Origin of the sequence: Kitasatospora sp. MAP12-44 (genome assembly GCF_029892095.1) — a bacterium.
Taxonomy (GTDB): Bacteria; Actinomycetota; Actinomycetes; order Streptomycetales; family Streptomycetaceae; genus Kitasatospora.
This window is the reverse complement of the sequence record NZ_JARZAE010000004.1, coordinates 3,886,357-4,117,042: the sequence shown is the minus strand read 5'-3', so window position 1 is coordinate 4,117,042 and position 230,686 is coordinate 3,886,357. Positions and strand designations below refer to the sequence as shown.

At 70.7% G+C, this 230,686-nt stretch carries 193 protein-coding genes, 3 tRNA genes, 1 other RNA gene and 10 pseudogenes (2 of these 207 running past the window's edge); 122 read left to right on the top strand and 85 right to left on the bottom strand.

Translation table 11 applies throughout. The annotated features are described in order from the left end of the window. Positions 1–1,662 carry the 3' portion of a right-handed parallel beta-helix repeat-containing protein gene (locus P3T34_RS19210; protein ID WP_280667262.1) on the top strand. Its footprint begins 1,017 nt before the window's first position, so only the last 1,662 of its 2,679 coding nucleotides appear in the window; its start codon lies off the left edge, out of view; it ends in the stop codon at positions 1,660–1,662. Positions 1,663–1,838: 176 nt separating this feature from the next. Further along, the gene (locus tag P3T34_RS19205; RefSeq protein WP_280667261.1) at positions 1,839–3,065 is read left to right on the top strand and encodes a SpoIIE family protein phosphatase; all 1,227 of its coding nucleotides are present in this window, start codon (positions 1,839–1,841) and stop codon (positions 3,063–3,065) included. On the opposite strand, the gene P3T34_RS19200 is transcribed toward P3T34_RS19205, so the two are convergent. After that, entirely contained in the window at positions 3,066–3,476 is a 411-nt protein-coding gene (locus tag P3T34_RS19200; RefSeq protein WP_280667260.1) for an SRPBCC family protein, read from the bottom strand. It lies immediately after the preceding gene. Between the two features lie 122 nt (positions 3,477–3,598). On the opposite strand from P3T34_RS19200, the gene P3T34_RS19195 reads away from it, so the two are divergent. Then, positions 3,599–4,417 carry an AraC family transcriptional regulator gene (locus P3T34_RS19195; RefSeq protein ID WP_280667259.1) on the top strand — a complete coding sequence of 273 codons (819 nt, stop codon included), beginning with the start codon at positions 3,599–3,601 and terminating at the stop codon, positions 4,415–4,417. Positions 4,418–4,466: 49 nt separating this feature from the next. On the opposite strand, the gene P3T34_RS39930 is transcribed toward P3T34_RS19195, so the two are convergent. Further along, positions 4,467–7,553, bottom strand: coding sequence for an ATP-binding cassette domain-containing protein (locus tag P3T34_RS39930; protein WP_348534671.1), 3,087 nt, complete (start codon positions 7,551–7,553; stop codon positions 4,467–4,469). A 133-nt stretch (positions 7,554–7,686) separates the two neighbouring features. Here P3T34_RS39930 and P3T34_RS39925 point away from each other — a divergent pair. Continuing rightward, positions 7,687–8,472, top strand: a pseudogene (locus P3T34_RS39925) (histidine kinase dimerization/phosphoacceptor domain-containing protein); the annotation flags it as partial. 389 nt (positions 8,473–8,861) lie between these two features. Here P3T34_RS39925 and P3T34_RS19175 read toward each other — a convergent pair. Then, on the bottom strand, positions 8,862–9,923 hold the full coding sequence (locus tag P3T34_RS19175) for an alpha/beta fold hydrolase (protein WP_280667258.1): 1,062 nt from the start codon (positions 9,921–9,923) through the stop codon (positions 8,862–8,864). A 270-nt stretch (positions 9,924–10,193) separates the two neighbouring features. On the opposite strand from P3T34_RS19175, the gene P3T34_RS19170 reads away from it, so the two are divergent. After that, positions 10,194–11,408: an RICIN domain-containing protein gene (locus P3T34_RS19170; RefSeq protein WP_280667257.1), complete on the top strand. Its 1,215-nt coding sequence runs from the start codon at positions 10,194–10,196 to the stop codon at positions 11,406–11,408. A gap of 35 nt (positions 11,409–11,443) precedes the next feature. Here the strand turns inward: P3T34_RS19170 and P3T34_RS19165 are convergent. Beyond that, positions 11,444–11,569: pseudogene (locus P3T34_RS19165) on the bottom strand (metallophosphoesterase); the annotation flags it as partial. 402 nt (positions 11,570–11,971) lie between these two features. Further along, the gene (locus P3T34_RS19160; protein WP_280667256.1) at positions 11,972–12,400 is read right to left on the bottom strand and encodes a hypothetical protein; all 429 of its coding nucleotides are present in this window, start codon (positions 12,398–12,400) and stop codon (positions 11,972–11,974) included. 191 nt (positions 12,401–12,591) lie between these two features. Between P3T34_RS19160 and P3T34_RS19155 the strand changes: the two genes are divergently transcribed. Further along, positions 12,592–14,688 carry an NB-ARC domain-containing protein gene (locus P3T34_RS19155; RefSeq protein ID WP_280667255.1) on the top strand — a complete coding sequence of 699 codons (2,097 nt, stop codon included), beginning with the start codon at positions 12,592–12,594 and terminating at the stop codon, positions 14,686–14,688. Here the strand turns inward: P3T34_RS19155 and P3T34_RS19150 are convergent. After that, the gene (locus tag P3T34_RS19150; protein WP_280667254.1) at positions 14,676–16,214 is read right to left on the bottom strand and encodes a translation initiation factor 2; all 1,539 of its coding nucleotides are present in this window, start codon (positions 16,212–16,214) and stop codon (positions 14,676–14,678) included. The two genes, P3T34_RS19155 and P3T34_RS19150, sit on opposite strands and share 13 nt — an antisense overlap. Before the next feature lie 68 nt (positions 16,215–16,282). On the opposite strand from P3T34_RS19150, the gene P3T34_RS19145 reads away from it, so the two are divergent. After that, the gene (locus P3T34_RS19145; RefSeq protein ID WP_280667253.1) at positions 16,283–16,480 is read left to right on the top strand and encodes a hypothetical protein; all 198 of its coding nucleotides are present in this window, start codon (positions 16,283–16,285) and stop codon (positions 16,478–16,480) included. Between the two features lie 562 nt (positions 16,481–17,042). Continuing rightward, positions 17,043–18,959 (top strand): tetratricopeptide repeat protein, encoded by a 1,917-nt coding sequence (locus P3T34_RS19140; protein WP_280667252.1) that lies wholly within the window; start codon positions 17,043–17,045, stop codon positions 18,957–18,959. Positions 18,960–18,969: 10 nt separating this feature from the next. On the opposite strand, the gene P3T34_RS19135 is transcribed toward P3T34_RS19140, so the two are convergent. From P3T34_RS19135 to P3T34_RS19125, 3 genes are all read right to left on the bottom strand, one after another. Beyond that, positions 18,970–20,670, bottom strand: a complete 1,701-nt coding sequence (locus P3T34_RS19135) for a hypothetical protein (protein ID WP_280667251.1) — start codon at positions 20,668–20,670, stop codon at positions 18,970–18,972. A gap of 581 nt (positions 20,671–21,251) precedes the next feature. Beyond that, complete coding sequence (locus tag P3T34_RS19130; RefSeq protein WP_280667250.1) at positions 21,252–23,387, bottom strand: S53 family serine peptidase; 2,136 nt, start codon at positions 23,385–23,387, stop codon at positions 21,252–21,254. A 94-nt stretch (positions 23,388–23,481) separates the two neighbouring features. After that, the gene (locus P3T34_RS19125; RefSeq protein WP_280667249.1) at positions 23,482–24,378 is read right to left on the bottom strand and encodes a phytanoyl-CoA dioxygenase family protein; all 897 of its coding nucleotides are present in this window, start codon (positions 24,376–24,378) and stop codon (positions 23,482–23,484) included. A 187-nt stretch (positions 24,379–24,565) separates the two neighbouring features. On the opposite strand from P3T34_RS19125, the gene P3T34_RS19120 reads away from it, so the two are divergent. Then, on the top strand, positions 24,566–25,111 hold the full coding sequence (locus P3T34_RS19120) for a SigE family RNA polymerase sigma factor (RefSeq protein ID WP_280667248.1): 546 nt from the start codon (positions 24,566–24,568) through the stop codon (positions 25,109–25,111). Next, positions 25,108–25,953, top strand: coding sequence for a hypothetical protein (locus P3T34_RS19115; protein ID WP_280667247.1), 846 nt, complete (start codon positions 25,108–25,110; stop codon positions 25,951–25,953). The genes P3T34_RS19120 and P3T34_RS19115 overlap by 4 nt, the downstream gene beginning before the upstream one ends. A 229-nt stretch (positions 25,954–26,182) precedes the next feature. On the opposite strand, the gene P3T34_RS19110 is transcribed toward P3T34_RS19115, so the two are convergent. Further along, positions 26,183–27,439 carry an alpha/beta hydrolase gene (locus tag P3T34_RS19110; protein ID WP_280667246.1) on the bottom strand — a complete coding sequence of 419 codons (1,257 nt, stop codon included), beginning with the start codon at positions 27,437–27,439 and terminating at the stop codon, positions 26,183–26,185. A gap of 123 nt (positions 27,440–27,562) precedes the next feature. Between P3T34_RS19110 and P3T34_RS19105 the strand changes: the two genes are divergently transcribed. Further along, on the top strand, positions 27,563–28,021 hold the full coding sequence (locus tag P3T34_RS19105; RefSeq protein ID WP_280667245.1) for a MarR family transcriptional regulator: 459 nt from the start codon (positions 27,563–27,565) through the stop codon (positions 28,019–28,021). A gap of 321 nt (positions 28,022–28,342) precedes the next feature. Here P3T34_RS19105 and P3T34_RS19100 read toward each other — a convergent pair whose 3' ends face one another. Continuing rightward, positions 28,343–29,959: an alpha-galactosidase gene (locus tag P3T34_RS19100; protein ID WP_280667244.1), complete on the bottom strand. Its 1,617-nt coding sequence runs from the start codon at positions 29,957–29,959 to the stop codon at positions 28,343–28,345. A 420-nt stretch (positions 29,960–30,379) separates the two neighbouring features. Between P3T34_RS19100 and P3T34_RS19095 the strand changes: the two are divergent. Beyond that, positions 30,380–30,613, top strand: a pseudogene (locus P3T34_RS19095) (site-specific integrase); the annotation flags it as partial. 371 nt (positions 30,614–30,984) lie between these two features. On the opposite strand, the gene P3T34_RS19090 reads toward P3T34_RS19095, so the two are convergent. Both P3T34_RS19090 and P3T34_RS19085 read right to left on the bottom strand, forming a co-directional pair. Continuing rightward, positions 30,985–32,244, bottom strand: coding sequence for a DUF4041 domain-containing protein (locus P3T34_RS19090; protein WP_280667243.1), 1,260 nt, complete (start codon positions 32,242–32,244; stop codon positions 30,985–30,987). Positions 32,245–32,360: 116 nt separating this feature from the next. Then, on the bottom strand, positions 32,361–33,641 hold the full coding sequence (locus P3T34_RS19085; protein ID WP_280667242.1) for a hypothetical protein: 1,281 nt from the start codon (positions 33,639–33,641) through the stop codon (positions 32,361–32,363). Positions 33,642–33,870: 229 nt separating this feature from the next. Between P3T34_RS19085 and P3T34_RS19080 the strand changes: the two are divergent. The 7 genes and pseudogenes from P3T34_RS19080 to P3T34_RS19050 all read left to right on the top strand — a co-directional run. Next, positions 33,871–34,032, top strand: a pseudogene (locus tag P3T34_RS19080) (site-specific integrase); the annotation flags it as partial. A gap of 342 nt (positions 34,033–34,374) precedes the next feature. Next, positions 34,375–35,685 carry a helix-turn-helix transcriptional regulator gene (locus P3T34_RS19075; protein ID WP_280667241.1) on the top strand — a complete coding sequence of 437 codons (1,311 nt, stop codon included), beginning with the start codon at positions 34,375–34,377 and terminating at the stop codon, positions 35,683–35,685. A 351-nt stretch (positions 35,686–36,036) separates the two neighbouring features. Further along, complete coding sequence (locus P3T34_RS19070; protein WP_280667240.1) at positions 36,037–36,777, top strand: hypothetical protein; 741 nt, start codon at positions 36,037–36,039, stop codon at positions 36,775–36,777. A gap of 3 nt (positions 36,778–36,780) precedes the next feature. After that, positions 36,781–38,091, top strand: a complete 1,311-nt coding sequence (locus P3T34_RS19065; protein ID WP_280667239.1) for a UDP-N-acetylglucosamine 1-carboxyvinyltransferase — start codon at positions 36,781–36,783, stop codon at positions 38,089–38,091. Then, positions 38,088–39,122 (top strand): serine hydrolase domain-containing protein, encoded by a 1,035-nt coding sequence (locus P3T34_RS19060; protein WP_280667238.1) that lies wholly within the window; start codon positions 38,088–38,090, stop codon positions 39,120–39,122. The genes P3T34_RS19065 and P3T34_RS19060 overlap by 4 nt, the downstream gene beginning before the upstream one ends. Positions 39,123–39,135: 13 nt before the next feature. Next, on the top strand, positions 39,136–39,339 hold the full coding sequence (locus tag P3T34_RS19055) for a hypothetical protein (protein WP_280667237.1): 204 nt from the start codon (positions 39,136–39,138) through the stop codon (positions 39,337–39,339). Then, positions 39,270–40,184 (top strand): UDP-N-acetylmuramate dehydrogenase, encoded by a 915-nt coding sequence (locus P3T34_RS19050; protein ID WP_280667236.1) that lies wholly within the window; start codon positions 39,270–39,272, stop codon positions 40,182–40,184. The genes P3T34_RS19055 and P3T34_RS19050 overlap by 70 nt, the downstream gene beginning before the upstream one ends. Positions 40,185–40,332: 148 nt before the next feature. Here the strand turns inward: P3T34_RS19050 and P3T34_RS19045 are convergent. Beyond that, positions 40,333–40,417: transfer RNA gene (locus tag P3T34_RS19045), tRNA-Ser, on the bottom strand. 131 nt (positions 40,418–40,548) lie between these two features. Between P3T34_RS19045 and ffs the strand changes: the two genes are divergently transcribed. From ffs to P3T34_RS18995, 10 genes and pseudogenes are all read left to right on the top strand, one after another. Further along, positions 40,549–40,639: signal recognition particle sRNA small type (ffs, locus tag P3T34_RS19040), an RNA gene on the top strand. Positions 40,640–40,706: 67 nt separating this feature from the next. Beyond that, positions 40,707–42,869, top strand: a complete 2,163-nt coding sequence (locus P3T34_RS19035) for a DNA polymerase III subunit gamma and tau (protein WP_280667235.1) — start codon at positions 40,707–40,709, stop codon at positions 42,867–42,869. A 158-nt stretch (positions 42,870–43,027) separates the two neighbouring features. Further along, the gene (locus P3T34_RS19030) at positions 43,028–43,375 is read left to right on the top strand and encodes a YbaB/EbfC family nucleoid-associated protein (protein WP_280667234.1); all 348 of its coding nucleotides are present in this window, start codon (positions 43,028–43,030) and stop codon (positions 43,373–43,375) included. A gap of 129 nt (positions 43,376–43,504) precedes the next feature. Next, positions 43,505–44,104: a recombination mediator RecR gene (gene recR, locus P3T34_RS19025; RefSeq protein ID WP_280667233.1), complete on the top strand. Its 600-nt coding sequence runs from the start codon at positions 43,505–43,507 to the stop codon at positions 44,102–44,104. Beyond that, the gene (locus P3T34_RS19020; RefSeq protein WP_280667232.1) at positions 44,097–44,759 is read left to right on the top strand and encodes a DUF5063 domain-containing protein; all 663 of its coding nucleotides are present in this window, start codon (positions 44,097–44,099) and stop codon (positions 44,757–44,759) included. The genes recR and P3T34_RS19020 overlap by 8 nt, the downstream gene beginning before the upstream one ends. Positions 44,760–45,093: 334 nt before the next feature. Next, positions 45,094–46,374, top strand: coding sequence for an aspartate kinase (locus tag P3T34_RS19015; RefSeq protein ID WP_280667231.1), 1,281 nt, complete (start codon positions 45,094–45,096; stop codon positions 46,372–46,374). Further along, a pseudogene (locus P3T34_RS19010) lies at positions 46,371–47,424 on the top strand (aspartate-semialdehyde dehydrogenase). Before P3T34_RS19015 ends, P3T34_RS19010 begins: the two are co-directional and overlap by 4 nt. Positions 47,425–47,624: 200 nt before the next feature. Further along, positions 47,625–48,146, top strand: coding sequence for a SigE family RNA polymerase sigma factor (locus tag P3T34_RS19005; protein ID WP_280667230.1), 522 nt, complete (start codon positions 47,625–47,627; stop codon positions 48,144–48,146). Continuing rightward, complete coding sequence (locus P3T34_RS19000) at positions 48,139–49,275, top strand: hypothetical protein (RefSeq protein WP_280667229.1); 1,137 nt, start codon at positions 48,139–48,141, stop codon at positions 49,273–49,275. Before P3T34_RS19005 ends, P3T34_RS19000 begins: the two co-directional genes overlap by 8 nt. A gap of 93 nt (positions 49,276–49,368) precedes the next feature. Next, complete coding sequence (locus P3T34_RS18995; RefSeq protein WP_280667228.1) at positions 49,369–50,151, top strand: SURF1 family protein; 783 nt, start codon at positions 49,369–49,371, stop codon at positions 50,149–50,151. Between the two features lie 11 nt (positions 50,152–50,162). On the opposite strand, the gene P3T34_RS18990 is transcribed toward P3T34_RS18995, so the two are convergent. Together P3T34_RS18990 and P3T34_RS18985 are read right to left on the bottom strand one after the other, a co-directional pair. Beyond that, positions 50,163–51,974, bottom strand: coding sequence for a prolyl oligopeptidase family serine peptidase (locus P3T34_RS18990; protein WP_280667227.1), 1,812 nt, complete (start codon positions 51,972–51,974; stop codon positions 50,163–50,165). 86 nt (positions 51,975–52,060) lie between these two features. Then, positions 52,061–52,429 carry a nuclear transport factor 2 family protein gene (locus P3T34_RS18985; protein WP_280667226.1) on the bottom strand — a complete coding sequence of 123 codons (369 nt, stop codon included), beginning with the start codon at positions 52,427–52,429 and terminating at the stop codon, positions 52,061–52,063. 171 nt (positions 52,430–52,600) lie between these two features. On the opposite strand from P3T34_RS18985, the gene P3T34_RS18980 reads away from it, so the two are divergent. Beyond that, the gene (locus tag P3T34_RS18980) at positions 52,601–55,324 is read left to right on the top strand and encodes a helix-turn-helix transcriptional regulator (protein WP_280667225.1); all 2,724 of its coding nucleotides are present in this window, start codon (positions 52,601–52,603) and stop codon (positions 55,322–55,324) included. A 65-nt stretch (positions 55,325–55,389) separates the two neighbouring features. Here P3T34_RS18980 and P3T34_RS18975 read toward each other — a convergent pair whose 3' ends face one another. Together P3T34_RS18975 and P3T34_RS18970 are read right to left on the bottom strand one after the other, a co-directional pair. Further along, the gene (locus P3T34_RS18975) at positions 55,390–58,260 is read right to left on the bottom strand and encodes an FtsX-like permease family protein (RefSeq protein ID WP_280667224.1); all 2,871 of its coding nucleotides are present in this window, start codon (positions 58,258–58,260) and stop codon (positions 55,390–55,392) included. Beyond that, positions 58,257–58,994 (bottom strand): ABC transporter ATP-binding protein, encoded by a 738-nt coding sequence (locus P3T34_RS18970; protein WP_280672217.1) that lies wholly within the window; start codon positions 58,992–58,994, stop codon positions 58,257–58,259. Before P3T34_RS18970 ends, P3T34_RS18975 begins: the two co-directional genes overlap by 4 nt. Positions 58,995–59,248: 254 nt before the next feature. Here P3T34_RS18970 and P3T34_RS18965 point away from each other — a divergent pair, with 254 nt between their 5' ends. Further along, the gene (locus P3T34_RS18965; RefSeq protein ID WP_280667223.1) at positions 59,249–61,933 is read left to right on the top strand and encodes a S53 family peptidase; all 2,685 of its coding nucleotides are present in this window, start codon (positions 59,249–59,251) and stop codon (positions 61,931–61,933) included. Between the two features lie 85 nt (positions 61,934–62,018). On the opposite strand, the gene P3T34_RS18960 is transcribed toward P3T34_RS18965, so the two are convergent. Further along, positions 62,019–62,822, bottom strand: coding sequence for a hypothetical protein (locus P3T34_RS18960; RefSeq protein ID WP_280667222.1), 804 nt, complete (start codon positions 62,820–62,822; stop codon positions 62,019–62,021). Between the two features lie 93 nt (positions 62,823–62,915). Then, the gene (locus P3T34_RS18955; RefSeq protein WP_280667221.1) at positions 62,916–63,422 is read right to left on the bottom strand and encodes a SigE family RNA polymerase sigma factor; all 507 of its coding nucleotides are present in this window, start codon (positions 63,420–63,422) and stop codon (positions 62,916–62,918) included. Between the two features lie 208 nt (positions 63,423–63,630). On the opposite strand from P3T34_RS18955, the gene P3T34_RS18950 reads away from it, so the two are divergent. After that, positions 63,631–65,055, top strand: a complete 1,425-nt coding sequence (locus P3T34_RS18950) for a DUF234 domain-containing protein (RefSeq protein WP_280667220.1) — start codon at positions 63,631–63,633, stop codon at positions 65,053–65,055. A gap of 17 nt (positions 65,056–65,072) precedes the next feature. Here P3T34_RS18950 and P3T34_RS18945 read toward each other — a convergent pair whose 3' ends face one another. The 3 genes from P3T34_RS18945 to P3T34_RS18935 form a co-directional block, all read right to left on the bottom strand. Beyond that, positions 65,073–66,278, bottom strand: a complete 1,206-nt coding sequence (locus tag P3T34_RS18945; protein ID WP_280667219.1) for an FAD-dependent oxidoreductase — start codon at positions 66,276–66,278, stop codon at positions 65,073–65,075. Between the two features lie 124 nt (positions 66,279–66,402). After that, entirely contained in the window at positions 66,403–67,347 is a 945-nt protein-coding gene (gene sigJ / locus P3T34_RS18940) for an RNA polymerase sigma factor SigJ (RefSeq protein ID WP_280667218.1), read from the bottom strand. Positions 67,348–67,622: 275 nt separating this feature from the next. Beyond that, positions 67,623–68,192 carry a hypothetical protein gene (locus P3T34_RS18935; RefSeq protein ID WP_280667217.1) on the bottom strand — a complete coding sequence of 190 codons (570 nt, stop codon included), beginning with the start codon at positions 68,190–68,192 and terminating at the stop codon, positions 67,623–67,625. Between the two features lie 81 nt (positions 68,193–68,273). On the opposite strand from P3T34_RS18935, the gene P3T34_RS18930 reads away from it, so the two are divergent. Both P3T34_RS18930 and P3T34_RS18925 read left to right on the top strand, forming a co-directional pair. Beyond that, positions 68,274–68,624 (top strand): PadR family transcriptional regulator, encoded by a 351-nt coding sequence (locus P3T34_RS18930; RefSeq protein ID WP_280667216.1) that lies wholly within the window; start codon positions 68,274–68,276, stop codon positions 68,622–68,624. Next, positions 68,621–69,556: a hypothetical protein gene (locus tag P3T34_RS18925; RefSeq protein ID WP_280667215.1), complete on the top strand. Its 936-nt coding sequence runs from the start codon at positions 68,621–68,623 to the stop codon at positions 69,554–69,556. The genes P3T34_RS18930 and P3T34_RS18925 overlap by 4 nt, the downstream gene beginning before the upstream one ends. A gap of 50 nt (positions 69,557–69,606) precedes the next feature. Here the strand turns inward: P3T34_RS18925 and P3T34_RS18920 are convergent. Beyond that, positions 69,607–69,711: pseudogene (locus tag P3T34_RS18920) on the bottom strand (IS5/IS1182 family transposase); the annotation flags it as partial. Between P3T34_RS18920 and P3T34_RS18915 the strand changes: the two are divergent. Further along, positions 69,708–70,304, top strand: a complete 597-nt coding sequence (locus P3T34_RS18915) for a hypothetical protein (protein ID WP_280667214.1) — start codon at positions 69,708–69,710, stop codon at positions 70,302–70,304. The pseudogene P3T34_RS18920 and the gene P3T34_RS18915 overlap by 4 nt on opposite strands. A 150-nt stretch (positions 70,305–70,454) precedes the next feature. Here P3T34_RS18915 and P3T34_RS18910 read toward each other — a convergent pair whose 3' ends face one another. Both P3T34_RS18910 and P3T34_RS18905 read right to left on the bottom strand, forming a co-directional pair. After that, a complete protein-coding gene (locus P3T34_RS18910) occupies positions 70,455–70,937 on the bottom strand; it encodes a hypothetical protein (RefSeq protein ID WP_280667213.1) in 483 nt (160 codons plus the stop codon). A 209-nt stretch (positions 70,938–71,146) separates the two neighbouring features. After that, positions 71,147–72,247, bottom strand: coding sequence for a family 16 glycosylhydrolase (locus P3T34_RS18905; RefSeq protein WP_280667212.1), 1,101 nt, complete (start codon positions 72,245–72,247; stop codon positions 71,147–71,149). 354 nt (positions 72,248–72,601) lie between these two features. Here P3T34_RS18905 and P3T34_RS18900 point away from each other — a divergent pair, with 354 nt between their 5' ends. The 5 genes from P3T34_RS18900 to P3T34_RS18880 all read left to right on the top strand — a co-directional run bounded on the left by P3T34_RS18900 (position 72,602) and on the right by P3T34_RS18880 (position 80,978). Further along, positions 72,602–73,135, top strand: a complete 534-nt coding sequence (locus P3T34_RS18900) for a hypothetical protein (protein ID WP_280667211.1) — start codon at positions 72,602–72,604, stop codon at positions 73,133–73,135. Between the two features lie 860 nt (positions 73,136–73,995). After that, a complete protein-coding gene (locus P3T34_RS18895) occupies positions 73,996–75,141 on the top strand; it encodes a hypothetical protein (RefSeq protein WP_280667210.1) in 1,146 nt (381 codons plus the stop codon). Positions 75,142–76,677: 1,536 nt separating this feature from the next. Further along, positions 76,678–77,298 (top strand): hypothetical protein, encoded by a 621-nt coding sequence (locus tag P3T34_RS18890; RefSeq protein WP_280667209.1) that lies wholly within the window; start codon positions 76,678–76,680, stop codon positions 77,296–77,298. Positions 77,299–78,155: 857 nt separating this feature from the next. Further along, on the top strand, positions 78,156–78,284 hold the full coding sequence (locus P3T34_RS18885; protein ID WP_280667208.1) for a hypothetical protein: 129 nt from the start codon (positions 78,156–78,158) through the stop codon (positions 78,282–78,284). Positions 78,285–78,539: 255 nt separating this feature from the next. Further along, complete coding sequence (locus P3T34_RS18880; RefSeq protein ID WP_280667207.1) at positions 78,540–80,978, top strand: glycoside hydrolase family 3 C-terminal domain-containing protein; 2,439 nt, start codon at positions 78,540–78,542, stop codon at positions 80,976–80,978. 462 nt (positions 80,979–81,440) lie between these two features. Here P3T34_RS18880 and P3T34_RS18875 read toward each other — a convergent pair whose 3' ends face one another. The 5 genes from P3T34_RS18875 to P3T34_RS18855 form a co-directional block, all read right to left on the bottom strand. Continuing rightward, positions 81,441–82,028 carry a hypothetical protein gene (locus P3T34_RS18875; RefSeq protein WP_280667206.1) on the bottom strand — a complete coding sequence of 196 codons (588 nt, stop codon included), beginning with the start codon at positions 82,026–82,028 and terminating at the stop codon, positions 81,441–81,443. A 5-nt stretch (positions 82,029–82,033) separates the two neighbouring features. After that, positions 82,034–82,675 (bottom strand): hypothetical protein, encoded by a 642-nt coding sequence (locus P3T34_RS18870; RefSeq protein ID WP_280667205.1) that lies wholly within the window; start codon positions 82,673–82,675, stop codon positions 82,034–82,036. A 274-nt stretch (positions 82,676–82,949) separates the two neighbouring features. Continuing rightward, positions 82,950–83,255 carry a hypothetical protein gene (locus tag P3T34_RS18865; RefSeq protein WP_280667204.1) on the bottom strand — a complete coding sequence of 102 codons (306 nt, stop codon included), beginning with the start codon at positions 83,253–83,255 and terminating at the stop codon, positions 82,950–82,952. Between the two features lie 168 nt (positions 83,256–83,423). After that, entirely contained in the window at positions 83,424–83,993 is a 570-nt protein-coding gene (locus P3T34_RS18860) for a hypothetical protein (protein ID WP_280667203.1), read from the bottom strand. A gap of 279 nt (positions 83,994–84,272) precedes the next feature. Then, on the bottom strand, positions 84,273–85,028 hold the full coding sequence (locus P3T34_RS18855) for a GntR family transcriptional regulator (protein ID WP_280667202.1): 756 nt from the start codon (positions 85,026–85,028) through the stop codon (positions 84,273–84,275). A gap of 80 nt (positions 85,029–85,108) precedes the next feature. Between P3T34_RS18855 and P3T34_RS18850 the strand changes: the two genes are divergently transcribed. From P3T34_RS18850 to P3T34_RS18835, 4 genes are all read left to right on the top strand, one after another. Next, positions 85,109–85,408, top strand: a complete 300-nt coding sequence (locus P3T34_RS18850; protein ID WP_280667201.1) for a hypothetical protein — start codon at positions 85,109–85,111, stop codon at positions 85,406–85,408. A gap of 142 nt (positions 85,409–85,550) precedes the next feature. Then, the gene (locus P3T34_RS18845; RefSeq protein WP_280667200.1) at positions 85,551–86,294 is read left to right on the top strand and encodes a GntR family transcriptional regulator; all 744 of its coding nucleotides are present in this window, start codon (positions 85,551–85,553) and stop codon (positions 86,292–86,294) included. Next, the gene (locus P3T34_RS18840; protein WP_280667199.1) at positions 86,278–86,694 is read left to right on the top strand and encodes an ATP-binding protein; all 417 of its coding nucleotides are present in this window, start codon (positions 86,278–86,280) and stop codon (positions 86,692–86,694) included. The genes P3T34_RS18845 and P3T34_RS18840 overlap by 17 nt, the downstream gene beginning before the upstream one ends. Continuing rightward, a complete protein-coding gene (locus P3T34_RS18835) occupies positions 86,691–87,041 on the top strand; it encodes a hypothetical protein (protein WP_280667198.1) in 351 nt (116 codons plus the stop codon). The genes P3T34_RS18840 and P3T34_RS18835 overlap by 4 nt, the downstream gene beginning before the upstream one ends. A 191-nt stretch (positions 87,042–87,232) precedes the next feature. Here the strand turns inward: P3T34_RS18835 and P3T34_RS18830 are convergent, their stop codons facing one another. Together P3T34_RS18830 and P3T34_RS18825 are read right to left on the bottom strand one after the other, a co-directional pair. Next, positions 87,233–87,991, bottom strand: a complete 759-nt coding sequence (locus P3T34_RS18830) for a glycosyltransferase family 2 protein (RefSeq protein ID WP_280667197.1) — start codon at positions 87,989–87,991, stop codon at positions 87,233–87,235. Between the two features lie 5 nt (positions 87,992–87,996). Then, positions 87,997–88,785 carry a GntR family transcriptional regulator gene (locus P3T34_RS18825; protein WP_280667196.1) on the bottom strand — a complete coding sequence of 263 codons (789 nt, stop codon included), beginning with the start codon at positions 88,783–88,785 and terminating at the stop codon, positions 87,997–87,999. A 352-nt stretch (positions 88,786–89,137) separates the two neighbouring features. On the opposite strand from P3T34_RS18825, the gene P3T34_RS18820 reads away from it, so the two are divergent. The 10 genes from P3T34_RS18820 to P3T34_RS18770 all read left to right on the top strand — a co-directional run bounded on the left by P3T34_RS18820 (position 89,138) and on the right by P3T34_RS18770 (position 98,323). Then, positions 89,138–89,512, top strand: coding sequence for a hypothetical protein (locus P3T34_RS18820; protein ID WP_280667195.1), 375 nt, complete (start codon positions 89,138–89,140; stop codon positions 89,510–89,512). A gap of 87 nt (positions 89,513–89,599) precedes the next feature. Beyond that, a complete protein-coding gene (locus P3T34_RS18815; protein WP_280667194.1) occupies positions 89,600–89,896 on the top strand; it encodes a hypothetical protein in 297 nt (98 codons plus the stop codon). Beyond that, a complete protein-coding gene (locus tag P3T34_RS18810; protein WP_280667193.1) occupies positions 89,893–91,161 on the top strand; it encodes a hypothetical protein in 1,269 nt (422 codons plus the stop codon). Before P3T34_RS18815 ends, P3T34_RS18810 begins: the two co-directional genes overlap by 4 nt. Positions 91,162–91,203: 42 nt before the next feature. Beyond that, the gene (locus tag P3T34_RS18805; RefSeq protein ID WP_280667192.1) at positions 91,204–91,500 is read left to right on the top strand and encodes a hypothetical protein; all 297 of its coding nucleotides are present in this window, start codon (positions 91,204–91,206) and stop codon (positions 91,498–91,500) included. Between the two features lie 92 nt (positions 91,501–91,592). After that, positions 91,593–93,770 carry a cell division protein FtsK gene (locus P3T34_RS18800; protein ID WP_280667191.1) on the top strand — a complete coding sequence of 726 codons (2,178 nt, stop codon included), beginning with the start codon at positions 91,593–91,595 and terminating at the stop codon, positions 93,768–93,770. Positions 93,771–94,182: 412 nt separating this feature from the next. Continuing rightward, entirely contained in the window at positions 94,183–94,365 is a 183-nt protein-coding gene (locus P3T34_RS18790; RefSeq protein WP_280667190.1) for a hypothetical protein, read from the top strand. Positions 94,366–94,520: 155 nt separating this feature from the next. Beyond that, a complete protein-coding gene (locus P3T34_RS18785; RefSeq protein WP_280667189.1) occupies positions 94,521–95,417 on the top strand; it encodes a bifunctional DNA primase/polymerase in 897 nt (298 codons plus the stop codon). Next, entirely contained in the window at positions 95,414–96,418 is a 1,005-nt protein-coding gene (locus tag P3T34_RS18780) for an AAA family ATPase (protein WP_280667188.1), read from the top strand. The genes P3T34_RS18785 and P3T34_RS18780 overlap by 4 nt, the downstream gene beginning before the upstream one ends. After that, positions 96,415–96,765: a DNA-binding protein gene (locus tag P3T34_RS18775; protein WP_280667187.1), complete on the top strand. Its 351-nt coding sequence runs from the start codon at positions 96,415–96,417 to the stop codon at positions 96,763–96,765. Before P3T34_RS18780 ends, P3T34_RS18775 begins: the two co-directional genes overlap by 4 nt. Before the next feature lie 16 nt (positions 96,766–96,781). Further along, the gene (locus P3T34_RS18770; protein ID WP_280667186.1) at positions 96,782–98,323 is read left to right on the top strand and encodes a LacI family DNA-binding transcriptional regulator; all 1,542 of its coding nucleotides are present in this window, start codon (positions 96,782–96,784) and stop codon (positions 98,321–98,323) included. Positions 98,324–98,451: 128 nt separating this feature from the next. Here P3T34_RS18770 and P3T34_RS18765 read toward each other — a convergent pair. Beyond that, a tRNA-Pro gene (locus P3T34_RS18765) sits at positions 98,452–98,525 on the bottom strand. A gap of 100 nt (positions 98,526–98,625) precedes the next feature. Next, positions 98,626–99,567: a metallophosphoesterase gene (locus P3T34_RS18760; RefSeq protein ID WP_280667185.1), complete on the bottom strand. Its 942-nt coding sequence runs from the start codon at positions 99,565–99,567 to the stop codon at positions 98,626–98,628. Between the two features lie 171 nt (positions 99,568–99,738). Between P3T34_RS18760 and P3T34_RS18755 the strand changes: the two genes are divergently transcribed. Continuing rightward, the gene (locus P3T34_RS18755) at positions 99,739–100,194 is read left to right on the top strand and encodes a GatB/YqeY domain-containing protein (protein WP_280667184.1); all 456 of its coding nucleotides are present in this window, start codon (positions 99,739–99,741) and stop codon (positions 100,192–100,194) included. A 35-nt stretch (positions 100,195–100,229) separates the two neighbouring features. Here the strand turns inward: P3T34_RS18755 and P3T34_RS18750 are convergent, their stop codons facing one another. Continuing rightward, positions 100,230–102,578, bottom strand: coding sequence for a transglycosylase domain-containing protein (locus tag P3T34_RS18750; protein ID WP_280667183.1), 2,349 nt, complete (start codon positions 102,576–102,578; stop codon positions 100,230–100,232). A 422-nt stretch (positions 102,579–103,000) separates the two neighbouring features. Here P3T34_RS18750 and P3T34_RS18745 point away from each other — a divergent pair, with 422 nt between their 5' ends. After that, positions 103,001–103,324, top strand: a complete 324-nt coding sequence (locus P3T34_RS18745; protein ID WP_035799998.1) for a WhiB family transcriptional regulator — start codon at positions 103,001–103,003, stop codon at positions 103,322–103,324. Between the two features lie 26 nt (positions 103,325–103,350). Here the strand turns inward: P3T34_RS18745 and P3T34_RS18740 are convergent, their stop codons facing one another. Continuing rightward, entirely contained in the window at positions 103,351–104,535 is a 1,185-nt protein-coding gene (locus P3T34_RS18740; RefSeq protein WP_280667182.1) for an ArsA family ATPase, read from the bottom strand. Next, the gene (locus P3T34_RS18735; RefSeq protein WP_280667181.1) at positions 104,532–105,608 is read right to left on the bottom strand and encodes an ArsA-related P-loop ATPase; all 1,077 of its coding nucleotides are present in this window, start codon (positions 105,606–105,608) and stop codon (positions 104,532–104,534) included. Before P3T34_RS18735 ends, P3T34_RS18740 begins: the two co-directional genes overlap by 4 nt. A gap of 186 nt (positions 105,609–105,794) precedes the next feature. Between P3T34_RS18735 and P3T34_RS18730 the strand changes: the two genes are divergently transcribed. From P3T34_RS18730 to P3T34_RS18710, 5 genes are all read left to right on the top strand, one after another. Further along, positions 105,795–105,956: a DUF4177 domain-containing protein gene (locus P3T34_RS18730; protein ID WP_003981536.1), complete on the top strand. Its 162-nt coding sequence runs from the start codon at positions 105,795–105,797 to the stop codon at positions 105,954–105,956. After that, complete coding sequence (locus tag P3T34_RS18725; RefSeq protein WP_280667180.1) at positions 105,953–106,417, top strand: RidA family protein; 465 nt, start codon at positions 105,953–105,955, stop codon at positions 106,415–106,417. The genes P3T34_RS18730 and P3T34_RS18725 overlap by 4 nt, the downstream gene beginning before the upstream one ends. Positions 106,418–106,490: 73 nt before the next feature. Next, positions 106,491–107,393 carry an NUDIX domain-containing protein gene (locus tag P3T34_RS18720; protein WP_280667179.1) on the top strand — a complete coding sequence of 301 codons (903 nt, stop codon included), beginning with the start codon at positions 106,491–106,493 and terminating at the stop codon, positions 107,391–107,393. Then, the gene (locus P3T34_RS18715) at positions 107,380–107,607 is read left to right on the top strand and encodes a hypothetical protein (protein WP_280667178.1); all 228 of its coding nucleotides are present in this window, start codon (positions 107,380–107,382) and stop codon (positions 107,605–107,607) included. Before P3T34_RS18720 ends, P3T34_RS18715 begins: the two co-directional genes overlap by 14 nt. Then, positions 107,604–108,425 carry an MBL fold metallo-hydrolase gene (locus P3T34_RS18710; RefSeq protein ID WP_280667177.1) on the top strand — a complete coding sequence of 274 codons (822 nt, stop codon included), beginning with the start codon at positions 107,604–107,606 and terminating at the stop codon, positions 108,423–108,425. Before P3T34_RS18715 ends, P3T34_RS18710 begins: the two co-directional genes overlap by 4 nt. A 25-nt stretch (positions 108,426–108,450) precedes the next feature. On the opposite strand, the gene P3T34_RS18705 is transcribed toward P3T34_RS18710, so the two are convergent. Next, positions 108,451–109,125: a Crp/Fnr family transcriptional regulator gene (locus P3T34_RS18705; protein WP_030392646.1), complete on the bottom strand. Its 675-nt coding sequence runs from the start codon at positions 109,123–109,125 to the stop codon at positions 108,451–108,453. A gap of 323 nt (positions 109,126–109,448) precedes the next feature. Here P3T34_RS18705 and P3T34_RS18700 point away from each other — a divergent pair, with 323 nt between their 5' ends. Next, the gene (locus P3T34_RS18700; protein ID WP_280667176.1) at positions 109,449–110,132 is read left to right on the top strand and encodes a spermidine synthase; all 684 of its coding nucleotides are present in this window, start codon (positions 109,449–109,451) and stop codon (positions 110,130–110,132) included. 34 nt (positions 110,133–110,166) lie between these two features. Here the strand turns inward: P3T34_RS18700 and P3T34_RS18695 are convergent, their stop codons facing one another. The 3 genes from P3T34_RS18695 to P3T34_RS18685 form a co-directional block, all read right to left on the bottom strand. Beyond that, positions 110,167–112,707, bottom strand: a complete 2,541-nt coding sequence (locus P3T34_RS18695) for an ABC transporter permease (protein ID WP_280667175.1) — start codon at positions 112,705–112,707, stop codon at positions 110,167–110,169. Continuing rightward, complete coding sequence (locus P3T34_RS18690) at positions 112,704–113,507, bottom strand: ABC transporter ATP-binding protein (RefSeq protein WP_280667174.1); 804 nt, start codon at positions 113,505–113,507, stop codon at positions 112,704–112,706. The genes P3T34_RS18695 and P3T34_RS18690 overlap by 4 nt, the downstream gene beginning before the upstream one ends. Positions 113,508–113,628: 121 nt before the next feature. After that, positions 113,629–114,057: a MarR family transcriptional regulator gene (locus tag P3T34_RS18685; protein WP_280667173.1), complete on the bottom strand. Its 429-nt coding sequence runs from the start codon at positions 114,055–114,057 to the stop codon at positions 113,629–113,631. Positions 114,058–114,155: 98 nt separating this feature from the next. On the opposite strand from P3T34_RS18685, the gene P3T34_RS18680 reads away from it, so the two are divergent. From P3T34_RS18680 to P3T34_RS18665, 4 genes are all read left to right on the top strand, one after another. Beyond that, on the top strand, positions 114,156–114,890 hold the full coding sequence (locus P3T34_RS18680) for a hypothetical protein (RefSeq protein ID WP_280667172.1): 735 nt from the start codon (positions 114,156–114,158) through the stop codon (positions 114,888–114,890). Positions 114,891–114,990: 100 nt separating this feature from the next. Beyond that, the gene (locus P3T34_RS18675; RefSeq protein ID WP_280667171.1) at positions 114,991–116,355 is read left to right on the top strand and encodes a hypothetical protein; all 1,365 of its coding nucleotides are present in this window, start codon (positions 114,991–114,993) and stop codon (positions 116,353–116,355) included. A gap of 21 nt (positions 116,356–116,376) precedes the next feature. Beyond that, entirely contained in the window at positions 116,377–117,033 is a 657-nt protein-coding gene (locus tag P3T34_RS18670) for a DUF5819 family protein (RefSeq protein ID WP_280667170.1), read from the top strand. Beyond that, positions 117,030–118,013: a hypothetical protein gene (locus P3T34_RS18665; RefSeq protein ID WP_280667169.1), complete on the top strand. Its 984-nt coding sequence runs from the start codon at positions 117,030–117,032 to the stop codon at positions 118,011–118,013. The genes P3T34_RS18670 and P3T34_RS18665 overlap by 4 nt, the downstream gene beginning before the upstream one ends. Before the next feature lie 41 nt (positions 118,014–118,054). Here the strand turns inward: P3T34_RS18665 and P3T34_RS18660 are convergent, their stop codons facing one another. Further along, a complete protein-coding gene (locus tag P3T34_RS18660; protein ID WP_280667168.1) occupies positions 118,055–119,332 on the bottom strand; it encodes an MFS transporter in 1,278 nt (425 codons plus the stop codon). After that, positions 119,329–119,877 carry a winged helix-turn-helix domain-containing protein gene (locus tag P3T34_RS18655; protein WP_280667167.1) on the bottom strand — a complete coding sequence of 183 codons (549 nt, stop codon included), beginning with the start codon at positions 119,875–119,877 and terminating at the stop codon, positions 119,329–119,331. Before P3T34_RS18655 ends, P3T34_RS18660 begins: the two co-directional genes overlap by 4 nt. Before the next feature lie 638 nt (positions 119,878–120,515). On the opposite strand from P3T34_RS18655, the gene P3T34_RS18650 reads away from it, so the two are divergent. Continuing rightward, positions 120,516–121,697, top strand: a complete 1,182-nt coding sequence (locus tag P3T34_RS18650) for a hypothetical protein (RefSeq protein ID WP_280667166.1) — start codon at positions 120,516–120,518, stop codon at positions 121,695–121,697. 204 nt (positions 121,698–121,901) lie between these two features. Here the strand turns inward: P3T34_RS18650 and P3T34_RS18645 are convergent, their stop codons facing one another. Together P3T34_RS18645 and P3T34_RS18640 are read right to left on the bottom strand one after the other, a co-directional pair. After that, positions 121,902–122,417, bottom strand: a complete 516-nt coding sequence (locus P3T34_RS18645; RefSeq protein ID WP_280667165.1) for a hypothetical protein — start codon at positions 122,415–122,417, stop codon at positions 121,902–121,904. A 225-nt stretch (positions 122,418–122,642) separates the two neighbouring features. Next, a complete protein-coding gene (locus P3T34_RS18640) occupies positions 122,643–123,104 on the bottom strand; it encodes a DIP1984 family protein (protein WP_280667164.1) in 462 nt (153 codons plus the stop codon). A 19-nt stretch (positions 123,105–123,123) separates the two neighbouring features. Between P3T34_RS18640 and P3T34_RS18635 the strand changes: the two genes are divergently transcribed. Both P3T34_RS18635 and nth (P3T34_RS18630) read left to right on the top strand, forming a co-directional pair. Then, positions 123,124–125,193, top strand: a complete 2,070-nt coding sequence (locus P3T34_RS18635; RefSeq protein ID WP_280667163.1) for a hypothetical protein — start codon at positions 123,124–123,126, stop codon at positions 125,191–125,193. A 70-nt stretch (positions 125,194–125,263) separates the two neighbouring features. Then, a pseudogene (gene nth, locus P3T34_RS18630) lies at positions 125,264–125,755 on the top strand (endonuclease III); the annotation flags it as partial. 82 nt (positions 125,756–125,837) lie between these two features. Here the strand turns inward: nth (P3T34_RS18630) and P3T34_RS18625 are convergent. Beyond that, positions 125,838–126,161 carry a hypothetical protein gene (locus P3T34_RS18625; protein ID WP_280667162.1) on the bottom strand — a complete coding sequence of 108 codons (324 nt, stop codon included), beginning with the start codon at positions 126,159–126,161 and terminating at the stop codon, positions 125,838–125,840. Positions 126,162–126,463: 302 nt separating this feature from the next. Further along, on the bottom strand, positions 126,464–126,604 hold the full coding sequence (locus P3T34_RS18620) for a hypothetical protein (RefSeq protein ID WP_280667161.1): 141 nt from the start codon (positions 126,602–126,604) through the stop codon (positions 126,464–126,466). Between the two features lie 501 nt (positions 126,605–127,105). Here P3T34_RS18620 and P3T34_RS18615 point away from each other — a divergent pair. The 4 genes and pseudogenes from P3T34_RS18615 to nth (P3T34_RS18600) all read left to right on the top strand — a co-directional run. After that, positions 127,106–128,572, top strand: a complete 1,467-nt coding sequence (locus P3T34_RS18615) for a M4 family metallopeptidase (RefSeq protein ID WP_280667160.1) — start codon at positions 127,106–127,108, stop codon at positions 128,570–128,572. A 507-nt stretch (positions 128,573–129,079) separates the two neighbouring features. Continuing rightward, the gene (locus P3T34_RS18610; RefSeq protein ID WP_280667159.1) at positions 129,080–129,742 is read left to right on the top strand and encodes a DUF1963 domain-containing protein; all 663 of its coding nucleotides are present in this window, start codon (positions 129,080–129,082) and stop codon (positions 129,740–129,742) included. A gap of 64 nt (positions 129,743–129,806) precedes the next feature. Then, a complete protein-coding gene (locus P3T34_RS18605; protein WP_280667158.1) occupies positions 129,807–130,283 on the top strand; it encodes a hypothetical protein in 477 nt (158 codons plus the stop codon). 149 nt (positions 130,284–130,432) lie between these two features. Beyond that, positions 130,433–130,885 (top strand): annotated as a pseudogene (gene nth, locus P3T34_RS18600) (endonuclease III); the annotation flags it as partial. A gap of 62 nt (positions 130,886–130,947) precedes the next feature. Here nth (P3T34_RS18600) and P3T34_RS18595 read toward each other — a convergent pair. From P3T34_RS18595 to P3T34_RS18575, 5 genes are all read right to left on the bottom strand, one after another. Beyond that, the gene (locus tag P3T34_RS18595) at positions 130,948–131,439 is read right to left on the bottom strand and encodes a hypothetical protein (protein ID WP_280667157.1); all 492 of its coding nucleotides are present in this window, start codon (positions 131,437–131,439) and stop codon (positions 130,948–130,950) included. A 76-nt stretch (positions 131,440–131,515) separates the two neighbouring features. Continuing rightward, the gene (locus tag P3T34_RS18590) at positions 131,516–132,628 is read right to left on the bottom strand and encodes a tetratricopeptide repeat protein (RefSeq protein ID WP_280667156.1); all 1,113 of its coding nucleotides are present in this window, start codon (positions 132,626–132,628) and stop codon (positions 131,516–131,518) included. Positions 132,629–132,795: 167 nt separating this feature from the next. Next, positions 132,796–132,990 (bottom strand): hypothetical protein, encoded by a 195-nt coding sequence (locus P3T34_RS18585; protein ID WP_280667155.1) that lies wholly within the window; start codon positions 132,988–132,990, stop codon positions 132,796–132,798. Continuing rightward, entirely contained in the window at positions 132,987–133,376 is a 390-nt protein-coding gene (locus tag P3T34_RS18580; protein WP_280667154.1) for a hypothetical protein, read from the bottom strand. Before P3T34_RS18580 ends, P3T34_RS18585 begins: the two co-directional genes overlap by 4 nt. Before the next feature lie 234 nt (positions 133,377–133,610). After that, positions 133,611–134,330, bottom strand: coding sequence for a hypothetical protein (locus P3T34_RS18575; protein WP_280667153.1), 720 nt, complete (start codon positions 134,328–134,330; stop codon positions 133,611–133,613). Between the two features lie 234 nt (positions 134,331–134,564). Here P3T34_RS18575 and nth (P3T34_RS18570) point away from each other — a divergent pair. The 9 genes and pseudogenes from nth (P3T34_RS18570) to P3T34_RS18530 form a co-directional block, all read left to right on the top strand. Next, positions 134,565–135,044, top strand: a pseudogene (nth, locus tag P3T34_RS18570) (endonuclease III); the annotation flags it as partial. Between the two features lie 188 nt (positions 135,045–135,232). Beyond that, on the top strand, positions 135,233–136,834 hold the full coding sequence (locus P3T34_RS18565) for a TIGR02677 family protein (RefSeq protein WP_280667152.1): 1,602 nt from the start codon (positions 135,233–135,235) through the stop codon (positions 136,832–136,834). Continuing rightward, entirely contained in the window at positions 136,831–138,126 is a 1,296-nt protein-coding gene (locus P3T34_RS18560) for a TIGR02678 family protein (RefSeq protein ID WP_280667151.1), read from the top strand. The genes P3T34_RS18565 and P3T34_RS18560 overlap by 4 nt, the downstream gene beginning before the upstream one ends. Further along, entirely contained in the window at positions 138,126–142,256 is a 4,131-nt protein-coding gene (locus P3T34_RS18555; protein ID WP_280667150.1) for a TIGR02680 family protein, read from the top strand. Before P3T34_RS18560 ends, P3T34_RS18555 begins: the two co-directional genes overlap by 1 nt. Next, positions 142,253–143,503 (top strand): TIGR02679 family protein, encoded by a 1,251-nt coding sequence (locus tag P3T34_RS18550; RefSeq protein WP_280667149.1) that lies wholly within the window; start codon positions 142,253–142,255, stop codon positions 143,501–143,503. Before P3T34_RS18555 ends, P3T34_RS18550 begins: the two co-directional genes overlap by 4 nt. Positions 143,504–143,615: 112 nt before the next feature. Continuing rightward, positions 143,616–144,494 (top strand): endonuclease III, encoded by an 879-nt coding sequence (gene nth, locus P3T34_RS18545; RefSeq protein ID WP_280667148.1) that lies wholly within the window; start codon positions 143,616–143,618, stop codon positions 144,492–144,494. Positions 144,495–144,517: 23 nt separating this feature from the next. Further along, on the top strand, positions 144,518–145,201 hold the full coding sequence (locus P3T34_RS18540) for a CoA pyrophosphatase (protein ID WP_280672213.1): 684 nt from the start codon (positions 144,518–144,520) through the stop codon (positions 145,199–145,201). 150 nt (positions 145,202–145,351) lie between these two features. Further along, positions 145,352–146,536: a MarP family serine protease gene (locus tag P3T34_RS18535; RefSeq protein WP_280667147.1), complete on the top strand. Its 1,185-nt coding sequence runs from the start codon at positions 145,352–145,354 to the stop codon at positions 146,534–146,536. Positions 146,537–146,681: 145 nt separating this feature from the next. Beyond that, entirely contained in the window at positions 146,682–147,383 is a 702-nt protein-coding gene (locus P3T34_RS18530) for a metal-dependent hydrolase (protein WP_280667146.1), read from the top strand. A gap of 391 nt (positions 147,384–147,774) precedes the next feature. Here P3T34_RS18530 and P3T34_RS18525 read toward each other — a convergent pair whose 3' ends face one another. From P3T34_RS18525 to nhaA, 3 genes are all read right to left on the bottom strand, one after another. Further along, a complete protein-coding gene (locus tag P3T34_RS18525; RefSeq protein ID WP_280672211.1) occupies positions 147,775–148,659 on the bottom strand; it encodes an alpha/beta hydrolase in 885 nt (294 codons plus the stop codon). A gap of 295 nt (positions 148,660–148,954) precedes the next feature. After that, the gene (locus tag P3T34_RS18520) at positions 148,955–149,425 is read right to left on the bottom strand and encodes a phage holin family protein (RefSeq protein WP_280667145.1); all 471 of its coding nucleotides are present in this window, start codon (positions 149,423–149,425) and stop codon (positions 148,955–148,957) included. A 112-nt stretch (positions 149,426–149,537) separates the two neighbouring features. Then, positions 149,538–150,875: a Na+/H+ antiporter NhaA gene (gene nhaA / locus P3T34_RS18515; RefSeq protein ID WP_280667144.1), complete on the bottom strand. Its 1,338-nt coding sequence runs from the start codon at positions 150,873–150,875 to the stop codon at positions 149,538–149,540. A gap of 1,406 nt (positions 150,876–152,281) precedes the next feature. On the opposite strand from nhaA, the gene P3T34_RS18510 reads away from it, so the two are divergent. Further along, positions 152,282–152,518 carry a hypothetical protein gene (locus tag P3T34_RS18510; RefSeq protein ID WP_280667143.1) on the top strand — a complete coding sequence of 79 codons (237 nt, stop codon included), beginning with the start codon at positions 152,282–152,284 and terminating at the stop codon, positions 152,516–152,518. 16 nt (positions 152,519–152,534) lie between these two features. Here the strand turns inward: P3T34_RS18510 and acs are convergent, their stop codons facing one another. Beyond that, positions 152,535–154,490: an acetate--CoA ligase gene (gene acs / locus P3T34_RS18505; protein WP_280672209.1), complete on the bottom strand. Its 1,956-nt coding sequence runs from the start codon at positions 154,488–154,490 to the stop codon at positions 152,535–152,537. Between the two features lie 540 nt (positions 154,491–155,030). Between acs and P3T34_RS18500 the strand changes: the two genes are divergently transcribed. Together P3T34_RS18500 and P3T34_RS18495 are read left to right on the top strand one after the other, a co-directional pair. Continuing rightward, complete coding sequence (locus P3T34_RS18500) at positions 155,031–155,573, top strand: hypothetical protein (protein ID WP_280667142.1); 543 nt, start codon at positions 155,031–155,033, stop codon at positions 155,571–155,573. Between the two features lie 249 nt (positions 155,574–155,822). Then, entirely contained in the window at positions 155,823–156,761 is a 939-nt protein-coding gene (locus P3T34_RS18495; protein ID WP_280667141.1) for a chitinase, read from the top strand. Positions 156,762–156,794: 33 nt separating this feature from the next. Here the strand turns inward: P3T34_RS18495 and P3T34_RS18490 are convergent, their stop codons facing one another. Together P3T34_RS18490 and P3T34_RS18485 are read right to left on the bottom strand one after the other, a co-directional pair. Beyond that, the gene (locus tag P3T34_RS18490) at positions 156,795–159,143 is read right to left on the bottom strand and encodes a bifunctional SulP family inorganic anion transporter/carbonic anhydrase (protein WP_280667140.1); all 2,349 of its coding nucleotides are present in this window, start codon (positions 159,141–159,143) and stop codon (positions 156,795–156,797) included. A 398-nt stretch (positions 159,144–159,541) separates the two neighbouring features. Beyond that, a complete protein-coding gene (locus P3T34_RS18485; protein ID WP_280667139.1) occupies positions 159,542–160,546 on the bottom strand; it encodes an ATP-binding protein in 1,005 nt (334 codons plus the stop codon). A 200-nt stretch (positions 160,547–160,746) separates the two neighbouring features. On the opposite strand from P3T34_RS18485, the gene P3T34_RS18480 reads away from it, so the two are divergent. Beyond that, complete coding sequence (locus P3T34_RS18480) at positions 160,747–161,661, top strand: Fic family protein (RefSeq protein WP_280667138.1); 915 nt, start codon at positions 160,747–160,749, stop codon at positions 161,659–161,661. Between the two features lie 400 nt (positions 161,662–162,061). Here P3T34_RS18480 and P3T34_RS18475 read toward each other — a convergent pair whose 3' ends face one another. Then, positions 162,062–162,889, bottom strand: a complete 828-nt coding sequence (locus P3T34_RS18475; RefSeq protein ID WP_280672207.1) for an HAD-IB family hydrolase — start codon at positions 162,887–162,889, stop codon at positions 162,062–162,064. A 774-nt stretch (positions 162,890–163,663) separates the two neighbouring features. On the opposite strand from P3T34_RS18475, the gene ssd reads away from it, so the two are divergent. The 7 genes and pseudogenes from ssd to P3T34_RS18440 form a co-directional block, all read left to right on the top strand. Then, positions 163,664–164,785 carry a septum site-determining protein Ssd gene (ssd, locus tag P3T34_RS18470; protein ID WP_280667137.1) on the top strand — a complete coding sequence of 374 codons (1,122 nt, stop codon included), beginning with the start codon at positions 163,664–163,666 and terminating at the stop codon, positions 164,783–164,785. Further along, positions 164,782–166,119, top strand: a complete 1,338-nt coding sequence (locus P3T34_RS18465; RefSeq protein ID WP_280667136.1) for a TadA family conjugal transfer-associated ATPase — start codon at positions 164,782–164,784, stop codon at positions 166,117–166,119. The genes ssd and P3T34_RS18465 overlap by 4 nt, the downstream gene beginning before the upstream one ends. Before the next feature lie 29 nt (positions 166,120–166,148). Beyond that, complete coding sequence (locus P3T34_RS18460) at positions 166,149–167,159, top strand: type II secretion system F family protein (protein WP_280667135.1); 1,011 nt, start codon at positions 166,149–166,151, stop codon at positions 167,157–167,159. After that, positions 167,156–168,019, top strand: coding sequence for a type II secretion system F family protein (locus P3T34_RS18455; RefSeq protein WP_280667134.1), 864 nt, complete (start codon positions 167,156–167,158; stop codon positions 168,017–168,019). The genes P3T34_RS18460 and P3T34_RS18455 overlap by 4 nt, the downstream gene beginning before the upstream one ends. An 80-nt stretch (positions 168,020–168,099) precedes the next feature. After that, positions 168,100–168,513: a DUF4244 domain-containing protein gene (locus tag P3T34_RS18450; RefSeq protein ID WP_280667133.1), complete on the top strand. Its 414-nt coding sequence runs from the start codon at positions 168,100–168,102 to the stop codon at positions 168,511–168,513. 70 nt (positions 168,514–168,583) lie between these two features. After that, on the top strand, positions 168,584–168,922 hold the full coding sequence (locus tag P3T34_RS18445) for a TadE family type IV pilus minor pilin (RefSeq protein WP_280667132.1): 339 nt from the start codon (positions 168,584–168,586) through the stop codon (positions 168,920–168,922). Further along, positions 168,823–169,239: pseudogene (locus tag P3T34_RS18440) on the top strand (Rv3654c family TadE-like protein); the annotation flags it as partial. The gene P3T34_RS18445 and the pseudogene P3T34_RS18440, both read left to right, overlap by 100 nt. A 159-nt stretch (positions 169,240–169,398) precedes the next feature. On the opposite strand, the gene P3T34_RS18435 reads toward P3T34_RS18440, so the two are convergent. Next, on the bottom strand, positions 169,399–171,855 hold the full coding sequence (locus P3T34_RS18435) for a DEAD/DEAH box helicase (protein ID WP_280667131.1): 2,457 nt from the start codon (positions 171,853–171,855) through the stop codon (positions 169,399–169,401). Between the two features lie 105 nt (positions 171,856–171,960). Here P3T34_RS18435 and bldG point away from each other — a divergent pair, with 105 nt between their 5' ends. The 12 genes from bldG to P3T34_RS18375 all read left to right on the top strand — a co-directional run bounded on the left by bldG (position 171,961) and on the right by P3T34_RS18375 (position 190,471). Further along, a complete protein-coding gene (gene bldG / locus P3T34_RS18430; protein WP_280667130.1) occupies positions 171,961–172,302 on the top strand; it encodes an anti-sigma factor antagonist BldG in 342 nt (113 codons plus the stop codon). Positions 172,303–172,456: 154 nt separating this feature from the next. Further along, positions 172,457–172,867: an ATP-binding protein gene (locus P3T34_RS18425; protein ID WP_280667129.1), complete on the top strand. Its 411-nt coding sequence runs from the start codon at positions 172,457–172,459 to the stop codon at positions 172,865–172,867. Positions 172,868–173,245: 378 nt separating this feature from the next. Further along, complete coding sequence (locus P3T34_RS18420; protein WP_280672205.1) at positions 173,246–175,576, top strand: sodium-translocating pyrophosphatase; 2,331 nt, start codon at positions 173,246–173,248, stop codon at positions 175,574–175,576. 94 nt (positions 175,577–175,670) lie between these two features. Beyond that, positions 175,671–176,039 (top strand): cyclophilin-like fold protein, encoded by a 369-nt coding sequence (locus P3T34_RS18415; RefSeq protein WP_280667128.1) that lies wholly within the window; start codon positions 175,671–175,673, stop codon positions 176,037–176,039. A 96-nt stretch (positions 176,040–176,135) separates the two neighbouring features. Further along, positions 176,136–176,927 carry a hypothetical protein gene (locus tag P3T34_RS18410; protein ID WP_280667127.1) on the top strand — a complete coding sequence of 264 codons (792 nt, stop codon included), beginning with the start codon at positions 176,136–176,138 and terminating at the stop codon, positions 176,925–176,927. 142 nt (positions 176,928–177,069) lie between these two features. Then, entirely contained in the window at positions 177,070–178,602 is a 1,533-nt protein-coding gene (locus P3T34_RS18405) for a class I SAM-dependent methyltransferase (protein WP_280667126.1), read from the top strand. Positions 178,603–178,807: 205 nt separating this feature from the next. Beyond that, positions 178,808–179,281 (top strand): hypothetical protein, encoded by a 474-nt coding sequence (locus P3T34_RS18400; RefSeq protein ID WP_280667125.1) that lies wholly within the window; start codon positions 178,808–178,810, stop codon positions 179,279–179,281. 345 nt (positions 179,282–179,626) lie between these two features. Then, positions 179,627–182,491: a type I DNA topoisomerase gene (gene topA / locus P3T34_RS18395; RefSeq protein WP_280667124.1), complete on the top strand. Its 2,865-nt coding sequence runs from the start codon at positions 179,627–179,629 to the stop codon at positions 182,489–182,491. Positions 182,492–182,660: 169 nt separating this feature from the next. Beyond that, on the top strand, positions 182,661–186,002 hold the full coding sequence (gene tmk / locus P3T34_RS18390; RefSeq protein ID WP_280667123.1) for a dTMP kinase: 3,342 nt from the start codon (positions 182,661–182,663) through the stop codon (positions 186,000–186,002). Positions 186,003–186,079: 77 nt separating this feature from the next. Further along, positions 186,080–187,318, top strand: a complete 1,239-nt coding sequence (locus P3T34_RS18385) for a DNA polymerase III subunit delta' (protein ID WP_280667122.1) — start codon at positions 186,080–186,082, stop codon at positions 187,316–187,318. A gap of 189 nt (positions 187,319–187,507) precedes the next feature. Continuing rightward, complete coding sequence (locus P3T34_RS18380; RefSeq protein WP_280667121.1) at positions 187,508–188,698, top strand: hypothetical protein; 1,191 nt, start codon at positions 187,508–187,510, stop codon at positions 188,696–188,698. Positions 188,699–188,839: 141 nt separating this feature from the next. Continuing rightward, positions 188,840–190,471, top strand: a complete 1,632-nt coding sequence (locus tag P3T34_RS18375; RefSeq protein WP_280667120.1) for an alpha/beta hydrolase — start codon at positions 188,840–188,842, stop codon at positions 190,469–190,471. On the opposite strand, the gene P3T34_RS18370 is transcribed toward P3T34_RS18375, so the two are convergent. Further along, positions 190,413–191,045 carry a TetR family transcriptional regulator C-terminal domain-containing protein gene (locus P3T34_RS18370; RefSeq protein WP_280667119.1) on the bottom strand — a complete coding sequence of 211 codons (633 nt, stop codon included), beginning with the start codon at positions 191,043–191,045 and terminating at the stop codon, positions 190,413–190,415. The genes P3T34_RS18375 and P3T34_RS18370 overlap by 59 nt on opposite strands. A gap of 86 nt (positions 191,046–191,131) precedes the next feature. Here P3T34_RS18370 and leuE point away from each other — a divergent pair, with 86 nt between their 5' ends. The 4 genes from leuE to P3T34_RS18350 all read left to right on the top strand — a co-directional run bounded on the left by leuE (position 191,132) and on the right by P3T34_RS18350 (position 193,724). Beyond that, positions 191,132–191,788 carry a leucine efflux protein LeuE gene (gene leuE, locus P3T34_RS18365; RefSeq protein WP_280667118.1) on the top strand — a complete coding sequence of 219 codons (657 nt, stop codon included), beginning with the start codon at positions 191,132–191,134 and terminating at the stop codon, positions 191,786–191,788. Positions 191,789–191,885: 97 nt separating this feature from the next. Next, positions 191,886–191,959, top strand: a tRNA-Thr gene (locus P3T34_RS18360). A 362-nt stretch (positions 191,960–192,321) separates the two neighbouring features. Next, positions 192,322–192,915: a hypothetical protein gene (locus P3T34_RS18355; protein WP_280667117.1), complete on the top strand. Its 594-nt coding sequence runs from the start codon at positions 192,322–192,324 to the stop codon at positions 192,913–192,915. A 98-nt stretch (positions 192,916–193,013) separates the two neighbouring features. Then, entirely contained in the window at positions 193,014–193,724 is a 711-nt protein-coding gene (locus P3T34_RS18350) for a hypothetical protein (RefSeq protein ID WP_280667116.1), read from the top strand. A gap of 248 nt (positions 193,725–193,972) precedes the next feature. Here the strand turns inward: P3T34_RS18350 and P3T34_RS18345 are convergent, their stop codons facing one another. Continuing rightward, positions 193,973–194,710 carry a hypothetical protein gene (locus P3T34_RS18345; RefSeq protein ID WP_280667115.1) on the bottom strand — a complete coding sequence of 246 codons (738 nt, stop codon included), beginning with the start codon at positions 194,708–194,710 and terminating at the stop codon, positions 193,973–193,975. Between the two features lie 92 nt (positions 194,711–194,802). Continuing rightward, entirely contained in the window at positions 194,803–196,557 is a 1,755-nt protein-coding gene (locus P3T34_RS18340) for a hypothetical protein (RefSeq protein ID WP_280667114.1), read from the bottom strand. A 351-nt stretch (positions 196,558–196,908) separates the two neighbouring features. On the opposite strand from P3T34_RS18340, the gene P3T34_RS18335 reads away from it, so the two are divergent. The 4 genes from P3T34_RS18335 to P3T34_RS18320 all read left to right on the top strand — a co-directional run bounded on the left by P3T34_RS18335 (position 196,909) and on the right by P3T34_RS18320 (position 199,440). Further along, the gene (locus P3T34_RS18335; RefSeq protein WP_280667113.1) at positions 196,909–197,190 is read left to right on the top strand and encodes a hypothetical protein; all 282 of its coding nucleotides are present in this window, start codon (positions 196,909–196,911) and stop codon (positions 197,188–197,190) included. Between the two features lie 220 nt (positions 197,191–197,410). Then, positions 197,411–197,797, top strand: coding sequence for a 6-carboxytetrahydropterin synthase (locus tag P3T34_RS18330; RefSeq protein ID WP_280667112.1), 387 nt, complete (start codon positions 197,411–197,413; stop codon positions 197,795–197,797). 181 nt (positions 197,798–197,978) lie between these two features. Continuing rightward, positions 197,979–198,932 carry a hypothetical protein gene (locus P3T34_RS18325; RefSeq protein WP_280667111.1) on the top strand — a complete coding sequence of 318 codons (954 nt, stop codon included), beginning with the start codon at positions 197,979–197,981 and terminating at the stop codon, positions 198,930–198,932. A 244-nt stretch (positions 198,933–199,176) separates the two neighbouring features. After that, positions 199,177–199,440, top strand: coding sequence for a hypothetical protein (locus tag P3T34_RS18320; protein ID WP_280667110.1), 264 nt, complete (start codon positions 199,177–199,179; stop codon positions 199,438–199,440). 117 nt (positions 199,441–199,557) lie between these two features. Here P3T34_RS18320 and P3T34_RS18315 read toward each other — a convergent pair whose 3' ends face one another. The 16 genes from P3T34_RS18315 to P3T34_RS18240 all read right to left on the bottom strand — a co-directional run bounded on the left by P3T34_RS18315 (position 199,558) and on the right by P3T34_RS18240 (position 216,978). Next, positions 199,558–200,154 carry a hypothetical protein gene (locus P3T34_RS18315; protein ID WP_280667109.1) on the bottom strand — a complete coding sequence of 199 codons (597 nt, stop codon included), beginning with the start codon at positions 200,152–200,154 and terminating at the stop codon, positions 199,558–199,560. Beyond that, the gene (locus tag P3T34_RS18310; protein ID WP_280667108.1) at positions 200,151–201,011 is read right to left on the bottom strand and encodes an endonuclease/exonuclease/phosphatase family protein; all 861 of its coding nucleotides are present in this window, start codon (positions 201,009–201,011) and stop codon (positions 200,151–200,153) included. The genes P3T34_RS18315 and P3T34_RS18310 overlap by 4 nt, the downstream gene beginning before the upstream one ends. A gap of 208 nt (positions 201,012–201,219) precedes the next feature. Continuing rightward, positions 201,220–201,570 (bottom strand): MazG-like family protein, encoded by a 351-nt coding sequence (locus tag P3T34_RS18305; RefSeq protein WP_280667107.1) that lies wholly within the window; start codon positions 201,568–201,570, stop codon positions 201,220–201,222. 130 nt (positions 201,571–201,700) lie between these two features. After that, positions 201,701–202,939, bottom strand: coding sequence for a lanthionine synthetase C family protein (locus P3T34_RS18300; RefSeq protein ID WP_280667106.1), 1,239 nt, complete (start codon positions 202,937–202,939; stop codon positions 201,701–201,703). Next, complete coding sequence (locus tag P3T34_RS18295; RefSeq protein WP_280667105.1) at positions 202,932–205,742, bottom strand: lantibiotic dehydratase; 2,811 nt, start codon at positions 205,740–205,742, stop codon at positions 202,932–202,934. The genes P3T34_RS18300 and P3T34_RS18295 overlap by 8 nt, the downstream gene beginning before the upstream one ends. 67 nt (positions 205,743–205,809) lie before the next feature. Beyond that, on the bottom strand, positions 205,810–205,977 hold the full coding sequence (locus P3T34_RS18290) for a hypothetical protein (protein ID WP_280667104.1): 168 nt from the start codon (positions 205,975–205,977) through the stop codon (positions 205,810–205,812). A 77-nt stretch (positions 205,978–206,054) separates the two neighbouring features. Then, positions 206,055–207,254: a methyltransferase, FxLD system gene (gene fxlM / locus P3T34_RS18285; protein WP_280667103.1), complete on the bottom strand. Its 1,200-nt coding sequence runs from the start codon at positions 207,252–207,254 to the stop codon at positions 206,055–206,057. A 31-nt stretch (positions 207,255–207,285) separates the two neighbouring features. Then, positions 207,286–207,597: a hypothetical protein gene (locus P3T34_RS18280; protein ID WP_280667102.1), complete on the bottom strand. Its 312-nt coding sequence runs from the start codon at positions 207,595–207,597 to the stop codon at positions 207,286–207,288. Between the two features lie 133 nt (positions 207,598–207,730). Beyond that, positions 207,731–208,357, bottom strand: a complete 627-nt coding sequence (locus P3T34_RS18275) for a 2'-5' RNA ligase family protein (protein ID WP_280667101.1) — start codon at positions 208,355–208,357, stop codon at positions 207,731–207,733. Positions 208,358–208,437: 80 nt separating this feature from the next. Further along, entirely contained in the window at positions 208,438–209,412 is a 975-nt protein-coding gene (locus P3T34_RS18270) for a hypothetical protein (RefSeq protein ID WP_280667100.1), read from the bottom strand. 252 nt (positions 209,413–209,664) lie between these two features. Further along, complete coding sequence (locus P3T34_RS18265; protein ID WP_280667099.1) at positions 209,665–211,683, bottom strand: ABC transporter ATP-binding protein; 2,019 nt, start codon at positions 211,681–211,683, stop codon at positions 209,665–209,667. Positions 211,684–211,839: 156 nt separating this feature from the next. Next, positions 211,840–213,048: a methyltransferase domain-containing protein gene (locus tag P3T34_RS18260; RefSeq protein WP_280667098.1), complete on the bottom strand. Its 1,209-nt coding sequence runs from the start codon at positions 213,046–213,048 to the stop codon at positions 211,840–211,842. A gap of 184 nt (positions 213,049–213,232) precedes the next feature. Next, positions 213,233–213,790, bottom strand: a complete 558-nt coding sequence (locus P3T34_RS18255) for an NUDIX domain-containing protein (protein WP_280667097.1) — start codon at positions 213,788–213,790, stop codon at positions 213,233–213,235. A gap of 212 nt (positions 213,791–214,002) precedes the next feature. Beyond that, positions 214,003–215,130, bottom strand: a complete 1,128-nt coding sequence (locus P3T34_RS18250; RefSeq protein WP_280667096.1) for a DNA alkylation repair protein — start codon at positions 215,128–215,130, stop codon at positions 214,003–214,005. A gap of 84 nt (positions 215,131–215,214) precedes the next feature. Continuing rightward, the gene (locus P3T34_RS18245) at positions 215,215–216,057 is read right to left on the bottom strand and encodes a TauD/TfdA family dioxygenase (protein ID WP_280667095.1); all 843 of its coding nucleotides are present in this window, start codon (positions 216,055–216,057) and stop codon (positions 215,215–215,217) included. Positions 216,058–216,087: 30 nt separating this feature from the next. Further along, positions 216,088–216,978, bottom strand: coding sequence for an amino acid--tRNA ligase-related protein (locus P3T34_RS18240; RefSeq protein ID WP_280667094.1), 891 nt, complete (start codon positions 216,976–216,978; stop codon positions 216,088–216,090). A gap of 480 nt (positions 216,979–217,458) precedes the next feature. Here P3T34_RS18240 and P3T34_RS18235 point away from each other — a divergent pair, with 480 nt between their 5' ends. The 9 genes from P3T34_RS18235 (at position 217,459) to P3T34_RS18195 (ending at position 225,806) form a co-directional block, all read left to right on the top strand. Continuing rightward, positions 217,459–217,680 (top strand): hypothetical protein, encoded by a 222-nt coding sequence (locus P3T34_RS18235; protein WP_280667093.1) that lies wholly within the window; start codon positions 217,459–217,461, stop codon positions 217,678–217,680. Positions 217,681–217,783: 103 nt separating this feature from the next. Next, entirely contained in the window at positions 217,784–218,890 is a 1,107-nt protein-coding gene (locus P3T34_RS18230) for a fatty acid desaturase (protein ID WP_280667092.1), read from the top strand. 110 nt (positions 218,891–219,000) lie between these two features. Then, on the top strand, positions 219,001–220,134 hold the full coding sequence (locus tag P3T34_RS18225; protein WP_280667091.1) for an inosamine-phosphate amidinotransferase 1: 1,134 nt from the start codon (positions 219,001–219,003) through the stop codon (positions 220,132–220,134). A gap of 87 nt (positions 220,135–220,221) precedes the next feature. Next, positions 220,222–221,508 carry a cupin domain-containing protein gene (locus P3T34_RS18220; RefSeq protein WP_280667090.1) on the top strand — a complete coding sequence of 429 codons (1,287 nt, stop codon included), beginning with the start codon at positions 220,222–220,224 and terminating at the stop codon, positions 221,506–221,508. Then, on the top strand, positions 221,505–222,368 hold the full coding sequence (locus P3T34_RS18215; RefSeq protein WP_280667089.1) for a DUF3865 domain-containing protein: 864 nt from the start codon (positions 221,505–221,507) through the stop codon (positions 222,366–222,368). Before P3T34_RS18220 ends, P3T34_RS18215 begins: the two co-directional genes overlap by 4 nt. Beyond that, positions 222,368–222,796 carry a GFA family protein gene (locus tag P3T34_RS18210; protein ID WP_280667088.1) on the top strand — a complete coding sequence of 143 codons (429 nt, stop codon included), beginning with the start codon at positions 222,368–222,370 and terminating at the stop codon, positions 222,794–222,796. Before P3T34_RS18215 ends, P3T34_RS18210 begins: the two co-directional genes overlap by 1 nt. Before the next feature lie 167 nt (positions 222,797–222,963). Then, positions 222,964–223,833: an arginine deiminase family protein gene (locus tag P3T34_RS18205; RefSeq protein ID WP_280667087.1), complete on the top strand. Its 870-nt coding sequence runs from the start codon at positions 222,964–222,966 to the stop codon at positions 223,831–223,833. 111 nt (positions 223,834–223,944) lie between these two features. Then, positions 223,945–225,219: a cation:proton antiporter gene (locus tag P3T34_RS18200; RefSeq protein WP_280667086.1), complete on the top strand. Its 1,275-nt coding sequence runs from the start codon at positions 223,945–223,947 to the stop codon at positions 225,217–225,219. Continuing rightward, complete coding sequence (locus tag P3T34_RS18195) at positions 225,216–225,806, top strand: nitroreductase (RefSeq protein ID WP_280667085.1); 591 nt, start codon at positions 225,216–225,218, stop codon at positions 225,804–225,806. Before P3T34_RS18200 ends, P3T34_RS18195 begins: the two co-directional genes overlap by 4 nt. Here the strand turns inward: P3T34_RS18195 and P3T34_RS18190 are convergent. The 5 genes from P3T34_RS18190 to P3T34_RS18170 form a co-directional block, all read right to left on the bottom strand. Next, positions 225,803–227,119 carry a transcriptional regulator gene (locus tag P3T34_RS18190; RefSeq protein WP_280667084.1) on the bottom strand — a complete coding sequence of 439 codons (1,317 nt, stop codon included), beginning with the start codon at positions 227,117–227,119 and terminating at the stop codon, positions 225,803–225,805. The genes P3T34_RS18195 and P3T34_RS18190 overlap by 4 nt on opposite strands. Next, positions 227,119–229,140, bottom strand: coding sequence for a helix-turn-helix transcriptional regulator (locus P3T34_RS18185; protein ID WP_280667083.1), 2,022 nt, complete (start codon positions 229,138–229,140; stop codon positions 227,119–227,121). The genes P3T34_RS18190 and P3T34_RS18185 overlap by 1 nt, the downstream gene beginning before the upstream one ends. Beyond that, positions 229,137–229,346: a hypothetical protein gene (locus tag P3T34_RS18180; protein WP_280667082.1), complete on the bottom strand. Its 210-nt coding sequence runs from the start codon at positions 229,344–229,346 to the stop codon at positions 229,137–229,139. The genes P3T34_RS18185 and P3T34_RS18180 overlap by 4 nt, the downstream gene beginning before the upstream one ends. Positions 229,347–229,417: 71 nt before the next feature. Continuing rightward, the gene (locus P3T34_RS18175; RefSeq protein WP_280667081.1) at positions 229,418–230,443 is read right to left on the bottom strand and encodes an NUDIX domain-containing protein; all 1,026 of its coding nucleotides are present in this window, start codon (positions 230,441–230,443) and stop codon (positions 229,418–229,420) included. Next, positions 230,440–230,686: the end of a response regulator transcription factor gene (locus P3T34_RS18170; protein ID WP_280667080.1), read on the bottom strand. 461 nt of this gene lie beyond the right edge of the window; 247 of the gene's 708 nt are visible here — the last part of the coding sequence; the start codon falls outside the window, past its right edge; the stop codon is at positions 230,440–230,442. Before P3T34_RS18170 ends, P3T34_RS18175 begins: the two co-directional genes overlap by 4 nt.

Here is a 230,686-nt window from a genome sequence, read left to right as displayed (position 1 = left end):
ACCAGGGTGGACTACAACGTGGTGTTCCAGGCGCCGGGCAAGGTGGACTACGCATGGGGCGACGCCACTTACACGTCGCCGGCCGCGTTTGCCGCTGCCACCGGCCAGGGCAATCACGACATCGCCAGCGCTAAGCGAAATTACGCTGGCGCCGTGCCTGCAGCGACTGACTCGGCCGATGCCACGGCGCCCGGCGAGCTGGCCACGGACATCAACGGCCACCCGCGGGTCGACGACCCGCTGGTCGCCAACACCGGTACCGGCGTGGGCTACTACGACCGCGGGGCAACCGAGTTCCAGAACCCGCTTGGGGCGTCTGTCAACCCGACATCGACCCAGGTCGTTGGGCATCCGCTGGACGCGGACCTTGCGGTGTGGGTGGGCAATGGTTGGGGGCCGGTCACTGGGACGCTGGACTTTGGGGACGGCAGCCCGAAGGTGACGCCGGCGATCGGTTCGTCCCAGCTGACGCACACCTTCCCGGGCCCCGGCACCTACACCCTCTCGGTCACCGTCACCGACGGTCTGATCACCCGGACAGCCACCAGCGCGGTCATGATCCAGCCGGTCGGGCCCATCACGCCCGCTGTCTCGGCATCGCAGACCGACTGGTCGGTGCCCACGGAGACGCTCAGCGAGAGTGCGGGGAGTCCTTGGCCCGTTGCCAAGTCCGTGCTGGACTTCGGTGACGGCTCGCCGCAGGCGGTGAACTCCGGGCCGTTGTCATTGGCTCCGTTCACGCACACGTACCCGGGGCCGGGGACGTACACGGCGACGCTGACCGTCACCGACGACCACGGCCGTTCGGCGACCACGAAACAGGCTGTGCCGGTAGGCGTCCTGCTACCGCTGAACCGCACGATTGAGACGGTGCAGAACGGGCAACTGACGGAGATCTACAACGACAACCTGGGCTGGCACACCAATGCCATCACCACCTTCAACTTCCCGATATCCGCAAGCACGCTGGACTTCGCCTACACGCCGTCGGGTGCGCGGGTGATCGAGGCGGTTGATTACGGTGTGCTGAACGAGCTCTACTCGGCGCCGGACGGTTGGCACGACGCCATGGTCCCCGGCGTCGGCGCGAACGTCTCGGCGCTGAGCTTCTCGTTCAGTCCGTCGGGTGGGCGGGTGATCGAGGCGATCGAGGGTGGTGTGCTGCATGAGATCTACTCGGCGCCGGGTGGTTGGCACGACGGTGCGATTCAGGGTGTCGCTTCGAATGCCACCGCGTTGAGCTTCTCGTTCAGTCCGTCGGGTGGGCGGGTGATCGAGGCGATCGAGGGTGGTGTGCTGCATGAGATCTACTCGGCGCCCGACGGCTGGCACGACAACGCCATCCAGGGTGTCGCGTCGAACGCCACCGCGATGAGCTTCGCCTACAACGCCTCCGGACAGCGGGTGATCGAGGCCGTCGAGGGCGGTGTGCTGCACGAGATCCACTCGGCAGCGGACGGTTGGCACGACGCCGTTGTCCCCGGCGCCGGCACTGGTATCAAGAGCCTCTCGGTCAAGATCCGGCCCACCGGTGACCGTGTCATCGAAGCCGTCGAGAACAACACGCTGCACGAGATCTACACCAACGCGGGCACCTGGTACGACTCGCCCACGCCGATCACTGAGGGCAACCCGACGAGCGTCTCGCTCGCCCTGCACTGACACACGCACCATCCCACCGGCAGGACCACCCCCCGCGGTGGTCCTGCCGTGCTGTTTCCGCTGGTCAGCGGCATCCAGCCGTCCACCCACGGCGCCTCTCGTCCGGCGGCCTCCCCGCTCCTGCTCCTATCGTTGAACCACATGACTGTTGTGGCGCACGGTGAGGCGGGCGGAGCATGAAAGGCGCGGACATCGACTACGCGGCCGTGTTTCGGACGCTGCCCGGCATGGTGGCTCTGCTGACCCCCGAGCTGGTGTACGTGGACGTCAACGAGGAGTACGCGCGCGTGTCGGGCCGTACACGTGAGCAGCTGGTCGGCCGGTACCTCTTCGACGTGTTCCCCGACAACCCGAACGACGCCACGGCGACCGGTGTGCGCAATCTGCGCGCGTCGCTCATGCGGGTGCTGGAGACCGGGGAGCGCGACGCCATGGCGCTGCAGCGCTACGACGTCGAGTCCCTGGAGCGGCCGGGCACCTGGACGGAGCGGTACTGGAGTCCGGTGAACGCTCCCGTGCTCGGGACCGACGGCCGGGTGGTCCTGCTCGTGAACCGGGTGGAGGAGGTGACCGAGCTCATCAAGGCCCGCGGTGGCTCGGACGGCAGCCGGGGTCGGGTGCTGGAGGCCGAGCTCTACACGCGGGCCCGCGAGCTCCAGGAGGTCAACGAGCGGCTGCGGCAGGCCCACGCCCGGGAACGTGAGGTGGCGCTCGCCCTGCAGGAGGCGATGCTGCCGGCCCCGAGCCCGGTCGGCCACCACCGGGCCGCCGTGCGCTACCGGCCCGCCGTAAGCGCGCTGAACGTGTGCGGCGACTGGTACGACCTGGTCGACCTGCCCGGTGACCGCATCGGGGTCGCCGTGGGCGACGTCGTGGGCCACGGCCTCAGGGCCGCCTGCGTCATGGGCTTGCTGCGCAGCGCGTTGAGCGCGGCCTCACGCGTCGCCGACGGTCCCGCCCAGGCGCTGGAGGTTCTCGGCCTGTACGCACGTTCGGTCGACGGCGCCGAGAGCACCACGGCGGTGGAGACCCACATCGACTGGGACACCCACAGGATCACATACAGCAGTGCAGGCCATCCCCCGCCCGCGCTGCTGCACACCGACGGCACCGTCGAGTTCCTGGACCAGGCCACCGATCCCCCACTCGGTGCCCGCCCCGAACCCGTCCCCCGTCCGGAGGCAGCCGTCGCGTTCGGTGAAGGCGACACCCTCGTGCTCTACACCGACGGGTTGGTCGAACGCCGCAGTGAGGACATCGACACCGGCCTCGCCCGCCTCGCCGACTCCCTCAGCCGCCATCGCGGGCTCCCGCAGGAACCCCTCGCCGACGCCCTCCTGCACGACCTCCTGCCGATTTCCGGCGCGACCGACGACACCGCGCTGGTCATCGTCCGGCTCTGATCACGCCGTGGCTTCGCGGTCCAGCGTGCGCTTGATCACGCGGATCCCCTGGTCGACCATCTCGGCGATGGGCTCGGCGAGGTCGTCGGGTGCCACGTCGGTGATCCAGACGAAGCGACTGCGGCCCTCGGCGTCGGCGAAGACCTGCATGGACGCGTGGTGGTGCCTGGGCTCCAGGGCGCCGCCGACCACCGCGTAGGCGATCCGCCGGGCCTGGTCGTCGATGTCGACGATCAGCTCGTGCACCACGATGCCGCTCGCGAACGTCACGATCCTGATGTCGCCCTCGACGCGGGTGTCGGTGACGAAGCCCGGCGCCAGGCGTCGGTGCACCTCGCCGAAGTCCCGAAGGGCGGCCCAGACGTTGTCGGGGGAGTCATCGATCTGGATGTCGCGGTGGATGGATGCCATGGGTCGGTCTCCTGTCTGTGCGGGAACGGTCCTTCGCACCTCGCCAGCGTGCTCCCGGCGGCAGGCCCCCGTCTTGAACATCCTTGCGCGGCTTGTCAGACCCGCCGCGTAGCGTTCGCAGGGTGCTCACCGCCGTTCCTGTCGCCACCCGTCCCGACTTCGGCATCAGCTCGGTGACCTGCCGCGACGACCACGCTCGCTGGTCGGCGCCGGAGGTCCGCGACGACTACCGCGTGGTGCTCGTGCGCCGGGGCCGCTTCCGCAGGAGGGCCGCCGGCGTGCCCGCCGACCTCGACGCGACGCTGGCCTATGTGGGGGCCCCGGGGGAGGAGGAGGCTTTCGCTCACCCCGCCGGCGGCGACGTCTGCACGGCGATCAGCGTGACGCCGAAGCTGTGGCGTTCACTGGCCGGGGAGATCGCGGGGCCGGCCGTGCAGACGGTCTACGTCGACCCGTACCTGGACCTGACCCACCGCCGCCTCCTCGCCGCTGCCGCGTCGGGGGATGTCGACTACGCGCTATCGGAGGAGCTGCTGGCTCTGCTGTCGACCGCCATCGGCCGGACCACAACCAGCCGGACACCGATCGCCGCAGCGGGCGCCCGACAGGCCCAGCGGGACCTCGTGGCAGCCGCCCGCGAGGCGATCACCGAAGGAGACCCGGCCGCGGACACGCTGTTCTCCCTGGCCGAGTTGCTCGGCGTCTCTCCCTACCGGCTGAGCCGGGCGTTCCCGCACGAGCTCGGTGTGTCGGTGACCCGCTACCGCCACCGCGTCCGTATCGGCAGGGCCCTCGACCGCCTGGAGGCCGGCGAGCAGAGCCTCAGCACCCTCGCCGCCGACCTCGGTTACGCCGACCAGGCCCATCTGACCCGGACCATGCGCCAGTACCTGGGCCACCCGCCGACGGCGGTACGACGGCTCCTGGCGTCCGCATCCTGACCGCACCCCGACCGCATCCTGACCGCACCCTGACCGCACCCCGACCCCGCTACTCCGTCCGCAGCACCTCCGCCACGGGTGCCCGCGCCGCGCCCCGGGCCGGTAGGTAGGCCCCCAGGGCGGCGATCACCGAGCCCGAGAGCGCCAGCAGCACCACCGTCGGCCAATTCCACACGTCCATCAGCGAGTTGGGCAGATCGAGCCCGGTGTCATGTCCGGTGATCGGGATGATGATCCGGTGCGCGAGCATCCCGAGCGGGGCGCCGACGATCCCGCCGACCGCTCCGAGCGCCACCACGGAGGTCACCACCATGGCGATCACCTGGCGCGGCGTCATGCCGATCGACTTGAGCATCCCCAGATCCTTGCGCCGCTCGCGGGTGTTGAGCAGCACCGTGTTGAACACCCCGAGGCTCGCGACGACGATCAGCATCACGGTGAGCGTCGAGACCACGCTGATGATGACCTTCTCGATGGTGCCGGACGCGTCGTTCACCGTCGCGTTCAGCCCCCGGTCCGCGTGCGCGACCTCGGTGGCGTAGGCCTGCGGGTCGGTGCCCTTGGCGAGTTGGACGGCGAAGGTCTGGGCGCGCTTGACCGGGCTGAGCGGGACGAACCGCTTCCAGTCCAGCGTCGTCACGTCCCAGCCTTCGGTGCTCTCGCCGACGACCTTCTCCGGTTGCGGCCCCTCGCTCGAGTCCAGCGTGATCGTGTCGCCGAGCGACACCTGGTGCTGGTGCCAGAACGCCGACGAGACCACCACCTCGTTCGTTCCCTCGACCCAGCGTCCCCGGACGAGATCCGGATGCAGCTGCGCCGTGTCGCCGCTCTCGGCGCCCACCCGGACGATCCCCGACGAGCCCGTCAGCCGGGTTTCCAGCGCGGTCTCGGCGTACACGTGCGCGGTGCCGGGCAGCGAGCGCAGCAGCGCGAAGAGCTGGTCGTCGGAGCGGGTCGGGCCGGGAGGATTCCACTTCGGGTCGTTGAGGCCGATGTTCACCTGGATCTTGTCGGTCTGGTTCTGCAGCTGCCCGAACTTGCCGACCGTGGCGGAGATGCCGAGCGCCATCGTCACCGTCATGACGCCGAGCACGACGGTCGACAGGGTCAGGGCGGTGCGACCCGGCCGGGCGAACGGCCAGCCCAGGCCCAGGCTCACCGGGCGCGGCAGGCGTGATCCGCCGAGCCCGCGCTGGACCGCCAGTCCGCGTCCGGTCCGCTGGGCGCCGCCCGCGCTGATGGCGACGGCGGCGGGCAGCCGGCGGGCGCGCATCGCCGGGACGAGCGCGGACAGCGCGACGAGTACCGGCATCCCGATCAGCACGACCGGATAGACCCACACCGGGACGGTCGCACTGTCCATGACCAGATCGCCGCCGAAGATGCCGTAGAACGCCTGGTGCACCAGCTTCCCGCCGACGAGAGCGCCGATCACCGAGCCGAGCACGCAGCCGATCACCGCGGGGAAGGTGACCATGGCGAGGTAGACCGCCGTCACCTGGTTCGGCGTGAACCCCAGCGCCTTGAGCACGCCGATGTGCCGGAACCCCGAGACCACCGCGCCGCTGACGACGTTGCCGACGATCAGGACCGAGACGATCAGGCCAAGCACCCCGAAGACCGTCAGGAACGGCACGTAGGTGTTCGGGCCCGAGGCGAGGTTCGCCTTGAGGGCCAGGTAGGAGCTGGTCCCCGTCAGGGCGTCGGACGGCAGGCCCATGGTGGCGGCGGCCAGGCCAGCCTTCAGCGCCGAGTCGGAGCCGGCGTCCTTGAAGCGGTACATCATCTGCAGCGAGTCCGCGTGCAGGGCCTGGGCCTGGTCGGGGGTGACCCAGCCGCCCGCGGACTGGCTGGCCGAGGAGGCGTAGCCGACGACCTGGAGCTTCACGCCGTCCGGTGTGACGACCTCGTGCTCGGAGGTGATCGCCATCGGACCGATGGACGACGGCTCGTTGATGACGATCTCGCCGGGACCGGTCGCCCAGCGGCCGGCGCTGACTTTGAGGGTGTCGACCGGGGTGTCCGGCCGGTCGCGCCCCACGACGGTGAACGCACCCGACAGTCCGGTCGGATGGTCGCCGGTCTCCGTCGGCGAGTGCAGCACGGCCTCGGGGTAGGGACCGGCGACGGCCTGGACGCCGGGGGCGTTCGCGGCCTGGGCGAGCTGCGCGGCGGTCGTCTTCGAGCTGTCGAACTCGGCGACGACATGGGCGCCGTGCGCGGCGTTGTAGGCCTGGTCGAAGGGGCTCGACACGGCCGCCAGCAGGCCCAGCGTGGCGATGGCCATCGCGCTGGACACCATGACGACCACGCCGAGGATGAAGGTCTGGAACCTGCGCCGCTTCACCGCCGCGCGCGAGGCCCGCCAGACGGCGCTCATCGGGTGAGCTCCGTTGCCATGGCGCAGTTCGCCGAGCTGTCCCGGGCGATGCGCCCGTCCGCGACCCTCGATGACCCGGCGTGCGCACCGAGCGGCGAGCCGCGGGTCGTGCGTGACGATCAGCAGCGTCTGGCCCAGCTCGTTCAGGTCCATGAGCAGCTGCATCACCTGGTCGCCGGAGCGGCTGTCCAGCGCGCCGGTCGGCTCGTCGGCCAGCAGCAGCGCCGGACGGTTCATCAAGGCCCGTGCGGTGGCCACCCGTTGGCGTTCACCGCCGGACAGCGAGGCCGGATAGATGTTCTTTCGGTCGGCGATGCCGAGGTCGCCCATCAGCTCCAGGGCGCGCTTGCGGGCGGCCGAGGCCTTCATGCCGACCAGCTGCCCGGACAGGGCGATGTTGTCCAGGGCCGGCAGGTCGTCCAGCAGGTTGAAGAACTGGAAGATCATGCCGATCCGGCGGCGGCGGAACAGCGCCAGGCCCTTCTCCCCGAGCTTGGTCAGATCCTCCCCGCCGACGACGACGGAACCGCCGGTCGGCCGGTCGAGCCCGGACACCATGTTCAGCAGCGTCGACTTCCCGGAGCCGGACGGCCCCATCACGGCGACCGACTCGCCCGCGCCGATCTCCAGCGAGACGCCGTCCAGAGCCGCGTAGTCCCCGAAGTCCTTGCGCACGTCCGTGAGTTGGACGACGACGTCCCGTTCCTCGCAACCGCTGGTGCTCGTCCTGTCCGTCATGTCCGTCGTGTTCGTCATGGGGAGAACACTGCCGATCACCGTGGCCCACCGGCATCGGACCGTCGTCCACACCCTGGGGCGGGCATACCGACCCAGGGTGTACACCCGCGGTCCGATGCCCCCCGGATGATCACCCGGCTACGATCCCCCCATGCCCACGACCCCGCACTCGTTGCCGTTGCTGCGGCGCGTGACGCCCGGCGGGTGGACGGCGCTCGCCTGGTGCGTGTCCACGCTGTACTCGTTCGTCGTCCAGATCCGCTGGCCGGGCGAGCAGTTGCAGCCGTGGGGCGAGAAGAGCGACCGTATCGAGCCGTTCGCGATGGGCGGCCGCGAGCAGGCGATGCTGCTGCTCGCGGCGGCCCTACTGGCCGGCGCCTGCCTGCTGCTGACCCGCCGGCCGCTGACCTCGACGACGATGCTGGTGCTCAGCGCGCTGGCCCTGACCAACGGCCCGCTGCACACGATCAGCATCGCGCCCGAGCAGTACCTGCCGGTCTGCCTCGGCCTCTGCTTTGTCGCCGCCGCCCGGGCGCGGCGCACCTCGCTGTTCGCCGCCGGGCTGGCGCTGGCCGGGCTGCTCGGCTACATCGGCACGCGGTTGGCGGTGGGACTGCGGGTGGGCACCTCGGTCGAGGCCGTCGTCCTGATGATGGTCGTGGTCGCCTGGGTGGTCGGGAACTCGCGACGCCAGGAACGCGAGAGCACCGAGCAGATGCGCACCCGGGTCGCCGAGCAGGCGGTGACGGCCGAGCGGCTGCGGATCGCCCGCGAGCTGCACGACATGGTCGCGCACAGCATCGGTGTGGTCGCGATCCAGGCCGGTGCGGCCAAGCGCGTCATCGAGACCCAACCGGAGGGCGCCCGCAGAGCGCTCGGCGTCATCGAGGACACCAGCCGGGAGACGCTCGCCGGGCTGCGGCGGATGCTCGGCGCCCTCCATGACGCCGAGTCGGGCAGCGCTCGGAAGCCGCTCGCCGGGCTTGAGGATGTCGACAAGCTGGTGGAGAACGTCCGCAATGCCGGTGTCCGGGTGGACGTCGAGTGGCGCGACGAGCGGCGGCCGCTGCCGCCGGAGGTCGACCTTTCCGCGTTCCGCATCATCCAGGAGTCCGTCACCAACGTGGTGAAGCACTCCGGGACGCAGCAGTGCCGGGTCTCCGTGGCATACCGGCCGACCGACCTGTCCGTCGTGATCGTCGACAGCGGGTCCGGGAACGGTCGGGGCGAGGGCACCGGCTACGGTATCGCCGGGATGCGTGACCGGGTGAGGCTGCTGAACGGCGACTTCGCCGCCGGTCCGCGCAGAGTGTCCGTGCCCGGGGCTCAGTGGTGCCTGCGGTCCTGTGCTCGCTCAGCGAGCCAGTCCGCGGTGGCGGGGAGCCAGTCCGCACGGGCATTGCCGAGCAGGTGGTCGCCGTGCGGGACGAGCAGGTACTCGCCGTACGGGGCCGCCTCGGCCAGCGACGCGCCGTTGGCGACGCCTGGGATCCGGTCCATGCCTCCGTCGACCACCAGCAGCGGTACCGCAATCGTGCCCGCGAGCGGTGTCAGGTCCAGGCGGCGCGCGAACTCCCGTGCGGAGTCCTCGGATCCGCAGCGCTGGGTGAGCGTCTCGATGACGAACGCGGGCAGCTGCTGCCAGTCCAGCGTGCTGGGGCCGCTCACCGCGGCGGCCGCCCGTACCCGCGGCTCGCGGGCAGCGGCCACGGCGGCGTAGAAGCCGCCCATGCTCAGCCCGATCACGGCGGTCCGGTCGTGGTCCAGCTCGGGGTACCTGGCGAGGACGTCCAGCACCGCGCCCACGACCTTGTCGTAGTCCGGCTCGGGAGCCGAACTCGCCGCGAGCAGGCCCTGTCCCGGGCCGTCGATGGAGGCGACGGCCAACCCCCGGCCGAGCAGGGCGTCGGCCACGTCGTGGAACTCCTCCTTGCTCGAGTCCATGCCGGGGACGATCACCGCGATCGGCGGGCGGGCAGCCCCGGCAGGGCGGCGGAGCCAGCCGACGAAGCCCGGGCCCTCGATCCGTACCGCCTCCGGTTCCAGCAGCGCGAGCGAGCGGCGCATCGCCTGGTCGGCGGCGGCCTCGGCCTGGACGAACGCCTCGCGGTCGGGGTGCGGCATGACCGTCGCACAGTGCAGCCAGGCCGCGGCGGTCCGGTAGGAGGCTGCCGCCGACAGGGTGTTCCCGGCCGCCTCGGCCCGCTCTCCGGCGGCGAGATGGGCACAGCCGGTGCGCGACAGGGCGGCGGGCCAGTCGTACAGCGACTCAAGGCCGGCGGTCACCCGGCCGTACTCGAAGGGGTCTACCCCGGCGCCGACCACCCGGGAGAAGTTGCCGGCGACAAAAGCGGGCAGTAGGTCGGGGGTGTCGAAGAACGTGGTCATGGCTGCGGGTACTCCAGCTGAGAAGTCTGTGGTTGCGGGCACCACTAGACCCCGCATCACAGGGAGCTTTCCAACAACCGATCCACCGCACTGACAACCAACGGATGTCGGCCAAGGCAAGGGGCTCAACGACGGAAGGAGATCTTCCGGTACTCCGTCAGGGAGCCGTCAAGGAACCTGGGTGAAACCTGTGAGCGGCTCTAGCATCCGAAGAGCCGTCTCTCCTCCGCAGACGAACGTCACCACGCCGAATGATCGGGGCACTTCAGCATGCGCGCTTCCTCCCGCCGGACGAACACGCTCACCCAACGCGTCGTCGCCGGCAGCCTCCTGTCGGCCCTGGCGGTGGCCGGCTTGATGGCCGCGCCGCAGCGGGCGTCGGCCTACGACTGCTCAGGACAGGACAGCGTGGGCGGTGGCAACTGCGACTCGGCTCTGATCAACTCGATCGGTGCCATGATCGGAGGGTTCCGCAGCGCGGCCCTCACCGCGCAGGCCGACGACGCCGCGTTCACCCAGGGGATGGCCAGTCAACTGAGCGCTGTGGCACCCGGGTTCAACGTCATGGTGTTCAAGTACGACGGAACCGACCTCTACAGCAGCGGCCCCGTGTTCCACAACCCCTACGAGGCGGACATGAACGGGGTGCTGGTCGACGCCACCGTCAAGCTGGACCACCACGATTCGGAGGGCGGCCCGACCGGTTACGACGACTTCCGCATCTGGGTCTTCTCGGGTGACTCGACCTTCACCAACAACGGTGACGGCGGCTACGTGAACTGGGCGTTCGTCGGCAACGACTCCGACCGGACCGTGACCAACACCAGGCCCTGCCTGCGCATCACCTGTGTCGACAGCCAGCGGATCATCCACTTCCCCGCCCGCACGATACCGGCGGCCAGCGGGGGCGACCCCAACACCGGCACCCCCGCGACCCCCCGCATCCCCGCCGACCCCGGCACGGTCCCGGGCGTCAGTGTGGGCGGCAACCCCACCCCCGGCACCCCCGCCAACCCCGGCACGGTCCCGGGCGTCGGCGTGGGCGGCAACCCCACCCCCGGCACCCCCGCGCACCAGGGTGGCGGCAGCGGTGATGGTGGCACCATCGCAGGTCTGCTCTACCCGAAGGTGAAGACCGGCCGGGGCCCTGTTGCCACCGGGTCCGCCTCGGGTCCCTCGATCCTCGCCGGCAACAGCGGTGCCAAGAACTCCGGTTGGCAGTTCACCTCGGTCGGCAACGGCCGATACGAGATCACCAGCGCCGTGTCCGGCCTCGCGCTGACCGAGAACACCACGACCTACTTCGCCGACGCCAAGCCGTGGACCGGTGCCGACGAGCAGAAGTGGCAGCTCGTCAGCGAGGGCGGCGGCCAGTACCAGATCCGGATCACCGACCAGGACTGCCTGACCTACGACGAGGACGCCAAGGCCCTCGGCGTCTGGACCTGCAACAACGCCTGGAACCAGCAGTGGAAGCTCCAGTAGGAGCCGGAGGAGCCGGCTCTGGTGCCTCCGGCGCGCTATGCGGTTGCCGACGCACCGCCCGAGCGCAGCGTGAGCAGGGTGATCTCGCTCGCTGCGAAGACCCGGAAGGGCGGCCCCCAGAAGCCGGTGCCCCGGCTGGTGTAGAGCTGGGTCCGCTCGCCGGCGGCCCTCGCGCTCTCGTCCGGGGGCTCGGCACTTGGCACAGGTACCGCCCCTGCCTCAGGTCGTGCGACGGCCGCGACGCTCTCCGACCCCCGTCCCTGGTCGGACCGAAGGTCCGACTCCGACCCGAGTCGGCTGGGTACGCAGCGAGCCCAGCTGGATGACGTGGTGCGCAGACCGTGCTTGGTGCCCCTCGCTGCTAGGGCGTGTCTGACAATTCCCGCCGGGCGCGCGACGCTGGGCATCCCTCCCCCAGCCTTCGGCCGGGAGGTGCCCCCTCGGACGCACCGGCGAAGCACCCAAGTACGACCCAGTACGAGGGCGCTCCGCCGGCACGCCCAGCCGGGCGCCCAACGCCGCGCGCTGATCCGCCGCGAATTGTCAGACACGCCCTAGGTGGCTCAGCTCGTAGTGGGGGAGGAGGGCGGAACGGTGAAGGTGATGTTTGAGAAGTCCCGTCCTTGGAAGACAGGGCCGTTCTGAGTGCCTCCGGTGATCCGATTGTGGAACTCACCGGTGGTGTCGATGGATTGGGCCTGCTGCCACCAGTCGGCGAGAAGGCCGCGGAATTCGGCGTCAAGGGCGGCCCGCACGCTCAGCGTTGTCACCAGCGCCTGTGCCCGGGTCGGATCGGCTGGGGCGCCTTCGAGTGCTGCCAGCTCCTCGTGGCCTGAGCTGATGTCTGACAGGTCGGCGGAGAGATCGCCTGCACTTCCGCGCCTGAAGGGGCGGCGGACCAGGGCCGTCAGACCCTGCCATGCTTGGCGGCCGGCTTCTCCGCCGACGCCTCCGGCTAGCGCGGCGAGAGCCGCTGCCGAGATCGGATCCATGATGTGCCCCCTGCGTTGGCTGTCGTCGGATCCACCTTAGGAGCCATGTCAGATGTGTTGCAGGGGTTCTGCCGATCTCCTCACCGCGAGGCACTTCAGACGCACCATCAGTGGCCGATCTCGACCATGAATATGATGCTTGACTGGGATGCCTAGCTGTCATGCCCACCCCTCAAGCGTAGGGTTGGAGGGTGGCTGAGGAGACGTACAACAGTGTTGGCGGGCAGGCCCAGGTGGGGGCGGTGTTTCAGGCCCGGCACATCGGCGAGCTGCATCATCATGTGCATACCCCAGTCCTTCCCGAGCATCCAGCTCCGTTCCAACTCCCACCCGAGCTACCGTACTTCGAGGACCGCAGGGCTGAGCAGGACCGCATCCTGCAGGCTGCGCAGAGCCATCCCGGCCATGGCGGGCCGCTGGTTGTCGCGCTGACCGGGATCGGCGGGATCGGCAAAACCGCCATGGGGTTCAACGTCGCACGCCGACTCAGTGACCGGTTTCCCGACGGGGTGCTGTACGTCGACCTCGACGACCTGCGTCGAGATGGAGTGGTAGAGGTCGCGGACGCGGTCGGGGAGCTTCTGACCGGTCTCGGCGTCGCTCCCGACTGGCTGGAGAGATCCTTCGCGGGCCGCTCGAAGCAGTACTGGACCCGGACCCACCGCAAGCGCCTGCTCGTGGTCGTCGACAATGCCCGCTACGGCAACGAGGCCCTGCCGCTCCTGCCGGCGTCCGCAGGGAGCCTGGCGATCGTGACCAGTCAAGGCCAGCTCTACGACCTCGACGGGGTGGCCACCGTAGAGGTGCCGATGATGCCGCTGGAGGTGGACGACGCGGTGCGGCTGCTGCGGCACATCGTGAACGACCCGCGTCTGACAGCGGAGCCTGACGCCGTGACGGAGTTGGCCCTGGGCTGCGGCGGGCTGCCCGCCGCACTCCAGGTCGCGGGCCAGTGGATTCGCAAGTACCGCCGGCGCAGCCTGACCCGTCTGGTTGCCGACCTCACTGCGGAGCTGCACGAGAGGGGCATTCCCATGGTGGAGGCGGTGTGGGATGCGGCGTACTCCGGACTCGGACCGGAGGCCGCACGGACGTACCGCCTGCTGCCGCAGTTCCCTGCTCCGGTGATCACGGCCCTGCCCGTTGCCGCACTTCTGGGTGGCGGCCTGATGCAGGCCGAGGACGCCCTTGAGGAGTTGGAGGCGGCCGGCTTGCTGGAGGGCAGGCCCGATGGCTTCCGCATACATGACCTGCTGCGCGGACACGCCGACCGCCGCTCCCGCCTGGCCGACGCTGACGGAGTGCAGTCGGCGCAGGCGCGTCAGAGGGTGATTCGCTGGTACCGCAGGCAAGCTGCCAGAGCCGACCTCCTGGCGGCCGGCCTGCGGATGACCTTCGCAGCAGTCGAACCGCCGGTCGCCGGCACGCCCGATGTCGAGTTCGCCGGCAAGACGGAAGCCCTGCGGTGGATGGAGTCCCACCGGCTCGCCCTGTATGGCTCTGTCCGGATGGCCTTCGAGTTCGGACTGTATGAGCACGCGTGGGCTCTCTGCGAACCACTGTGGACGCACTTCCTTGACCATCCGCACTACGCGGATGTCACGGATGCGTTCCAGGCCGGCGTTGCCGCCGCCGACCGATCGGAGCACCTGCAGGCGATGGTCCGGATGCGGTGCCAGCTGGCCCGACCGTTGTGGGAGCAGGAACAGTACGAGGAGGCGGCAGAGCAGCTCCGGCAGGCGTTGAGCGCGGCCGAGGCCATGGGCGACTCGCCGCAGGAGCGCAAGCTCAAGGCCTCGGCGGTGGAGTTCCGCGGAAAGCTGAAGTCCGTCCAAGGCGAATGGGCCGACGCAGCCGTGGACTTCGAGCTTTCCAGGCAGGAGCATGCGGCGATCGGGAACGCCTATGGAGTGCTGCTCCAGACCTACCTTCTCGGCCGGGCCGCCATGGGCACGGCCGAGCCCGAACGGGCGGTCGAACTGCTGAGGGAAGCACATCGAATGGCCCGCGAGCAGGAGCGAGAGCGGATGACCGCACGGACCGGCTTCGAACTAGGCCGTGCCGTGCGGTGCTTGGGACATGCGGCAGAGGCGGCCGCGCTGTCTCAGCAGGCGTTGGCACACGCCCGCGAGCGGGGTGCGACCACAGATGAGGTGCGCATCCTGAAAGAGCTCGCCAGTCTGGCGGACGAGACCGGGGAGAGCGCTGAAGCAGCGGAGTACCGAGAGGCGGCACGACTGCTCGTCGAACGCCTGGGCGGCTCTCTCACCACGGATCAGAGTTCATAGCCGAGATCGGCCTCGTCGGGTTGCGTCACCCTGACTTCGACGGTGATCGGGCCGACCGTGCAGGCCAGCGTGGCCTGAGCCGTCGGACCGGTAGCGTCGGCCAGCCACGCGTGAACTGCCGAGAGCACAGCGGCCGGGTCCACCCGGAGAACCCGGCCATCCGCGTGGCAGACCCCGATGTGGACGCTGAGCAGCCCGGCCGAGCGGTGCCTGACCAGGCACCGCTCGGGCGTGAGGATCGCGGCGGCGGTCCGGCACCCGGGAGCTTCGGCCAGGACTCGGGCTGTCCAGCCGGCCGCAGTCCACCTGCCGGTCGCAGCGGCGTCCGGTGCGTCGTGACGAACGGGCCCACTTCGGCGCCAGAGCAGGGACGCGCTCTGCGTATGCCTCGGGCCTGCCGCAGGATGTTCGACTGCCAAGTGATGCGCTGTTACGGAGGTGAACGCGGGAAAGCGTTGGACACTGACCCGGTGGCCGGACACCTCGGCCCGTACCGCGTACGCCGGGGGCCGACGCGGAGCCGGACTCGGATGGGGAAGCGGGAGCGCCTCGATCGGAACGCTCCGTGGTCGCAACCGCAGCAGTCGGTAGAGCTCATGGCGGAGCCGAACCAGCGACCTACCCCGTAGTGCGAAGACGGTATCGGCGAATCTGCGGGTGCCGGAGGCGGTAGCGGCTTGTAGCGCGTCCGGCAGGGCTGCGGCCTCGCTCAGCAAGGGCACTGCGGCCAGCATCTTCGCCATGGGGCTGCCAGGTATCAGCTCGCTCCCGCCGTCGTAGGCGCCTACGACGGTTCGGTTGATGGCGGCGGCGTAGAGCGCGGTGGAACCGTGGTCGGTGATCACCGCGTCGGAGGCGACCAGGAGCGCGGCCCACTCCTCATGGGGCCTGGCCAGGACGAGGCCTGCCTCCAGAGCGGGCGCGAGCTGCCGGGAGAGATCAAAGGCTCCGGTTCTGCTGTACTCGTTGGGGTGAAGGACGAGGGCGAACTGGTAGGTGTCACGGGGGAGTCCGCCGACGAGTGCGGCCGGCAGCCGCGGTCTGCGGGCCAGTAGCGACTCCGGGCCCCAGGTGGACGTGAGCACGATGAGGCGACGCTCGCCGGTACCCAGGGAGGATCGGTACTCCTCCCGAAGGCTGAGTGAGCGCAGAATCCTGTCCAGCGTCGGATCCCCCACCACGGCTGCCTTGGTGGCGGCCGGCGCACAGTGCTCGGCGAGGCGGTCCAACTGGCTGGTGTGGGCCAGCGCGTGGAGGGCAGCCCAGGGATTGCCGCCGTCGAGCAGGAAGCGAGGGTCGAGGCCCGACGGGAGGTCCCAGGAACCCTCATGGGCGAGGGTTTTGTTGAAACCCGCGCCATGGGGGAACAGCACGAGCGGCCCGGACAGAACCCGGAGCGGTCCCTTCGGACTTGCGGTCAGGATCAGGTCGTGCGGACGGCGGCAGGCGTCCTCCCACGCGATGTTGCGGGCACCGGAGCGCTCCAAGGCCGCGAGGGCGTCCACATCGAAGTCAGAGCCTGGCACCAGAGTGAAGCGGGTGATGATGCGCTCGTCCCCGGCGAAGACCGGCAAGACGTCCAGGAGCCGGTGCAATGCGCCTGCCGAACGAACGGCGAGTAGTACTGCCCGCTGCCCGCTGCCCGCTGCCCGCTGCCCGCTGCCCGCTGCCCGCTGCCCGCTGCCCGCTGCCCGCTGCCCGCTGCCCGCTGCCCGCTGCCCGCTGCCCGCTGCCCGCTGCCCGCTGCCCGCTGCCCGCTGCCCGCTGCCCGCTGCCCGCTGCCCGCAAATAGTCGATTCTAGCAGGAATGTCCGAATGGCAGGGAATTCCATCGTTCTGGGGCGAATTGTTGCGGGCCTCCTGCGGCATGACGGCGATCGTACCGGCAAACTGCCGGCGGCCCGCGCCCGCGCCCGCGCCCGCGCCCGCGCCCGCGCCCGCGCCCGCGCCCGAGCCGAGCTGTCGCGGTATCGGCGTAGTGCGGTATCGGTGTAGTACGGACAGACACGCGCGAACCTGCTGCCTCGGGCTTCGACGTCCAGTACGGTGGCTGTCGGTCAGCGAGCCGGAAAGGCGTGGTCATGAGCCCAGGACAGGACGGGTCGAACCCTGGGCAGTCCGGCGCGACCAACGACCTGTCAGGCACGGTCCACGGCCCATCCGTGCAGGCAGGCACGGTGCATGGTGGGATCACCTTCAACTACCACTCCGCCGCCAGCCTTGTTGTCGGCCCTGTGCCCGGCAGACCGGACCAGGTTCCCCGTCCTCCCCGGACGTACGTGAACCGGGTTCCGGAGCTCGCTGAGCTCGACGGATTACTTGTCCCCGGCGGGGAGCACACCGAAGGCTGCCCGATGGGTGTCCTCACCGGGTTCCCGGGGATTGGCAAGACCGCGGTGGCCTACACCTGGGCCCACCGCAACCAGGACGCTTTCCCCGACGGGCAGTTGTTCATCGACTTCACCGCACTCCGCGGCGCCGGCCCCGGGGCGGACACCTCCGAGGCCGTCGCGATGTGCCTGCGGGCGCTGGGCGTGAACGAAGCGAACCTGCCGACCGCGTTTGCGGACCGGGTGGGCCACTACCGGACGCTGTCCGGCGGCCGCCGGATGCTGGTGGTGCTCGATGATGTGACCCGCTCCGCCCAGGTCGAAGCACTCGTACCGCAGGGCCGCGGCAGCGCGCTCCTCGCCACCAGCAACTGGCAGCGGAGCGAATTCACCATGCTCGGCGCTGCGTTGCTGCCCCTGGACACGCTCGACCGGCAGAGCGCCGTCGAGCTGCTGGTCCGAGTGTGCGGCCGGTCGCGGATCGACGCCGAGCCGGAAGCCGCGGCCGAACTGGCCGACCTGTGTGGCGGTTTGCCGCTCGCGCTGCTGATCGTCGGTGCCAGGCTGGTGACCCACCGGCGGCTGACCATCGCCGGTCTCGTCACGGAGCTGACCGATGAGCAGAGCCGGCTGAGCCGTATCTCCGTTTCCTCCGGCTACGAGGAGCGCACCGTGTCAGCAGCACTCGAACTCTCCTACCGGGATCTGCCCCCGGAGGTCGCCCGGCTCTTCCGTGTCCTCGGCTGCTTGCCAGGGCGGACCTTCGACACCGCACTTGCCTCGGTCGCCTCGGGCCTGACGACGAAGGAGACCCAGCGCCTGCTGGATATCCTCGAATCGGCGAGCCTGCTCACCGTCACCGACGAAGGCCGCTACCGCCTGCACGACCTCATTCGGTTGCACGCGCTGGAAACGGCCCGCACTACCGACCCGCCGGAGACAGAGCGGCTGATCGTCGAACGGGTCACTGGGCACTACCTCGCGCTCACCGTCCTTGCGGACCTTGCGGTCCGGGCCGACCGGTTGCGGATCACCGTGGTGGCCGAGGTGATCGGCTCCCCCGACGGCGGCCGAGCGGCCTGCCACGACCCGTTCGCCCTGGCCGAGGATCCGGAACGGGACGCCATCGCCTGGCTGGAAGCCGAGCGATCCAACATCCTCGCGGTGCTCCGTGCTGCCGCCCGGTTCGGCTTCGATCGCCGGGTCTGGCAGCTGTCGGAGGTGTTCACCGTGCTGTTCCTGCACCACCGGCACCTGGCTGACTGGCGGGAATCGCTGGAACTCGGCGCGCAGGCTGCCGCCAGGGACGGGCAGGCCGCCGCCGAGGCCCGGCTCCGCAGTCTGCTGTCCAGGCCGCTGCTCGACCTTGGCCGGGATGAGCAGGCCCGGCTCCAACTGGAGGCGGCCGAACGGCTCGCCGCCAGGGCCGGACACCTCGTTCTGCAGGCATCGGTGCAGGAGTTCTTCGGACGGTACTGGGACCGGCATGACCCGGCCCGGGCGGTCCATGCCTATCGGACCTCACTGGCGATCAACATCCAGGCCGACGAGCCTCGCGGCCGGGCGATCGCGGAGTACTTCCTCGGCTGCGCGTACAGCGCGGCGGGCAGTCAGGACGCGGCTCGGGAGAACCTGACGGCTGCCCGCGACGGGTTCCTTCACCTGGGGGACGGACGGATGGCGGCGCGGGTCCTGGTGGAACTCGGCCGGCTCAAGGCGAGGGTCGGGGAGCGGGAAGCGGCCGTTGCGGCGCTGACCGACGCCGTCGACGAGCTCCACGAGCACCGCGGATTCCACTACGAGGCACAGGCGCTGGAGGACCTGGCCGACCTGCTGGCCGACCCGGAGGAGGCCCGCGACTGCCTGCGGCGGGCGCTGGCCATCTACGAGGACGGCGGTAGTCCCCGTGCGGCGGAGCTCCGGTCCCGGCTCTCGGACTGACCGGCCAGCCCTAGGCGCGGAGGATCGGACGCAGCCGCAGCTCCTGCTCGTGCTCTCCGGATCGGAGCCGCACGGAGCCGACCGGGTCGAAGGCCCGACTGCCCAGCCGCAGACAGGCGTAGACCCCCGCCGCCGCCAGCCCGGGGGCCGGCTGAGGGCCGGTGGGCGCGGCTGCCATCAGCACGCCACCGTCCCGAAGACCCAGCAGACAGCCGTCCTCCGCCGCGAGCGCGGCGAGCTGGGCGCCGGGGAAGTCGGCCAGCATGTCGGCGATCCGGCTCAACCCGAGTTCCTGCGATACCGCCGCCCCGCCGCGCAGCAGTACGGAGGCGCTCTCGCTGAGCCGGGTGTCGGGCTCGTCCACATCGCAGGCGAGGTGCCAGAACACACCGTCCCGCTCGCCGCCCTCCTCTGCCACTGCGGCCGGATAGCGACGGACCTCCACGCACACCTGCTCCGCCGAACCGCCGACCGTGGTGGTCTCCACCAGCATGGAGGTGACGCGGTTCCCTGCCGGCGGCGGCGGAGGAGGGTACATATGGGTGCCCCTGTCGGAGCCGTCCGGGACAGTGAGCTCCAGCAGGTCGTAGACCAGCTGCCGGATCTTGGGCTGCGCATGGCCGGGATCGGCGAACGCCCGTTCGGAGATCTCGGCGAATCTGTCCGGTCGATGGCCCGCCATGGCTTCGTCGACCTGGGCCCGCAGCGCCACCCCGGTCGCCAGCCAGGCCGCTGCCGAGCGAAGCGCGTACCCGGCGGTCTGCGGTACCGACTCTGCGCCGAACGCACCGAGCAGGACGGGTCTGCCGATGGCGGCCCCGTACAGGGTCACCGAGCCGTGGTCCCCGATCACCAGGTCCGATGCCACCAGCCCCTGCTGCCAGCCATTCGTCGGATCGATGACGACCAGGCCGGCCTCCACGGCCGTCTGCAGCATGCTCCGTACCTGCCATGCGCCGTGCCCCGACCAGACGTTGGGGTGCAGTACGAGTGCCACCCGGAACTCGTCGGCGGGTAGCTGTGCCAGCAGTGCAGCTGGCAGGCCGGGCCTGTTCGCGATGAGCGAGCCTGAACCCCAGGTTGAACTCAGCAGCACCAGCCGCTGCCCCTGCGACACTCCGAATGCCGCCCGGTACCTGTCGCGCCACCGGCTGCTCGTCCGCAGCCGGTCGAAGCAGGGGTCGCCGACCAGCACCGTCCGCCCGGCCGTACTCGGCTGGGCCGCCACCAACTGCCTCTCCTGCTCGGGGTGCGACACGGTGAGCCAGACCCGGCCGGCCGCCAGCAGCTCGTCCGGCACCAGGCCCGACAACCGGGTACTGGGGCCCGCGGAGTCCGGGACCAGCTTCTGGAAGCCCACCCCGTGGGGCAGCACCAGCACGGGGTAGTCGCCCGCAGGCACATCGATATTCTCGCTGGCCGAGAGCAGCAGATCGGGTTTGATGTCCTTCAGCTGGGACCAGGGGAGTGTTCGGCAGCCGAGCGACCCGAGGAGGTCGAGCACACCGTTGCTGAACGCCGACGAAGGGTCGTAGGCAAAGACCACTGCCACCCTGGGGTCGTCATGGACGACGGCCGGAAGCACGTCCAGCACGCGGACGAGTGAGGTGACCGTCCGCGCCGCCACCACCAGGGTCCTGGTGCTGTCGAAGGTCCGCCATCGCCAGGCCTCGGGACCTACCGGGACGAGAATGTGTCCGTCAGGCTCCATTGCGTACCTCCGCCCGGAGGCAGAATCGCACACTACCCGTCAGCCGCGCTCGCGGCTCGCGGCTCGCGGCTCGCGGCTCGCGGCTCGCGGCTCGCGGCTCGCGGCTCGCGGCTCGCGGCTCGCGTCAGTGTCGTAGCGCACCGAGGCGTTCCAGGCAATCCCTTCACCACGCAATCATCCCTTGGAACATTATTCGGGGACCCGCTGCCCCTGCCGACCTGGACTGCCAGCGCGGTGTCGCGGTCGGTGCTCCTGGTGAGGGTATCCATGCCTGCGCCACGGCGGATCGTGGTGCGGAGCAGGTGAGAGTGGCCGTCGATACGCGCTTCTTGACGTCGATGCCCGCCTGAACAGGCGTGTGGCGCTGCGTAACTCGTGAGGGGTTGCCCCCAATACGCTTTCCAACTGTTCGTCCGGCCGTTCAGGGGCGGGTGTGGGCGTCCTGGCCTGCGAAGGAGCGGCCGGGCTGCCGGGTGGTGAACGGCGCCGAGCACGGATGGATGCAACCAGGACTGCAACCACGGTGCGCCGTGTTCTGCCGTGTCACTGGCACAGGATCACCTCATCGGTGTGGTGGTCGGTCAGCGCTTCTTGGCGAGGGACTTGACGAAGTCCGGGGTGAGCGAGCCGAGGCCGGTCGCGTCGTCGTAGCCCGGGGTGGTGTGCAGACTGCTGTCCTGGTCCAGGGTGGCCAGGAAGGTGTCGAAGGTGCCGGGCTGGGTCCCGCTCGGCTGGTGTTCGAGCGCGAGCGGCGGCTGGTCGGCCGGGGCGGGCAGGACGTCGTGGATCGCGGGCTTGCCGCGCAGCGAGTAGAGCAGCGGGTTGGCGAAGCCGAGCGCGTGGCCGGCGGCCTGCGCGGCGTCCGCCTCCAGGCCGGCGATCAGCGGGGACGAGCCGCTGGTGCCGCCGCCGATCATCTCGCTGTAGGTCTGGGTGCTGGGGTCGGTGTAGCCGATCAGCCAGCCAGTGGCGCCGTCGGCGTCGGCGGAGATGTCCGGCACCTCGCGGTGGGCCGGGCCGGTGCCGTTCGCGGTGGCCAGTGCCGAGGGGACCACGCCCTGCTGGTACCAGGGCTGGTCCATGGCGGCGCTGCGGCCGCCGGTGGAGCCCTCCTGGAACACGCCGGGCGGCGGGGTCAGGTAGCCGGTGCCCTGCGGGTCGATCTGCGTGCGGTCGAAGCCCCAGCCGTACTCACCCACCACCTTGTCGCCCTTGCCGAGCTCCAGGGTGGTGCCGCCGGCTGCGGTCGCCCACGGGTCGGAGGCGGGGAAGAGCACGCTCGCCGGCTGCAGGCCCGCGAACTGGCCGGAGGCGCCGTCGCCGGCGTCGCCCGAGTCGAAGTCGAAGCTGATCCCCTCCAGGGCGCCCTGCTGGAAGGTCAGGTCCCAGGCGGCGATCATGGCGGGGTCGTAGTCGCCTTCCTGCGTGCTGTAGGAGTCGGTGGAGACGTCCGCGAGGTGCTGGTCGACGATCCGGGTCTCGGCGTCCAGGAAGTTGAGCTGCAGGCTGTCGGGAGTGTTGTCCTGGCAGTCCGCGGCGACGTAGACGACCTTGGCGTCCGGAGCGGTGAGGTGGACGGACTCCACGTCCAGCGGTTCCTCGGGGAGTTCGCTGCTGCCGTTGCAGCTGTTCTGGAAGCCGGGCCCGTGGTTCTCGCTGTACTGGCCGGGGGCGAACCCGGCGACGCCGTGGGCGGCGAAGAAGCGGTCGGCATCGGCCTCCATGGTGGGCAGCGCGCCGTCCAGGACGACCGCGACGGTGCGGCCCTTGCCGGTGTACTTGCTGTTCGTCACGCCGTAGGCGTCGCGCATCTGTTGCGGGGTGTAGCCGCAGACCGCGTCGGGGGCGCTGGTCCGTCCGTTGACGGCCGGGATGGGCGACGACTTCTCGCCCCAGTAGGTCGAGCAGGGCGGCATGGCCGCGGAGGCCTGCCCGGCCTGCCCGGTCGGCGCGGCGGCCGAGGTACCGGGTGCCCCGGGGGTCGCCTGGTGGCGGGGGCCGCCCGTCGTGCCCTGGGCGGGAACGGAGTCGGGGGCCTGGCCGGGGGTCGGGCCGGGGGTCGGGGTGGGGGTCGGGTCGGGGGTCGGGATCGCGGGGTGGGTGCCGGGCGGGGCGTCGAGCCCGATGACGGTGACGATGTCCTTGCCCAGCGCCGCCGGGACGGAGATGCCGCTGACCGGTGCGAACCCCTTCATGGGAAAGCCCTGGGCGCGGGCGAAGCTGTGCAACGAGGTGTCGAAGGCCCGCTGCGCCTCGTCGACGGTCGCGGTGACCGCGAGGTAGTGGGGGGTGGCGTCCGTGACGCTCATTCCGAAGCCGGTCAGCCAGCTCCGGACGGTGTCGACCTGCTCCTTGCCCGCCCCGAAGCGCTGCGAGAACTGGCTCGGCGTCAGGTAGTGCGCGTAGGACCTGCTGCCCGGGGTGGAGACCTCCCGGGCGGCCTGGACCAGCCCGGCATCGTTCCCGGACAGGTAGACCCGCAGCGTCATGGTCTGGGTGCCGGGCGCCGCCCCCATGTCCTTGACCTGGAACCTGCCGCCGGCGTTGATCCAACCGGGGACCGCGGACGGCAGACCGGTCCGGTCGGGGGTGGCGGCCAGCGCGCTGGGCGCGGTGAGTCCGGTCGAGAGCGCCGTGGCAGCCAGGACGGCCGTCAGCGTGGCCCTCCGCGCGGCGCGGTGGCGGAGGGAGGCGGGACGGGGTTTGCGTGCGGACAAGGTTTCACACTCCAGGTGCGGCAGAGGGTTCCGGCGGTGGGTCGGGGTCGGTCGGGTCAGGCGGGGCGGGGGAGGGATCCGGGCCTGCCGGAGGTCAGGGCATGAGCGGCGGGTACTGCGAGGTGAGGAAGCCGTTCTCCCTGAGGTGGCCATGCAGCGGAGTGGTGCCCGGGTAGTGCCCCCACTGGTGGTCGCCGGGCACCTCGCCCGGGGCGGCCAGCCGCGCGCCCAGCAGCTGGCGCTGGACCGGGGAGAAGCCCCGGGACACCCCGTCCGCGAGCAGTGCGTCGTTCTCGTCCCGGTTGTGGGACCAGCGGTGCGAGTAGGCGAAGAACATGCCCTTGCGGGTGGTCTTCGAGTAGTTGTCGGTCCGGGTGTGCCACAGCCTTCGGTCGAAGAAGACGGCGTCACCCGGGTTCGCGACGACCTCGACGGCACCCTGCGGCTCCGGCCACTCGACATCCCGGCTCGGCGGGCCGTCGATCCGGTCGGTCAGGTGGCTGCCCGGGACGACCTTGAAGTTGCCGCGGCCGGTCTCGGACAGGTCGGAGAGCCAGAAGGCGACCTTCACCGACAGGCGTGGGCGCGGGCTGGTCTCGATCTCCCGGTTCTGGCGTCCGCCGTCCTGGTGCCAGTCGAAGCGGTAGGGCTTCGGCGTCCGGATCGGCGGGTGCACGTCCAGGTGCGAGTGGTAGATGTGCACGTTCCAGCCGAGCACTGACCAGACCAGCGGGAACGTGCGCGGATGGTCGATCAGGTCCACCGCCTCCGGCATCGCGGCCACCGCGCTCAGCCGGTGCATCGCCCCCTGGGGCGAGACCCGGCCCGTGGCGCTCTCCCGTGCGTAGAGGCGGTCCAACGCGTCCGAGTAGTGCGCGATCTCGAAGGCGTCCAGCGCGCCCGGCACCACCAGGTAGCCGTCCCGCTCGAATCGCTCGCGCTGCTGGTCGGTCATCGGCCGGCCGGGGGCGGCCGTCTCCATCACGGTCATGACCTCTCCTGAGGTTGCGGTGCTCTCTTGCCCGGTTCTGAACGCCGCCGCGATCCGCTCGGTAGACATCCGTCCGGTGTGACGACCGCCATACGAAACGAGTACAACCTGCCGGCCAGAACTCGCGTTTCTGGAGGAATGCGGCAAGTGGAATAGACTCCGCCGTTTCTGAAACCTGAGGAGCGGCGTGCAGCAGAGCGAGAGAGAAGCACTGTTCGAGGAGTTCGTGCTGGCCCGCTCTCCGGCGCTGCTGCGCATGTGCCGGCTGCTCACCAACGACCGCGGGCTGGCCGAGGACCTGCTGCAGACCGCGCTGGCGAACTGCTACCGCCACTGGGACCGGGCCAGGTCCGACGGCAGAGAGGAGGCCTACGTGCGGACCGCGATCGTCAACGCGCACATCAGCAGTGTGCGTCGGCGCAGGTTCCAGGAGATCTTGATGCTGCGCCTGCCGGAGACCGGCCAGGACGGGGCATCGGCCGCGATCGACGACCGCGACCTGCTGCGCCGGGCGCTGGCCGAACTCGCCCCGCGCACCCGGGCCACGGTGGTGCTCCGGCACTACGTCGGGCTGACCGAACAGGAGGCGGCGCAGACGCTCGGCTGCTCGGTGGGCAACGTCAAGCGCCTCGCCTCACGCGGCCTGCAGCAACTGCGCGCCGCGATGGGCCGGCAGTCGAGCGCTCCGACCGGGGACGCCGCGCTTCAGATGTGCGAGGGGTCGGTCCGATGAGCAACTCGTTCGAGCATCAGCTGGAAGCGGATCTGGCGGCTGCGGCCGCGGAGTTCGAGCTGCCGCCGCCCGACTTCCACCACCGGGTCCGGGCCCAGGTCGCCGTGCGGCAGCGCCGGCGCCGGACCGTGCTCGCCGCGGGTGGCGCGGCCTGTGCCGCGGCCGTGCTGGCCGTCACCCTGGCCGTCACCGGGACGGGCGGTACCGCCCGTCCCGTGGGCCCCGCCGCCGACGGGGGTCTCCTCAGCGGCGGCCCGACCGCGACGCCGACGCCGGGTACGCCGTGGTGGCAGCAGTCCGGTGCCACCGCAGTCACCTCCCCGGTGCTGGCAGCCTTCTGGGACGCCCGGAGCACGGGTCCGTACACCGATGTACAGGTGCTGGAGCAGAAGCCGCTCGGGAACCGGTTCTTGCTCCTGGTCGCGGGCCAACGGCCGGACGGTGAAAGGCGGTTGCTGCTCCTGCTCAGTGACCGGTCGGCCCAGGACGGCCTGTCCGCCGACGGACTGCACTTCCTGACCGAGCGCGCCGCTCCCCCCGCGCCGGCCGCACCCATCGGCCTCTCGTACAACGACGGGGCCGGCCCCTCGGCCACCCGCGTCATGACCGTCCTGGCCCCGCCTTGTGCCGGCCAGCGGCGGCTCAGTCTCGGTTCCGGCGAGCCGCTCACCTGGCTTGGGGAGGCCCCGGACACCCTGCGGGTCGTCAAACCGGTCCCGGCCACCGCCACGGTCCTGGTCCGGTGCGAGGCTCCGGGCAGCCCCAGCAGCTACCAGCTGATGCCCAGCGGTCCTCCCGTCCTGGCCGGCACCACGGCCGTCTCCCTGTTCGTCGGCGTCTGAGCGCGGATCCCGGAGCAGCAGGGCGGGGCTGGTCTCCCCGGTGGGAGACCAGCCCCGAAGAGTCCGGCGCCGGCCTGCGGCGGTGGGACGGGCGAGAACGAGGACCGCCCTGCCGCCGTTGCGGCTCGCCGGCGGCCGGGCCACCCGGGCCACCCGGGCCACCCGCGCCACCCGCGCCGAACGCGGCGCACCACCGCAGCGGGTTCCTACGTCCGGTGCCCGGCCGGTGTCACGCCTGGCGGGCGTCGGTGATCCGGGCGGGGACGGCGCCGAGCCACCAGGCGGGGTTGGCGGTGCCGTCGGTGGTGCGGCCGTCGCCGCGCACGTAGTGGCGCACGTCGCGGCCGGGCTCGTGGAACGCGCCGTTCAGGGCGCGCTCGATCCACTCGGCGCCGAAGCGGAACACCTCTGCGGCGGCCCCGCCCAGGGGGTGGAACTCGTTCTCGTAGACGCGGATCTCCTTGGGTGCGCGGATCCGCTCGTAGTTGGCCAGGGCCTGCTCCAGCTGGGTGAGCTCGTCGAACTCGCCGATGCCGTACAGGACCGGGCAGGTGATCTCCTGGACCAGGTCGCCGAGCGGCATGCGGTCGACCAGCTCGCGGTCGAACGTGTCCTCGTCGGTGTAGCCGGCCATGAACATGTAGTTGTTCTTGAAGGTCGGCTGGGCCCGCTCGAAGATCGTCCGGAAGTCGCCGGTGACGGCCTCGAAGGCGGCCAGCGCGGCGAGCCGGCGGTCGGTGGCCGCGGCGCGCGAACCCCAGTAACCGCTCATCGAGATGCCGAACATGCCGATCCGGGCCGGGTCGACCTCCGGGAGCGAGGCCAGGTGGTCGAGGTAGCGGCTGATCGCCCGCTCGTAGTTGGTGAGGTCGACGGTGAGTCCGTTGGCCCGGCTCTCGCCCTGGCCCGGGCCCTCGATGGAGAGGGCGACGATTCCGCGCGAGGTGTAGTACCGCTCGGCCGCGTAGATGTAGTCCTCCTTGATCATGTCCATCCCCGGCCCGAGGATCACCGCGGGGGCGTTCTTCACCGCGCCGGCCGGTAGGTGCAGCAGGCCGAAGATCTGGCTGCCCTCGAAGTCCAGGACCACCCGGCGGACCCGGTTGTCGCGCAGCGCGCCCAGGCGCTCCACGCAGTGGTTGGCGTGTTCGCGGAAGGCGAGCTTGCGCGGGTCGGTGGCGTCGAAGATGGAGTACTGGGCGCGGCCCCACATCACCGCGGCGCGCACGTACAGGTCGGCGGCGGTCTGCGCGAAGCCGCCCTGCTCGTGGTGGGAGGCACGCTCCTCGGCCTGGCCGGCCACGGTGGCCCAGGCCTTGGGCAGCATTGCCCCGCTCTTCACCAGGTCGAAGACCTTGTCGAAGTCGGTGTGGTCGTGGCCGAGCTGCTCCAGGGTGCCCTTGGCCTGGGGGTGCAGGGCGTCGAAGCCGCCCTGGGCGAGGGCGATGTCCAGGGCCCAGCTCTGGCCGGTCGAACGAGCAGTCATCACGGGTGTCCTCTCTCGATGAGGGTTATCGGCACCTACGCAGTGCCTAAGTACTTATTCATTAAGTACTTAGGTTAAAGTGTTGTCAACCCGTCCACCGACCCGCGCCACGGAGGCCGCCTCATGTCCGAGCCGCAGCCCGCCCCCACTCGCGATCACGCCCTCGATCAGCTCACTCGCGCCGCCTACAGCCTCAGCGCCGCCGACTCCCGCCTGCGCGGACGCGCCACCCGCACACCCGGAGCGCTCTCCCTCACCCATGCGCGAGCGCTGCGCGTCCTCGTCGAGACGGGCCCGCTGCCGATCGGCCGACTGGCCACCGCCACCGAGACCACCGGCGCGGCCGCCACTCAACTGGTCAACGGCCTCGTCGCGGCGGGCTACGTCACCCGCGAACGCCCCGCGGACGACAAGCGATCAGTCATGGTCACCCTGACCGACGCGGGCCGGCGCCGTCACCACGAACGCCAGGCCGTCCTGGCCGGGGCACTCGACACGGCACTCGCGCACCACGATGCCGTTGCCCTGGACGTCGCGACCGACGTGTTGCGGCAGTTGGCCGCCATCTACGACCGACTGTGACCGCAGTGCCGCCGGGTACTGGCCCAGCTACCTTGCTCGCCACCAACGTGGTCGCCGAACTCACCACTCGGCCACTGCAACCACGGAACGACGAAGGCCCCGACCGCAGTGCGGTCGGGGCCTTCGTCTGCCCTGGCGGTCGGGTGCGGAGGATACGTCGTGAGGGGTTGCCCCCAACACGCTTTCCAATTCTGCACAGCGCTGTTCGCTGGGGTCCGCACACGTTCTGACCTGTGATGCAGAGGTCTCCTGGTCGTCCTCCGAACCCCGTTGGACCGGGATGAACGAGACCAAAACTGAGACTATTACAGCCGCTGCACGTCAACCGGTGGCGGGCACCGAGATTTTGTCGATGTCGGGGGCCCAACCGCCGTACTCGTTGCCGAAGGTGATCGTGTTGTAGCCCGCGTTCAGTGTCAGTTCCACGGTCGCTGTCTGGGTCGAGTTCCAGTTGCCGTTCCCGTGGAACGAGACCTTCTGCAGGTTCTCGCCGTTGGTCCAGATCGAGGCGTAGCGATCCCCGTCCCCGTTCACGTACTGGACGGTGACCGGGTAGGTGCCGGCGTTCTGGGCATAGACACCGTTGATGTAGAGCTTGTTCGTTCCCCCGATCCAGCTCACCTTCTCGCCGCCCGAGCAGGCCGAGCAGGCCGAGAAGACCGCGCCGGAATTGTTGATCCAGCGGCCCGACACGATCGAGTGGGCGGGGTCCTCGGCCTCGTAGCTTTGGGCGCCCGCGGTGGGGGTGATCAACGCGGTGTACCAGGAGGCCGGCGCGCCGGGCGCGGTGACCCGGTACACCGCGGTGCCGTGGGCCGGGACCTGAGTGGTGATGCCAGCGGCACTGCTCTGGATAACGGTGCCGGTGTACTGGTCGGTCCAGGTTCCCGTGCCAGGGATGCCCACCGCGGCCAGGGAGGCGCTCAGGGTCTGCGCGCTGTCCGACCCGTTGTAGAGCGCGAGCGCGACGTCACCGTTGCTGAGCGGCTTCGCCAGGACGAGCGACCCCGAGGAGTTGATCAATCGGCTCCCGCCGATGACCCTCGCCTGGAGGCCCAGGGCGTCCTGGTCGATCGCGATGAGCCGCGGGTTCTTCAGCAGTGCCAGCGAAGTCGCGTTCAGGCTGCTCGGGTTGGCGCTCGCGATCAGGGGCGCGGCCATCATCGCCCACATGGCGAAGTGGGTCTGCTCCTCGGTCGTGGTGAGCCCGCCGTTGCCGACCTCCAGCATGTCCGCATCATTGAACGAGCCCGGCTTGGCCCGCCAAGCCAGCGTGGCGTTCTCGGTGACGATGTTGGCGATGCCGTTGGGCCAGCTCTGGCCCCACCACTGGTTCCCGATGTCCTCGGTGCTGCGCGCCTGGTCGGAGACGTCGCCCCAGTCCCGTGTGACGCCCGCGCCCGTATTGCTGCCGCTGTTCGGGTTGATGCTGAAGACGATCGGTCGGCCGGTGGCTTCCAGCGCGTTGCGCATCTTGGCGAAGTCGGCGACCTGGGCGGACAGCGACGAGGCACTCTCGCAGTAGTCGTACTTGAGGTAGTCGACGCCCCAGGACGCGAAGGTGTTGGCGTCGTTGACTTCGTGCCCGGCGCTACCGGAGTATCCCGCGCAGGTCTTGGCACCCGGTGACTCGTAGATGCCGAACTTGAAGCCCCGCGCGTGCAGGTAGTCGCCGAGGGCCTTCATGTCGGGGTAGTTGGAGTTGCCGGTCAGATTGCCGTTCGCGTCACGGGCCATCCAGCAGTCGTCGACGTTGACGTACCGGTATCCGGCGTCCCGCATGCCGTTCGCGACAAGGCTGTCTGCGACCGACTCGATCAGTGACTGGGTCGCGCCGCACCCGTAGGTGTTCCAGGCGTTCCAACCCATGGGCGGAACCTGGAGCAGCGGTGTCGGGGTGGCAGCGACCGCGGCCGGGACCACGCCGACCCCTGCCACCACAACTCCCGCCGCCACGGCTGCCCGCAGCAGCCGCCAAGACCGATTCGCCCTTGCCGCCATCCGCTTCCCCTATCCCTGAAATCAGCCCACTGAACCTCCCGGACCGCTGGCACGCCTGCCGCCTGGACGACGGCCACCGACTGCCCCGGCCCGCCGCCAGGCCGTGACTCACCGGCAGAAGGTCCATGGCGAAGAAGAACTGAGGTACCAGCAACTACCAGAAGTGAACATTGCTCGCCATAACTCGACGATATCGAACACAGTGGGTGACATCGAACGGCTTCGTTCACCCCTGTGTCAAGGCTTTGATCAAAAACAGGTGCCCGAGATCTCGTCGCTACCTCCGGGAACGCCCTGGCCGGCTCCCGAGGCCGAGGAGAGATCGTGAGCGCCGATGGCCCTCGCTTGGAAATCGACGTGGCCATCCGCGTGCACCTCGTCCTCGGTCTCAGTGCGCACCGCTTGGAGAAGCTGGACCCCGAGCACCTGGAGCGCTTCTACCGGGAAGATGCAGGCCGCCGGAGGCGCCGCCAGTACTGCGCACCAGGCCCACCGCACCATCCGTGTCGCCCTCGACGAGGCTGTGCGGCGCGACCATCTCACCCGCAACGTGGCCAGGATCGCCACGGCCCGAAGCTCGAAGAGGAGGAGGTCCAAGCGCCACGGAGATGACGCGGAAGCGCCGCAACTGAGGCCGAGACGACGAAGTCCCCGACCGGATTCCCGATCGGAGACTTCGTGCTGCCGGGTTGGGCCATGGGGTTCCGGGCGGTACCGGATGGCAGCGGATGAGACTGCGGGGTTTCCCTCAGCCGCTGGTCAGCTCCGCACGGGGGGCTCGAACTTGGCGCCCTTCCGCCTTTCAGGCTGCTCCAGAGGGCCCGCTAGCTGGGCGACGCGCAGGTGCGTTTGCCGCAGGAGAGTGAGGAGGCCCGGCGTAGTCCGCCGGGGTGGTCGCAAGGTTGTCGTATGACAACCCCGCTCGGATCGCGTGAACGCGACCCCGGAGCCGGGATCCACATTCAGCTCTGCCGCGGCCAGCGGCTGCGGCTCTGGAAGTACTCGAGAGCCGCGGGTTCCTCTGTGAACTCAAGCAGGCCGCCTACCCTGTCTGCCAATAGTGCTCGGACCTCGGATGGTGTGGCGAAGAAGAACTCGCGTCGCTCGTTGACGAAGTTGACGCGTTGATCGGCGAACGCCTTATGAAGTTCGGACTCCAGTGCCACGGCGTCCTCGGAGAAGAACAGGGCATGGACGTCGTACCGGAACGGCACTGAAGCGTCACCGAGCTCCCGGACCCGATCCATCGGATCGAGACGGCGGGTCATGCCGATCTTGACGATGTTCGGACCGAAGGCGCCGATGTTGGAGATGACGTATACGTAGCCGGCGCGAATGTTCGCGATGCGGTAGTCGTTGGCTGCGATGGCTTTTTCGATGTCAGCGAGGCGGCTGGAGAGTTCGGTGACAGCGGTGTCGTCGCCTTTGGCACGGAGAGATGCCAGGACACTGACGTAGTGCGCTCGTTCTTTCTCGAGTCGCTCCTTCTCGGCGGCCAACTCCTGCTCAGCCTGGCGCTGTTCGCGGAGAAGCTGGCGCTCCTGGCGGGCGTGTTCACGCTCTTCCTGCACCTTTATCTGGAAGTCAGCAGTCAGCTCGAGCTCAGCGACTCGCAGAGCGTGATACTCGGGGTTGATCCGCATCTCCATGATTGCCCCGAGCTTCTCGATCGCCGTGACCGCCGACTCCAGTCGCTTCTGTGCGGTGCGCACGTTCCCCGACCTCAGCGAGCGTACGCAGTTGTCTGCCTCGGCGTTGTAGGCCCGCAGCATCAGCTTGGACAGATCGCCGACCAGTTTCCGTCCTCGGGCTAGAGATCCGTCGAAGGTGAACATGTCGGCGGCTAGGATCGCGCGGCTGCTCTTGATGACGTCGTCGATCTGGCCGCCGAGGCTGTGCAGCCGATCCTTGTAGGCTGCCGCGTTCTCCAGAGGATGGTGGTAGCGGTAGATACCGACGTCCTGCAGGGCGCGCTGGTCGCTGAGATCGATCAAATCGGCGCCACTTTGTGCGGCAGCGAGCGCCGCTTCGAGATCGGCGATACGGGCCAACAGCGGGGAGGGGTCGACCCCACCGAACGGTGGCAGAGTCGGTGGGACGGCAGATGTCTGGTCTGGCCCAGTCCCCGGTGAGCCCTGCGCCGGGTCTGGGGGAGCCTCGGTGGTTGGCGCGGTCGCGGACTCGGCGACGTCGTTTTCCGATTCGGACTCGTCGTCGGGCACGAAGACGTGCCAGCCAGGTGGTGGAGTCGGCCAGGTCGGGTCGGGCTTCCATCCTGGCGGGGGAGTCCAGCCTTCGGGCGGCGTGGGCCACCCGGGCGGTGGGTTGAGCCGCATTTTCACTTCCCTCGAACGCGGATGCCGCGGCTGGTGTCTGCCGGCACCAGGTCGAATGGCGACTTCGACATTGCGGCACCGAGGTGCTGCAACGTGGCCTGGGGGACCACTTTGGCCAGATCGAAGCTGTTGAAGGTCTCGCGGTCTGCGGCGACGATGACAAGAGGAACGGTGGTTGGGCGGCCAGTGGCGGGGTCGACAGTATCGGCGCCGACCGTCAGCGCGATCGAGTGGACTTTGCCGGCGCGGTCGGCCTCGAAGACTTCGTGCAGACTGCGAACTGCGACCTGCCAGACCGCGTTCGCGTACCGTTCCTTCTTTTCGCGAACGGGCAGGTCAGTTGAGGCGATCTCGTCCTTCGCCTTCACGTATCGGTACCCCTTCACTGAGGGTATGGTTGAGGGCTCTGGAACGCCGACTGTAAGCGTGACTTCGCGGGATGCGAGATTGAACGCATGGTCGTGCTCGACCAGGAAGACCTCGGGGTAGACCGAGTTGGACAGGACGATGCCGACGTACTCCTGGATGGCAGATTCAACATCGAAGGCGAGGTCGTTGATGAGCTTGGTGACCTCGGCGTTGTGAGCTGACGCCTCAGCCTCGCGCTTTTCGCATTCCTGCTTGTATTTCTCTTCGGCGGTGGATAGTTCCGCCGTGCGCTTGGCTTCCAACTTCTCGCGCTGGGTCAATTTCCTGACGTAGCTGTTGTGGAGGGCATCCCTGATGTGCTCCCAGTCGCCATGCGCGCTCTCAAAGGCAGCCCGGGCCCCCTCGATGGCCTGTTGGTGTCGCTTCTTGCCGCCGAGCATGGCTGAGAGCCCGCTGGGTGCAGTCGGCTCCTGATACACGGGCTCAGACGCGTAGCTCGGCTCCGCAACCTTGGGCGTAGGGACAGCCAGGTCACCAGGCTTGAACGGAGGATGCTTGACTTTCGAGATCTTCAATGATTCGAGATCGACGTAGTCGTCTATGCCCAGGGCCCACGCGAGCAGACTGTCGACGTCGGCAAGATTGCTGGCCAGATCGGTGTTCATGGACTCGACCTCGGCGAGCTTGGATTCCACATGGAGTCGCGCGGCCTCACGCTCTGCGGCCTTCTTCTCGGTGGCAGAGGCCCTTGCCGCCGCCACCCGCGCGCGCTCGTATGCCGTCACGGCTCGTTCAGCTTGGCGCTGCGCTGCAAGATGAGCACGGTGGGCGGCGGCCTGCTGCTGGCGTTGGCGCTTCTCCGCCTGCTGCGCCTGGTAGTTCATCTCCGCGAAGAAGCCGCGACGTTTGCCCATGACATCCCCTACAAGACCCGGTACCGAGGATCAAACCTTGTGAGTTTTCACCGTATCCATGATCACTGCCGCCGGCGGGGTTAACCCAGGATTGAGGGCGGAGGTCGACGCAGGTCCCGGCGGGTAGCCAGCCAAGCGGGGTCGGTGCTGCGGGCCCGGCTCTGGGTCAGGTCTTGCCCGCTGCCGTCGCGGTGCAGTCCGCGAAGCGGCGTAACAGTGCGCGGACTTCGGGCGGCCGTTGCTGCCGAGTACGGACTACGACGTCTGGAAGGAGCTGCTCTCTGACGCCAAGGTTCGCGACGGCCTCCTGCACGACACCGCCACCGTGCTTCTCATCGTCGGTGTCCCAGAGCGAGTGGTGATGCAGATCATGGGCTGGTCGTCCACGGCGAGAATGGGGGCGCCGTCCTGGACAACGCCGAGGTCACGCATCTGCTCGCTGGGCCGCACCTGGATCACCTGAACTCCCTTTGGGCCGTGTCGCGTTCGGGTCGGGCCCGGGATCGCCATCCGAGATGGTACCGGGCGTGGAGGGCTGGCGTGGAGGTGCTCCAGGAGAAGACGCGCATGCTGTCCTCATCGCGCCGGATCGGGGTGGTCCACAAGGGCGCCGCTTCGGCGGTCATCGGCGTCTACTGTCCAGGCTTTTTGGTCGAGTCCCTACAGCGGGTCGCGCTACTCGGTACGGTTGCCTCCTGTAGTCAACTGGTCACGATTGGCGGGGGCGGAGGCCGTGGCGGGGGACATCACGTTCGGCGAGTTCATCGCCAAGCTGCGTGGACGCAAGGGCTGGTACCAGCGGGATCTGGCTGCCGAGGTCGACCGCAGCGAGGAGTGGGTCTCCGGGGTCGAGCGCGACGTGATCCCGGTCCGGAAGGTCGAGATGTTGTCCCTGCTCGCTCGGGTGCTCGGCACGACGCTCGAAGAGTTGCTCGCGCATCCGCAACCTGCGGCGGGCGTGTCCAGTTCGCCTCGACGCAAGGTCAGCTCCGCTAGGCTGACGCCCAGTCCGGCCAAGGAGGATGACGACGAGGTGCGACGCCGCGAACTGCTGGCCGCTGCTGCTGCCGCCGTCTTCAGTCCGGTGGTAGGCACTCAGGCGGCTCACGCGAGTCCAGCGCCCCTGGCTCCACTGGAAGACCTGGTGCTGTACGGCCCGGCGACCATCCCTGGGCAGCGCGAGCCGAGTGCAGAGACCGTTCGTGCGTCGATCGTGACAGCACGTCAAGAGTTCCGGGCGGCCCGCTATGACGCTCTCGCGGAGGCCCTGCCTGGGTGGATCGCGGCCGCGCAGAGTGTCGGCAGTCCCGAGGAGGCGGCCCGCTCGGTGGCCGCGCTCTACAACATCGCGGTCCGGCTGTGCATCAAGGTGGGTGACAACGGTCTGGTCGCCGTCACCTCTGACCGTGCGCTGACCGCTGCCCGTGCTGGTGGCGACGGGCTTGTTACCGCCGAGGCCCAACGGATGGTCTCCAGCGCTTGGCGACGCCAGGGCCACCTGAGCCGGGCGACTGACATCGTGGTGCGGGCCGCCCATGACCTGCAGCGGGACGACACCGTCCCGGAGGCGGCCCGACTGGCCGCCCAGGGCGACCTGTACGCCACCGCCGCCTACACCGCCGCGAAGATGGGCGACCGCACTTACGCTCATGCGCTGATCAACGAGGCTGCCGACACCGCCCGCGCCGCTGGTCGAACTTCCGGGCAGCTCGACGGGATCCAGGGCGTCGCCCTCCATCACCTGTCGGTGCACTACGAGCTCGGCGACTCCGGCCAGGCGATCGAGTTGGCCCGCACCATCAACCCGGCCGCGCTGCCGACGGCCGAGCGCCAGGCCCGGTTCTTCATCGACGTCGCCCGGGCCTTTGACCAGTGGGGCAAGCCCGAGCAGACGTACCGTGCGCTGCTGGCCGCTGAGCAGGCAGCCCCGCAGGAGACCCACCGCGGGGCCGTACGTGCGCTCGCCGCCGGCCTGCTCCGCCACGACCGTTCCCTGCCCGGCGTACGGGAGTTCGCCGTCCGAGCAGGCGTCCAACTCGGCTGACCCGTAACGGGCTTACGGGCCCGTAATCGCGCTACGGATCTGATCTTCACCCGGGCCTTTCACTAGGGACAGCCGCTTGTCCCCGCTGCCGAAGGCCCGCTCATGCCGACGCTCAGCCCCTCCGCCCTGCCCGCCGCCGGTCGGCGCCACGCCGCACGAGACCGCGACCCGGTCGGCGCCTTCCTGACTGCTTCCTGGGCCGCATTGCACATCGCCACGGCCTGCCTGTCGGCCTCGTCGTCCACCAGGCCGAGGCCCACCCCCCGGCGGCTCCGACGGCCACCACACCGGACCTGCTCATCAGCTAGGTCCGGCACGTCTTCACTCGCTCGCCCGAGAGGAGAACCAGCCATGCACGGACTTCCCGAATTCCCCACGATGAGCGCCGAGTTGGCGCACGTCGATTACCGCACCACCCCCGAGTACTACTTCGACACCGAGCAGGTCACAGACCCGCTCGTCCTCGCGCTGCTGAGCTGCTGCCCGACCGTCTTCGGCCTCAAGAAGGCAGTGGCCGACCTGCTGGCCGGACGCCTGAACATCACCCTGCCGGAGTCAGCGGGCACCATCGAGCCGGGCGCCACGGTTCGCGGCCAGGTGGTCGTGGCCGCCGGAGCCGTCATCGCCGAAGGCGCTTTCGTCACCGGCCCCGCCCTCGTCTGCCCCGGCGCGGTGATCGAGGCCGGTGCCCGTGTGCGGGGCAACACCGTCATCGGTCCCGACTGCCGGATCGGCTTCGGCGCCGAGGTCACCCGCAGCTTCCTGCTCGGCGGCGCCTTCATGAAGCACACCAGCTTCGTCGGCGACTCCGTCCTCGGACTCGGGGTCAACATCGGCGCGTTCGTCTCCACCACGGGCCTGCGGTGCACCTCCGGCCCGGTCACCGAGCCAGCCACCGAGGAGGTCAACGCCCACCTCGACGGTCATCGCATCGCCACCGGCCAGACCAAGTTCGGAGCCGTGATCGGCGACGGGGTGGTCATCCCGGCCGGCACCGTGCTTCAGCCCGCCACCCTGATCGGCGCGCACACCGTGCTCTACCCCAAGACCCAAGTAGGCGGCTTCTTCCCCGCCGGAAGCCAGGGAAGGTAATCCGTGAACCAGACCCACCTGCCGACCGCCGACGAGCGGGCCGTGCGCATCACCGGCGGCGTCCCGCTCAGCGGTGCCACCACGGTGCAGGGCAGCAAGAACATCGCCCTGCACCTGTACGCCGCCGCCCTCCTGGCCGACGAGCCGCTGACGCTCACCGGCGCCCCCGAGATCCTCGACACCCTGGTCTGCGCGGAGATCCTCAACCACACCGGCACCCCGACCAGGGTCATCGGCGACCGCTTCGAGACCACCCCGGCCGCCGCCTGGTACCCCGTCATCCCCGACAAGCTCGGCCGACGCATCCGCACCACCGCGGTGATGGCCGCCGCCCTGCTCGTCCGCGCCGGGCAGGTCACCTTCCCGACTCCGGGAGGGGATGCGTTCTGCCGCAGGCACATCGACCGGCACCTGGCGGCGATGGAAGCCGCCGGCGCGACCCTGGAGGTCAGCGGGGACCACGTGAAGGCCCGGATCGCCAGCTGGGTCCAGGCGCCGTTCACCACGGATGGGGCCACCCGGCAGTGGGGTCCGAGCCTCGGGGCCACCGTCACCGGCATGCTGCTGGCCGCCCGGGTCCGTGGCACCTCCACGATCCTCAACCCGAGCGTCGAGCCCGAGGTGCTGGTCACCGCTGCCGTGCTCGCGGCCGGGGGCGTCGGCATCACCTGGGAAGGCACCACCGCGCTGCACGTCATCGGTGCCGACCGGATCACCGGCGGCGCCTTCCAGGTGCCGCCCGACCGGCTGGAGGCCAGCACTCTCGCTCTCGCAGCCGCCATCACCGGCGGCACCGTGCACCTGGACAACTTCCCGCCCAGCGAGTTCCCGGATGGGCTCCTGGCGGTCTTCGCCGACGCTGGGATCGAACTCACGGCTGTGAACGGCGGCACGCTGGCGCGGTGCCCGGCGGGTCCCCGGCCGGTGCAGATGGCCACCGGCCCTCACCCCGGCTTCCCGACCGACGTGCAACCCCAGCTGACTGCCTTTCTCACCCAGGCCCGCGGCACCTCCCGGATCGAGGAGCGGATCTACACCGAGCGGGCCACCCACGTCGGTCCGCTGCGGGCGTTCGGCGCCGCCGTCAACACCGACGGCGCGGAGATCACCGTCCGGGGCCCGTTCCCCCTCGCCGCCGCTGACGTGGCGGGTGAGGACATCCGGGCGGTGACCGCACTGGTGATCGCCGCTCTGGCGGCCGAGGGCACCTCTACGATCCGAGGCATGTACCACCTGCGGCGCGGATACGGCAGCCTGCTGCCCAAGTTGGCAGCCCTGGGTGTCAAGCTGACGATCGATCAGGAGATCCCGTGATCACCACCACTGCCTGGACCAAGACCGCTCTTGCCGGGCTGCAGGAGACCCTGGAGCTGCTGACCGCCGACGCCACAGTGCCCGGCGGCGTCGTCGCCCACGGCACGTACGACAGCGAGCCCGGCTACCTGACCAGCGGCGTCGTCGCTCCCGGGTGCGGCGACGCCCGGCCGGGACCGGGCACGGTGTACGACGTCGCCTCGCTGACCAAGGTGCTGGCCACCTGGCCGCTGATCGGCACCACCGGGATCGATCTGGACGCTCCGCTCTGCAGCCTCCTGCACCAGCTGCCGACCGAGTCCCCAGGTGGGCAGGTGACGGTGCGGCAGATCCTCGCCCACACATCCGGCCTGCGGGCCGACACCCGTCTCGACCGCTACCGAGGTACCAGCACCGACCTGGCCGAACTCATCTGCCAGGAGGACCTGATCGCGGTGCCCGGCGCCGGGCACCGCTACATCAACCGCGGCTTCATCCTCGCCGGGCTCCTGCTCGCGCAGGTCACCGGCCGGCGCCTGGACGAACTCTCCGCCGACCTGTGGCAGGACCTGGGCATGACCGGCACCACCTACGGACCAGTGGCCCGCGCCGCCCACGTCGCGCCGACCGGACAGCGCTTTCCTGGCGCTCCGCGACTGTGGGGCCTGCCGCACGACGACAACGCCGCCCTGCTCGGCGGAGTCGCCGGGCACGCCGGGGTCTTCTCGACCCCGGCCGACCTCGCCGCCTACGCGACCGCCCTGCTTCGCGGGCACGCCGACGGCTCGCCGCTGGGTCGCTGGCTGACCGAGAGCATGGTCCCGCAGGCCGCGATCGAGCCCGGACTGGACCGAGGGCTGGCCTGGATCCTGGCCGACGAAGGACGCGTGGCCTACCACCACGGCTTCACCGGTACCAGCCTCTACCTCCACCCGGCGACCGGCCGCTACCTGGCCATCTGCACCAACGCCGTCTACCACCACCAGGACAACCGCACCCGCCTCGCCCCGCTGCGGGCTATCGCGCTCAAGGCGATCACCGACGAACCCTAGGAGGGAACCAGCCGTGACCAGCACCACGCTCGCATCCCTGGCCACCCTGCGGCTCGGCGGCCCCGCCGGGCACGTCCTGACCGTCTCCGACCCCGCTGACTGGCCCGAGGCCGTGCGCGCGATCGGCCAGCAACAGGAGGACGCCCCGTGGTGCTGGGCCACGGCAGCAACGTCATCGCCTCCGACGCCGGGCACCCCGGCACCGTCGTCGCAATGAACACCTGCGGAATCACCGTGACGCGGGCGGAGCAGGGCCGGGTGTCCGTCACCGCGCTGGCCGGCCACGCGCTGACGGACCTGGTGCAGTGGGCCGCCAGTGAGAACCTGGCCGGCATCGAGTGCCTTGCTGGCATACCCGGGACGGTCGGAGCCGCCCCGGTCCAGAACGCCGGCGCCTACGGCCAGCAGATCTCCGACACCCTCGACCACGTCACGGCCTGGGACTGGGCGAAGGGCCACGCCCGCACACTCCCCGCCGAGACGTGCCAACTGCGCTACCGCAGGAGCCGCTTCAAGGCGGAGCCCGGTCGCTGGACCATTCTGAGTGCCACCTTCCGCCTCCGCCAAGCAGATCGCGCCGCACCGATCTCCTATGCGCCCCTGGCAGCTGAACTCGGTGTTCCTATCGGAGCCCGGCCGCCGGTTCCAGACGTGGTGGCTGGCGTTCTCGCCAACCGGTACCACCGCGGACTCCTCCTCGACCGCCACAGCGCCGAAGCCCGCCAGGTCGGCTCCGTCTTCCTCAACCCGACGGTCAGCGCGGTCCAAGCTGCGAGCCTGGCGGCGGAGGGCTGCCCGACCTACGCCGACAGCGACGGGCAGCTACGAGCCAGCGCAGGCTGGCTGTTGGAACGCATCGGCTGCCAGCACGGAGCTGTGATCGCCGATGGCATCCGCTGCTCGGATCACCGTGTCCTCACTCTTGTCGCTCTCGGAGACATCACCGCGGCGGGCTTCGCTGCAACGCTCTCCCGACTGGCCGCGCAGGTCATGGCAGCAACCGGAATCGCCTTGCTCCCCGAGCCCGTCGCTGTCGGTTCCTGGGGGCGGTCAACAGCATGACTCTTCGAGGCGGTGTCCCCTGGGCGGCAGTTTCCGGTGGACAGCTCTCCGTGCCAGTGAGCTGCCACACCAGTGAGCAGCTGGGGAACGCCGAAGGCCCCGGCCGGTTTCCCGGTCGGGGCCTTCGAGCTGCCATGGCTGGCAGAGGCGGAGGATACGAGATTCGAACTCGTGAGGGGTTGCCCCCAACACGCTTTCCAAGCGTGCGCCCTAGGCCACTAGGCGAATCCTCCGTGGGAGAGCTTAGTACATGTTCGGGGGTGCTCGCGACCACCTATCCGCAGGTGGTCGCGGGTGGTTGCCTGCGGATCGTCGAGTGGGGTGGGCGGTACGGAGTGGGGCTGGAATCCGCTATTCTGGTGCCAGCCCCTCGTGTGGCGTTATCTCTCTGAACTCCCCCAGGGCCGGAAGGCAGCAAGGGTAGGAGGGCTCTGGCGGGTGCACGGGGGGTCTTTGCGTTCCCGGGGGCGGGGAGTGCGACGGACGACGCGTTTGTCCGGCGGTCCCGATATCGTCGGTGGCGTGTCCCTAGCCCTGTACCGCCGCTATCGCCCCGAGACTTTCGCAGAGGTCATCGGGCAGGAGCACGTGACCGCTCCGCTCCAGCAGGCCCTGCGCAACAACAGGGTCAACCATGCCTACCTGTTCAGCGGCCCGCGCGGCTGCGGCAAGACGACCAGTGCGCGCATCCTGGCCCGCTGCCTCAACTGCGCGCAGGGGCCGACCCCGACGCCGTGCGGGGAGTGCCAGTCCTGCACCGACCTGGCGACCGGCGGGCCCGGCTCGATCGATGTGATCGAGATCGACGCGGCCTCGCACGGTGGTGTGGACGACGCGCGTGAGCTGCGGGAGCGGGCGTTCTTCGCACCGGTGCACAGCCGGTACAAGATCTTCATTCTGGACGAGGCGCACATGGTCACCTCGGCCGGCTTCAACGCGCTGCTGAAGGTGGTGGAGGAGCCGCCGGAGCACCTCAAGTTCATCTTCGCGACCACGGAGCCGGAGAAGGTGATCGGGACGATCCGGTCCCGCACGCACCACTATCCGTTCCGGTTGGTGCCACCAGGGACGCTGCGTGACTACCTCGCGCAGGTCTGCGGGCGCGAGGGCATCCAGGTCGAGGACTCGGTGTTTCCGCTGGTCGTACGGGCCGGGGCGGGGTCTGTCCGGGACTCGATGTCGGTGATGGACCAGCTGCTGGCCGGGGCCGACGAGGGCGGGGTCACATATCCGATGGCCACCGCGCTGCTCGGGTACACGGACTCGGCGCTGCTGGACGAGGTGGTCGACGCCTTCGCTGTGCAGGACGGGGCGACGGTGTTCCAGGTCATCGACCGGGTGGTCGAGGGCGGGCACGATCCTCGCCGTTTCGTCACCGACCTGTTGGAGCGGCTGCGGGACCTGGTGATCCTGGCCACCGTGCCGGACGCGGGGGAGAAGGGGCTGCTCGACGCGCCCCCGGACCGGGTGGCCGTGATGCAGGCACAGGCGGACCGGTTCGGGTCGGCCGAGCTGAGCCGGGCCGCCGACATCGTCAACACCGGGTTGACCGAGATGCGGGGGAACGCCGCGCCGCGGCTGCAGCTGGAGCTGATCTGCGCCCGGGTGATGCTGCCAGGGGCGTACAGCGACGAGTTGTCGCTGATGGCGCGGATGGAGAAGTTGGAGCGACGGGCTGCCGCCGGTGGTGTGGGGTTCGCAGGAGCAGGAGCAGGAGCAGGAGCAGGAGCAGGGACGGGGACGGGAGCAGGAGTGGCGGTGCCTGCGGTGGTGCAGGCGGCGCCGGTGCCGGTGACCCAGCCCGCGCCCGCGCCCACCCCCACCCCCGCGCCGGCTCCGGCGGCGGGGCCGCCGCCCGGTGCGTGGCCGATTCCGCGCAGCTTCCCGCCGCCCGGACAGGAGCAGGCGGCACCCGCAGCACCCGCGACAGCGGTCGCAGCCGCGCCGCCCATGCAGCAGCAGCCCGTAGCGCCGCAGCCGCAACCGCAACCGCCGGCGTCGGCGTCGGCGCAGGCGTCGGCGGGGGCGCAGCAGGGCGCGGCGCAGGTGCGGCAGATGTGGCCGCAGATCCTGGAGGCCGTGAAGAACCGCCGCCGCTTCACCTGGATCCTGCTGAGCCAGAACGGCCAGGTCGCCGGCTTCGACGGCAGCACGCTGCAGGTCTCGTTCATCAACGCCGGTGCTCGCGACAGCTTCGTCAGCAGCAACAGCGACGACGTGCTCAAGCAGGCGCTGGCGGACGCGCTCAACGTGGACTGGCGGGTCGAGTGCATCGTCGACCCGTCCGGCAGCGGTTCGCAGGCGCAGGCACCCGCGCAGGGCGGCACGGGTGGTTGGGGCGGCGGCGCCTCGCCGGCCTCGCGCCAGCCCGCCGCGCCGGCTGCCCCGGCCGGGCCGCCGCCCGCCGCCCCGCAGGCGTACCAGGCTGCGCACGCAGCGCAGACAGCGCAGGCTCAGCCCGCGCCCGTGGTGGTGCAGGCACCAGCGCCGCCGCCGGTGCAGTCGCAGGCGCGGCCCCCGCAGCCGCCGCCGCAGTCCTCGGAGGAGGACGACGGCTTCCCCGCCGACGCCTACCAGGGCGGCACGGCAAGTCAGGCGGCTCAGGAGAGCGCCATCTCCGCTCAGGAACTGATCATCCGCGAGCTCGGAGCGACAGTCCTGGAGGAGATCCAGCACGGCGGATGATCGCCGGATGATCCGTGCGCAGACCCACGGGAGCGACCGGCCGGGCAGGACGTAGGCTCGATCCGACGGACAACAGACGCACAACAGGCAACAGACGCACGACAGACGCACAACAGACGTAGCAAGTGACGGCAGACATACAAGCGCAGGAGTGGACCGTGTTCCCTGGTGGTGGCCAGCCCAACATGCAGCAGCTGCTCAAGCAGGCGCAGAAGATGCAGGAAGACCTCGGCCGCGCGCAGCAGGAGCTGGCCGAGGCGCGGGTGAGCGGTTCGGCGGGCGGCGGCCTGGTCGAGGCCACGGTGAGCGGCAGCGGCGAGCTGCTGGCGCTGACGATCGCGCCGGCCGCCGTCGACCCGGAGGACACCGAGACCCTCGCGGACCTGGTGCTGGCGGCCGTCCGGGACGCCAACGCGGCGGCCTCCAAGCTCCAGGCGGAGCGGATGGGCCCGCTCACCCAGGGTCTCGGCGGTCTCGGCGGCAACATTCCGGGTCTGTCCTTCTGAACATCTCAGGTTATTCGGGCGTCGGACGGTGTGTCCGACGCCCGAATCGTTGGATGATGGCACCGGCGGCGCTGCGCACGAGCAGCGGACCGCCGAACGCGGTAGCGAACGCAGTGGGAAGGCAGAGCGGTGTACGAGGGCGTTGTTCAGGACCTGATCGACGAGTTGGGCAGGCTGCCCGGCGTCGGGCCCAAGAGCGCGCAGCGGATCGCCTTCCACATCCTGGCGGCCGACCCGGTCGATGTCCGCCGGCTGGCGCACACGCTGCTGGAGGTCAAGGACAAGGTGCGGTTCTGCGCGGTCTGCGGCAATGTCGCGGAGTCCGAGCGCTGCCGGGTCTGCCTGGACCCGCGGCGCGATCTGAGCGTGATCTGCGTCGTGGAGGAGTCCAAGGACGTGGTCGCGATCGAGCGGACCCGTGAGTTCCGCGGCCGCTACCACGTACTCGGCGGCGCGATCAGCCCGATCGAGGGCGTCGGACCGGACGATCTGCGGATCAGGGAACTGCTGGCGCGCCTCGCCGACGGGACGGTCGGCGAGCTGATCCTCGCCACAGACCCCAACCTGGAAGGGGAGGCGACCGCGACCTACCTGGCCCGGCTCTGCAAGCCGATGGGTCTGAAGGTGACCCGCCTGGCGAGCGGACTGCCCGTCGGCGGCGACTTGGAGTACGCCGACGAGGTCACCCTCGGCCGGGCCTTCGAAGGGAGACGACTGCTCGATGTCTGACAAGAGCGTGCACCAGGGCGTGCACACCGAGGCGGGGCCCGCCCAGGGGCCTGACGACTTCGCCGTGCAGATCGCGGACTCGGTCAAGAGCTTCGTGCTGGCCGTTACCGAGGTCGCCAAGGGCGACGAGCCGGGCAGCGCGGTGTCCCTGCTGCTGCTGGAGGTCTCCCAGCTGCTGCTGGCGGGCGGCCGCCTCGGCGCGGTCGAGGACGTCCTGCCGGATGACCGCTTCGAGCCGGACACCGGGCCCGAGCCGGACGGCGTGGAGCTGCGCGAGCTGCTCGCCGAGCTGCTCGCCCCGATCGACGTCTACCACGAGGTCTTCGACCCGTACGGTGCGCCGACGATGCCCAGTGCCTTCCGGATCTCCGACGACCTCGCGGGTGTGGTGAGCGATCTGCGGCACGGCCTGACCCACTACGACGAGGGCCGGGTCAGCGAGGCGATGTGGTGGTGGCAGTTCTCCTACCTCTCGAACTGGGGCTCGACCTGCACGGCGGTGCTGCGGGCGCTGCAGTCGCTGATCGCGCATGTCCGGCTGGACAGCCCGATCGGCGCGGTGCCGGACGGCGCGGACACCGACGACGACGGGCTCACGGACGAGCAGCTCGAGCAGCAGGCAGGCGCCCTGATGGCCGCCGAGCTCGGTATCTGAGCCGATGAGAAGCCGATGAGTAGCCGATCAGAAGGGCTTCCCGCCGAGAAATCTCAAAAAAATCTCAACCGGCAAATCCGGAGCGGAACGCCCCCGCTCCCGTGAATCTTTCGTGCCCACCGCGCCCCGCCCGCAGACTCGCCTGTCCCGCCAGTGCACTGGCGTCCACCAGGTAAAACGGCAGTCTCACGATATGGAAGGCTGCCGAAGTCCGGGCCCCGCTCGGTAGACTGACTCGCGACCGCAAGTACCCCCTCCCGCAGGGGGTCCGGGGATCGGACGGCGCCACCCGCGCCGGGCACGGCCCCGAAGACGACTCAGTCGAGGAGCGCACGTGGGCCTTGTCGTGCAGAAGTACGGCGGCTCATCCGTTGCGGATGCCGAGGGCATCAAGCGCGTGGCACGTCGCATCGTGGACACCAAGAAGGCCGGCCATGAGGTCGTCGTCGTGGTGTCCGCGATGGGCGACACGACGGACGAGCTCATCGAACTCGCCGAGCAGGTGTCACCCCTTCCTGCCGGCCGTGAGTTCGACATGCTGTTGACCGCTGGTGAGCGGATCTCGATGGCCCTGCTGGCCATGGCGATCCGATCCCTGGGCCACGAGGCCCAGTCGTTCACCGGGAGCCAGGCCGGAGTCATCACCGACTCGGTCCACAACAAAGCGCGCATCATCGACGTCACGCCCGGCCGGATCCGCAACGCCCTCGACGAGGGCAACATCGCGATCGTGGCCGGTTTCCAGGGCGTCTCGCAGGTCAGCAAGGACATCACCACGCTGGGCCGCGGCGGCTCGGACACCACCGCGGTGGCGCTGGCGGCCGCCCTGAAGGCCGAGGTCTGCGAGATCTACACCGATGTGGACGGCGTCTTCACCGCCGACCCGCGGGTGGTGAAGAAGGCCCGCAAGATCGACTGGATCGGCTACGAGGACATGCTGGAGCTGGCGTCCTCCGGCTCCAAGGTGCTGCTGGACCGCTGCGTCGAGTACGCGCGCCGCTACACCATCCCGATCCACGTACGATCGTCCTTCTCCGGCTTGCCGGGGACCATCGTCAGCAACAGCAACCCGACCAAGCCCGAAGGGGGCGAGATGGAGCAGGCCATCATCTCCGGGGTCGCCCACGACACGTCCGAGGCCAAGGTCACGGTTGTCGGAGTGCCGGACAAGCCGGGCGAGGCGGCCCGGATCTTCCGCGCCATCGCCGACGCCGAGGTCAACATCGACATGGTGGTGCAGAACGTCTCCGCCGCGTCGACCGGTCTGACCGACATCTCCTTCACCCTGCCGAAGGCCGAGGGCCAGAAGGCCATCGACGCGCTCGGCCGGGTCAAGGAGGGCATCGGCTACGAGTCGCTGCGCTACGACGACGCGATCGGCAAGATCTCGCTGGTCGGGGCGGGCATGCGCTCCAACCCGGGGGTCACCGCGACCTTCTTCGAGGCGCTCTCCGAGGCCGGCGTCAACATCGAGCTGATCTCCACCTCGGAGATCCGGATCTCCGTGGTGACCCGGGCCGACGACGTCAGCGAGGCGGTCCGCGCCGTGCACTCGGCCTTCGGCCTGGACAGCGACAGCGACGAGGCCGTCGTCTACGGCGGGACCGGGCGGTGAGCCGCAAGCCCAACCTGGCCGTGGTCGGCGCCACCGGCGCCGTCGGCACGGTGATGCTGGGCATCCTCTCCTCGCGGCAGGACGTCTGGGGCGAGATCCGGCTGATCGCCTCCGCGCGCTCGGCCGGCCGCCGGCTGAGCGTGCGCGGCCGGCAGGTCGAGGTCGTCGCGCTCAGCGAGGAGGCCTTCGAGGGCATCGACATCGCGATGTTCGACGTCCCGGACGAGGTCTCGGCGCAGTGGGCGCCGATCGCCGCGGCCAAGGGCGCCGTCGCGGTCGACAACTCCGGTGCGTTCCGGATGGACGACGACGTGCCGCTGGTGGTGCCCGAGGTCAACGCGGCCGCGGCCCGGATGCGGCCGCGCGGCATCATCGCCAACCCCAACTGCACCACCCTGTCCATGATCGTCGCGCTGGGCGCGCTGCACTCCGAGCTCGGCCTCAAGGAACTGGTGGTCGCCTCCTACCAGGCGGCCTCCGGCGCCGGTCAGCCCGGCATCGACGCGCTGCGCGAGCAGACCGCGAAGGTGGCCGGCACCGCCGTCGGCGAGCAGACCGGCGACCTGCGCGCGGTGATCGGCGACAGCGGCCCGTTCCCGGCGCCGCTGGTGCTCAACGCGGTGCCGTGGGCGGGCTCGCTCAAGGAGGACGGCTGGTCCTCCGAGGAGCTCAAGGTGCGCAACGAGAGCCGCAAGATCCTCGGGCTGCCGCACCTCAAGGTCTCCGCGACCTGCGTGCGGATCCCGGTGATCACCACCCACTCGCTGGCCGTGCACGCGGTCTTCGAGCGCGAGGTCACCCAGCAGCGGGCGCAGGAGATCCTGGCCCAGGCCCCCGGCGTCGTGCTCTACGACAACCCGGAGGCCGGCGAGTACCCGACGCCCAACGACGTGGTCGGCACCGACCCCACCTGGGTCGGCCGGGTGCGCCGCTCGATCGACGACCCGAACGCGCTGGACCTGTTCCTCTGCGGCGACAACCTGCGCAAGGGGCGCCGCGCTGAACACCGCCCAGATCGCCGAGCTGGTGGCGGCGGAGTTCACCGGTTGACGGTCGGGTGAACCGTCCAGGCCCCGGAGCCCCCTTCCAGGTGGAGGGGGCTCCGCGCTGTACGGAAGAATGTCCGCCAGACGGGGCAACCCTGAGGGGGGATCAAGTGTCCAACGGCCGTGACAGACCTGGTAGCGGTGGGTGTGCGGAGGGCGACAGCGGTGCGTCCACCGGCTGTTCGGCAGTTGGCTGAGCCCGGGATGACGATGGCCGCCACCGACACGGCGGGAGCCAGTGTCGACCTGCTCACCGAGACCTACCAGGCCCACTACCGGTCGCTGCTGCGGTTGGCGGCCCTGCTGCTGGACGACCAGGCCTCCTGCGAGGACGTCGTGCAGGAGGCGTTCATCCGCGTGCACGCCGCCCGCCGGCGGGTCCGCGAGCCCGCGAAGACGCTGGCCTATCTGCGGCAGACCGTGGTCAACCTCTCGCGCAGCACGCTGCGTCGGCGCATCCTCGGGCTGCGTCTGCTGCCCAAGCCGATGCCTGACATGGCCAGTGCAGAAGAGGGAGCCTACGATGCTCTCGAACGTGATCAGCTGAAGGCCGCGCTGCGCAGGCTGCAGCGGCGGCAGCGCGAGGTCCTGGTGCTGCGCTACTACGCCGACATGACGGAGGCTCAGGTGGCTGAACTGCTGGGGGTCTCGTTGGGAGCGGTGAAGGCGTACGGCTCACGTGGCCTGGCGGCGCTGCGGGTGCTGATGGAGAGCAGTCATGACTGAGGATCAGCAGCACGGCGCGGGCAACGTGGACCCGGAGTACGTGGACCCCGAGGAGCAGGCGCTGCGCGAGCTGCTGCACCGCGCGGTGGCCGGCCTGCAGCCGGCGCCGGACGCGCTGCCGCGGATCCGGCACGCGGTGCCGGTCCGGCGGGCCCGGCATCGGCAGGCCTGGACCTGCGCGGCCCTGGTCGCCGCGGTGCTCGCCGTCGCCCTGCCGACCCTGCACGGCCTGCCCGGTCTGCAACTCTCGGACGGCTCGGCGGCCGGCGCCGCCCGCCCCTCCGACGGCGGCCCGGCCGGGGCGGCACCCGGCATCGGGCACCCGGCCCCCGTGCCGTCCCGCGGCGGCGACCCGGACGCCGACGCGGACGCCACCGCCGTCTCCTCGACGGCGGCGAGCGGCGGGGTGACGAGCGCGACGGCCCTGGGCGGCGCAGCGTCCGGGCCGGCCGGCGCGGCGCCGCCCTGCGCCAGGACCGATCTCGGTCCCGGCTCGGCCCAGCTCGCCAGCCCGGACGCGGCGGGGCGGGTCTACGGCGTCCTCACGGTCGCCAACATCTCCGGCCACGCGTGCCTGCTGACCGACCCCGGAGCCGTCACGGTGACCGGGGGAGCGGGCCCGGTCGCGGTGGTCACCCACACGCTGGGGGACCCGGCCGACGGCCTGCCGGACCCAGCCACCCTGGCGAACCGGCTGCTGCTCGCGGCGGAGGGCGGCTACCGGGTCGCCTTCGCCTGGGTGCCGGACAGCCGCTGCCCGGTCACCGGCGGGGCCGCCGGGTCGAGCAGCGACCCGAGAACCGGCGGCGGGGCGACGGCCGCGTCCGGCGCCGCGAGCCCTGGCGGGCCGGGATCCGGCGGGGCGTCGCCGGCCGCTGACCCGGGCGGCGGGGGGTCGCCGGCCGCCCAGCCGTCCCCCGCGCAGAGCGGGACGGCCACGGCCTCGGCCAGCCCCTCGGCGAGCCTGCCGACGGCCGCAGGCCAGCCCTCGGCCTCGGCCGGCGCGCCCGGCACGCTCGTCGTCGACCACCAGCCGCTCGGCACCGGGCCGGTCGCGGTGGGCGTGCTGATCAGCGGCGTCTGCGGCTCCGGGACGCTGTACCGCTCGCTGCCGCAGCCGGCCTCCTGAGAGCAACAGCTCTGACGCGCCGCGCCGACCCGCCCTGACCCGTGAGGGGGACCCTGCGCGGGAGTGGGAGGAATGGGTGGTTACCGTGGGACCGTGTACCGGTTCCTTTTGACCCCGCGCTGGCTGGGCAACACCGTTTTCGCGGTGGCTGCCATCGTGGTCTGCCTGTGGCTGGGATCCTGGCAGCTGGGCAGGTTCGAGGACCGGGTCGTCAGCCACCAGGCCACCACCCCCGGCGTGAGCGCGTCCGGCGCGGCCAGCCCGCTGACCAGCCTGCTCAACCCCGCCTCGCCGCAGGTCAGCACCACCACGCTGGGCCGCGAGGTGACCGCCTCGGGCAGTTACGACGCCGCCCACCAGCTGCTGGTGCCCAACCGGACGGTGGACGGCAAGCAGGGCTACTACGTGCTCACCCCGCTGCGGACCGCCGGCGGCCAGGCCGTCGCGGTGGTGCGCGGCTGGGTGCGGGGCGCCCCTGGTACGCCCCCCGCGCCCCCCGCCGGCCAGGTCACCGTCACCGGACGGCTGCAGGCCTCCGAGAGCACCGACACCGATGGCGCGGTGGCCGGCGGCCTGCCGGCCGGCCAGCTCGGCATGATCAGCCAGGCCACCCTGGTCAACCTGCTGCCCTACGCGACCTACGACGGCTGGGTGGCCGCCGACGACGTCCCGGCCGGGCTGACCGCGGTGCCGACCGCGCAGCCGTCCGGCGGCGACGGGCTGACCGCGCGGGCGTTCCAGAACCTCGGCTACACCCTGGAGTGGTTCGTCTTCGCGGGTTTCGTCGGCTTCATGTGGTTCCGGCTGCTGCGCCGTGAGGCGGAGGCGGCCCAGGACCGGGCGCTCGGTCTCGACCCGGTCCTGGACCAGCGTTAAAACCGACCGGCCTAACGCGGCAGGTGGCGGCGGACGAAGTCGATCTCCAGGCGCAGCTGCTTGATCCGCTCCTCGACCACCAGTGAGCCGTGCCCGGCGTCGTAGCGGTAGACCTCGTGCGGGGTGCCCAGCTGCTCCAGGCGGGTCACGTAGTTCTCGATCTGCCGGATCGGGCAGCGCGGGTCGTTGACCCCGGCGCTGACGTAGACCGGCACCTTGACCTGCTCGACGTACGTCAGCGGCGAGGAGGCCAGCCAGCGCTCCGGGACCTCCTCGGGGGTGCCGCCGAAGAGCGTGCGGTCCAGCGACTTCAGCGCCTCCATCTCGTCGGCGTACGCCGTGAGGTAGTCGGCGACCGGCACGGCGGCCAGCCCCAGCGCCCAGTGGCCCGGCTGCACGCCGAGGCCGAGCAGGGTCAGATAGCCGCCCCAGGAGCCGCCGGAGAGCACCAGCCGGGCCGGATCGGCCAGGCCCGAGGCCACCGCCCAGGCGCGCACCGCGCCGATGTCCTCCAGCTCGATCAGGCCGACCCGCTCGCGCAGCGCGTCCGTCCAGGCCTGGCCGTAGCCGGTCGAGCCGCGGTAGTTGACCCGGACCACCGCGAAGCCGTGGTCCAGCCAGGCGGCCGGGCCGGCGGCGAAGGAGTCGCTGTCGTGGTGGGTCGGGCCGCCGTGCACCTCGAAGACCGTGGGGAACGGGCCGTCGCCGGCCGGGCGCTGCACCAGCGCGTGCACCCGCCCGCCCGGGCTGTCCACCCAGACGTCCTCCACCGGTACCGAGCCGGGCGGCACCGAGCCGGGCGCGCGCAGCACCACGGTGCCGGCGGTCGAGCGGACGGCGGCGGGCTCGGCGGCCGAGGACCAGAGGAACTCCACCGTCCCGTCCGGCCGGGCGGTGGCGCCGGCGACTGTGCCGCGCGGGGTGTCCAGGCGGGTCAGCGTGCCGTCGGCCAGGTCGTAGCGGAACAGTTCGCTGCGGGCCTCGAACTCGTGCTCGACCAGCAGGGCCCTGGCATCCGGGTGCCACTGCGCGGAGACGTCGCCGGGCAGCTCGGCGCCGTCGGCGGTGCGCAGCTCCAGCTCGGTCTCGGTGCCGGTCAGCGGGTCCCAGAGCATCGGCTCCCAGCGGCCGCGGCGCTGATGGGCGACCAGCAGCCGGCTGTCGCCGGGGACGGGGGCGAAGCCCAGGCAGGCCAGCCCGCGCGGGTCCTGGCGGCCGGTCACCTCGTCCAGTTCGGCGACCGCGGCGCCGTCGGCGGTGCGCACCACGCGGATCGCGCGGTGCATCGCGTCGCCGTGCTCGGTGTGGTCGATCGCCAGCAGGGCGCAGTCGTGGCTGAGGTCGCCGACCCCGCCGTACTCGGCGTGCCGGTAGATCTCGACGGGCTGCGCGGCGCCGGGGCGCAGCAGGTGCAGGGTGGTGCCGTCGTTGTCGGTGGAGCGGCCGACCACCACGGTGCCGTCCCGGCCGAGCGCCAGGCCCGCCTCGTAGGAGGGGGCGAGACCGGGGACGGCCTCCTCGTCCGGGCCGCCCGCGAAGGGCTGCCGGCGCCAGACGCCGAACTCGTCGCCGTCGGTGTCGTCGAACCACCAGATCCACTCGCCGTCGGGGGAGAGTGCCGCGTCGGTGGTGCCGTGCGGGCGGTCGGTGGCCCGGCGATGGGTGTCGGCGGCCCGGTCCCACACGTACACCTCGAAGGTGCCGGTGGCGTTCGAGATGTACAGCGAACGGTCGGGTGCGTCGTCGGCCCACTCCGGAAGGGAGAGTCGCGCCGCCCGGAACCGCTGCTCCCAGACGGGCACGTCGTTCTTCTCGCTACTCATCCACCCATCAAACCCGATGCGGACGAGGAGATGGCAGTTCCCCCTGCCATTCCCCGCCCGCACCGGGTGCTCATGGAGTGCCCGGTTCAGGCCGTGGGCACCTTGTCCAGGAAGCCGTGCACCGCGGCGATCTTGCCGTCCTCGGTGGCCACCAGGACGTCGAAGCCGACCACCAGGGCCTCCTGACCGGCGGGACCGAGGTCCCAGGTGAGGCGGGCGATGTTGTGGTGGGCGTCCACGCCGCCCTCGCCGAGGGTGAAGACCAGTCCGGGGAACTGGCTCTGCACGGCGCCGATCGTCGCGGCGAAGGCCTCCCGGCCGGCGGCGACCACCAGCGGGTCGGTGTAGACCGCGTCCTCGGCCCAGACCTCGTCGACCAGCTTGCGCCGGGTGGCGTCGTCGGTCTCGTTCCAGAGGGCGATGTACTGGTCGGCCAGCTGCTCGAAGTTCGTCATGGTCCTGCTCCTCTGTGCTCTGTGCGGTGTGTTCTTACAGGTCACGACGGTACGCAGATCCGGATGGGTCGGAATCAGTCAGCCATCGGCAATTGCCGGTAGCCGGATAGGTACTGGGGTAGGGAGTTGCGGCTGCGCGGGTAGGTAGCCGGGGCCGGTTAGGCTCGGTGCATGCTGTACGGGAGGGCACGTGAGCAGGCCGTCGTCGAAGCGCTGCTGGACGGGGCGCGGCAGGGGCGCAGTGGTGCGCTGGTGCTGCGCGGGGAGCCGGGGATCGGCCGCAGCGCGCTGCTCGACCACGCCGCCGAGCGGGCGGGCGGCGACCACCGGCTGATCAGGGTGAGCGGCGTCGAGTACGAGGCCGACCTGCCGTTCGCGGGGCTGCACCTGCTGCTGGGCTCGGCGCTCGACCGGCTGCCCGCGCTGCCCGGGCCGCAGCGGCGGGCCCTGGAGATCGCCTTCGGACTGGTCGACGGCGGACCGGCCGACCGCCTGCTCAGCGGTCTGGCCACGCTCGCGCTGCTCGCCGAACTGGCCGCCGACCAGCCGCTGCTGTGCCTGGTGGACGACGCCCAGTGGCTCGACCGCTCCTCCAGCGAGGCGCTGCTGCTGGCGGCCCGCCGGCTGGACCGCGAGGGCGTGGTGCTGCTCTTCGCGGCGCGCGACGGCGAGGGCTCGTTCCCGGCCCCCGGGCTGCCCGAACTGCGGCTGACCGGGCTCGATCCGACCGCCGCCGCCGCGCTGCTGACCTCGCGTCAGGACAGTCCCGCGGCCGAGCGGGTGCGGTTCCGGGTGCTCACCCAGGCGCAGGGCAATCCACTGGCCCTGACCGAGCTGCCGGCCGCGCTGGCCGCCGATCCGACCTCCGGGGACGGCAGGCTGCCGCTGACCGGTCGGCTCCAGCAGGCCTTCCACGGCCAGGTCGCCCGGCTGCCGGCCGCAGCGCAGACGCTGCTGCTGGTCGCCGCGGCCGAGGAGGCCGGCGACCCGGCGATCGTCCAGCGCGCGGGCGAGGCGCTCGGCGCCGGGCCCGAGCACCTGGCGGCCGCCGAGCAGTCCGGGCTGCTGCTGCTCACCCCGGACGGCCGCTATGTGCTGCGGAACTCGCTGCTGCGCACCGTGATCCTGCAACGCGCGCCGCTGGCACAGCGGTTGGCGGTGCACCGGGCGCTGGGGGAACTGCTGCGCGAGGCAGGGGAGGAGGACCGCGGCAGCTGGCACCTGGCGCTCGCGGTGACCGGCAAGGACGCCGAACTGGCCGCCGCGCTGGAGCGGGTGGCCGAGCGGGCCGGGGCGCGTGGCGGGCATGCCGGGGCCTGCACGGCGTACGAGCGGGCCGCCCGGCTCGCGCCCGACCCGCAGCACGCCACCCGCTGCCTGGTGCTCGCCGCCGAGGCCGCGTTGGACGCGGCCGAGACCGACCGCGCCGAGGCGCTGGCCGTCCGGGCCGGTGAGCGGGCCGAGGAGCCGTTCGTCCGGGCCGTGCTGGACTGGGTCCGGGCCACCGCGTACTTCTGGCGCGGCGCCTACCCCGACGCCTACCGGCTGCTGCTGACCGCCGCGGACAGCGAGATCACCGCCCCGGACGCCGCCCGCCTGCTGCTCCAGGCCTTCCATGTCGCCTGGTACCTCGGGGCCGAGCAGGTCGAGCAGGTGCTCGACCGGCTGGCCGCCCTGCCGCTGCCGGACGGCGATCCGACCCGCGCGCCCGCCCAGCACCTGCTGGCCAGCGCGCTGCCGATGCTGGGCCGCGCCGCCCCGCCGCTGCCCGCTGTCGCCGACACCGTCCGGCTGGCGCGGGAGGCGGGCGCGGAGGGCCTGCGCGAGCTGGTGCAGGTCTGCGGATCGACGCTGATCCCGGGCCGGGACGCGGAGACCTTCCAGCTGGCCACCGAGCTGATCGCCGAGGCGCGCGCGAGCGGCGCGGTGGGCTCGCTGCCCACCCTGCTCTTCTTCCTGGCGGAGGCGGAGCTCTTCCATGGCCGCCACCAGGACGCCGAGGTCAGCGTCGCCGAGGGGCTGGCGCTGGCGCGGGACACCGGGCAGCCCCAGTGGCTGGGTCAACTCCTGGCACTGGAGGCCTATTTGGCCGCGCTGCGGGGTGACGGCGAGCGGGTCTCGGTGCGGGTCGCCGGGGCGCTGGCCGACGCCACCTCGACCTGGGGAGCCCCGGCGGCGGGCACCAGCTGGGCCCAATGGGCGCAGGCCGTCCACGACTTGGGGCAGGGCCGGGCGGCCGAGGCGGTGGACCGGCTGGTGGCGCTGACCGGCGGGCCGCACTGGTACCACGTCTCGGCGGTGCGCGCCGTCCCGGACCTGGTCGAGGCGGCGGTCCGGCTCGGCGAACCCGACCGGGCGGCCGAGGCGTTCGAGCGCTACCAGCGCTGGGCGACCCCGGGCTCGGGTGCCCAGAGCTGGGCGCAGGCGCTGGTGCTTCGCTGCCAGGCGCTGCTGGGGCCGGACGAGCTCGCCGAATCCGGCTACCTGGCGGCGCTCAAGCTGCACGACGGGGACGACCGTCCCTTCGAACTCGCCCGCACCAGCCTGCTGTTCGGCGAGTGGCTGCGCCGCGGCCGGCGCCGCACCGAGGCGCGCGGCAGGCTGCGGACCGCGCTGGAGGTCTTCGAGCGCCTCGGCGCGACCCCCTGGGCCGACCGCGCCCGCAGCGAGCTGGGCGCGGCCGGTTCGACGCCGCCCGCCGCGCTGCCGGCCGGCCCGCTGGCCGGCCTGACGCCGCAGGAGGTGCACATCGTCAAACTGGCCGCGAAGGGCCTCTCCAACCGCGACATCGCGGCGCAGCTCTTCCTCAGCCCGCGGACCGTGGGGCACCACCTGTACAAGGCCTACCCGAAGCTCGGCGTCGCCTCGCGGGGCGAACTGACCGCGCTGGTCTAGGTGCTGAGAAAGCCGGTGGCCCCGCCGGATCGTTCCGACGGGGCCACCGGTCTCGACTCACCGGGTCACTGCGTCCGGCGGGCCAGCACCGTGCGGGAGCGGGTGAAGCCGGCGGCCAGCAGCCAGCAGAGCAGCGGCAGCCCGACGACCAGGACGGCCAGGTACGTCCAGGGGATCACCAGCGGGTGGCTGCCCAGGCTGATCCCGCCGGTGGCCTGGACGTACGACAGGTTGCCCAGGTTCTGCACCCGCTGGATGGCGGCGGCGGGCACCAGACCCGCGAGCACCCCGATCACGGAGCCCAACGCGGCCACGGCGCCGCACTGGAACCCCGACAGCCTGCGCCGGATCCCCGGACCCGCGCCGACAGCCGCCAGGGTGGCCAGGTCCGACTGCGAGTCCGCTGCCGCGAGGCCGGTCGCGATGCAGGCGGCCGCGATCGCCACCACCGAGGCGGCGACCGCCAGACCCAGGGCGATGGCGTTGCCGGAGCCCTGGTAGCCGCGCTCCACCGCCAACTTGCCCTTGCCGGCGGTGGCGAGTGCCGAGGCGGCGCGCTGCTGCTCGGCCGAGGTGGGCGGGTGCGCGGGCAGCCAGACGAAGCCGTACGAGTCGGGCAGCAGGCCCGCCGCCGCGGCCGCCGCCGGCGAGAGCACCGCTCGCGCGCCCGCCGCGGTGGCCTTCGCCGCCACTGCCGGGACGCTGATGGTGCTGACCTGGTTGCCGCTCGGGCCGGTGGCACCGTAGCGGGTGAGCTGCAGGGTCACCTTGCCGTCCTGCACCAGCCGCGGGTCCAGGACGACGACCTGGCCGGCCGCCAGGGCCTGGCCGGCGGCCGGGTCGTCCACGCCGAGCAGGTTGTGCAGCACCGTCGCGTCGCCGATGACCAGGTCCTGGGCGTCGTCGGGCACCGGGGGACCGGCCGCGCACCGCGGGTCGTGCGCCAGCAGCTGCTGCGCCTGCCCGAGGCTGATGACGGCCACGGCCTGCGGGCTGGTCAGCCCGGCCGCGGGCGGGCAGACGTTGGCCGGGGGCGTCATCAGGTGGACCGTGCCGCAGAAGCCGCCTGGCGCCCCGCAGGCCCCGTAGGTGACGTCCCGCAGGTCGCCGCGCTGCCCCAGGCCCGGGATGGCCTGCTCCACGGCCGAGCGCACGGCGTCGGCGTTGCGGGCGGTCGCGTCGGGCGAGTCGGCTCCGGCACCGGTCAGCACCTGGTAGGCCTGCACGATCACGGCCCCCTTCGGCGCCTCGGGCGCGTAGTCCGCCCGGGCCGCCGAGTCCCCGCTGGCCTGGAAGGTCAGCACCGCGGCCGCCCCGGCGACGGCGGCCAGCACGGCCGCGACGGCGGGCGCGGAGCGGCCGCGATGGCGGGCCGCGTCGCGCACCGCCAGCCGCGGGCCGAGCGGCAGGATCCGCCCGATCCTGCCGAACTGGCTGACCAGCCACGGGGTGCAGGCGACCAGGCCGACCTCCGCGAGCATGGAACCGGCCATCACGGCATGCGAGCGGGAGTAGCCGATCTTGCCGACCAGCGCGAGGCCCGCTCCGGCCAGCGCCATCAGCAGACCGGCGAGGGTCAGCCAGCGCGTCGGCGGCCGGGTGGTGGCGCGGCCGGTGAGCGCGGCGAGGACGGGCTGCCGCGAGGCCTGCACCGCCGGGACGATGGCCGCCAGCAGGCCGGTCACCACGCCGATCGCCACGATGGCGAGCAGATCGGCGGGCTCCAGCGCGAAGTGGCCGAAGCGGGCCCCCGCTCGCGCCTCCAAAGCCGAGCGGCCCGCCAGCACGGCGAGCGCGCCGAGCACCGCGCCCGCCGCGGCCCCCGTACCGCCGAGCACGACGCCGCCGCCGAGCACCACGGCGCGGATGTGCGCGCGGTTGCCGCCGCAGGCCGCGATCAGCCCGAGCTGGCGCCGCGAGCGCCGGGCGCCGACCGCGAAGGCCGGGCCGGCCAGCAGCACGATCTCCAGCAGGGCCATGCCGGCCACGGTGGCGGCGATCGTCGCCGTCTTGAGCGCGGTCGTGTCGGCCTGGCTGCGGAAGTGGGGGTCGTCGGAGTAGAACGGGACGGCGCTGTCCGGCGGCGGGTCGGCGAGCACGGCGCGCGAGGCCACCGTGAACCCGTAGGCGTTGGCCTCCTTCACCTGCTGCCAGCTGAACGCGGCGTGCCCCGGCATCGCGACCAGGAAGTCGTGGGAACCGACCGGCAGTTGGTCGCCGCGGCCGTCCGGTGTCGACGCGAGGAGCCCGCTCAGCTCTCCCGGTCGTCCCACCAGCCGTGCCACCCCCAGCTCACCCGGGTACTCGACGGCCGAGGTGATCTTCAGCGGCTGGGTGGTGCCCGCCAGGGTGGTGCTCTGCCCGACGTGCAGTCCGGACTCGGAAAGGAACCCGGTGGTCGCCGCGACCTCGTACGGGGCGCTGGGCCAACTGCCCTGGCGGAGCGTCACAATGCCGCGGGTGAGCGGGTCGGTCAGGTCCATGCCCCAGGTCTCCACGCTCCCCTGGCCGTAGGCCGTGCTGGTCGGGACGTAGCCGGCGGTGGCCTCGACCGGCAGCAGACGGGCGCCGGGCGGCATCGCCTCCTTGACCAGTTGGTCCAACGGTTCGGCGGCGCGGGCCAGTTCCTGCGCGGTCGGCGAGGGCTTGGGCCCGCTCTGTGAGAGGAACCAGGTGCTGGTGGGGCTGGGGTCCGGGGCCTGATCGAGGCGCCAGCCGGGCTGATGCGTCGTGCTGACGTACGCGTCGGAGGCGCCCATCAGGAGGGTGCTGCGCTCCTGCGGCGACAGGTGGGAGCTGCGGGTCACCACGTCGGCGGCGGTGACGCCCACGACCGGCAGCGCGATCATGGCGACGATCAGCGCGCTGCGGCCCTTGGCGCGCAGTGCGTCACGGCGGGCGACGCGCAGTGCGGCGCGCCAGGAGGAGAGGTTCATCGGGCGTCGCTCTCTCCGGTCGACCGGTGCGTTCCCGGGTGCGGCGTGCGCTCGTCCACCAGCTGACCGTCGCGCAGCAGCACCACGCGGTCGGCCCACTCGGCGTGCCGGGCCTCGTGGGTGACCATGACGGCGGCGGCCCCGGCGTCGCAGCGCCCGCGCAGGACGGTCAGCACGGCCTCGCCGGTGGCCGAGTCGAGGGCGCCGGTGGGCTCGTCGGCGAGCACCAGCCGGCGCTCGCCGATCAGGGCGCGGGCGATGGCGACGCGCTGCTGCTGGCCGCCCGACAGCTGGTCGGGGTAGCGGTCGGCGAGCTCCCCGATACCGATCTCGGCGAGCGCGGCCAGCGCCTCGGTGCGGGCCTGACGGCTCGACATCCCGTCCAGCTCGCGCGGCAGTGAGACGTTCTCGGCGGCGGTCAGCGCCGGGATCAGGTTGAAGTCCTGGAACACGTACCCGATCGACCGGCGGCGGACGGCGGCCAGCGCGCTCCGGGACAGCCCGCCCAGCTCCCGTCCCTCGACCAGCACCTCGCCCGAGGTGGCCGTGTCCAGCCCCCCGGCCAGCGTGAGCAGCGTGGACTTGCCCGACCCGCTGGGCCCCATCACGGCCACGAACTCCCCCGGAAGCACCGTCAGGTCCACCCCGTGCAGGGCATGGACCTGGCTCGCGCCCTGGCCATGCACGCGGGACACACCCTGCAGTCGCAGGACCGCCCCCTCGGTGGCCCGCATCTCTGTGGTTGTCACTCGTCGGCTCTCTCTCGTACGGCTGCGGGCGGGTCGACTCGATCGTCGACAGCCTCGCATACTGAGTATGTATACCCGGTATGCAGCTGTGCAGCAAGAACCGGCAGGAACCGCCGGCGAGGAGCCCCCGAGGGGTCAGTGAGCCATCCTGCGCGCAGAGATGTCCGCACGAACTGATAGAACTCCAGTCGGATTCTCATATGAGGGTTCGTTGGAATCACCCATTGGGGGGAGCGCGGATGACTCATCCGACGCGACACGCACAGCCACCGCTGACCGCGATACCGCTGTCACGCGCGGCCGCTCTGGTCGTTGCCACCGCGGCCCTGATCACCTACGCGGGCCTGCCCATCGCCCAGGCCGACGCACCGACGACGCAGCGCGTCGGCACGGTCGCGACCGCGCCGAGCGACGCGGTCCGGACCGCCGCTCCGGCGGACAACACCCCGGTGCAGCTGAGCGTGCACCTGAAGTCGCGCGACGAGGCCGGCGCCAAGGCCCTCGCCGCAGCGACGACCGACAAGTCGTCGCCGTACTACCACCACTTCCTGCAGACCGGTGAGTTCGCCCAGCGCTTCGGCGCGGACCCGGCCGCCGTTGCCAAGGTCAAGGCGGCGCTCACGGCGCAGGGCCTGCACCCGGGCGACCTCGCGGCCGACGGCCTCACCCTCCCGATCTCCACCACCGTCGCGCAGGCCAAGCAGGCCTTCAGCGTGGACCTGGCCGGCTACCGGCTGTCCGACGGCAGCACGGGCTTCCTGAACACGGACGCCCCCGCGGTGCGTTCCGACGTGGCCGGGTCGATCGTCTCGGTCGTCGGTCTGAACACGCTGGTCCGCGAGCGCAGCAACCACGTGGCCGCGGCCTCGGCCCAGACCACCCTGAACGCGCACGCGGCCTTCGCGGCCCCGCACACGGCCGCGGCGTACCCGCAGTTGTGCTCGGGCGTCGTCGGGGCCTTCACGGGCAAGACCGACGGCAAGGACTACTTCAGCTCCTCCGCGCTGGCCTCGGCCTACGGGCTGAACAGCATGACCGAGGGCGGCGCCGGCACGACGGTCGCGATCTTCGCGCTGGAGGACTTCTCGGACGCCGGTCTGGCCGGCTTCCAGTCCTGCTACGGCACCAACGCCTCGGTGCAGCGGGTCAAGGTCAACGCCGGTGTGCAGGCCCCGCCGGACAACAACAACGTCGGCGTCGAGACCGCGCTTGACCTCGACACCGTCATCGGCCTCGCGCCCAAGGCGAACGTGCTGGTCTACCAGGGCCCGGACGCCGCCAACGCGAACGAGGCGGCGATCCAGAACACCTACCGTCAGATCGTCACGGACAACCGCGCCCAGGTGGTCAGCACCAGCTGGGGCATCTGCGACCAGGTGATGGCCACCAGCGACCTGCAGGCCGAGCAGGACATCTTCCTCCAGGCGGCGCTGCAGGGCCAGACCGTGGTGGCGGCCTCCGGCGACGACGGCTCCAGCTCCTGCTACAACCTGCAGAGCGCCGGTGCACCGCCGAGCGTCACCAACGTGCTGAGCGCCTCCGACCCGGCCAGCCAGCCGTACGTCACCGGCGTCGGCGGCACCAGCCTGACCGACACCGCCGGCGCCGTCTCCGAGACGGTGTGGAACAGCCACGGCGGCGCGAGCGGCGGCGGCGTCTCCCGCTGGGCCGTCAACGGCAGCACCAGCACCAACCCGTTCTACCAGTCCGGCTTCGTCGCTCCGGGCTACGCCAACAACTGCCAGGCCGCGGCCGGTTCGGTCTGCCGGCAGTCCCCCGATGTGGCCGCCGACGCCGACCCGTCGACCGGCTACGTCGTCTCCACCGGCGCCGGCTACTGGATGCTGATCGGTGGCACCAGCGGTGCAGCTCCGCTCTGGGCGGCCATCGCGGCGCACCAGAACGGCCCGGGCAGCTGCTCCGGGCGGGTGGGCTTCCTCAACCCGACGCTCTACCAGGCTGCCAAGAACGGTGTCACCGGCACGCTGCGGGACATCACCACCGGTAACAACGACGTCGCCGGCCTGCAGAACGGCCTCTACGCCGCCGCGCCCGGCTACGACATGGCCACCGGCCTGGGCACCCCGAACGCCGACAAGGTGATGGACCTGGTCTGCGCACCGGCCACCGGCAGCAACCGGACGGTCGAGGCGGCCGAGAACGGCCAGCTGCACGAGGTCTACACCGACGCGGCCGGCTGGCACGACACCACGGTGCCGGGTATCAGCGGTCTCAGCGCGCTGAGCTTCACCTACAACTCCACGGGTGGCCGGGTGATCGAGGCGATCGAGAACGGCCAGCTGCACGAGATCTACTCCGACGCGACCGGCTGGCACGACGGCGTGATCCCGGGCCTGTCCGGCATCACGGCGCTCAGCTTCAGCTACAGCCCCGGCGGTGGCCGGGTGATCGAGGCGATCGAGAACAACCAGCTGCACGAGGTGTACAGCGCGTCCGACGGCTGGCACGACGGCGTGATCCCGGGTCTGTCCGGTATCTCGGCGCTGAGCTTCAGCTACAGCTCCGGCGGTGGCCGGGTGATCGAGGCGATCGAGAACAACCAGCTGCACGAGGTGTACAGCGCCTCCGACGGCTGGCACAACGGCGTGATCCCCGGCGTCAACGGCATCAGCGCGCTGAGCTTCAGCTTCAGCGCTGCGGGTGGCCGGGTGATCGAGGCGATCGAGAACAACCAGCTGCACGAGGTGTACAGCGCCTCTGACGGCTGGCACGACGGTGCGGTCCCCGGCGTCAGCGGCATCACCGCGCTGTCGGGCAAGATCAAGTCGACCGGTGACCGCGTGATCGAGGCCATCGAGGGCGGCCAGCTGCACGAGGTCCACAGCGCCAACGGTGCGTGGTACGACTCCGTGCTGCCCGTCAACAGCTCGGGTGCGACGGCTGTGGGGCTCGCGCTCCACTAAGGAACCACGCAGCCAGACATCGGCGGGCCGCCCACCCGGGGCGGCCCGCCGAACTGCGTCCACAGGCCCGTACGCCCCTCACGGGTCAGGCGACGGCACCCAGGACCGGCGCCCAGGTGGCACCGGTGAGTGCGGCCACCGCCTGCTGCTCGGAGAGCGGGGGAGCGGCACGGGTCGGCTTCGGCACCTCGGCGCCACTGCCGCCGCCGATGCTGTTCCACTCCACCAGCTGAAGCTGCGCGCCGGTCGACTTCAGGGTCACCGTCACCGTCCAGCGGTGGGCGGTGTCGGCACCAGCCGGGTGCTCGGCCGCGTTCTCCTGCGACATCACCACGGCCCCGCCGGGAATCGCGGCACTGCTCGCCAGCTCGCTCAGCGTGCAGGTGTCACCTGCGGCCCGCGCGGGCGTCCGCTTGCAGCTCAGCCCGTCGCCGTCCCGGAGCGGCAGCTTGAGCCGCACGGCCGAGACGCCGACCATGGCGGCGCCGTGCCCGTCGTCGACGACCAGTTCACCGTTGGCGACGTACCCGCCGGACGGATCCGAGGGGTTGTTGCTCTGCCCGGTCACCTGGCTGAACCGGCCCCCGGGGAACGTCGTCTCCAGGGCCTGGATCATCTGGGTGCCGGTGATCGCAGAACGGGGCATCGCCAGCGCCACCGGCTCGATGTCGGACCCCGCGGAGTTGGTCCCGGCGAGCGCGCCGGGGATCAGCAGGCCGGCTGCCGCGATCACGACGCAGGCGCCGACCCCGGCGATGACGCCGGCGCTGCGCCGACGCCGACGGCTCCGCCCGCGCTCGACGGCCCCGCTCAGGAGCGCGGTGAGATCGGGTTCGAGGGAGTCGGTCGTGCGGTCCAGGGCATGGGCGAGGTCTGCTTCGAACGGCATGCTGAAGTCACCTTCTATCGCTTTTCTGTCGCTTTTCTGTCGCCGATGGTGGCGTTGCAGCGGGTTCTGACCTGCGTGCACGGTGCTCAGTGCTCAGTGCGGAACCAGGTCGGACAGGCTGTCGCCGAGCAACGCACGCGCCCTGCCGAGCGCACGGGTGCCCTGGGAGCGGACCGCACTGCTGCTCAGCCTGAGCATCTGGGCGGTCTCCTCGATGCTGCGGTCCTCCCAGTAGCGCAGCAGAAGCACCGCCCGGTCGCGGGGCGGGAGTTGGCCGAGCGCGTCCAGCAGAGTGAGCCGCAGTGCGGTGTCCGGGCCGGCCGCCGCACCGTCGGGCAGGTTCCCGGTGGGGCGCTCGCCGGTGCTTCGCCGACGCCGCAGGCTGAGGAACGTGCGGACCAGAACCGTCTGGGCGTAGGCCGCCGGGCTGTCCGCACCGGCCACCCGGTTCCAGTGCACGTACACCCGGCTGAGGGTCTCCTGGACCAGGTCCTCGGCAAGATGCGTGTCGCCGGCCGCGAGCACGTACGCCGAGCGGTACAGCGCCTTCGCCCTTGCGGCCACGAACTCCAGATACTCATCCTCCTGTGCTGACTTCACGCGGTTCCCGCCTGTTCCCTCGTCCTGTGATCCCCGTGCATACCCCTCTGACTACGCGAGCCGCCGGGATGTCGTGCGCGCGGGGCACCTTCTCCTTCGGGGCGCACGCTGGGTAGATAGTTTCCAGCGAGATACTATCTCTGGCGCTACTATCTTGCCGATGTCTCCGCCGTCCTTGCTGTCTCCGCCACCCTGATGAGGTCCCCACATGCATCGCTTTATCGGTCGGGGTCGAGAACTGCGCATCCTGGACCGCGCGCTCCACGAAGTCCGAGAAGCCGGCGCTGATGCCGCCCGCCCCGGGCAGTGCCTGCTCATGCGAGGGCGGCGACGGGTCGGGAAGTCGACGCTGGTCGAAGAGTTCCTGCGGCGTGCGGAGGTCCCACAGCTGTTCTTCACAGCCGGCGGTGGATCTGCCGAGGATGAACTGGTGGAACTGCTCGACGCGGTCGCCACCTCCACGCTGCCGGGCAAGGCAGTCTTCGCGGAGGAGGTGCCGACCCAGTGGAACGCTGCCTTCCGGCTGCTTGCCGAGATCCTGCCCGACGACTCACCCAGCGTGGTGGTGATCGACGAGGTGCCCTACCTTATGGAGCGCATCGATGCCTTCGAGGGCATGCTCCAACGCGCGTGGGACCGACTGCTCAGTCACAAGCCTGTCCTACTTCTACTCGTCGGCTCGGATCTGTCGATGATGGAGGCTCTCAACAGCTACGACAGGCCGTTCCATCAGCGCGGACGCGAGATGGTCGTGGGGCCGTTCAACCCGGCAGACCTCAGCGAGATGCTCGAGCTCGAGCCTGCGACTGCTTTCGACGCCGCCCTGATCACCGGTGGGCTGCCACTGATCTGTCGAGAGTGGCCGGTCGGTGCCACGATGTGGGAGTTCCTCGGCGCAGCGCTGGAGAATCCGATCTCCGCGCTTCTCGTTTCGGCCGAGCGGTCGTTGGCTGCCGAGTTCCCCCCGCAGGCGATGGGCCGGGAGGTGTTGCGAGCGATCGGGACGGGCGAGCGGACGTTCACCAACATCGCCCGGGCCGCCGGCGGCATCGCGCACAGCACCCTCAGCAGGGCAGCGGACCTGCTCATCGACAAGCGCGTGGTGGCGGCCGAACTTCCGATTGCGCTGCACCCCTCCAAGGAGCGCCGCTACCGCGTGGCGGACCCGTACCTGCGCTTCTGGCTGGCCTTCCTGGATCCGCACATGGCAGAGATCGAGCGCATGCGCGGTGATCTCACCATGGCGCGAATCCGGGAGCAGTGGACCAGTTGGCGAGGCCGAGCCGTCGAGCCGCTGATCCGCGAGTCGCTCGTCCGTATCCTGCCCGACGGCGATCTGCCGGCCGCCCCGGCCGTCGGTGGCTACTGGACCCGTAGCAACGACGTCGAGATCGATCTCGTTGGCGCTGATCGTCAGCCCGTAGCCAAGCAGTTGTTGTTTCTCGGGTCGATCAAGTGGTTGGAGACATCTCCCTTCGACGCTCACGACCTGGCAGCCCTGCACAAGCACCGGGCCGCACTCACAGACGACCCGGTCCCGCTCGTCGCAGTCTCCCGAAGCGGCGTCAGCTGCGCCGGGCTCCAGGCAACGTACGGACCGGATGAACTTCTCGGCGCCTGGCGCGCCCGCTGATGCCCCAGGGGGCGGGGTCAGGCCGCGGTTGCCTCCGCCCGTGCACCGCTTCGGGCCTCCTGCCGCACGACCCGCCGGCGCCGGGACGGGATGCCCGCGGTCGGGTTGGCGACGCCCCAGGCTGCGCCCTTGCAGATCAGTTCCTTGTAGAGGGAGGCCACGCGGCCCGTGAGGGCGCGGTCGACCGCTCGGTCGTCGGCGGTGACGAACTGGATCAGGCCCTCCTTGCGGCCGAGGGAGATGCACTGCTGGAAGTAGCGGATGGTGACGCTGGGGACCTTGGTGTCGGTGAGGCGGGCGGCGATGGCGTCGGCGGCCTGCCAGGCCATCGGAACGCCCGAGGCGCAGGACATCCGGAGGGGCTTTCCGCCCGGGCCGATCGCCATCGCCGCGTCGCCCACGGCGTACACGTCCGGGTGGGAGACCGAGCGCATCGTGGAGTCGACCACGATCTGGCCGCGGTCGGTGAGCTCCAGGGTGCTGGCATGGGCGATCGGGTGGACAGCGAAGCCGGTGGTCCAGACGGTGACCTCGGCGGGGATGGTCGTGCCGTCGGCCGCCGTCACGCCGTCCGCCTCCACCGCGGTGACCGCCGTGTGTTCGTGGACCTTGATGCCGAGCTTGTCCACCACCTTCCGCAGGTGGGCGCGACCCTTCTCCGAGAGCCCGTCACCGAGAGCGCCACGAGCCGCCAGGGCGACATCGAGGTCCGGGCGCGCCTCGGCGATCTCGGTCGCGGCCTCCAGGCCGGTCAGGCCGGCGCCGACCACGACCACGGGCCGACCGGCGTCCAGGGCGGCCAGGCGCTCGCGCAGGCGGAGAGCTCCGGGACGGCTGGAGATCTCGTGGGCGTGTTCGGCGGTGCCGGGTACGCCCTCGTCGTTCCAACCGCTGCCGAGGGCGTAGACCAGCGTGTCGTACTCGAGTTCCTCCCGCGCGGGGCCGTCCACGGCGGTGATCCTCACCGTCTTGCGGTCCACGTCCACAGCGGTGACCTTCGCGAGCTTCAGTTCCACGCCCGCGCCCGCGAACATCTCGCTGAACGGCCGGGGCGTGAAGTCCTGGCCGGCCGCGAGCTGGTGCAGCCGGACCCGCTCGACGAAGTCGGGCTCGGGGTTGACGAGGGTGATGGTGACGTCCTCGCGGTGCAGCCGCCTGGCGAGGCGCCCGGCGGCGAAGGCTCCGGTGTAGCCGGCTCCGAGGACGACGATGCGGTGCTGCATGTGCCTGCTCCTGTCTGCGTGGGGTCCGCCGTTGTCTTGCGCGGTTGCGCCCCTTGAACCGGGCAGCCCGGCGTTTCCTGACAGGATCGGGATGTGAGCCACGTCACATCGTGCGCGGATCGGATCAGAGGGTGTGGAGCGGGGAACCCCCGTGGTCCGCGGCGGCCCACTGCTCGGTCGCGCGGACCAGCCGGTCGGGGTTGACCTGGCTGCGGACCGCGGCGATGCCCTCCGGGGTGACCTCCAGGCACATGATTCCGACGACCCGGCCGTCCACGACCGCCACGATGGCGGGCTCACCGTTGGCGGTTGTGCCGTGGACCTCGGGCGCGCCGCCGACATAGGCCCGCTTTGCCTCGCTGGGCTTGAACAGGCCGCGCAGGAACTTGGCGACCGCGAGCGCGCCCTCGAACGCCTTCGCGCGAGCCGGGACCTTCCCGCCGCCGTCGCCGACCGCGATGGCGTCCTGGGTGAGCAGGCGTATGAGGGGTTCGGTACGGCCGCTGGTTGCCGCGGCCAGGAATTCCTCGACGATCCTGCGGGCGGCGGCCTCGTCGATCTCGGTGCGCGCCTTGCCGTCCGCGACGTGCTTCTTGGCCCGGTGGTAGATCTGCTGGCTGGCGGACTCGGTGATCTCCAGGATCTCGGCGATCTCCCGGTGCGGGTAGTCGAAGGCCGCGCGCAGCACGTACACCGCCCGCTCGTTGGGCGACAGACGCTCCAGCAGGACGAGGACGGCGTACGACACCGACTCGCGCTGCTCCACGGTGTCGGCCGGGCCGAGCATCGGGTCCCCGGCGAGCAGCGGCTCGGGGAGCCACCTTCCCACGTACGTCTCACGCCGGGCGCGTGCCGAAGTGAGCTGATTGAGGCAGAAGTTGGTGAGGACCCTGGTCAGCCAGGCCTCGGGCACATCGAGTCGCTCGACGTCGGTCGCCTGCCAGCGCAGGAACGTCTCCTGCACGGCGTCCTCCGCCTCACCCGCCGAGCCGAGCAGCCGGTACGCAATCGCCTCCAGCCGGGGCCTGGCAGCCTCGAACCGGTCCACGTCGCTCATGCTCAGGGCCATGCTCGCGGATCCTACTCGCCCCCCGCGGCGGACGGCAGACACGATAACGCTCCCGGGTCATCCGCGGCGGTGCTCGACGCTCTGCTGAAGGCCTGTCAGTAGGGCCACCCCGGAGAGCTGCTCCGAGACGTTTCTCCGGAGCGGCCCCCGACAAGCAGTCAGGGCCGGTCTCCCTTGCGGGAGACCGGCCCTGAGCTGGTGTTACTGGGTCGGGGTGGCGGGATTTGAACCCACGGCCTCTTCGTCCCGAATTGCGGGCAGCATGGTCGCTGAGGTCATCTACGCAGGTCAGAGGTGGTGTCAGGGGTGTTGGTGGTCACTGCTGGACGGCCCTGTTGCTGTACTTTGCTGCTGTACTTCTGGCGGTCCAGGGGTGAGTCGTAGGGCACCATCGGCCGGAAGGTTCCGGCATGCCGGAGCGGATCGAGGGATCGCTGCAGCTCACCTGCACGCGGCTGATCCGGTTCACGGCTTGCCTGGGATGCACGGGATGGCGCGTCGTCCTTGGCTGCGGTCCGCCGGGGAGGAACGCCGATGGGCCAGAAGCCAACCCGGAACGCCACTGGGTTCTGGTGTATCTCCCCCTCAACCGCGCCGAGTTGCTGCGACGGCTTGACGAGCGCAACCAGCGCGCAGACGCGCCAGGCCGACCGGAAGGTGGTCCGGGGAGCGGACGGCAAGGTCCGCCCGCATCGCGAGTCAGGGCATTCCCGGCCTCTGACCTGTGTGTTCGGCACGGTCACCGTGACGCGCACCGCGTGGCGGGGCAGGTCGACGACCAGCGTCCAGCCCCTCGACGCGGACCTCGCCTTCGCCGACCTGCCCGCCGGACGGTCGGTGCCCATGTGGTCGAGGGGGAGGTTGGGTGCCTTGTACTTGGACAGATTTCTTGACGGCATATATTTTTTCCCGATATATCTTCGCCTATGAGTGATCTCCCTCTACAGGAACCGCAACTGCTGCTGCTGACCTCCTTGGTCGAGGCGCCGCGGCATGGCTACGGGCTGATCGCCGAAGTGGCCGCACTCTCGGGCGGCCGGGTGCGGCTGCGCACCGGCAGCCTCTACGGGGCGCTCCAGCGGCTGGTCCATGACGGACTGATCCGAGTGGAGCGGGAAGAGATCGTCGACGGGCGCGCCCGCAAGGTCTACGCCCTGACCGAGCCCGGCGCCCAGGTCGTCCACGCGGAGACCGCCCGCCTGCGCGCCCTGGTGGGCGAGCTGGAGCGTCGTATCTCACCCCCCGCGAGCGCCAAGACCAGGAGTGCCATCGCATGACGCCGACACACCGTGTCCCCGGCCCCCTGGCCTGGGCGCTGCGCCTGCTCCCGTCCCGCTACCGAGCTGAGCACGGCGACGAGTTGACCGTGATCGCACTGCAGGCGGGTGAGGACGCCGGTCGGCTGGGTGGATGGCGCGAGGCAGCAGACATCGCCGCTCACGCCCTGCGGCTGCGGGTGGGCCTGAGCCCGGACCGGGCCGCCGCCCGGTTCATCGCCCTGGCCGCCCCGCTGGCTGTCGCCATCGCCGCGGGCTCGAATGTCGCCGTGCTGTCCCACGACCTGCAGGCCCCCGCCGCGCTCTTCGCCGGCGATGCCAACCACCGCGTCCTGAGCGCGTTCCGGCTGGTGATGGAGCTCGTGTGGCCGACGGCCCTGGTGGCGGTGTGGCTCGACCGCTGGACGGCGGCACGCGTGTTCGCCGGCTTCGGGGGGCTATTGGCACTGGCGTACCTGCCACTGTGCGCGCTGACCATTCCGTGGGGACTCGCGGGACAGCGCGTCATGGTGGTCGGGTTTTCGCTGTCCTGGGTGCTTACCGGCCTGTTCATGGCGATTGCCCCCCGCGACCTGCTCGGATCCTCGCTCCGGTATCGACGAGCCCTGGCGCTGGCCATGGTGACCGCCCTGCTGCCGGGCGTGCTGCGGTCGGTCTATCCCTACCCGCTGCCCTTCCTGTTGCAGCCGCAGGCACTGTGGCTGGTCGTCGGGATCGGGGCGCTCGCCTGGCCGAGCCGCAATCGCACCGCACCGTCTGTCCTCGCCCTGGCCGCGCTCCCGCTGGCGCTGGGCCAGACCCTTCCCCTGCTGCACCCCATCCGTCCGGTCGGCGAGGCCCTGCTGGTCGCGCTCGTCGCCGCCGGAGCCATAGCGGTGGTGTGCCGGCTCCGCGTCCGGGCCTCGACCATCGACATCGACGGGCATGACTGAGAGGGTATTTGAAGTGAGTGAATTACCCTATATGTCCTGATAGGTGCATCCCAGGTTGGTGCGGTCTCGCCCGTTATGCGCTTGGCGAGGCTGTTGACCGAGGCGATGTAGATCATGGCTTCGGAGCTGACAGGGAGGGTCTCGTAGCCACGTGCGAAAGGAACGACGTCGCGCTGCCGCCGGGAGACCTGGGCGAGAGCATCCAGAGAGCCAGTGGAAGTACCTGACCAACCCGGGAGTCTTCGGCGACGGCGATGCGACCGCCCCCGCCCCCACGGTCCTCAACCCCACCAACGGCGATGTCGTCAACGCGGCGACCCAGCCACTCGCCTCGTACCATGCCACCGGCCAGCCGGCGCCGAACTGGTGCCCCGGCGAGGTGCAGCCCGATGTCTGCGCCACCGTCAACCCGTTCGGGCTCGACGCCGTCAGCTACGCCAACCTCTACCAGGGCAGCCTCAGCACCGTCGGCCAGGCGAGGACCACCTCACTGTGGGGCACCCTCGACCAAGGCGGCAACGCGGTCGAGTGGACCGACACGATCACGCCCCCACCGACCGGAGGCGACTCCGCACGGATCTGGCGCCGCGCGCACGGCGGTGTATCCAACGCGGGCGCGTTCCAGATGTGGCCTTCCGCGGTCGGACTCCAGCCTCAGGACAACGTGTTCTTCAACCTCACCTACCCGTGGTTCGGCATCCGGGTCGGAGTGATCGGCGACCTCGAGCCCAGGGGCGGCGACAGCTGAACCACGGTTCACTTCGCCGTCGCCCGCGGGCCCTGATGGCTGATGCCCTGTCGCCGGACACTCTCACCGCGCCCCCGCCGGTGTTGCCGCTGGATGCTGGTGCCGTCTTGTTCGAGGGTGCCCGGGGCGGGGATCCCGGGCACCCGGGGATTACGGCGTCACGATGTCGAACTCCACGTCGTGCAGTGGGCTGACCTGGTCATCGGCACTTTCGAGGTGTACCCAGCCACCGTCCAGTTCGCCGCGCGGGGGAGCGGTCGGCGAAATCTGCACGGGGAGAAGCACGGTGGCCGTGCGCAGCGCGCGCAGGCCTGGCGGAAACGCGCAGGTGACAACGGTGCCGGTCCCGTCGGTGGTGCAGGTCGAGGGGAAAGAGGCGCCCGTGGTGGTGGCGCCGTTCGGCAGGGTGACCCGCACGCTGTGGGCCGAGGCGCTGGTGTCCGGTCCATCGTTGACCACCAGGACGTTGACGGTCGTCGACCCACCCGGAGGAGCAGGCGGGACTGTGACGCTGACCACGGCGTAGTGCGAGTTGGAGGGATCTGCGGCCATGGCCGGGGTTGCTCCCAGCAGGCATGCTGCCGCGACCGTCCACAGCGCCAACTGCCGGCGCGATCCTGGTCCGTGAGTCATAGCAAGCACCTGCCTTGTCTGAGAATCAACGTGCTGCGGTGCGTGGGACGCTTGGGGTGTCCGGGGGCGCCCACCGATCAGGGTGCCGGGACGACTGGCTCGGGCAGCTGGCGAGCTTCCGCGCCCAGGGATCTGACCGGCCGTCGGTGGCGCGGACGAGCCATCTGCCGTCGCGGAGGCGGTGCCGCCGGAGGGGGCGGTGCGTGCGCTCACCGGTACACCCGGACGTAGTCGGCGGCCGAGGTGATCGGCGTGGAGTTCTGCGGCCCGGGGTGATAGGTCCCCGCGTCCACCGATAGGTTCAGGATGAGGTAGGCCGACCAGGACGTGCCCACTCCGGTCCCGTCGGAGAAGACCTTCACGCCGTCCACGTACCAGTCCACCGAGGTGGCGCCGTAGTGCGTCCCGATGACGACCCAGTCGCCCGGAGCCACCCCGGCGGCATTGGTGTAGTAGTCCTGGGACGCCTGGACGTGGTTGGTCAGCTCCAGCAGGTTCGGGTTGTCGGGGTGGTACTCGTACTTGTCGATCTCGTTGTCGCCGTTGCGCCAACTCCACAGAGCGGGCCACGCGCCGATGCCGGAGGGCATCTGGACCCGGGTCTCGATGTAGTCGTTCGTCCGGACCTGGAAGCCCTCCGAGGAACCTTCGGTGGTGAGCAGCCCGGTGGTCCACGCTTGCTTGCCGTTCTCCAGGATGTGGGAGCTGGGCTGGGCGGTGAAGGTGGCGACACCGTGGGCGACGGTCACAGCGGACTGGGCCAGCCAGTCGAGCTTGTCGTCATTGGGGTTGTGATTGCCGTACTGGTAGGCGCTGGTTGTGGTGCCGACCCAGCGGGTTCCGTAGGCGATGGGCTGGTTGAACTCCTCGTCCCAGGTGAGGGTCTTCCCCTGGGTCGGATCCGTCGGAGGCCCGGACGGCGGGGCCACCGTCAGAGTCTCCTGGGGCAGGTTGTGGTAGCCCATGCTGTCCTTGTAGTAGCCGAATTCCGAGTAGGTGCCGGCGAGGAAGGTCCGCGCGCCCGAGGTGTAGGTGAATCCTGACGGGCAGATGGTCACGTTGCTGAGCGGGATCGGGAAGTCGAAATTGCGCTGGTTCACGTCGCGTACGGCGACTCCGAGCTGCTGCACCACGATGCAGCTCGTCGAGTGCAAGCGGAGGGTGGCGTGGGTGGAGATGCCGGGCGATACGCTGATCGGGGTGAGGCTGTCCTGGATGATCGTGGTGGCCGCATGGGCCGGCCCGGGAGCGGCGAGCGCGAACATCAGGGCGGTTGCGACTGTGGCCGCGATGCGGCCGAGCTTTGACATGGTTTCGCTCCTTCTAGGAGGGCGGTGTCCCGGGTGGGAGTGGCTCGTCGAGCCCACTCCTGATGGTCCGGCCGTGACGGTGGCAGCATTCTGCGGCCGCACAGTGAGGCTGGCGCCACGTCAATGGTTGGTCGTATGCGTATAGATAGCACCATGGGCCGTGCTGCTTACGGAGCGGCGGGCCGAATGGCGCGCCGCTGATCGGCAGAAGTCGAAACGGTCCCATCGGGCGGTGATGTGCCGTCGGTTCGGGTGACCGCGGTCATCACCGTTCCCGGCACCACGGTCGACCACATCGACGTGGCCGACGTGTAGGCCCCTGGCTTCTCCGCCGGCGGCCCGATCCACCTGGCCGTGACCCTCGACAACACGGGCACGGTGCACCGTGCCTTCAACGACACGCTCGAGCCCCTGACCGCGAAGGTCGGCTCGACCACCGTCGGCTTCGGTGACGCCACCGTCCTGCGCGGTGCCACCCGCACCGTCACCGCCACCTGGCACTCCCCTCCGCTGTTCTGCCTGTGCCGCCTCAGTGTTTCGGCCCCCAATCCCGACGGGCATACCAGCACCAGGTCGGTCACCGTCGTGATCCTTCTCGTCTACCGGGCCGCAGCCGTCCTCGTCGCATTGGCCCTCTGCCTGACGGCGGCTCTTCTGCTGCGCCGGCTCCACCGCCGAGGCCTCGCGGCGGCCCTGGAGGCCGGCCGACGTGAAGGACGACAAGGCCAACCCGCCCTTGCGGCCGTCACCGAGGCGACCGCGGACACACCCGCCGATGCGCACGTCGGTCCGCGACGCCGCCCTTTCAGTGCTCTGTGGACGCTACGCCGGACCTCAGCGGGCGCGGCCCCACCGTCGGCACCGACACCTCCTCCCACCGCCTCCTAGATGCGGCTGACCCGTCGTCCTTCCTCTCCGGCGACGAAGCGCCGCGCTCGGCGAGGGGCGAACGTCGAGATCCACGGCCAGGAACGGCTCGATTTGCCCGCGGCTGTCAGGGGAGTCCAAGAGGCCGGGTCGCCGTGCTGGCGCCCCTGGTCGGTCGCTGGAGCCACCATGGGGCGCCATCCAGATCAGTACTGACTGCCGCCCGAGAGGGACCGGCAACCCGAGGTCCGAGCTCCATAAACGCCGGACGACGCTGGTCAGCGGCCTCGTCTCGGTTGAGCTCGCTGCCGACGGTTGCTGCGGTTGCTGTCCTTTGCTGCTGTACACAACGTCAGAGGCCCTATCGGATCTCTCCGATAGGGCCTCTGTACTACTGGGTCGGGGTGGCGGGATTTGAACCCACGGCCTCTTCGTCCCGAATCACGGGCGGGGTGGTCGCTGTGGCCATCTGCACAGGTCAGAGGTGGTGTCAGATGCGCTGGTGGTCGCCTCTGGCCGGAGCGGTTGCGGTACTTCGCTGCTGTACCTCGCCGCTGTGCCGGTGAATGGTTGACGGACTTGAAGCCCGGGCTCCGTCATGTCGCAAGTGCGGAGAGTAACAGAAGGGGTAGCTTGCAGTTACCCACTGTTGTGATCGTCGGTCCGCTCCACGCTGCTTGCGGCCACGGGCGAGCCGCCAGGGCCGAAAGGGTTTGCCCATGCACCTCGTCTCCCGCCGCACTCGTTTCAGCAGGGCCGTCCTGGCGGCGTGCGGAGTGTCGGTCCTGCTGACTTCGCAGGCGATGGTCGGTTCCAGGACCGCTGCCGCCGAGTCGCTTTCACCCGACCATGGCACCCACGGCAGGGGCGCGGTCATCGCCGTGACAACCGCCAAAGTCGGTGCGCCCGGAAACCCCGCGGTAGGCGTCGTCCCGTTCACTGACGCCGTCTACCGCACGTGCGCCGACGCCCCGCCCACATCGAGCGACTGTCTGATGGTCGGCGCCGTCCGAGATCCCTACGAGATCGGACAGTTGGAGGTCACAGTCGGCGAGTGGGTGGCCTTCCTGAACACGGTCGACCCCGGGGGCCGCGATCCCCATGGCCTCTACGACAGGACCGAGAGCTCGTCGGCGTGGCCGAAGTACGGCCCGATCAACTTCTCCGCCGACGCCGGCGACGGCTCCCACTACTCCGTGGCGTATCCGGAATGGGCGGACAAGCCGTACGGCTTCGCGAACTTCCTGAAGGCCGCGCGCTTCGTCAACTCGCTCTACAACGGCCGACTGATCTCCAAACAGGAAAGCAGCAACAACGGCTTCAACTACGTCACGTACCAGGTCGAACTGTCGCCACAGACCGAGCGCGGGATGTACGACCTCGCCCGGCCGGACGCGACCCGGGCCCATGACTCCGGCTTCGTCGTACCGAGCCAGGACGAGTGGATCAAGGCGGCCTACTACGATCCGAACGGCGGTGGCACCTACTCCTACTGGAAGTACCCGACCAATCAGGGAGTCTTCGGCGACGGCGATGCGACCGCCCCTGCCCCCACGGTCCTCAATCCCACCAACGGCGATGTCGTCAACGCGGCGACCCAGCCACTCGCCTCGTACCATGCCACCGGCCAGCCGGCGCCGAACTGGTGCCCCGGCGAGGTGCAGCCCGATGTCTGCGCCACCGTCAACCCGTTCGGGCTCGACGCCGTCAGCTACGCCAACCTCTACCAGGGCAGCCTCAGCACCGTCGGCCAGGCGAGGACCACCTCACCGTGGGGCACCCTCGACCAAGGCGGCAACGCGGTCGAGTGGACCGACACGATCACACCCCCACCGACCGGAGGCGACTCCGCACGGATCTGGCGCCGCGCGCACGGCGGTGTATCCAACGCGGGCGCGTTCCAGATGTGGCCTTCCGCGGTCGGACTCCAGCCTCAGGACAACGTGTTCTTCAACCTCACCTACCCGTGGTTCGGCATCCGGGTCGGAGTGATCGGCGACCTCGAGCCCAGGGGCGGCGACAGCTGAACCACGGTTCACTTCGCCGTCGTCTGCGGGCCCCGACAGATGGACGACCTGTTCAAGCCCGGCTCTGAGGGACAGTCACTCAGTCAGTCACGCAGAACGAATCAGGGCCCTACCGGATCTCTCCGATAGGGCCCTGAACTCGTACTACTGGGTCGGGGTGGCGGGATTTGAACCCACGGCCTCTTCGTCCCGAATGAGGTCCGGGGGCATCCGTAGCCTGCCGAGATCCTCAAACGCGCACGTCAAAGCTCTGGATGGAGTTGGGTTCTCGCGGCTGGCAGCGGCTCCGATTGCAAGATCCACTCCCTGTTCGCTCCCCGGGGCGAGAGGTCCTGATCGCCGCACGTAATCCCTTGCAGCTCATGTGCATTCACCCGTTTGTGACCGTCGGCCTACTCGGCCGTGCGTGGCCCGGCTGCAGCCCGCGACGCTGGCAGCTGCTCGCCAAGCATGAGCGCCACGAGGCCAGCTACTGCCGAGAGCGCCGCTGGGAGGGTGTCCGTCGGGGCTCGCAGGACCACGACAACGACGATTACGGTCACTGGCCAGATCTGGGGGAGTCGGGTTGACAAGGGGCGTGCGGCAGTCGTCAGACTCACGAGGTACTCTCCTTGTGGGTATAAAGATGGCAGTCATGGTCATTTATAATGGCTCTACCGCCACCGCCCGGCGCCTGATCGTTGAGAACATCAACTGAGAAAACTCGGATAAGCTCCACCGCCTGGCACTCCAGTCGCAGATTTGTCATGGCCGGAGAATTGTCTGGCGAATCTGAAACTTCGGGGAGGCTGCTCGCCTCGGTTTTCGAATTCCCACACCGTAAACAGGATATTCTTGCGAGTCAACGATCAAGATATCCTTGGAAATCTCCATTAATAATCCCGAGGGGTAAGATTTTTCACCCTTGTGGCCTCTATGTTGTTAGTCGCCGGTCAAGTAATATTGCGAAGTATGTCTAATGCATCGCGAAAGTTGGGGGAGATCCGCAAATGGCATAGGAAATCCCATGTGCAGCAGATGTTCCATGCCACGGAGCCTGGCAGCAGGGGCAGAGTTCCCGTCTGCGAAATCGCGATCAAGGTCAGCCCGAAGGAGTTAGGGGCTAAGAGGGTCACCCCCTCTGCTTGTAAGTTCTTTTGGCTCACTCTTTGGGCTGGCGGTGTAGCAGCAGTCGCTGTACTTGTGGCTCTTTTTTGCCGCAGGAGCAGGGTTCCCGTCTGCGAAATCGTGATCAAGGTCAACCCGGAGGATAAGCCGGACACCAGCTCCGCTCGTAAGTTCATCCGGTGCACCCTTTGGATTGGCGGTCTAGCTGCAGCAGCCACTGTACTTGTGGCCTTCTTTGTTGGACCCGATGCTGGATACGTGGCTCTGCCTCTAACATCAATCACTATTGTCGCAATTCTATTTGTGATGCAAAAGCCGTCGCCGCTGCTAGCTCTAATGAACCAGCCTGGATGGCGCCGCAATTTCACAAGTGGCCTGGCGGTTGCGATGGCGATTTCCTTGTCCGTCGCATTCACCTTCGATCCGAAATTGAGTGGCCGTTTCGATCTGAAATGGAGTCGAAACTGGGGACCGACTGGCTCCCCGGGTGTCCCTGGCTCCCCGGGCTCCACCGGCTCCCCGGGCTCCACCGGCTCCCCGGGCTCCCCGGGCTCCACCGGCTCCCCGGGCTCCCCGGGCTCCCCGGGCTCCCCGGGCTCCCCGGGCTCCCCGGGCTCCCCGGGCTCCCCGGGCTCCCCGGGCTCCCCGGGCTCCCCGGGCTCCCCGGGCTCCCCGGGCTCCCCGGGCTCCCCGGGCTCCCCGGGCTCCCCGGGCTCCCCGGGCTCCCCGGGCTCCCCGGGCTCCCCGGGCTCCCCGGGCTCCACCGGCTCCACCGGCTCCACCGGCTCCCCGGGCTCCACCGGCTCCACCGGCTCCACCGGCTCCCCGGGCTCCACCGGCTCCACCGGCTCCACCGGCTCCACCGGCTCCACCGGCTCCACGGGCTCCACCGGCTCCCCGGGCTCCACCGGCTCCACCGGCTCCCCGGGCTCCACCGGCTCCACCGGCTCCCCGGGCTCCACCGGCTCCACCGGCAATCCGGATCCGGACGACAGCGTCGGGAACGAACACGATGGTCCCGGCCAGCATTCCGCGCCGTACTCGCCGTAACGTTTGATGGTGCGGGAAATGGCCTTAGCTACTGTAACCGGTGCGCCAACCGGAGGCCCATTTGTGCCAGCCTGGGAGGCAGCCCGCGCGGCCGGCTCGACCGGACGCCGGCCAACACGGCCCGCCGCAGGCGCCCGCCTCCCGAGCTGTACGCCCCGCTGGCCAACCACTCCGTTCATGGTGGCGGTCTTGACGCGGCGGATCTCGTCAAGGCTGTGCTCTGTGGCGCGGGTCTTGTACAGCAGCGGAACATCCCGCCAGGGCAGCTGCTTCAGGTGCTGGTGCGGCAGCGGCTGATTCCCCTTGGGTATGGCGATGTAGTGGGCCTTCTTGTCCTCCACCAGGAAGCGGGCGTGGGTGGTTTGCGAGTGCAGGGCGTCGAAGATGACCACGATGTCGGCCAGGTCGAGTTCGGCGAGCATCGGCCGGAAGGCGGTGATCTCGTTGGTCTTGAAGCTGACCTCGCGCTGGGCGGCGACCGGCCGGTTTCGGTCATCGCGGCGAACAGGTGGACCTGGGTGCCGTCGGCGCAACGGGCGCCGCGAACGGTCTTGCCGTCCACGGCCAGCGAGCCGCGGGGGCGCCCGCCCGGGTCCTTGCCGGGGTTAGGGCGGCACAGGTCACGGGCGGCGAGCCAGGAGCCGATTGCTGCATCGATGGCGTTGCCGTCGATGTCCTGCAGCCCCGACGCGCGGTGGCCTCGGCCGGGCGTTGGGACCGGACGGTTCGCGGCTCGGGACCCCAAGGGCGGTGAGCACGGCAGGCGGGGCGTCGGCGGCCCACTCCGCGATCGCGGTCAGGGACTTCGCGCTGGCCAGTACCGCGCACGCGGCGAGTGCGAGGACAAAGGCAAGGGGGTGGCGGCGCCCCTTGGCCCGGCGCAGATCTGGCACCGTCGCGAGGCGGTCCAGCAACTGCGGGTGTTCCCCGGGCTTGGCGAGCCGAGCGGCGGCGAGCTGGCCCAGGCCGGCGGGGATGAGCGATGACGATCGGGAAGGCACGGTCTTCCGCCGCGGTGATCAGGGACTCGACACCTCATGATCACCCGGAGGCTGTGCCTTCCTCCGTTCTAGCCAGATCCACGAACTTCCGAGTCGTGTCAGCTGCCTGAACCAGCATCAAGAGGGACACTTCGCCTGAACAACGCCGCCCTGGGGCTCTAGCGCTCTGACCGGGAAAGTGAGCCGAATCTGTGCGCAGGGCCAACGAGCAATATCTCCCTCCCGTGACCCGGAGGCCTCATGCGCAGAACCCCCACCACACCGCGGATCGCGCGAATGGCGGCGGCCTTGACCGCCCTGTCCGGTTCGCTGCCGGCTGCCTGCGTCGCGGCTCCACCCGCTGCGGTGGCCTCGACCGCATGCCCGTGGGTGGGTTCGAGCGCGCCGATCCCGCAGCGCGTCAACGAGGTGATCTCGCGGATGACGCTGGCTCAGAAGATCCAACTCATGACCGGGGCACTTGACTCCAGCTACGTCGGCTTCACACCGGCGATCGGTTCGCTGTGCATCCCCGCGCTGAACCTGGAGGACGGCCCGGCCGGCGTGAGCGACTGGATGACGGGGGTCACGCAGCTCCCGGCGCCCGTCAGCGTCGCCGCGACCTGGGACACCGCAGCGGAGCAGACCTACGGCCAGGTCATCGGTGCGGAGCAGGCCGCCAAGGGCACGACTGTGGACCTCGGGCCGACGATCAACATCGTGCGGGACCCGCGTTGGGGTCGCGCGTTCGAGTCGGTCGGTGAGGACCCGTACCTCAACGGGCAGATGAGCGCAGCTGACATCCGCGGTGTGCAGTCCACCGGGGTGATGGCACAGGTCAAGCACTTCGCCGTGTACAACCAGGAAACGAACCGCAACACGCCCTCCGACGACGCGATCGTCAGCGACCAGGCGCTGCGGGAGATCTACCTGCCCGCCTTCCAGACCGCTGTGCAGCAGGGCGCCCCCTCCTCGGTGATGTGCTCCTACAGCCAGATCAACGGGACCTTCGCCTGTGAGAACCCGCTGATCCTGAGCGCCGCCCTGCGCCGGCAGTTCGGGTTCACCGGCTTCGTCACCTCCGACTGGCGCGCCACACACTCCACCGTGCCATCGGTGAACGCGGGCTTGGACCAGGACATGCCGGGCGACAATACCTACTACGGCAGCGCGCTGCGGCAGGCTGTCACCTCCGGTCAGGTGAGTCAGTCGAGGATCGACACGTCCGTCTCGCGCATCCTCACCGAGATGTTCGCCTTCGGGCTGTTCGACAAGCCGACGACAGGCTCCCCGGCCCAGGTCGCGACCAGCGCCGCACATCAGGCGACGGCGGAGCGCCTGGCCGAGGAGGGGACGGTATTGCTGAAGAACTCGGGCAACGTGCTGCCGCTCGGCGCCTCGGACACGTCCATCGCCGTCGTTGGCGCGGACGCCACGACCGACGCGCAGACGGGCGGTGGAGGGACCGCCGGTGTGAACTCCAGCGGCACGGTCACGCCGCTGGAGGGGATCACCAGTGCCGCGCCCAGCGGCGTGACCGTGAGTTACGACGACGGCTCCTCGCCGAGATCGGCCGCCGCGCTCGCCGCCAAGTCCACCGTCGCGGTGGTCTTCGCCAGCACCTGGGAGAGCGAAGGAAGCGACCGGTCGACCATCGATCTGTCCCGTGAGGACAACACGCTGATCTCTTCAGTGGCCGCGGCGAACCCGAACACGATCGTGGTGCTCAACACCGGCTCCGCGGTCACCCTGCCCTGGCTCTCCTCGGTCAAGGGCGTGCTTGAGGCCTGGTACCCGGGCCAGCAGGACGGCACCGCCATCGCGAACATCCTGTTCGGCACCACCAACCCCTCCGGCCACCTGCCGGTGACCTTCCCGACCTCGCTCTCCCAGGTCCCGGCGAGTACCAGCGCGCAGTGGCCCGGCGGCAACGGGCAGGTTCAGTACTCGGAGGGAGTCGACGTCGGCTACCGCTGGTACGACAGCAAGGGCCTGACGCCTCAATACCCCTTCGGCTACGGCCTTTCCTACACCACGTTCTCCTACAGCAACCTGCAGATCAACCGCCTGCCGCAGGGTGGTGAGGCCACGGTGACCGCGACCGTGACCAACACGGGCACCCGGGCCGGAGCGGACGTCGCCCAGCTGTACGTCACCGACCCAGCTGCATCCGGGCAGCCGCCGCGACAGCTCGAGGGCTTCGCCCGGGTGGACTTACAGCCTGGCCAGAGCGAGCCCGTCACGTTCCCTCTTGCCGAGCGGAACCTCCGCTACTGGGACGCGAGCACGGACAACTGGGCTATCAGCACTGGCGACTACGGCATCGCTGTCGGCGACGCCGACTCTTCCGCAGCGCTCAAGCTCGCCAGCACGCTCACCATCTGCGCTGATCAACTCGGGCAGCCGGTCACGATCACCGGCCCCGGCCCGCAGGAGGGCCAGGCTGGCACCGCGGTCTCGCTGCAGATCACCGCAAGGGACGCGACGACCGGGCAGAGTCTCGCATTCAACGCCACCGATCTGCCCGCCGGTGTGTCCATCTCGTCCTCCGGCCTGGTCACCGGCGCTCCGACCACGGCCGGGACCAGCACGGTGACCGTGACCGCGAAGGACCCGAACGGCGCCCAGGCCGAGAGCTCGTTCATCTGGACCGTCGAGTCCTCATCTGTCGGCATTGCAGTGACCCCTCGTCGCGGATGACAGCCGGGTCCTTGCGCATGTGGTCCCCTCCCAGGCAGCGATGGCAGTAGAGCTTCCCGCCAACGGTCGCTGAGAATCAGCGGGTGCGGGTGCGGGTGCGGGTGCGGGTGCGGGTGCGGGTGCGGGTGCGGGTGCGGGTGCGGGTGCTGCAGCAACGACAGAGGGCCAGTCAGATTTCTCTGACTGACCATCTGGGCTGTGTCGGGGTGGCGGGATTTGAACCCACGGCCTCTTCGTCCCGAAGCAATTCGGGCGACTGTTCGGGCAGTGATGGGTCTGTCCTTGAGCTGCGACGAGGATCCGAGAACGTCCGTGCTCGTCCGCCGTTGCGCGCTGCGGTTGTCACGCAGTTAGACACTCACTCCGCTGTGGCTGGGAGAGCGAGGAACTGAAGACATTCCTTGCATGCGGCGCCGTCGCGCATACTGGCAAGCGGTTGGCAAGACGCGCTACCGCACAATCTTAAAGTCGGCCGCGGATGGCCAGTGCGGCATCACGGAGTCGTGTGCGCAGCATCGGATGAGGCCCCTTAATGCGCACTTTCTTTCGACTGCGATAGGAGTATGCCACGGCTCGAAAGATGGGATTATAAGCCTTTGCCGTCACTTGCGTCACACGGTCAACACTATCCAATTCTGCGGATGGTGACTTAAGAAATGTCACCCTATCGCCAGGCGGCCACGTAAGGGTCCACCGGAGCACATACCCAGGGGGAAGGTACACCAATTGATCCATCGAAATATCCTCAAGCCAGACCGGAGCAGTTAGAGCCAGTGGAGTCCGTGGCCGAAGCCAACCATGCTCGCGCCACAAAATAACCACACCGACAAAAGATAGATAAGCGTCGATGCGCCCTTTATTTCCGACCGTGATCGTGACCTCGTTGCCTTCAGCCTCGGCGTGCACCTTAACTCTTCGACCCGACCCCAAGTATGTGTAGATGGATGCGAGTGCACCAAGGCCGGCAGCGATGAACGCAATATCAACGAGAACCTGCAACCACAACGCCGGTGTGTCAACGATTTCAATGCGCACCTGTCCAATGAGCATGTCCTTCAGTCCTCCGCACAGAACCCAATATCGCGAGGCCCATCGAGTGAGAGGCGAACAGAGTGCTGACAGTGCTTTCTGTTCGGGCATTCTCCAATGCACTGACGCAACCACCGAGAATAAGAACACTCTTGCTTCACGATATATAGCCCTTGCGCGAAGGCTTGAGCAGTTTCCAGATCATGAAGTTCAGTCGCAAGAATCAACAAAGTATTAGGTTGCCCATTTGGCTGATACTGTTCCATGAACAGCATTAGCTTCTGCTGTCGATCGTCATCATTGGGGAAGACGACATGCAGTGTCTGACTTGCCTCGCGCGCGTTATAAATATTATAACGATCAAGGGGGCGCGCCTCCAAGAATGGCCTACCCGCGGTCGGAATGGCGGCCCCTCTGGGTTGCTCCTGAGTTCCGTTAACAAGCGGCGCGAGGCGCGTTTTCATCAAGAAAGCCTTCTCAAATTCTGCTTCGCCCGCCTGCAGGCTATCCGTTGGAAGGTGGAGTGGTTCAAAAATACGCGCAATATTGACACCTAGAGTTTCCAGGATTTCGGGCATCCGCAGCTGATCGCTATGGCGAATTTCAGCAAGGGGGCAATCGCGGGCGGCAAAGTTAAACTGACTGCGATCGGCGAGAATATTGGTCATGGGGGTGCCTTTCGCTTGCGGAGTCTCCATTGTCGCTCTGCGCTCAGCAATCGGCTCGGCGATGCACTCCATCTGGGCTAATCGAGATCTGCTGCGGACTCGGACGCCCAGTACGACACGGACGTGTCAGATGCCGCTGAACTGCGGATGTCCCAGTTGTCCGAGCAATACGACCGGCGGCTCGGTAAGCCCATCAGCGAAGCGGGATCCATAAGAACGGTGGTCAGCGATGCCAGCCCAGGGCGGCGCCGTTCAGGGGTTCCGTCCGGTTTGATCATGTGATGCCGAGGGTGGCGAGCGGTCCTGTGGCGTCTCGGCTGTGCTTGCGCAGGCTAGCGGCGATGTTGTCGCAGCCGGTCAGGCGGAGGGCGCCGATGGCCAGGTTGCGCATGGCCGCCATGGCCCGGGGCGCGGTCCTGGTCCGGACCCGCGAGGCGTCCTCGGCGAAGGTGGTGTCGTGCACGTGGTGCGCGATCTCGGGAGCGTCGGCCTGCTCGGCCGTCAGGTCGGTGACTGCGTAGATGCGTTCCAAGGTGACTTTGCCGGTGGTGGCGATCCGGCGACGGCGCACGATCTGCACGGCCTGCACCGCGTGCGGGAAACCGAGTCCGTCATATCGGAGCGCTTGCTCAAGCTCGACGTCTTGTGATCGTACAACGTTGGCGCACTAAAGGGGCGGCCGGAAGGTCGGCAGACTATCCCGCGGTGAATGACTTGCCAGGCGATGCAGTCGTTGTGCTCAGCGAATCTACGGTTGCGTTCCCTGCTCGGTGCCCCTCGGGGGCGGTAGCAGTAGGTCGCGTTCCGGGTGGCTCTCGCCGGTGACGTTGCCTTGGACGCCGAGGTCTTGGCGGGCGGCGTCGTGGAACTCGTTGATGGCGCGGAAGACGGCTCGGTTGCGGTTGCGCCACTCGTCCAGCGTGCCGTGTGTCTTGCCGTTGGCCTGCCAGTCGACTTCGAGTGCGGTGGCGTTGAGGCTGTGTGCTGCTTCCACGACGTCGTCGCCGCCAAGGAGCATGATCCGTTCGAAGGCGCGGCCTCGCTCCCAACTGGCTTCTGACAGCTCGGCGATCAGCTCATGCTCGCCCTTGGGGCTCGCGTGGATGCCTTCCTTGTGTTCGTAGAGCTGGACGGCGAGGAAGACGCCGGCTCTGATCCTGTCTATGTAGCCCTCGTACGCGTGCAGCTTCTTGTCGTCCCACCGCGTCAGCAACTCGTGTTGCTTCCGCGTCCGTTCCATCGCGTGGTTGGTGAGGTGCGTCGTCAGCGCGCCCACCAGGACGGCCGCGATGGTGACCAGCTGCTCGGTAGCTGCCAACTCATCCCCCGAGACATGCAGTTCTCTTGATGTCTTGAGGATTCTACGAGGTCGACGGGACTCGTGTCCCTGTCAAGGATGTTTCTGGCAGCTTGAGTTGGGTGATTGCGGTCCCGCTCGGACGGTTGAGGTGATTGCTGGAACATGGGGGGCGCTGAGCCGGCCGATGAAGAGGTGCGGGAGGAGTGGGTGCGGCGTGACGCTGTGACAGGTGTGACACGTGCACCCATGTTTCAGCCAGGTGCTGTTCGGCTCTCCCGCCCCTGGGCTGCGCGTCGGTCAGGGAGTGATTGCCACCTCGTAGACCAGCTCACAGAACGCGGCGGGAACGATGATGTCGGCAGTTTCCACCGCGCGGCCGTCGTCGCTGATGTACGTGCGGCGGATGTGGGTGACGAGGGCGCCGCGCTGCACGCCCAGGAGTGACGCCTCCTCGTCCGTGGCATGCCGGGGTTCCGGCTGCTCGGTGAAGTGGCTGACCGTGATGCCGATCGCAGCCATGCGGTTGACCACGCCGCGGCCGGCGTGCGGCCCGCCCTCGGGCAGGACGACGATGGTGCCGGCGGTCAGGTCGTACGGCTCCCAACTCGTCGACAGCTGGACCGGTTTGCCGTTGGCGAGGTACTCGTACGCCGTCCGGACGCACAGGTCGCCTTCGGGGATGCCGAGGCGGGCCGCGATGTCGGCCGGCGCGGGCACCTTCGCCTCGGTGCGGCTCTCCCACGTGCCCCGCCGGCCGAGGCCGATCATGTCCGAATAGAACGGTGAGCCGCCGCGGTCTTCGCGCGCTCGGGAGCGGACCAGGCGTAGCCGCTCGCGCGGCTCGGCGACGAAGGTGCCTGAACCGGCGCGGCCTTCCAGGACGCCTTGGAGGATCAAGAGTTCCTGCGCGCGGCGGACCACGTTGTCGCCCACACCGAACTCCTGAGCGAGTTGGGCGCGGGACGGCAGGCGGTCTCCGGGTGCCCAGTCCCCGCATGCGATGCGCTCCTGCAAGGCATCGGCAATGCGGAGGTAGGGAGGTTGCTCACGCATATGGAAAATCTAGTCCACTAGGTCTAATCTAGTTAACTAGCTTCGCTCTAAGTGGTCTCGCGACTACGAAGGGGTGCCTTGTGCCCTCGCGTCATCAAGCACGTGTTGATCAGATCTTGGCTGGCCTCGCGGCCCTCGGGCTTGATCCACAGGTGACGGACCACCGGGAGCACACCAACGTAGAAACGGAGGTGTCGGACTCGACGGTGGCCGAGTCCTGGAAAACAGTCCTGGCGCTGCTGGAGTCGGCCGACCGGTTCGGACTCGTCAGCAGTGCCGGCCGCAGCCTGATCGTGTGGGCTGCCGTCCGAAAGGAAGCGCCCGCGACGGACGACGCAATCGCCGCCGCGGGGCAGTGCCGTCAGCTATATGGGAGCTGATCAGCGTGTTCGACCTTAGCTATTCCGCCGCTACCTTGACCAGACACCTGCCGGCCGCGCCTCCGGGTCGTTGCGGCCAGGACCTGTCGCGCCAACGTGTCACCGCCGCCCTTACCGACACCGAGCGGAGGGGGTGACGGTTGTGGCTGTTCGCTACACGCACGTAGCCGACGACCTCCGGCGTCGCATCGGGAGCGGAGTCGTCCCTGCCGGCGACAAGCTGCCCTCGGAGGGAGAGCTCGCGGCCACCTACCGGGTTGGTCTGCCGACACTCCGGCGGGCCCTGGAGGTGCTCCAGGGGGAGGGGCTGATCGAGAAGGTTCATGGGCGCGGGAACTTCGTTCGTCTTCCGAGCCAGCCGATCTCGTACGTGAGGGGTCGGAGCACGCAGCGAGAGGAACAGGCCAGTACCGTCCCTCTCTCGATCACGGTCAGCGTGGCCGAGGTGCCGGCCGACGGTGACCTGCCGTCGCTTCTGCAGGTGGTGGTCGGAACTGCCTTGGTCGAGTGGGTCTACCTCGGCGTCCAGGCCGGCCTTCGGCGCAGCCTGGCCCGCGTCTACGTGCCCAAGGCACTGGCGATAACCCCACCCGAGGTCCCCCGGTCGCCGTGGGGTGAGGACGCTCGGGCGCAGCTGCTCGCGGCCGGCGTTCAGTTCGCGGAGACTACCGAGCGCACGACCGCGCGCTTCCCGACCGCCGATGAAGCGGAGGCGCTTCGCATCGCCGCCCGCGCTCCGGTTCTGTCGATCGTGCGCACGGCTGTCGACGCCGACGGTCGAGTGGTGGAGTGCACGTTCCTCGTGCTTCCCGGGGACCGGTCGGACGCCATCTTCATCACAGCTGAGACGGATCGAACGGGGTGCGCCGATGACGACCACTGTTGAGGTGGCGGAGGCCTGGATGCCACGTCACCCGAAGTCGAGCAGTGCAGCCCGGGGGCTGCTCCGGGAGTTCCTGGGCAGCGTGGTCGACGGGAATCTGTTCGCTGAAGTGGGCGGGCTGGTGTTGACCGAGCTGGTCAACAACGCGGTGCAGCACGCCCGCACCCCGCGTGACCGGTTGATCTTCCTCCGGTTCGAGATGGAACCCGGGCTGCTCCGCATCGAGGTGCACGATGCGTGCGGCGAGCTGCCGGCTGTGCGCTGGGCGGGTGCTGATGATGAGTCCGGCCGCGGCCTGCGGCTGGTCGAGCACCTGTCGCAGGCGTGGGGCTTGTCTCCCCGTGCGGGCGTGGGCAAGGCGGTCTGGGCGCTGATCGCGCCGCTGGATGGTGGGACGACGTGAGCATTGGTCAGCGAAAGGAGATCGACGTGGTGATGAGCGCAGACGGAGAGCGGGAGTGGGCCTGCGGACCGGTCGTGGCTGAGATCGCTGGGATCATGCCGGCGTCGGAATTCGACCAGCTCCCAGATGCACTCACGGCTCTGCTCCGGGAAATCGCGGGGTTGAAGGTGTACGGGTGGCACCGGGACTTCGTCGAAGGCTGCCTGGGATGGGCTGGCGCAGTCGAGACCATCGCAGGTGAACTACGAACACGGCCGTGGATCCTGCCGCTTTACGTCGATGACGTGCCGGGGGATGGTCCCCGTGAGATCACCATCCGCCTGGCCCAGCCGGATACGCCGAGCTGAGGTAGCGCGGCGCGTCTGACGCACTGCGGATCGGCCGGGGGGAAGTGCAGCTGCTTGGAGCCACTATCGGCCCGAACACAGCCAGGCCACCCCCAGCCAAGGTCTGCGAACGGCAAGAGTTGACGTGTGAAGCCCGGACCTCTCCTCAACGAGGGTCCGGGCTTCGGGCGTTTGATCCGGGCAAGTGGTGCCTAGATCGCTGCCGGATAGTGCCAGTCGAACCGGGCCAGCAACTCGGCCCTGGCTTCCACCACGGACATGCGCGCGTCGCGTTCGATGGCGTCGACATGGGCCGGATGGCTGGTTACCTGGCCGGGCCACTTCCGGTAGTGCAGCCCGACGTCCGGCGTGAACCAGCCGCGGCTGACGCTGCTCAGTGCGAGTAGAAGCCCGGTGTCCTCCGAAGCGGGGAGGGCCATCCAACCGCCGAGGGCGATCAGCAGGTCACGCCGGACGCAGAGCGTTGCCGGGTGCACCTGGGCGCGGTAGTCGTGGGCCTTCCAGTGCGACAGCACGGCGCCGCGGTCGAGTGGGCCGGCAGGCGGGTCCTGGTCGAAGCCGACGGTGCTGCCGTCGGGCAGCAGGTCCAGTACGCGCGACGTCGCCCATCCGAGTGTGGGATCCGAGTCGAGAGCGGCGATATCTCGCGCCAGGGTTCCCGGAGCCAACATGTCGTCAGCATCCAGCACCTTGACGTACTCGCCCTCGGCGCGGGCCAGGGCCATGGTCCGGGCCATCCCCGCGCCACCCTGCCGGCCCTGCTGGAAGCTGATCCGAGCATCGTCGGGCACGTGCGGGGTGACCTTGTCGCTCTTGCCGTCCTCCTGGACCAGCCAGAGCCACTCCCAGCCGTCCGGGAGCGCCTGCTCGCACAGGGACTTGTACGCGTCCGCCAGAAACGGGGCGCTCGGCGGATGGACGGCGGTGACGATGATGATGCGCCGCTGCACGGCCTTCACCACCTTTCCAGACGAGTAGTGAAGGTCATTTCGGTGCGGTCGCCCGGCAGCGTGACATCGGCGATGTCCACGACGCGGTCGTTGATGTCGTAAGTGGACTTCCGCAGTACCAGCACGGAGGTGCCGGGCGGCAGCTCCAGTTCCTCTGTCTCCTCTGCCGTCGGCGGTCGGGCGGTGACGCGTTCTTCGACGCGGTCCACCTCGATCCCGACAGTGAAGAGTTGGTTCTGCGTCCCCCCTGGCCACGGCTCGCGCGCGGCGTCCAGGAGATCGGGGTTGCCCGCGATCATGTCGCGCACGAGGTACGAGTGCGTGAGGTTGAAGGGCGCTGACTCAGCGCGGTACCGCGTCCGGAAGACGCGTTCCAGCAGGATTGTTCCTTCACTGACCCCGAAGGCTGCTGCCCATGCCGCGTCCGCTGAGATCTCTCGGTACTCGGCGGTGAACACCAGGTCGTCAAGCTCCAGGCCGGTGTCACGCTCGGTCGCACCTGTCTGCTGTCGCTCGTGCAGTGAGCTCCGAGCCCTGTCCTTCTCCCACTGGTGGCGGTCGTTGGTGCGCTGAACCAGCTTGCGGGCCTCGCGTACGAAGTTGCCGCGGCCGTGCTTCTTCTCGATCAGTCCTTCGGACTGCAGAAGAGCCAGTGCCTGACGGACCGTCGGGAGGCTCTTCCCGTACTGGTCAACGAGGCTCGTCTCCGCTGGCAGCCGGTCGCCGGGCGCCAGCTCACCGGCACGAATAAGCCGGCGGAGGTCGTCCGCGATCCGCTCGTACACCTTCGCCATGGGTGATCACCGTCCTGGTCGTCTGACGAAACCCAGCATACGAGTCCTCAAGAGGACTTGACGAGTCGGGGACGGGTCGTCATAGTTCTCATCAGCTCCTAAAGAGGACTTGAGGACAGGTTCTCTTGATGAGTGGGTGTGCCCGGAGGTCGCAACGGCTGAAGGAAGCGCTCGTCCTTTCACAACTGAACAGAGCGCGAACGAAACGAGTGATTTCGATCTTCGACACCTGCTCCCAGGGGGCCGGTGTCGGAGGTCATGGCCACTCGTCTTGTACGAGCGGTACGTCAGGAATCTCAACGGGGCGGCCGGCCAGGCCGGCCGCCCCGTGAGTCAGGAATAAGGGGGAACCATGGAACTCGCACTCGGTGATGTCGTTCTCGACCGGAGCGACCTCGCGTTGGGCATGGTGGCGGGCGTCGCCAGCCAGGCCGACGGCAACATGGTGGTTCTGCAGCTCTCCGGGGGAGAGCTGCGGCCGGTCAGCCAGTACCACCTGGAGTTGGTGGGCCGTCGCCCGGCGCCGACGACTGCGGCCCGCAGCTTGGCGACATGGAGCGTTCTGGGCGTTGCCACCACCGCAGCCGCCGTCGGCTTCAGCACCAAGGCGGCCGCGGGCGGGGGCTGGTTGCCGGCCCTCCTGATCGGCTTCGGCTCCGCCTCCGTCGTCATGACGAGCTTTCGGTTCCTCCAGCGGATGACTGCCCCGCGGCGCATCCGCGTCTGAGCACGTTCGCAGTCTGGTGGCAGCGGTCGACGGATCAAGGAAGCCCGCTGCCCCGGATCTCCCATCCCATCCAGGAACAGGAGAACCATGACCACCTACCAAGGAGAACAGGAAGTGGCTGCGGCCGCCGAGTTCGAGCAACTGGCCGGCGGCTTCGAAGAGGACGAGCAACTGCCGGAGTTCCTCCGGGAGTTGTTGATCGGTCGGCCTGCCGAGTGCGAGGTGGCGCGCGCTGTCCGCATCGACGCCGCTCGCGGCATCTTGGCGGATCTGCGCTTCGACGCACCTGAGTTGGTGGAGTACGTCCGGGCCATGCCGGGACTCGCGCCGCTGACCACGTGCAGCAACCAACAGCTGCGGGCGGGGGGCGAGACGCCCGTATGAGTCAGCCGACCATCTACAGTCCGAAGGCCGCACGGCAGTTGGACGCGGTCACCGTGGAACTCGCCAAGGCGAGGGCCGCCCGGGAGCGCGCCGAGGCCGACGCCGCAGCTCAGGCGGTGCTCAGGCGCTCCGAGCGGGAGCGCCAGGAGGCCCTCGCCGAGCTGGGCGCCGCTGCCGAGGCGGAGCACGATCGGCGCAGGAAGCAGCGTCGGGCCGAGCGCGCGCAGCGATGGGCCCGGCACCGAGAGGTCCTGACCGGACGCGCGGTGCTGCTGGCCACGCTGGCCGTGATCGCTCTGTGCGTGACGGTGGCGCTGCCGGCCCAGATCGGATTCCTGGCCCAGCGTTGGCCGCTTCCTATGGCGCTGGCGGGCGGGATCGCCCTGGAAGCGCTTACGTGGGTCTTCGCGTTGCAGGGCCGGGCGCGAGACGCGCGGGGGCTGTCCGCAGCGGTGCACCACGCGGGCATCTGGGCCGCCGCGACGGTGGCGGCCGGCATCAATCTCACTCATGGCGCACAGATGTGGGGGGCCGAGTTCGCAGTCGTCGCCGCGAGCGGCTCGCTGGCCGCGCCGGTCACCTGGCACATGTACTTGTTCTCCCAGCGGCAGGACGAGAGCGACCCCCGCCAGGCGCAGCGCGGCCGTCGGCGCCACCACCGCAAGGTCGCTCGGACGGCGGGATGGCTGGCCAGCGCGCTCCCTACGGAACTCACGCCGGACGAGCTGTGGACGCTGGCGTGGCGTGCCGTTCACGGCGCAGAGCCGGGGATCACCGCAGAGCTTCTCGACGCCCACGCCAAGGCGTCGGCCCTGGTGGCGAAGCACCTGCGCCCGGGTGGTCTGGCGGGTCTGGACGTGCTCACGCGGCCGGCTGTCGTCCAGCCCACGTTGCCGACGGTGGATGCACGCGATGCGGTCGAGGCGGGCTTTGCTGCTGCCCGCCCGGTCGCTGAACTGCTCCGGGCTGACAGTGCGCGTACGCCGCTCCAGTTGGGGCGTACAAGGTCGTACAAGCAGGTCACAGGCCGTACGGCGCTGCGGCCTCCGCCCCGTACAACCCCCTTGCCGGCAGCGCCGGATGGCCAAGTGATGGAGGCCAAGCGCCAGGCCGCGCGAGCGGTGATCCGCCGCACTCTCGCCGGCGGCGGCTCCCCCTCGCCCACCGGGATCGGGCGGGCACACGGCATGTCTCCCGAGTGGGGTGCCAAGCAGATCCGCGCTGTCCGGATGGAACGTCAGTCCGCCTCCGCAACCGAAGTCTGACTAAGTCAACTCCCGACCTGAAGGGTCAACACGATGGGAATCATGACGACTTACCTGCATGCCGACGCGAAGGCCCGAATCACCGCGCAGCAGCAGTCCGACGGCTGCCCCACCCTGAACCTGGCGATCAATCTGGGTGAACTCACCGTCTTCGGCCCGAGCAGGGACTTCGACGGCCCTGCCGCTCACCTGGCTTTCGCCGAGGCTCTGGCCGGAGCGGCGAACCAGTTCCTGGACCTGGCCCGCAAGTACGCCGAACAGGCGTCGGCCGAGGCGCCGGAGAGGTTCATCGCCGGGCCGGAATCCACCAGCACCGCCACCGCGACGCCGTCCCTCTGACGCGTCGGCAGAACTACCGGGACGCGCGCCGCCTGCCAGCACAGCGCGTCCCGGGCCGTCCTTCGCCCGCCCGATGTGAGGAAGGAGCCTCAGTGAACCACGACGAGGACGACGCGGCGCGCGAGCTGTTTGCGCGTCTTGAGGCCGACATGAACACCGACCGCGAGGGCCCCGCGGTCGCCCCTGGCAAGGCTGGGCCGCGAGCCCACCGGAACGGCCCTGACGAAGAGTCCGTGTACGAGACCGGGCCCGTCGCCGTGGTCGACGGGCCGGCACCCACCGGTCCGGGCTGGCTGGAGCGGCTTCGGGCGGAGAAGCGCCGGCCGGTGATTCCGGCCTGGCTGAGGAGTAAGGCCGAGTTCCGAGAGGCGGCCCGATGGGTCGTCGGCCACTACGCCCACACCGCTGCGTTCCACGGCTTCCGTATGCCGAACTACGTCGGCAAACTCGCGGCGCGCGCGCCGCGTGGAGTTGCCCGTGCGATGCGGGAGTTCCGCCGGTGGACGCGGGACCTCGAAGGCGAGCCGATCCGCGCGTACGCCGTCGCGCGGGAGGACGCCGAGCTCTATCTGAAGCTGTCTCGGCAGCGGGACCGGCGGGTGGCGGCGCGCAGCTGGCTTTGTGCTCTGCTCGCCCTGTCAGGCGCCGCGCTCGTTCCGCTCCTGGTTCTGCAGGCTTCGGGTTGGGCCCTGGCTGCGCTCGTGGCGACTGCGCTGCTCGCCTTCGGTGCTGCCGGTGCGCCGGCTGACCAGCCGCTGATCACCCGCGCGGTCGTGGCGGCGAAGGTGCAACGGCTGACCTCCGAGATGGTCGAAAGGGCCCTGTCCGTGCTGGCCGTCAGCGGTATCACCCAGTACCTGTCCAAGGGCGGCCGGATGGAATTCACCGCGCCCATCACCCGCGATGGCCCCGGCTGGCGGGCCGACGTTCAACTGCCGCCCGGGGTCATCGTCGGCGAAGTGATGGACAAGCGGGACAAGCTCGCATCGGGTCTGCGCCGCCCGCTGGGCTGTGTGTGGCCCGAGCCGATCGCCGGAGAGCACCCCGGAATGATGGCGCTCTGGGTGGGCGACCAGGACATGAACAAGACACAGCAGCCGGCGTGGCCACTGCTCACGACGGGGACCGTGGATCTGTTCAAGCCCGCGGCCTTCGCCACCGACCAGCGCGGCCGCTGGGTGGACGTGACGCTGATGTTCATCGCGGGAGTCATCGGCGCCATCCCGCGGATGGGCAAGACCTTCCTCCTGCGTCTGCTCCTGCTCATCGCGGCGCTGGACCCGCGCGCCGAGCTGCACACGTACGACCTCAAGGGAACCGGCGACCTCGATCCGGTCGGTGAGAAGGTCTCGCACCGCCACCGCGCCGGCGAGGACGACGAGGACATCAAGTACGCCCTGGAAGACATGCGCGCGATCCGTGAGGAACTGCGCCGTCGCGCCAAGGTGATCCGCTCGCTCCCTCGGGACATCTGCCCGGAATCCAAGGTCACCAGTGAGCTGGCCGATAAGAAGTCCCTTGGGCTGCACCCGATCGTCATCGGCGTGGACGAGTGCCAGAAGTGGTTCGAACACCACACCTATGGACGCGAGTTGGAAGAGATCTGCACCGACATCGTCAAGCGTGGCCCAGCGACGGGGATCATCCTGCTGCTGGCCACGCAGCGCCCGGATGCCAAGTCGCTGCCGACCGGCATCAGCGCCAACGCCTCCGTTCGCCTCTGCCTGAAGGTCATGGGCCAGTTGGAGAACGACATGGTTCTAGGCACCAGCTCCTACCGCAACGGCATCCGAGCCACCACCTTCGCGTGGGCGGACAAGGGCATCGCGTACTTCGTCGGTGAGGGCGCCGACGCCCGGATCGTGCGAGCGGTGAACATCGACGCCCCGGCGGCCGAGACGATCGCTACCCGCGCCCGGGCCGTCCGCGAGCGGGCCGGCCTGCTCACGGGCTACGCGGCGGGCAAGGACAGCGCGTCCGAGTCCGGACCGTCCTACGACCTGCTCGCTGACATTCTCGCCGTGGTCCCGGCCACCGAGGCGAAGGTCTGGTCGGAGACCGTGGTGGCCCGGCTCGCGGAGCTGCGTCCGGAGGTCTACCACGGGTGGGCGCCCGACCAACTGACCGCCGCCGTGAAGCCGTACGGCATCGCCACCGGCCAGGTCTGGGGCACTGCCGACGACGGCAAGGGCGCCAACCGACGCGGCATCACCCGCGCGCACATCGCTGCCGTCGCTTCAGAACGTGACCGCAAGCCCGACGCGGCCTGACCGCGTCCGGCGCTAGGTCTAGCACCGACAGCCGCTAGACCTAGCACCCCCGCTAGCGCTCCACATATGCCGTGAACAGGGATCTATCGTCTAGCGCCCTGGTCTCACAGCGTCCGAAAACACTCAGGAGGACCCGTGTTGAGCGCCCTGCTGACCGCTAGCCCCGGTCTGCTCTTCATCGCCCTGTGTTACTCGCTGCTCTGTATCTCCAGCCCGTTCGGGGCCTGCCGCAAGTGCCGCGGCTTCGGCTTCCAGCTCATCTACGACCGTCGTGGACGCCCCTGCCGAGGCAAGCAGTGCCGACGCTGCGACGGAATCGGCAGGCGAATCCGCGTCGGGCGCCACCTCTACCACCTCGCGCGCCGCCTCGGGGCGGGCGCTCGCTGACCCGTCTCCGAAGGGAGCAACAGCCGTGCTGGTCACCTTCTCCACTGCTCTGATCTTCTTCATCATCACCGTGGTCCTGGTGTGGGCCCGTCGCCTGAGCCTGTTCGGCGCGTTTGCGGCCTGGCTCTCGGGCTTCACCGCCGCCGCGACTGCCGTCGCCGGACCCGTCCACTCCCTGCTCGCGACATTGACGTCCGCGTTCCACTGAGCCGCACTCGGGCTCTGCAAGGACAGGCGCCTGATCCCACGTGGGCGAAGGCCGCCTGGCGAGGCGTCAATAAGGTTCCGGGGCAGCGGACGACGGATCAGGAAGCCCGCTGCCCCGGCCTCCATCCCAACCAGGAATCAGGAGGTGCTACAAGCATGCACCACACCAACCCCAGCCCGCAGTTGCGTGGCGCGTTCCAGGCCATCGACCGCGGTTGGCACGTCTTCCCCCTGCTGCCCGGCCAGAAGCGTCCGGCGGTCAGTTCATGGGAGACGCGCGCCACCGTCGACCAGGAACGGGCCCGACGCTGCTGGTCGACGGGCGGGTACAACGTCGGCATCGCGGCGGGCCCCTCCCGGCTGGTGATCGTCGACCTGGACACGCCCAAGCATGACCAGGACCTGCCGCCGACCGGGACTCCCGCAGGCGTCAAGGACGGCCAGGACGCGCTGGCCGTGCTCGCCGAGCAGGCCGGGCAGCCGTATCCCGGCCAGACCCACACGATCCGCACTGGATGCGGTCTCCATCTCTACTTCGCCGCCCTCCCGGGCGTGGAGCTGCGCAACTCCGCTGCCGCGCTCGGCTGGAAGATCGACACCAGGGCGTGCGGAGGTTACGTCGTGGGAGCCGGCAGCACGGTGAACGGCAAGCAGTACACGGTGATCCGAGACGAAGCCCCCGCACCCCTGCCAGCCTGGCTCGCCAAGCTCCTCACTCCGACGCCGCGGCCGCCGGAGGTGCCCGTTGCAGCGACGCTCAGCTCCATGGACCACCACAGCGCCTACCTGAAGGCCGCCGTGGTGGGCGAGTTGGCGCGCGTCACCCGCGCTCCGTCGGGCAGTCGCAACAACGCCCTCTACCTGGCCTCCGTGGCGCTGGGGCAGCTCGTTGCGGGTGGTGAGTTGTCCGCGTCGGAGGTCACCGGTTGGTTGACCAGAGCCGCGCTCGCGATCGGCCTGGCGGAGTGGGAGGCCCGGCGCAGCGTCGCCTCGGGCCTGCGGGCCGGAGCCAAGCGGCCCCGCACGGTGGCGGCGCGGAGGTCCGGAGCGTGAGCAACCTCAACAGCCACCCCTCCAGCCTCTCCGAGCCGCTGCCCCTGCAGCCCGCGCAGCAGCGCATCCGAACCGCCTGGACTGCAGACGAGTTGATGGCGGCCGAGTTCCCCGCGCCGCGCTGGGCGGTGCCCGGCATCATCTCGGAGGGCGTCAACCTGCTCGCCGGACCGCCCAAGGTGGGGAAGTCGTGGCTCTCGCTCGGCCTGGCGCTCTCGGTCGCCGCCGGCGGCCAGGCGATGGAGCGGGTGCCCGTCGACGGTGGATCCGTGCTCTACCTGGCGCTGGAGGACACCCCGCGCCGCCTGCAGACCCGCATGGGCAAGATCCTGGGGACCACTCCGGCGCCGTCCACGCTGACGCTCGCGACGTCCTGTCCCGCCTTGCCACAGGGCGGGAGCGAGGCCATCGCCCAGTGGGTGGAGCGTCACCCCGACGCCCGCATGGTGATCATCGACGTCTTCGCCAAGATGCGCGGGCCGTCCATGCCCGGTGCGTCCGCGTATGACGCGGACTATGCGGCCGTCGGCCACGCCAAGCGCATCGCCGACCACTATGGCATCGCCATCGTGCTGGTCCACCACGTCCGCAAGGCCGCTTCGGACGACTTCCTCGCCGAGGTCTCCGGCACCAACGGACTGGCCGGAGCCGCTGACGCGACGCTCGTCCTCAAGCGTGCCCGAGGCCAGGCCGACGGCGTCCTGCACGTCACCGGCCGCGACGTCGACGAGAGCGAGTACGCGCTGCGCTTCTACCCGGAGGCCGGCGCCTGGGAGTTGCTCGAAGGCGCCGCGACCGATCACACCATCGGTGACACCCGAGCCGTGATCCTGCGCTACGTCCGCGCCAACCCGGAGGCCAGGCCGAAGCAGATCGCGGAGGGGACCGGCCTGGAGTCGGCCCTCGTCCGGCAGACCTGCTCCCGCATGGCCAACGACGCCCAGCTTCACCGGCGGGCCGGCGGCTACGTCGTCCCGAGCGAGAACGGGGGACAGGCATGACCAGTCACAGCCGTCACAGTGTCACAGCTGTCACGTTGGAAGCGCTCTACCACCCGGCCCAGGTCGCCCTGGTGCTGGGCCGCTCGGAGTGGTGGGTGCGGGAGCAGGCCAGGAAGGCCCGCATCCCGTTCTGCAAGGTCGGCAACAGCTACCGGTTCACGGCCGGCCACATCGCGGAGATCATCGCGCTCCTGGAAGTGCGTCCGCAGGTGACCGGGCCTGCGCAGGCCGACCCGCGGCCGATGCGGCGGCCTCGCTCAGCAGACATCGCCGAGCCGCAGGCACGGCTCAGGGCTCGTCCGCCGCGCAGGGTTCGGGGCGGACGTCAGACGGCTGCGGCCGCGTAGAGAGAGGGGGCGAGCGATGGGTTACGGAGAGAAGCGAGGGGACTACTACCGCGCCCGCTACCGACTTGAGTCAGGTGACCTGGCAACGGTGGTGGACCGGAACGGCGCCACGATCCGCTTCCGCACCAAGCGCGAGGCTGTGAAGGCTGCCAACGACAGGGAGGCCCAGCTCCGTGCCGGGGTGGTGGTCAAGCCGAGGCCGAACCCGGAACCGGAAGTCGAGCCTGAGGCCAAGTCGCGCACGTTCGGCGAGTACGCCAGCAGTTGGTATGAGGGCCAGGACCTGGCCGCTTCGACGATGCAGAACTACCGGAGGCACATCGAAGAGCACCTTCTCCCAGAGTTCGAGTCGGTGGCCATCGCGGACCTCACCCGCGCCGAGGTCGAGGCGTGGGCGAAGAAGGAGCGCGAGCGGGGATACGCGGTCAGCAGCATCAAGACGTGGCGCAGCACGCTGCACCTAGTGCTCGGGGACGCGGTCGAGGACGGTCTTCGCGATGCCAACCCGGCGGCCCGCCGCCGGGGTCGGGGTCGCCGCGCGGGCCGCTCACGCAACCGTGGGCCCGAGAAGGTGGTGACTGGTGCGTTGGGCATCCTGCTGATCGCCGAGCGCACCGCGCTGCTGTCCGGGCGCGACGACGAGTTCGTGGCCGTGGTCACGAAGGGATTCACCGGGAAGCGCTGGGGTGAGCTGGTCGGGCTGGAGACCGAGTTCGTCCGCCCCCGCGAAGTGCGGGTGGAGTGGCAGCTGTACGAGCTGGACTCGGGCGAGCTGCACCGGTGCCCGCCCAAGGACGACTCCTACCGGTCCATCGACTCGCCGCCCTTTCTCTCCTCGCTGCTGGCGGGACACATCGCGCGGACCAAGCCGAAGCCGTGTGAGTGCCACGGCTTGACCTACGTGTTCAGCGGCCACGGTGCAGCCAACGGCTCGGTCAGCCGGCCGGGGGCGAAGCTGGTGGACGTGGCCCGCCGGGCCGGTGTCTCGACCGGGACGGTCTCCAACGTGCTGAACCGGCCGGACGCGGTGGCGGAGGCCACCCGGGTGCGGGTCGTGCAGGCGATCGCCGATCTCGGGTACGTCCGGAACGTGGCGTCGGGGGAGCGGGCGGCGCACTGGCGGCGCTCCGGGTTCGGCACGTGGCTGTTCCAGCCGGCGGCCACGGGCTGGTACCCCAAGCGGGGAGAGCACGAGGCACACCCGGTGCCGCTGGTCTCCGAACCGTGGCCCGGTGTCCCTGCCCGTGGACGGGGAGCCTCCCAGCGGGCCGAGGCGTCCTGGCTGCCGATCGCACGGGGTCTGACGCCGCACGGACTCCGGCACGCCCACAAGACGATCCTGGACGAGCTGAAGACGCCGGTGAAGCTCAAGGATGAGCGGATGGGCCATGAGGACGGGTCGGTGCAGGCACGCTACTCCCACATCACGGCCGAGATGCGCCAAGAGCTGATCGAGGGTCTGACGCGGGTCTGGGAGACGGCGCTCGAAGCGCGCCGGCGGATGTCCCCGGGGTCACCCGTAGCGGTCCTGGACGCGCTGCTGAGGGCCGGTCAGTAGGGGGCGGCAAGAGGCGGGGTGTACGAACTGCTCCCCAACTCGCTCCCCAGCCGCTCCCGAGGGTGTTCGGAAACCAGTCAGGGCCGGTACTCCTTGCGGAGCACCGGCCCTGAGCTGGTGTTACTGGGTCGGGGTGGCGGGATTTGAACCCACGGCCTCTTCGTCCCGAACGAAGCGCGCTACCAAGCTGCGCCACACCCCGGTCCTGCGGTTTGTTGCTCTGTTTCCTTCGCAACGAGTAGAACTCTACCCGACGCAGGTCAGGAGACGAAATCCGTTCCCGGGGCGGGTCGAGGGGCGGGTCAGGGGCGGGGGGTGAGGGTCAGCAGGGTGGCTTCGGGGGGGCAGGCGAAGCGGACGGGGGTGTAGCGGTTGGTGCCGCAGCCGGCGGAGACGTGCAGGTGGGCCTCGCGTCCGCCGGCGCGGTGGGTGGAGAGGCCCTTGACCCGCTTGGCGTCCAGGTCGCAATTGGTCACCAGGGCGCCGTAGAAGGGGATGCAGAGCTGGCCGCCGTGGGTGTGGCCGGCCAGGATCAGCGGGTAGCCGTCGGCGGTGAAGGCGTCCAGGCTGCGCAGGTACGGGGCGTGCACCACGCCGATCGACAGGTCGGCGTCGGCTGACGGTCCGCCGGACACCGCGGCGTAGCGGTCGCGGCGGATGTGCGGGTCGTCCAGGCCGGTGAACTCGACGTCCAGGCCCTGCAACGGGAGGCGGCCGCGGGTGTTGGTGAGGTCCAGCCAGCCGGCCGCGTCGAAGCCGTCCCGGAGTTTCTCCCACGGGTTGTGGATCGCGCCGGTGATGCCGCGTCGGCCGGTGCCGTCGGCGTTGTTGAGCCCGTGGTTGCCGCTGCTGAGGGCCTTCAGGTAGCGGGTGGGGCTCTTGGGGCTCGGGCCGTAGTAGTCGTTGGACCCGAAGACGTAGACGCCGGGGAACTCCATCAGCGGTCCGAGCGCCTCCAGCGTGGCCGGGATGGCGAGCGGGTCGGAGAGGTTGTCGCCGGTGTTGACCACGAGGTCGGGGCGCAGGCCTGCCAGGCTCTGCAGCCAGCGCTGCTTCTTCCGCTGCCCGACGACCATGTGGATGTCCGAGACCTGGAGCACCCGGACCGGCTTGGCCCCCTTCGGCAGGACGGCGGCCTCCACCCGGCGCAGCCGGAAGGAACGGACCTCGTACCCGGCGGAGTAGGCGAGGCAGGCGGCGCCGGTTGCGGCGATTCCGAGCGGAACGGAGTACAGCTTTCGCATCGTCCCATCGTCGCAGACCCCACCACGGCCGGTGCACGCCCCCTGACACGCCGGGAGCGTGCGCCGGTGCGGTCAGAACGCCGGCCGGCGGGAGGGGTGCGGGAGGGCAGGGGCGGCAAGCGGGTGGTAAAGGAGGGGCGGTGCGGCAGGCCAGGTGCCAGACTCGGCAGCATGACAACGCTCAAGGAGCGGCTGCGGAACGACCTGACAGCCGCGATCAAGGCCCGGGACGAGCTGCGCTCGTCCACCATTCGGCTGACCCTGACCGCCGTGACGGCGGGGGAGACGGCGGGTGACGTGAAGCGCGAGCTCTCGGATGACGAGGTGCTGCTGGTGCTCCAGGCGGAGGCGAAGAAGCGGCGGGATGCCGCGAGCGCCTTCGCCAAGGCCGGCCGGACCGAGTCCGCCGAGCGCGAGCGGGCCGAGGAGGCGGTGCTGGCCGAGTACCTGCCGAAGCAGCTCGGGGACGAGGAGCTGGCGGCGATCGTCGCCGAGGTGATCGCGCAGACCGGGGCGAGCGGGCCGCAGGCGATGGGCTCGGTGATGAAGCTGGTCCGGCCCAAGGTGGCGGGCCTGGCTGACGGCGGTCGGGTGTCGGCCGCCGTCAAGGCCGCGCTCAGCAAGTAGCTCAGCTCAGCTCGGCAAGTAGCTCGGCAAGTAGCTCAGTGGTGGCCGTGTTGGCTCGGCTTTGCGGGGGTGCCGACCGTCGGCCCGCTGGGCGGGAGGTTGAGGACGGCCGGTGACGGCGCCGGGACGGGCGCGCTCGCCGGTGGTGCCGGTGGCACCGCCGGTGCCTGGTTGGTCAGCGCGGCCGGGGTGGCCGAGCCGTTCGGGTCCGCCGTCGGGGACTGGCTCGACGGCGCGGGGGCGCCGGGGCTGCTCGCCGGGCCCGCCGCGGCCGGCACGGTGACCAGCTGGAACGTGCTCTTGGGGGTGCTGGAGAGCGCCTCGCTCATCGCCTCCTGCCAGACCACGCCCGGGCCGGTGGCCCCGTAGACGCCGTTGTCGCCGACGAAGGACCGCCCGCCGATCTTGATGTTGCGGTCCATCTTGACGCCGCCCTGCGGGCCGCCGAGCCAGACCACACCGACCAGGTCGGGGGTGTAGCCGTCGAACCAGGCCGCGCGCCGTTCGTCGGTGGTGCCGGTCTTGCCGGCGATCATGCGGCCGTCGTCGAGGCCCAGCGCGCTGCCGGTGCCCTTCTCGGTCACGCCGTAGAGCAGCGTGTTGATCGCGTCGGCGGTGCTCTGCTGCATCACCTGGGAGCAGTTGGCCTGCGGGACGGGCAGCTTCGTGCCGTCGCTGCCGGTCACCGCGCTGATCGCGATCGGGTTGCAGAAGACACCGCGTGAGGCGAACGTCGCGTAGACGCCCGCCATGTCCAGCGGGCTCATCTCCTCCACCCCCAGTGTCATCGCCGGGACCTCCTCCAGCGGCGATCCGCTGGCCTTGGTCCTGATGCCCAGCTTGTTGGCCATCTGCCGGACCGCGCACAGGCCGATGTCCTGCTCCAGCTGCACGAAGTAGGTGTTGACCGAGCGGGCCATCGCCTCCGCCATGCCGAACGGGCCGACCTCGGCCGGGTTGTCGTTGGCGACCTGGTCGTGCGAGGTGTTCCTCCAGTTGCCCTCGCAGGTGGTCATCGCCGGGTAGGGCATCTGCGCGGGCGAGGGGTACTGCTGGTTGAGCGGGGTGCCGCCCTCGAGCGCGGCCGCGGCCAGGATCGGCTTGAAGGTCGAGCCGGGCTGGAAGCCGTTGCCGCCGCCCATCGCGGCGTCCACGTTCAGGTCGACCACGGTCTGGTGCTTGCTGTCGTCCACACCGTAGGGCCGGGTCTGGGCCATCGCGAGGATCTCGCCGGTGCCCGGCTGCAGCATGGTCATCGCGGCCGAGACCGAGTCGGTGGTGAAGACCTTGGTGGTCGCCGCCTTGTTCGCGGCGGCCTGCTTGTCGGGGTCGATGGTGGTGTAGATCTTCAGACCGCCGTCGTTCCAGAGCTTGTTGCGCTCGGCCGCGGAGGCGCCGAAGGCGGGGTCGCCCTTGACCACGTGCCGGACGTAGTCGCAGAAGAAGCCCATCCCCGCGTTGGCGGTGATGCAACCGTTCAGCGGCTCGTGGTAGTTCAGGGTGAGCGGGGTGGCCATCGCGTCCCTGGCCTGGTCCGCGGTGATGTGCTTGTAGTCGAGCATCTTCCCGATGACGGTGTCCCGGCGGATCTTCGCCGCGGCGGGGTGCAGCATCGGGTCGTACGCCGTGGGGTTCTGCACCAGGCCGGCCAGGGTCGCGGCCTCGGCGACGGTGAGGTCCTTGTTGCTCTTGCCGAAGTAGCGGTTGGAGGCGGCCTCGACGCCGTATGCCTGATGACCGTAGAAGGTGATGTTCAGATAGTTGGTGAGGATCTGCTGCTTGGGTAGCTCCTCCTCCAGCTTCATCGCGAACTTCAGTTCCTGGATCTTGCGGCCCAGGCTCTTCCGGGTGGCTTCCAGGAAGGCTGCCTGGTCGTCACCGGCCTGCTCGACGAAGACGTTCTTCACGTACTGCTGGGTCAGCGTGGAGGCGCCCTGCGAGGCGGAGCCGGACTCGGCGTTCTTGCCGATGGCCCGCAGGACGCCTCGGGGATCGATCGCGCCGTGCTCGAAGAAGCGGTTGTCCTCGATGTCGACCTGGGCCTGACGCATGATCGGCGACATCTGGTCCTGGGTCAGGATGGTGCGGTCGCGGTCGAAGACCTTGGCGATCTGCTGGCCCTTGCTGTCGTAGATGAACGAGGCCTGCGAGAGCGTGGGGGTCTTGAAGTCGTCCGGCATGCTGTCGAAGTTCTCGGCGCCGCTCTTCGCGCCGACGCCGAGGGCTCCCACGGCCGGCAGCGTGAGGCCGGCCAGGAGGAGCCCGGAGAGGATGCTGAGCCCGAGGAACTTCACCCCGTGACCGGCCAACTCGGTGCGAGAGGCGCGTGGTGGACGGGGTGGTTTGCCGGGGCGCTGGACTTCTGTGGAGCGCTTCGGTGCCATGCGGGGGACTTTACGTTGCGGAATCCCGCCCTTCGGGGCACGCGTTCGCCTACGCTTGTCACGGGACGACGGCAGCTGCACTCTGTGCACTGCTGAGACTCTTGTGAGTGTCGAGAGTTGTCCGAATTGATGGGGTATGAGGCAGCTGGCGTGGCCGATTTGGGTCGTCGGCGCGTCGCAGTGGGCCGATAATCGTGGCACAGCGTGACGAGAGTGACACTCCAGGCGTCCACAAGGCCTGCAACCTGCGATCACTCCAACGAGTGATCTGACGGGCACCCATAGTCCAATCGGGTCATTCGAGATTGGGCCCTAGGGGGCTGTTGCGCTCCGCCAATCTTCCGTAACGTCCTCAACTGGCAACGGTGAATATGCCGTTGCCGCCGTGGGGGAGCCTCGATTCGGGAGAGGACGGCGCCGGCATGGGCTGGGTAGATGACTGGAGTGCGCAGGCTGCCTGTCGCACGAGCGATCCGGACGAGTTGTTTGTTCAGGGGGCGGCGCAGAATCGCGCCAAGGCGGTGTGCAGCGGGTGTCCGGTGCGCACCGAGTGCCTGGCGGACGCGCTCGACAACCGGGTCGAGTTCGGTGTCTGGGGTGGGATGACCGAACGCGAGCGCAGGGCACTGCTGCGCCGACGACCGACCGTGATGTCCTGGCGGCGGCTGCTGGAGACCGCTCGTACGGAGTACGAGGAGTCGCTGGCGACCGGCGTGATCCTCTCGGACTACGCGCAGGCGGGCTGAACGGGCAAGCGGCTCAGCCCTATCGGCTAATCGTCGGCCCGGCCGCTCAGCCGTCGGCCGATCAGGCGCAGCCCGGCCAGGTCGTGCACATCACCGGCCAGCGCCGGCACCTCGACGATCGGCACATCGGGGTAGACCGAGACGAAACGGTCCCGGGTGCGCCGCTCACGGGCCATCACCTCCATCCGCTCGGCGTGCAGTCGGAGCAGACCGGCCGCCAGCACGTCCGCATCGGCCTGCCGCGGATCGTGGTCCGCGCCGTTCTCCTCCAGCGCCTGGGCCGCGGCGTGCGCGCGCTCGGCGGTGAGCTGGGGCGCGCCGGTGCCGTGCACCCGGTTGAGGACGAGTCCGGCCAGCGGCATCTCGTCGGCGGCCAGCCGGTCCACGAAGTAGGCCGCCTCGCGCAGCGCGTCCCGTTCGGGTGCGGCGACCACCAGGAAGGCCGTGCCCTCGGCCTTGAGCAGCTGGTACGTCCGGTCGGCGCGCTCACGGAAGCCGCCGAACATCGAGTCCATCGCGGCCACGAAGGTCTGCAGGTCGGTCAGCAGCTGGCTGCCGAAGATCTTGCCGAGGGTGCCGGTGACCATGCCCACCCCGACGTTGAGGAACTTCATCGCCCCCCGGCCGCCGACCTTGGCCGGCGCCATCAGCACCCGGATGATCCGGCCGTCCAGGAACGAGCCGAGTCGGCCGGGCGCGTCCAGGAAGTCCAGCGCCGAGCGCGAGGGCGGGGTGTCCACCACGATCAGGTCCCACTCGCCGGTGGACCGCAGCTGGCCGAGCTTCTCCATGGCCATGTACTCCTGCGTCCCCGCGAAGCCGGCCGACAGCGACTGGTAGAACGGGTTCTCCAGGATCGCCTTGGCCCGTTCGGGGTCGGCGTGCGCGATGACCACCTCGTCGAAGGTCCGCTTCATGTCGAGCATCATGGCGTGCAGCTCGCCCGGGCCATCGGGATCGGCGGCGCCCTTGACCGGGCGGGGGGTGTTGTCCAGCTCGGTCAGGCCCATCGACTGGGCCAGCCGGCGGGCCGGGTCGATGGTCAGCACGACGGTGCGCCGGCCGCGCTCGGCGGCCCGCAGGCCGATCGCGGCCGCCGTGGTGGTCTTGCCGACCCCGCCGGAGCCGCAGCAGACGATGATCCTGGTCCGCGGGTCGTCGATCAGGGCGTCGACGGCCAGCTCGTTGGCGTTGCCGTCCGTGCTGCTCATGCCGCCCCCTGCGCCTTCAGCTCGCCCGCGAGCCGGTACAGCCCGCCGAGGTCCACGCCCCCGCTGAGCAGCGGCAACTCGTAGGTCGGCAGCTCGAGCGCGCCGAGATCGGCGCGCTGGTCGTGTTCGAGCGCGACCCGCTCGGCGTGCTCGCGGGCCTGGTCGAGCAGCGGGTCGAGCAGCGGCTCGACCGCCGCCCGACGGGTCGCCGCCGTCCGGGAGCGGCCGCCGAGGCCGGCCTCCACCAGCGCCAGCGCGACCTCCTCGCGGTGGTCGCCGTGCACCGCGGCCACCGCGGCGGCGTCCAGGACGGGCGGGCGCACCATGTTCACCACCACCCCGCCGGTCGGCAGGCCGGCCGCGCGCAGCTCGGTGAAGCCGTCCACGGTCTCCTGGACCGGCATCTCCTCCAGCAGGGTGACCAGGTGCACCGCGGTCTCAGGTGACTTCAGCACGCCCATCACGGCCTGCGCCTGACTGTGTATCGGGCCGAACCTGGCCAGCCCGGCCACCTCGGAGTTGACGTTCAGGAACCTGGTGAGCCGACCGGTCGGCGGCGCGTCCATCACCACCGCGTCGTACGCCCGGCGCCCGTCCGGGCCCTTGCGGCGGGCCGCCTCGCAGGCCTTGCCGGTGAGCAGGACGTCGCGGACGCCCGGCGCGACGGTGGTCGCGAAGTCGACGAAGCCGACTTTCTGCAGCGCCTTCCCGGCCCGGCCGAGTTTGTAGAACATGTCGAGGTACTCGAGCAGCGCCTGCTCGGTGTCGATGGCCAGCGCGAAGACCTCGCCGGTGCCCCCGCCGGTGCTGGGCAGGCCGAGCTTGGCGGGCGAGACCGTGGCGATCTTGCGCTCCTCGTAGGGCAGCGCGGCGATGCCGAAGAGCTCGGCGATGCCCTGCCGCCCCTCGACCTCGATCAGCAGCGTGCGCCGCCCGTCACAGGCCAGCGCGAGGGCGAGCGCGGCGGCGACGGTGGTCTTGCCGGTGCCGCCTTTGCCGCTGACCACGTGCAGGCGGACGCCCTCCCAGTCGGGGCCGCCACGCGCGTCGGTGGGCTCCTGCGTACCTGACACGCTGCGTCTCCGTCCGCTGATGGCTCGACCGTCGGCTCCCCGGGCGCGGGGGTGCCCTCCTCGCGAGCGTAACCAGCGTCCGGGCCGGATGCCGGAAGCATCCGGGTGACGGAAGGGATTCTTGCCCGCTTTGTGTCCCACCTCACATCGGCTCAGGGGGCTCGGCGACCGTCTAGAGTCAGGCCCATGACCAAGTGGGAATACGTAACCGTGCCGCTGCTCGTCCATGCCACCAAGCAGATTCTGGACACCTGGGGTGAGGACGGCTGGGAGCTGGTCCAGGTCGTTCCCGGGCCGAACAACCCGGAGCAGCTGGTGGCCTACCTCAAGCGGGAGAAGCAGGCATGAGCAAGGTCGAGAGCAAGCTGGCCGAGCTCGGCCTGACCGTCCCCGAGGTGGCCGCGCCGGTCGCCGCGTACGTGCCGGCGATCCGCTCGGGTGAGTACGTCTTCACCTCCGGCCAGCTGCCGATGGTGGGGGGCAAGCTGCGCGACACCGGCAAGGTGGGCGCCGAGGTCACCCCGGAGGAGGCCAAGGAGCTCGCCAGGATCTGCGCGCTCAACGCGCTGGCCGCCGTGAAGTCCGTGATCGGTGACCTGGACCGGATCGAGCAGGTCGTCAAGGTGGTCGGCTTTGTCGCCTCCGCCCCTGACTTCACCGGCCAGCCGGGCGTCATCAACGGCGCCAGCGAGCTGCTCGGCCTGGCGCTCGGCGACGCCGGCGTGCACGCGCGCAGCGCGGTGGGCGTCGCGGTGCTGCCGCTGGACGCGCCGGTCGAGGTCGAGATCCAGGTCCGCGTCCGCGACTGACCGGTTCGCAACCGGTCGGTCCGCAACTGATCAGGTCTGTTCAGAGCCATGCCCGGGTGCATAGCATCCGGGCATGGCTGCGCACCTTCCCGGCCCGATCCCGGCCGCCCTTCCGATGCCCCCCGGCTGGCCCGCCCGCATCCGGGCGCTGGCCGCCGGCGAGCTGACGCCGCCCGTGCCCAAGCCGTCCGCCACCGTGGTGCTGCTGCGGGACACCGCGGACGGGCCGCAGGCGTACCTGCTGCGGCGCCGCACCTCGATGGCGTTCGCGGGCGGGATGTACGCCTACCCGGGTGGCGGGGTCGACCCGCGGGACGCCGAGGCGGGCCCGCGCTGGGCGGGGCCGAGCCCGCAGGACTGGGCGCGCCGGCTCGGCGTGGACCAGGCGACGGCACAGGCGGTGGTCTGCGCGGCGGTCCGCGAGACCTTCGAGGAGGCCGGCGTGCTGCTGGCCGGCCCGGACGCCGACACCATGGCGCCCGAGCGGGACTGGAGCGCCGAGCGCGCCGCGCTGGAGGCCCACGAGCTCTCCTTCGCCGAGTTCTGCCGCGCCAACGGCCTGGTGCTGCGCAGCGACCTGCTGGGCGGCTGGGCGCGCTGGGTGACCCCGGCCTTCGAGGACCGGCGCTACGACACCTGGTTCTTCGTCGCCGCACTGCCGCCCGGTCAGCGGGCCGCGCGGGAGGTCGGCGAGGCGGACCGGGTGGCCTGGCTGACCCCGGCCGAGGCGGTTCAGGGCTACCACGAGGGCCGCTACGGCATGCTCCCGCCGACCCTGTCGGTGCTGCGCGAGCTGCTGCCGTACCGCACCGCGCACGAGGCGCTCGAAGCGTCGGCGGCGCGCGATCTGGCTCCCGTCCTCGGCAGGGCCGAGCTGGCGGGTGATCGAATGACGATCCGATGGTCGGGGTATGAAGAGCTGACCATCGACGGAAGCTACCCCGAGGAAGGACCTCAAACCGATGACCCACAATGACGTGGCTCGCCGTACGGTGCGCGTACTCCCCCTCCGGAGCCTGGCGAGCCGGCGCTCGCCGGGTCGCCGGCTGTGCCGTGAGGCCGTGGTCGGGGCCGCCGACCCGACCCTGCGCCCGCTGGTCCGCACCCTCACCCCCCGGTCGCTGGCCCGGCGCACCGAAGGCGGGCGCCTGGACGAGCTCGACGCCGGCCTCCTGGAAGGACGTCGGTGACCGGTCTGCTGCCCGGTGACCCCGCCGACACGGTCGGCGGGGCCGCCACCCCGCGGGCGCGCTGCGTGCTGGCGCCCAACCCGTCCCCGATGACCCTGGACGGGACCAACACCTGGCTGCTCGCCGAGCCCGGCTCCGACCGCGCGATCGTGATCGACCCGGGGCCGCTGGACGAGGGCCATCTGCGGCACGTGATCGAGATCGCCGAGCGGCAGGGCCAGCGGATCGCGATGACGCTGCTCACCCACGGCCACGCCGACCACGCCGAGGGCGCGGCCCGGTTCGCCGAGCTCACCGGTACAGAGGTCCGTGCGCTGGATCCCGCCCACCGGCTCGGCGGCGAGGGTCTGCACGGCGGTCAGGTGATCGAGGTCGGCGGCCTGGAGCTGCGGGTCGTCGCCACCCCCGGGCACACCTCCGACTCGCTCACCTTCCACCTGCCGGCCGACGGCGCGATCCTCACCGGTGACACGGTGCTGGGGCGGGGCACCACGATGGTCGCCCACCCGGACGGCCTGCTCGGCGACTACCTCGACTCGCTGCGCCGGCTGCGCACGCTGGCGGCCGAGCACGGGGTGCGGACGGTGCTGCCCGGGCACGGGCCGGTGCTGGCCGACGCGCTGGGCGGCGTCGAGTACTACCTGGCGCACCGGGCCGGTCGGCTGGCCCAGGTGGAGACCGCGGTGGAGGCGGGCTGCCGTACCGCCGAACAGGTGGTGGCGCGGGTCTACGCCGACGTGGACCGGGCGCTCTGGCCGGCCGCCGAGCTCTCCGTGCTGGCCCAGCTGCGCTACCTCGAGGACCACGGACTCATCTGAGGAGTCCGTGGTCCAGGGGGTTGTTCTAGCGCGAGCGGCGGGAGAGGCGCTCGACGTCCATCAGGACGACGGCGCGGGCCTCCAGCTTGAGCCAGCCGCGGCCGGCGAAGTCGGCCAGCGCCTTGTTGACCGTCTCGCGGGAGGCGCCGACCAGCTGGGCCAGCTCCTCCTGGGTGAGGTCGTGGGCGACGTGGATGCCCTCGTCCGACTGCACGCCGAAGCGGCGCGAGAGGTCGAGCAGGGCCTTGGCCACCCGGCCGGGCACGTCCGAGAAGACCAGGTCGGACATCACGTCGTTGGTGCGCCGCAGGCGGCGGGCGATGGCGCGCAGCAGGGCGATGGAGACCTCGGGGCGGGCGTGCAGCCAGGGCTGCAGGTCGCCGTGGCCGAGGCCGAGCAGCTTGACCTCGGTCAGGGCGCTGGCGGTGGCCGTGCGCGGTCCGGGGTCGAAGAGCGAGAGCTCGCCGATCATCTCGCTGGGGCCGAGCACCGCGAGCATGTTCTCGCGACCGTCCGGCGAGGCGCGGTGCAGCTTGACCTTGCCCTCGGCGACCACGTAGAGCCGGTCGCCCGGGTCGCCTTCGTGGAAGAGCGACTCACCACGGGCGAGGGTCACCTCGGTCATGGAAGCGCGCAGCTCGCCGGCCTGTTCGTCGTCGAGAGCCGCGAAGAGCGCGGCCCGCCGCAGAACGTCGTCCACGTGCTTCCTCCTTCTCGGCCGTCCCGTGGCTGGTTCACGGGCGGCGCAAGTGCTTGCTGTTCCCCATCATGCCGGACGCACAAACAATGCGATCTATCACTAAGAATGACGCATGTATCTCTGATCATATGAGGAGGGGTGCGCTCTCGGGGTGCCATCCACTGCCATCCACAGCCATCCGTACTCCTCGGTACCCTCTCAGCCGCCCGGCCACCCGCCCGCGAGCGCCGCGCAGCGGCTTGGATAACGCCGTGCCGCCGACCGCCCGACGGGCTAGAGTCGGACGGTTCGAGAAGATCCGTATGCGCCCCAGGGAACCGCGAATGCCTGTGCTCCCCACCCGGAACCAGCAGCACACCCCCGTCACCCTCGACCGGCGCGAGGGTCCGTACGGGGAGGTGGTCCTGCGCGGGCGGGGCGAGGACTTCGAGATCATCGCCAACGGCTGCTTCCTGATGGACACCTCCGACGGCCGCTCGGAGCGGCTGCTGGTGCAGGCCGCCCTCGACCGACTCACCGTGCCCGGGCCCTCGGTGCTGATCGGCGGCCTCGGCGTCGGCTTCTCGCTGGCCTACGCGGCCGCCGAGCCGCGGTGGAGCCGGATCGCCGTCGTGGAGCGCGAGGGCGCGGTCATCGACTGGCACCGCGGTGGCCCGCTGGCCGCCTTCTCCGCCGGAGCCCTGGACGATCCGCGGGTCGACGTCCTGCACACCGACCTGCTGGCGTACCTGGCAGCCGGCGAGGCGACCTACGACGCGCTGTGCCTGGACATCGACAACGGGCCCGACTGGACGGTCACCGACGCCAACTCCGGTCTGTACGGCCCGGCCGGGCTGGCGGCTGCGCAGCGCCGGCTCAACCCCGGTGGGGTGCTGGCGGTGTGGAGCGCGCAGCCGTCCGCCGACTTCGAACAGGCGCTGCGGGAAGCCGGCTTCGCCGACGTGCACACCCTGGAGATCGCGGTCGCCCGCGGCGTGCCGGACGTGGTGCACCTGGCGCGGGCCTGACGGTGCGTCCTGACTGACGCGTCCTGGCTGACCGTCAGGCGCGGCCCGCGCCCGCCTCCACCGGGCGGGTGCGCAGCAGTGCGCGGGCGGGCAGGGCGGTTGCGGCCAGGCTGAGGACGACCGTGCCCGCCACCAGCGGCAGGGCGGTGCCGAGCGGGACGTACGGCGCGGACCCGGTCAGGCCGCGGGTGACCGGGACCAGCGTGACCCAGGCGATCGCGCCGCCCACCAGCAGTCCGGTGGCGGCCACCAGCAGGGCCTCCCAGCGCATCATGCCGCGCACCTGGCGGCGCGTCGTCCCGGCGAGCCGCAGCAGCCCCACCTCGCGGCGGCGCTCCAGCACCGTCATCACCAGGGTGTTGGCCGCGGCGACGGCCGCGAAGCCGCCGAGTACGCCGGCCATCACGGTGTTGGCCCAGGAGTTGAGCTCCAGATCCCGGTTGGCCTCGGCGGTGTAGCCGGCGGCGTCGGTGACGCTCACGCCGACCGGTCCGAGCTTCGCCGCCGCGGCGGCCACCGCCGCCCGGTCGGCCCCGGGGGTGTCGGCGACCAGGACCTCGGCGTCGAAGCCGCCCGCCAGGTGCTCGGCGAGCGCGGCCCGGGGAAACAGCAACTGCCCCAGGCCGAGCCCGCGTTCGTAGGTGGCGACCACCGTCGGTCGGACCGCGGTGCCGTCGCCCAGCCAGAGCGGCGCCTGGTCGCCGACCTTGACGCCGAGCGTGTCGGCCAGGCTCGCGTCCATCGCCACGGTGTCGGAGGAGGTGCCGAGCGCGCTGAGCGAGCCGGTCCTGACGCCGAGGTCGAGCACCCGGGGCAGCTTGGCCGGGTCCCCGGAGATGCCGAGCACCGTCGCGGAGGAGAGCGTGTCGCCGGAGCGGTACACGGCGCCGCTGCGCAGCACTCCGATGCTCGCGTCCACGCCGGGGAGGCGGCCGATCTGCTCGGCGGTACCGGCCGGCAGGCCCGGGCCCTTCGAGCCGATCACCTGGTCGGCGACGATGCCGGTGCGCACCTGCGCGGCCGAGACGTGCTTGATGGTGCTCGCCATGAAGATCAGCGTGCCGCAGAAGGCGGTGACCATCACGATCGGGGTGATCGCGGAGGCCAACCGCCGGGCGTTGGCCCGGGTGTTGTCGGCGGCCAGCGAGCCGGCCGCGCCACCCGCCCGCAGCGGCAGGCCGAGCAGGCCGGTGGCCACCCGGGCCAGCAGCGGACCGAGCAGCGCGACCGCGAGCAGGAAGCACATCACCACGCCGAGCGCGGTGTTGGCCGCGGTGTCCCCGGTCAGGTTGGCGGCCAGGGTCGCCAGCACCACGCCGCCGGCCAGCGCGAGCGCTCCGATGACCGTCCGCACCGTGCCGGTCCGGGCCCCCGGCACGGCTGCCGCACTGAGCGCCTGGCCGGGGCGCATCCGGGCGGGCCGCCGGGAGGCGAGATACCCGGACGTCAGCGCTGCCAGCAGGCTGGCGCCCACGGCGGCGACGACCGGCAGCACGCCGACGCTCAGCGACACGCCGGCCGGGATGGCGCCGCGCGAGACCAGCTGGTCGAACCACCAGTGGGCCAGCGCCAGGCCGGGCAGGACGCCGCACGCGCCGGCCAGCGGGGCGAGCAGCACCGCCTCGGTGGCGATGGTGCGGCGGATCTGGCGCGGTGTGGCGCCGATCGCGCGCAGCAGGGCGAACTCCCGGGCACGCTGGCCGGTGGCCAGGGCGACGGTGCCCATCACGACGAAGACGGCGGTCATCGCGGCGATGCCGCCGAAGGAGCCGCCGAGGCCCGTCAGGACCTGCTTGCCCTGGGCAAGACCGGGCTGCTCGACCTCGCCGCGCGCATCGCCCGTCAGCACCTCGGCGGCGGGGCCGACGGCCTGCCCGACCTGCTGGGCGAGCGCCTTGGCGCCGACGCCCGTGCGCGGCAGGACGGCGATCGCGTCGACCTTTCCCGGGTGCCCGGAGAGCTGCTCGGCCGCGCCGTCCGCGAACCAGGCGCTCGCGCCGCCGGCCTGCTCCGCCGCCAGCCCCGAGATCCGGTAACTGCCGCTCGCGCCCGGCGCGGTGAGCGAGACCGTGCTGCCCACGGTCAGCTGCGCGGCCCGCGCGGTCGCGGCGTCGAGGACGACCTCCCCGGTGCCCGGGGCGCGGCCCTGGCTGAGCGCGGCGCCCGGCGGGCCGGTGATCGCGGTGGCGCTGAAGTCCCGTCCGGTCAGCGGGGGCAGGGTGGTGCCCGGCCCGGACTGCACGGGGAAGGCGGTGTCCGGCAGCGCGGCGGCGACCCCGGGCTGCCCGGCGATCGCCGCCACCAGAGCGGCGTCCACCCGGGCCCGCTCGGGCAGCGCCGCCTCCACCGCGTGCGACTCCTTGCCGCTCTTGACGGTGATCCGGGCGTTCGGCGAGGCGGCGACGACCACGGGTGTGCGGGCGTAGCGCACCGGCGCGACGTGTGCGGTCAGACCGGTCTGCAGCAGGGTGCCGCAGGCCGTGATGATCGCGGCGCCGAGCAGCAGCGCGACGAAACTGCCGACGAAGGACGAGGGGCGGAAGCGGACGGAGGCGCGCGCGAGACCGTTCGTCATGCGGCTGCCCCCGCGTAGCGGGCGCCGACGGCGGCGGTCAGGGTGACCATCCGGTCCGCGACGGTCTTCGGGTCGGGCCGCACCAGCTCGTCGGCCAGCGCGCCATCGGCCAGGAAGAGCACCCGGTCCGCGTGCGCGGCGGCCACCGGGTCGTGGGTGACCATGACGATGGTGGCGCCCATCGCGTCCACCGCCTGGCGCAGCAGCCCGAGCACCTCGTGCGCGGTGCGGGTGTCCAGCGCGCCCGTCGGCTCGTCCGCGAAGACCACCTCGGGACGGGTGATCAGCGCGCGGGCGATCGCCACCCGCTGCTGCTGCCCGCCGGAGAGCTGGCCGGGACGCCGGGAGCCGTGCTCGGCCAGCCCCACCTGGGCCAGCAACTCCTTGGCCCGCCGCCGGTCCTGACGCTCACCGGCGAGCCGCTGCGGCAGCAGCACGTTCTGCTGCACCGACAGCGAGGGCAGCAGGTTGAAGGACTGGAAGACGAAGCCGATCCGGCTGCGGCGCAACTGGGTCAGCCGGTTCTCGTTCAGCCGGTTGATCTCCTCGCCGCCCAGCAGCACCTCGCCGGAGGTGGGCTTGTCCAGCCCCGCCGCGCACTGCAGGAAGGTGCTCTTGCCGGAGCCGGACGGGCCCATCACCGCGGTGAAACTCCCGCGCGGCAGAGCGAGATCGATACCGCGCAGCGCGTGCACCGCCGAGTCGCCGCGGCCGTAGCTACGCCGGACCGCGCGCAGCTCGACCGCTGGGTGCGCGGCCTGCTGGGGGTCGGTCCGTGGGCGTTCGTGCCGCAGTGCCATGGGGGCCCTTTCTCCGCTGGTGGATGACGTGCTCCACGCTAGAAAAGGAGGACCCCAGGCGACCATGGTGGCCGCAGGCGTTCCGATGGTGGGGTTTACCCCCGGGCCGCCCACGGCGTTTTCAGTCGCTGACGCTGTGCTGGAGCTTGTCGAGCACGCGCTCGAACGCGGCGATCTCCTCGTCGGAGAGGCCGCTGCGCAGCCGCTGGTCGAAGGCCGTGGCGGCGCCGCGCATCGCCTGGAACGCGGCCTCGCCCCGCTCGGTGAGCTCCACCTGGTGGATGCGGCGGTTGGCAGGGTCGCGCCTGCGGGTCACCAGCCCGTCGGCCTCCATGGCGTTCAGGTGGTGGGTGAGCGTGGCTCCGCGGATGCCCACCGCGTCGGCCAACTCCCGCTGGTTGCCGAGCCGGTGCGTCTTCAGCGAGATCAGGATCAGCCAACTCGGCGTCGATCCGCCGACCTTGGCGAGCGCGTCGTCGAAGGCGCGGCCGACGCTCCTGGCGGTCCGGGAGAGGTGCAGGCCGAGCGGGGGGTGGGTGAGTCGTGGCATGGCTCGATCCTACATCATTGATAGATATCGAATCGTTTGACGTATAAGCGTTAGGCATCTAACGTGTTGGGTGAAGTGTTGAGTGAAGGAGGAACGTCATGGAACTGCGAATCGTCAACCCACGCCCCGAGTACGCGCCGCCCTCGTTCGCCGAGCCCCCGGCCACCGGGTACCTGCATCTCGCCGCCGCCGTCGAGCCGACGCTCGGGCGCACCCCGTTCCCCCGGGCCGGCGCGCGGAAGGCGGCGCTGCTGGACCGGCTCAAGGTGCTGGCCGCGGAGCTGCGGCAGCTGGACGCCGTGCGCGGGGTCACCGTCTACCGGGCCGCCCTGCTGCCGCCGGTGCCTGCCGCCGCGGTGGCGCACCCGGCGCGCTTCGACGTGGTCGTGCTCGTGGAGGCGGAGTCGGTGGACGCGCTCGACGACGTCCGGTCGTCCGAGCCGTACCGGCGAATGGTCGCCGAGATCACCGAAGCCGCGAGCGACGTGCACGAGATGGCGGCGCGCTGCCTGCGCTTCCTGGGCGACGTCGACAAGAGCCGCCAGGGGCTGTTCCTGTTCAACTACTTCGCGGCCGAGGACGCCGAGGTCGCCACCCGGGTCTGGGGGCACCTCGCGGGCTGGTACGCCGCGGAGACGGGCCTGGACAACTCCACCCTGCTGGCGCCCATCGGCGCGGCCGACTACGTGTTCGTCAACCACGCGCGCTGGGACACGGGCCTGTTGGGGTTCGCGGTCAAGCAGTTCCGCAAGAGCTCGTTCCGCAGCTACGTGCTGGCGAACCTGCGGGCCAACGAGACGATCGCGATGCCGATCCTCTACCGGAAGGCCTGACCCTCGCAGTTCACTCATTGGGCTGAACGGGTGCCTGCGCGCGTGTTCTTTGGCCGGGTGCGCGGTTCTGGATGGCGTGATCAATTTACGGACCGAGCCCTTGAGGCTGGAAGCGTCCCTTCGGGACCGCACGTTCGCCGTCGAGACTCTGTCCGCGCCGGACGCGGCTCAGCGCGACCACGTGGCGCGGCTGCGCAGGGACCACGGGTTCCCGCTTCCCGCCCCTGACTGGGAGACCCTGGACGAGGAGGGTGTCGTCCTGCTCTGCCGTGTCGACGGCGTGCCCGCCGGTTCCGTGCGGCTGATCCGCCGCCAGGTCGGAGCGGATGATCAGTGCCCTTACTTCACACCGGAGTTGGAGGCTGCGCTGCCCCGCGACCCGGCAGGGTTCGTCTTCTGCGAGCGGCTGGTCGTCTCGCCGGGCAGTCGGTCGTTGGGTGCCCTGGCCATGGTCATGCACGCCGCGGCGACGTGGAGCACGGCCTGGTGGCCGGTGACGGAGTTCGCCGCGATCACCAGGCCGCAGTTGGTGCGGCTGGCCCACTGGCTCGGCGCCCGTCAACTGTCCAGGCCGATGGCCCTCCCCGGGTCCGATGGGCTGGGTCTGCTGATCGGCGGACGTCTGGAAGAGGCGGCGCAACGCACCGAAGAGCTGTTCACGACTGCCGGGTGGCAGTTGTCCACGCGGACCGCGCGCCACGCCACCCCTGGCCTACCGACCGCGCGACGTGCCACGGCCGAGGCGAACACCGACCGGGTGGCCGCCGCCACCCGGGCCGTCGTCGACGGACGGGTGCAGCTGACGTCGCGCACGCTGGACGAGTACCGCCTGGTCTTCGGCCTGACCGACCCCGACCTGCTGAGCGGTCCCGTGCTGGACTGCCCAGGGGGCGCCTCCTCCTTCGCTGCCGAAAGCCGCGCCCTGGGCGCGGACGTCACCGCGGCGGACCCGGTCTACAGCCTGTCGCCGGAGGACATCGGCGCACTCGTCCACGACCATCTCGCGGTGAGTGCCGCATTCGGACTCGCCATCGCCGACCAACTGGACTTCTCCTGGGCCGGCTCTCCCGAGCGCCACCTGGAACGGTGGCAGTGCGCGACGGCGACGTTCCTGCGGGACTACACCGAGGATCACCCAAACTCCGCCGGCCGCAGGTACGTTCCAGCGGCCCTGCCCCATCTTCCCTTCGCCGACCGGCAGTTCCGGCTCACGCTGTGCGGGTTCCTGCTCTTCACCTTCCCCGACGCCGCCGACCAGGAGGCGGCGATCCACGAGCTGGTCCGGGTGACCGACGGGGACGTTCTCGTCGGCCCGCTGGAGGACCCGCTCGGCTCGGCGTTCCTCGACCTCGACCTGCTGCGCGGCCGGCTCTCGGACGCGGGCGTGACGACGACCGTCCGCGACATCGGCTACAGCATCCATCCCCGGCAGCGCGGCGTGCTGGTCTGCCGCCGAACCGGCTGACCGACTGGGAGAGAAGATCCGTTGCACACCAAGGAAGTCGAGCCTGTCCCCTTACCGAGGCTGCTGCTCTGGTGGATCCCGCTGCTGCTGCTCGGCGCGGCCTACTGCGGGTCGACGGTGGTGTTCAACGCCCCCGCGTCGCCGCTGCGCCAGCGGCTGATGCGACCGGCCGAGGCCCTCTTCGGGCCGGCCTTCGACCAACGCTGGCTGCTCTTCAGTCAGGTGCCCACCGAGGCGTACACCCTGACGCTGCAGGTGCGGTACGTCGATCCCGGTGACGGGCGCACGGTCGAGTCCGGTGAGCGCGACCTGTTGGCCGAGGCCGATCCTTCACTGTCCCGGCGCCTGGTGATGCAGTCCAAGGACACCCATGTGCTGAACTGCTACCGGGTCTACGCGCTGGGCCTCTACCGCACGCCGGGAACACCGCAGCACGGCTGCAGCAGCGCGGTGGGCGAACCGGCGACCTGGGACCAGGCCCGGACGCGCTTCGACCGCTACTTCTCCGCCGAGGCCGAGGAGCAGTACCCCGCCGCCCGCATCGTCGCGGTACGCACCCGTCTCCGAGCCACCCCCGCAGTGCCGTTCGCGGACCGGGGCAGCGACCTCCCCGCGCCGGCGAGCCGCCTCGTCGACGATCCAGGCTGGCAGCCGTACACACCGGGGGTCGGCCGGTGAGCGAACGGCTGCTCGGCGCGCTCCACCGGGCGTCGACGACCCGGCGCCGGCTCGTCGGCCTCGCCGCGCTGCGCATCCTGCTGGGGTCGGCGATGGTCGAGTTCTACGTCACTTCGTACACCCGCCGGCTGCTGCTGTGGGGGCCGCACGGCTACCTCCCCTTCGACGCCTTCCGGGCGACCGTCCCGTACGCCAGGGTGTCGCTGTACGGCCTGAGCGGCTCACCGGCCTACTTCGAGCTGCTCTTCCATCTCGGACTCCTCGCCGCGCTGGCGTTCTGCGTCTGCGGAGGCCGCACACTCACCCTGCTCAACGCGGCTCTCGTCTGGTCCCTGCACATCCGCAACGGCGACGTCCTGGACGGCGGACACCAGCTCACCAGGATCCTGCTCCTGCTGCTCGCGGCTGCCACCACCGACGCGTACGCGAGTCCGTTCGCGGCCCGCACACGAGCGCGGCAGCGCGCGCGTGAGGGCCGAGCCCGGTTCGCCAACGCCCTGCACAACTGCGCGGTGTTCGTCGTCATGTTCCAGATCGCCCTGGTCTACTTCACCGCCGGTATGGGCAAGGTCCTCGCGGCGCACTGGCGGGACGGCACCGCGGTGTACTACGTGGGCCACCTCTTCAGCAGTTTCTCCGGCGAACCCTGGGCAACGCTGGCGAACTTCGCCCCGCTGGTCGCCTTCGCCACCTACTACACCGTCGTCCTGGAGGTCGCCTTCCCGTTCCTCGCAGCCAGCGGCTATCGAGCTGCCAGGGTGTGCGCGCTACTGGGCACCATCCCCCTCCACCTGGACATCATCCCCCTCGCCGGGCTGCTCAACTTCGGCCTGGTGATGATCGCCGCCGACTGCCTCGTCCTCCGCGACGACGACTACCGCGCCTGCGCAGCGCTCCTCCACAGGCTGTGGATCCGGAGGAGCCGGAGCAGCTACTGGCAGTTGTTCCTGGCGCGCTGCCTCAACTCGCGGCCGGACTGACCCCAGGTGCGGGCCATGTCGTCGGCCACCTCCGCCGGCTGTCAGGCGGGCACCGACTCGGGATCGCGCTCGGCAGTGCGCTCGGCCCGGGCGGCCTCGAGGGCTTCCTCGATGCGGTTGCCGCCGGTGAGGAGGGCCACCAGCGCCGTCATCGCCACCAGCACGACGGCGCCGACCAGGAACGGGGCCCGCAGACCCGCGACGCTGGCCAGCCAGCCGCCCAACAGGGCCCCCACCGGCGCCGCACCGACGCCGAGCATGCGGTTGGTGGCGGAGACCCGCCCGGTGAGCTCCGGGGGGACGATGGCCTGGGACACGGAGGGGACGATCACCATGGTCGCCGACATCGCCGCACCGCAGACGGCCAGCGACAGGCCGGCCGTGACCAGCCCGGTGGAGAAGCCGAGGCCGAGCTGGGCGGCGGCCTCCACCGCGGCGGTGACGGTCAGGGCGTGGCCGGTGTTCAGCCGGGAGCCCAGCACTCCCGCGAACGCGGTGCCGGCCAGGCCGCCGACGGCCTGGGTGGCGAGCAGGATGCCGTAGCCGCTGTCCCCGATGTGCAGGCGCTGGTGGGCGAAGAGGACCAGGACCGCCTCACCGCCTGCGAAGGCCAGGTTTCCCACCCCGAAGCGCAGCGCGAGACCGAGCAGAACGCGGTTGCCGAAGACGTACGCGGCCCCGGCACGGGCATCCGCCAGCAGCGAGCGCCGTGCCGAGGAGACCGGCACCGGCTGGGTGGGCAGCGTACGGATGAGCAGTGCACTCACCAGGAAGGACAGCGCGTCCAGGCCCAGCGGTACGGCCCGGGCCAGCACGAAGAGGGCGCTGCCCAGCGGGGGGCCGGCGAAGTCGTTCGCCGTGGTCTGCGCCCCCTGCTTCAGGGTGTTGGCGCGCCGGAGCTTGGTGAGGTCGCGGTCGAGCAGTTGCGGCAGGTAGGCCGACGAGGCGGTGTCGAAGAAGATCTGGCCGCATCCCAGGAGGAACGCCACACCGATGAGCAGCGGCAGACTCGCCCGGTTGAAAGCGACAGCCAGGATGGGTATCGCGAGCAGGGCGGCTCGTGACAGGTCGGTGATCCACATGGTGCGACGGCGGTCCCAGCGGTCGACCAGCGCGCCACCGAGCAGACCGAACATCAGCCAGGGCAGCATCGCGGCAGCCGTGACCAGGCTCAGGGCGAGCGGGTTGGGGGTCAGACTCGCGGCGAGCAGCGGAAGAGCGGCGAGGTAGACACCGTCACCGAGGGAGGAGACGGCGGAGGCCGTCCACAGCCGGGTGAAGGCAGGGGGCATCCCGTCGTGGAGTGCGCGCAGTCTCATGTGCGGTCCTGGGGTCGGTTGGTGTCCTGGGGTCGAAAGAAGGCCAAGGCGAGCGTGACGGCAGGCTGCTCGGGATCCGATACGGCACGCAGCTCGTCCAGCAGCGCCTCCACTCGGGCGGTGAACTCGGCGTACGCGGCGTCGCTCAGCCGGGCATGGTGCAGCCGCACGGTCCGGAGCGGACCGACCGGAGCGGCCTCCAGGTCCGCCACGGCGTGGCGCATCAGCACGTCCGGTTCGCCCTGCGCGGGTGCGGGCAGCCTGATCACGCGCGCCGTCCGCTCGTAGTAGCGCTCGGTCACCCCGCGCACCTTGCGAGTACGCACGACCGCCACCATCCCCGCGCGCTCCAGCAGCCGCACGTGGTAGCTCGCGCTGCCCTTGGCGATCCCGAGCTTGGCGGCGACCTGGGTGATGGTGGCCGGCTGATCCCGCAGGATGCCCAGGATGCGATGGCGGACCACGTTGCTGACCGCACGCAGCTGCTCGCTGTCGCTGATCACCAACTCGTCGTCAGCGCCGATAGGTGAGGAATCATCAGGCATGGCCCAATGGTCAAGAAACCTTGACCATCTGTCAATGCCCCCATCCACAGCCCCCCGCCGCGGTAAGAGCAGGGCCGGACGGTTCGTCAGTCCGGTGCAGTCCCAGGTGGATCCGTCCGGCTCACCGGCGAGCGAGTTCTGGAGGGTTGAGGACTGCAGTGCCACGGCAACTGGCACTGGGCGTTGACCTCGGCTGGGGGTGGGGCGTTCGTGGTTAAGCTGCGGTGTGAGGCGGTCCGATGAGTAGATGATGAGCCGTGGCCCGTCACTGTGGAGGTTCAGTTCACGGACGCGGCAGGGCGGCGGTGGTCAGTGGTTGACAGGGCCCCGGTCTTCGCAGCTGTGGGTGAACTGGGTACCGATTCGGCTTTGCGAGGTTGTCACCGTCTCGACCTCGTCGAATGGCATCACAACTTCGGACGGGCGCGAGAAGTTCACGGTAAAGCGAAATCAGCTAGTTCGCTGAGCTTTGGGGATCTGGTGGTGCGCGATGCCGGTGCTGCCTGCCGGCTTTACCTTCGCGCAGTCGTCGGCCACGCCTGCCTATCGCCCCGAGATTCGGCGGACCGAGCGTAGCGGTGTGTTGGACGGCGGGATCGACGCTTGAGAATATTGCACAACCAAGGGGGATTGCATCCGTGAAGGTCACAGTCGGTTTCAAGGCCGACCTTGCTGCGAGCCATAGAAGAATTCGCCGTGACATGACGAACATTCAGGAGCTCACTGGTGAGGCGCGTGCGGAGGTAGTGCGATGCTTGCTAAAAGCCGGCACTCGTATCTCCTTGCGCAGGAATGCGCAACTGGCACCGAGAGAGCTCCTTCTTGCAGGCCTGCTTCTCATTGGTTCCCTCACCATCCAGGTGATCATCTCTCCTAAGCCGGGATCAGCTTCCAGTACACTCGGCTGGGCGGCTGTCGGTGCCGCCGCTCTGGCGAGTGCGGTCCTCATCGCCCGCGGCTTCGGGAAGCTTGCTGCCATGCACGACGGTAGGTGGCCTCAGCTTTTCGCCCACTTTGTGGGACGCGCTTATGCGTTCTTCGTTGCTCTCGCGGTCACCGTCATTTTCTTGCTGGCCGAGCGGCACCCCGAGGCAGATAGGCCGGTGACTGGAACTGAGTTGGTCCAGCTCGTCGTTCTTGATGCGGGGATTGGCTCCTTTTGCGTTTGGGCCGTTTGGGAGTGGTTCCGCAACAGGAAGGTGCGGCGCCGTCATCCTCGGCAGGATCTCGATTCGCTGATGTTGGTGCTGCACGCTATCGCCGCTCGTATCGGCCAGGCCCGACGTACTGGGCTCTGGAACGCCGGGCACGCGCGCTCTATCGCCAGCGACTTGGAAGCGCTGGCCTGGACAGCCGAGTACTACCCACCGTTTGGAGGCCGAGTGCCGGTGGCGGACTACCAAGCACGGGCCATCGTCCGTAGGGAGGGGGCCCGCCTGGCTGCGCTGATCAGGCTCCACAAGGAGCCGGTGCTGACTGCCCTTCATCCTGAGCAGCTTGAACGGGTCGAGGCATCGATCTGTCAGGGCCTTTTGCATTGGAAGGACGGCGACTGGTCTGCGCTGACCGAGCATGCCCCTGCGGTGGTCATTTCCCGTCGCTGGTATCGCCTCTGGCAGCGGCTGTGGCCAGCAGTCGTCCTTGCGGGCTTCGGGGTCGTGCTGCCCCTGATCCATCAGTTCGCTGGGGGTTCGGCCTCAAGCCTGAGGATCAGCCTGTTTGTTGCGGCTGCGCTGTCTCTCGTCGCCGGCGGTGTTCCGGTAGCCGAGAAGGTGCAGGATGCCGTGGGGAAGTCTCTGCCATGGTCCAAGGCTGGATGAGCTCGTCAAGACCCAGTTGAGCGTTTACGGCAGTCGCACTGACCGGCGGCGGGAAGTGCGACCTGATCGCCGCTATGGAGCGGCTCCCGACTCGATGAACTGGCGTGGGCCGGAAAGTCGGTCATGTGGTCTCTGGAAGCGCACGTGATCCTAAAGGGGAGAACCCTTCGGGGCCTGACCGATCACAGACCTGGCGGCGTGGCCTCAGTCCGTTCCGAGGCCCGTACTGAGGTGGGGACAGGGGCGGACGTCTTGGCCGAAGACCGACCGGCCCGGCCAAGGCGGAAACGCCTGCATCGACTGCCCTGCGGCGAGGGCGTTCCAGCGGTCGACCCAGGGCTGCGCCAGTTCGGGGCAGCACCACACATGTGGCCAGTTCCAGTTCGTACGATCTCGCACCCGCTCCACTGCCGGGCTGTAGACGGCCTTGATCCGGAAGTTCTGCAGGTGCCGCCGGAAGACGATCAGCGGGATGTGCCGTCGGCCACCGGCACGGTGGAACCCGATGACTTCCAGCTGGTCGTCCTCGTTCCCATAGCGGGGCGGCAGCACCCAGAGCTTCGCGCCCGGCGCGAAGTGCTTGAGCCCCGACTGGACCTGCTCGCCGCCAGGGCCGTGTCTGGTCTCCCGGGCGACGTTGGCGACCACGCACCACTGGGGCGAGCCTCCGAGGTCCTGGAGTTGACTGCCGGTGCCGCCCGTACTGCTCGTACTGCTCATGGATGTGGATACCCCGTTCCCGCCCTCGCCGTCGTGGATCTGCGCGTGGTGATGTGCTGTGCGTTGTGCCCTGTCACCTGTGCACCGTGCTGAGCTGCGTTGTTTCTTCGGGGAGTCGAACCCCTGCGCTGCTCTCCGCGCGCCAGGAGAGGGCCGGATTGACCGCCGACCCGCGGTGTGCGCACGCCTCCGTGACGGTTACCTGCTCCACATCGTGCGGTGCTGTCAGTCGAGCAGGTCGACCGTCCAGTTGGTGCGCTGGATCTCCACGTCGATCTCCCGGATCTCCCGGGCCAGCAGGTCCGCCTGCGCACGCAGCTCGGCGACCGGCAGAGCGGACAGCATCTTGAGCTCGGACCGTAGCTGGCGCACCCCGCCCCGGCCGGCGGCGGCATCGGCCGCGGCGGTCACCACGGAGTGCCGCAGCCGCAGCACGTCCCGGCGGGCCAGCGCATCGGTGAGGGTGCCCCCGCCGTCCATCGCCACCGTGGCGTTGGTCCGGTTGATCCGGCGCATCAGTGACTCGAGCCCGTCGAGAACCGTGCCGGCCTCGGCCAGCAGCTGCCCTGCGTCCTCGGCCGGGACCTCGCCCTCCTGGTACCGCGCACTCCCCACGATCCGGGCCCGCAACTGCTCGACCCGCCGGGTCGCGTCCGCGCGCTGCGCGAGCGCCTCCGCCAGCTTCATCGGTCCACCTCCGTCCTCTTTGCTCCCGCGCAAGTATGGAGAACTCGTTCACGTGCACGCACCCCCATTACTGCTGAAAGGCCGTCGCCCGCATGGGGTGGTCGGCGGTAACGTCCCGCGCATGTGGGAAGAACTCGATGTCGTCGACTGGGCTGGGCTGAGGCACAACTTCGGGTCGGCTGAGGACACACCGGCCCTGTTGCGCCGATGCGAAGGGCCAGACATCGAGGCTGCGGAGGAAGCGGCCGCGGAGTTGGACAACCTGCTGTTCCATCAGGGCGGTTGGGTCGGCAGTGCCGCCACTGCAGCGCTGCCGTTCCTGGTGCGGTTGGCGGCCGGGACAGAGGTGCCGAGCCGGCGCGCGATGCTGGAGCTGTTGGCCCACTTGGCGTCGACGTCCGTGAAGGCTGCCGCGAAGCATGTGGATCCGGGGTGGCTCCCGGCCTGGAACGGGGTGATGCCCGATGTGCTGGCCCTGCTGGCTGATCCTGACCCGTTGATCAGGCGCGAGGTGGCCTACCTGGTGGGCGTAGGCGGGGGCATTACGGAGCAGCGGCTGACTGCCTTGCTCAGCGCCTTCGAGGCGGAGCAGGACCAGGTGACCCGATTGGACCTGGTGCTTTCGATCGGAGAAGTCGCCGGCACCGAGCCGACCGGTGAAGTTGTTGAACTGCTGGACGCGCTGCTGGACTCCGTGGAACCCCAGCTGGGGCTGGCGGCGGTCCATGCATTGGCCGTGAGTGACGCCGAGCTACCCGCACGGCGGCTGGAACTCGTCCTGGCAGCCGTACGGGATCCGAGTGTCGAGCTCTGGAGGGCCTCCGAGTGGGTCGGCACCGGAGTACTGGGGGTTCACCTGTGGACAGGGAACCTGTTCACAGGCGCCACCCCGGACTATGCGCTCGGGCTGATGGCCGGGCACCCGGACCCCGAGCAACGGATCGGCGCCCTCGCGCAGGCAGCCTGTGTTCTCTCGGATTGGCGTTCACCCACGACCGCGCTGCTACCCGCCGTCGTGGAGCGGCTGGCCGACCCTGACACCGAAGTCCGCTACCGCGCTGTCGACCTGCTGGCCTGCCTCGGCCCCGCGGCTGCCAGGCATGTGGACGCGCTGGCAGGGCTGCTCGGTGACCCGGCGGTCAGGGCAACGCGCAGCGGCAAGGACACGGTCGGGGACGCTGCCCTGTGGGCTGTGGCTCGGATGAACGACCCGCGCTGCGTACCGGGGCTGATCGAGCGGCTGACCGGTCCGCGGGGCGGTTTCGGCCTGGGTGGTGCGCACGTCGGTCACGGCATGCCCTACTGGCCTCACCTGCCGGCACTCGGCGAAGTGCTCGTCCTGGCGAAGGACCACGCCGAGCTGCTGCTTCCGGCCGTTCGCGATGTCCTGCGTCCCGACTCGGGCGCCGAGCTGCTCAGCCGGCTCGGTGAGGTGCTCGCCGCGTGGGGGCCGGCGGCGAAGGCGGCTGTCCCAGAGCTGCTCTCGCTGCTGGATGACGACCGCTGCTGGCCCTCGGCGGCGACCGCCCTCGGCGGTATCGGCCCTGCTGCCAATGGGGCACGGGAGCTCCTGCTGGCCCGCGCCACCGCCAGTGGTCCGGCCGCACCGCTGGCCGCCTGGGCATACTGGCGGGTCGGTGGGGAGCCGGGGCCTGCCCTCGCGGTGCTCGGCCCGGCCGCCACGCAGGGCCGCTTCCCGCACCCTGACTTGCGCAGGCTTGCCGACCTCGGCCCGCACGGGGCCGGATACGCGGAGCGGCTGAGGGTGATGGCTGCGGCGACGGAGGACTCCTGGGTGAGCGTTGAGGCGGCGCACGCGCTCTGGAGGGCGACCGGTGATGCGGAGGCCGCGGTACCCGCTCTGCTGACGGCCGTTCAGCGGCTGGCTGACGGAACGTACTACCCGGTGATGCTGACCGCAGTGCGCTACCTGGCCCGGATGGGCCCGGCCGCCCGCCCGGCCGCCCGTGTCCTGCGCGATCTGCCGAGCCTGGACCGGCGTGTGCACAGCGCCGGCAACTGGCGAGCCTTCGCTGATGACGGGGCGATCCGCGCTGCCGTCGCGGAACTGCTGGCTGCCGCCGGTTAACCCAGGCGGGTCACTGCTGGCCCAGCGGAATGCCGCCCGTGCAGTCGGCCGGGCGGCGTAGCCTTCGTGCATGGCAGAGAGCAAGGTCAAGAAGGCCGCGGCCCCGGCCGTGAAGAAGACGGCGGTGAAGCCGCGCAAGCCCGAGTCGCACGTCGCGATGGTGCGGCGGGCGCGGAAGATCAACCGTGAGCTGGCCGAGGTGTATCCGTACGCGCACCCGGAGTTGGACTTCGAGAACGCCTTCGAGTTGCTGGTGGCGACGGTGCTGTCGGCGCAGACCACCGACCTGCGGGTGAACCAGACGACGCCGGCGCTGTTCGCGAAGTACCCGACGCCGGGGGAGATGGCGGCGGCGGTGCCGGAGGAGATGGAGGAGCTGATCCGCCCGACCGGGTTCTTCCGGATGAAGGCGAAGTCGCTGATCGGGCTCTCCATCGCGCTGCGCGACCGCTTCGACGGCGAGGTCCCCGGCCGCCTGGAGGACCTGGTCACGCTGCCCGGCGTCGGCCGCAAGACGGCCAACGTGGTGCTGGGCAACGTGTTCGACGTGCGACCGATCACAGCTCGCCTGATGGTCACTCAGTTCTTTTCTCGGCCTTTGTTCGTGTGAGGGCAGGTGCGGGCATCCCGCACCAGACCCGGTCTCAGTTCCAGAAGGTGCGGTCGTGTGCACGTTGCACGGCCGGGCTGTAGACAACCTTGATCCGGAAGTTCTCCAGATGCCGCCTGAACAGGATTAGCCGGATGTGTCGCCCGCCCCTCCCGCGGTGCACGCCGATGACCTCCAGCTGGTCGTCCTCGTTCCGGTACCGCGGTGGAAGCACCCAGAGCTTCGCCCCTGGGGCGAAATGCTTGAGGCCTGACTCAACCAGCTCGCCGCCGGGGCCGCGCCTGGTCTCGCGGGGCACATTGGCGACGACGCAATGGTTCAGCGAGCCGCTTGGCTCCACGCTGTTTTCCGTGGTCATGACGTGCAGTGTTCAACGTGCCGAGGCCGGCCCGCTATCCGATTTCCTGGGCCTCGTGGTGCACGGGTCGACGTTGCTGGGGAGTGCGGCGAGTTCGGCGGTGGCGGCCACCGTCCTGGGGTGGTAGGTCCGAAGTGGGTCGTCCGGGCGAAGGCGCAGTCGGTGAGCTGCTGTTCCGCCCCGATTCGTCGGCCTTGGGCGGCGAGGGGAGCAAGAGGCTGGCTTGTTAAGGAGGTTGAACCGCGGGAGCTTAGCCAGCGCCTGCTTGGCCTCTGGACCGAGCAGGCCCCCAGGCCGTCTGCTCATTGAGCGGAGCGGCGGGCCACCCTCACCAGCACGATCACGGCGGCTGTCAGGACCAGGTTCACCGCACTCACGGCTTCCATCGAGGAGGTGGTGGCGGCCAGATCGGCTCGGGGGGCGAAGAACATCGTGCGGATCAAGGTCCTGGTGGTCGTCGCTCAGGGAACCCGGGCGCTCGGCTCAGTGGCCTATCGGGAAGGCACCCCCGATCGCTGGGACTTGACATGCGGACGCTGTCTGTGGAGCACAGCTGGTCCACAGTATGGAGGGCTGCGCCCGTGCCACGACGGCAGAACTTCCCTGATAGAAGGCCTGGTTGGGCCAAGTTGCAGCCCACCGCTGGACGAGCAACGCTGGGAGTGTGAAGCACGAGGGGGTGGCACCAGGGCACCAGCGAGAGGGGAATCGCCATGATTCCTAATCGATTCGAACGCTTCCATTACCACTTCGCTGAGGATCAGCGAGCGAACAGGGGAGCCATAGATGCTGCCTCTGTGCGAGGGGTGGTGTCAGGAGCCGAGGCGCCAGCGCCTGAATTTTCTTCCGACGAGTCAGCTGCCAGGTTCTACCTTGCAGAGATGCTGGGACGGGAGACGAGTCCTGGCCTCCACTCTGTCGTGAGGGAAGAGCAGCCCAGACGGGTGCCTGACTTGGCCCTTGAGACGACGCGTGACCAGAAGCGGACTGGCACCACGCTTGTTCGCTTCCATCAAACGCATGGAGATATTCCGGTCTTCGGAGCAGAGGCGCTCGTCGAGCTAGACGGGGAACGTCAACTTGTTTCCATTGCTTGCCAACTCGGAGACGTGGAAGATGTCTCCTCCGTGCCAACTCTGAAGAGCACAGAGGCGCTATCGAATGTTTCGCAGGCCATTGGAGTCGAACTGGACCCGGAGTTTGTTCCGCCAGCAAGCCTAGCTCTCTTTCAGGCATCGAATGAGGACTGGCATCTCGTTTGGCACTTGCGCGAGGTCCCGGGCCGAGTGCCCGAAGCGCAACGCGGTGCCGAGGAGCGTGGCCATGGACTCGCCCCATCGCCGCGCGAGGACTCGCCCTTGACCGGCTATCTGGTCGATGCACACGACGGCGAGATCCTCTTCTATTATGGGATGGCGCCCACTGCCGTGGCAGTCCCGACAAAGCTGGACGGCATTGATGAGGATGGCATAAATCGAATATTCTGGGGTCAGGTGAAGGATAAATCTTTCTACTTCAATGACGTGTCGCGCCATATTCGTACTTTCGATCTAAATGGTGCTGACATCGAGACATGCCAGCTCCCTGTCGATACCGTATCCTCGGTCAGCCCGGTCCTGGGTGGCGGCTTCAAGGGGCCAGTTACGGCGCACTCCAAGGCACTCCAAGTCTACGAGTTTTACAGGAACGTGTTGCAGAGGGACGGCATAGACGACGCCGGCATGGATCTCATGTCGCTCGTGAGTTGCACATACAGGAGTAGCAATTCAGAGTGGTGCAATGCCGTTTGGTGGCATGGGCGCATGTGGTTCGGGCAGACGCGTGACGGCAACGGTGTCATGGTAAGCATGGCGCGTTATCTCGATGTAATTGCTCACGAGCTGACGCACGGCGTAATCGAAACGTCGAGCAATTTGATCTACCGCGATGAAGCCGGTGCTCTGAATGAGTCGTTCTCCGACATCTTTGGTGTCATTATCCGAAACTGGTACCTGGCGGACCGAAATGACGTGACAACCTGGTCATGGGAGGTCGGATCAGGCCTTGGCCAAGGAGGCTTGCCTCTACGGGATCTGAGCGACCCGAACCGCACCGGCGATCCTGCGCATATGCGGGATTATGCATACACTATGAGCGATGATGGCGGTGTCCACACGAATAGCAACATTCATAATAAGGTGGCATATAACCTGCTGACATCGACCGGCCAGTTGAAGGAGCCTGTCCTGGAGGTTGAGGATTGGGCCGTCCTTCTATATCTTGCTATGGTCCGACTCCCGTCGTTGGCCTCCTTTGCAGATGCGCAGCGAGAATTGCATGACGTGACGAATACTTTCCTTGCAGGCAGACCGAGTGTGCAAGCCGCCGTCCATGCCGCGATCGATGACGCCTATGGTCGGGTGGGAATTTAGCGCTACTGCGCTAGTACTTCGGACTTGGACCGCGCCCGGAGGTGTTGGCAGTCACTTCACCCCAGCAGCCGTGGTGGTACTCCCATCGGGTTCGGCCACTGCGTTCGATCGCGCGGATGGAGCGTTGCCCGCACACGACGACGAGGGAGCCGTCCGGGGCGGATGTGTGGACTCCGTGAGTCCACTGCGGCCATGGATTCGGAACGGACGTCAAAGGCGTGGCGTTGCCGACCAGGGCTCGGTCGAGGTCGAAGAGGCTGAGGTTGTCACCGTCACGCAGAAGGACCCGCCGTAGACCTGGCCAGCTGTGGAACGCGAAGCCTTGCGTCACGGCGGAGGCGTCGGGCAGTGCGACTGTGGCTATCAGACGGGCGGGGATCGCCACGTGACCTCCCAGTTCGTCCATGTGCGGGCGATCACCGTATCGGTTCGACTGGAACCTGGTCGGAGTCCGGGCACGGAGCCGATGCCGGGCGGTGTCGCTGGTCCGCTCTAGAGTCCGTTCTCATGACCATTCTGATGATCGACGCCGGGCCGGCCGCTGAGGATGCCCTGCTGACCCGCACCGGAGGGGTGCCGCTGGCTCCGGTCGGGACGGTGTGGCCGCGCTGCGCGACCTGCTCGGGGCCGATGCAGTTCCTGGCGCAGATCATGCTGGCCGACCTGAGCCGTGGAGTTGGCGGGGAAGCCGAGCAGCGCGGGGGTGTGCTCGTCCTGTTCATGTGCCAGAACGACCCGGGCATGTGCGATGAGTGGAGCCCGAGTGAGGGCGCCAATCGCGCGCTGCTCTTCCCGGTGGACGGGCTTGTGCCCGTGCCGCTGCCCGAACTCGGTGCGGACGACGACGAGGAGGCGATCCTGCTCGGCGCGGTCCACACGCCCGCCTTCGAGCCGGTGGTCGACCCGGACTACGACCGGGCCCACCTGGCGTGGGCGGAGCAGACCGGCCGGTCGAGCACGGATGTCCTCGGCCAACTCGGCGGATCGCCCTCGTGGATCCAGAACGACGAGACACCGTCCTGCCCGTCCTGCGCCCGTACGATGCCGCTGATCGCCCAACTGGAGGAAGGCCCCGACCACGCCACCGCGATGAACTTCGGTGGCTGCGGCAGTGCCTACGCCTTCGCGTGCGCGCCTTGCGAGCGGGCCGTCTTCCTGTGGCAGTGCTGAACGCCGTTGGACCGCGGCCGGGCCGGAGCGAAGGCTGTCTGCGTCGCTGTGTCCGGTGCGCGGCATGAGCGACTGGTTCGAATGCGCTCTGGCGGTGCGCCTCAGCGAGGGTGTGACCGAGGGCGAGGTGGCCGAACTGCGCTGGCACCTCGGACTTGGACCACGGCCGGAGGCGTTGGCGATCGTCTCGCAGTACCTCTGTGTTGAGGTGGACGACTTCGGTGCCCCGGTCGTGGTCGAGGACGATCCCTACCCCCTCCTTGATCAGCGGGGCTTCGGCAGTGCAGGCGTGGACGGTGTCCTCGACTCGCGCCTGGATTGGGCGGAGGAGCCGGCACGCGGGTGGACCTTGACGTCTCGGCAGCAGCTGCACCCCGATGGGTTCGGCCAGCTTGGAGAACTGTGCGCCTGGCTGGCTCTGCACGTCCGAGGCGTTCACGGGGACGACGTCGCTGTGGGCTTGGGAACCATCCGGTTCTACGAGGATGTGGAGCCTCAGCCGCTCCTCTTCCGCGGGGGCCGAGTCGAATGGCCGGCGTAGCTCGTCGCGAGCACGACCTGAGCCAGGGCCCTTGCGGCCGGGCCTGGTCTGCGACTCGGCTTCTGATCCCAGGGGAGCAGGTCGGTCGATGGGTGTCGTTCCCGCTGTTTGGACCCCGTGCCGTCACGTCTCCGGCGTAGCCTTCGTCCATGGCAGAGAGCAAGGTCAAGAAGGCCGCGCCGGCGGCGAAGCCGCGGAAGCCGGAGTCGCGGGTGGCGATGGTGCGGCGGGCGCGGAAGATCAACCGGGCGTTGGCGGAGTTGTATCCGTACGCGCATCCGGAGTTGGACTTCGAGTCGCCGTTCGAGCTGGTGGTCGCCACGGTGCTGTCGGCGCAGACGACGGACCTGCGGGTGAATCAGACGACGCCGGCGTTGTTCGCGAAGTACCCGACGGCGGAGGACATGGCGGCAGCCGTGCCGGAGGAGCTGGAGGAGATCATCCGGCCGACCGGGTTCTTCCGGAACAAGGCGAAGTCGTTGATCGGCCTGTCCATCAAGCTCAGGGACGACTTCGGCGGCGAGGTGCCGAAGACCCTGGAGGAGATGGTCACTCTGCCTGGCGTGGGCCGTAAGACGGCCAACGTCGTCCTTGGAAACGCACGTGATCCTAAAACGGGAGAACCCTTCGGGTTGCGCCCGATCACAGCTCGTCTGACGGTCGCTCAGGTCGTTTCTCGACCTGCGTTCGTGTGAGGGCAGGCATGTGCGTCCCGCCCAACGGCTACCCGGCCTGGCCACGGTGGGAACTCCTGGGATAGCTCGCCTCCAGCGAGCGTGTTCCAGCGGTCCGCCCAGGGCTGTGCCATCTCCGGGCAGCACCAGACCCGGTCCCAGTTCCAGAAGGTGCGGTCGTGTGCACGCTGCACGGCCGGGCTGTAGACAACCTTGATCCGGAAGTTCTCCAGATGCCGTCTGAAAAGGATCAGCCGGATGTGCCGCCCGCCCCTCCCGCGGTGCACACCGATGACCTCCAACTGGTCGTCCTCGTTCCCGTACCGAGGCGGAAGCACCCAGAGCTTCGCCCCTGGGGCGAAATGCTTGACACCTGACGCGACCAGCTCACCGCCGGGCCCGTGCCTGGTCTCGCCGGCCACATTGGCGACGACGCAATGGTTCAGCGAGCCGCTTGGCTCCACGCTGTTCTCCGTGGTCATGACGTGCAGTGTTCAACGTGCCGAGACCGGCCCGCTATCCGATTTCCTGGGCCTCGTGCTGCATGGGCCGACGTTGCTAGGGGAGTGCGGCGAGTTCGGCGGTGGCGGCCACCGTCCTGGGGTGGGTGGACCCAAAGTGGGTTGTCCAGGCGGCGACGCAGTCGGTGAGCTGCCGTTCAGCCTCGATCCGTCGGCCCTGGGCGACGAGGACGGTGCCGAGGAGAGTGGCGGCCTCCAGTGCCCGGTGATGGGTCGGGCTGAGCATGGATTCGGACACGGCGACGGCCTCGCGGACTTCGACCTCAGCCTCTTCGAGTCGCCCGAGCCCGAACAGCGCGTGGGCGATGACTACTCCGACCGCGCCGGGGAGTCTGCGCTGGCCACCGGGAGATTGCAGGGACTCAGCCCTCGCTTCGAGCGCGACGTGCAGCGCTTCGTCGTAGCGCTTGCGGGCGGTGAGAGTTCGGGCCAGTGCGAGTGCCAGAGCAAGAGGCATCCTGCCGTCGAGCTGGGCGAGTTGGCGTCCCTGTGCGAGCGCGGCCCGCGCCGTGGCTTCCGCCTCGTCGTGTCTGCCGAGGCCGTTGAGGGCGAACACCAAGGCGTTGTTGACCGCGAGCCAGAGCGCACCCTGCTGGCTACAGGAGGTGATGATCGCCCGGCACTCCTGCTCGGCCTGGTCGAACTCGCCCAGGAAGACCAGGTTCTGGACCCGGTGGGAAGCGATCTTCAGAGTTCGCGGATGATGCGCGCCGCTGAGACTGGCGGACTCCGTCATCAGCGCCAGCGCCTCGGTAGCCGCCTGGGCATGGCGACCCGAGGCAGCGAGCGCGATGAGCTTGACGTCCCAGGCTTTCAGTCCCATGACGCCTGAGGACTGACCAGTCGCCAGAACGGCCGTCGCCAGCTCCTCAGCCTCTTGGGGGTGCCCAGCGGAGATCAGGAGCCCGGCCAGCCTCACCCGGGCCAGAGCGGTGGTCTGATGGTTGTCCCCCAGAGCTCTCGTAGCCCGCTCTACCACGTCCCGCAACTCGACCATTGCCTCGGCTGACATACCTTGCTTGCGCAACGCTCTTGCCAGGCTGATCTTGGCGACCAGCGTCTCCGCTTCGTCAGCGCCGAGCCGCTTCGTGCGCAACCGCACTGACTCTCGCAGGGCGCGCTCGGCGTTCTCGGCGCTTCCCTGCTCCATGAGTCCGTGGGCATTGCTCCACAAGTCAGCGGCGTGCCGCAGATCTCGCTGCGTGACTCGGCGCTCTCGCCAACCTGCAAGCATGTGCCACTCCTCTGTGCCAGGCGGAGTGATCTTACTGGTGCTTCTTCGTCGAGTACGGGGACGTGGAGTGATCGGTCCCGCGCCTATCCCACGCGCTGGGCGATCTGCCGCCTGCTCGTGGATCGTTCGGCGTAGCCTTCGTGCACGGCAGAGAGCAAGGTCAAGAAGGCCGCGCCGGTGGCGAAGGCGGCAGGCGCAAAGGCAGCTGTGAAGCCGGTGGTGAAGCCGCGGAAGCCGGGGTCGCGGGTGGCGATGGTGCGGCGGGCGCGGAAGATCAACCGTGAGCTGGCCGATGCCAAGTGAGTCCGGCGCTCAGTTCGTCGCGGATCGTTGAGTCGCCGCACAGGATGACGGTCATCTGGCCTACCCTGGCGCGGAGCGCGAACGATCCCCTTGCATCGATCGAGTCGGCTTCCACGTCCACCCCGTCGATTGCCAGCACGCTCAAGGACTCCTGCGCCTGGCGGAGTTCTCGCGTGAACTGGGCGATCGGAGGGAACGTCCCAGGCTCCAACTGCGCGGTTGCGGAGGATGTTGTGGAAAGGAACTCGGCCAGCGGGCTCACCATGTCGTCCTCGGGCCTGACCTGTACTGACGCAGGCAGGGCCCGGATGGTTCGTACGGTTGCCCGGGGAAGCTCTCCCTCGTGGTAGTGCGCATCCACGGACCAGGGGTGACCGTCGACGCCGCCTTGCCCGAGTGTCCTCACCCATCCGGTTCGAGGTGTGGTCAAGAGAGCAACACGAGTTCCGAACCTTCGGATGATCGCGCCCTCACTCCTGTCCGGATCGGGCCGCGGAGCACTGCTTCGATACACGGGGTCTCCCATCGGATGCCAGCGGATGCCGAGGTGCCTGTGGGGGAGGGGAGAGTCAACTCCCCTCCCCCACAGGTCAGTTTACGAGATCGTGTAGAAGACCGTGACCGGTCCGGCGGTGCAGGTCCCGCCGTCGACGGTGTAGGCCCAGGAGTGCGTGTCGTTGACCACCGAATGGCCGGGGCCGGCTGTCAGACCACCCAGCGCGCGGTGACCGTTCCAGCTGTTGTCAGCGGCCAAGGTGGTTGGGCCCCAGTCCTGTGCGCTGACGCCACCGTTGTCGACCAGGTCCACCTCCCACGAGTAGAACCATGCCTTGCTGTAGACGTAGAAGCTGGTGTAGAGGTCACCGCCGCGCGTCCCGTCGCCCCAGGGATCGAACTCGACAGATGCCCCGCCACAGTCCCCCCACAGCTCCCCAGAGACGTTCGGCGTCACTACCCCCTTGGAGGTGGCCGGATTCGGCGTGGGCTTTACCGCTTCCGCCTTCTTGAGTGCCGACGCCAGGTCTGTGGGGCTGGCGTCCTTCTTAACGGAGTACTCGACGCCGTTTGGCGCCGTGAGGATCTTGTACCCGTTCTTATCGGCGACGGCCCGGTTGTACCCGGACACCCGCATCGTGGTCTCGATCTTGACCTTGTGGCCGGTGGCCAGAGCCGTCTTGATCGCCGCATCGGTGACCGAGTCACCGGTGGCCGAGCTGACCGCCCCCGCGGTGTGCTGCGGTGCGGCGGTCGCCGCAGTCGTACCGGCCAGGGTGAGCGCAAGGACCGCGCAGGACACGGCTATCTGCTTGAGCATGTGTTTCCCCTCCCCTACTGCCGTGGTTCCCAAGGTGCTTGGTGCACCTGGCGTGACGGCAGTTATTCGAACGTACGGCCCAGTCGGGGTGGACGTGTCGGCTTGGATCCCCGATGGCCGGAACGAGCCTCGGAGGGACTGATTCCGGGCCGTCGGGTACGGAGTCGCACCTGCGAGGCATGTGGGGGTACCAATCGGCAGCCTGCCGTCGGTCGCTCGGCGTAGCCTTCGTGCATGGCAGAGAGCAAGGTCAAGAAGGCCGCGCCGGCGGCGAAGTCGGCAGCCGCGAAGCCGACGGTGAAGCCGCGCAAGCCGGAGTCGCGGGTGGCGATGGTGCGTCGGGCGCGGAAGATCAACCGCGAGCTGGCGGAGCTGTATCCGTACGCGCACCCGGAGCTGGACTTCGAGTCGCCGTTCGAGCTGGTGGTCGCCACCGTTCTGTCGGCGCAGACGACGGACCTTCGGGTGAATCAGACGACGCCGGCGTTGTTCGCGAAGTACCCGACGGCGGAGGACATGGCGGCGGCGGTGCCGGAGGAGCTGGAGGAGATCATCCGGCCGACCGGGTTCTTCCGGAACAAGGCGAAGCTGCTGATCGGCCTGTCCATCAAGCTCAGGGACGACTTCGGTGGCGAGGTGCCGAAGACCCTGGATGAGATGGTCACTCTGCCTGGCGTGGGCCGTAAGACGGCCAACGTGGTCCTTGGAAACGCACGTGATCCTAAAACGGGAGAACCCTTCGGTGCGGCGGGAACGACGTCGCTGGTTTCAGCGGCGTAGCCGGACCTGAGTCCGGGGTCGGCCGGATACCAGCCACCATCTCCGGCAGGAATTGTCCGTGTATCGGCACGGGGCTCGGTGAACGGTCACGGCCGCTCACGCGATCCGGCAGAATCGTGGTCGTGACAAGTGCCGACGACCCGCACGCGAACCAAACGGTCGGCGACGCCGCCCGCGGGAACGGTTCGTACCAGCCCTTCGCCCACCTCACGACGGAGCACTCGGCGCTCTACCGTCAGGTCATGGGTGCGTTCGTCCGGGCCAAACAGGAGTTCAGCGTCCACCTGCGGCCGGAGGACGTCCACCTGGGCCTGCCGGCTGAGGGCCGTCCGCCGGTGGAGAGCGTGGCGACGGCGCTGGAGCGGCTCGCCAGGTGGGGGAATCTCCGGGCGGACCCTGACACCGGCAGGGTCACCGCGCTGGAGGACTTCTACCGCTCCCGCTACATCTACCAGTTGACCCGCGAGGGTGAGGCCGCCGAGGAGGCGCTGGCGGCCTACGACGAGGCGCTGGGCCGGCGCGGCGAACTCCAGGCGGTGGCGCTCGCCGACATCGCCGTACAGCTGCGGGCGCTGCTCGCGCTGGTCGGGCAGCCCGTGCCGGATCCGGCGGTGGCGCACCTTGCGCTGCTCGCCCTGGTGGACCGGTTCTCCGGCCTGGCCGAGAACGCGCGGGCGTTCATGAGTTCGCTGCAACGCACGGTCGACCTGCACGATGCCGAGGTCGAGGTGTTCCTCGCCTACAAACAGCGGCTGATCGAGTACCTGGAGCGCTTCATCGAGGACCTGGTCACCCGGGGCGCCGAGATCGCGGGACTGTTGGAGCGCCTGGGGACACCGCACGAGGGCCCGGTCGGCCCGCTGCTGCGGCTGGCCGCCGCACGCGAGGCTTCCGACACGGCTCCGGACGCCGCGGCCGAGGCGCTGACCGCCGCCGAGCGGCGCTGGTACGGGCGCTGGGAGGGACTGCGGGCATGGTTCCTGAGCGTGCCGGGCCGCAGTTCCCAGGCGAAGCTGCTGCGCTCGGCGGCCCGCCAGGCGGTCCCGCAGTTGCTGGGTGTGGTGCAGGCGTTGAACGAGAGAAGGGCCGGTCGGTCGGACCGCTCCGCGGACTTCCGGGAGCTGGCCCGCTGGTTCGCGCAGGCCCCCGACGACCAGGCCCGGCACCGGTTGTGGCGCTCGGCGTTCGGGCTGCACTCGGCCCGGCACCTGACCATCGACCAGGAGGCACTGGCCGCCCGCGAGACCGACCCCGTGCCCGCCTCGGCCTCGTGGTACGACGCGCCGGGTGTACGGATCAGTCCGCAGCTACGCCGTACCGGCTCGTACGAGCGGCGCGGCCGCGCACGGGCCGTCCAGGACCGCGGCGAGGCCAAGGCGTACCTGGCGGAGCTGGCACGCAAGCAAGCCGAGCAGACGGCGGCGGCCAGGGCACGGTTGGCCACCGACGGCGAGGTGCGGCTGAGCGATCTGGGCGAGCTCGATCCGGCGGCCTTCCGGCTGTTCCTGCGACTGCTCGGGGACGCGCTGTCCGCATGGCGGCCCGGTACAGACACGGTCGCCGTCACCACCAACGACGGGACGATGGAGATCAGACTGACCAGGCTGCCGGGCGGCGGCACCGCGGAGGTCCACACCCTCGACGGTGTACTGCGCGGGCCGGAGCACCTCGTAGGGATCACCGACCTGACGGCGGACCGCGAGAGCGCCGGGAGCCCGCGATGACCGACCGGACGACAGGCGGGACGGCCGACAGCCGGCTGGGCGACGCACTCGTCGCGCAGCGGACGGAGGAGGTCCGCCGGGCGGCGCGGGCGCTGCTCCGCAGACCCCTGCTGCGCGCGGGCACCGACGACTTCCGCCTGGTCCGGCAGCACGCCACCGAACTGCGGACCTGGTTCGACCGCAACACCGGATGGGCGTTGCTGGTGGACTCCGAGGTGGCCCGGCTGCGCCGCGTTCCCGGCCGGGACACCGACCCGACCCACCCGGCCCGTGACCAGCGGAGCGGGCTGCCGTTCTCCCGCCGCCGCTACGTACTGGTATGCCTGTGCCTGGCCGTGCTGGAACGCGCCGACCAGCAGATCGCCCTCGGTCGGCTGGCCGAGCAGGTGGTGCTCGCCGCCGCGGACCCGGCTCTGGAGACGGCCGGGGTCGACTTCGCCCTTTCCGACCGCGAGCAGCGCACCGACCTGGTCGCCGTGGTCCGTCTGCTGCTCACCTGGGGCGTGCTGGCCAAGGTCGCCGGCGACGAGGACGCCTTCCTCAAGTCCGCCGGCGACGCGCTATACGACGTGGACCGCCGGGTGCTGGCCGGGCTCCTGATCTCCCGGCGCGGACCGAGCACCGTCCGGGCGGGCGGCTTCGAGGAACGGCTCGCCGAACTCAACACCGAGGCGATGCCGGACAGCGACGAACTGCGCAACCGCGCACTGCGGCACACCCTGACCCGGCGGCTGCTGGACGACCCGGTGCTCTATCTGGACGAGCTGTCGGAGGCCGAGGCCGGCTATCTCTCCTCGCAGCGCGGTGCGTTGACCCGTCGCATCGGCGAACTCACCGGCCTGGTGCCGGAGGTGCGGGCCGAGGGTCTGGCGATGGTAGACCCGGACGACGACCTGACCGACCTGCGGATGCCCGAGCAGGGCACCGAGGGCCATGTCGCCCTGCTGGTCGCTGAGTACCTGGCGGGCAAGGGCGCCACCGTCCCGCTGGCAGAGCTGCACCGCCAGGTGGCCGGCTGGGGGCTCGACCACGCGGGCTTCTGGCGGCGCAGTGCCACCGCCCCCGGCGCCGAGGTGGAGCTGACCGGACAGGCCGTGGAGCGGCTGACGGCGCTCGGCCTGCTGGAGCGCGTGACGGTCGCGGACGGCGCCCCGGCGGTCCGGCCCCGCCCGGCGCTGGACCGCTACCGGGTCGGCGAGACCGTCCTGTTGGAGCCGGGCGGGCGCGCCCCGAAGAAGAGCACAGCGGACCGGACGAAGAGTACGGCAAACCACCGGAAGGCCAGGACCTGATGAGCACCACCGTCTCCATGCCGCTGCCCGTACCGGGCCGTACCCGCTGGCAACCGCTCCGGACCGGCCTGGTCGACCTCTTCTACTACGACGTCGAGGAGTTCCACTTCCGCGACGGCCGTCTGCTGCTGCGCGGCAACAACGGCACCGGGAAGTCCAAGGTGCTCGCCCTCACCCTGCCCTTCCTGCTGGACGGCGACCTGTCCCCGCACCGGGTCGAACCGGACGCCGACCCCAAGAAGCGGATGGAGTGGAACCTGCTGCTCGGCGGCGAGCACCCCCACCCCGAGCGGCTCGGCTACACCTGGATCGAGTTCGGCCGCCTCGACGAGGACGGTACAGCCCGCTACACCACCCTCGGCTGCGGGCTCAAGGCGGTGGCAGGCCGGGGCATCGCACGGCACTGGTACTTCGTCACCGACCGGCGCGTCGGCGCGGACCCGGTCGACGGCGGTCTCAGGCTGCTCGACTCCACCGGCGCCGCGATCGGCCGCGACCGGCTGACCGAGGCGATGGACGGGCGCGGCCTGGTGTACGACTCCGCCCGGACCTATCGGCGCGCGGTGGACGAGGCGCTGTTCGGTCTCGGCGAGCAGCGCTACGCAGCCCTGGTGGACCTGCTGGTGCAGTTGCGCCAGCCGCAGCTGTCCAAGCGGCCGAGCGAGAAGGCCCTCTCCCAGGCGCTCACCGAGTCGCTGCCGCCGATGGACCAGGCTGTGGTCGCCGACGTCGCCGAGGCGTTCCGCTCGCTGGACGAGGAGAAGGAGCAGCTGGCGGTGATGGTCGCGGCCGAACGCGCCGCCACCGCCTTCCTCCAGCACTACCGCCGCTACGCCCAGGTGGCCGCCCGGCGCAAGGCCCGCGCGCCGCGGGCCCAGCATTCCCGGTACGAGTCGCTGCGTGCCGAACTGAACACCGCCGAAGTGGACTTCGAGGCTGCCGGCACCGCCCTGGAGGAGGCCGAGGCCCGGTTGGAGGACCTCGACCGCAGCCGTACCGGCCTGCGGGCCAGGGACGAGGCCCTGCGGGCCGGCCCCGAGATGCGCAGCGCCCGCGAGCTGGAGCAGGCGGCCGAGCTGGCGCAGCGCACCGCGCGGGACGCCGAACGAGCCGAGGCGGACCGCTCCCGGGCCGCCGCCGAGTCAGCCCGGTACGTGGCCCGCCTGGGCGCCGCCCGTTCGCGGGCCGAGGCCGCCGAGCGGGCGCAGGAGACCGGGCTGGCCGGAGCCGCCGCGGCGGCTGCCGAGGCCCGGTTGGACCGGCAGCACCACGACCGGATCACCCGCCCGCTCGCCGAGGGGGACACCCCGGAGGCCGCGGGGCAGGCCGCTGCCGAACTCACCGACCGCCGGCTGCGCTCCGTCGCCCTGGTCGAGGAGCAACTGGCCGCCACCCAGGACGCCGCTCGGGCACTCGACCGGGCACGCGGGCGGTTGGAGGAGGCGGATGCCGAGCTGGCCCGCCGGGCCGACCTGCGGGCCGAGGCCGCGCAGAGCGCGGTTCAGGCCGGTGAGGACCACCTCGCCCGGGTCCGGTCCCATTTCGCCTCCTGCACGCTGCTGCGCCCGGCCGACCCGGAGGGCATGCTGGACGAACTCGCCCAGTGGGTCGAGACACTGGGCGGCCCCGATCCGGCCAGGACCGCGGCCCAGCAGGCCGCCGCCACCACCGGCGGCGAACTCGCCCGCAGCCGGGCCGCCCTCGCACTCGGGCGTGCCGAGACCCGGGAACGGGTCGGCAGCTTGCAAGCCGAGCTGGCCGAGCTGCGCTCCGGCGCCCGACGCGGGCCGAACCCGCCGTACACCCGCTCCGCCGGGGCCCGTCGGGACAGGCCCGGTGCCCCGCTCTGGCGCCTGGTGGACTTTACCGACGACTCCGGTCTGACGGACAGCGTGCGGGCCGGTCTGGAAGCGGCCATGGAGGCGTCCGGGCTGCTCGACGCATGGGTCGGCCCCGACGGGACGGTCGCCTCCGCCGACACCGGGGACACCCTGGTGACCGTCGGCGCACCCGTGGACGGGCCGTCGCTCGCCGCCGTCCTGCACCCCGCCGTCGACCGGGAGGACTCCCCCGCTTCGTCCGTGTCGGACGAAGCGGTGTCCCGGCTGTTGGCCGGGATCGGCCTGCTCGGCCCGGTGGAGGAGCTTCCGCGCAGTGGGAGCTGGATCGCTTCCGACGGCCGTTTCCGGTTCGGCGTGCTCACCGGAGCCTGGTCCAAGCCCGCCGCCGAGTACCTCGGGGAGGGCGCCCGCGAGCAGGCCCGGCGCGCCAGGATCACCGCCATCGAAGCAGAACTCGCCGAATGCGCGGCTCAGCTGGACACCTTGGCAGGCGAGGACGAGGCTCTGGAGGCCGACGAACACCGGCTTGCCGCCGAGCAGGCCGGGATGCCGGACGACTCCGCCCTGCGCGCCGCCCACGCCGCGTCGACGGCAGCCCGCGCCGAACACGCCCGGACCGCCGAACGGCGTCAGGCAGCCGACCAGGAAGCCGCGGACGCCTCCGCCGAGGTGGACCAGGTCGTCGGCGAACTGCACAGCCTCGCCGACGAACTCGCCCTCCCTGTCACCGCCAGGGAGCTGCGCGAGGTACGCGAGGCCGTGAGTGCCTACCGCGAAGCCCTTGCCGCGCTCTGGCCCGCCGTACGCGAGGCACGCGCCGCGCGGTCCGCGCTCGCGGTCGAGGAGGCCGACCACCAACGGGCCGCCGAGCACACCGCAGAGCTGGCCGAGCGTTCCCGCACGGCGGCCCGGGAATCCGTCGCCGCCGTCGAGCGCCACCAGACGCTCCAGTCCACCGTCGGCACGGCCGTCGCCGAACTGCAGCGCCAACTCGCCGACGTGGCAGCGGCCCTGCGGGACACCGACGAGCGCGAGCGGGCCACCCGCCGCGAGCAGAACGCGGCCACCGGCCGCCAGGCCGCCGCCGACGCCCTGCGCACCCGGGTACGCGCCGAGATCGAGGACACCGCCGGCACCCGTGCCGAGGCCATCGACGCGCTGCGCCGCTTCGCCGCCACCGGCCTGCTCACCGTCGCCCTGCCGGATCTCGAACTCTTCGGCGACTCCTGGGCACCCGAACCCGCCGTCCGCCTCGCCCGCGCCGTCGAACGCGAGCTGGAGTCCGTCGACGACTCCGACCCGGCCTGGGAGCGGGTCCAGCGCCGGATCACCGAGGAGCTCAAGGATCTCTCCGACGCCCTGTCCCGGCACGGCCACACAGCGGCGGCCCGGATGCTGGAGGACGGCCTGGTGGTCGACATCCTCTTCCAGGGCCGCGAACGCTCCGTCCCCGAGCTGGCCGGCGCCCTCGCCACCGAGGTCGCCGACCGGCAGCGGCTGCTCTCCGCCCGCGAGCAGGAGATCCTGGAGAACCACCTGGTCACCGAGGTCGCGGGAACCCTCCAGGAACTGGTCGGCGCCGCCGAGCACCAGGTCCTGCGGATGAACGCGGAGCTGAAGGATCGCCCGACCAGCACCGGCATGCTGCTCCGCCTGGTCTGGCGACCGGCCCGCAACGCACCCGGCGGCCTGGCCGCAGCCCGGGACCGCCTGCTGCGCCAGTCGTCCGACGCCTGGACCGCCGCCGATCGGACGGCCCTCGGCGACTTCCTCCAGGCCCAGATCGACCGGGCCCGCACCGACAACCCCGCCGGAACCTGGCTGGAGCACCTCACCACTGCGTTGGACTACCGCTCGTGGCACGAGTTCGGCATCGAGCGGCACCAGCACGGCAAGTGGCAGCCCGCCACGGGACCTGCGTCGGGCGGCGAACGCGTCCTGGCCGTCTCCCTGCCGCTGTTCGCCGCCGCGTCCTCGCACTACGCCTCGGCCGGCAGCCCGCACGCCCCCCGCCTGGTCACCCTGGACGAGGCCTTCGCGGGCGTCGACGACGACTCCCGGGCCAAGTCCCTGGGTCTGCTCGCCGCCTTCGACCTGGACGTGGTGATGACCTCCGAACGCGAGTGGGGCTGCTACCCGCAGGTCCCGGGCCTGGCCATCGCGCAGCTCTCCCGGGTGGACGAGATCGCCGCCGTCCTGGTGACCCGCTGGGAGTGGGACGGGCACCAGCGCACCCGTACACCCGATCCGGCCGTTCCGGCCCAGCGCCAGGTTGGTCCGGGCGAGTGACCGCCGACCTGCCACGTCTGCGCCGCCTGCTCGGCACGCCCGAGACAGCCTGGCTGGTCGACCGGGTCCGTCGACGCCTCGAAGCCGAGCAGCCACTGGACACCACGCTCACCCGCAGCGGCGCCGACGAGGCCGAACGCGCCGCCGTCGCCCGTCTTCTGGGACGCGCTCCCAGGCCCGGACGGTCGCTGTCGGTGCCGCTGCCGGCCGTGGACGGGACACTCCGGGCCAGCGGTGCCTGCCCGGACGGGCTCGCCGCCGCCGTCGTCGCCCTCACCGGGCCGGTCACCTTGCGACAGGAGACCGCCGACGAGCTGAGCCGAGCCTGGGACCACGCCTTCGCCGCCCTGGCGGATGCGGTCGCCGCTCGACCCGAGCTGGCCGACTGGTACCGGGAGCTGCACGCCACCGGTCTGGTCCGCCGCCTCGCCCGCACCCCGGAGGAGGCCGCACCGCTCCTCACCACGCTCGCCCGGATCCTCCCCCGCCTGCCGCTTTCACCTCCGCAGTCCCTCAGCACCTTCGCCGCCAGGGTCACCGGCGACGCCCACGCCCTCGACCACGGGCCGCTCGCCACCCTCACCCTCGACGCCGTCCGCGCCCTCACCGGGGCGCCGGCCGGGCCCGGTGCCGGCCGGCGCCGCGACACCTGGGCCGCCGCCGGGCTCCTCCTGGACGAACTCTCCTCCCAGGCTCTTGTGCTCAACCTGCCCGGCGACGACCACACCGCCACCGGCCGCGCGCTGACCGCCCTGGCGGCCGTCGGCCAGCCCGCCGTGCTGACCCTCCGCCAGCTCCTCGGGGACGCTCCGCAACCGCCGCGCGGCGGGGTGGCGTACGTCTGCGAGAACCCCGCCGTCATGCTCGCCGCCGCTGATCTGCTGGGCGCTCGCTGCCCGCCCCTGGTCTGCCTCCAGGGCCAGCCCAGCACCGCCGCCCTGCGCCTGCTCCGCCTCTACGCCGACGCCGGCTGGACCTTGCAGTACCACGGCGACTTCGACTGGGGCGGCGTCCGCATCGCAACCCGCCTGCTGTCCCACGTCCCGTGGACCCCGTGGCGGTACACCGCCGACGACTACCGGGCGGCCCTCACTGCCCACCCGCACACCGGGCCCCTGGCCGGCAGCGCTGCCGAGACCCCGTGGGACCCCGGTCTCGCGGCTGAACTCAGTCGAGCCGGCCGCCGGATCGAGGAGGAACTGGTGCTCACCGCCCTCCTCGACGACCTGGGACACCTCGCGCCCTGAGGGCGACTGACCCAGGCGTGGCGGACCGTAGTGAGGGCGCCGACGATGCCGTCATCCGGTCTTACTCGGAGATCTCACGTAGAGCCGGCGGCGTCCGGCGTAACCTGCCTTCATGGCAGAGAGCAAGGTCAAGAAGGCCGCGCCGGCGGCGAAGGCGGCAGCCGCGAAGCCGACGGTGAAGCCGCGGAAGCCGGAGTCGCGGGTGGCGATGGTGCGGCGGGCGCGGAAGATCAACCGGGCGTTGGCGGAGCTGTATCCGTACGCGCATCCGGAGCTGGACTTCGAGTCGCCGTTCGAGCTGGTGGTCGCCACCGTTCTGTCGGCGCAGACGACGGACCTGCGGGTGAACCAGACGACGCCGGCGTTGTTCGCGAAGTACCCGACGGCGGAGGACATGGCGGCAGCCGTGCCGGAGGAGCTGGAGGAGATCATCCGGCCGACCGGGTTCTTCCGGAACAAGGCGAAGTCGCTGATCGGCCTGTCCATCAAGCTCAGGGACGACTTCGGCGGCGAGGTGCCGAAGACCCTGGAGGAGATGGTCACTCTGCCTGGCGTGGGCCGTAAGACGGCCAACGTCGTCCTTGGAAACGCACGTGATCCTCAAACGGGAGAACCCTTCGGGGTGCCGGGGATCACGGTGGACACCCACTTCGGGCGGCTGGCCCGGCGGTTCGGGTGGACGGCGGAGGAGGACCCGGTGCTGGTCGAGGCCGCGGTCGCGGAGATCTTCCCGAAGTCGGAGTGGACGATGCTCTCGCACCGGGTGGTCTTCCACGGCCGCCGGATCTGCCACTCCCGCAAGCCGGCCTGCGGAGCGTGCCCGATCGCGCCGCTCTGCCCGTCGTACGGGGAGGGCGAGACCGATCCCGAGAAGGCCCGCAAGCTGCTGAAGTACGAGAAGGGCGGCCAGCCCGGCCAGCGCCTCAAGCCGCCGGCGGACTACCCCGGCCGGCCTGCGGCCCCGGCCCCCGCCCCGGCTGCGCAGTCGTAGTGAGCACGACGGAGAGGGACGGCCTGGTGACGACAAGCAGCGGCGCGGTGGACCTGCCGGCCCACGACGGGTTGCCCGCCTGGCTGCTGCCGGTGCGGGCGGCTGCCGAGACGGTCCGGCCGGAGCAGCTCAGCCGGTTCCTGCCGCCGGCCGAGGGCGGGCGGCACTCGGCCGTCCTGTTGCTCTTCGGCGAGGGGGCCGGGGGGCCCGACCTGCTGCTGATCGAGCGCTCCAGCTCACTGCGCGCGCACGCCGGCCAGGTCTCGTTCCCCGGCGGTGCGCTGGACGCGGGTGACGGTGACCCGCAGGGCGCCGGCCCGGTCGCTGCGGCGCTGCGCGAGGCGGCGGAGGAGACCGGGCTCGACCCGGCGGGCGTCCAGGTCTTCGCGACGCTGCCCGCGCTCTACATCCCGGTCAGCGACTTCGTGGTGACCCCGGTGCTGGGCTGGTGGCGCCGGGAGAGCCCGGTGGCGCCGGTGGATCCGGGCGAGACGGGCGCGGTCTTCCGGGTCCCGCTCGCCGAGCTCACCGACCCGGCGCGCCGCGGCCGCTACCGGCACCCGTCGGGCTTCAGCGGTCCGGCCTTCGAGGTGGCCGACCGGGTGGTCTGGGGCTTCACGGCCGGGGTCATCGACCGGGTCCTGCACCTGAGCGGGCTGGAGCTCCCCTGGGACAGCTCCCGCTCGGTCGACCTGGCTGACCACTGACCGACCGCTGACCGACCACCGACCGAGCGCTGCGGACCGCTGACCGGGCGGGTACGTACGGGTCGCGCGCATGGCCGGGCGGGACCGGGGGCAGGACCGGGTTGGTAGGTCCGGTGCCGGGCCGCACCACGTCCATGGGAGGGTGGCTGCGTGAACGTGCTGGATCTGCTGCTGCTCGCCGCCGCGATCGGATTCGCCGTGTCGGGCTACCGGCAGGGCTTCGTCGTCGGCATCCTCTCCGTCCTGGGCTTCCTCGGCGGCGGGCTCATCGCTGTCGAACTGCTGCCGCTGGTGCTCCGCCACCTCAGCCCGGGGACCACCGCCTCGGTGGTGGCGATCGTCGTGGTGATCGTCTTCGCGGCGATCGGGCAGGCGGCCACGACCCAGCTCGGCTGGAAGCTGCGCGGGCGGATCGGCGGCAGTCCGGCAAAGGCACTGGACGCCTTCGGCGGCTCGGTGGTGAACGTCCTGTCGATGCTGCTGGTCGCCTGGCTGATCGGCTCGGCGCTCGCGGGCACCTCGATGCCGACGGTCTCCAAGCAGGTCAGGACGTCGCGGGTGCTCAGCGGGGTGCAGGACGCGCTGCCCTCGGACGCGCCCAACTGGTTCGCCGACTTCAGCAAGGTGCTGTCCCGCAACGGCTTCCCGCAGGTCTTCAACCCCTTCGAGCACGAGCCGATCACCGAGGTGGAGCCGCCGGATCCGGCGCTGGCCGGCAGCCCGGCGCTGGCCAAGGCCCGGCTGAGCCTGGTCAAGGTGGTCGGCACCGCGACCTCCTGCGGCAAGACGCTGGAGGGCAGTGGGTTCGTCTTCGCCCCGCACCGGGTGATGACCAACGCCCACGTGGTGGGCGGGGTGGACGAGCCGACGGTCCAGATCGGCGGCACCGGCCCGCTCTACGACGCCACCGTGGTGCGCTACGACTGGCAGCGCGACATCGCGATCCTGGATGTGCCGAAGCTGACCGCGCCCCCGCTGGCCTTCGCGGGGGACGCGCGGACGAACGACAGCGCGATCGTGGCCGGCTTCCCGGAGAACGGTCCGTTCAATGTGCAGCCCGCCCGGATCCGCGGCGAGATCCAGGCCAACGGACCGGACATCTACCACCGCGGCCAGGTGGTCCGGGACGTCTACTCGGTCCGCTCGGAGGTCCGCCAGGGCAACAGCGGCGGTCCGCTGCTGACGCCGGACGGGCTGGTGTACGGGGTGGTCTTCGCGAAGTCGCTGGACAGCGCGGACACCGGCTACGCGCTGACCGCGGCCGAGGTCAAGCCGGACGCGACGGCGGGCGCCACGGCCACCGGGCAGGTGGACACCCAGGGTTGCGCACTGTAGCCGGTCGTGTCGTCGGCCGGTGGTGACGGTGTGTCGGTCCGGTATCAGGCGGTCCGTCAGTTCCTCCTGATAGCGTCGGCGGCGCTCACCCGTTCGGCTCAACAGAGCCGCCGCGGGCGCCCCGAACTGGAGGTCACCAAACGTCATGATGGGTCACTCGCACGCGGTCAGCGGCGCTTTGCTTTACGCGGGTTCCGCGCCCTTTCTGCCGCCGCTGCTGCTGCACACCCACCTGAAGCCGGCTGACATCCTGCTCGGCACCGTGCTCTGCGCCGGCGCCGCGCTGCTGCCCGACCTGGATCACCACGACGGCACGATCGCCAACTTCCTCGGTCCGGTCTCGAAGCTGCTCTGCCGCTTCGTCGCCTGGGCCTCCGGTGGTCACCGGCACGCCACCCACTCGTTCTTCTTCGTCGCGCTGATGGGTGCGGGCACCTGGGCCGGCGTGACCTACCTCGGCCGGTACTTCACGCTGGGCATGACGTTCTTCCTGCTGGCCCTGGCGGTCAAGGCGCTACGGCTCCACGTACCCGGCCATGGGCACACCAGCTGGCTGACCGTCATCGGGCTCGCGGTGGCGGGCACGGTGGTGATGGACCGGTGGATGCCGAACGCGCCGGGGTGGCTGCCGTACGCGGTCGCCCTCGGCACCCTCGCCCACCTGATGGGCGACTGCCTCACCAAGATGGGTGCGCCGCTGCTCTGGCCGCACAAGCAGCGCTACGAGATCGTGCTGATCAAGCGGACCGGCAACGACGTGGAGACCAAGGTGCTGGTCCCGATCATGGGTGTGGCGACCGTCGCCCTGCTCTGGTTCACGGCGGTGCAGCCGGGGATAGTCGGCTGACACCACCGTGATGGCTACTGGCGGCGCGGGGCTCAGGCCTCGCGCCGCAGTCGTGCGCCGACCCAGCGGGCGCGCCGACCGAGGATGCGGGGGATGCCCAGTGGGTGCGGCTCGGTGTGCGACTGCGGTGAGCCCTGCGGTCGCTCTGGCTGGTGCGGAGGAGTCAACGGGGTGCGGCTGAGGCGCCGTCCGCGGGGCGCGGCGGTGCGATCGGGCGTCCAGGTCATGAACAATGGATGCCCGTGCGCCCGTGGGGGTAACCACCCGGTTCCGGGCGAAATGGCCCATGCCAGAGTCATGTGAACATCTGCTCGGACAAGCCGAGTTGACGATCAGCCGGTTATCCGCCCCCATACCGCCTGCGGCTACCGCGTGCGCCTACCGCCTGTTCCTACCGCTTGTGCTCCCGCACCCAGTTGATCAGCTCCGCGTTGAACTCCTCCGGAGCTTCCTCGTGCGGGAAGTGCCCGACGCCCGGCAGCAGCCGCCAGCGGTACGGCGCCTGCACGTACTCGCCCGAGCCGAGCGCGGTGTGCGCGAGCAGCACCGGATCGGCCGCGCCCTGGATGTGCAGGGTGGGCGCGGTGACCGGCTTCTTCATCCGGCGTACGAACTGGATGCCGTCCGGTCGTGCCATCGAGCGCACCAGCCAGCGGTACGGCTCGATCGAGCAGTGGGCGGTGCTGGGGATCCGCATCGCGTTGCGGTAGTTGTCGACCGCCTCGTCGTCCAGCATGTTCGGCCCGGTCCAGTCGGTCAGATAGCCGCCGATCTGCGCGGCGTCGTCCGCGACCAGGCGGCGCTCGGGTATCCAGGGGCGCTGGAAGCCCAGCACGTGGTCGAAGGCCGCCATCTGCTTGCGATCCTGCAGCAGCCCCCGGCGCAGTCGGCGGGGGTGCGCGGCGGAGACCACCGTCAGGCTCTGGATCACCGACGGGCGCATCACGGCGGCCACCCAGGAGAGCGAGCCGCCGGTGTCATGGCCGACCAGGTGGGCGCTGTGCTCGCCCAGCGAGCGGATCACGCCGGTGATGTCGAGCGCGAGGTTGGTGGGGTCGTAGCCGCGCGGCGTGCGGTCGCTGCCGCCCATGCCGCGCAGATCCAGCGCGACGGCGCGGTAGCCCGCCGCCGCCAGCGCAGCCATCTGGTGCCGCCAGGCCCACCAGTACTGCGGCCAGCCGTGCACCAGCAGCACCAGTGGGCCGCTGCCCTGCTCGGCGATGTGGAACCGCGCGCCGTTGGCCGCCAGGTCGCGGTGCAGCCACGGTCCGGGCATCCGGACGTTCCAGCCGATCGCCCGGTCGGTGCGCGGCGCCGCGGCGGTGCCGTCGGCGGCCGCGCTGCTCTGCTGGGCGGGGCCCGCACCCGGGCCGGTCTGCTGGGCGGGGCCCGGATCGGCGCTCAGGCCGGCCGGCGTGGGCGGTTCGGGCTTCTGGTCGAGCGGCATACCGAGAGCGTTTCACATTCGCGCCGAGAACACGGCCACGGCACTCGTTCGGGCTAGAGAAGATCCGGTTCGTGTGCGCCGGATCACGGCGGTTCGCCGCGCCGCGGAGGCCGCAGACGGCAGGTCAGCGCTCCAGTGCCGCCAGCTCGGCCGCGGTGGCCGGGCGCGGGCGGGCGTTCTTCAGGACGTCGGCGGTCGCCTGCGCGCCCTCGATGGTGCGGTGCGGCGGCTCGATCTTCTTGAACGACCTGACCGCCAGCCAGGCGAGCAGCGCCCCGAGCACCACATACAGGCCGCCCACCACGGCGAAGGCGCAGCCGAGCGGGATCGCCAGCAGCCAGCGCAGCAGGTAGGCCAGCGCGAAGCTGAACATCGGCAACGAGGCCAGCATGAAGACACCGGCCACGATGCCCGAGACGCTGCCGGACACCCCGCGCTTGACGTCCTGTCGGATCTCGGCCTTTGCGAGTGCGATCTCGTCGTGCACCAGGGCCGACAGGTCGGCGGTGGCCGCGGCGAACAGCTGCCCTACCGACCGCTCGCCTTCATAGGGCACGCGGGAGCTTCCGGTCGGGCCTGCGGTTCCTGCGGACATCTGGTCTTCTCCTCTGCTGAGATTTCGGACAGCTCAGATCATGCCTCTACCGGCCAGTCGGGCACCACTTCGGCCCGCCCGCAAGCGACGACGTGTCACCCGAGGGCCATGGCTAAGCCCGTCCCGGCTGGGGCTGCTGGGGCGGGTGCGGTACGTCCTGCTGGTAGACATCGGGGATCCCGTCGCCGTCGCTGTCCCGGTCCTCCTCCTCGCACAGCTGGCGGTAGTGCCGGTTGCGCAGCTTGAGCAGGACGGTCGCCACCACGGCGCAGAGCAGCGAACCGATCAGCACGGCGGCCTTCGCCCGGTCGGCGAGTACCAGGTCGTGCGGGAAGGCGAGTTCGCTGATCAGCAGCGACACGGTGAAGCCGATGCCCGCCACGGTGGAGACCGCGAACAGGTCGGCCCAGCTGAGTTGCGGGTTGAGCTCCGCCCGGGTGAACCGGGCGGCCAGCCAGGTGCCGCCGAAGATGCCGAGCGTCTTGCCGACCAGCAGCCCGAGCACGATGCCAAGCGGCATCGCCTGGGTGAACACGTCGTGGATCGCCGAGAGCGAGATCGTCACCCCGGCGGCGAAGAGGGCGAAGATCGGCACCGCCACCCCGGCGGAGAGCGGCCGGACCAGGTGCTCGATGTGCTCGCCGGGGGATTGCTCCTCGCCCTCCTCCCGGTGGCACCGCAGCAGCAGCCCCATCGCCACGCCCGCCACCGTCGCGTGCACGCCGCTCTCGTGCATCAGGGCCCAGATGACGAACGCCAGCGGGACGAAGAGGTACCAGCCGTGCACCCCGCGCCGGTGCAGGAGCCAGAACAGCACCAGCCCGGCCAGCGAGAGCCCGAGCGCCCAGAACTTGATCCCGGAGCTGTAGAAGACCGCGATGATCAGGATCGCGATAAGGTCGTCCACCACCGCCAGGGTCAGCAGGAAGGCCCGTAGTGCGGACGGCAGATGACTGCCCACCACGGCCAGCACGCCGAGCGCGAAGGCGATGTCGGTGGCGGTCGGGATGGCCCAGCCGCCCGGGTGTCCGCCGGACCCGCTGTTGGCCACCGCGAACACGATCGCCGGCAGCGCGACGCCGCTGACCGCCGCGACGACCGGCAGCGCGGCGGCACTTGGGTTGCGCAGCTCGCCGGCCACGAACTCGCGCTTGAGCTCGATGCCCGCGACGAAGAAGAAGATGGAGAGCAGGCCGTCATTGGCCCAGGTCTCCAGTGAGAGGTTCAGGTGCAGCGCGGACGGCCCGATGGTGTGGTCGAGCACGCTCTCGTAGGCGTGCGGCCAGCTGTTGGCCCAGATGAGTGCTGTCACGGCGGCGATCAGCAGCAGGATGCCGCCGACGGTCTCGGTGCGCAGCGCGTCCGCCAGGTACCGGCTCTCGGGAAGTGGGAGCCTGCCGAGGAACTGGCGGCGCTGGGTCGACGGTTCGGCGGGCGGCGGGCTGGCCACGCGGGGACCTCCTGGGCACGGGAACGGCATGCGGATACACCTGTGGTGCAGTGCCGACCAGACTTCCCGGCGCGCCTCGGAGAATGTCGCAAGTCTTGTCGCGACGTTGACAGTCTACGGGGCATCGACAGTCGATATCCGGTTTGTCGCATTTTATGGGTATTGCTCTCGACCTGCCTCGCCGACTTGCCCGCCGACCGCACGGGGAGCAGCCGGGCCCGGCGCCGCTTTTCCTGCCGACTGCCCTCTCCCCGAACGGCGTTGAGCACATGCGGTGCGTCGCAGTCGAACTTATCGTCGTGTCAGCGGGCCGGCCGACGTAGGCGGCCCTCTCGACTTGACGCGTAGGCACCCCATGCCCGTTCAGGAACCGGCCGACTCGGCCGGGCCCGTGGCGGCGGAACCGGCCGACCGGTCCGCAGCTCCCTTCCCGATAGCGGGAGGTGGTGACGGTGCGCAGGGCGCGCCGCCCCTGTTACCGCCCCGGCGAACCCCGCCCGCCCCGAACCCCCGCCGGATACCGGCCTTGACCCTTCCCGCCGGCCCCCGCACCGGCCCGGACCCGCTCCTCCTCGAACGCCGCCTGCGCCCGCTCTTCCAGGGACTTCCGCCGAACAGCGGCGTCGCCGTCGCGGTGATCCAGGGAGCGGAGCGCACCGTCGCCTGCCGCGGCTTCACCGACCCGGCCACCGAGCGTCCCGTCCGGGCGGACACCCGCTTCGAACTCGGCTCGATCACCAAGACCTTCACCGCCCTGCTGCTGGCCGAGATGGTGGCCAAGGGCGAGGTGCGGTACGACGATCCGATCGACAAGTACCTGCCGGCCGACGCGGTCCCCGGCTATCCGCGGGAACGTCCGATCACCCTGCTGCACCTCGCCACCCACACCTCCGGCCTGCCGCGACTGCCCGTCGGCCTGCTGCCCAGCGCGATGCCGCAGTGGTTCACCCGGCCCTGCGCCACCTTCAACGCCGCCCACCTGCTGCGCTCGCTGGCTCGTACGCCCGTTCGTGGTACGCCCGGTGTCCAGGTGCGGTACTCCAGTCTTGGGTGCGGCCTGCTCGGGATGCGGCTGGAGAACGCGGCGGGCACCCGGTACGAGGATCTGCTCGCCGCTCGGGTCTGCGGTCCGCTCGGCCTGGTGGACACCTCGTGCGGGCCGGCCCAGGAGTCGGTGAGCGGCTACCGGCGCGGCCGACGGGTGCCGTCCTTCCGGATCCCCGCGCTGCCGGGCGCGGCGGCGCTGCGCTCCAGCGCGGACGACATGCTCCGCTACCTCCAGGCGCACCTGGCGCTGGACGCCGCGCCGGGGGGGTCGGCCCGGCCAGTCCCGCGGCGTCGACCAGTCCGCGTTCGTCGCCGATCCCGCGCTGCGGACCGCGCTGGGGGACGTCCGACGGCCGCGGGTGGCCTGGCGGCTGGCCGGCACCCGGGTCTGCCTGAGCTGGAAGCAGCGCTCGGTCGCTGCGGACGACGGCGCCCCGGCGGGCGGCGACGCGGTGGACCAGGTGGTCTTCCACGAGGGCAGCACGCGCGGCTTCGTCGCCTTCGCCGGCTTCGACCCGGTGGCCCGAACGCGGGCCCGGAGCCGCCGACACACGAGAGGCCGCCCCCGCACTGCGCGGGGGCGGCCTCCTGCGTGACCGGTGGATCCGGGGCTCAGTCCTCGCTGCCGGCGGTCGGGAGCTGGGACTGGATGAGGCTCATGACGGAGGTATCGGCGAGGGTGGTGACGTCGCCGACCTCGCGGTTCTCGGCCACGTCGCGCAGCAGGCGGCGCATGATCTTGCCGGAACGGGTCTTGGGGAGCTCGTTGACCACCAGGATCCGCTTGGGCTTGGCGATCGGGCCCAGCGTCTTGGCGACGTGGGCGCGCAGGTCGTCGATGAGGGTGTCGTCCTGGGTGGCCGTGCCGCGCAGGATGACGAAGGCGACGATGGCCTGGCCGGTGGTGGCGTCGGTGGCGCCCACGACGGCGGACTCGGCGACCTTGGGGTGGGAGACGAGGGCGGACTCGACCTCGGTGGTGGAGATGTTGTGGCCGGAGACGAGCATGACGTCGTCGACGCGGCCGAGCAGCCAGATGTCGCCGTCCTGGTCCTTCTTGGCGCCGTCGCCGGCGAAGTAGCGGCCGGGGAAGCGCGACCAGTAGGTGTCGATGTAGCGCTGGTCGTCCCCCCAGATGGTGCGCAGCATGGAGGGCCACGGCTCGGTGAGGACGAGGTAGCCGCCGGAGCCGTTGGGGACCTCGTTGGCCTCGTCGTCGACGACGGTGGCGGCGATGCCGGGCAGGGCGCGCTGCGCGGAGCCGGGCTTGGTGTGGGTGACGCCGGGCAGCGGGCTGATCATCATGGCGCCGGTCTCGGTCTGCCACCAGGTGTCGACGATCGGGGTCTTGGAGGCGCCGATGTGCTCGCGGTACCAGATCCAGGCCTCGGGGTTGATCGGCTCGCCGACGCTGCCCAGCACGCGCAGCGAGGACAGGTCGAACTTGGCGGGGATGTCGTCGCCCCACTTCATGAAGGTGCGGATCGCGGTGGGCGCGGTGTAGAGGATGCTCACCTGGTACTTCTGGACGATCTCCCAGAACCGGCCCTGGTGGGGGGTGTCGGGGGTGCCTTCGTAGATGACCTGGGTGGCGCCGTTGGCGAGCGGCCCGTAGACGATGTACGAGTGGCCGGTGACCCAGCCGATGTCGGCGGTGCACCAGTACACGTCCGACTCGGGCTTGAGGTCGAAGACGGCGTGGTGGGTGTAGGAGGCCTGGGTGAGGTAGCCGCCGGAGGTGTGCAGGATTCCCTTGGGCTTCCCCGTCGTCCCCGAGGTGTAGAGGATGAACAGCGGGTGCTCGGCGTCGTGCGCCTCGGGCGTGTGCTCGACGGACTGGCGTTCGGTGATCTCGTGCCACCAGACGTCCCGACCCTCGGTGAACGCCACGTCCTGGCCGGTGCGGCGCACCACCAGCACATGCTCCACCTGCGGGCACTTGGCGAGGGCCTCGTCGATGGCGGGCTTGAGCGCGGAGGGCTTGCCGCGCCGGTAGCCACCGTCTGCGGTGATCACCAGCTTGGCGTCGGCGTCCTGGATCCGGGAGGCCACCGCGTCGGCGGAGAACCCGCCGAAGACCACGGAGTGCGCTGCACCGATGCGGGCGCAGGCGAGCATCGCGATGACGGCTTCGGCGATCATGGGGAGGTAGATCGCGACGCGGTCGCCGGTGGCGACGCCCAGTTCCTGCAGCGCGTTGGCGGCGCGGGAGACCTCGTCCTTGAGCTGGGCGTAGGTGATGGAGCGGCTGTCGCCGGGCTCGCCCTCGAAGTGGATGGCGACGCGGTCGCCGTTGCCGGCTTCGACGTGGCGGTCGACGCAGTTGTAGGCGACGTTGAGTTTGCCGTCGGCGAACCACTTGGCGAACGGCGGGTTGGACCAGTCGAGGGTCTGGGTCGGTTCGACGGCCCAGTCGAGTCGGCGGGCCTGCTCGGCCCAGAAACCGAGGCGGTCTTCGGAGGCCTGCGCGTACGCGGCCGCGGTGACGTTGGCGGCGGCGGCGAGCTCCGCGGGCGGGGCGAAGTGCCGATCCTCCTTGAGCAGGTTGGCCAGGCTCTCGTTGCTCAACGCGAACTCCTCAGCGAGTCTCTTCATGGCGCTTTCCCCCCGGGGAGAAGCTCCAGTCTTGTGGGTTTCCCTTGGGTGGGATTGTCCCGTGTGTCCCAGCGAACAGCTCACCAGGCAACGAGGCGGTTGACAAGGGGCCCTCGAATATTGGTGTAGACCTGTTGGTATTGGCGCCGGTTCCCCTGCCCGACGCGGTGAGCTTGGATTCTAGGGCCGCTGCTTTACTCGGGCCGATCCGGGATTGTGCCCCGATCGTCCTCCGATCGTCGTCGTGCCGAGCCTTGACGCTCGTAACTCCCGGTACTCCACTGGAATCACCAGCCCGCTGAAGCCCTCGCGGGTCCGCCATCAAGGTTTTCTGCTCGTAAGCCTGTCGTAATGTCAGCCTGCCGTAACTGCACGGTGGTCCCTCAACCGCGTGACGTACCGTCGCTGTCGCTCTCCGGCCGCCGCGCCGCGCGGCCGCTGTCGGCCGCCGTCGGCCGCGTTCGTCCGGGGGAGTGGGCGCAGTGCGGCGCGGCCTTTCTGGAGAGGCCAGCCATGCCGGAATCGTCTGCCGGTCCCACCCCTGACCCCGCATCCGCCCCGCTGCCGAGACCGGGCGACTTCGCCGTCGTCCGTATGCATAGCGCCACCGGTGCCCTCATCCATGTTGGACAGTGGCTCAACGGCGACGGCTTCGCCGACTTCGAGCACGCCTTCGTCCTGGTGGGGGACGACGAGCTGGTGGAGGCCGAGCCCGGCGGGGCGCGCCTGACGCCGCTCTCGGCCTACGACCCCAGCGCGCTCCGCTGGTCGGCCGGCCACATCGTGCTGACGAGCGATCAGCGTGCGGCGATAGTGGCGGCAGCGCACCGCTACGTCGGCGTGCCGTACAGCTTCCTCGACTACGGAGCCTTGGCGGCGCACCGCTTCCGGCTGCCGGGCAGTGGGCTTCTCAAGGGCTACGTCGCCGACACCAGGCACCAGATCTGCTCCCAACTGGTCGACCAGTGCTACCAGGACGCCGGGGTCCACCTGTTCCGCGACGGCCGCTGGCCGGGCTACGTCACCCCGGCCGACCTCAACGGACTGCTGGGCTAGCGGCCCGGGTCGGACCCGGGCCGATTGAATCTGCCAGATCCGTCTGAATGCCAGCTCCGTCGGCCGCCCTGAGCTTCGCGGGGCGGCCGACGTTTGCGTGCCCTCTTGACGCGGGCAGGAGCGGGCGGCACCATCTGGCTGTGGTTAGGAAACTTTACTAACCACAGCCCTTGATCGTCCCGGTTCTCACGGCGTCCCGGCCCCCATTGCCTCGCGGCACCTGGCCGTCCGTGGATCTGAAAGGTTGTCATGAACAATCATTTCCGGTTCGGTGCCCTGGCGCTCGCCGCTACCGCCCTCCCGTTTGGCCTGACCGCGGTCACTGCTGCCCCTGCCCAGGCCGCGACCGCGTTCCCGGCGCACTACGCCGCTCCGTACCTGCAGATCGGCGGCGGCGACACCGGCGACCTGGCGGCCGACCGCAAGGCCAGCGGAGTGCAGGACTACACCTTGGCCTTTCTGACCCCGAAGTCCGGATGCACCCCGATGTGGGAGGACGGCAACGACTCGCTCGGTGCCTTCACCTCGCAGGTCAACGCCTTCAAGTCGGCCGGAGGCAACGTCATCATCTCCTTCGGCGGGGAGTCCGGAGGTGAGCTCGCCCAGACCTGCACCTCGGTCTCCAGCCTGACCGCCGCGTACGCCAACGTCGTCAAGACCTACGGCGTGACCAGGCTCGACTTCGACATCGAGGGCAGCGTGCTGGACGACACCGCCGCCAACTCCCGCCGCGACCAGGCGCTCGCGGCGCTGCAGAAGGCCAACCCGTCGGTGCAGGTCGACTACACGGTGCCGGTCGACCCGACCGGGCTGGAGTCGAACGCCCTCAACCTCCTCAAGGACGCCAAGAGCAAGCGCGTCTCCGTCAACCTGGTGAACATCATGACCATGGACTTCGGCGACGGTCAGAACGCACTGAACGACGCCGAGTCGGCGGCCAATGCCACGCATGGACAGCTGGCCGGAATCTACGGCGGGAGTTCCGCCCAGGTCTGGGCGAAGATCGGGCTGACGCCGATTGCCGGGCACAACGACGACAACGAGAACTTCACTCAGTCCAACGCCACGACCCTGGAAAGCTTCGCCGCTGCCAGGGGCGTTCAGGAGCTGTCCTTCTGGGAGGTCGACGGCTACGACAAGGCCACCGGCTACGCCTACTCGAAGATCTTCAACAAGATCACCTCCTGATCTTCCGGCCGAAGCACGTCGGTTGATCGCCGGTCAGGCCGCGCTGGCGATCTCCCGTGCCCCCGCTACCGCGGCGAAGCGCCCGGTGGCGGGGTCGAGGACATAGGCCTGTGCGGTGGCGAAGTCGAAGTACATCCCGACCAGCCGCAGCGTGCCGGCCTGGACGCACTGCTCGACTGCCGGATTGGCCATCAACTGATCGAGTTGCTGCACCACATTGGTGATACACAGCTGCTCGACCTCGTCGGCGACCGGGCGATCCTCGAACTCCGCGGGCACCCGGGCGAGCCGCGCCAGCGCGCCGCGCCCGTTGCGGAGCCACCTGGCCAGCGGCGTCGGTTTGCCGGGCTGATCGTGTACCCCATTGAGCAGGGCCTTCATCGCCCCGCAGCCGGAGTGGCCGCACACGGTGATGCTGCGCACCTTCAGCACCTCGACGGCGTACTGGACCGCGGCCGCCACGGAGTCGTCGGCCGCGCCGGGCTCGTACGGCACGGGGACCAGGTTGCCGACGTTGCGAACGGTGAACAGATCACCCGGACCGCTGCTGGTGATCATGCTCGTCACCATCCGCGAATCCGCGCAGGTCAGGAAGAGCTGGGATGGCGTCTGACCCTCCCGGGCCAGCCGCGCCAACTCGGGGCGGACCAGCGGTGCGGTGTGCGTCTGGAATCCGCGCACACCGTCCAGCAGCCGCCCGTGCGGGTCCTCCTGCTGATCGATGCAGTGATGGCCCACCCAGGGAGTCCAGGCACGGCAGCGGTGCGGGCCGGTCGAGCTCCCGGAGCGCACGGTGCCGTCAGGGTCCAGCGCTTCTTCCTCGGGTCGCTCGGTCACCATCGCCACCTGGCCGCCCCTGGCGATGTGCCCGGCTCGCCACGCGTGCAGCGTCTCGTAGGCCGCGTGGTCGAGGAACGAGCCGTCGTGGCAGACCGACACCCGCGAGCCGATCGGGATCGAGCCGAGTGTCCTGGTCAGCCGAGGCACCGTGACGAAGGTCAGCGGGCCGTGCAGCTCCACCCCGTACGAGCCGTCCGGTCGGGCGGTGACGTCCACATGTGCCCGGGTCAGGCGGTAGAGGGCGAGCAGTATGGCGGTCGCGCCGCCGAGTGCCACGCCGAGTGGCACGTCGAGCAGCACCACGCCCAGCACGGTGGCCAGATACACCGGGAACTCCCGATGCCGGTGCACCCGGCGGATGTGCGCGAAGCTCACCATCTGGATACCGACCACCATCACCAGCGCCGCCAGGGCCGCCAGCGGAATCCGTCGCAGGCCGCCGGTCAGCGCGAGAGCCGCCAGTAGTACCCAGACCCCGTGCAGCACGGCGGACCACCGAGTACGGGCCCCGGCCCGGACGTTGGCCGAACTGCGGACCGCACCACCCGCCACCGGCAGGCCGCCGAGCGCTCCGGTGAGCATGTTGGCGATGCCCTGCCCCCGCAACTCCCGGTCGAGGTCTCCGGCGCCACCGCTCAGCCGGTCCACGGCGACGGCGCAGAGCAGGGACTCGACGCCGGCCACGGCCGTGACGGTCAGGACGGCGCCGAGGACGCCGAGCACCGAGCCGTGCGGCAGGGCGGCGAGATCGTGTTCGTGCCAGTCCGGCAGTTCCACGCGGGCCAACTGGAAGTCGAAGGCGATGGCCAGCGCGGTGCCGCCGGCCACGGCCACCAGGGCGGCCGGCACTCGGCTCAGCCAGGAGCCGATCTGCCCGGCCCGACCCGGGAGTTGAGGGAGTCGCGGCCACCCGTACAGGACCGCGATCGCCAGCAGTCCCACGGCGAGTGCGGGCAGGTGGGGGCCGGCGAGTTGGGCCGGCAGAGCCCGAAGGTTGGCCAGCGCGGAACTCTGCGGTGAGCCGCCGAGCACCAGGTGCAGCTGGGCCACCGCGATGGTGATCCCGACGCCGGCGAGCATCCCGTGCACCACGGCGGGGGAGACCGCCAGTGCTGTCCGGGCCACCCGCAGGGCGCCGAGCAGCAGTTGGAGCAGGCCGGCGCCCACCGTGATGGCGCAGGTGGCCCGCCAGCCGTACTGCGCGATCAGTCCGGCGGTGATCACGGTAAGCGCGGCTGAGGGACCGCTGACCTGGAGCGGCGTACCACCCAGCAGTCCGGCGGTGATGCCACCCACGGCTGCCGCCACCAGGCCGGCGGTCAGTGGCGCCCCGGTTGCCAGCGCGATCCCGAGCGAGAACGGGACGGCGATCAGGAACACCACCAGGGAGGCCGGCAGGTCCTGGGTCACGGGCAGCGAGGATCGCAGCCGGGCCAGCCGCGGGCTGAGCCGGCTGGGGGACAGGCTCAGCGGCCCGGTGCCGGGCGGCGCGTGGCTGTCGTGTGCGGTGTCGGCGGAGGGAGGAGTGCTGTCGTAGGTCATGGCTTCCCGTCTTTCCGGGGGAACGAACGCAGTCAAGTCCGGTGGCGCTTCTAGGAATCGGATCGGCTGTCGTGGGTCGCAACGGTGGGGCGGGATGGCGCGGGCGTTATGCCGACGGGTGGAGGCGGCCCGTGTGCCATCGAAACTCTGGTTCACCAAGACTTGGTAAACCGCGAGTAATGGAAGCTTCGCATAGCGTAAGTATGTGCGGGAGCCTTCTGGCTGAGATTCACCCCTCCGAGTGAAGGCCAGGACAGGGTGTGACCTGCGGGGGTCCCATCGCGAGCCCAGAGCTCTCATGCCGGACGGCCGGTGCCGCACCCGGTCCTGGGTGCAACACCGGCCGTCCGGCATGGCGGTAGCCCGTTCGGGCCCTGGCTGGTCGGATCTGCGAGCGGTCAGACGGGCGCGCCCGCCGCGTCGCGCGTCGCGGCGCAGGCTTCCCGACCGAGCACGAACTCCGGGTCCACCTGGGTCGCCAGGTCGATGCCGGTCTTCGCATTGCCCCAACTCTCGGCGTTGCGCAGGTGGAAGTGGACGGCCTGGCGGGTGTACCGGTCGGCATCCCGGTCGTCGTACGCGGCGTCGGCCTGGCTCTTCAGCTCGGCCAGCACCGCCCGGTTGGCGGGCTCCAGCGAGCTCAGCGCCGGCTCCGAGCCCTGTTCCAGGCGACGCACCCACTCCGAGCGGCCGAAGGTGGTCAGCAGGTCGTCGCCCACCTCGGCCCGCAGGAAGGCGAGGTCGTCGGGGCCCTCCACCTTGTTGCCGATGACGCGCAGGGCGACCCCGAAGTCCCGGGCGTACTCCTTGTACTGGCGGTAGACCGAGACCCCTTTGCGGGTCGGCTCGGCGACCAGGAAGGTCAGGTCGAACCGAGTGAAGAGGCCGGAGGCGAAGGAGTCCGAGCCGGCGGTCATATCAGTGACCAGGTACTCGTCCTGGCCGTCGATCAGGTGGTTGAGCAGCAGCTCGACGGCGCCGACCTTGGAGTGGTAGCAGGCGACGCCGAGGTCCTGCTCGGCGAAGGCGCCCGTGACCAGCAGTCGCACCGACCCCTCGTCCAGGGCGACCGGGCGCGCGCAGGACGCGTAGATCGGGTTCTCCTCCACGATCCTCAGCAGACGCGAACCACGCCCGGGCGGCGTGGTCTTGATCATGGCCTCGGCCGAGTCGATCCGGGGATTGCTTCCGCGCAGATACTCCTTGATCTCCGGAAGCTGGGCGCCGAGTGACGGGAGGGTAGCGGCCTGATCATCTGTCAATCCCAGCGTTGGGCCGAGATGTTGGTTGATATCGGCGTCCACCGCGATGACGGGGAGTCCTTCGGCGGCTAGGTGGCGGATGAACAGTGCCGACAGTGTGGTCTTGCCACTGCCGCCCTTGCCGACGAAGGCGATCTTCATCTGGATTCCCGGCTTTCGCTCCGCCGATCGCCCTGGTTGAGCGTCGACCCCAACTTGTTGGCAACCGTTATCGTCACGGATAGCGGTCATGCTAGCGAGGGTTTAGAGCGCCGCGCCCGAGGGAAGCAACGATTGGCTCGAATGGGTGATGGCGGGGTTGCTGTGCAGAGCGTGGCCGGGGAGTCGTTACTCTCGGGTAGGTGAGCACTGGAACAGATCCGCTTGCCCCGCTGGCTGAGCTCCCCGGGGTTCCCGAGTCCGTCGCCGAGGTCCGTAAGGCCATCGACCGGCTGTACGGCCACCGGGTGATGCGCCGCCGCGCGGCTGAGGTCACGTCGGAGGCCGCCCTGCGCGGCGCACGGGCGTCCGCCGCGCTGGACGGTGCGGACTGGCCGCTGGAGGAGGTCCGTCGGCGCAGCGACTTCAGCGCCGGCCGGGAGGATCGGGCGGTCGGCGGCGCGCTGCGGATCTCCGCCGAGGCCGGGCAGCTGCTGAGCGTGTGGCGGACGTCCCCGCTGCAGGTTCTCGCGCGCCTGCACCTGCTGGCGGCCGGCGACGCAAGTCCTGCGGCGGGACGGCCGCGGCAGGCCGGCGAACCCGTGGAGGAGCTGTTCCCGCTGGAGCTGAGCGCCGCCGAGGGTGTTGCTGGCGCGCCGACCATCGGGGCACTCGCTGCCGCCCTGCCGACGAGCGAGGCGTCGCTGCCCGCCGCTCCGTCCTCCGACGAGGTCGCCGCACGACTGGACCAGCTCGCCCAGCTGCTGGCGGCCCGCCCGTCGTCGGCGTCCGGTGGCGCGCCGACCCTGGTGAAGGCCGCGGTGGTGCACGGGGAACTGCTCGCCCTGCGCCCCTTCGGGACGCACAACGGTCTGGTCGCCCGGGCCGCGCAGCGGATCGTGCTGATCGCCGAGGGGCTGGACCCGAAGGCGATCTGCCCGGCCGAGGTCGGGCTGGTCGAACTCGGAACAGCCGCTTACCGGCAGGCGTTGTCCGGATATCTGACCGGCACTCCGGAGGGCCTTGCCCGCTGGATCGCGCATTGCGGCATGGCGTTGCGGCTCGGCGTTCGAGAGAGCACCGCGGTGTGCGAGGCGATGCAGCGCGGGATGGTCTGAGCCGTCAGGTGGCTCTCCGGCACAGAGTTGGGGCGACCACAGAGTTGGGCCGACTACAGAGTTGCGGCGACACCCTGACTGCTGATGTCGCCGCTGGTACAGCGTTCCGGGTGACCATGCGTGCACCGGATGTGCCCATCAGGCGGGGATCCTGCCCGTTCGCCTGGTGCGGCGGCCCGATTGGCGGGTCGGCTGCACGTGGGTGCTCAGAAGCTGTACGCGGTCCGTGGGCCTGAACTGCGGTGTCGGTCTGACCTCTTCGGGTCCTTCCGGGTCTCGCGGGCCGTGAGTCCTTTGTATCTCGGATTGAGGTGAAAAGGAACTCGAAGGGCGAATTCTTTACCTTTTGTCCGATTCGCGATGCTGCCGACGCCGGCCCGGTCGGTGGCGCCGGCGCGAGTCAGTCGGCTGGCTGTCGGCGCTTGGCCAGCTGCCAGACCAGACCGGCTGTCACGGCTGCTGTGCTGATCGCGACGGCGGCCACGACCGTTCGACTGGGAGCCTTGAACTCGGGCAGTCTGCGGTGCAGTTCGATCGGCCGGTCGAAGACCAGCACCGGCCAGTCGCGGGCGGCCGCCTCCTTGCGCAGGCTGCGGTCGGGGTTGACCGCCGAGGGCCTGCCGACCGCTTCGAGCAGCGGCAGATCGGTGATGGAGTCGCTGTAGGCATAGCACTCGGCGAGGTCGTAGCCCTCCCGCAGGGCCAGGTCGCGGATCGCGGCCGCCTTGTTCTCGGCGTACGCGTAATACTCGATCTCGCCGGTGTAGCACCCGTCCTCGATCTTCAGGCGGGTGGCGATCACCCGATCGGCGCCGAGCATCGCACCGATGGGCTCGACCACCTCGGACCCCGAGCTGCTGACGATCACCACGTCGCGTCCGGCGGCGTGGTGCTGCTCGATCAGCGAGGCCGCCTCCTCATAGATCAGCGGATCGATCAGCCCGTGCAGGGTCTCGGCGACGATCTCGCGCACCTGCTGGACGTTCCAGCCGCGGGTCAGGGCGGAGAGGTACTGCCGCATCTTCTCCATCTGGTCGTGGTCCGCGCCGCCGACCAGGAAGACGAACTGGGCGTAGGCGCTCTTGAGTACGGCCCGACGGTTGATCAGACCGCCCTGGTAGAAGGGCCGACTGAAGGCCAGGGCACTCGATTTGGCGATAATCGTCTTGTCGAGGTCGAAGAAAGCCGCCGTGCGGGCCGGTCCGACGAACGGGCGCGGGCCGAGCAGCCGGTCCGCCGGGTCGGTGTCGGCGGCGGGCGCGGCGACGCCCTGCTCGGGCGGTTGCGGGGTGCTCACATCGACGGCTGCTGCGGCCTGCGGGGCGGCGTCCGATCCGGAGCTGTCGCCATCGTCGGCGATGTCGGCGTTCTCGCTGGTGTCCACAGGAACCGAGGATAGAGGCCCGTCCCAGAGGGGCCGCCATTCGGTGGACTAGGGGGTGTGTGGGTTTGTGTTTCTGGCCGCTCGGGTACACCATGGAAGTCACGGATCGTTCGCGACCGTGCTAACCCGGTCCGGCTCCTCCCCCCCGAGTCGGACCGTGGATAGACGACCCCCGCTCTCCCCCCCCGGCGGGGGTCGTCGCATGTCCGGGGCCATTTTTCAAGGCTCAGCGGCCGGCGGTTGCGGTGGTCAGGGGGCTGGGGGCACGTCTGTGGACCTGCGCATCGGGGCACCTCTGTCGCACTTGTCGGTCACTCTGAGTAGTCGATTGCTCAGTGTCATCGGCACACCCCAGGGGCTGTCAAATTGATGGCCAAGACCGTCTCGCGCGAGTGAAACGGGTCCTAACGGGTGGATCTGATAGTCCACACCCCGGGGGTTATCCACAGGTTTTCAAAGGGGGGCTGACGGGTTCCGGAAGCGGCGGCACTGTGAGGGCCAGCGAATCCCATCCTCATCGCTGAGCCGACCGACCCGCTCCCGCTCTGCCGCCTCCAGCGGCGATGCCGTGCGCGGCCAACGGCCCGTCAGCGAGCATCCCGCTCCGGGGAGGCAGTCATGCCGACACCGATCACCGACCAGTACGACCGTACGCCCGAGGACTCTGAGCCCTGCGGGCCGCTCATCCTCACTGAGGACGAGGCGTTGGCCGAGCACCTCCTCCGTCTCTGCGCGGCGGCCGGGACGGAGCCGCAGCTGCTCTCCGGCGCGCCGCCGCCTCGCCACCTGTGGGAGAACGCTCCGCTCGTGCTGGTCGGCGACGACCTGTCCGAGCGCTGCACCGGGCTCGCCCGGCGCGCCGGCGTCCTGCTGCTGGGCCTGGATCTCGACGACTGCGAGGTCTGGGTCAGAGGCGTCCAACTCGGCGCCGAACAGGTGCTGTTCCTCCCCGACTCGCAGGCCTGGCTGCTCGATCGGATCGCCGACGCGGTGGAGGGCGTCGGCGTCCCCGCGCTGACCGTGGCCGTGCTGGGCGGGCGAGGTGGAGCCGGGGCCTCGACGCTCGCCTGTGCTCTGGCTGTCACCGGGGCCCGTGCCGGGCACCGCACCATGCTGATCGACGGGGATCCGCTGGGCGGCGGGCTCGACATCCTGCTCGGGGGCGAGGCGGCGGCCGGGTTGCGCTGGCCCGACCTTGTGGGATCCCGCGGCCGGGTGAGTGGCGCCGAGCTGGCCAAGGCCCTGCCGACGTTGCACAGCCTCACCGCGCTCTCCTGGGACCGCAGCGATTCGCTGCTGATCCCGCCCGAGGCCATGCGAAGTGTGCTGGCCGCTGCCCGGCGTCGAGGCGGCCTGGTGGTGCTCGACCTGCCCAGACACCTTGACCCGGCTGCTTCGCAGGCCCTGGAGCAGACCGACACCGGGCTGCTCGTGGTCCCGGCCGAGCTGCGGGCGATGGCCGCGGCGGGCCGGGTTGCGGCCGCGGTCCGGATGCGCCTGAGCGATCTGCGTGCGGTGATCCGGCTGCCGGGGCCACTGGGGCTCGACAGCCAGGAGATCGCCCAAGGCCTGGGGCTGCCGCTGGCCGGCGAGCTCCCGCACGAGTCGGGCCTGACGGTCGACGTCGAGCGCGGCACGCCGCCGGGCCTGCGCCCGCGAGGCCCGCTCGCCCGATTCTGCACTGCCTACCTCGAGGAAGTCCTGCCGCCCACCGTCCTTGAAGGAGGAACCCCCTCATGAGTAACAGGATGAACTTCACCCGGCACCCCTCGGAGCGTCACATCCCCTGGCAGGCGCGTCCCAGCCGGGCCAGGCCGCGCCCCGCCGCGCCGCTGCGCCGGCGGTCGGGTCCCGTCGCCGGGGTTGGCCCCGGGCGAGGGTCGGACCGCGAGCAGGCGGCGGCCCTGATCGATGCCGTGCGGCTGCGGCTGGCCGAGGCCGGTGTCACGCCGACCAGCAGTTCGGTTGCCGCGGCCTTGCGAGCCGCACGGCCGCCGTTGGGTGGCGACGACGTGCTGCACACCGTGCGCACCCTGCGCTCCGAGCTGGTCGGCGCGGGTCCGCTCGATCACCTGCTCTCCGCGCCGGACGTGACGGATGTGCTGGTCAACGGCCCGAGCGAGGTGTGGGTCGACCGCGGCGGCGGGTTGTCCCGGGAGAGCGGGATCAGCTTCCCGGACGTCGAGGCGGTCCGTCATCTCGCTCACCGGTTGGCCACCGCCGCGGGTCGCCGGCTCGACGATGCCAGGCCCTGGGTCGATGCCAGGCTGCCCGACGGGACGCGACTGCATGCCGTGTTGCCGCCGATCGCGACCGGCTGCACCCACATCTCGCTGCGCGTCTGCAGGTCGAGGCCGTTCACCCTGGACGAGCTGGTGGCGGCCGACGCCCTGCCCGCGACAGGTGCGGAGCTTCTGCGTGCCATCGTGCGTGCCCGACTCTCCCTGCTGATCACGGGTGGGACCGGGACGGGCAAGACAACGTTGCTGGCTGCCCTGCTCGGGCTGGCCGGGGCGGGTGAACGGATCGTCATCGCCGAGGACTCGGCGGAACTGCGGCCCGCCCACCCGCACGTGGTACGGCTGCAGAGTCGGCCGCCCAACCAGGAGGGGCTGGGCGAACTCACCCTGCGCGACCTGGTCCGACAGGCCCTGCGGATGCGGCCCGACCGCATCGTCGTCGGTGAGGTCCGGGGCGTGGAGATTTGCGAGCTGCTTGCCGCGCTCAACACGGGCCATGAGGGCGGCTGCAGCACGGTGCACGCCAACTCGGCGGCCGATGTGCCGGTCCGGTTGGAGGCGTTGGGGGCCATGGCGGGCCTTGAGCGGCTCGCTCTGCACAGCCAGCTGCGAGCGGCTATCGATGTGGTGATCCATCTGGTGCGCGACCCGGCGACGGGCCGGCGGCGGGTGGCGGAGGTGCACACGCTGGTCGGCGACCGAGCCGGGCTTGCGGTCACCGTTCCTGCTGTGGCCTTCGCCCAGGACGGCACGGTCTCCCGTGGCGATGGTTGGCAGCGCCTGGAGCGGCTCTGCACCGAGCGGGGTGTCGTGATGACCAGGGCAGTCCGATGAGCGCACACGACGCGCAGGCGGTGTCGGCCTTGCCGCTCTCGATGGTGGCGCTGTGGGCATGGGCGGTGCTGAACCGCCGGGTGCTGGCGAGGCGGCGCTCGCGCAGGGTCCTGGTTGCGTCAGGTGCCGTAGTCGGCGACATGGAAGCCGACGGGGGGTCCCGGACGCTGCGCTGGCTGCTTGACCCGCCGAAGATCGGGCGGCCGCGCTGGCTTGTCGCGGAGCTCCAGTTGGTACCTGTCGGCTTGCTCCTGGGGCAGCTGCTGAGTTCGCCGGTCCCGCCGTTGGCCGCAGCGGTTCTGGTCGTGCCGCTCCACCGGCAACGAGCTCGGTGGCGAACGGCGCACGAGGCGCAGGGCAGGGCGCTGGCGATCACCGAACTCTGTACCGCGCTGGCGGGCGAGTTGCGCTGCGGTGCCACCCCGGAGCAGGCGCTGGATGCGGTCGCCAGTCGCAGCCGGTCGGCAGGAGGCATGCTCGATCGACTCGGGCCGGAGGCCGTCGTCCGGCTGGCCGCGGGGCGGTACGGGGCTGATGTTCCGGCGGCCTTCCGTTGGTTGGCAGAACTCCCCGGCGGCAGTGGGGCAGCAGCGCTCGGGGCGTGCTGGCAGGTCACTGCGGACAGCGGTAGCAGCCTGGCCACCGGTCTCGACCAACTGACGGAGGGACTCAGGGCGGAGCGGGCGTTGGCGGAGGAGATCCGCAGTGAGCTGGCGGGTCCCCGGACGACCGCGGCGCTACTGGCCGCTCTGCCGGTCCTTGGGCTGGTCCTTGGCAGCGCGCTGGGAGCGCAGCCGTTGTGGGTGCTGCTGCATACACCGGTGGGGCTGGGGTGCTTGGGCGCGGGTGTGCTGTTGGAGGTGGCCGGCCTGCTCTGGACGGAGTGGATCGTCCAGCAGGCCCGGCATCTTGCAGGCATCGGCGCACATGGAATGCCTGTGCGCGATGCCGATCGAACGGCAGCGGATCGGGGCTCGCGACAGCCGAGCGTCCGTCGTCCGTATCGGGCCGGCGCACCGAGGAGAGAGGTGTCGAGGTGAGTGCAACTGTCGTCCCTTATGCGGTGCCAGCTTCAACAGTCGAGCAACTCCTTGTGTTCGCAGCCGCGGCAGGGGCAGTCGGCGGTGCGTTCGTGTGGGGCCAGTGGTGGCTGCGCAAGCGCTTGCTGCGTCGGCGGGCCGTGCGTCTGGAGGGCGACTGGCAGGGTGCGGAGCCGACAGGTGGGAGGCGTCGACCTGACGTGGCAAGGGAGTTCGGGCGTCTGGCGCGGCGGCCGCAGCGGTGGGTCGTCCGCAAGGAGGTCGCCCTGCCGATGCTGGCCGGGCTGACGACGGCCGGTGTCATCGGCGGCCCGATCGGTCTGCTGGCGGGCGTGTTGGTGGGAGTGGTGTTGCGACTGCGGTTGCCCGGGGTACGGACCGCCGAGATTCGACGGTCGGAGCACGAGGAGGCCCGACTGCAGGCCCAACTGCCTTTGACCGCAGAGCTGCTGGCCGCCTGCCTGAGCTCGTCGGCGGTTCCGGCTCAGGCGACGGCCGTGGTTGCGCGGGCAGTGGGTGGGCCGATGGGCGAGCGATTGTCTGCGGTTTCGGCCGAACTCCTGCTCGGTGCACCGCCGGTCGTCTGCTGGGGGCGGCTTGGAGAGGACTGCCGGACCCTCGCACCGCTGGCGCGCTGCCTTGTCAGGACCAGCGTCAGTGGTACCCCACCGGCTGCTCCGCTCATCGGTCTGGCTGTCGACCAGCGGGCGGCGGCGGTCCGTGCGGCGCGTGCTCGGGTCCGCAAAGCCGGCGTACTGGCCACCGCTCCCTTGGGGTTGTGCTTTCTGCCGGCATTCGTCCTGATCGGCATCGTGCCGGTGGTGGTGGGTCTGGCGACCTCGTTCACGCAGCACATCTGAGGGCAGCTTCACCGTCCGGCCTGGAAAGCAAAAGCACCGCGACCAGAAACCGGGTGCTTGAAAGAAAGGAAGGTTCGCACATGAATGGAATCTTCGGGGACGCCGTCCCCTGCATCACCTTTGTTCCCTACCCGCCGCACAACCGCGTTGCGGAAATCACCCGGCTCGAAGAGCCGAGCCGGGAAGAGCCGACCCTGGTGCTGGTCGCGTGCCCGGCGGACACCACGTGCGGAACAGCCAAGCAGGGTGGACGGCATGGGCCGGGCAGGCCGAGCCGTCTGCGCCGCTCCCTGCGCCGACGGATGCGGTGGCTCGGTGCGAGGGTCTGCGGCAAAGCTGCGGCCGGCGGTGACAGCGGGATGTCCACCGCCGAATACGCGGTGGGGACGGTAGCGGCGTGCGGCTTCGCCGCGCTGCTCTACAAGGTCGTGACGGGCGGTGGGATCACTGACGCTCTCACCGAACTGGTCAACCGGGCACTCCATGCGGTCTGACGCGGGACCCAGGGGCAGCAAGGGCAGCAGGGACAGTAGCGGCTGCCGGGGTAGCCCGGACGGTGGCTATGTGACCGCCGAGACAGCCGTGGTCCTGCCCACTCTCGTGCTGCTGATGGCTCTGCTGGTCTGGGGCGTGCTGACCACCGCGGCGCAGCTGCGCTGCATCGATGCCGCCCGTGTCGGGGCCCGCTCGGCCGCCCGAGGTGATGGCGACGCCCTCGCCCTCGCCCGGGCGGCGGCGCCACGCGGCGCGACCGTGCGACTCGTGCAGGACAAGGAAACCGTCCGGGTGGAGGTGGAGGCCGAATGTCTGGGACCGGGTGGACTGGCCGCTGCGCTCTCCCTGCGGTTGACGGCGCAGGCGGTGGCGGTTCGAGAGGACGTGTCGGGGGAGGGCTTGGCATGACTGTGCGGCGGACATCGGCGCGGGTGCTGCTTTCAGCGGGCTGTGACCAGGGTTCGGCGACCCTCTGGCTGACGGCGCTGGTGCTGCTCGGCGGCGCCGTCTTCGGGTTCGCCGTGGTCCTGGGTGTGGTGCTCACCGCCAGACACCGTGCCGAGTCTGCCGCCGATCTCGCCGCCCTCGCGGCGGCCGATCACCTGCTGCTGGACGCCGACGGTGGCTGTGCGCGGGCGGCAGCCGTCGCGGACGCACAGCGGGCCACCATGGTGTCCTGCGCGGTGGATCTGGCGGCGGACAGCGTCGAGGTCGTCGTCCAAGTCCCTGTTCGGGGCGTGCGCCTACCGGTCGGCCCGGCCACCGCGCGAGCGAGAGCCGGGCCGGTGTGGTCGTTCGGCGGTGCGAGCGAGACCGACCCGAGCGATACCGACGCGAGCGAGACCGACGCAGAGCGCGCTCGTTCGGTGCGCCCCGCCGGGCACTCAGCCACCGGGGGCACCTGCCAACAGGACGGTCAGCAGCCTGATCGCGCCGGCCTTGTCCAGCGGGTCGTTGCCGTTCCCGCACTTGGGAGACTGGACGCAGGAGGGACACCCGCGCTCGCATTCACAGGCCGTGATGGCGTCTCGGGTCGCGGTCAGCCACTCCACCGCGCGATGGAACCCGTGCTCGGCGAAGCCCGCGCCGCCCGGGTGGCCGTCGTAGACGAAGACGGTGGGCAGCCCGGTGTCCGGGTGCAGCGGGACCGAGACACCGCCGATGTCCCAGCGGTCGCAGGTCGCGAACAGCGGCAGCAGGCCGATGGAGGCGTGTTCGGCCGCGTGCGCGGCGCCGGGCAACTGGTCGAAGGGGATCGTCGCGTCGAGCAGTTGGTCCTCGGTGACGGACCACCAGACTGCCCTGGTGCGCAGGGTCCTGGGCGGCAGGTCGAGCTTGGTCTCGCCCAGGATCTCCCCGGTGGAGATCCGCTTCCGGAGGAAGCCGACGACCTGGTTGACCACCTCGACCGAGCCGAAGTTCAGGGTGCCCTCGCCCCACCGGATGGACCGGTCGGTGGACAGCACCGAGATGGCGGTGGTGTCGCGGGCGGACGTGCTGTACGGGGGGTTGGCCGGCTCGACCAGGGCCACCGAGGTCTCCAGGTCCAGGTCCTGGACGAGGTAGGTCCGTCCCTGATGGAGGTGGACGGCGCCGGCGTGCACGCTGGTGTGCGAGGCGGCAGCGTCCACGGTGCCCAGCAGGCGCCCGGTGGCGCTCTCGACGATCTGGACGGGGTTTCCGCCGCTGCCGCGCAGGTCCACGGCGTCTGCGGCGCGCTCCCTGCGGGTCCAGTACCAGGCGCCGTCGGAGCGTCGCCGGAGCAGTCCGCGCTGTTCCAGCACCGGCAGCAGCTGTGCGGTCGACGGGCCGAAGAGCGCCAGGTCCTCCTCGCCCAGAGGCAGTTCGGCCGCCGCCGCGCACAGGTGCGGGGCGAGGACGTGGGGGTTGTCCGGGTCCAGCACGGTGGCCTCCACCGGCCGCGCGAAGAGGGCCTCGGGGTGGTGCACCAGATACGTGTCCAGCGGGTCGTCGCGGGCGATCAGGATGGCGAGTGCCCCCTGGGCCTCCCGACCGGCCCGGCCGGCCTGCTGCCACAGGGACGCCCGGGTGCCCGGGTACCCCGCCAGCAGGACGGCGTCCAGCCCGGAGACGTCGACGCCGAGCTCCAGCGCGGAGGTGGAGGCCAGGCCGAGCAGCCGGCCGGAGTGCAGGTCACGTTCCAGGGCCCGGCGCTCCTCCGGGAGGTAGCCGCCGCGGTAGGCCGCGACCCGGCCGGCGAGCGAGTCGTCGAGGTTGTCCTGGGCCTGCAGGGCGACCAACTCGGCGGCCCGGCGGGACCGGACGAAGGCCACCGTGCGGGTGCCGGCCGCCACCAGGTCGGTCAGCAGGTAGGCGGCCTCGCTGGTGGCGGTGCGCCGTACCGGGGCGCCGTGCTCCCCGACGTGCTCGGTCAGCGGCGGCTCCCACAGCCCGAAGACCATCGGACCGCGCGGCGAGGCGTCGTCGGTGACCGCGACGCTGGGCAGCCCGGTCAGCCGCTCGGCCGCCGAGGCCGGTTCGGAGGTGGTGGCAGAAGCCAGCAGGAAGGTGGGATCGGCGCCGTACCGACGGCACAGCCGCCGTAGCCGGCGCAGCACCTGGGCGACGTGTGAGCCGAACACCCCCCGATAGCTGTGGCACTCGTCGATCACGACGTACCGCAGCGTCTTGAGGAAGGAGGACCAGCGGGGGTGCGCCGGGAGGATGCTGCGATGCAGCATGTCCGGGTTGGTCAGCACGTACGAGGCGTACTGGCGGACCCACTCGCGCTCCTGCGGCGGGGTGTCACCGTCGTAGAGCGCCGCTCGTACCCGCTTCGGGGCGAGCTCGGTGGCCCGGCGGCGCTGGTCGGCCGCCAGAGCCTTGGTCGGAGCGAGGTAGAGGGCGGTCGCGCCGCGGCCGTTGGGAGCCTCGGTGCCGTCCAGCAGGTCGCTGAGCAGCGGCGCGAGATAGCCGAGCGACTTACCGGAGGCCGTTCCCGTGGCAATCACCACGGTTTGGCCTGTTTGGGCCAGATTCATGGCCTCTGCCTGGTGAGCCCATGGCTGTTCGATGCCGAGCTCCAGCGCGGCGGCGCGGATTTCCGGTCGGATCGTGTCCGGCCAGGGGGCATGGCGTGCCTGGCGCGCGGGCAGATGCTCCGTATGGGTGAGTCGCTCCGAACGACCTCTACTGGCGACCAAGGTCGCGAGCAAGGCCTCGGGCGGGCGATGGCGGGGCGGCATGAGGACCCAGTGTGTCACTGGAGTGACGCACAATCGTGGCAAGCCATCGTGCGGGCATGCTGCCAGGTGGTTGAATGATGCGGTGGCGGGCCAGTTGGCCGCGGCCGGTGGCACCTGGGCCGGTCGCTCGACCATGCGGTGGAGACCGCGTGGCCGGGATCGGCAGCCGAGAACGGCCGATGCCGCCCGACTCGCGGTACAACGCAATGTGACGTAGCAAGGCAAGGTGCTGGAGGTTCCGTGGACCTGTCCCTGTCGACCCGTACAGTCGGCGACCGCACGGTCGTCGAAGTTGGCGGCGAGATTGATGTGTACACCGCCCCTAAGCTGCGGGAGCAGCTGGTCGAGCTCGTCAATGACGGCAGCTATCACCTGGTCGTCGACATGGAGGGAGTGGACTTCCTTGACTCGACCGGTCTGGGCGTCCTCGTGGGCGGCCTGAAGCGGGTTCGCGCACACGAGGGCTCGCTGCGCCTCGTGTGCACCCAGGAGCGGATCCTGAAGATCTTCCGGATCACCGGTCTCACCAAGGTGTTCCCGATCCACTCCTCGGTCCAGGACGCCGTCGAGGCGACCGACTGAATTCTTTCGACCGGCTGAGCCGCTGGTCGACTGATCCCAAAGCTTGTCCGCCGGACGAGCCGCCCGGTCCACCGACCGCACCTCGGTCCGTGGGCCTGGCGGCTCGTCAGGCGGCGGTTTTCGACGCCCACCGGCAGTGCCCCGAGGGGGAGACATGGCAACCGTCGAACTGCGATTCAGCGCTCTTCCCGAGCATGTGCGGACAGCCCGACTGGTGGCCGCAGCGGTGGCCAGACGCGCTGGCGTGGACGAGTCGGTGCTCGACGAGGTCAGGCTGGCGGTGGGCGAGGCCTGCTCGCGAGCGGTCGGCCTGCACCAGCGCGGCGGTCTGAGTGGCGCGGTCCGAGTAGCCCTGACCGACCAGGAGAAGCGTTTCCTCATCGAGGTCGGTGACGGCGCGGGCGCGCTCAGCGACATCGCCGCCGCGGGGGAGGCATCCGAGTCCGGCGAGGGCGTCGACGACACCCTCGGTCTCGCGGTGATCACCGGTCTGGTGGAGGACGTGGAGGTCGGCCGGGACGACGACGGCGGGCTGATCAGGATGAGCTGGCCGGTCAGCGGCTGAAGGCAGCCGCCAGCCGGACCCGCTCGACCGAGGCGACCCGCGCGACCGCCACGACCGAGCGATCCGCGCGATCATGACGACCAGCGTGACCGAAAAGAATCATGGGTTGTTGCCGGAAATTGATGTTTCCGGCAACAACCCATGATTCTTTTCGCTTTGTGCTGCGCGCGGTCTATTTCAATCGTGCGCTGATTCCTACACTCCTGGATATCCGGTCGGGCCGGTGGGATCGTGCCCGGTCGCCTGTGCCACCAGAACCACTCGCGCGCCATGCCGACAGGCCGGCGCGCCAGTCGTCAGGGAGGACGCATGGCGGGAATCACTCTCATCACACCTGATTCAGCAGACGCATTCGTACATTCGCATACCTGGAACGGGCTGGCCGACGGATCGTCAGGGGCCGCCGTGCTCACCGGCGGGAATCAGCTGGTCGTACTGATCGTCGGCCTGGTGGCTCTCGCTGCCCTGGCCGTCGCTGTTGTGATGGTGCGTCAAGTGCTCGCATACGACGCGGGGACGCCCGCGATGCGGCGGATCGCCGAGGCCATCCAGGAGGGCGCGAACGCCTACCTGGCCCGGCAGTTCCGCACGCTGGGGGCTTTCGCCACCGGTGTGTTCTTCCTCCTCATGCTGCTGCCCGCGGACAACTGGCCGCAACGGCTCGGCCGCTCGGCGTTCTTCCTGGTGGGCGCGGCCTTCTCGGGGGCCACCGGCTATCTGGGCATGTGGCTCGCGGTCCGCGCCAACGTCCGGGTGGCGGCGGTCGCCCGCGACGTGGTCGCCGGTGAGGAGCAGCCCGCGCAGCACCGCGCGATGCGGATCGCCTTCCGCACCGGCGGGGTGGTCGGGATGTGCACCGTGGGCCTCGGACTGCTCGGTGCGGCGGTCGTGGTGCTGGTCTACCGAGCCGACGCCCCAAGGGTGTTGGAGGGCTTCGGGTTCGGCGCCGCGTTGCTCGCGATGTTCATGCGGGTCGGCGGCGGCATCTTCACCAAGGCGGCGGACGTCGGCGCCGACCTGGTCGGCAAGGTCGAGCAGGGCATCCCGGAGGACGACCCGCGCAACGCGGCCACCATCGCGGACAACGTCGGCGACAACGTGGGGGACTGCGCCGGGATGGCGGCGGACCTCTTCGAGTCGTACGCGGTGACCCTGGTCGCGGCGCTGATCCTGGGCCGAGCGGTGTTCGGGGACGTCGGCCTGGTGTTCCCGCTGGTCGTTCCGGCGGTGGGCGTGGTCACGGCGGTGCTGGGGATCGTCGCGGTCGCACCGCGCGCCACGGACCGCAGCGGAATGACCGCGATCAACCGCGGCTTCTTCCTCTCCGCGACGGTCTCCCTGCTGCTGGTCCTCGGCGCGGTGTTCGCCTTCCTGCCGGGGAGCTTCGCCGGGCTGCACCACGTCCCCGCGGCGATCAGCGGCCACGCCGGCAACCCGCGCGTCTTCGCGCTGGTCGCGGTGGCGATCGGCATCGTGCTGGCGGTGCTGATCCAGCAGTTGACGGGCTACTTCACCGAGACCAGCCGACGACCGGTGCGGGACGTCGGCAAGAGCTCGCTGACCGGCCCGGCGACCGTGGTGCTGTCCGGCATCTCGCTCGGTCTGGAGTCGGCGGTCTACTCCGCCGTGTTGATCGGCGCGGCGGTCTACGGCGCGTATCTGCTGGGCGGCGGCTCCATCGTGCTCGCGCTCTTCGCGGTCGCGCTGGCCGGTACGGGCCTGCTGACCACGGTGGGCGTGATCGTGGCGATGGACACCTTCGGCCCGGTCTCCGACAACGCGCAGGGCATCGCCGAGATGTCCGGCGAGGTCGAGGGCGCCGGTGCTCGGGTGCTCACCGAGCTGGACGCCGTGGGCAACACCACCAAGGCGATCACCAAGGGCATCGCGATCGCGACCGCGGTGCTCGCGGCGACGGCGCTCTTCGGCTCGTTCACCGACGCGATCAACGAAGCCGTGGCCGGCGCCGGCGGGAACACCGCCGGCGCGGCGAGCCTGAGCCTGGACATCTCCCAGCCCAACAACCTGGTCGGCCTGCTGCTGGGCGCCGCTGTGGTGTTCCTCTTCTCCGGACTCGCCATCAACGCGGTCTCCAGGTCGGCCGGTTCGGTGGTCTTCGAGGTGCGTCGGCAGTTCCGCGAGCACCCCGGGATCATGGACGGCAGCGAGACGCCCGAGTACGGCAAGGTGGTGGACATCTGCACCCGCGACGCGCTGCGGGAACTGGTCACCCCGGGCCTGCTGGCGGTGCTGGCGCCGATCGCGGTGGGTTTCGCGCTCGGGGTCGGCGCACTGGGGTCGTACCTGGCGGGCGCGATCGGGACCGGGACGCTGATGGCGGTGTTCCTGGCCAACTCCGGTGGCGCCTGGGACAATGCGAAGAAGCTGGTCGAGGACGGCGCGCACGGTGGCAAGGGCAGCGCCGCGCACGCGGCCACGGTGATCGGCGACACGGTCGGCGACCCGTTCAAGGACACCGCAGGACCGGCCATCAACCCGCTGCTCAAGGTGATGAACCTGGTGTCGCTGCTGATCGCGCCGGCCGTGGTGCGTTTCAGCTTCGGCGTGCATGCCAGCGCGGGCGTGCGGGGCCTGGTGGCGGGGTTGGCGGCGCTGGTGGTGGTCGGCGCGGTCTATCTCTCCAAGCGTCGGCCGGTGGCCGTGGCGGACCAGGGCGCACCCGTGGAGGCGCTACCGAGCACATCGTGAGACAGCATTGACAAATTGTTGAAGGGCCAGCTTCTCTGCTGATCGGACTGATCGCAACCTGCCGATCAGCGACCAGCTCACGAGAGGCGAGCCCATGCGGATCCGCATCCTCTGGCCGGCTGGCCAGGCCACCGCGACCCTGCGGTCCACCACGACCAGTGAGGCGATCTGGGAGGCGCTGCCGATCAGCGCCTCCGCGAGCACCTGGGGCGAGGAGGTCTACTTCGGCACGCCGGTGAGCGTCCCGCGCGAGCAGGACGCGCAGCAGGTGGTGGCGCCGGGCACGGTCGCGTTCTGGACGGACGGCGACAGCCTGGCGCTGCCGTACGGGCGCACGCCGATCTCGCACGGCGACGAGTGCCGGCTGGCCAGCCCGTGCAATCTGCTCGGCGCGCTGGACGGTGACCCGCAGGTGCTGCGGACAGTGCGCGACGGCGACCCGATCCGGGTGGAGCGGGCCTGACCGGTGCGTCGGCCGGGCAGCGGCGGACCGTCGAGGATGCCCCGTCCGGTAGTTTCACCCGGGACGTATCGGGACTGGACGGAAAGGGCTCTCCTGGTGGACGAGCGAAAGCGGGCAGGCCGACGGCTGCTGGCGGTACCGGTGCTGGGGGCGCTGCTGGCCTCCGGCGCGGTCGCCTGCAGCAGTGACAACAGCGGGCAGTTGAACGCCTGGGCGGCGAACGTCTGCGGCGCCATGCGCACCCCGATCACCCAGTCGCAGACCTCGCTGAGCGACACCGGCGTGGTCAAGCCCGGCGAGGCGCCCGCCGATCTGCAGAAGCGGCTCGCCGCGGACATGGGGACGCTGGGCACCAGCAACCAGCAGATCGCCGACGCGATCAACAAGGCCGGTGCGCCAAAGACCTCCAACGGCGCCGGGCTGCAGAAGGACGCCGTCAGCGAGCTCACCCAGGCGGCCCAGGGCTACCAGGGCGTTCAGGCCAAGTTGCTGGCGCTGCCGACCGCCGACCAGGCGAAGTTCGCGGACGGCCTGAAGAGCATGGGCGACCAGGTCCAGCAGCTGGCCAATCTCTCCACGGGGGCACTGGCGAAGCTGCAGAGCGGGGACCTGGGCAAGGCCGTCGCCAAGCAACCGGGCTGCAAGAGCTCCCCGGCGAGCGGCACCCCGGCAGCACCGGCCTCACCCGCCGCGCCCGGAGCCTCCGGCGCCCCTGCGGCCTCACCCGCCGCACCCGGCTCGCCCGCGGCACCCGGCGCCGCGAGCGGTTCGCCCGCGCCGGCCAGTCCCGCGCCGGCCAGCCCGGCGGCAGCGAGCCCCGCGCCCGGCAGCCCCGCGCCGGCGGGAAGCCCGGCCGCTGCCGTGAGCCCCTCGCCCGCCGCCTCGTAGCGCGCACCCGGCTAGCCCGCCGACTACGCCGCCCACCGCGGCCCGGTCGGCGGGCTCGCACGCCGGCACCTGCGGCGGCACCCGCGCCGGCACCCGCAGTGGCGTGTGCCGAGACCGGCCACGACAGCGGGACAATGGCGGGGTGACCAAGCTCCCCGTTCCCGACCCCGCCCGCCTCGCCCGCCTGCGCGAGGCACTGCTCGCCGCCGGCTACACCGCAGACGGCTGCCTCGATCTGCTCGGCCCCACCGGCTACGCCGCGCTGGCCCGCAACGAGGCGGTCCCCGCCCTGCGCGCGACCCGTGGCGGCACCCCGCTGGAGACGCTGGTCCGGCTCTTCCTGCTCCAGCAGCCGGTGCCGTACGCCGCGGCCGCCGCCGCTCTGCCGGTCGACGAGGCGCTCGCGGACGGCTGGCTGCTGCGCGACGGCGAGGAGGTCCGGGCCACCGTCGACGTCCGCCCGTACGCCAACGAGGTGGCCGGCCTGGCCAGCGCCGACGCCTGGGTGGTCTCCGACCTCGGCTGCGCCGTCGGCGGCGCGGGCGGCATCGGTGCCGGCGGCAGCGCCGGAGCAGTGGACCGCCGGGAGTTGGTGCTGGGCGTGGGTGGCGCGTCCACCACATTGGCGAACCTCGCCGTGCGCCGCCCGGTCCGCGCCGCCCTCGACCTCGGGACGGGCTCCGGCGTGCAGGCCCTGCACGCCGCTCGCCACGCCCAGCAGGTCACCGCGACCGACCTCAACCCCCGTGCGCTGGCCTTCGCGAGGCTCACCCTGGCGCTCTCCGGTTTCACCAACACCGACACCGCGCAGGGCAGCCTCTTCGAGCCGGTGGGACAGCGGAAGTTCGACCTGATCGTCTCCAACCCGCCGTTCGTGATCTCCCCCGGCAGCCGGTTCGTCTACCGGGACGGCGGGATGGCGGGCGACGACCTGTGCCGCAGCCTGGTCCGCGGCGCCGCCGAGCACCTGGAGCCCGGCGGTTACTGCCAGTTGCTGGCCAACTGGCAGCACGTCAAGGGTGAGGACTGGCACGACCGGCTGGCCGGCTGGGTGGCGGGCACCGGTCTGGACGCCTGGGTGGTCCAGCGCGAGGTCCAGGACGTGGCCCAGTACGCCGAGTTGTGGCTGCGCGACGGTGGCGACCACCTGACTGCGGCGGCCGACTACCAGTCCCGCTACAACGCCTGGCTGGACGCCTTCGAGGCCGCCCAGGTCGAGGGCATCGGCTTCGGTTGGATCACGCTGCGTGCCGGTGGCGCCGACCGCCCGACCGTCCGGATCGAGGAGTGGCCGCACACCGTCGAGCAGCCGCTCGGCCCGCACATCGAGCAGTGGTTCGCCCGCCAGGACTTCCTGCGCACGCACGACGACGCCGCGCTGCTGTCGGCCCGTTTCGTGCTGGCCGACGAGGTCGTCCAGGAGCAGATCGGCGCCCCGGGGGCGGAAGACCCGGAGCACGTCGTACTGCGGCACAACCGCGGCATGCGCCGGGCGACCAAGGTGGACACCGTCGGCGCCGGCTTCACCGGAGTCTGCGACGGCACCCTGGCGGCCGGCGAGATCATCGACGCGATCGCCCAGTTGCTCGGTGAGGACCGGGTGCGACTGCGCGACCGGGTGCCGGAGTCGCTGCGGATGCTGGTCGAGCAGGGCTTCATCGAGCCGACGGCCTGACCCGCCCACCGTCTGACCCGCCCACCGCCTGACGCACCCACCGTCTGACGCACGGTCGGAGTCCGGGACGATTCGCCGCAGTTCACCGATCCGTCTCCGGGACTTTGCCTGGCGGACGTCGAACAGTGCGTCGCGGTTGTCCCCGGGCTGCGAGGCTCCCGCCGCAGAAGATCTTCGCGGGGGCTGGCGAGAGGGGGACCGGGGCGTGGAGACACCGACCGCGGTGGTGGCCGGGAGTGCACTGGCGCTCTTCGGTAGCGCTTTGCTGATCTGGTGCGCCGCCGAGCTGCGCCTGCGCCACCACCTGCGCCGGCACGGCATCCCGGTCACCGCGATGGTGGTCCCCGACGTCCAGGCCGCCGAGGCGCTGGATCCGGCCCCGCTGCTCGCCTACGCCACGCTCCCGTCGGTGCTCCCGGCGGCGGACGGCGCCTGCGGCCGCGTCGAGTCGGTCGCCGTGCTGGCCCGTCCGCGCGGCCGGACCCCGCTGCGCCGCCCGGCGGGGCTCGCCCCGGGCAGCGCGGTACGGGTCTGCTACGACCCGTTGCGCCCCGCCCGGGTCGTGCTGACCGGTGCCGGGACGGTGGCCTCGTTGCCGGCCGACGTGTTCTGGACGATTCTCGGCACCAGCAGTCTGGCGGGGGGCCTGAGCCTGCTGGCCTCGGTGGTCGCCCGCTGAACCGGCACCTTCCGGCACAGCTCCACCGCCCGCTACCGGCCGAAATGCGGCCTCGCCGACACCCCGCTCAGAAGAACTGCGCGACACGAACGTCCATCATCGGGTTACCGTTCGAGTGGCGTCGGTCGGTCCTGCCGGTGAAAAAGCGGGATCCGTCCGTTTGACAAGGGTGGCCGGGGTACGGTCACACTCCGCTGGTGGGATCGTCGCGATGCGGCACCACAAGGCGGTGTGTGTCGGGCGGCGGACTGCCCGCGCTGCCCGCGGTGACCGGTCCCATGACCGGTCGGAGTCCGCGGGCCACGTCGGCCAGCACAGGTAAACGACCGGGAGAGAAGAGCGAAGGTGTCCCCGAGCAGCGAGACCGCGCGCAACGGCAAGCGACTCGTCATTGTCGAGTCGCCGGCCAAGGCGAAGACGATCAAGGGCTATCTCGGCCCCGGCTACATCGTCGAGGCGAGCGTCGGGCACATCCGCGACCTTCCGGGGACCGCGGCCGAGGTTCCGGACCAGTACACCGGCGAGGTCCGCCGGCTCGGCGTCGACGTCGACCACGACTTCGCCCCCATCTATGTGGTCAACGCGGACAAGAAGTCGCAGGTCTCCAAGCTGAAGGCACTGCTCAAGGAGTCCGACGAGCTCTTCCTCGCCACCGATGAGGACCGCGAGGGTGAGGCGATCGCCTGGCACCTGCAGGAGGTCCTCAAGCCCAAGGTGCCGGTCAAGCGGATGGTCTTCCACGAGATCACCAAGGACGCCATCCAGGCGGCCGTGGCCAACCCGCGCGAGCTGAACCAGAAGCTGGTGGACGCTCAGGAGACCCGCCGCATCCTCGACCGCCTGTACGGGTACGAGGTCTCGCCGGTGCTCTGGAAGAAGGTCATGCCGAAGCTGTCGGCCGGCCGCGTCCAGTCGGTGGCGACCCGCCTGGTGGTCGAGCGCGAGCGCGAGCGGATCGCCTTCACCTCCGCCTCGTACTGGGACCTGACCGCGACCTTCGCGACCGGTCGGACCGCGAGCGACGCGGCCAACCCGGAGAACTTCGGCGCCCGGCTCTCGACCGTGGACGGCAAGCGGATCGCCAGCGGCCGCGACTTCGGCTCCGACGGGCAGCTGAAGAGCGCGAACACCCTGCACCTGGACGAGCCGACCGCGCGGGCGCTGGTCGCCGCGCTGGAGCAGACCGCGTTCAGCGTCCGCAGCGTCGAGTCCAAGCCGTACCGCCGCTCGCCGTACGCGCCGTTCCGCACCACCACGCTCCAGCAGGAGGCCAGCCGCAAGCTGGGCTTCGGCGCGAAGCGCACCATGCAGGTGGCCCAGAAGCTGTACGAGAACGGCTTCATCACCTACATGCGTACCGACTCCACCACGCTCTCCGAGACCGCGATCAACGCGGCCCGGGCGCAGGTCACCCAGCTGTACGGCGCCTCCTACCTGCCGGACGCGCCGCGCACCTACGCCAGCAAGGTCAAGAACGCGCAGGAGGCGCACGAGGCGGTCCGCCCCTCCGGCGACCGCTTCCGCACCCCGGCCGAGACCGGTCTGAGCAGCGACGAGTTCCGGCTCTACGAGCTGATCTGGATGCGCACCGTCGCCTCGCAGATGAAGGACGCGGTCGGACAGTCCGTCACCGTCAAGGTGGGCGGCACCTCTTCGGACCGCCGCGACGTCGAGTTCTCCGCCTCCGGCAAGATCATCACCTTCCACGGCTTCCTCAAGGCCTACGTCGAGGGCGCGGACGACCCCAACGCCGAGCTGGACGACCGCGAGCGCCGGCTGCCGCAGGTCGCCCAGGGCGACCCGCTCGCCGCCGAGCAGCTCACCCCCGAGGGCCACGCCACCAAGCCGCCGGCCCGCTTCACCGAGGCCTCGCTGGTCAAGGAGCTGGAGGACCGCGAGATCGGTCGGCCCTCGACCTATGCGTCGATCATCGACACGATCATCGCCCGCAAGTACGTCTTCAAGAAGGGGACGGCCCTGGTGCCGTCCTTCCTCTCCTTCGCCGTGGTGAACCTGCTGGAGAAGCACTTCGGCCGGCTGGTCGACTACGACTTCACCGCGCGGATGGAGGACGACCTCGACCGGATCGCCAACGGCGAGGCGCAGTCCGTGCCGTGGCTCAAGCGCTTCTACTTCGGCGAGGGCGAGGGCCACGCCGCGGGCGGCGCCGCCGAGGCCGGCAACGGTGACGGCGACCACCTGGGCGGCCTGAAGGAGCTGGTGACCGACCTCGGCGCGATCGACGCCCGGGAGATCAGCTCGTTCCCGCTGAGCAAGGACATCACCCTGCGGGTCGGCCGCTACGGCCCGTACGTGGAGAAGGCCTCGCAGGTCGAGGGCGAGCCCGGCCAGCGCGCCGACGTGCCCGATGAGATGCCGCCGGACGAGCTGACCGTCGAGCTGGCCGAGGAGCTGCTGGCCAAGCCCAGCGGCGACTTCGAGCTGGGCACCGACCCGGTCAGCGGCAACCCGCTGGTGGCCAAGGACGGCCGCTACGGCCCGTACGTCACCGAGATCCTGCCCGAGGGCACGCCGAAGACCGGCAAGAACGCGGTCAAGCCGCGCACCGCCTCGCTGCTCAAGACGATGTCGCTGGACAGCGTCACGCTGGACGACGCGCTGCGGCTGCTCTCGCTGCCGCGGGTGGTCGGCGCGGACGCCGAGGGCGTGGAGATCACCGCGCAGAACGGCCGCTACGGCCCGTACCTCAAGCGCGGCACCGACTCGCGGTCGCTGACCGACGAGGAGCAGATGTTCACGGTCACGCTGGAGGAGGCGCTGGCCATCTACGCGCAGCCCAAGCAGCGCGGCCGGGCCGCCGCCGCGCCGCCGCTCAAGGAGCTGGGCAACGACCCGGTCAGCGAGCGCCCGGTGGTCGTCAAGGACGGCCGCTTCGGCCCGTACGTGACGGATGGCGAGACCAACGCGACGCTGCGCAAGGACGACGACGTCGAGACCATCACGCCCGAGCGGGGCTACGAGCTGCTCGCCGAGAAGCGGGCGCGCGGGCCGGTGAAGAAGGTGGCCAAGAAGGCTCCGGCCAAGAAGGCGACCGCCAAGAAGACCGCCGCGAAGACCACCACGGTGGCGGCCAAGAAGACGGCGGCCAAGAAGACGACCACCGCCAAGACCGCCGCCAAGACCACGGCGGCCAAGAAGACCGCGGCGAAGAAGACGGTGGCCGCGAAGGCCGCCGCCGAGCAGGACTGATCGCTCCACCGCCGGGCCCCGCATCGCCGATGCGGGGCCCGGCGGCATGTCCGCGCCGCGCGGCCGGTGCGGGGTGCGTCACAGTCCGGACCGTCACAACCCTGTCATGGGCGGGATCCGGAACCCCATGAACCCGATCTGGCCAAGCCCTGCCCGCTACGCTGACCGTATGACGAGCGAGGAGCAGCCCACCCCCACCGCAGCGCCCCCCGATCTCCCGCAGGTCGCGCCGGCCGGCACGCCCGGCGAGCGGGCCCGGGCGCTGCTGCGGCTGCGCCCGTACCGGCGCCTGTGGGTCACTCAGCTGATCGGCGGTACGGCCGACCGGCTGGCGTTCCTGGTCCTGCTGCCGCTCACGGTGGTCGCCTCGACCGCGGCGGGGCAGTTCGGCGGCGGCTACCGCGGCGTCGCGTTCGCCGTGGCGCTGGTCTTCGCCGTCCGGCTGGCCGCGACGCTGCTCTTCGGGGCCGTCCTGCTCGGCCCGCTGCACAGCCTGCTCAGCAGCAGGCTGGACCGCCGCTGGACGCTGATCGGCGCGGACGGGCTGCGCGCGGTGCTGCTCGGCATCGCGCCCTGGTGGTTCGGCTGGCTGGGCGGCTCAGGAGCCGCCTCGGCGCTGCTCGCCTCGGTCTTCGTAGCCGGCGCCGCCGAGCGCGTCTGGGCGGTCGCCAAGGACGCCACCACGCCGCTGCTGCTGCCGGCCGCCGACCCCTACGCCCCGCAGTCCGAGCAGCGGCCGTCCGCCACCCAGCTGCAGACCGTCCGCACCCTGGACCTGCGCACCGGTTGGGCCACTGTCCCGCTCGCTGCGGTCGCCCTGGTCGGCTTCACGCTGCTCAACAACCTCTTCGCGGCGCTCGGCTCGCAGTGGCTGAGGGAGCATCAGCTGACCGTGGCCGCGCTCGGCGCGGCCGGCCTGCTGGTCGCCTCCGGGGTGCTGCTGTTCCTGCAGGAGCTGCCGCGCGGCAGCGTGAAGAGCGTCCCGCGCTCCCCGCTGCAGGGCCTGCGCGCCCCCACCGACGCCACCCCGGGACCGGCCCTGAGCAAGGGCCGGACGGGCTCCGCGCCCTACTTCACCTTCTCGGCGGCGGCCGCCTACGCCGCGATGGCCGGCGCCGCCTCGCTCGCCCTGCTGACCGCCGCCGAGCACGGCGCGGGCCCGGTCGGCTACGGCCTGCTGGTGCTTGCCGCGACCGGCGCGCCGTGGCTGGGGCTGCGGCTGACCAAGGTCACGCTGCCCGGGCTGTCCCGGCGCCGGCTGCTCGCGGTCTCGCTGCTGGTGATGGGCGTGGCGCTGATCCTGGCCGGGCTGGTCTTCGACTACGTGCTGATCCTGCTGCTCACCGTGCTGGCCGGGACGGCCGCCGGGATAGTGGTCGGCATCGGCCGGGCGCTGCTGGAGCAGGAGGTCGAGGAGGCCAGACTGCCGCGGGTGACCGAACACCTGTACGCCGTGCTGCGCGCGGTGGTGGCGGCCGCGCTGATCGCCGTCCCGCTGATCGCCGCCGCGTACGGGCAGGTCGACTACGGCAACCGGGCCCCCGGCAGCTTCACCTTCATCCACGGCGGCGCCGCGCTCGCGGTGGCCACCGCGGGCGTGCTGACGCTGGTGCTGGCGGCCGTCGTGCTGCTGAAGACGGACGACCAGCGCGGGACGGTGCCGTTCGGCCGCGAGCTGCTGGAGGCGCTCGGCGGCGGCCGCCGTGCCGACGCGCCGCACCGCACCGCGGGCAGCGGCTTCTTCATCGCCCTGGAGGGCGGCGACGGCGCCGGCAAGTCCACCCAGGCGCAGGCACTGGCCGAGTGGATCCGCAGCAAGGGCCACGAGGTCGTGCTCACCCGCGAGCCCGGTGGCAGCCCGGTCGGGCAGCGGCTGCGCGGCCTGGTCCTCGATGTCGGCAACACCGGGCTGTCGCACCGCGCCGAGGCGCTGATTTACGCGGCCGACCGGGCCGAGCATGTGGAGAACGTGATCCGCCCGGCGCTGGCGCGCGGCGCGGTGGTGATCACCGACCGGTACATGGACTCCTCGATCGCCTACCAGGGCGCGGGCCGCGACCTGGCCGCCACCGAGGTGGCCCGGATCTCCCGGTGGGCCACCGGTGGTCTGGTGCCCGACCTGACCGTGGTGCTGGACGTCGACCCGACGAAGGCGCGCGAGCGCTTCACCGAGGCGCTGGACCGCCTGGAGTCCGAGCCGACCGAGTTCCACGCCCGGGTCCGGGCCGGGTTCCTCGCGCTGGCGGCGGCCGACCCGGCGCGCTACCTGGTCGTCGACGGCAGCCAGCAGCCCGCCTTTGTGACCACCGCGGTCCGCCACCGGCTCGACCGCGAGCTGCCGCTCTCCGAGCAGGAGCAGGCCGCGCGGGTCGAGCAGGAGCGCCGGGCCAAGGAGGCCGCCGAGCGCCGGGCCGCCGAGGAGGCCCGGCTGAAGGCCGAGGCCGAGGCGGCCGAGCGCAAGCGGCTGGCCCTGCTGGAGGAGCTGCGGGCCGAGCAGGCGGAGAAGGACCGGCTGGCCCAGGAGGAGGCCGACCGGGTCGCCGCCGAAGCCGCGCGCAAGGCGGCCGAGCTGGCCCGGGCGAAGGCCGAGGAGGAGGCGAAGCGCCGAGCGGCCGAGGAGGCCGAGCGGCGGGTTGCCGAGCAGGCTCGGCTGGCGGTGGAGGCCGCCGAGCGCGAGCGCATCGCGGCGGAGGCCGCGGAGCAGGCCGAGATGCACCGCCGGCGCGATGTGCAGCGCGAGGAGCAGCGCCGGCGCGCCGAGGAGGCGCTGCAGCGGGCCGAGGCGGCCCGGGTGGCCGAGGCCGCGGCGCTGGCCGCCGCCTCCGCGACCTCCGCGACCTCGACGGCTTCGACGACCTCGACGACCGAGCTGCCGCAGGTGGCCGGGCCGGAGGACCTGACGCAGGAGATCTCCGAGCGCGACCGGCAGGCCGCGGTCGCGGCGGCCGACGCTGCTGCGCGGGCCGGGGCCGCGAAGGCGCCGGCTGCCGTCGACGAGACCGCGGTGCTGCCGGCGGCCGTCCCGGCGGCGGACAAGGCGCGGGGGAAGGCAGCGGGGAAGGCAGCGGGGAAGGCGACCGGAAGGGTTGCGGAGCAGGCCGCGGAGAAGACCTCGGTGCTGCCGAAGGTCGCCTCCACCGGGCCGCTCCCGCCGGTGCTGCCGGTCGAGGAGCGGGTGCCGCCGGGTCTCTGGCGCCCCGAGCCGACCGCCGAGCGCCCGGTTGAGCAGACCCGCGAGTTCCCGGCGGCGACGGATGCCGCCGCGCCGGAGCAGCCGCGCGCGAGCCGGCCGTCCTGGGCGGGGGGAGCCGCGGTGGAGCCGACCGAGGCCGCGCCGGAGCCGGAGCGGGCGCGCCCGTCCTGGGCCGAGGAGACGCCGATGGACGACCTGCCGAGCCTGACCGACACCCTGCTCGGCTCACGCGAGGACTGGGCCCGCTGGCAGCAGGCCGAGCCCGAGGGCGAGCAGCCGGGCGAGGCCGACGGCGACGGGCGCAAGCGCCGCAAGTGACCCGGGTTACGGGGCGGTCCGCGCTGTCGGAGCCGCCCCGTATGCTCGGGGCCTAGACCGAAATGGTGGGAGCAGCAGTGGCCGTCTGGGACGACCTGGTGGGCCAGGAGCGGGTGGTCGAGCAGCTGACCGCCGCCGCCCGGGCGGCCCGCGCCACGGTGCTCGCGGGCCGGGGCGGCGGTGCGGCCCAGGTCGGCGGTGCGGCCCAGGTCGGCGGCAACGCCTCGCTGATGACGCACGCCTGGCTGCTGACCGGCCCGCCCGGCGCCGGCCAGGTCACCGCCGCGCGCGCCTTCGCCGCGGCGCTGCAGTGCACCAGCCCTGATCTCGACCTGGGCGGTACCCCCGGCTGCGGCTTCTGCGACGGCTGCCACACCGTGATGGCCGAGAGCCACGCGGACGTGAAGTTCGTTCGCAGCGACGGCCTGTCGATCGGCGTCGGCGACATGCGCAGCCTGGTGCTGCGCGCCTCCAGCTACCCGACCGGCGGCCGCTGGTCGGTGATCCTGATCGACGCGGCCCACCGGCTGACCGAGGCGGCCGCCAACGCGCTGCTCAAGGGTGTCGAGGAGCCGTCGCCGCGGACGGTCTGGCTGCTCTGCGCGCCGTCGGTCCAGGACACCCTGCCGACCATCCGCTCGCGCTGCCGCCACCTGGTGCTGGGCACGCCGTCCGCCGCCGCGGTGGCGGACACGCTGGTGCGCCGGGACGGTGTCGACCCGGTGCTGGCCCGCATCGCGGCGCTGGCCGGCCAGGGCGACGTGGAGCGCTCCCGGCGGCTCGCGGTGGACGAGCAGGCCCGCACCCGGCGCCTTGAGGTGCTGCGGATCCCGCTGGAGGTCGACGGCGTGGGCGGTTGCCTGGCCGCGGCGCAGCGCCTGGTGGACACCGCCAAGGCCGACGCCGACGCGTTGGCCGAGACCCGCGACGCCAAGGAGACCGGCGACCTCAAGGCCGCCTACGGCGCTGCCGAGGGGCTCGGCGGCAAGGCCCCGCGCGGGATGGCAGGTGCGGTCAAGGACTTGGAGAAGCGGCAGAAGAGCCGGGCCACCCGCACCCGCCGGGAGAGCCTGGGGGTGGCCCTGCTCGACCTGCTGGGCTTCTACCGGGACGTGCTGACGCTGCAGCTGGGCGCGGCCAGCGCGCTGGCCAACGAGGACCAGCGGCCCGCGCTCGGCAGGATCGCCGCGGCCGGCCCGCCCGAGGGCACCCTGCGGCGGATCGAGGCGGTGCTGGCCTGCCGCCAGGCGCTGGACCGCAATGTCGATCCGCTGCTCGCGGTCGAGGCGATGACGCTGGCGCTGCGCGCGGGCTGAGAGCCTGGCTCTGACGCCGCCGCCGCGGAGTTGATCCCGCTGCGCTCGATCGCGCTCCCTCGTTCGAGTGAACGTCCGAGCTTCGCCCGGAACGGTCGCACGGATCCATGACGGTGTCTTGCACGCTGTGGGCTGGGCCGACCAGGCCCCCCGCAGACCGGTGTACTGGCCCTCCCGAGGTGGCGCCCCATGCCCCGTCCGTTCCTCGCCCTCCTGCTGCTCCTTGTCCTGCTGCTCGGCTACTGGCTCGCCCGTGGAGCGCTGAACCGCTGGCGCGACCAGCGGGCCGCCGTGACCTACGAGCTGGCCGCCGACCTGCGCCCGACCGTGCTGCGGGCGGGGGGTGCGATGATCTGCGCGATCTTCGCGACCGCGCTGGCGGTGGCGGTGCTGCTGGGTGGTCGCGGCCTGCCGGGCTTGCGCGCGGGTGTACTGGGCGCCGCGGGAGCCGCCCGGACCGGGGCGGTCGGGCCGGCGGCCGCGCACCGTCCGGAGGCGCCGCCGGCGGCGGGCGGTGTCAACGCCGCGGCGGCGGTCGCCTCGCCGTCCAACCGGCCGTCCGCATCGGCCTCCGGGTCGGCGTCCGCTTCGCCTTCGGCCTCCGCCGCGCCGACCGGTGCGCGGTTCGAGACGGTCTCCCGGCCCGCCGAGGGCGAGCTGCTGCAGGGCGCCGTCCTGGCCGGTGACGGCAAGCCGCGGACCGTCCGGGTCTGGCTCCCGCCGCACTACGCCGACGACCCCACGGCCCGCTTCCCGGTGATCGTGCTGCAGGCGGCGGGCCCCGGCCGGACCGCGGACAGCGAGATCCCCGATGTCTTCGACGGCATCTCCTCGGCGATCAAGACGGGCCGGTCCCGGCCGTTCGTGGTGGTCGCGCCGGAGGGCCCCAAGGGCACCGCGCACCCCTGCGACCTGGTCGCCGCCGCCCCGCAGGCGCTCGCCGACGACGCCAGGATGCGCGCGGCGGTGGCCGCCGCGTTCCGTACCCTGCCGCCCGGGCCGCAGGGCTGGGCGGCGCTCGGCGTGGACGGCGGCGCGCCGTGCGCGGCCGCCGCCGGGCTGGCCCGCGGCGACCTTTACGGCGCAGCCGCCGCGGTGTCGGGTCGGTACGACGCCGCGGCCCTCGCACAGGCCGCCTCCGACGCCCCGTCGGGCGCCGCGCCGCAGCTGCTGCTGGCCGCCGCCAAGGGGGACGCGGACGGTCTCGCCGCGGCCCGCCAGGTGCTGACCACCCTGCACGGCGGCAAGGGGCAGGCGGCCCGGGCTGTGGTCAAGACCTCCGACATCGTCGAGGACTACGCGCCGGACCGCGAGCGGCTGCGGCTGGTCCGGATCGCGGCGCAGTACCTGGCGGAGACGCTCGCTCACCCGGCTGGCTGAACGGGCGGGCAACGCGCCCGGGCGTGGAGCGGCGGCCCGCGCCGTGCTTCCCGCTACGCTCGGAAAACCCGTTTTTGAGCACGGACCGCGTCCGAGCGGTTGTGTGTCCCCGAGTCCACAGCAGTCGAGGGAGAAGCCCGTATGCGCCCTGTCCGGCGGCACCGAACCACCGTCGCGGCGCGGACGGCGTCAGCACTGCTCGCGGCCGGGCTGATGCTCGCCGGCTGCACCTCGGCCCACCCCGGCGCCGCCAAGTCGCCGAAGCCGTCCAAGCCGGACAACGGCGGCCCGATCTCCGCCGACGGCACCCCGGCCGCGAGCACCGCCCCGGCCACCCCGCTGGAGCCGCTGCCCGCGGCGATCCCGGCCGACCTCGCCTCCTACTACGCGCAGCAGCTGACGTGGCAGCCGTGCGACCAGCGCTTCGAGTGCGCCACCTTCAAGGTGCCGCTCGACTACGCCCACCCGGCCGGCGGCGATCTGAGCCTCAGCGCAGTCCGCCAGAAGGCCTCCGGCGACGGCTCCGCCCAGCGGCTGGGCTCGCTGCTGCTCAACCCGGGGGGGCCCGGGGGCTCCGCGATCGAGTACGTCGAGTCGGTGGCGGGCAGCTACGACCCGAAGGTCCGCGCAGCCTACGACCTGGTCGGTCTGGACCCGCGCGGGGTCGGCCGCAGCAGCCCGGTCAGCTGCCTGAGCGGCGACCGGATGGACGCCTACACCGCTGTCGACAGCACTCCGGACGATCCGGCCAAGGTCGCTCAACTGGTCGCGGCGGACAAGGAGTTCGCTGCGGCCTGCGAGCAGCACTCGGGCTCGCTGCTCGGCCATGTCAGCACGGTCGAGGCGGCCCGCGACATGGACGTCCTGCGGGCGCTGCTCGGCGACCCGAAGCTCGCCTACGTCGGCAAGTCGTACGGCACGCTGCTCGGCGCGACGTACGCCGGGCTCTTCCCCAGCAGGGTCGGCCGGCTGGTGCTCGACGGCGCGGTCGATCCGGCGCTGGACGCGCTGACCAGCAACCGCACCCAGGCGGGCGGCTTCGAGACGGCCTGGGCGGCGTTCGCGCAGGACTGTGTCAAGCGCGACGACTGCCCGATCGGCAGCACCGAGCAGCAGGCCGGCCAGCAGCTCGACGCGCTCTTCGGCAAGCTCGACGCCACCGCGCTGAACGGTGACGGGGCACGGAAGTTGACCAAGTCGCAGGCCGTCACCGGGGTCATCGAGGCGATGTACGCGGAGTTCCTCTGGCCGCAGCTGCGCGCCGCGCTGAAGTCGGCGCAGAGCGGCGACGGCGGCCCGCTGCTCAAGCTCTCGGACGACTACTACGAGCGCGCGAGCGACGGCTCGTACCCCAACCTGATGTTCGCGAACATGGCCGTCAACTGCCTGGACGAGCCGGCCCCGTTCGCCAACCCGGACGAAGTCGCCCGCGCGGTACCCGACTTCGAGAAGGCCTCGCCGCACTTCGGGCGCGACATGGCCTGGATGGCGCTGTCCTGCGCGTACTGGCCGGTCAAGCCGACCGGTGGCGCGCACACCGTCCGGGCGGCCGGCGCGGCCCCGATCGTCGTGGTCGGCACTACGCGCGACCCGGCCACGCCGTACGCCTGGGCGCAGTCGCTGGCAGGCCAGTTGGAGTCCGGCCGGCTGCTGACCTACGACGGCGACGGGCACACGGCCTACGGTCGACACAACGACTGCGTGGACTCCGCGGTCAACCAGTACCTGCTGGCGGGCACTGCGCCGGCCCAGGGCCTGCGCTGCTCCAAGTAGCCAACCACTGCTCCAGCAGCAGGATCTGACGCTCAGCCGGGAACTCGGCGGGTGCGAAGAGCGCCTGTACCACCAGGCCCAGCGAGAACCCCTGGGCGGCGGCGGCCAGATCGTCGGTCGGGGTGCCGGCCGGTAGTTCGCCGAGCCGCTGGGCGGCGGCGACGATGGCGGTGAGCCGCTCGCGCGAGCGGCGGTAGCGCTCCGCGTGCTCGGCCGCCAGCTCGGGGTCGGCGAGCGCGACGTCCCAGGAGCTGACCCAGATCCGGTTGGCGGCGGCGCTCTCCGCGGTGAGCGGCAGGATGTCGAGGAGCGCCGCCCGCAGCGCCGCCAGCCCCTCGGCGGGCGCGGCGCGGCGCGGGCGCTCCTCGGAGCGCTGCGCCAGGATCTCCAGCGCGGTGCGCAGCAGCGCGCGCTTGTTCGGGAAGTAGTGCGTGAGCAGCCCCGTCGAGGCGTCCATCTCGGCCGCCACCGCGCGCAGTGTCAGGCCGCCGAAGCCCTGGGCGACGAGCACCCGCCAGACGGCTTCGGACACATCGCGGCGGCGGGCTTCATGGTCTCCACGGGCGGGCGGCATGGCGCCATCGTACCTACCAAACGTTTGTTATGTATGACGCGCGCGTCGATACGATGATGGGCCCACAACCGCCGGAGGAGCCCGCCATGCTGGGAGTCACCAACCTCGCCACCTACACCCTCGGCGCGCTGGTCATCGTGCTGCTGCCCGGCCCGAACTCCCTCTATGTGCTGTCGGTGGCCGCCCGCAAGGGCGTCCGCACCGCCTACCGGGCCGCGACCGGCGTCTTCCTCGGCGACTTCACCCTGATCAGCCTCACCTCGCTGGGCGCCGCCTCGCTGCTCAAGGCCAACCCCGCGGTCTTCGCCGTGGTCCGCTTCGGCGGGGCGGGCTACCTGCTCTGGATCGGCTTCGGCATGGTCCGCGCCGCCCGCCGGCTCTGGCGCGAGCACCACACCCCGCCGACCGCCGACCCGGTCGAGGCCGCCGCCTCGGACGCCGGGGAGAACCCGCTGCGCCGGGCGCTGATGATCAGCCTCTTCAACCCCAAGGCGATCCTCTTCCTGCTCTCGTTCTTCACCCAGTTCGTCGACCCCTCCTACGGGCAGCCCGCCTTCTCCTTCGCCCTGCTCGGCGGGATCCTGCAGACCCTCTCGGCGCTCTACCTGACCGCCCTGATCTTCGCCGGCACCTCCCTCGCGGCCGCGTTCAGCCGCCGCAAGCGCCTCTCCGCCGGTCTCACCGGCGCCGTGGCCGTCCTCTTCGCGACCTTCGCCGCCAAGCTCGCCACGTCCTCCGCGTGACCGGGGGACAACCCGTTACGGATCACCCCTGGAACGTGTGTAGACTAGCCCGCGTTGCCGAAGCAAACCTGTCTCCGCAGGCCAGCCCGGCAGCGGTGCCGCTTTAGCTCAGTTGGCCAGAGCAACGCACTCGTAATGCGTAGGTCATGGGTTCGAATCCCATAGGCGGCTCACCTGAAGGCCAGGTCACATACCCTGTGACCTGGCCTTTTGCATGTACTCCGTCAAGTTGGCGGAGTGGGCGACAGGGGTCTGGCGGGAAAATCCCGCGATGTGTGCCCACTGTGTGCCCGAGCCCCCTGGAAGGGGCCTACAGGGGCTCTCGGGCCAGGATTACTGTCGGTGATTCCTGGACGTATGAGCTGACCTGTCGGCGGTACAGACGCTGTCCACGAGGATGCTGCCGCCGGGGCGGCGCCCCCTGTGCAACCTGAGGGCCGGTCGCTTTGAGTAGCCCGGTTCTGTCGAGCATCCGCCGTTCGATCGGTACGAACGGCCGTGGAGGGCCGGCCGGTGACGCTACGGTGACGGGCATGACGACCATCACGTCGAACGACCGCCGACGAGCCGAGGTAGCGGCGATCGAGCAGTCCCTGGTTACCGGAGCGTGGATCCCCGGTAGGCATGAGTTGAGGTTCGGCACCAGGTTCCTGGCCCTCTCCGAGCAGCTCGACAAGGACCGGCCCTCCTACCTCCCGCACGCACGGCACGAGTTCGACCGTGGCCGGACGCATTCCCTCAGGTTTCAGGGCCGCCTCACCGAGGCTTCCGAGAAGTTGCTGTCCGCGCTGTGGGTCCGCCTATTGCTGCGTCGCTCCCCGATGCGCCGACTTGTCTCGGTATACGTGGAGGCCGGGCAGGACCTACTGCCCCACGCGAGGAGGCTGATTGCCGCTTGGCGCGTCGACCCGCCCGTCCTGGACAGAGAGCACCTCGACCATTTCATCGAGCGGACCGGTCTCACTGATGCTGAGGCGGAAGAGCGGGTCTGGCGCTCTACGGTGGAAGCGTGGGAGGAGGAGCAGCTGCCCCGGGCCGAAGCCGAGAAGCTGGTCCCCGCCTCGCAGGTGATGAGCTTGGCTGCCACCGTGGTGGTCGCCGCGGTAACCGGCGATATCGAGTACTGAAGTCCCCAACGGAGCTGGTGCGGACCGCGGCTGGCGATAGCGTGAGCCAGTCAGCACCCGACGAGAACATCGGACGACGCGAGAGAGGGGCAGCCAACGTGGAGTGGCAGCAGGCGGTGCAATGTGCTGATCGGATCGCCGCTCACGACGATCACCCGGCGGACACATGGGACGGGCGGGCTGTCCGCGGTGTGCTGGCGGTCACCCTCGCGGGCCTGGCTAGCCGTCAGGGCTGTGCGGTGGAGGATATCGAGATCGGCAGTGTGCTGTGGCACCTGGACCAGGGGCCGGCAGTCGTGTACGAGTTCGGTACGGCCCTGGGCTTGGCGGCCAAGGAGGCGCAGCCTGCGGAAGCCGGCACGGAGTGGGCCTGGCTGATCCGTCGCTGGCCGGCCGAGCCGCCGCTGGCCAACAGCGATGGCATGCCGCGTGGTATCGGCCGCGGTTCCCAGCTCCCCGCGGTCGACGTGTGCACGTTGTGGGCGACCGGGGCGGCCCGGAAGGCGCTGATCGCCGAGCGGCCCCCAGGGCTCGTGCCCCACACCCGGGTACGAGTGGTCGGCGGGGAGCACGAAGGACGGTCCGGCCAGGTAGTTGGTCCGGCTTGGCTGATGGACGATGCGCGCCGCACGGTGGAGCCGGGGCCTCCGCCCGGTTACGAGGTAGTCCTGACCATCCCAGGGCAGGACGCCGGGCCCCGGCGGGCGGTGCTGCGTACCTTTGAAGGTGAGATCTGGATGGAGGCGCCCGGACCCCATGGCGATCCAGTGATCGTGCGCGCCGGTGATCTCATCCCTGAGGAGCAGTAGCTCCAACGGGCCGCTGTACGGCAGCTCCTCGCGGTCGACGGACAGACCGCCACCGTTGAGGGCTGCGCATCACCACGGTCGTCAGCGCTTGCCTCGGGCGCTTCCGCCTGGGTTGGTTGCGGACGACGCCGCTGCGACCTCGTCCCACGAGCAGCTATGGCACCAGGTCGGGTCCGGGCGCCAAGAGCCCTCCGGACGCTCGCCAGAGTTGATCCACCTGACTCACAGACGTCAAGCCGTGCACAGCGTCACGCCGCATCCCCGTCTCCTATCGCGTAGAGAAACGCCCGTACCATTCCGAGGGCTTCCTCGGCATCGGTCAGCGCGGACGGCCGGCCGCCTGCGGTCCTGGGCTGGCCGCCGTCTACGACGAACTGCATCGCTGGGGCGAGGACCTGTCCGCACTCATACAGCCACTTCCCGAAATCGTTGGTGGAGCCCCGGTGTTCGTAGAGGGCGACAACCGCGCCCTGGAGCCAGTCCACGCGCAGCGGGAGCGTGACGAGTCCGACTTCGCTAGGCCAGTTCAGCTGGTCGAGCAGTGTCTCGACATGGGAGAGGATGTCGGGGCTTAGGATCCACAGGCCGCTGGCGATGCAGGCTCGCGCCTCATCCAGGACGGGGTGGATCAGCTCCGTGAGCCTGGGCTGCGGCGGCTTCCAGATGGTTGCGGGTGGGGTGCTGCTGCCTGCGGCGATGGATGCAGCAATGGCCCTCTGCAGAAGGCGGATGGAGTTGCTCTCCGACATCGGCGCGTTGAAAGCGTGTCCGCAGCGGTTGCACTGGATCCTGGCCGGGTGTCCCCACTCGCCGAGGATCGTCAGCTCCGCGGTGTAGTCGCACTGCGGGCAGGCCACGACCGTCGTTTCCACGGCGGGGTGGTCGTCGGGGGTGCAGGTGCTGTCGTCGCAGAACAGGTCGGTCGGCGAGGCGGGAAGCATCTGGATGGTGAGCCTGTCGGTGCTGACGTTCCAGTAGGACCCCAACGGCCCTCTCCTCTCATCAACTGCTCATCGTGGTACAGGGCGTACCGACTGGTGGCGCACCCTTCGCGCATGACGGACGGCCCGCTGGGTGTTCAGCGCTTGCCCTTCGGCTGCTTCCGCTTGGGTTGCTGGCGGACGGCGCCGTTGCGGGTCGCGGGCGGCGGGGTGCGACGAGGAGTGCCGGCTGCCGCGCTCAGGATGGCGATCACGCGTTCGTGCAGTGCCTTCTTCTGCTCTGGCGTGGTGGCGTCAGCCGGCGTCTCCAACAGGTGCTGGCGGACGATGGCGACGATGTCCATCTCCCACGCGCCGCGCTCCGCGGCGTCGCGGGGCAAGGGGTAGTGCTCGCCGTAGAGCTGGTGAAGGAACGCGAGAGCGTCCTTGTCGCTGACGTCGCGGATGATCTCGCGCTCAGGAACCTTCAACGCCCTGGACTCGCTCTCCCTGATCTCCTTGATCAGGTTGAGGCGTACGGTCTCCCGGGAGCGGATGAGCCTGGGGTTGGTACCGAGCCACGCCGCGGTCGCGGCGAACGCCAGAAGTCCTGCTTCGGTTTTCGCGGCGATCGGGTCGAAAACAGCGCCGTTGCGACTGTCCTCCTTCATCGCGGAAAGCAGGGCCAGAGCGGCTTCCCGGTACTCGGCGGGCGCGTCTCGATTGATCAGTTCCGCTGCCCCGGTGGCCGCTTGTGCGTCGGAGATGCGGATGCCCTGCTGCTCGCCCAGGCGGAAGAGGTCGTTGGACAGGGCGAGTGCCTGGTTGGCGGGGAACTCGAAGCGCGGCCTCGTGTAGGGCACACGGCCCGGGTCATCGTCCCACGTGGCGATCCGGTCGACGACGGCGGCGAGGGTCTCGCGGTCTGCGTCGATGAAGGCCAGCACGGCGCGGCGGGAGAAGGCGTGCATCCGCCCGGTTCGCTCCACGATGGCCGCCGGCATCTCGTCCATCACGGCACGGGCCGCGTCGCTGAACGCCTCGTGGTCCGCGTCACGTTCGCCGCGGGCCGCTCGTCGCGCTGCCCGGCGAGAGGGAAGTTGGCGGCAGGTGGCAATCAGCGTGGCCAGCTCGAAAGCGAGCAGAAGCTGGTCCTCCCGATCCGCGGCGGCGAACTCGGCTTGCGACTGCTTGACCAGCTTCGTGCCGGCGCTGTGGACGGCCTCGACGGCGCGCAGCGGCAGCCCGACGGGATAGCCAGGCATGTCCTTTTGGGGAAGCGGCTCGATCTCCCGCAGATACGTAGTGGACATCATGGAGGCCGCCACCTGCGGCCAGGTCCGCCAGAGGTCAGCGCCCCGCCCGTCCTTGACGATCAGGTCGCCGATCCGGTTGTACGCGTCGACGGTTCCCATTTCGGTGAGCCGGCAGACCACCCAGGCAGCTGCGTTCACCCAGGCGGCATCCTCGCCGCCAGCACACGACCGGTGCAGGGCGACCTGCTCCAGCAGCTCGTCCAGCCCGCCTGCCCGCTCGATCACATCCGGGATCAGGTCCCTTCCCCAATATCCGACGAGGTGGGCTCGGCCGACCGGGTCCAAGTCCTTGGCACACCGGGCGGCGGCAACCTCAACCTCGGACTGGTCGCCCCGGCAAGCCGCATCCGCCAGCACCAGGCCGAGGCGGACCCAGTCGGCCTCCGGACCGGCACCGACAAACATCGCAGCCGCATCTTTGGTTGCCATCGCGCCGATCTCCGCCCAAGCCGCCAGCAGCCCGGCAGTCCGCTCGGCGTCCAGCACGACGTCCTGCAGGTGCGCGGTCAGCTCATCCCCACTGCGGAGCGACGGATCCGATACCAGAGACGCCGTCAGCTGCCGCGCGTCGGTGTACCGAGAATTCTCAATAAGCATGCGAGCGCCGCGCCCCCTTGAACGGATCACGGACCCGCCCTTCCACTCGGGAGGTCGTGATTGAGCAATGTTGGTTGTCTACCAAGCCAGCGTGTCAGCCCGCGACCTTCCGCCGCAAGGCGCTACAGGCGACGTCACCCATCCCAGCGGGCGCCCGGGCTGGCGGCAGAAAGACCTGACAGCACGTAGGCGAGGAGGGCAGCCGGCAGCGCCTGAACCGGGCGATCTCCGCGGACTTCGGCGGCGCTCATCCGGCCCGGCTGCTGTTGGCCGGCACGGTCGATGGACCGGGCAGCTATCGTCTTGCAGGGCGGCAGAGCGTGTTCATCCAAGCTGAGCGGAGAGTGGGCTATGACCGAGCGGCAGAAGCTGATGACAGAGCAGGAGACCCGTGCGCTCGTCAACACCGCGCTCGAAGACCCCGACCTCAACCTCGCCATCCCTCTCGCGATCTCGCTCGGGCTTCGCGAAGGGCTGCGCACCGCGGTTCTCGCCTCGCTATCCCGTGGGGACTACCACCCGGCCGTAGGCGACGTTCCGGGGAGCCTGACCTACCGCGACGGCGACCAGATCCGCGTAGCCGCGCTCTCCCCCGAGTCCGAACTCCTGCTGTCCGCCTACTTGGAACGGTGAGGCCCACCGTGGCGAGGGACCTGTAGGCCGCCGCCTGAGCTTTGACCGGGGCAGTCGCGCCGCTGAGCAGCAGCAGCCAGCAACCGGGCCGGGGGACGCGGTCGATGGGATCCTGGCTCAGGTCGCGGCACAGCAGCCGAAGCCGAAACGACGGTTCCCACCTCCCTGCTGTCTGCCGCTGGGCTACTGTCGGGCATACCGTCGAGGGCTGGAGGCACATGTGACGACCACCGTCGCTCTGGAGGTCGAGTGCGAGTTCACCGGCACCTGCTCCAATCCGGCGCTACCGGGGTGGCACTACGCCCACTACGTTCACGGCATCACCGTCCGCGCCGTGCTCGAACTGCACCCCTCGCCCGAGCACACTGCACACGACCTGGACCTGAAGCGCGCCGAGTTCGGAACCGCCCTGCAGACCTGGGCTGACCGCTTTCTGAACCGCCACGAGCTCAACGGCGTGATGAGGATCGAGAACATGTCGCTCGAGCGGATGGCCGCCTGGATCTACAAGAGGTGGGCGCAGCACTACCTCGACCTGGCTGCGGTGCGCGTTCAGGACAGCCAGGACCGGTCGGTCTGGGTGACCTACCGCCCCGCTGAAGCGTAGGCGGAACTCCGCCAGTCTCTACCCGGCTCTGATCGCCGCTACGGCACCGGAGACAGGCCGTTGTCCGGCAGCGTGAGGCCGAGCGGCTAGTGACGGCGGGCCAGGATCTCCGGTTCGGCGCTGGAAACCCGATCGATGCGATTGCGCACCGGGCGAGGGCACCTCGACGTAGTTTGTGAGGATGGACGACGCCGAACTCCTCGAAGCCCTTCGTACCGCCCGCTTCCCGAACCGTTGGGTCGAGGCGTGCACCTGGACGAAGGGCCTGGTGTCCTGGCACGTTCACACCCATCCGGACAGCTGGGCCGGCATCGCGGGGACCTTCCAGGAGGAGGCCGTCACCTGGGTGGAGGCCATCATCGCGTGCGCACTCCACCACGCCGGCGTCAAGGACGTTCCGCTGCCGCCGGACGGTCCACTTGAGCCCGACGCGCCGCTGCTGGCCACCGTGCTGGCCGACGCCGCGGCGCTCCTGACGGACGCCCGGACCGCCGTCGACACGATCAACAAGGCCCAGGTCCGCGCTATGCGCACCGCGCGCCCGCTGCCGGTCGACCTCGTGGAGGCCCTGGCACCGATCCTGGCCTCGGTCCCCTACCAGTTGGAGCACGGCAACACGGAGATCAAGGTCGGGGTGCTGCACTTCATCGGGGTCGCGCGACAGGTACTGCAGGACCACGCGGACGCCGGCCGGACCCTTGAGGACCGGCTCCCCGCCATGGTCAGGTCCTCCGCGATGGACGTCGCCTTCGACGCCGAGCCGCCCGCGCAGGGGCTGTACGCGGGGGCGCTCCCGTACAGCCAGCACCTCCTCGCGGTAGCCAACCTGGATGCGACACACGACCTGGCTCAGCTCCAGGGCGAATCACCGGAGAAGGACTGGCAACGCAACCGGCTGCTCCAGCGGGCGGCCCTGGCGGACCGCTGGCTCCTCCTCTGGGGCTCCCAGGACCGACCGCAGCAGCGCGTCGACCAGGCCCATGTGTTCGCGGTCGCGCTCTTGAACTGGGACACCGAGTACGAGACGGGCACCGGGGGCCGGGGCGACTTCGGTCCCGAAGACGACCTCGCGCCCTACATCCGTGGGCAGTACGCCGCCTGGATCGAGCACATCAACCAGCCGCTGGTCTCGTAGGCGCCGACCTATCCTGCGGGCGAGCACCTGTCGCACCGGTCGCAGCGACCCGGACGCCGCGCTCAGGGAACGCCGGCCACCCGGCCCGCCAGTTGGTGGGAGTGTTGGGCAGCCCCGGACGGCCGGCGCAGGGGTACCGTCCTGAGCGGACGGTGAGGAAGGGACGGGTGGCGCGATGGGTACGAGCGAGCTGGACAGGCCGCGCCGGCGAGTTAGCCCCGCGCTGCCTACGGTGGCCGCGTGCGTGCCGATCGCGCTCGGCGGGGTCTTCGAGGTGCTCGCGGTGCGCATCACACTGGCCGGGCAGCTCTCCTCGGCCGGGCGGCTGATCGTGCTGGGCGTCGGACAGATCATGCTCATCCCGTTCGCGATCCTGGCGATCACGGCGGTGCGGCGCCTTCTTCGCGCGGCTCCGAGTGGCAATGGGGCACCGCTGCTGCGCGTACCGGAGGAGTGGAACGGCTCGGAAGGCCCGCCCGGACCAGTGCGCCCACACCAGCCGGAGTAAGGAAATCGGCGTCGATCGACGCTGGCCGCGCCGGAGGGAGGCGGCCAGGTCGGCGACCGGATACTCAGGCATGATCCGGACCCTAGTGGTCATCGGTCGAAGAGGTAGGTGGCACCGTCATCCTCCAGCGCAGGGGTCTTCAGCAAGTCCTTTGAACGCCTCGGGCAGTGTGCGACGCAGCGACGCCACCGTGATCTCTGTCTGCTTGACGTCGTAGGAGTGATCGGCCAGAGTGCCGTCCGGGTTGATGCGGCCGATGAGGACCCGGCCCCACCACCACCTCTCGCTGACCAGTCCCGGGTTTTCCACACTGATCCAGGTCGTGCTGGCCGGGTGCAGGACGATGATCCGGCGCGGCTCGGTGGTGTCGATCGCGGTCTCCTCGACACTCCATTCGGCGGCGGCACGGGCCCGGTGGCCAAGGACGCGGAACAGTTGCGACTGGCCCAGGAGCGCCGTGTCGAGGACCCACGTCGGGTCGTTCCAGCGGTCCTCGCGCAAGCAGTCACCCAGGGCGGCCGGCACGGTGGTGTCCAGGTCGACCAGGCCCCGCAACTCGACCAGCCACTCCACCATGGCCTCGGCCGACCGCCGGGTAGCCTTGGACGCGGACTCCTTCGCGTACCTGCTCCGCAGCCGCTCGCTGCGCCTGCGGTCCAGCCGCTGACGCACAGCGCGGTAGCGCATCCACAGGGCGTGCAAGGGCTGGATCATGTGTAGCTCCACGGATCGGCTGTGTCGATCAGTTCGGTGTCGATCACGACCGCGAAGCCGTAGTGGTCGCTGGCACCGTCCGGCGTGTCCAGCAGCTCGTAGGACACCACGGCGGGGGCGATCGGCGAGCTCACCCACAGCTGGTCGATCCGATCGTCCGTGCCGGTCTTCGCCAGCACCCGCTGGTCCTGGGTGCGGTCGAACACCAGGCGCGCCGCGTCCTTGAAGCCGTTCTGCGCGAACTTCTGCGCGACCCGGCGGTCCGCCATCGGTCGGCCCGCTGCATCGGGACCTGTCAGAAGGGTGCGGGCCCCGCGGTTGTAGGGCTTCTGGTTGCTGTACTGCGGCTCCGGCCAGGGCTCGGCCGGCGAGTAGTTGATGTCGCCGCCGGCGATGCAATACGGCCCGTACTTGTACGCCCTTGAGGCGATGTACTGGGCTTCGACGACGGCCTTGTCCGATCCCCAGGGGGTCACGTGGACCGACGCCACGCCCAGCGGCATCGGCAGGCCCGGGAGATCGAACGCGGCCACCCCGAAACCGTGGTGGACTTCGTCCGCGTTGTTCTCGAACTTCCAGGCGCTGCGGCGGCCGAGGGTGGAGCGGCGGTACAGCAGCGCGGGTCCGCGGCCGGAGCGGCAGGGCGGAAGCAGGCCGTCCATGTCAAGGTCACGCTCCGCCCGGATGAGCTGCTTGTGGCCGTCCTTCTCCCAGTCCTCGCACTCCTGGACCAGCAGCAGATCCGGCCGGTAGGGGGCGATGCGCTCCACCAGTTGCGGCCAGCGGTCGTGGTACTCGCCACTTCCGGTCCAGATGCCGCCCCGGCCCAGATTCTGCACAACGATGGTGAGCTTCACCCGAAGTCCCCCTTCACGGGCCCCACCTGGCCCACCAACGACTGTAGTGCGCGCGGCAAGTCGAAAGTGAGGAGATCTGCCAACTCCGCTGCGGCCCAGGCCGCGCAGCTGTCCATCCTGATGGGTCCTTGTGTCTCTCGTCGCAGCCGCGGCTGGGGTGGCGTAGTCGGGCGAGGGACGACGTGGGACGGCCCCGCGTCGCTGCGGCTCAGTTCACCGTGGCGGGTTCGTCATCCGTCGCCTCCTGTGCCAGATCCCGGATCTGGAGCCCCTTCAGGTGCTCCTCGAAGAACCATTGCGGGTCGCCGCCCATACGGGCGAGCATCACCAGTGCGCTCACCGCCACGTCGCAGGTCTCCCTCCTCACGTCGTCCCACGTGTGCGATTTGCCCTTGCGGGGATTGAGGCCAAGGGCCCCGATGACGGCTTCGGCGACCTCGCCGGACTCCTCCTGGAGTTTGAGGGCCAGCAAGGCCCAGCGCTGCTCCCCGGCAGCAATCGGAGAATATGAATCAAGCTTTCCGGCAAGGGAGTTGACGATCTCCCAGGTCTGGTCCATGGGCGCTGATCCTGCCTGTGTTCGAATCGGTCGATCAAGCCAGGCGGTTCCCGGCGGTTCTCGGCGAGCCCGGGGCGAATGAGACGATTTCGATTACGTCTCTTGGCGGGAGGCGCTGCTGGTCGCGCGGTCATGCCAACAGCAACAAGCCATCCCATGTGGGTAGTTGGCTGATCTCGGATGAGTGATGGTGGTCGGCGAGGGCAAGCGCAGTCCCAGCCCGGCCGGTGAGGAACCCCAGCCCTTGCGGTGCTTCGGCGGACTGATGGTGGAGAGTGATGGTGCGGACGGCTGCTTGGGCGGCAAGCTCTACGCAGCCGGTCCGGGTGGCGGCTTGAAGAACTCCGGCGGTGCCGTGGCAAAGTCCGGGGCCGTCGGTGTCCCAGCTGTCGGGCGCGCGCTGGGCGAGGAGGTCGAGTGCGCGGCGGGCGTGGTGGGTGAGCGACGGGTCGCCGAGGGTCCGGCCGGCGTGGTGGAGGGCGGCTGCTACGCCGGGTGTGCCGTAGCACCAGGCATCGCGGCGCCCGGGTATGGCGGACAGCCGGTCGGGGTCCGGCCTGTGGAGGAGATCGCGGCCGGGGATGTGCGGAGGCCAGGAGGGGCCGGAGGCCGACCAGGCTACGAGCCAGCGGGCGGCGGTCTCGATGGCATCCCGTTGGCCCGGCACGGTGACGGCGTAGGTATGGGCGGTGTCGAGCAGGGCGAGCGGCCCGGCGATGCCGTGGGCAGCGCCGGTGGTTGCGCTGCCGGTGTCCGGAACGCCGCTGACGGTGGCGAGGGCGTGGTCCGGGGTGGCCAGCCACCAACCGGGCAGGTCACCGGCTGGTGTGGTGATCATGTCGGTGAGGGTGGTGAGCGCTGCGGTGAGGCCGGGTTCGGCTTCCTGATGGCCGAGTTGGTGGGCGGCGAGGAGCACGCGGCCGATGCCGGTGAGGCCCTTGATGGTGTCGTAGACGGCCCAGGGCGTGCCGAGGCGGCCGTCCCGAAGGCGCTGGTGCTGGTGAGCGGCCAGTCCCTCGGCGCGGGCTGACAGCCAGGCACTGGCCCGGGTGACCGCGTCGAGCTGGACGCGGCCGTTCGGCAGGTAGGCGCTGCCGAGGATGAGGGAGGCGGCCAACGCGCCCGGACCGGCATATATCCCGTCGGCGGCGGAGCTGGTGAGGAGGCGCGCGGCGGCCTCCCAGTGGCGATCTGCCGCGCCAGCAAAGAGGGGGTCGGAGCGGGAGAGCACAGCGAGCAGCAGTGCGGTGCCGGGCAGCCCGTCGGCGAGCGTGCTCGCGGCTGCGGGCCGCAGCTCGGCGGTGACGTTGGCGGGGTCTGCGACGACGTCGGCGATCTGCTCGATCAGGTGGCTGGTGGGGTCAGCCATGGCGGATCAGGTCGGTGGCGAGGGAGCGGGCTAGCTGCTCGCGGGCTGGGTCGGTGCCGAGGAGTCGGTTGCAGTGCAGGTGGATCGCGTCGGAGGCGCACAGGGGTGCGGTGTCGTTGGTGAGCAGCGGTCGGTAGGTGGCAAGGGCGGTCTGCCGGTTGGTCCAGGCGTTGGTCAGCTCTGCCGGTATGGATGCCGCGCGGCAGCGGGCGCGGAGGGTTTCCCGTTGGCGGCGCAGCTCGGCGAGGAGGGGGCGGGGGCGGGCGGCGGCGGGCGCGCGGAGGCCGCTGGCGATGGCGGCGGCGCAGTGGGCGGCGAGGATGAGCCAGTGGTCCTGGTCCGGCAGCTCGGTGATGATCGCGAGCGTCAGCGCGGCGTCGGCGGCGAACAGTTCTTCTGCGGCGGCGATGGCCTCGGGGCCGCCGTAGCGCTGGGTCTCGCGCTGGTACGGCAGGACCGAGAGCCGACCGTTGCTCAGGTGCTGGTGTGCCATCTCGTCGGCCCAGCCGGCCATCCTCTGCTGGACACCTGCCAGGACTTCGGGGGCCGCCCGGTAGCGCAGCCGCAGGTGCTGGCCAAGCTCCGCGCTGGTGTACCGCAGCCAGTAGAAGAGGACGCCGTCAGGTGCGGGCGGCAGTTGGGCGAGCACCTGGTCCTGAAGGCGGGCCGGGACCGGTAGCGCGAGCGACAGCCAGGTGCCGCCTGGAGGGATGGTGTCGGCGGCGCGGGGCCGGGCGGCGGCGCGCGGGTCGAAGCGCTGCTCGGCCTGCCCGCCGCCGCGCCGGTAGAGGGGGACGACGAGTTCCAGTTGGTGGCGACCGCGCGGGCCCTGCACGACGCCGTCCCCGCCCAGGACTTCGGCGACGGTGCGGCATCCGCGCCGGACGCTGCGGCGCAGCAGCTCGCGGTGCTCGGGAAGGCGCAGGTCGAGCGGAAGGTGCCGGTCCCTCTCCTCGACCACCACTTCGTCCGGGACGGCCGTGGCGGTGTGGCTGCGCCAGTCCGCCAGGTGCTCCAGCCAGCGGGCGCGGTGGTTGACGGTGGCGTGCAGAGCCTGGGGGAGCTGCCAGCGCTGCGGGGCCAGCACGGTGGAGCGGTAGGTGACGCGCGGGGTGTACGGGGCGTCACCGGCCGGGCCCCAGGACCAGGGGTGCCAGGGCCGTTCGTCGGCGTGCCCGAGCAGGTGGAGCAGCTGAGCGGCTGGCGGCAGGAGGGAGCGGGTGATGCGGCTGAGCAGGACCGGTCGTACCTGGCGTTGCAACCGGGATGAGTAGAGGGCGAGTTGGCCCCGGCTGGTGGTCGTGACGAGGAGGTCGCGGGGGTCGAGGTCGCCGTCGCGTAGCGGCACGCCGATCGGAATCCGGTAGGCAGCCGTCCCGGTCTCCACGGCGAGGGCACCGGTGGCCGTGGTGAGCGGCCGGCAGACGACCTCGGCGCTCACCAGCCCTGGGCCGCTCTCCATCGTTGCGTTGAGGGCAGGCAGGTGGCGGGCGAAGCGGGCGGCGGCCGATCCGGCATCCTGGGCCGCGTGCGGGCCCACCACCAGCTCCAGCGGCCCGGTAGTGGTGTCCAGGACGCGGACGTGGACCTCGGCGGTGCGCGGCGGGGCTTCGTCCCGGTTGTGCGCAAGCGCATCCACCATCTCGTCGGTCAGATCCACGGCGTTGCCGCCGCGTGAGAGCGCTCCCGTCAGCAGGCCGAGAAGCAGCCGCGAGCGCTGGTCGTCGAGGTCCGAGCTGGCACCGATGGCGTCCTCCGGACCGGTCGGGCCGATGCCGACGGCCGGGTCGATGGCCTCCAGCAGGGGGACCATCCGGTGCGGTCCGTACGTCTCGTGGAACTTGGCGGTCCACGCCCGAAGCGGGGGAGTGCGTTGCCCGATGCGCCACAGCAGCTCTACCGCGCGGGCGGCCTCGCTGCCTATCGAGGTCGGCAGCCGAAGCTGGGCCTGTGCGATGGTGTCGACGGTCAGCGGCCGACGGCTGGGATGGATCGCGTCGGCCGCCTTCCGGGCGGTGTGCAGCAGCGGCAGGCGGCCGGGCCCGCCCGGTGGGTGTGTGTCGGCGTCCCGCAGCACTTCTCGCAGATGGAGCAGGTCCCCGTGCAGCGGGACCGTCGCGGGGAGCTTCGCGGTCAGGTGCTCCAGCGGGTCGGCCGTCGGGTCGGCGGGCAGCAGATCGGGCAGTAGCAGGCCCGTCCGGATCATCTGCACCAGAGCAGTTCGGGCGGCCTGCGAGGTCGCGCCGGGCCAGCGCTCCAGTATCCCGGCGAGCACCTGTCCGACGGGAGCACCACCGGGAAGGTCGCACAACTCCAAAAGCCAGATAGACAGCTCGGTTGCCTGCACGGTGCCAAGCTGGGCGGTGCCAACGGCACCGGGGTGCTCGACCTCCAGCAGCTTCCCGCGCCGCACCGCCAGCAGGTTCGTCGTCAGCGTCAGGGCCTCCAGGACGCCCGGCGCGTCGAGGCACCGGTCGGCGACGGCGGCCAGCCACCCGGGGCCCGGCAGCGTCACACAACGGTGCTCCTCGCCCAGGAGCAGTTCGGGCTCGCCCGCCTCCAGGCGGGCGGTGGTCGCGGCGGCCCAGATACCGTGCGGGGTCGTGCGGCTGCGGGCCCGCAGCGCGTACGCGGCCCTCGTCAGCTCGGCCCGCTCCGAGTTCGCGGACGGGGCGTCAAGGTCGCGCGAGGCGAGAAAGAGCCCTTCGGCCAGCAGCTCTTCCCCAGCGTTCGGGTCGTTGGCCGGCAGCAGCGGAATCCGGGCCATCGCCACCGGGCCGGGCACGAGCGTGAACCTCTGCATCGATCCTCCCCCTTAGGTGTTGTCCGGACGGGTGGGCGCCCCCGAAGGGGCACCCACCCGTGGCGTACTACAGCTGACCCGGGAACGCGCAGCCAGTCGTCGCGCCCTGCGGCGGGGACTCCCCGCACCCGTCACCGGTGGTGTCACCCTCGGTGTCGGCGTAGTTCTCGCGGATCGCGCTCAGCGCAATGGTCTGCGGGTTGAGCTCGAACACGGAGAGCAGTTCGGCACTCATGTGCATCCTCCTTCCAACTCTTTGGTTAGGGATGGTGCGCCCGGAACCCCAGCGGGGTCCGGGAGTTCAAGGGAGCGTCAGGCGCTCCAGGCCAGCACCATGGGCGGGCCGGGCCGGTCCAGCACGCGCCCCGGGGCCACGGCGGCGGGGTCCGTGCCCTCGGCGTAGACGTGAAGCACGGGCCCGGCGCCGCCGCGGTACTCGCTGTCCCACTCCTTCATCCGGCCGACGACCTCATCGGCCAGGCTGCGATCCGGGCCATGGAGAACGACTCCGTACTCGTAGCGGTCGCTCTGCCCCGCCACGGGGCGCATCGTCACGTAGGCGAGCGACGTGGAGGTCCAGGTGACCGGGGTGCCGCCGGGCAGTACCGTCGCCAGCGCCTGCTGGTCGGTCAGCAGCCGCCCGTAGTTGTCGAGCGCGGTGGCGAGCCAGAGGTCCACCACGGGCCGGGTCTTCTCGCTGCCGCCCACCACGACGCCCGTCCAGCACTCGATCCGCTCGCCGGTCAGAGCCTCGGACAGCGCGCCATGCTCGAGTTGCTGGATGCCGTCCACGCGCAGCCGCACCCCGGGCGCCAGCTCGATCGTCTCGGTCGCGTTGGCGCCCTCGCCACGCATCCGGACGAAGCCGCAGGGCAGCCAGCCGCCGCCGGACCAGTGGCCGTCGCCCGCCGGTGTCAGGGAGACCAGGCGGCCCAGTCCGCGTACCCGCATCGGAACGACGAGGACTCCGTCGGCGGCCAGCTGCTCCAGCCAGGCTGGCGCGATGGCGGGCGCCTGCACGGTCACCGTGATCCGGTCGTACGGGGCGGCGTCCGCCACGCCGTGCGCCCCGTCGCCGGTCACCAGACGGACCGCGCCGTCCAGGCCCGCCGCCTTGAGGCACAGGCGCGCGCGGTCGATAACGGCCGGGTCGATGTCGATACTCGTCACCGCGCCGTCAGGGCCGACCACGCTGCGCAGGAGAGCGGCGTTGTAGCCCCCCGAACCGATCTCCATCACCGAGTCTCCGGGACGCGGGCTCAGGTACTCCAGCATCGCCGCGACCAGCCACGGCGCGCTGACCGAGCTGACGGGGCGGCCCTCGTCGTCGCGGTCCGTGAACACGGAGTCGTCCTTGTAGGCGTCGGCGATGGCGACGCCGGGCAGGAAGAGGTGCCGTGGCGTGGCGGTGAACGCCTCAGCGACTTCCGGCGAGTTAATCCTGCCGCTGAGTTGCAGGTCGGCAACGAGCCGCTCGTTCAGCTGGGTGGATTCACTGGTGGTGGCGTTCATCCGCTCGCTTTCTGCTTGGTGAGGATCATCGTCAGGGCCAGGAGACGGCAAACCGGGTGTGCTTCTTGTCGATGACAAGCCCCTCGGGAAGCTTGAACGCCTGGATGCGCGGCGCTGACATGCTGCTGACTGCAAGGCCCCGGTCATCGCGCTTGGTCACGATGGACTTGTCGGAGTAGACCTCCTCCAGTGGGGCTTCCGGGGCGAAGCGATGACGGTCCACGGTGCGGAAGGCCCGCTGCACTGGTGCGGTCCGGATCGCGTTCATGCGGCGGAGCTGGTCGATCAGAGCTGCCTTCAACGGCTCGACGGAAGTGACGGCACTGTCACTGACGGTGTTCATGCTGGGGAGCTTAGACATTGACGGTCCCGCAGGTGACCAATTCGAAAATCCGGAGCATTCAGAGGAGTTGAGCGGACGCGATGGCCTCCACTCCAACGGCCGGGCTCGTGAAGGTGGCCGGGGGCTGCCCGCGTTACCCGCCGAGCGGGACGTCGAGCAGGTGCTCCCAGCAGATCAAGTTCTCGCCGTTGTGCCACTGCGAGACCAGCGACAGCTTCTCGGCCCGCAGGACGACCGGGCCGCCCTCGATGTCGGACAACACGACCTTGAGTTGCGCCCGGTCAGCGAGTTCCGCGCCGGTCCCGGCGTAGGCGATGCTCAGGTGCGGCTGGTAGGCCGCGGGGGTAACCGGCACTCGGTCCCCGAGCACCGCGGCGTGGGCCTGCGAGGTCAGCTTCCACAGTCGCCGGGCGGGAGCGCCCGGGTGGCCAGCCCGCTCCAGAGCGACCCAGCCCACCCCCGGCCGCTCCAGGACTACGTCGAATGGGGCGATCTCGGCGGCATCGGCCCGGACCCGCTCGACGATGGCCGCCAGCTCGTCATCGCTCGTGTCCTGCTGGGGCCCGGCGTGCAGGACGGTAAGGTGCAGCCACTGCGGTGGGACGGCGTACAGTCCCGGCACGGTCAGCAGGTCCTCGTACGGCTCGATTAGCTGACGGGCGGTCTCCTCGTCCGGCAGGACATGCCAGTGCAGGTCCCGCCGGCCTGCGGGCCAGGCGTGGTGTTGACGGGCCTCGACGCCCGCGAAAAAGTTTTTCATGGCGAACGCTTCGCGGATGTGCGGCATGGTGAAGTACCTCTTTCGGAGTTGGGGACCAGCGGTCGCGGTCGTGGGGTGGTTCAGTGCGCGATGACGTCGACCCGGCGGTCCATGACCTCCACCAGGCCGCTGTACCGCCACAGGGAGTCCACCGGGAAGTGGTCGGAGCAGGCGCGGGTCTGCTCGTCGTCGATAGGGCCGGCTGACACCAGCACGGGCGCGAGCTCCTGGACGGTGTAGCCGCGGTCGATCGCCGACGCCTGCTCCTGGTCGCTGTCGTCGCCGTCCAGCGGCTCGGCGCGCTGGTCGCGCTTGTCCGGCCCCCAGCCCGCGGTGGGGCCGTCCGCGCCCTCCTGCCCCAGCTTCTGCGCGGCCCACAGGCCGACGTCAACCAGGCCGGCGTTGACCAGCCTCCGGTCGAAGAAGTCGTCGGGGACGAACTCCCCGTCAGCGGTCAGGCGTGAGCGGTTGGTTGCGAACGTCCGGTCGCGGACGCTCTGCAGATCACGAGGGTGGCGGTCCTTGCGGTAGGAATTGCAGTCGAACTCCGCGTAGCCCAACTCCCGGTCCTTGAACACCGACAGCACGAAGTCGGCCTCCATCTCGCGGATCGGCGCCGAGTAGTAGCAGGCGTGACCGGACAGCAGCAGGAGCCGGCGGTAGGACAGCGTCCCGTCGGGAAGCCGCAGCCGCACCGCGACGTTCGCCGGCGCCTGGTGCGGCGCCCCGGGATGCTGGTAGGTGCCGTCGTGGACGAACACGCCGTCGCGCTTGATGAGGATCAGATTGTGCTTCGGGCGCCGCATGTGCGGGGTCAGCACGTTCTCGTAGACGTCCATCCCCAGCGCCTCGGAGACCACCTCGGCGTCCGAAGGTATGCCCTTCTTCGGATCGCCGGGCTGCGCCTCCTGCCACAGGATGATCTCCGGCGCCGGGTCGAGGGACTGGATGAAGGCGATGGCCGAATCGCGGTGCCGGCCGTGCTGGACGTTCCAGCCCAGGATCCGGATCGTCTCCGGCGTCGTGCTGGTCGGACTGGTGCTGGTGTCGGACAACGTTGCTCCTTCGGTGATGGGTGTTGCTCGCGGGCAGGGATCGGGCCGCGCAGGGTTGACGATTTGGCGCAGACGAGACTGAGGGGCGGCGCGCGGGGCCCGCCCGCTCCGGGACGCGGATTGTCCCGCGGTGTCATGTGCGCCCGGTGGGCGCGACAGTGGCCGGTGATCACGACGGACGGCTCCTTGATGCGGCAGTCAGGGCAGTGGGCGGGCAGGGCGATGTCGCCAGCCGACGACCTTGAGGGGCGGTCAGGTCCGGTCGGCGGTGCGGGGGCGGCGCTGTCCGGGCAGGGGGGTGTTGTCGTACTGGCGGGCCTGGAGCAGGTAGGCGGTGCGGTAGCTGCCGCGCCCGGGCCAGTCCGGGTCCGGCTCGTTGGCCATGAGCTGGTCGTGGGTGCCCTGTTCGACGAGCTCGCCGCCATCGAGGACGTAGATCAGGTCGGCGGCGGCGCTGGCGGCCAGGCGGTGGGTGATCAGAACCACCGCCATGCCCTGTTCGGCCAGCGAGCGGATGCGGTCGAAGGCGGCGATCTCGGCGGCCGGGTCGAGAGCGGAGGTGGGCTCGTCGGCGATCACCAGGTGCGGGGGCCTCGCGTCGGTGCCGATGGTGGAGAACCGGAAGGCCGCTCGGCCGGTGCCGATCCTCTGCCACTGGCCGCCGGACAGCTCGACGCCTCCGGTGAAGCCCTTGGCCGCCATGGTGTCCCAGCCATTCGGCTGCTCGCCCAGCAGGGCTTCGAGCCCGGCGAAGTCGGCCGCGCCCTGCAGGGCTTGGCCGTCCTCGGCGTGTTCGGGGCGCCCAGCCGTGGTGTTGGCCCGGATGGTGAACGGCCAGCGGACGAAGTCCTGGGCGAACAGCACACACGAGTCGAACTGCTGGCGGCGGTCAGCGGTGCGGGTGTCCACGTCGTCCCACAGGATCCGGCCCTCGTCAGGCTGGTAGAGGCCAACGAGCATTTTGGCAATGGTGCTCTTGCCGGCGCCGTTGACGCCGACAAGGGCGACGACCTTGCCGCGGGGGATGACCAAGGACACGCTGCTCAGCGATGGTGAGGTGCGGCCGGCGTAGGTGAACGTCACCTTCTCCAGCCGGATCTCGGCAGGCCGCTGCGGCAGGTCGACGCCCCCGACTGGGATGGCCCGCTCGGCCGCAGCGGTACCGAGCCGCTCGAGGTCCCGCACGTACAACGACTCCTCGAACATTCGGTTCACACCGGTCAGCAGGGTCCCAACCGTCGCGGCACCACTGCGGATACCGACGATGACCGTGACAGCGCCAGCCATCGGCAGCCGGTGGGAGAGCACGAGCCAGCCCAGGAGGACGAAGGTGGCCAGCGAGGCGGCGCCGGACGCCGCCGAGGAGCCGGCCGAGGTCGCGGCCGCGGCCCCGGCTAGGCGCCGGCGCTCCCGCTCGGAGGTGCGCGCCATCTCCTCGTAGCACTCCAGCAGCCACCGACCCACCCCGTGGACCCGCAACTCGGCTGCGTTCTGCGTGGCGGTGACCTGCTGACAGATCAGGTTCGAGGCCCGAGCGTGCTGAAGCCAGGCCATCACCGAGGCGTGCCGGCGCCGGGCGGTGCGCACCGCACCCCAGGCCCGGGGCAGCGCGATCAGCACCAGCATCGGCAGCAGCGCCACATTCAGCGACAGGATCACCCCGGCCGTCGCCGTCATGGTCAGCATGGAGCCCAGCACGGAGACGGCCTCGCTGGTCAGGCGCCGCACCGAGTCCGCGCCGAAACGCGCGCTCTCCAGCGTCCGGGCGAACTCCGCGTCCTCCAGGGCGGCGAGCTCGACCGAGTCGGCGTGCCGCAACAGCGTCAGGGTGGTGATCCGCTCGACCTGGGGCTCCAGGACCGCCGCCGCCCACGTGGAGGCGGACGACAGCCAGCTCGCCGCACCGGTGGCCGCACCCGCGACCAGCAGCGGCACCAGCGCGCGGTGGAGACTCTGCGTGGCGCTGCCGCCGGCCAGCAGCTTGGCCAGCACCCGGTTGGTCGCCACCAGCGCAACCGCGGCGAAGGCGGCGCGCCCAACCTCGGCGCACACCACGCCGACCAGGGCCCGCCGGTCGGCCCGCCAGGCCAGGCGCCAGGCGAGCATCAGCATGGCCGGGATCTGCCGGGCGACGCGGCGCAGCGTGGCGTCAGCGGTGACGCTCTCGTGCCGGGTGAACCCGAAGTCGTAGCCGAACCTGGCTCCGAACAGACGGAGCTCGCCGGCCGAGGGCTGGAAATCGGGGCGGGGCTTGCGGCGTGGCCAGATCACTGGGCGGCTCCAGTACTCGTCGAAGGGCACAGGCAGGGTGGCGGGGCGCGAGCCGGGTTGGGCGGCGACCGGGCGAACCGGCCTCCTCCGGTCCCGTTACACCGCCATCGCGGTGACGCGATCGCGGAAGGCCCGCGGTGCGCTGGCGAGGGGCGGTCACAATGGCAGCACCCAGTGCAGGCCCGGGCCGCCGATGATCCGTTGCTCCTGGTCGGTCAGTTCCAGCCGGTAGGTGTCCGGTCGTCCGGCGGCGGTCCAGCGTTCGTGGACGTCCTCGGCGAGCTGCCACAGGTTGCGCGGGCCCCACTCGGTGACGGTGGCGCCGTCCGGGGCAATATGGGCGCGCGATCCGTCGGTGCCGACGAGCAGCACGCCCTCGTCGCCGTCCGGGTTCCAGAAGCGGCGGACCCCGGGCAGCAGGTGGCCGACAGCGACCCAGAAGCCGCGCTCGGTGTGCGGGGGCGGCGGCAGGACGGCCGTGCGTGTGGCGCCGTCGGCTGAGCGTTGCTCGGGTACGGGCAGCCAGCCGGCGCCTCGGGCCGGGACGTGCCCCCACAGTTCGGCGCTCAGCGTGCCCGAGAAGGCGCCGTCCTTGTCGCGTTCGATGAGGGCGGTGGCGTGCCAGCCGGGCGCGCCGGGGTTGACGGTCGTGCGCAGCAGCCCGCCCGGTGCCAGGTGTCGCAGCCAGCCGGCCGGGACGGCGGGCACGGAGAAACTGGCGGCGATCTTGTCCCAGGTGCCGTCGGGCAGGCCGCGCAGTGCGTCGCGGGCCAGAAGGCGCACGTCGGCGCCGATCTCGTGGAGCCTGGGCGTGGCCTGGCGCACCAGGTCGCGGTCGCACTCGACGCCGGTGACCTGGCGGCGGGTCAGTCGGTGGGCGGCCGCGGACAGGTAGCCCGTGCACGCGCCCAGTTCGAGGAACCGGTCGCCGTCCCCGACCCTCAGATCCTGCAGGGTGCGCGCGAGGAGCCCGGCGCCGGAGCTCTGGGCGGCCGGCCGGCCGGTGCAGATGGCGCCGACCGTGTGGTCGGCGGCCGGCTGGTCGGCGAGTTGGACGACCACCTGATCCATGGAGTAGACGAGCACCCGGTGCGCGGCCCGGTCCTCGTCGGAGTCCAGCAGCCGCCAGCGCGTCGCAGGCCGCTGCTCTCCCAGCGGCTGGTAGGCGCGCGGGATGAGGCGGTGGCGGGGCACGGCGGCCACCGCCGCAATGACCATCGGGTCGTGGACCCCGGGCTCCGCGGCCAGTGCGAGCGCGAAGCCGCTGGGCACCGCGTCGACGGTGGTGGTGTCCGCCCTCGCTGGGGCAGGCGGATCCTCGACGGCGTGCAGCGAAGGTGCTGTGCTTCTTGGTGTAGTGGTCATCCCGGTCTCCCGTCGGTGGATGTGGCGATGGTCAGGGACGCACGATGTGGGCCGGGATAGCGCTGCGCACCGCATCCAGGTCGGCGCGCGCCAGGGCATGGCCGGGCGGCGGTCGGCACGCCCCGCCGCGCGGCGAACTCGCACCTCCAGAGGTCCGGGCTGAAACGCTGCCCGCTGGGGTCGATCAGGACACGCGCTCGCCGCCGTCGGGGACGGGCCAACCCATCTCGCTGTACGGCACGCCGGCACGGATCGCGACCAGCGCGGCCCGGGTGTAGTCGACCAGCGGGTCGGGGAGCCGGTCGATGGGATGCCACTCCCAGCCCGCGCACTTGTGCGGCTCGGCCGCGCGGATCTGACCGGCCCAGGTGCGGACGGTGAAGAAGACCCCCAGCCGATCGCGGCCGTCGACCAGGTCGTGCAGGTGCAGGACGTGTGCCAGTTCCAGGTCGGTGGGGTCGATGGTGATGCCGAGTTCCTCAGCCGCCTCGCGCACGGCGCAAGCGGTCACCGATTCCCCCGGCTTCGCTTCCAAGTGTCCGGCGGGAAGATGGTATTGGCCCTGAGCGAACGTCGTGTTGAGACGGCGGCCCAGGAGGATGCTCGTGTCGTCGCAGAGGACGAGGTGCACGCCGATGATGTTGGAGTGGCGCCCGGCGTCCATGCGTTCCGCCTTGCTGTCGGCGTCGGACCGCAGGCTGCTCGGTGCGGGGGACTCGGCGATCTCAAGACCTGGTTCCACGAACACAACTCCCTCTCGTTGTAACGATCGGCACTCGTGCGAGCGCTGTGGGTCACCATCGCAGAAGGCGCTGACGCTCCCTCCCGGGAACAGGCTTGACGCTTGATCAGCGCTTCAGGCGTGAGTCCGCCTCCTGGTGGCACTGCCCGGTGCAGGCGCTGGAGGGTGTCGCTCGCCGCTAGGGCGTGGACGGCGGACTGCCGCCTACGCGCTCACCGCTCGACGACCCGGAACTCCGCGTGGTCGAACCGGTGCCCGTTGACCTGGATCGCGAGCTGGTAGGCCCCTGGGGTGAGCGCGGTGGTGGCGGTCGAGCGGAGCCGGTGGGTCTTGGCCAGGGTCATGGGCTGGTCGGGCGTCGCGGTGCCCTTCTTCAGTGCGTACACCTTCTGCCTGGGCTTGCCCGTGCTGGTGGTGCTGGAGATGACGTACATGACGTTCACTTCGACGGTGGTGGTGGCGGTGAGATCGGCCGTGAAGCTGAGGGCGTCGCCGTCGCGGAGCTCCGTGTGTTCGAGCCGGACGGAGCTCACGGCGACGGGGGCGTCAGCGGCGTAGCCGAGGAATCCGTACCCGGCCGGCCAGCCCTCCTTGAGCTTGGCCTTCAGCGCCTCGCGCGCGATGAAGGCGAACTCCTTGTCGGTGGCCGCCCCTTCGGTCTTCCACCTGGTCAGGGTGGCCAGGGCGAGATCCGGTTCGCTGCGGGAGATGTCGCGCAGGTGGTTGGCGACCGACGTGGTGACGAAGTGGCTGGTGTCGCCGTACAGCCGGTCGAGGATGGGCAGGGCCGTGCCGACGGGAAGGGTGATGCGCGGTGACCCGGGGAGCATGGGGCGGGTGGACTCGCTGGCCAGGCGGCGCACCCGGTAGTCGTCGTCAACGGTCCACTTCTCGACGGCGGCCATCGTCTGCTCGGGGAAGTCGTTCAGGAAGTACCTGGCGGCGTCCTCGGAGGAGAAGTACCGGGTGAAGGCGCGAAGCGCCTCGAGCGCCTGGTCCAGGTCCTCGGTGGTGCGGTGGTACCGGGCGACGTACGAGGAGTGCGGTGAGTAGATGTGAAAGCCGAAGTCGTTCGTGACGCCGGCGGCCTGCGGGGAGGACGGCAGGGAGTGCACCAGCGCGTCCAGCGCGGCGGGGCCGGTGACCGGCAGGTGCTCGTGCAGGCCGCGCGCGGTGCGGGCGATCCGCGCCTTCAACTCTAGTCGCGGAAGGTCGGACATCACGTCGGCGGTGAAGGCGTCCGCGTCGAACGCGGGCAGGACGGCCTGCACCTCCCGGCCGATCCGGGCGATCCGTTCGTCGTTCAACGCCCGTTCCTTGAGCGGTACTTGCGCGGTCATGGCGACACCTTAATGACTCTCGGCCGCCGATCCGGCCGTTTGTGCGGGGATTCCCCCGTCAGGGGTACCGGGGCGGCGTGTCGGCTAGCGGACGGCGGTGCGCAGCAGCAGCCGCTGGTGGCGGGCGCTGTCGCACGGGGACGCGGTGTGCAGGAGGGCGTGGTTGTCCCAGACGACCAGGTCGCCCGTCGACCAGCGGTGGGTGTGGACGTAGGGCGAGCTGGTGGCGTGCGCCAGCAGCTCGGCCAGCAGTCGGCTGCTCTCCTCCTCGGCCAGGCCGACGACGTGCCTGACGACCATGGAGCCGACCAGGAGCGAGCGGGCGCCGGTGACCGGATGGGCAGGCGCGAGCGGGTGCTCGACCTCGGCCCGGTCGGTGAGCGTGCCGGCCTGGGCGGAGGAATGGCCGCCGGCGGCCTGGGCCTGGCGGGCCCCGAGTTGCTGGATCGAGTGGACGGCCCGCAGCCGCTCGATGCGCGCCCTCAGATCCGCGGGCAGGTCGGCGTAGGCACGGGTGGCGTCGGCGAACCGCGTCTCGCCTCCGCGCTCGGGTGTGATGACCGAGTACAGGAGCGTCGCCCGGTTCAGCTCCGGCTTGAAGGAGTTGTCGGCATGCCACTCCTCCTCGTTGTCGCCGTCGTAGATACCGACGCGCACCCCGTCCTCGGCGATGTTCGACACCACCGTGATCCCGGTGAAGCCGCCGACGGCGTAGCGGCGGTCGGTGTCGGCGTCGACCGGTCCGAAGTGGGCGCTCGCGGCGAGGAGGTCGGCGTGGTTGAGGTGCTGGCCGGGGAAGACCAGCAGCCGGTGGCGGTGAAGAGCACCGGTCAGGGCTGCCGCCAGTGAAGGCTCGCGGCTTCGGGCCAGGTCGAGGTCCACCGTGGCGCCGAAGCTGGCGGCCAGCGGGCTGATTGGGAGATCCATCGTGCGTCCTCCTCGTGAATCGGCCGGGGCTCAGAACCGGGGGGACTGCAGGAACGGGCGGATGCCGCGGATGCCAGCTGCGGCCGCGCACAGCCGCTCGATGCCGATGCCCAGTCCGCTGGTTGCGGCCGGCACCAGGCCCGCGTCGATCGCCTCCCACGCCAATCGCTGCTCGTCGTCGTAGAGGCCCACCGCCTTGGCACGCTCGGCGAACGCGACCTGGTCGCGCTCGTCCGCGTAGCCGTGGACGACCTCGATGCCGTCGACGATGAGCTCGAACCGCTCCAGGACGGCGGCGGTGCCGGGGGCCAGACGCGCGCACGGCTCGTCCCCGCCGAGCGGGTACTCGGTCAAGAACACCGCGGCGCCGGTGCTACTCGTCTCCAACTCCCGTTCGATGTACTGCCCGAGGACGTCCTGGAACGGCACGTCCGGTCCGGCGCCCAGACGGGCGGCCATCCGCTGCGGCAGGTCCCCGATCGGCTCGTGGTGCAGGTCGACGCCGAAGGCGTCGCGGATGTGGTCCGCCACGGACACCCGCACCGGCGTGTAGGGCAGGTGCGGGCCCACCAGGCGCCAGGCCAGTTCGATCAGGCCCTCGAAGCTCTGGTCGGCCGCGTACAGGTCGAGCATCGTGAACTCGCTCGCGTGGAGGTCGTCCGGCTTCTCCGGCCGGAAGCAGGGCCCGATCTCGAACACCTTCTTGCGGTCCGGGCTGAGGGTCACGCGCAGAGCCGGTCCGATCATCGCGCGCAGGAAGCGGCCGCCGTCCAGGTCGGCCGTTACGCGGCGCCCAGCTCCGAGGTCGGCGCGGCGCGCGACGGGGGTGACCAGCTCGATGAAGCCTTCGTCGCGCAGCGTGTCGCGCAGGCTGAACAGGACGTGTGACTTCTGGCCGATCGGGTCGCTCAGTGCGGGCATGGAGTCTTCCTCAACTCTCTTCTGCGAAACCAAGGTTGGTCGGAAGCGCGCGGGTGCCGGCGGCCCCGGGCCCGTCGGCGGGCCTCAAGTTAGCCGTCGGCGCTGGCCAGTAGAAGGCCGCCGGCGCCCAGATCCGCCGTGCGGCGTGTCGTGGTGGCCCGAATCGGAGAGTTGCATCGGCGTCTGCGCAGGTCACTGGGCATATGGGCGCAACGGCGGCGCAACGGCCCGACGCACTTGACGCAACGTCAGAAGGCATTGCCGGACGTTCGGCGGCGCCCTAGCGTGATGGCACAGCCACCCGGCGCGACGGTCACGTGGATGCCTCACCGGGGGCGGCTCGTAGCTTCGGCTGCGGCTGTCTTCATGGCGTACGCGGCGCCTGGCCGGCTTCTGCGAACCGTTGACATTTGCCGGCTCGCAATCACCTTCATCACCTACGGACGCCGCGGGATCCCCGCGGCTGAAGGGAGTACCGCTGTGGCTACCTCTCTGAAGTACGGCATGCGGCCCGGCGCCGCGAAGCTCGGCATGCGGCCGGGCGCCGCGAAGCTCGGCATGCGGCCGGGCGCCGCGAAGCTCGGCATGCGGCCCGGGGCCGTCGTCGCCAAGTTCGGCATGCGGCCGGGCGGCGTGAAGCTCGGCATGCGCCCGGGTGCCGCGAAGCTCGGCATGCGGCCGGGCGTGCTCGCCGCCGCCTGATCCTGACCGCTCGTCTTCGCTTCGGTGCGTCCGGGTGTCCGCCGCTCGTTGAGCGGGTACCCGGCGCGCCGGAGCGGGGAGCAGTGCTCACCACCTTTTCGTGATGTCCGCTTTGAGAGTCGGCTCGGAGGATCTGATGGGCAGCCCCGCCCTGCGTTCAGCGCGTCGGCGCGCAGTAGTTCAGGGCCGGTCGCGTAACGGGACCGGCGCGTCCGGGCCCGTTCGGAGGGCTCTGGGGCCGGAGCTGATCGGGGAGCTGGAGCAGCTGTGCGGCCGCCCGACGGTCGGGCTGTTCGACGTCTGCCAGGACGTCGCCGCGATCGTGGTCGCGGCGGTGCTCGGCAGTCTGATCGGGCATGTCCTGGGTCCGGCGCTGGCCGTCCTCTATATCGGGGTCCGGCAGCGGCACTTGTCGAACCTGGCACACGAGTGCGTGCACTCGAAGCTGCTGGCCACCCGCCGGGGCAACCGGCTGGTCGGGCACCTGCTGACCGGGATGCTCGGGGAGGGCCTGCGGCCCTACCGGGTCACCCACGCGGTGCACCACGCGCGCTTGGGGTCGGACGAGGACCCGATGTTCCAGTCCTACCGGGCGGGCGACATCCGCGCGGCCGGGCCGGCACCGAGCAGGCGCTCCTTCGTTCTTCGGGTGATCGTGCGGGGCGCCGTGTGGCGGCTGCCGAAGGCGGCGCTGCGGGTCCTGCTCACCAAGGCACCTCAGGAGAGCTGGCGGGCACCGGCCGCCCGGGCCGCACTGTGGGCGACCGTGGCTGCGGTGTGCTGGCCCTTCGACGCCGACGGCGCGCTCGGGTTGTACTGGTTCGTGCCGCTCGTGTTCGTCCGGCCGGTCGTCACCTGGATCACCGATCTCGGCAACCACGCCGGCCTGATCGAGCACTCGGACGTTCTCCTGCAGACCCGTGGCTGGTCCTCGCACTGGCTCACCCGGCACCTGCTGGGCGGCCACCTCGACGACATGCACCACCCGATCCACCACTGGTGCCCGCAGATCCCCTGGCGGCGGCTCCCGGAAGCCGCCGGCATCGCGGCCCGACACCTGGACCGGTGGCAGGAGGTGCCCTGGAGTTCGGGGTACTTCTTCCGCCGCCGCTCCACCCCCGAGGTGCCGTGCGTGATCGAGGACATCATCGCGCGCCTCACCACGGCGGACCGGGCCGCGGTGACGGACACCAGCCGCGCCGCCGCCTGAGCGACCTTCCCGTCCCATCCACTGGCCGGCACCGCGCCGCCCGGGCGGCACGACCTGCCCGGGCGCCGCCCACCGGGGCACCGGCCCCGCCGCCGAGGAGGCGGCATTCCATGACCCAGACCAAGACCACCGCCACCGGCGGCGTGAGCAGCTTCGACGAGTGGTCGCCGCTGCGCGAGGTCGTCGTCGGCCGCGCCGAGCACTACACGGCGCACGACGTCGATCCGTCCTGGAGCCTCTTCTACTTCGAGAACGTCGCCCCGACCATCGCGGGCGGCACCGGCCGGGGCCTGCTGCCGATCCCGCAGCAGCTGGTCGACGAGCTCAACGAGGACATCGCGGGCCTGGCCGACGCGCTGACCGCCGGCGGGGTCCGTGTCCTGCGGCCCGCGGCGCCGGGCAAGGACGTCGACATCGCCTCCCCCTCGTGGACCGCCCGCGCGACCCCGCCGCTGAACGTGCGCGACAACGCGGTCATCCTCGGCACGACCATCGTGGAGACCGCGCCGCACATCCGCAGCCGAGTCTTCGAGAACGACCACCTCAAGGCGATCTTCAACGACTACTACGCCAAGGGCGCGAACTGGCTGAGCATGCCCCGGCCCGCGCTCGCCGCCGGCTCCCTCGACACCGCCTACTTCGACAAACTGGGCATCGACGTCTCCCGCGCCATGGACGGCGACAGCGCCCAGGCCATCGACGGCCTGGGCCTGGAGATGGTGTTCGACGGGGCGCAGTGCACCCGCCTGGGCCGCGACGTGCTCGTCAACGTCGCCAACCACAACCACGCACTCGCCTTCCGCTGGCTGTGCGACAACTTCCCGCGGCTGCGCTTCCACCGCCTCGACGCGATGGCGGACAACCACACCGACAGCATCGTCGTCCCGCTGCGCCCGGGCCTGATGCTGCTGCGCTCCCCGGAATACCTGCGCTATCTGCCCAAGGCGATGCAGGCATGGGAGGCGATCTACCCACCGCGCACCGCCGTGCCCGAGCCGGACTACAGCGACTTCGGGTACGTCGTCCCGACCGCCTCGCGGTACATCGACATCAACGTCCTGTCGATCGGCCCGGACACCGTGGTCGTCAACTCGCTCTACCCCGAGCTGGTCGAACTCCTGGAGCAGCGCGGCTTCACCGTGGTGCCGGTCCGGCACCGGCACCGCAGGTTGTTCGGCGGCGGCTTCCACTGCTTCACCCTCGACACCGTCCGCGACGGCGGCTGCGAGGACTACCTGAGCTGACTCGGCCAGCAGCCGGCACACCCCACTGATCCACCCCCGCCCAGCCCGGGGCCGCACCACGCGGCCCCCGATGTGAGGAGACACCCAGTGAGCAGCGGAACCTGGCCCCCCGGCCCCGGATTCTGGACCGACGAACTCCCCGCCGCAACGAAGAACATGACGGCGCCGTACCTGTTCAAGGGCATCGTGCCCGCCTCCGCGGCCAACGCCGAGGCCGTCCTGGACGCCTTCGCGCAGATCCGCCGCGCGCACGCCGCCGGCACCGCGATCACGGCGGACGCCCGGGTCTACGTCGGAGAGGAGCTGCGCGAGGACCTGCTGGCCACTGTGCTGGGCGCACCGGCCTGGCTGCAGGGAGGCTTCGTCGAGTGGATGCAGAGCCTGGCCGGCGCCGAGCGGTTCAGCCTGGTCCTCAACCACCTGGAGACCGTCAGCCCGGTACTGGCCGCGGGCCTGGGCGAGTTCCTGGGCGCGCTCATGGAAGGGTGGGGCGTTCCGGCGGGCGGAGCCGAGCAGGTCGCCTTCGTCGGCAACTACTCCGGCACCGCGTTCGGGGTCCACGAGGGCTACGAGAACGCGTTCCTCACCCACTACGGTCCCGGCGTCAAGGACTTCTACTGCTGGCCGGCCGAGGAGTACCAGAAGCTGACCGGCGGCAGCGACCCGCTGTACGGCGACTACGAGTGGCTCCTGGAGCACGGCGAGCACTTCGTCCTCGAGCCGGGCGACGCCCTGTTCCTGCCCGAGCGTGTGTTCCACGTCGGCCGGCAGGATCAGTTTTCCGTCTCCGTGGCCGTGCCGCTCTACACCCTCCCGTATGCGGCCGTCGTCCGCGACTTCGTCCTGCCCGACCTGTTCGCCTCCCTTCTGGAGAGCGGGCCCGACACCGAGCTCGGCCGGCCCTCCGCGATGGCAGCGCTCACCGGCGGCGGCGCGCAGCTGGCCGAGCGCCTGGGAGACCTCACCACCCGGACGCTCACCAACGCAGCCACGCAGGCCGCCGCCGCTGCTGAGCAGCACGTCCGCCAGCGGTGGAACACCATTTTGAGCAACGGCGGCTGGGAGCTGTCGGAGGAGGACCTCGCCCGCATCGACGCGGCCGCCGCGTTCGACCCCGAGCATGTCACCCCCGGTGCCAAGGTGTCCGTCATCGCGCCCTACCGGCTGCTCGTCACCGGCCGGCAGGCGTTCCTGCGGGGCTGCGAGGTGGAGGCCGACCCGGCCGTCCTGACCGCCGGCCTCGTCGCGGCCCTCAATGCCAGGCCCCTCACCCTGCCCACCGACGAGAACGTCCTGGCCGCCGTCCGGGCGCTCGGCGCCACCGGCGGCCTGGCCCTGACCGCCCGCCCCGCCGACAAGGAGAGCGCCGCATGACGACCGAGACCACTTCAACCCTCGACCTCGACAAGCTCCCCAGCACCTCCCTGGTGGAGGAGTACTTCAACGCGGTCCCGGAGACCCGAAGCTTCATCAACGCCACCCTGCTCGGCAAGCAGACCTCCGGCGACACCCTCGTCGACAAGCACCTCACCCCGATGATCGACTGGGTCTACCGGCAGATCCACCAGCTCGTCGACCCGGCCAACCTCACCTTGGCCCAGGCGCGGATGTACATCGCGGAGCTGGCCGTCTTCGCCCGCTACAACGCCCAGTTCCTGCGCACCGCCGCCAACACCGTGGACGGCGCCTGCCCGGCGCTGGCCCATGAGCTGCGCCGTAACTTCCTGGAGGAGGGCGGCGAGCCCGGCAAGGTGGCCGCCCACTACATCCTGTACACGAACGCGCTGCTCAGCGACCTCGGCCTGCTCGTCAACGGCCACGTCCCGGCGACCGAGACCACCACGCTCATCGTGCTGCACGACGTGATGGTCAACTCCCATATGCCCGGGGTGATCGCCGGCGGCTACTACGCCACCGAGGGCGTGGCGGTCGTGGAGACCGAGATCCTGCGGGACATCACCAACCGCTACGGCGAGCTGACGAACGAGGCCACCGGCGCCGACCTCCCGGCGCTGCACTACTACTACGAGCTGCACCTCGACGAGGGGCACGAGGCCGCCCAGGGCGGGCTCAGCGTCGAAGCCGCTCACATCGAGGGCCTCGCCCGGTTCATCCGCGAGAGTGACCTTCACAACCTCGACCTGCCGCAGATCACCGAGGGCTACCTGCAGATCTTCAACGCGATGGCACACTGGTGGACCCAACTGGCCTACCGTGCAAGGAATATGAACTGATGTCCGAAACCGTCCCCGCCACCGAGGTTCGCTCCGGCGGCTGCCTGTGCAAGAAGATCAGGTTCACCGTCACCGGCGCACCTGACGATCCGCACATCTGCCCGTGCAGCCACTGCCAGAAGCGGGCCGGCGGGCCCCTCCAGTGGTGGGTCGGCTTCCCCCTGGCGGGGCTGTCCTGGACCGGCGACGGCGAGCTGACCTGGTACGACACCCACCCCGAAAAGACCCGGCGGGGGTTCTGCCCCGTCTGCGGCAGCCACATCGCCGCCCAGGACTACGGCGACGACAACGTCATCGGCATCAACACCACCGCGCTGGACGACCACGAGGACGACCCCAGCCTCGTCCCCGTCAACCTGAACCGCCTCGCGGACGCGCCCCCCTGGCTCGCGCAGGCCCCGGACACACAGCACGCCACCGTCGGCTGACGCCGGCGGGCCACCCCGGGGGCGGGCGCACCCGACAGCGCCCGCCCCCGGGGCCGTGCCCAAAGGGGCCGTGCCGGAACCGCCTCCGCCCGTGCACGACGACCGCCGCACCCCCACCCCCGGGGACACCGCGGCCCGCCCCCCGACACAGCACTGATGGAGGCCCCGTGCCCACCCCTGCCCACGCTGCCACCGAGTACGGCATGCTGCGGCGCGTCGCCATGCGCCATGCCGCCGACTTCACCCGCCCCCTCGCCGGACCCGACGTCAACCCCGTCCTCGAGCGGCAGATGGCAACCAGCACCTGGGCCACCTACGAGGCCGCGGCAGTCCGCGCGCAGCAGGACACCCTGATCACCCTGCTGCGCGAGCGCGGCACCGAGGTGGTCCTGCTTCCCCTGGCCCCGGGCTGCTCCACCCAGCACTACCCCCGCGACGTCGGCTTCGCCGTCGACCACGTCCTCTTCCGCGCCCGCCTGAACTCCAAGCACCGCCTGCCCGAGGCCGACGCTCTCGCCGACCCGGCGACCGGCGTGCCGAACGTCGCCCATCTGCACGACGGCACGATCGAGGGCGGCGACGTCATGCTCCACGACCGGTGCGTGCTGGTCGGTCTGAGCGAGGAGACCTCCGCCGACGGCGCCGCCGGCCTGCAGGCGGCCCTCGAACGGCACGGCATCGACCGCGAAGTCGTGCCCGTCCACTTCGCGACCGCGGGAATCGTCCACCTCGACGACCACTTCACCATCGTCGCGCCCGGCACCGCCCTCATGCACCGCGGCGTCTTCCCGCCGGACCAGATCCGCTGGTTCCAGGCGCGCTTCGACCTGATCGACGTCACCGACGACGAGGCGCTGGCCGTGCAGGTCAACGTCCTGGCGATCGCGCCCGGCACGGTCGTCGTCGCGGCCGGCAGCGACCGCATCGCCGCCCAGCTGGCGGCGCGCGGGATCGAGGTCCTCACCGTCGACTACTCCGAGGTCACCCGGATCCCCGGGTCGCTGCGCTGCACCACCCTGCCGCTCAACCGGAGCTGACTCACTCCCGGTGCCGGCCAGCGGCTGCGCCGCGCCAACACCGCCTCCGTCCCCCCGCCCGGCGGCCGCACCAACCCGCGAGGCAGCCCGCCCCCATACCCCGGAGCGCCCGTGTCCGATACTCTGCTGCCCCTGCTTCTCGCCGTTCCTGCCGTGGTGCTGGCCTGCCAGGCCGGCGGCCGCGCCGTCCGGCTGATCGGCCAGCCGCCCGTCATCGGCGAGATCCTCGCAGGCATACTCCTCGGCCCCTCCGCCCTAGGCTGGATCGCCCCCGGCCTCCAGCACCACCTACTCCCGCCCGCGGCCCTCCCCGTAACGTCGGCACTGGGCAACCTCGCCCTCCTCGCCTTCCTGTTCCTGATCGGCAGCGAACTCGACCTGCGCTCCCTGCGCACCGCCAGACGCGCCGTCATCGCCGTCAGCCTCGGCAGCCTGCTGCTTCCCCTGGCCCTGGGCGCCGCCCTCGCCGCGGCAATGTACCCGCACCTGGCGCCGCCCGGCGTCGCGCGACTGCCGTTCACCCTGTTCGTCGCCGTCGCGCTGAGCATCACCGCTTTCCCCGTCCTCGCGCGCGTCCTCGCCGACCGGGGCCTGGAGACCACCCGGCTTGGCACGTTCGTCATGGCCTGCGCAGCCGTCGACGACGCTCTCGCCTGGTGTTTGTTGACGGCGGTCGTCGCGCTGGCCACCGCTGGCACGCTGACCTCCGCCGTGGCCACCTTCGCCCTGGGCGCCGCCCTCGCCGCCGCGCTCACCCTCCTGCGCCCCGCGCTGCGGGCGCTGCTGGAACGTGCCGGGCGCACCTCCGACGACCTGGTGCTGGTGGTGCTGTTCGCCGGGCTGTGCCTGACCGCGTACGCCACCGACCGGATCGGCATCCACCCGGCGTTCGGCGCGTTCCTGTTCGGCGCCGTCACCCCTCGGGGCCTGCCGGCCGTCGAGCGCAGCGCCGCCCGCATCCGCGCGGTGTTCCTGCCCGTCCTGCTCCCGCTGTACTTCGTGGACACCGGCCTGCACACCGACCTCTCCAACCTCCCGGTCGGGCAGTGGGGCTGGGGGGCGGCGATCCTGGCGGTCGCCGTCGCCGGGAAGTGGGGCGGCGCGGCGGGCGCGGCGCGGCTCACCGGCTCCGACTGGCGGTGGGCGGCGGCCGTCGGCACGCTGATGAACTGCCGTGGCCTGACCGAGCTCGTCGTTCTCGGCATCGGCCGCCAGATCGGGGTCATCACCGAGCAGCTGTTCAGCCTCCTGGTGCTCATGGCTGTGGTCACCACCGTGGCCACCGCCCCGCTACTGGGCCGTCTGACCGGCCGCGACCCGAGAATGGCCCCACCAGGTCCGGTCCGCGCGCCGGCTGGCAGCGGCGTGAAGGGGACGGCCCGATGAGTCGGCGCCCGGACCCGGTGCTGGAAGCGGTCCTCACCCGGCGCAGCGCTGCCCGGTTGACCGAACCCGCGCCCGGCCGCGAGGAACTGGAGGAGCTCGTGCGGGCCGCGGCCACCGCACCGGACCATGGGCGGCTTCGGCCGTGGCGGCTGATCGTGGTCGCCGGGGACGAGCGCGCCAGGCTCGGCGAGGTGCTCGCTGAAGCGGCCGGGACACCGGAGCAGGCCCACCGGGCCGCCGCGAAGCCCCAGCGCGCCCCGCTGCTCGTCTCGGTTGTGCTGTGCCCGGTGCCGGGCCACCCGAAGGTGCCCGAGTGGGAGCAGCTGGCCGCCACCGCGGCGATGGTCTCCACCCTGGCGCTCCTACTCCACAGCCGGGGCTGGGGCGCGTTCTGGCGCACCGGAGCGGCCGTCGAATCGCCGCAGGTCCTCAAGTACCTGGGTATCGGTGACGGCGAGCGACTGCTGGGCTGGCTGTATGCCGGCACCTGGGTGGGCGGGCATCATGCTCGCCCGCGCGAGCCCTTCGACGCGTCCCGCAAGATCAGCTGGCTCAGCAGCGGCGCATCGACGTCGGCGAGCCGCTAGAAGTCGTCGAGTGGCTCGCCGGAGATAAGGCGGGCGAGCCGGTCCGCTAGTCTGCCGCTCTTGAGAGGCCGGGATGCCTCCATGGCTCTCTTCGTCAGCGCCGCTCGCTCCGCGTGGTCCCCCCGAAGTCGCGCGAGTTCGGCGGCGGTGATCAGCAGCTCCACGCTGTCGCGGGTGCGCTCCTCGGGCATGTCCAGGGCCGTGCTCAACGCTTGGGTCCCCGCCTCTGCCAGGCCGGCCATCGCGAGCGCCCAGGCTGCTTGGCCTGCCAGCTCTGGCATGTCCAGCCACAGGAGCCAGCGCGGGTCGGCCCCGGAGCCTCGCTGGTTGAAGGCGTCCTGGGCCTGCTTCACCGCGGCGAGGGTCTGGTCCGGGGCGCCGTTGAGCGCCCACGCCCGCGCCTCCGTGATGGCCGCGTAGGCCCTCACCAGGCCGGGCGCGCCGCTGGAGGCGACCACCGCGCTGCGGGCGTGGGTCAGCACGTCCCGGCGTTCGCCGCGGGCTGCGGCGAGTCGGGCATGGTGGATGTGCCCGCGCGCGACGCGGCCGCGGTCGCCGATGGCCTGGGCCAGTCGCATCGCCTGCAGGTCGTAGCGCTGCGCGAGTCCTGGGAGCAGGTCGTCGTACGCCATGCTGGCGAGTGCGAGCACCGCGTCCGCGACGCTTCCGTACAATCGTCGTCCCAGGCGCTCGGAGAACGCCCCGTGGAGCAATGGTGTGGCGTGCATGTCGAGGAACGCTGCGAACACGCTGCGGAACCGGCCCCCGCCGTGCCGGGCGTCCAGCCGCCCGTACAGCTCGGTCTGTTCCTCCAGCAGCTCGATGTCCGCTGCCGCGACGTGCTGTTGACCTCGCCCCGTAATATCCGCGTCGGGCAGCATGACGAGCGCCTCGTGCGAGGCCGGCCCGGATGCTGCGAACGGCATCCTGCGCACCGCCCGGCGCCCTGGCATGGAATCGAGCTGCCACAGCCTCGACAGCACCCGCACAGCATGCTGGAGATCCCCGTACACGAGGGCCTCGGTGGCGAGGTCCTCGTTGTCGGCCGGCCATCCGAGACTCTCCGGCGTGACATGCCGCCGCAGCTCGGCGGAGAGCACCTGGCAGGCCGGCCCCGCCAGCTCCGGGCCCGGGATCGCGTTCTTGCACCACCGCGTGACCGTGCTCGGGCTGACCGTGTGCGGCAGGCCGGAAGCCGCGCAGCGCTCCCGTACCCGCCGGGCGAAGCCGCTGGCTGACCAGCCCAGTTGGTCGAGATAGGCGCACAGCATCTCGTTGCGGCCTCGCTCGGGCACCGGCTGGGAAGCTGTCATCACATCACCCCCACCCCCGCGCGGCCGGCACCGCGGCCCGGAAGTGGCTGGCCGAGCCCGGTCAGGGTCCGCTCGATCTGGGTGAGCGTCAGGCCGCTCGGCCCTATCCGCTCCAGTTCGCAGGCACTCGCTAAGGCGGCGCACTCCTGGCTCCAGGTGGCGTCCGCCCAGGCGGCCACGTCCGTGAGCCGCCCGCTGTCGGCCGGGTCGAGTGTGCGGGCGGTGGTGGCCAGCCACGCGGGATGGTCGACGGTGTGGCCGTGGCGGCGCAGTTGGGCGAGGTGGCCGCGTTGGTCGCCGTCGAGGGCGGCGACGGCGCGGGTCAGCGAGGCCAGACAGTGCGCGGCGTCCTGGATCTGCCGGTCGGGCCAGGGGAGAACGGGGGCAACGAGCAGTACCGGCTGTGCCGTGCCGGGGTGGGCGGTGAGGGCGTGTCCGATCACCTGGGCGGTGCGGTGGGTGGGCAGTTGGTGGGCGAGGTGGACGAGGGCGTCCGGTGCGGCGTCGGGCAGAGGCTCGGTGGTCGCGAGGATCCGCAGAGCCTCCGGGCCGCTTCGGAAGCGGTGAAGGATGGCGGTCCGGTCGGAGGAGGAGTCGCTGGCGCTCAGGTGCCCGGCCTGGAAGGTGCGCGGGCGCATCCAGCTCTCCATCAGCGCGACGGCCTCGTCGAAGTCGCTGACCAGGGCGGAGGCGTCTCGGCTGGTGGAGCAGTGCAGCTGGATGCGGGTCAGCTTGAAGTGCGCGGCAAGGTCGATGAGCAGCATCTGCAGCCGCAGCCGGTCGCCAGCCCTGCCGCCGGGCGGGGCGGCGGCCAGCATCCGGTAGGGGCGGGCGGCGCCGCAGGCGGCGAGCGCCGCCATTGCGGATCTGAGGATGACCGGCCCGGTGATCGTCTCGTTCACTCGGTCGTGGGCGGTGCGGTCGCAGGTGGTGCTCTCCTCGATGGCCGTGACGTACAGCCGGGCCCGGGTGGGCAGCAGGCTTGGACTGGTGGTCTCGGGGTCGAGGAGCTGGGCGTTGTAGGTGATCACCAGGTTCCACGGGGGGATACGGCCGGGCCAGCGACGGTGCGCCTCGGCCAGCGCCTTCAGCCCGTGGCTGGTGGCCACGGCGACGAGCGCGCCGGGCTTGCCGACGTGGTCGAGGATGCGGTCCGCGGCGACCGGCAGCGGAGCACGCAGCCCGAGAGCCCGCAGCGAGGGGCGGCTGCGATCGCTGACGGCGAGCAGTCCGGCCACCGGTTGTCCGGTCCAGTTGAAAGCCCGCCACCGGGTGAGCGCTGCGGCGAAGCCGGTGTCGTCGCCGGTGACGATCAGGATCCGACCGCCGGGCGCGTAGCGGCGGGCGACGGCTTCGGCCAGCTGGTGCTGGCCCGCATGCGGGACGACCGCGCACGCCGGGCTCCGGTCCAGGGCCCGGACCAGCCGGTCCACCTCGGACTCCGGCAGCCACGCGGGAAGGACAGCTGCGCCCCGGCCGGGGGCGGAGTCCGGGAGGACGTCCGTGCGCGCCACCACGTCGGCAAGGCACGCCAGAGCGACAGCCTGGTGGCGGCACTCGACCCCCAGAGCCCGCAGCAGCGAACGGATCCGGGCGGAGACGACCTCTCGGCCCATTCTGAGCGCCCCGGCGATCTGTTCGATCGTCAGGTCACGTGCCAGCAGCCGGAGCAGCTGCCGCTCCCTGTCCGAGAGGTCGTCCGCGGACCGCAGCGGTTGATCGACGCCGATGTGGGAGTGCCGGATGTGCCCGGCCAATGTGTAGAGCGCGACCAGGCCCGCCCGCCGGACCCCGTGCTGCGTGTAGAGGGCGGCCGGCTCGACCGTTCCGGGCTCGCGTCGGCGAGCGATGTTCTTGAGGGTGGCGGGGCCGGCCAGGAGGACCACCAGACTCAACGCGCTGGCGTCCTGCCGAAGCCCGTCCGCACGGCGCGCCGTGCCGGAGCCGCAAGCGGTGGCTCCGCGCGGCGTGCCGGACAGCGCGTCACCTGATGGGACCGCGGAGAGCGCCTCGATGCTCATGAGTCTGCCCCGTCGGGTCTGGCCAGCTGCGGGGAGGGGAGGTGGATGACCCCACCGAACTCGACCACAGCGGGCCGCCTTCCGCTGGGGAGGACCCGGATGCCCTCGGTGGAGGGTGTCAGCCGCTCGGCGACCGGCCCGGCCGGGCCGAGCAGCGGGTGCTGGGCGAGGGCGGCGGTGATCTCCGCGGGATCCGGTAAGAGCACCGAACTCGACGACTGCGGCCACCACAGAGGAACCGGCCCACGGTGGTGTGCTGGCGCGAGCACCGGGTCCGTCATAGGTCCGGATTCCCATCGACAGGTGCCTCGGTGCTCGGCTGGCGGCCGGGGTCGGGGAAGCCGAGTTCCCTCGCAGCGTCCCTGGCTGCCTCGAGCTCGTCGTTGTCCGTCTCCCCACCGGTCAGTTCCAGAGCCTGCTCCTGGGTTACGAACAGGCGCACCACGGTCGGCAGGCAGGGGCCGGACGGCAGCGGGCCGAGCCCGCGCAGGGTCGCGACGAACCGGGCCTGGTTACCGCGGTAGCCCAGGAGTTTGGGGTGGCCGATATGGGCCAGCACGGTGGCCGCGCAGCTGCGGGTGAGGGTGGCCTCATGGTCGTCCCGGTCATCGGGGAGCAGGAGTCCGCCGGGGAGGCGGGCGCGGCCGGCGGTCGGGTCGTAGTGCACGAGGGCGCGGCCGTCGGGGGCGATCAGCCACCCGCGGGCCTCGCTCACTTCGCCGTCGAAGGGCTTCCGGGCTGGGGTCCACGGCTCGGGCTGCCGTGGTACGGCTCCGGCGAGAACCCGGTGCAGGTCGAGGACGCCGGGCGTGCGGACGCGGCCGTCCTCAAGGTCGCTGGTGCGCCCCTCTGCGCGGGCGTGGAGTGCCGCCAGGATGCGGTGTGCCTGGCCCGGGACTTCCTTCTCGAGCTCGCCGGGAGCGACAAGGCGCAGGCCACCTCGGTGGCCCGCGTCGGCCGTCAGCGCGCTGGCCTGGGATGCGGTGAGCGGCGAGTGGTCGTAAACGTGCACCGTGCAGGGCTGGCCCGCCGCACTGCCAGACGGCAGCCAGTCCACCGCGAGCAGGCTGGTGGCGCTCAGGCCAGCAAGGCCGGTCGCGGCCTGGGCTGCGCGGGCGGCGCCGGCGGCTGGGCTTTCCCCGCTCGCCAAGGGGCCGCCGGGCAGGCTATCGGCGTCACCGCGTGGGTCGGTGCCGGTGCTGATCAGCACTCGGCCCTGGCCGTCGGTCAGCAGCAGTGCGGCCCGGATGTGCGTGGCCGCGGCCAGCGGGGGGACGAGTGCGGATGGGGCGGTGGCGGTCATGCGCTTGACACTCCCAGATCGGAGGGTTCGGTCAGGTGGTAGCGGGCGGCCACCGTGGTGGCCTCCAGGCGGGTGCTGGCGCCGAGCTTCGTCAGGACTCTCTGGACGTGCGTGCGGGCGGTGGAGGTCTCAATGCCCAGCCGCTGGCTGATCTGGTGGCTGCTCAGCCCCTCGCACAGGTACGTGAGGGCTTCGCGCTCGCGCGGGGTGAGTGCCTGGAGCAGGCGCAGCCGCTCGGTCTGG

Coding starts and splice junctions, on each gene's coding strand:
- P3T34_RS18260 (WP_280667098.1), bottom strand. CDS start 213,048: ATGACCACTACACCAAGAAGCACAGCACCTTCGCTGCACGCCGTCGAG.
- P3T34_RS18980 (WP_280667225.1), top strand. CDS start 52,601: ATGCTGTACGGGAGGGCACGTGAGCAGGCCGTCGTCGAAGCGCTGCTG.
- P3T34_RS18500 (WP_280667142.1), top strand. CDS start 155,031: ATGCCGGAATCGTCTGCCGGTCCCACCCCTGACCCCGCATCCGCCCCG.
- P3T34_RS18355 (WP_280667117.1), top strand. CDS start 192,322: ATGACGACCATCACGTCGAACGACCGCCGACGAGCCGAGGTAGCGGCG.
- P3T34_RS18975 (WP_280667224.1), bottom strand. CDS start 58,260: ATGAACCTCTCCTCCTGGCGCGCCGCACTGCGCGTCGCCCGCCGTGAC.
- P3T34_RS18450 (WP_280667133.1), top strand. CDS start 168,100: ATGAATGGAATCTTCGGGGACGCCGTCCCCTGCATCACCTTTGTTCCC.
- P3T34_RS18175 (WP_280667081.1), bottom strand. CDS start 230,443: ATGACCGCCACCGCCCCATCCGCACTCGTCCCCCCGCTGGCCGCGGCC.
- P3T34_RS18825 (WP_280667196.1), bottom strand. CDS start 88,785: ATGGCGAAGGTGTACGAGCGGATCGCGGACGACCTCCGCCGGCTTATT.
- nth (WP_280667148.1), top strand. CDS start 143,616: ATGGCAGAGAGCAAGGTCAAGAAGGCCGCGCCGGCGGCGAAGGCGGCA.
- P3T34_RS18935 (WP_280667217.1), bottom strand. CDS start 68,192: ATGGGCACCGACCGTCCGGCGGGCAGGTCGGCGAAGGCGAGGTCCGCG.
- P3T34_RS18840 (WP_280667199.1), top strand. CDS start 86,278: ATGACGACCACTGTTGAGGTGGCGGAGGCCTGGATGCCACGTCACCCG.
- P3T34_RS18930 (WP_280667216.1), top strand. CDS start 68,274: ATGAGTGATCTCCCTCTACAGGAACCGCAACTGCTGCTGCTGACCTCC.
- P3T34_RS18210 (WP_280667088.1), top strand. CDS start 222,368: ATGTCCGAAACCGTCCCCGCCACCGAGGTTCGCTCCGGCGGCTGCCTG.
- ssd (WP_280667137.1), top strand. CDS start 163,664: ATGCCGACACCGATCACCGACCAGTACGACCGTACGCCCGAGGACTCT.
- P3T34_RS18415 (WP_280667128.1), top strand. CDS start 175,671: ATGCGGATCCGCATCCTCTGGCCGGCTGGCCAGGCCACCGCGACCCTG.
- P3T34_RS18880 (WP_280667207.1), top strand. CDS start 78,540: ATGCGCAGAACCCCCACCACACCGCGGATCGCGCGAATGGCGGCGGCC.
- P3T34_RS19170 (WP_280667257.1), top strand. CDS start 10,194: ATGCGCGCTTCCTCCCGCCGGACGAACACGCTCACCCAACGCGTCGTC.
- P3T34_RS18525 (WP_280672211.1), bottom strand. CDS start 148,659: ATGCCCGGACCGTGGCTGCACCGCGACCTGGCGGCCAACGGCGCGCGG.
- P3T34_RS18985 (WP_280667226.1), bottom strand. CDS start 52,429: ATGACGAACTTCGAGCAGCTGGCCGACCAGTACATCGCCCTCTGGAAC.
- P3T34_RS18300 (WP_280667106.1), bottom strand. CDS start 202,939: ATGGCTGACCCCACCAGCCACCTGATCGAGCAGATCGCCGACGTCGTC.
- P3T34_RS18720 (WP_280667179.1), top strand. CDS start 106,491: ATGGCTGCGCACCTTCCCGGCCCGATCCCGGCCGCCCTTCCGATGCCC.
- P3T34_RS18990 (WP_280667227.1), bottom strand. CDS start 51,974: ATGAGTAGCGAGAAGAACGACGTGCCCGTCTGGGAGCAGCGGTTCCGG.
- P3T34_RS18610 (WP_280667159.1), top strand. CDS start 129,080: ATGACCATTCTGATGATCGACGCCGGGCCGGCCGCTGAGGATGCCCTG.
- P3T34_RS18875 (WP_280667206.1), bottom strand. CDS start 82,028: ATGCTCATTGGACAGGTGCGCATTGAAATCGTTGACACACCGGCGTTG.
- P3T34_RS18295 (WP_280667105.1), bottom strand. CDS start 205,742: ATGCAGAGGTTCACGCTCGTGCCCGGCCCGGTGGCGATGGCCCGGATT.
- P3T34_RS18185 (WP_280667083.1), bottom strand. CDS start 229,140: ATGAGCATCGAGGCGCTCTCCGCGGTCCCATCAGGTGACGCGCTGTCC.
- P3T34_RS18945 (WP_280667219.1), bottom strand. CDS start 66,278: ATGCAGCACCGCATCGTCGTCCTCGGAGCCGGCTACACCGGAGCCTTC.
- P3T34_RS18340 (WP_280667114.1), bottom strand. CDS start 196,557: ATGCTTATTGAGAATTCTCGGTACACCGACGCGCGGCAGCTGACGGCG.
- P3T34_RS18425 (WP_280667129.1), top strand. CDS start 172,457: ATGGCAACCGTCGAACTGCGATTCAGCGCTCTTCCCGAGCATGTGCGG.
- P3T34_RS18970 (WP_280672217.1), bottom strand. CDS start 58,994: ATGCGGGCCACCGAGGGGGCGGTCCTGCGACTGCAGGGTGTGTCCCGC.
- P3T34_RS18725 (WP_280667180.1), top strand. CDS start 105,953: ATGAGCAAGGTCGAGAGCAAGCTGGCCGAGCTCGGCCTGACCGTCCCC.
- P3T34_RS18605 (WP_280667158.1), top strand. CDS start 129,807: ATGAGCGACTGGTTCGAATGCGCTCTGGCGGTGCGCCTCAGCGAGGGT.
- P3T34_RS18695 (WP_280667175.1), bottom strand. CDS start 112,707: ATGACGAACGGTCTCGCGCGCGCCTCCGTCCGCTTCCGCCCCTCGTCC.
- P3T34_RS18690 (WP_280667174.1), bottom strand. CDS start 113,507: ATGGCACTGCGGCACGAACGCCCACGGACCGACCCCCAGCAGGCCGCG.
- P3T34_RS18595 (WP_280667157.1), bottom strand. CDS start 131,439: ATGACCACGGAGAACAGCGTGGAGCCAAGCGGCTCGCTGAACCATTGC.
- P3T34_RS18530 (WP_280667146.1), top strand. CDS start 146,682: ATGATGGGTCACTCGCACGCGGTCAGCGGCGCTTTGCTTTACGCGGGT.
- P3T34_RS18740 (WP_280667182.1), bottom strand. CDS start 104,535: ATGAGCAGCACGGACGGCAACGCCAACGAGCTGGCCGTCGACGCCCTG.
- P3T34_RS18645 (WP_280667165.1), bottom strand. CDS start 122,417: ATGAGCAGTACGAGCAGTACGGGCGGCACCGGCAGTCAACTCCAGGAC.
- P3T34_RS18870 (WP_280667205.1), bottom strand. CDS start 82,675: ATGACCAATATTCTCGCCGATCGCAGTCAGTTTAACTTTGCCGCCCGC.
- fxlM (WP_280667103.1), bottom strand. CDS start 207,254: ATGAACGCCACCACCAGTGAATCCACCCAGCTGAACGAGCGGCTCGTT.
- P3T34_RS39930 (WP_348534671.1), bottom strand. CDS start 7,553: ATGACGAACACGACGGACATGACGGACAGGACGAGCACCAGCGGTTGC.
- P3T34_RS18215 (WP_280667089.1), top strand. CDS start 221,505: ATGACGACCGAGACCACTTCAACCCTCGACCTCGACAAGCTCCCCAGC.
- P3T34_RS18640 (WP_280667164.1), bottom strand. CDS start 123,104: ATGAAGCTGGCGGAGGCGCTCGCGCAGCGCGCGGACGCGACCCGGCGG.
- P3T34_RS18680 (WP_280667172.1), top strand. CDS start 114,156: ATGGAACTGCGAATCGTCAACCCACGCCCCGAGTACGCGCCGCCCTCG.
- P3T34_RS18950 (WP_280667220.1), top strand. CDS start 63,631: ATGCATCGCTTTATCGGTCGGGGTCGAGAACTGCGCATCCTGGACCGC.
- P3T34_RS18590 (WP_280667156.1), bottom strand. CDS start 132,628: ATGGAGCAGGGAAGCGCCGAGAACGCCGAGCGCGCCCTGCGAGAGTCA.
- P3T34_RS18335 (WP_280667113.1), top strand. CDS start 196,909: ATGACCGAGCGGCAGAAGCTGATGACAGAGCAGGAGACCCGTGCGCTC.
- P3T34_RS18560 (WP_280667151.1), top strand. CDS start 136,831: ATGACCGACCGGACGACAGGCGGGACGGCCGACAGCCGGCTGGGCGAC.
- P3T34_RS19135 (WP_280667251.1), bottom strand. CDS start 20,670: ATGGAGCCTGACGGACACATTCTCGTCCCGGTAGGTCCCGAGGCCTGG.
- P3T34_RS18760 (WP_280667185.1), bottom strand. CDS start 99,567: ATGCGAAAGCTGTACTCCGTTCCGCTCGGAATCGCCGCAACCGGCGCC.
- P3T34_RS18520 (WP_280667145.1), bottom strand. CDS start 149,425: ATGTCCGCAGGAACCGCAGGCCCGACCGGAAGCTCCCGCGTGCCCTAT.
- P3T34_RS19110 (WP_280667246.1), bottom strand. CDS start 27,439: ATGACTGCTCGTTCGACCGGCCAGAGCTGGGCCCTGGACATCGCCCTC.
- P3T34_RS18370 (WP_280667119.1), bottom strand. CDS start 191,045: ATGCCGCCCGCCCGTGGAGACCATGAAGCCCGCCGCCGCGATGTGTCC.
- P3T34_RS19125 (WP_280667249.1), bottom strand. CDS start 24,378: ATGACCGTGATGGAGACGGCCGCCCCCGGCCGGCCGATGACCGACCAG.
- P3T34_RS18715 (WP_280667178.1), top strand. CDS start 107,380: ATGACCCACAATGACGTGGCTCGCCGTACGGTGCGCGTACTCCCCCTC.
- P3T34_RS18375 (WP_280667120.1), top strand. CDS start 188,840: ATGCGCCCTGTCCGGCGGCACCGAACCACCGTCGCGGCGCGGACGGCG.
- P3T34_RS18855 (WP_280667202.1), bottom strand. CDS start 85,028: ATGCGTGAGCAACCTCCCTACCTCCGCATTGCCGATGCCTTGCAGGAG.
- P3T34_RS19085 (WP_280667242.1), bottom strand. CDS start 33,641: ATGGGCAAACGTCGCGGCTTCTTCGCGGAGATGAACTACCAGGCGCAG.
- P3T34_RS18730 (WP_003981536.1), top strand. CDS start 105,795: ATGACCAAGTGGGAATACGTAACCGTGCCGCTGCTCGTCCATGCCACC.
- P3T34_RS18810 (WP_280667193.1), top strand. CDS start 89,893: ATGAGTCAGCCGACCATCTACAGTCCGAAGGCCGCACGGCAGTTGGAC.
- P3T34_RS18250 (WP_280667096.1), bottom strand. CDS start 215,130: ATGACCGCGCAAGTACCGCTCAAGGAACGGGCGTTGAACGACGAACGG.
- leuE (WP_280667118.1), top strand. CDS start 191,132: ATGCTGGGAGTCACCAACCTCGCCACCTACACCCTCGGCGCGCTGGTC.
- P3T34_RS18785 (WP_280667189.1), top strand. CDS start 94,521: ATGCACCACACCAACCCCAGCCCGCAGTTGCGTGGCGCGTTCCAGGCC.
- P3T34_RS18245 (WP_280667095.1), bottom strand. CDS start 216,057: ATGGATCTCCCAATCAGCCCGCTGGCCGCCAGCTTCGGCGCCACGGTG.
- P3T34_RS18625 (WP_280667162.1), bottom strand. CDS start 126,161: ATGACCACGGAAAACAGCGTGGAGCCAAGCGGCTCGCTGAACCATTGC.
- P3T34_RS19145 (WP_280667253.1), top strand. CDS start 16,283: ATGCGCCTGCCGAACGAACGGCGAGTAGTACTGCCCGCTGCCCGCTGC.
- P3T34_RS18660 (WP_280667168.1), bottom strand. CDS start 119,332: ATGAGACTGCGCGCACTCCACGACGGGATGCCCCCTGCCTTCACCCGG.
- sigJ (WP_280667218.1), bottom strand. CDS start 67,347: ATGGCCCTGAGCATGAGCGACGTGGACCGGTTCGAGGCTGCCAGGCCC.
- P3T34_RS18290 (WP_280667104.1), bottom strand. CDS start 205,977: ATGAGTGCCGAACTGCTCTCCGTGTTCGAGCTCAACCCGCAGACCATT.
- P3T34_RS19205 (WP_280667261.1), top strand. CDS start 1,839: ATGAAAGGCGCGGACATCGACTACGCGGCCGTGTTTCGGACGCTGCCC.
- P3T34_RS18815 (WP_280667194.1), top strand. CDS start 89,600: ATGACCACCTACCAAGGAGAACAGGAAGTGGCTGCGGCCGCCGAGTTC.
- P3T34_RS18240 (WP_280667094.1), bottom strand. CDS start 216,978: ATGCCCGCACTGAGCGACCCGATCGGCCAGAAGTCACACGTCCTGTTC.
- P3T34_RS18280 (WP_280667102.1), bottom strand. CDS start 207,597: ATGAACACCGTCAGTGACAGTGCCGTCACTTCCGTCGAGCCGTTGAAG.
- P3T34_RS18555 (WP_280667150.1), top strand. CDS start 138,126: ATGAGCACCACCGTCTCCATGCCGCTGCCCGTACCGGGCCGTACCCGC.
- P3T34_RS18910 (WP_280667213.1), bottom strand. CDS start 70,937: ATGACTCACGGACCAGGATCGCGCCGGCAGTTGGCGCTGTGGACGGTC.
- P3T34_RS18965 (WP_280667223.1), top strand. CDS start 59,249: ATGACTCATCCGACGCGACACGCACAGCCACCGCTGACCGCGATACCG.
- P3T34_RS19200 (WP_280667260.1), bottom strand. CDS start 3,476: ATGGCATCCATCCACCGCGACATCCAGATCGATGACTCCCCCGACAAC.
- P3T34_RS19020 (WP_280667232.1), top strand. CDS start 44,097: ATGTCTGACAAGAGCGTGCACCAGGGCGTGCACACCGAGGCGGGGCCC.
- P3T34_RS18575 (WP_280667153.1), bottom strand. CDS start 134,330: ATGCTCAAGCAGATAGCCGTGTCCTGCGCGGTCCTTGCGCTCACCCTG.
- P3T34_RS18195 (WP_280667085.1), top strand. CDS start 225,216: ATGAGTCGGCGCCCGGACCCGGTGCTGGAAGCGGTCCTCACCCGGCGC.
- P3T34_RS18655 (WP_280667167.1), bottom strand. CDS start 119,877: ATGCCTGATGATTCCTCACCTATCGGCGCTGACGACGAGTTGGTGATC.
- P3T34_RS18960 (WP_280667222.1), bottom strand. CDS start 62,822: ATGCCGTTCGAAGCAGACCTCGCCCATGCCCTGGACCGCACGACCGAC.
- P3T34_RS18315 (WP_280667109.1), bottom strand. CDS start 200,154: ATGATCCAGCCCTTGCACGCCCTGTGGATGCGCTACCGCGCTGTGCGT.
- P3T34_RS18685 (WP_280667173.1), bottom strand. CDS start 114,057: ATGCCACGACTCACCCACCCCCCGCTCGGCCTGCACCTCTCCCGGACC.
- P3T34_RS18490 (WP_280667140.1), bottom strand. CDS start 159,143: ATGACCTACGACAGCACTCCTCCCTCCGCCGACACCGCACACGACAGC.
- P3T34_RS19160 (WP_280667256.1), bottom strand. CDS start 12,400: ATGGATCCGATCTCGGCAGCGGCTCTCGCCGCGCTAGCCGGAGGCGTC.
- P3T34_RS18770 (WP_280667186.1), top strand. CDS start 96,782: ATGGGTTACGGAGAGAAGCGAGGGGACTACTACCGCGCCCGCTACCGA.
- P3T34_RS18820 (WP_280667195.1), top strand. CDS start 89,138: ATGGAACTCGCACTCGGTGATGTCGTTCTCGACCGGAGCGACCTCGCG.
- P3T34_RS19105 (WP_280667245.1), top strand. CDS start 27,563: ATGTCCGAGCCGCAGCCCGCCCCCACTCGCGATCACGCCCTCGATCAG.
- P3T34_RS18380 (WP_280667121.1), top strand. CDS start 187,508: ATGCCCCGTCCGTTCCTCGCCCTCCTGCTGCTCCTTGTCCTGCTGCTC.
- P3T34_RS18190 (WP_280667084.1), bottom strand. CDS start 227,119: ATGACAGCTTCCCAGCCGGTGCCCGAGCGAGGCCGCAACGAGATGCTG.
- P3T34_RS18750 (WP_280667183.1), bottom strand. CDS start 102,578: ATGGCACCGAAGCGCTCCACAGAAGTCCAGCGCCCCGGCAAACCACCC.
- tmk (WP_280667123.1), top strand. CDS start 182,661: ATGACGAGCGAGGAGCAGCCCACCCCCACCGCAGCGCCCCCCGATCTC.
- P3T34_RS19005 (WP_280667230.1), top strand. CDS start 47,625: ATGACGATGGCCGCCACCGACACGGCGGGAGCCAGTGTCGACCTGCTC.
- P3T34_RS18755 (WP_280667184.1), top strand. CDS start 99,739: ATGACAACGCTCAAGGAGCGGCTGCGGAACGACCTGACAGCCGCGATC.
- P3T34_RS18230 (WP_280667092.1), top strand. CDS start 217,784: ATGTCCGCTTTGAGAGTCGGCTCGGAGGATCTGATGGGCAGCCCCGCC.
- P3T34_RS19140 (WP_280667252.1), top strand. CDS start 17,043: ATGGGTGTCCTCACCGGGTTCCCGGGGATTGGCAAGACCGCGGTGGCC.
- P3T34_RS18905 (WP_280667212.1), bottom strand. CDS start 72,247: ATGTCAAAGCTCGGCCGCATCGCGGCCACAGTCGCAACCGCCCTGATG.
- P3T34_RS18325 (WP_280667111.1), top strand. CDS start 197,979: ATGGACGACGCCGAACTCCTCGAAGCCCTTCGTACCGCCCGCTTCCCG.
- P3T34_RS18305 (WP_280667107.1), bottom strand. CDS start 201,570: ATGGACCAGACCTGGGAGATCGTCAACTCCCTTGCCGGAAAGCTTGAT.
- P3T34_RS18700 (WP_280667176.1), top strand. CDS start 109,449: ATGCCTGTGCTCCCCACCCGGAACCAGCAGCACACCCCCGTCACCCTC.
- P3T34_RS18925 (WP_280667215.1), top strand. CDS start 68,621: ATGACGCCGACACACCGTGTCCCCGGCCCCCTGGCCTGGGCGCTGCGC.
- P3T34_RS18225 (WP_280667091.1), top strand. CDS start 219,001: ATGACCCAGACCAAGACCACCGCCACCGGCGGCGTGAGCAGCTTCGAC.
- P3T34_RS18435 (WP_280667131.1), bottom strand. CDS start 171,855: ATGGTCGAGCGACCGGCCCAGGTGCCACCGGCCGCGGCCAACTGGCCC.
- P3T34_RS19115 (WP_280667247.1), top strand. CDS start 25,108: ATGAGCAACTCGTTCGAGCATCAGCTGGAAGCGGATCTGGCGGCTGCG.
- P3T34_RS18495 (WP_280667141.1), top strand. CDS start 155,823: ATGAACAATCATTTCCGGTTCGGTGCCCTGGCGCTCGCCGCTACCGCC.
- P3T34_RS19000 (WP_280667229.1), top strand. CDS start 48,139: ATGACTGAGGATCAGCAGCACGGCGCGGGCAACGTGGACCCGGAGTAC.
- P3T34_RS18805 (WP_280667192.1), top strand. CDS start 91,204: ATGACGACTTACCTGCATGCCGACGCGAAGGCCCGAATCACCGCGCAG.
- P3T34_RS19070 (WP_280667240.1), top strand. CDS start 36,037: ATGCACGGACTTCCCGAATTCCCCACGATGAGCGCCGAGTTGGCGCAC.
- P3T34_RS18485 (WP_280667139.1), bottom strand. CDS start 160,546: ATGAAGATCGCCTTCGTCGGCAAGGGCGGCAGTGGCAAGACCACACTG.
- P3T34_RS18275 (WP_280667101.1), bottom strand. CDS start 208,357: ATGAAAAACTTTTTCGCGGGCGTCGAGGCCCGTCAACACCACGCCTGG.
- P3T34_RS18745 (WP_035799998.1), top strand. CDS start 103,001: ATGGGCTGGGTAGATGACTGGAGTGCGCAGGCTGCCTGTCGCACGAGC.
- P3T34_RS18465 (WP_280667136.1), top strand. CDS start 164,782: ATGAGTAACAGGATGAACTTCACCCGGCACCCCTCGGAGCGTCACATC.
- P3T34_RS18775 (WP_280667187.1), top strand. CDS start 96,415: ATGACCAGTCACAGCCGTCACAGTGTCACAGCTGTCACGTTGGAAGCG.
- P3T34_RS19175 (WP_280667258.1), bottom strand. CDS start 9,923: ATGACCACGTTCTTCGACACCCCCGACCTACTGCCCGCTTTTGTCGCC.